The sequence below is a fragment of the Pseudomonas sp. PAMC25584 genome (genome assembly GCF_058135675.1).
Window position 1 is genome coordinate 4,813,985 of record NZ_CM176870.1, and the last position, 224,110, is coordinate 5,038,094.

General features: G+C 60.2%; 225 protein-coding genes, 4 tRNA genes and 2 pseudogenes (1 of these 231 only partly in view). 106 read left to right on the forward strand and 125 right to left on the reverse strand.

Annotated elements, in window-relative coordinates; genetic code table 11:
* Both ACS5Q8_RS22365 and ACS5Q8_RS22370 read left to right on the forward strand, forming a co-directional pair.
* Window positions 1–484, forward strand: partial view of a hypothetical protein gene (locus ACS5Q8_RS22365; RefSeq protein WP_443693916.1) — the 3' portion only. Its footprint begins 29 nt before the window's first position; 484 of the gene's 513 nt are visible here — the last part of the coding sequence; the start codon falls outside the window, past its left edge; its stop codon occupies window positions 482–484.
* 397 nt (window positions 485–881) lie between these two features.
* On the forward strand, window positions 882–1,298 hold the full coding sequence (locus tag ACS5Q8_RS22370; protein WP_426103080.1) for a GNAT family N-acetyltransferase: 417 nt from the start codon (window positions 882–884) through the stop codon (window positions 1,296–1,298).
* An 83-nt stretch (window positions 1,299–1,381) separates the two neighbouring features.
* On the opposite strand, the gene def is transcribed toward ACS5Q8_RS22370, so the two are convergent.
* The 3 genes from def to ACS5Q8_RS22385 all read right to left on the reverse strand — a co-directional run bounded on the left by def (window position 1,382) and on the right by ACS5Q8_RS22385 (window position 3,242).
* Window positions 1,382–1,921 carry a peptide deformylase gene (gene def, locus ACS5Q8_RS22375; RefSeq protein ID WP_276194551.1) on the reverse strand — a complete coding sequence of 180 codons (540 nt, stop codon included), beginning with the start codon at window positions 1,919–1,921 and terminating at the stop codon, window positions 1,382–1,384.
* Window positions 1,922–1,924: 3 nt separating this feature from the next.
* Window positions 1,925–2,875 (reverse strand): YihY/virulence factor BrkB family protein, encoded by a 951-nt coding sequence (locus tag ACS5Q8_RS22380; RefSeq protein ID WP_276194552.1) that lies wholly within the window; start codon window positions 2,873–2,875, stop codon window positions 1,925–1,927.
* Between the two features lie 181 nt (window positions 2,876–3,056).
* The gene (locus ACS5Q8_RS22385) at window positions 3,057–3,242 is read right to left on the reverse strand and encodes a CsbD family protein (protein ID WP_276194553.1); all 186 of its coding nucleotides are present in this window, start codon (window positions 3,240–3,242) and stop codon (window positions 3,057–3,059) included.
* A gap of 198 nt (window positions 3,243–3,440) precedes the next feature.
* On the opposite strand from ACS5Q8_RS22385, the gene ACS5Q8_RS22390 reads away from it, so the two are divergent.
* Window positions 3,441–3,818 (forward strand): hypothetical protein, encoded by a 378-nt coding sequence (locus tag ACS5Q8_RS22390; RefSeq protein WP_465159411.1) that lies wholly within the window; start codon window positions 3,441–3,443, stop codon window positions 3,816–3,818.
* A gap of 164 nt (window positions 3,819–3,982) precedes the next feature.
* Here the strand turns inward: ACS5Q8_RS22390 and fadD1 are convergent, their stop codons facing one another.
* Together fadD1 and fadD2 are read right to left on the reverse strand one after the other, a co-directional pair.
* The gene (gene fadD1, locus ACS5Q8_RS22395; RefSeq protein ID WP_443697794.1) at window positions 3,983–5,674 is read right to left on the reverse strand and encodes a long-chain-fatty-acid--CoA ligase FadD1; all 1,692 of its coding nucleotides are present in this window, start codon (window positions 5,672–5,674) and stop codon (window positions 3,983–3,985) included.
* A gap of 384 nt (window positions 5,675–6,058) precedes the next feature.
* Window positions 6,059–7,747 carry a long-chain-fatty-acid--CoA ligase FadD2 gene (fadD2, locus tag ACS5Q8_RS22400; protein ID WP_426103218.1) on the reverse strand — a complete coding sequence of 563 codons (1,689 nt, stop codon included), beginning with the start codon at window positions 7,745–7,747 and terminating at the stop codon, window positions 6,059–6,061.
* Window positions 7,748–7,957: 210 nt separating this feature from the next.
* Here fadD2 and ACS5Q8_RS22405 point away from each other — a divergent pair, with 210 nt between their 5' ends.
* Together ACS5Q8_RS22405 and ACS5Q8_RS22410 are read left to right on the forward strand one after the other, a co-directional pair.
* On the forward strand, window positions 7,958–8,902 hold the full coding sequence (locus ACS5Q8_RS22405) for an alpha/beta hydrolase (protein WP_276194557.1): 945 nt from the start codon (window positions 7,958–7,960) through the stop codon (window positions 8,900–8,902).
* 57 nt (window positions 8,903–8,959) lie between these two features.
* Window positions 8,960–9,430: a MaoC family dehydratase gene (locus ACS5Q8_RS22410; RefSeq protein ID WP_247407665.1), complete on the forward strand. Its 471-nt coding sequence runs from the start codon at window positions 8,960–8,962 to the stop codon at window positions 9,428–9,430.
* Window positions 9,431–9,484: 54 nt separating this feature from the next.
* Here the strand turns inward: ACS5Q8_RS22410 and ACS5Q8_RS22415 are convergent, their stop codons facing one another.
* Window positions 9,485–9,952 carry a ferritin-like domain-containing protein gene (locus ACS5Q8_RS22415; protein ID WP_247407664.1) on the reverse strand — a complete coding sequence of 156 codons (468 nt, stop codon included), beginning with the start codon at window positions 9,950–9,952 and terminating at the stop codon, window positions 9,485–9,487.
* Between the two features lie 207 nt (window positions 9,953–10,159).
* Between ACS5Q8_RS22415 and ACS5Q8_RS22420 the strand changes: the two genes are divergently transcribed.
* Window positions 10,160–10,396 carry a DUF3820 family protein gene (locus ACS5Q8_RS22420; protein WP_465159412.1) on the forward strand — a complete coding sequence of 79 codons (237 nt, stop codon included), beginning with the start codon at window positions 10,160–10,162 and terminating at the stop codon, window positions 10,394–10,396.
* 11 nt (window positions 10,397–10,407) lie between these two features.
* A complete protein-coding gene (locus ACS5Q8_RS22425) occupies window positions 10,408–11,583 on the forward strand; it encodes an aminotransferase class V-fold PLP-dependent enzyme (RefSeq protein ID WP_276194566.1) in 1,176 nt (391 codons plus the stop codon).
* A 457-nt stretch (window positions 11,584–12,040) separates the two neighbouring features.
* Here the strand turns inward: ACS5Q8_RS22425 and ACS5Q8_RS22430 are convergent, their stop codons facing one another.
* The 3 genes from ACS5Q8_RS22430 to zwf are packed head-to-tail and all read right to left on the reverse strand — an operon-like array spanning window position 12,041 to window position 14,890.
* Entirely contained in the window at window positions 12,041–12,706 is a 666-nt protein-coding gene (locus ACS5Q8_RS22430) for a bifunctional 4-hydroxy-2-oxoglutarate aldolase/2-dehydro-3-deoxy-phosphogluconate aldolase (RefSeq protein ID WP_253398378.1), read from the reverse strand.
* A gap of 17 nt (window positions 12,707–12,723) precedes the next feature.
* Window positions 12,724–13,437, reverse strand: a complete 714-nt coding sequence (gene pgl / locus ACS5Q8_RS22435; RefSeq protein WP_426102859.1) for a 6-phosphogluconolactonase — start codon at window positions 13,435–13,437, stop codon at window positions 12,724–12,726.
* Window positions 13,424–14,890: a glucose-6-phosphate dehydrogenase gene (gene zwf / locus ACS5Q8_RS22440; protein ID WP_247403276.1), complete on the reverse strand. Its 1,467-nt coding sequence runs from the start codon at window positions 14,888–14,890 to the stop codon at window positions 13,424–13,426. Before zwf ends, pgl begins: the two co-directional genes overlap by 14 nt.
* A gap of 219 nt (window positions 14,891–15,109) precedes the next feature.
* On the opposite strand from zwf, the gene ACS5Q8_RS22445 reads away from it, so the two are divergent.
* Complete coding sequence (locus ACS5Q8_RS22445; RefSeq protein WP_253400433.1) at window positions 15,110–15,970, forward strand: MurR/RpiR family transcriptional regulator; 861 nt, start codon at window positions 15,110–15,112, stop codon at window positions 15,968–15,970.
* Between the two features lie 131 nt (window positions 15,971–16,101).
* On the opposite strand, the gene ACS5Q8_RS22450 is transcribed toward ACS5Q8_RS22445, so the two are convergent.
* The 10 genes from ACS5Q8_RS22450 to ACS5Q8_RS22495 all read right to left on the reverse strand — a co-directional run bounded on the left by ACS5Q8_RS22450 (window position 16,102) and on the right by ACS5Q8_RS22495 (window position 27,149).
* A complete protein-coding gene (locus ACS5Q8_RS22450; RefSeq protein WP_247403274.1) occupies window positions 16,102–16,947 on the reverse strand; it encodes a D-hexose-6-phosphate mutarotase in 846 nt (281 codons plus the stop codon).
* A gap of 103 nt (window positions 16,948–17,050) precedes the next feature.
* Window positions 17,051–18,397 carry a carbohydrate porin gene (locus ACS5Q8_RS22455; RefSeq protein ID WP_465159413.1) on the reverse strand — a complete coding sequence of 449 codons (1,347 nt, stop codon included), beginning with the start codon at window positions 18,395–18,397 and terminating at the stop codon, window positions 17,051–17,053.
* 84 nt (window positions 18,398–18,481) lie between these two features.
* Window positions 18,482–19,642, reverse strand: coding sequence for an ABC transporter ATP-binding protein (locus tag ACS5Q8_RS22460; protein ID WP_247403271.1), 1,161 nt, complete (start codon window positions 19,640–19,642; stop codon window positions 18,482–18,484).
* A 2-nt stretch (window positions 19,643–19,644) separates the two neighbouring features.
* Entirely contained in the window at window positions 19,645–20,490 is an 846-nt protein-coding gene (locus tag ACS5Q8_RS22465; RefSeq protein WP_046382285.1) for a carbohydrate ABC transporter permease, read from the reverse strand.
* The gene (locus tag ACS5Q8_RS22470; RefSeq protein ID WP_003175732.1) at window positions 20,483–21,391 is read right to left on the reverse strand and encodes a carbohydrate ABC transporter permease; all 909 of its coding nucleotides are present in this window, start codon (window positions 21,389–21,391) and stop codon (window positions 20,483–20,485) included. Before ACS5Q8_RS22470 ends, ACS5Q8_RS22465 begins: the two co-directional genes overlap by 8 nt.
* A gap of 77 nt (window positions 21,392–21,468) precedes the next feature.
* Window positions 21,469–22,755, reverse strand: a complete 1,287-nt coding sequence (locus tag ACS5Q8_RS22475; protein WP_276194573.1) for an ABC transporter substrate-binding protein — start codon at window positions 22,753–22,755, stop codon at window positions 21,469–21,471.
* Window positions 22,756–22,859: 104 nt separating this feature from the next.
* Entirely contained in the window at window positions 22,860–24,119 is a 1,260-nt protein-coding gene (locus ACS5Q8_RS22480; protein ID WP_465159414.1) for a D-mannose isomerase, read from the reverse strand.
* Window positions 24,120–24,232: 113 nt separating this feature from the next.
* Complete coding sequence (locus tag ACS5Q8_RS22485) at window positions 24,233–25,078, reverse strand: ATPase (protein ID WP_276194575.1); 846 nt, start codon at window positions 25,076–25,078, stop codon at window positions 24,233–24,235.
* 126 nt (window positions 25,079–25,204) lie between these two features.
* Window positions 25,205–26,203: an NAD-dependent epimerase/dehydratase family protein gene (locus ACS5Q8_RS22490; protein ID WP_276194577.1), complete on the reverse strand. Its 999-nt coding sequence runs from the start codon at window positions 26,201–26,203 to the stop codon at window positions 25,205–25,207.
* A gap of 52 nt (window positions 26,204–26,255) precedes the next feature.
* Window positions 26,256–27,149: a LysR family transcriptional regulator ArgP gene (locus tag ACS5Q8_RS22495; protein WP_276194578.1), complete on the reverse strand. Its 894-nt coding sequence runs from the start codon at window positions 27,147–27,149 to the stop codon at window positions 26,256–26,258.
* A gap of 100 nt (window positions 27,150–27,249) precedes the next feature.
* Between ACS5Q8_RS22495 and ACS5Q8_RS22500 the strand changes: the two genes are divergently transcribed.
* The 4 genes from ACS5Q8_RS22500 to ACS5Q8_RS22515 all read left to right on the forward strand — a co-directional run bounded on the left by ACS5Q8_RS22500 (window position 27,250) and on the right by ACS5Q8_RS22515 (window position 32,704).
* The gene (locus ACS5Q8_RS22500) at window positions 27,250–27,849 is read left to right on the forward strand and encodes a LysE/ArgO family amino acid transporter (RefSeq protein ID WP_276194579.1); all 600 of its coding nucleotides are present in this window, start codon (window positions 27,250–27,252) and stop codon (window positions 27,847–27,849) included.
* Window positions 27,850–28,027: 178 nt separating this feature from the next.
* Window positions 28,028–28,624 carry a superoxide dismutase gene (locus ACS5Q8_RS22505; RefSeq protein ID WP_322147070.1) on the forward strand — a complete coding sequence of 199 codons (597 nt, stop codon included), beginning with the start codon at window positions 28,028–28,030 and terminating at the stop codon, window positions 28,622–28,624.
* A gap of 557 nt (window positions 28,625–29,181) precedes the next feature.
* Window positions 29,182–31,233, forward strand: a complete 2,052-nt coding sequence (locus tag ACS5Q8_RS22510) for a putative bifunctional diguanylate cyclase/phosphodiesterase (RefSeq protein WP_276194582.1) — start codon at window positions 29,182–29,184, stop codon at window positions 31,231–31,233.
* A gap of 127 nt (window positions 31,234–31,360) precedes the next feature.
* A complete protein-coding gene (locus ACS5Q8_RS22515) occupies window positions 31,361–32,704 on the forward strand; it encodes an imelysin family protein (RefSeq protein ID WP_276194583.1) in 1,344 nt (447 codons plus the stop codon).
* A gap of 78 nt (window positions 32,705–32,782) precedes the next feature.
* Here ACS5Q8_RS22515 and ACS5Q8_RS22520 read toward each other — a convergent pair whose 3' ends face one another.
* On the reverse strand, window positions 32,783–37,003 hold the full coding sequence (locus tag ACS5Q8_RS22520; protein ID WP_465159416.1) for a dermonecrotic toxin domain-containing protein: 4,221 nt from the start codon (window positions 37,001–37,003) through the stop codon (window positions 32,783–32,785).
* 169 nt (window positions 37,004–37,172) lie between these two features.
* On the opposite strand from ACS5Q8_RS22520, the gene ACS5Q8_RS22525 reads away from it, so the two are divergent.
* On the forward strand, window positions 37,173–38,627 hold the full coding sequence (locus ACS5Q8_RS22525; RefSeq protein WP_276194586.1) for a TrkH family potassium uptake protein: 1,455 nt from the start codon (window positions 37,173–37,175) through the stop codon (window positions 38,625–38,627).
* Here ACS5Q8_RS22525 and ACS5Q8_RS22530 read toward each other — a convergent pair.
* The 12 genes from ACS5Q8_RS22530 to ACS5Q8_RS22585 form a co-directional block, all read right to left on the reverse strand.
* On the reverse strand, window positions 38,584–39,642 hold the full coding sequence (locus ACS5Q8_RS22530) for an AraC family transcriptional regulator (RefSeq protein ID WP_253398413.1): 1,059 nt from the start codon (window positions 39,640–39,642) through the stop codon (window positions 38,584–38,586). The two genes, ACS5Q8_RS22525 and ACS5Q8_RS22530, sit on opposite strands and share 44 nt — an antisense overlap.
* Before the next feature lie 208 nt (window positions 39,643–39,850).
* Complete coding sequence (locus tag ACS5Q8_RS22535) at window positions 39,851–40,366, reverse strand: DUF2514 family protein (protein ID WP_465159417.1); 516 nt, start codon at window positions 40,364–40,366, stop codon at window positions 39,851–39,853.
* Window positions 40,363–40,896, reverse strand: a complete 534-nt coding sequence (locus ACS5Q8_RS22540; protein WP_465159418.1) for a glycoside hydrolase family 19 protein — start codon at window positions 40,894–40,896, stop codon at window positions 40,363–40,365. Before ACS5Q8_RS22540 ends, ACS5Q8_RS22535 begins: the two co-directional genes overlap by 4 nt.
* A 57-nt stretch (window positions 40,897–40,953) precedes the next feature.
* On the reverse strand, window positions 40,954–41,727 hold the full coding sequence (locus tag ACS5Q8_RS22545) for a hypothetical protein (protein WP_465159419.1): 774 nt from the start codon (window positions 41,725–41,727) through the stop codon (window positions 40,954–40,956).
* Between the two features lie 384 nt (window positions 41,728–42,111).
* On the reverse strand, window positions 42,112–44,151 hold the full coding sequence (locus ACS5Q8_RS22550) for a hypothetical protein (protein ID WP_465159420.1): 2,040 nt from the start codon (window positions 44,149–44,151) through the stop codon (window positions 42,112–42,114).
* Between the two features lie 55 nt (window positions 44,152–44,206).
* Entirely contained in the window at window positions 44,207–44,863 is a 657-nt protein-coding gene (locus ACS5Q8_RS22555; protein WP_465159421.1) for a hypothetical protein, read from the reverse strand.
* Window positions 44,864–45,991, reverse strand: a complete 1,128-nt coding sequence (locus ACS5Q8_RS22560) for a baseplate J/gp47 family protein (RefSeq protein ID WP_465159422.1) — start codon at window positions 45,989–45,991, stop codon at window positions 44,864–44,866. It abuts the gene before it with no gap.
* Window position 45,992: 1 nt separating this feature from the next.
* Window positions 45,993–46,358 carry a phage tail protein gene (locus tag ACS5Q8_RS22565; RefSeq protein WP_465159423.1) on the reverse strand — a complete coding sequence of 122 codons (366 nt, stop codon included), beginning with the start codon at window positions 46,356–46,358 and terminating at the stop codon, window positions 45,993–45,995.
* Window positions 46,355–46,933, reverse strand: coding sequence for a phage baseplate assembly protein V (locus ACS5Q8_RS22570; protein WP_465159424.1), 579 nt, complete (start codon window positions 46,931–46,933; stop codon window positions 46,355–46,357). The genes ACS5Q8_RS22565 and ACS5Q8_RS22570 overlap by 4 nt, the downstream gene beginning before the upstream one ends.
* Entirely contained in the window at window positions 46,930–47,961 is a 1,032-nt protein-coding gene (locus ACS5Q8_RS22575) for a rhs element Vgr protein (RefSeq protein ID WP_465159425.1), read from the reverse strand. The genes ACS5Q8_RS22570 and ACS5Q8_RS22575 overlap by 4 nt, the downstream gene beginning before the upstream one ends.
* A 75-nt stretch (window positions 47,962–48,036) precedes the next feature.
* Window positions 48,037–49,020, reverse strand: a complete 984-nt coding sequence (locus ACS5Q8_RS22580) for a LysM peptidoglycan-binding domain-containing protein (RefSeq protein ID WP_465159426.1) — start codon at window positions 49,018–49,020, stop codon at window positions 48,037–48,039.
* Window positions 49,021–49,023: 3 nt separating this feature from the next.
* Window positions 49,024–51,129 carry a phage tail tape measure protein gene (locus tag ACS5Q8_RS22585; protein WP_465159427.1) on the reverse strand — a complete coding sequence of 702 codons (2,106 nt, stop codon included), beginning with the start codon at window positions 51,127–51,129 and terminating at the stop codon, window positions 49,024–49,026.
* Window position 51,130: 1 nt separating this feature from the next.
* Here ACS5Q8_RS22585 and ACS5Q8_RS22590 point away from each other — a divergent pair, with 1 nt between their 5' ends.
* Entirely contained in the window at window positions 51,131–51,358 is a 228-nt protein-coding gene (locus ACS5Q8_RS22590) for a hypothetical protein (protein WP_465159428.1), read from the forward strand.
* Between the two features lie 3 nt (window positions 51,359–51,361).
* A complete protein-coding gene (locus ACS5Q8_RS22595) occupies window positions 51,362–51,829 on the forward strand; it encodes a hypothetical protein (RefSeq protein WP_465159429.1) in 468 nt (155 codons plus the stop codon).
* Here ACS5Q8_RS22595 and ACS5Q8_RS22600 read toward each other — a convergent pair.
* The 31 genes from ACS5Q8_RS22600 to ACS5Q8_RS22750 all read right to left on the reverse strand — a co-directional run bounded on the left by ACS5Q8_RS22600 (window position 51,819) and on the right by ACS5Q8_RS22750 (window position 70,919).
* The gene (locus tag ACS5Q8_RS22600; protein ID WP_465159430.1) at window positions 51,819–52,310 is read right to left on the reverse strand and encodes an HK97-gp10 family putative phage morphogenesis protein; all 492 of its coding nucleotides are present in this window, start codon (window positions 52,308–52,310) and stop codon (window positions 51,819–51,821) included. The two genes, ACS5Q8_RS22595 and ACS5Q8_RS22600, sit on opposite strands and share 11 nt — an antisense overlap.
* 181 nt (window positions 52,311–52,491) lie before the next feature.
* Window positions 52,492–52,899 (reverse strand): hypothetical protein, encoded by a 408-nt coding sequence (locus ACS5Q8_RS22605; protein WP_465159431.1) that lies wholly within the window; start codon window positions 52,897–52,899, stop codon window positions 52,492–52,494.
* Between the two features lie 93 nt (window positions 52,900–52,992).
* Entirely contained in the window at window positions 52,993–53,424 is a 432-nt protein-coding gene (locus ACS5Q8_RS22610; RefSeq protein ID WP_465159432.1) for a hypothetical protein, read from the reverse strand.
* A 53-nt stretch (window positions 53,425–53,477) separates the two neighbouring features.
* Window positions 53,478–55,031: a phage tail protein gene (locus tag ACS5Q8_RS22615; protein ID WP_465159433.1), complete on the reverse strand. Its 1,554-nt coding sequence runs from the start codon at window positions 55,029–55,031 to the stop codon at window positions 53,478–53,480.
* 60 nt (window positions 55,032–55,091) lie between these two features.
* Window positions 55,092–55,298, reverse strand: a complete 207-nt coding sequence (locus ACS5Q8_RS22620) for a hypothetical protein (protein WP_465159434.1) — start codon at window positions 55,296–55,298, stop codon at window positions 55,092–55,094.
* 9 nt (window positions 55,299–55,307) lie between these two features.
* Entirely contained in the window at window positions 55,308–56,129 is an 822-nt protein-coding gene (locus ACS5Q8_RS22625; protein WP_465159435.1) for a hypothetical protein, read from the reverse strand.
* Entirely contained in the window at window positions 56,129–56,326 is a 198-nt protein-coding gene (locus ACS5Q8_RS22630) for a hypothetical protein (RefSeq protein WP_465159436.1), read from the reverse strand. Before ACS5Q8_RS22630 ends, ACS5Q8_RS22625 begins: the two co-directional genes overlap by 1 nt.
* Window positions 56,327–56,328: 2 nt before the next feature.
* Window positions 56,329–56,967 (reverse strand): hypothetical protein, encoded by a 639-nt coding sequence (locus tag ACS5Q8_RS22635; protein WP_465159437.1) that lies wholly within the window; start codon window positions 56,965–56,967, stop codon window positions 56,329–56,331.
* A 1-nt stretch (window position 56,968) separates the two neighbouring features.
* A complete protein-coding gene (locus tag ACS5Q8_RS22640; protein ID WP_108524314.1) occupies window positions 56,969–57,349 on the reverse strand; it encodes a hypothetical protein in 381 nt (126 codons plus the stop codon).
* Window positions 57,350–57,352: 3 nt separating this feature from the next.
* Window positions 57,353–57,535 (reverse strand): hypothetical protein, encoded by a 183-nt coding sequence (locus ACS5Q8_RS22645; protein WP_465159438.1) that lies wholly within the window; start codon window positions 57,533–57,535, stop codon window positions 57,353–57,355.
* A 40-nt stretch (window positions 57,536–57,575) separates the two neighbouring features.
* Window positions 57,576–58,883, reverse strand: a complete 1,308-nt coding sequence (locus ACS5Q8_RS22650; protein WP_449102527.1) for a major capsid protein — start codon at window positions 58,881–58,883, stop codon at window positions 57,576–57,578.
* A gap of 72 nt (window positions 58,884–58,955) precedes the next feature.
* Window positions 58,956–59,531 (reverse strand): phage scaffolding protein, encoded by a 576-nt coding sequence (locus tag ACS5Q8_RS22655; protein ID WP_465159439.1) that lies wholly within the window; start codon window positions 59,529–59,531, stop codon window positions 58,956–58,958.
* A complete protein-coding gene (locus ACS5Q8_RS22660; RefSeq protein ID WP_465159440.1) occupies window positions 59,518–59,811 on the reverse strand; it encodes a hypothetical protein in 294 nt (97 codons plus the stop codon). The genes ACS5Q8_RS22655 and ACS5Q8_RS22660 overlap by 14 nt, the downstream gene beginning before the upstream one ends.
* Before the next feature lie 48 nt (window positions 59,812–59,859).
* Window positions 59,860–61,323, reverse strand: coding sequence for a phage portal protein (locus ACS5Q8_RS22665; protein WP_465159441.1), 1,464 nt, complete (start codon window positions 61,321–61,323; stop codon window positions 59,860–59,862).
* Between the two features lies 1 nt (window position 61,324).
* Entirely contained in the window at window positions 61,325–62,608 is a 1,284-nt protein-coding gene (locus ACS5Q8_RS22670) for a terminase large subunit domain-containing protein (protein ID WP_465159442.1), read from the reverse strand.
* Complete coding sequence (locus ACS5Q8_RS22675; protein ID WP_465159443.1) at window positions 62,598–63,158, reverse strand: HGGxSTG domain-containing protein; 561 nt, start codon at window positions 63,156–63,158, stop codon at window positions 62,598–62,600. Before ACS5Q8_RS22675 ends, ACS5Q8_RS22670 begins: the two co-directional genes overlap by 11 nt.
* 77 nt (window positions 63,159–63,235) lie before the next feature.
* Complete coding sequence (locus ACS5Q8_RS22680; protein WP_465159444.1) at window positions 63,236–63,538, reverse strand: hypothetical protein; 303 nt, start codon at window positions 63,536–63,538, stop codon at window positions 63,236–63,238.
* A complete protein-coding gene (locus ACS5Q8_RS22685; protein WP_465159445.1) occupies window positions 63,535–63,876 on the reverse strand; it encodes a hypothetical protein in 342 nt (113 codons plus the stop codon). Before ACS5Q8_RS22685 ends, ACS5Q8_RS22680 begins: the two co-directional genes overlap by 4 nt.
* A 3-nt stretch (window positions 63,877–63,879) precedes the next feature.
* Window positions 63,880–64,200, reverse strand: a complete 321-nt coding sequence (locus ACS5Q8_RS22690) for an MFS transporter (RefSeq protein ID WP_108524306.1) — start codon at window positions 64,198–64,200, stop codon at window positions 63,880–63,882.
* Window positions 64,201–64,399: 199 nt separating this feature from the next.
* Window positions 64,400–64,469 (reverse strand) — tRNA-OTHER (locus ACS5Q8_RS22695).
* 323 nt (window positions 64,470–64,792) lie between these two features.
* Window positions 64,793–65,374, reverse strand: a complete 582-nt coding sequence (locus ACS5Q8_RS22700) for a hypothetical protein (protein WP_465159446.1) — start codon at window positions 65,372–65,374, stop codon at window positions 64,793–64,795.
* Window positions 65,371–65,949, reverse strand: a complete 579-nt coding sequence (locus ACS5Q8_RS22705) for a recombination protein NinG (protein ID WP_465159447.1) — start codon at window positions 65,947–65,949, stop codon at window positions 65,371–65,373. The genes ACS5Q8_RS22700 and ACS5Q8_RS22705 overlap by 4 nt, the downstream gene beginning before the upstream one ends.
* Before the next feature lie 91 nt (window positions 65,950–66,040).
* Entirely contained in the window at window positions 66,041–66,481 is a 441-nt protein-coding gene (locus ACS5Q8_RS22710) for a recombination protein NinB (protein ID WP_465159448.1), read from the reverse strand.
* Window positions 66,478–67,404, reverse strand: a complete 927-nt coding sequence (locus ACS5Q8_RS22715; protein WP_465159449.1) for a hypothetical protein — start codon at window positions 67,402–67,404, stop codon at window positions 66,478–66,480. Before ACS5Q8_RS22715 ends, ACS5Q8_RS22710 begins: the two co-directional genes overlap by 4 nt.
* A complete protein-coding gene (locus tag ACS5Q8_RS22720) occupies window positions 67,397–67,615 on the reverse strand; it encodes a TraR/DksA C4-type zinc finger protein (RefSeq protein WP_465159450.1) in 219 nt (72 codons plus the stop codon). Before ACS5Q8_RS22720 ends, ACS5Q8_RS22715 begins: the two co-directional genes overlap by 8 nt.
* Complete coding sequence (locus ACS5Q8_RS22725; protein ID WP_465159451.1) at window positions 67,612–68,388, reverse strand: hypothetical protein; 777 nt, start codon at window positions 68,386–68,388, stop codon at window positions 67,612–67,614. Before ACS5Q8_RS22725 ends, ACS5Q8_RS22720 begins: the two co-directional genes overlap by 4 nt.
* A complete protein-coding gene (locus tag ACS5Q8_RS22730; RefSeq protein WP_465159452.1) occupies window positions 68,363–69,310 on the reverse strand; it encodes a hypothetical protein in 948 nt (315 codons plus the stop codon). The genes ACS5Q8_RS22725 and ACS5Q8_RS22730 overlap by 26 nt, the downstream gene beginning before the upstream one ends.
* On the reverse strand, window positions 69,310–70,116 hold the full coding sequence (locus ACS5Q8_RS22735) for a Rha family transcriptional regulator (RefSeq protein WP_465159453.1): 807 nt from the start codon (window positions 70,114–70,116) through the stop codon (window positions 69,310–69,312). The genes ACS5Q8_RS22730 and ACS5Q8_RS22735 overlap by 1 nt, the downstream gene beginning before the upstream one ends.
* Before the next feature lie 81 nt (window positions 70,117–70,197).
* The gene (locus tag ACS5Q8_RS22740) at window positions 70,198–70,443 is read right to left on the reverse strand and encodes a hypothetical protein (RefSeq protein ID WP_465159454.1); all 246 of its coding nucleotides are present in this window, start codon (window positions 70,441–70,443) and stop codon (window positions 70,198–70,200) included.
* Between the two features lie 18 nt (window positions 70,444–70,461).
* The gene (locus ACS5Q8_RS22745) at window positions 70,462–70,671 is read right to left on the reverse strand and encodes a hypothetical protein (protein ID WP_465159455.1); all 210 of its coding nucleotides are present in this window, start codon (window positions 70,669–70,671) and stop codon (window positions 70,462–70,464) included.
* 35 nt (window positions 70,672–70,706) lie between these two features.
* Entirely contained in the window at window positions 70,707–70,919 is a 213-nt protein-coding gene (locus ACS5Q8_RS22750; RefSeq protein WP_010568092.1) for a transcriptional regulator, read from the reverse strand.
* 84 nt (window positions 70,920–71,003) lie between these two features.
* Between ACS5Q8_RS22750 and ACS5Q8_RS22755 the strand changes: the two genes are divergently transcribed.
* The 27 genes from ACS5Q8_RS22755 (at window position 71,004) to ACS5Q8_RS22885 (ending at window position 87,755) form a co-directional block, all read left to right on the forward strand.
* On the forward strand, window positions 71,004–71,735 hold the full coding sequence (locus ACS5Q8_RS22755; protein WP_465159456.1) for a LexA family transcriptional regulator: 732 nt from the start codon (window positions 71,004–71,006) through the stop codon (window positions 71,733–71,735).
* A 636-nt stretch (window positions 71,736–72,371) separates the two neighbouring features.
* A complete protein-coding gene (locus ACS5Q8_RS22760) occupies window positions 72,372–72,632 on the forward strand; it encodes a hypothetical protein (protein WP_465159457.1) in 261 nt (86 codons plus the stop codon).
* A gap of 168 nt (window positions 72,633–72,800) precedes the next feature.
* Complete coding sequence (locus tag ACS5Q8_RS22765; RefSeq protein ID WP_465159458.1) at window positions 72,801–73,283, forward strand: Lcl C-terminal domain-containing protein; 483 nt, start codon at window positions 72,801–72,803, stop codon at window positions 73,281–73,283.
* Window positions 73,284–73,474: 191 nt separating this feature from the next.
* Entirely contained in the window at window positions 73,475–73,933 is a 459-nt protein-coding gene (locus ACS5Q8_RS22770; RefSeq protein ID WP_443693960.1) for a hypothetical protein, read from the forward strand.
* A 28-nt stretch (window positions 73,934–73,961) separates the two neighbouring features.
* Complete coding sequence (locus ACS5Q8_RS22775; protein ID WP_443693959.1) at window positions 73,962–74,234, forward strand: XkdD/Y8K6 family phage-associated protein; 273 nt, start codon at window positions 73,962–73,964, stop codon at window positions 74,232–74,234.
* 21 nt (window positions 74,235–74,255) lie between these two features.
* Complete coding sequence (locus ACS5Q8_RS22780; RefSeq protein ID WP_465159459.1) at window positions 74,256–74,492, forward strand: DUF551 domain-containing protein; 237 nt, start codon at window positions 74,256–74,258, stop codon at window positions 74,490–74,492.
* 19 nt (window positions 74,493–74,511) lie between these two features.
* On the forward strand, window positions 74,512–74,949 hold the full coding sequence (locus ACS5Q8_RS22785) for a hypothetical protein (protein WP_465159460.1): 438 nt from the start codon (window positions 74,512–74,514) through the stop codon (window positions 74,947–74,949).
* Window positions 74,946–75,161: a hypothetical protein gene (locus ACS5Q8_RS22790; RefSeq protein WP_443700880.1), complete on the forward strand. Its 216-nt coding sequence runs from the start codon at window positions 74,946–74,948 to the stop codon at window positions 75,159–75,161. The genes ACS5Q8_RS22785 and ACS5Q8_RS22790 overlap by 4 nt, the downstream gene beginning before the upstream one ends.
* On the forward strand, window positions 75,158–75,295 hold the full coding sequence (locus ACS5Q8_RS22795; protein WP_443700879.1) for a hypothetical protein: 138 nt from the start codon (window positions 75,158–75,160) through the stop codon (window positions 75,293–75,295). The genes ACS5Q8_RS22790 and ACS5Q8_RS22795 overlap by 4 nt, the downstream gene beginning before the upstream one ends.
* A complete protein-coding gene (locus tag ACS5Q8_RS22800; protein ID WP_443700878.1) occupies window positions 75,292–75,534 on the forward strand; it encodes a hypothetical protein in 243 nt (80 codons plus the stop codon). Before ACS5Q8_RS22795 ends, ACS5Q8_RS22800 begins: the two co-directional genes overlap by 4 nt.
* Window positions 75,535–75,901: 367 nt before the next feature.
* Window positions 75,902–76,684, forward strand: coding sequence for an ERF family protein (locus ACS5Q8_RS22805; RefSeq protein WP_310170895.1), 783 nt, complete (start codon window positions 75,902–75,904; stop codon window positions 76,682–76,684).
* Window positions 76,685–76,687: 3 nt separating this feature from the next.
* Complete coding sequence (locus ACS5Q8_RS22810; RefSeq protein ID WP_443700877.1) at window positions 76,688–77,305, forward strand: lambda exonuclease family protein; 618 nt, start codon at window positions 76,688–76,690, stop codon at window positions 77,303–77,305.
* Window positions 77,302–77,823, forward strand: a complete 522-nt coding sequence (locus tag ACS5Q8_RS22815) for a hypothetical protein (protein ID WP_443700876.1) — start codon at window positions 77,302–77,304, stop codon at window positions 77,821–77,823. The genes ACS5Q8_RS22810 and ACS5Q8_RS22815 overlap by 4 nt, the downstream gene beginning before the upstream one ends.
* 72 nt (window positions 77,824–77,895) lie before the next feature.
* Window positions 77,896–78,219, forward strand: coding sequence for a hypothetical protein (locus ACS5Q8_RS22820; RefSeq protein WP_443700875.1), 324 nt, complete (start codon window positions 77,896–77,898; stop codon window positions 78,217–78,219).
* A gap of 57 nt (window positions 78,220–78,276) precedes the next feature.
* Window positions 78,277–78,879, forward strand: a complete 603-nt coding sequence (locus ACS5Q8_RS22825) for a hypothetical protein (protein ID WP_465159461.1) — start codon at window positions 78,277–78,279, stop codon at window positions 78,877–78,879.
* Window positions 78,880–78,972: 93 nt separating this feature from the next.
* The gene (locus tag ACS5Q8_RS22830) at window positions 78,973–79,449 is read left to right on the forward strand and encodes a hypothetical protein (protein WP_465159462.1); all 477 of its coding nucleotides are present in this window, start codon (window positions 78,973–78,975) and stop codon (window positions 79,447–79,449) included.
* 120 nt (window positions 79,450–79,569) lie between these two features.
* A complete protein-coding gene (locus ACS5Q8_RS22835; protein WP_465159463.1) occupies window positions 79,570–80,163 on the forward strand; it encodes a DUF1566 domain-containing protein in 594 nt (197 codons plus the stop codon).
* Window positions 80,164–80,220: 57 nt separating this feature from the next.
* The gene (locus ACS5Q8_RS22840) at window positions 80,221–80,574 is read left to right on the forward strand and encodes a four helix bundle protein (protein WP_014717870.1); all 354 of its coding nucleotides are present in this window, start codon (window positions 80,221–80,223) and stop codon (window positions 80,572–80,574) included.
* Window positions 80,575–80,786: 212 nt separating this feature from the next.
* On the forward strand, window positions 80,787–81,944 hold the full coding sequence (locus tag ACS5Q8_RS22845; protein WP_465159464.1) for an RNA-directed DNA polymerase: 1,158 nt from the start codon (window positions 80,787–80,789) through the stop codon (window positions 81,942–81,944).
* Between the two features lie 44 nt (window positions 81,945–81,988).
* On the forward strand, window positions 81,989–83,014 hold the full coding sequence (locus ACS5Q8_RS22850) for a hypothetical protein (protein WP_465159465.1): 1,026 nt from the start codon (window positions 81,989–81,991) through the stop codon (window positions 83,012–83,014).
* Window positions 83,015–83,097: 83 nt separating this feature from the next.
* Window positions 83,098–83,286: a hypothetical protein gene (locus tag ACS5Q8_RS22855; protein ID WP_126589383.1), complete on the forward strand. Its 189-nt coding sequence runs from the start codon at window positions 83,098–83,100 to the stop codon at window positions 83,284–83,286.
* A 49-nt stretch (window positions 83,287–83,335) separates the two neighbouring features.
* Entirely contained in the window at window positions 83,336–83,602 is a 267-nt protein-coding gene (locus ACS5Q8_RS22860; RefSeq protein ID WP_465159466.1) for a hypothetical protein, read from the forward strand.
* 50 nt (window positions 83,603–83,652) lie between these two features.
* Window positions 83,653–84,033, forward strand: a complete 381-nt coding sequence (locus tag ACS5Q8_RS22865) for a hypothetical protein (protein ID WP_465159467.1) — start codon at window positions 83,653–83,655, stop codon at window positions 84,031–84,033.
* Window positions 84,034–84,283: 250 nt separating this feature from the next.
* A complete protein-coding gene (locus ACS5Q8_RS22870; RefSeq protein ID WP_465159468.1) occupies window positions 84,284–85,525 on the forward strand; it encodes an Arm DNA-binding domain-containing protein in 1,242 nt (413 codons plus the stop codon).
* Window positions 85,526–85,596: 71 nt separating this feature from the next.
* Entirely contained in the window at window positions 85,597–85,908 is a 312-nt protein-coding gene (locus ACS5Q8_RS22875; protein ID WP_276194587.1) for an Mpo1-like protein, read from the forward strand.
* 364 nt (window positions 85,909–86,272) lie between these two features.
* Window positions 86,273–86,455, forward strand: coding sequence for a hypothetical protein (locus ACS5Q8_RS22880; RefSeq protein WP_276194589.1), 183 nt, complete (start codon window positions 86,273–86,275; stop codon window positions 86,453–86,455).
* Window positions 86,456–86,558: 103 nt separating this feature from the next.
* A complete protein-coding gene (locus ACS5Q8_RS22885) occupies window positions 86,559–87,755 on the forward strand; it encodes an MFS transporter (protein ID WP_276194590.1) in 1,197 nt (398 codons plus the stop codon).
* Here ACS5Q8_RS22885 and arfB read toward each other — a convergent pair.
* Complete coding sequence (arfB, locus tag ACS5Q8_RS22890) at window positions 87,752–88,165, reverse strand: alternative ribosome rescue aminoacyl-tRNA hydrolase ArfB (protein ID WP_017847165.1); 414 nt, start codon at window positions 88,163–88,165, stop codon at window positions 87,752–87,754. The genes ACS5Q8_RS22885 and arfB overlap by 4 nt on opposite strands.
* A gap of 110 nt (window positions 88,166–88,275) precedes the next feature.
* Window positions 88,276–89,697, reverse strand: coding sequence for an amino acid permease (locus ACS5Q8_RS22895; RefSeq protein WP_276194594.1), 1,422 nt, complete (start codon window positions 89,695–89,697; stop codon window positions 88,276–88,278).
* Window positions 89,698–90,345: 648 nt separating this feature from the next.
* On the opposite strand from ACS5Q8_RS22895, the gene ACS5Q8_RS22900 reads away from it, so the two are divergent.
* Together ACS5Q8_RS22900 and ACS5Q8_RS22905 are read left to right on the forward strand one after the other, a co-directional pair.
* Complete coding sequence (locus tag ACS5Q8_RS22900; RefSeq protein ID WP_003175756.1) at window positions 90,346–90,483, forward strand: hypothetical protein; 138 nt, start codon at window positions 90,346–90,348, stop codon at window positions 90,481–90,483.
* A 73-nt stretch (window positions 90,484–90,556) separates the two neighbouring features.
* On the forward strand, window positions 90,557–91,516 hold the full coding sequence (locus ACS5Q8_RS22905) for a CgnE/CgnB domain-containing protein (RefSeq protein ID WP_465159469.1): 960 nt from the start codon (window positions 90,557–90,559) through the stop codon (window positions 91,514–91,516).
* Between the two features lie 96 nt (window positions 91,517–91,612).
* On the opposite strand, the gene rluB is transcribed toward ACS5Q8_RS22905, so the two are convergent.
* From rluB to ACS5Q8_RS22935, 6 genes are all read right to left on the reverse strand, one after another.
* Window positions 91,613–92,857, reverse strand: coding sequence for a 23S rRNA pseudouridine(2605) synthase RluB (gene rluB / locus ACS5Q8_RS22910; RefSeq protein WP_465159470.1), 1,245 nt, complete (start codon window positions 92,855–92,857; stop codon window positions 91,613–91,615).
* Window positions 92,858–93,001: 144 nt separating this feature from the next.
* Complete coding sequence (locus ACS5Q8_RS22915) at window positions 93,002–93,193, reverse strand: DUF1289 domain-containing protein (RefSeq protein WP_247406128.1); 192 nt, start codon at window positions 93,191–93,193, stop codon at window positions 93,002–93,004.
* A gap of 29 nt (window positions 93,194–93,222) precedes the next feature.
* Window positions 93,223–94,176, reverse strand: a complete 954-nt coding sequence (gene scpB, locus ACS5Q8_RS22920; RefSeq protein WP_426100132.1) for an SMC-Scp complex subunit ScpB — start codon at window positions 94,174–94,176, stop codon at window positions 93,223–93,225.
* Window positions 94,177–94,188: 12 nt separating this feature from the next.
* Window positions 94,189–95,007, reverse strand: a complete 819-nt coding sequence (locus tag ACS5Q8_RS22925) for a segregation and condensation protein A (protein WP_010566183.1) — start codon at window positions 95,005–95,007, stop codon at window positions 94,189–94,191.
* Window positions 95,008–95,637, reverse strand: a complete 630-nt coding sequence (locus ACS5Q8_RS22930) for an L-threonylcarbamoyladenylate synthase (RefSeq protein WP_276194601.1) — start codon at window positions 95,635–95,637, stop codon at window positions 95,008–95,010.
* 13 nt (window positions 95,638–95,650) lie between these two features.
* Complete coding sequence (locus ACS5Q8_RS22935; RefSeq protein ID WP_276194602.1) at window positions 95,651–96,514, reverse strand: PHP domain-containing protein; 864 nt, start codon at window positions 96,512–96,514, stop codon at window positions 95,651–95,653.
* An 87-nt stretch (window positions 96,515–96,601) separates the two neighbouring features.
* Between ACS5Q8_RS22935 and ACS5Q8_RS22940 the strand changes: the two genes are divergently transcribed.
* The 7 genes from ACS5Q8_RS22940 (at window position 96,602) to ACS5Q8_RS22970 (ending at window position 102,133) form a co-directional block, all read left to right on the forward strand.
* Window positions 96,602–97,198, forward strand: coding sequence for a septation protein A (locus ACS5Q8_RS22940; protein WP_276194603.1), 597 nt, complete (start codon window positions 96,602–96,604; stop codon window positions 97,196–97,198).
* 1 nt (window position 97,199) lies between these two features.
* The gene (locus tag ACS5Q8_RS22945) at window positions 97,200–97,499 is read left to right on the forward strand and encodes a YciI family protein (RefSeq protein WP_276194604.1); all 300 of its coding nucleotides are present in this window, start codon (window positions 97,200–97,202) and stop codon (window positions 97,497–97,499) included.
* A 106-nt stretch (window positions 97,500–97,605) separates the two neighbouring features.
* Window positions 97,606–98,013, forward strand: a complete 408-nt coding sequence (locus tag ACS5Q8_RS22950) for an SH3 domain-containing protein (RefSeq protein ID WP_426100133.1) — start codon at window positions 97,606–97,608, stop codon at window positions 98,011–98,013.
* Between the two features lie 7 nt (window positions 98,014–98,020).
* Entirely contained in the window at window positions 98,021–98,698 is a 678-nt protein-coding gene (locus tag ACS5Q8_RS22955; RefSeq protein WP_169883602.1) for a response regulator transcription factor, read from the forward strand.
* 169 nt (window positions 98,699–98,867) lie between these two features.
* Window positions 98,868–99,332 carry a Spy/CpxP family protein refolding chaperone gene (locus ACS5Q8_RS22960; RefSeq protein WP_276194606.1) on the forward strand — a complete coding sequence of 155 codons (465 nt, stop codon included), beginning with the start codon at window positions 98,868–98,870 and terminating at the stop codon, window positions 99,330–99,332.
* 67 nt (window positions 99,333–99,399) lie between these two features.
* The gene (locus ACS5Q8_RS22965) at window positions 99,400–100,743 is read left to right on the forward strand and encodes a sensor histidine kinase (protein ID WP_276194607.1); all 1,344 of its coding nucleotides are present in this window, start codon (window positions 99,400–99,402) and stop codon (window positions 100,741–100,743) included.
* Between the two features lie 40 nt (window positions 100,744–100,783).
* On the forward strand, window positions 100,784–102,133 hold the full coding sequence (locus ACS5Q8_RS22970) for a CoA transferase (protein ID WP_465159471.1): 1,350 nt from the start codon (window positions 100,784–100,786) through the stop codon (window positions 102,131–102,133).
* A 107-nt stretch (window positions 102,134–102,240) separates the two neighbouring features.
* Here ACS5Q8_RS22970 and arcD (ACS5Q8_RS22975) read toward each other — a convergent pair whose 3' ends face one another.
* The gene (gene arcD / locus ACS5Q8_RS22975) at window positions 102,241–103,668 is read right to left on the reverse strand and encodes an arginine-ornithine antiporter (protein ID WP_276194609.1); all 1,428 of its coding nucleotides are present in this window, start codon (window positions 103,666–103,668) and stop codon (window positions 102,241–102,243) included.
* Between the two features lie 449 nt (window positions 103,669–104,117).
* Here arcD (ACS5Q8_RS22975) and arcD (ACS5Q8_RS22980) point away from each other — a divergent pair, with 449 nt between their 5' ends.
* From arcD (ACS5Q8_RS22980) to ACS5Q8_RS23040, 13 genes and pseudogenes are all read left to right on the forward strand, one after another.
* Window positions 104,118–105,545 carry an arginine-ornithine antiporter gene (gene arcD, locus ACS5Q8_RS22980; RefSeq protein WP_247404746.1) on the forward strand — a complete coding sequence of 476 codons (1,428 nt, stop codon included), beginning with the start codon at window positions 104,118–104,120 and terminating at the stop codon, window positions 105,543–105,545.
* A 24-nt stretch (window positions 105,546–105,569) separates the two neighbouring features.
* Window positions 105,570–106,826 (forward strand): arginine deiminase, encoded by a 1,257-nt coding sequence (gene arcA, locus ACS5Q8_RS22985; protein WP_247404748.1) that lies wholly within the window; start codon window positions 105,570–105,572, stop codon window positions 106,824–106,826.
* Window positions 106,827–106,895: 69 nt separating this feature from the next.
* Window positions 106,896–107,906: an ornithine carbamoyltransferase gene (locus tag ACS5Q8_RS22990; protein WP_247404751.1), complete on the forward strand. Its 1,011-nt coding sequence runs from the start codon at window positions 106,896–106,898 to the stop codon at window positions 107,904–107,906.
* Window positions 107,907–108,063: 157 nt separating this feature from the next.
* Entirely contained in the window at window positions 108,064–108,993 is a 930-nt protein-coding gene (gene arcC / locus ACS5Q8_RS22995) for a carbamate kinase (protein ID WP_426100135.1), read from the forward strand.
* Window positions 108,994–109,011: 18 nt separating this feature from the next.
* Window positions 109,012–109,374 carry a DUF5064 family protein gene (locus ACS5Q8_RS23000; protein WP_247404757.1) on the forward strand — a complete coding sequence of 121 codons (363 nt, stop codon included), beginning with the start codon at window positions 109,012–109,014 and terminating at the stop codon, window positions 109,372–109,374.
* Between the two features lie 105 nt (window positions 109,375–109,479).
* Window positions 109,480–110,988, forward strand: coding sequence for a sigma-54-dependent transcriptional regulator (locus ACS5Q8_RS23005; RefSeq protein WP_276194610.1), 1,509 nt, complete (start codon window positions 109,480–109,482; stop codon window positions 110,986–110,988).
* Between the two features lie 313 nt (window positions 110,989–111,301).
* Complete coding sequence (gcvH, locus tag ACS5Q8_RS23010) at window positions 111,302–111,685, forward strand: glycine cleavage system protein GcvH (protein ID WP_247408160.1); 384 nt, start codon at window positions 111,302–111,304, stop codon at window positions 111,683–111,685.
* Window positions 111,686–111,695: 10 nt separating this feature from the next.
* Window positions 111,696–114,536, forward strand: coding sequence for an aminomethyl-transferring glycine dehydrogenase (gene gcvP, locus ACS5Q8_RS23015; RefSeq protein ID WP_443693928.1), 2,841 nt, complete (start codon window positions 111,696–111,698; stop codon window positions 114,534–114,536).
* 150 nt (window positions 114,537–114,686) lie between these two features.
* Window positions 114,687–116,063 (forward strand): L-serine ammonia-lyase, encoded by a 1,377-nt coding sequence (locus tag ACS5Q8_RS23020; protein ID WP_253398452.1) that lies wholly within the window; start codon window positions 114,687–114,689, stop codon window positions 116,061–116,063.
* A gap of 39 nt (window positions 116,064–116,102) precedes the next feature.
* Window positions 116,103–117,227 carry a glycine cleavage system aminomethyltransferase GcvT gene (gene gcvT / locus ACS5Q8_RS23025; RefSeq protein ID WP_465159472.1) on the forward strand — a complete coding sequence of 375 codons (1,125 nt, stop codon included), beginning with the start codon at window positions 116,103–116,105 and terminating at the stop codon, window positions 117,225–117,227.
* A gap of 388 nt (window positions 117,228–117,615) precedes the next feature.
* On the forward strand, window positions 117,616–117,831 hold the full coding sequence (locus tag ACS5Q8_RS23030; RefSeq protein ID WP_247400485.1) for a cold-shock protein: 216 nt from the start codon (window positions 117,616–117,618) through the stop codon (window positions 117,829–117,831).
* Window positions 117,832–117,976: 145 nt separating this feature from the next.
* Window positions 117,977–119,189: pseudogene (locus tag ACS5Q8_RS23035) on the forward strand (ISL3 family transposase).
* Window positions 119,190–119,259: 70 nt separating this feature from the next.
* The gene (locus ACS5Q8_RS23040; RefSeq protein WP_276194613.1) at window positions 119,260–119,748 is read left to right on the forward strand and encodes an RDD family protein; all 489 of its coding nucleotides are present in this window, start codon (window positions 119,260–119,262) and stop codon (window positions 119,746–119,748) included.
* A gap of 62 nt (window positions 119,749–119,810) precedes the next feature.
* On the opposite strand, the gene nadA is transcribed toward ACS5Q8_RS23040, so the two are convergent.
* Window positions 119,811–120,869, reverse strand: a complete 1,059-nt coding sequence (gene nadA, locus ACS5Q8_RS23045) for a quinolinate synthase NadA (RefSeq protein WP_276194614.1) — start codon at window positions 120,867–120,869, stop codon at window positions 119,811–119,813.
* Between the two features lie 240 nt (window positions 120,870–121,109).
* Complete coding sequence (locus tag ACS5Q8_RS23050) at window positions 121,110–122,510, reverse strand: lactate dehydrogenase (protein ID WP_443693932.1); 1,401 nt, start codon at window positions 122,508–122,510, stop codon at window positions 121,110–121,112.
* A 488-nt stretch (window positions 122,511–122,998) separates the two neighbouring features.
* Here ACS5Q8_RS23050 and ACS5Q8_RS23055 point away from each other — a divergent pair, with 488 nt between their 5' ends.
* Window positions 122,999–124,999: a hybrid sensor histidine kinase/response regulator gene (locus tag ACS5Q8_RS23055; RefSeq protein ID WP_247400493.1), complete on the forward strand. Its 2,001-nt coding sequence runs from the start codon at window positions 122,999–123,001 to the stop codon at window positions 124,997–124,999.
* 169 nt (window positions 125,000–125,168) lie between these two features.
* Here the strand turns inward: ACS5Q8_RS23055 and ACS5Q8_RS23060 are convergent.
* The 18 genes from ACS5Q8_RS23060 to ACS5Q8_RS23145 form a co-directional block, all read right to left on the reverse strand.
* Window positions 125,169–125,244, reverse strand: a tRNA-Lys gene (locus tag ACS5Q8_RS23060).
* A 63-nt stretch (window positions 125,245–125,307) separates the two neighbouring features.
* Complete coding sequence (gene queC, locus ACS5Q8_RS23065) at window positions 125,308–125,982, reverse strand: 7-cyano-7-deazaguanine synthase QueC (RefSeq protein WP_276197989.1); 675 nt, start codon at window positions 125,980–125,982, stop codon at window positions 125,308–125,310.
* A gap of 16 nt (window positions 125,983–125,998) precedes the next feature.
* Complete coding sequence (gene queE / locus ACS5Q8_RS23070) at window positions 125,999–126,646, reverse strand: 7-carboxy-7-deazaguanine synthase QueE (protein WP_426100138.1); 648 nt, start codon at window positions 126,644–126,646, stop codon at window positions 125,999–126,001.
* A gap of 164 nt (window positions 126,647–126,810) precedes the next feature.
* Complete coding sequence (ybgF, locus tag ACS5Q8_RS23075; RefSeq protein ID WP_276194617.1) at window positions 126,811–127,641, reverse strand: tol-pal system protein YbgF; 831 nt, start codon at window positions 127,639–127,641, stop codon at window positions 126,811–126,813.
* Between the two features lie 6 nt (window positions 127,642–127,647).
* Window positions 127,648–128,148: a peptidoglycan-associated lipoprotein Pal gene (gene pal, locus ACS5Q8_RS23080; RefSeq protein ID WP_003209827.1), complete on the reverse strand. Its 501-nt coding sequence runs from the start codon at window positions 128,146–128,148 to the stop codon at window positions 127,648–127,650.
* 52 nt (window positions 128,149–128,200) lie between these two features.
* Entirely contained in the window at window positions 128,201–129,481 is a 1,281-nt protein-coding gene (tolB, locus tag ACS5Q8_RS23085) for a Tol-Pal system beta propeller repeat protein TolB (RefSeq protein ID WP_174555573.1), read from the reverse strand.
* 17 nt (window positions 129,482–129,498) lie between these two features.
* A complete protein-coding gene (tolA, locus tag ACS5Q8_RS23090; protein WP_276194618.1) occupies window positions 129,499–130,572 on the reverse strand; it encodes a cell envelope integrity protein TolA in 1,074 nt (357 codons plus the stop codon).
* A complete protein-coding gene (tolR, locus tag ACS5Q8_RS23095; RefSeq protein ID WP_161630238.1) occupies window positions 130,572–131,024 on the reverse strand; it encodes a protein TolR in 453 nt (150 codons plus the stop codon). The genes tolA and tolR overlap by 1 nt, the downstream gene beginning before the upstream one ends.
* Before the next feature lie 23 nt (window positions 131,025–131,047).
* Window positions 131,048–131,743: a protein TolQ gene (gene tolQ / locus ACS5Q8_RS23100; RefSeq protein ID WP_017847129.1), complete on the reverse strand. Its 696-nt coding sequence runs from the start codon at window positions 131,741–131,743 to the stop codon at window positions 131,048–131,050.
* Between the two features lies 1 nt (window position 131,744).
* Window positions 131,745–132,200: a tol-pal system-associated acyl-CoA thioesterase gene (ybgC, locus tag ACS5Q8_RS23105; protein ID WP_276194619.1), complete on the reverse strand. Its 456-nt coding sequence runs from the start codon at window positions 132,198–132,200 to the stop codon at window positions 131,745–131,747.
* 139 nt (window positions 132,201–132,339) lie between these two features.
* Window positions 132,340–133,398, reverse strand: a complete 1,059-nt coding sequence (gene ruvB / locus ACS5Q8_RS23110; RefSeq protein ID WP_443695619.1) for a Holliday junction branch migration DNA helicase RuvB — start codon at window positions 133,396–133,398, stop codon at window positions 132,340–132,342.
* Window positions 133,399–134,010 (reverse strand): Holliday junction branch migration protein RuvA, encoded by a 612-nt coding sequence (gene ruvA / locus ACS5Q8_RS23115; protein ID WP_247400514.1) that lies wholly within the window; start codon window positions 134,008–134,010, stop codon window positions 133,399–133,401.
* A gap of 67 nt (window positions 134,011–134,077) precedes the next feature.
* The gene (ruvC, locus tag ACS5Q8_RS23120; RefSeq protein WP_017847125.1) at window positions 134,078–134,602 is read right to left on the reverse strand and encodes a crossover junction endodeoxyribonuclease RuvC; all 525 of its coding nucleotides are present in this window, start codon (window positions 134,600–134,602) and stop codon (window positions 134,078–134,080) included.
* A gap of 157 nt (window positions 134,603–134,759) precedes the next feature.
* Entirely contained in the window at window positions 134,760–135,506 is a 747-nt protein-coding gene (locus ACS5Q8_RS23125) for a YebC/PmpR family DNA-binding transcriptional regulator (RefSeq protein WP_276194621.1), read from the reverse strand.
* 135 nt (window positions 135,507–135,641) lie between these two features.
* Window positions 135,642–137,417 (reverse strand): aspartate--tRNA ligase, encoded by a 1,776-nt coding sequence (gene aspS, locus ACS5Q8_RS23130; RefSeq protein ID WP_276194622.1) that lies wholly within the window; start codon window positions 137,415–137,417, stop codon window positions 135,642–135,644.
* Between the two features lie 109 nt (window positions 137,418–137,526).
* Window positions 137,527–137,748, reverse strand: coding sequence for an FmdB family zinc ribbon protein (locus ACS5Q8_RS23135; protein WP_100938824.1), 222 nt, complete (start codon window positions 137,746–137,748; stop codon window positions 137,527–137,529).
* Window positions 137,749–137,930: 182 nt separating this feature from the next.
* Window positions 137,931–138,272: a ribbon-helix-helix domain-containing protein gene (locus tag ACS5Q8_RS23140; protein ID WP_443695620.1), complete on the reverse strand. Its 342-nt coding sequence runs from the start codon at window positions 138,270–138,272 to the stop codon at window positions 137,931–137,933.
* Window positions 138,273–138,453: 181 nt separating this feature from the next.
* Window positions 138,454–138,927: a Dps family protein gene (locus ACS5Q8_RS23145; protein ID WP_104902566.1), complete on the reverse strand. Its 474-nt coding sequence runs from the start codon at window positions 138,925–138,927 to the stop codon at window positions 138,454–138,456.
* A 427-nt stretch (window positions 138,928–139,354) separates the two neighbouring features.
* On the opposite strand from ACS5Q8_RS23145, the gene ACS5Q8_RS23150 reads away from it, so the two are divergent.
* Window positions 139,355–139,957 (forward strand): cold-shock protein, encoded by a 603-nt coding sequence (locus tag ACS5Q8_RS23150; RefSeq protein ID WP_276194623.1) that lies wholly within the window; start codon window positions 139,355–139,357, stop codon window positions 139,955–139,957.
* 71 nt (window positions 139,958–140,028) lie between these two features.
* On the opposite strand, the gene ACS5Q8_RS23155 is transcribed toward ACS5Q8_RS23150, so the two are convergent.
* Both ACS5Q8_RS23155 and ACS5Q8_RS23160 read right to left on the reverse strand, forming a co-directional pair.
* Complete coding sequence (locus ACS5Q8_RS23155; protein WP_247401620.1) at window positions 140,029–140,235, reverse strand: SlyX family protein; 207 nt, start codon at window positions 140,233–140,235, stop codon at window positions 140,029–140,031.
* 3 nt (window positions 140,236–140,238) lie between these two features.
* Window positions 140,239–140,664: an HIT domain-containing protein gene (locus ACS5Q8_RS23160; RefSeq protein ID WP_276194624.1), complete on the reverse strand. Its 426-nt coding sequence runs from the start codon at window positions 140,662–140,664 to the stop codon at window positions 140,239–140,241.
* Between the two features lie 742 nt (window positions 140,665–141,406).
* Between ACS5Q8_RS23160 and ACS5Q8_RS23165 the strand changes: the two genes are divergently transcribed.
* The gene (locus ACS5Q8_RS23165) at window positions 141,407–142,705 is read left to right on the forward strand and encodes an OprD family porin (protein ID WP_465159473.1); all 1,299 of its coding nucleotides are present in this window, start codon (window positions 141,407–141,409) and stop codon (window positions 142,703–142,705) included.
* Window positions 142,706–142,896: 191 nt separating this feature from the next.
* Here the strand turns inward: ACS5Q8_RS23165 and ACS5Q8_RS23170 are convergent, their stop codons facing one another.
* Both ACS5Q8_RS23170 and ACS5Q8_RS23175 read right to left on the reverse strand, forming a co-directional pair.
* Window positions 142,897–143,739 (reverse strand): mechanosensitive ion channel family protein, encoded by an 843-nt coding sequence (locus ACS5Q8_RS23170; protein ID WP_276194626.1) that lies wholly within the window; start codon window positions 143,737–143,739, stop codon window positions 142,897–142,899.
* A gap of 135 nt (window positions 143,740–143,874) precedes the next feature.
* Window positions 143,875–144,360, reverse strand: coding sequence for a YajQ family cyclic di-GMP-binding protein (locus ACS5Q8_RS23175; protein WP_247401629.1), 486 nt, complete (start codon window positions 144,358–144,360; stop codon window positions 143,875–143,877).
* Between the two features lie 123 nt (window positions 144,361–144,483).
* Here ACS5Q8_RS23175 and ACS5Q8_RS23180 point away from each other — a divergent pair, with 123 nt between their 5' ends.
* From ACS5Q8_RS23180 to ACS5Q8_RS23190, 3 genes are read left to right on the forward strand one after another with little or no spacing between them, the layout of a single operon-like run.
* The gene (locus ACS5Q8_RS23180; protein ID WP_443695621.1) at window positions 144,484–145,401 is read left to right on the forward strand and encodes a putative 2-dehydropantoate 2-reductase; all 918 of its coding nucleotides are present in this window, start codon (window positions 144,484–144,486) and stop codon (window positions 145,399–145,401) included.
* A 46-nt stretch (window positions 145,402–145,447) separates the two neighbouring features.
* A complete protein-coding gene (locus ACS5Q8_RS23185; RefSeq protein ID WP_276194628.1) occupies window positions 145,448–147,484 on the forward strand; it encodes a sensor histidine kinase in 2,037 nt (678 codons plus the stop codon).
* 2 nt (window positions 147,485–147,486) lie between these two features.
* Window positions 147,487–148,065: a cob(I)yrinic acid a,c-diamide adenosyltransferase gene (locus tag ACS5Q8_RS23190; RefSeq protein ID WP_247401633.1), complete on the forward strand. Its 579-nt coding sequence runs from the start codon at window positions 147,487–147,489 to the stop codon at window positions 148,063–148,065.
* 120 nt (window positions 148,066–148,185) lie between these two features.
* On the opposite strand, the gene ACS5Q8_RS23195 is transcribed toward ACS5Q8_RS23190, so the two are convergent.
* The 3 genes from ACS5Q8_RS23195 to secA form a co-directional block, all read right to left on the reverse strand.
* Window positions 148,186–149,130: a Nudix family hydrolase gene (locus tag ACS5Q8_RS23195; RefSeq protein ID WP_443695622.1), complete on the reverse strand. Its 945-nt coding sequence runs from the start codon at window positions 149,128–149,130 to the stop codon at window positions 148,186–148,188.
* Window positions 149,131–149,149: 19 nt separating this feature from the next.
* A complete protein-coding gene (argJ, locus tag ACS5Q8_RS23200) occupies window positions 149,150–150,367 on the reverse strand; it encodes a bifunctional glutamate N-acetyltransferase/amino-acid acetyltransferase ArgJ (protein ID WP_276194630.1) in 1,218 nt (405 codons plus the stop codon).
* Between the two features lie 124 nt (window positions 150,368–150,491).
* On the reverse strand, window positions 150,492–153,227 hold the full coding sequence (gene secA, locus ACS5Q8_RS23205) for a preprotein translocase subunit SecA (protein WP_276194631.1): 2,736 nt from the start codon (window positions 153,225–153,227) through the stop codon (window positions 150,492–150,494).
* Between the two features lie 295 nt (window positions 153,228–153,522).
* On the opposite strand from secA, the gene ACS5Q8_RS23210 reads away from it, so the two are divergent.
* Entirely contained in the window at window positions 153,523–153,978 is a 456-nt protein-coding gene (locus tag ACS5Q8_RS23210; protein ID WP_276194632.1) for a DUF721 domain-containing protein, read from the forward strand.
* Window positions 153,979–153,982: 4 nt separating this feature from the next.
* Here the strand turns inward: ACS5Q8_RS23210 and ACS5Q8_RS23215 are convergent, their stop codons facing one another.
* Complete coding sequence (locus tag ACS5Q8_RS23215) at window positions 153,983–155,461, reverse strand: helicase HerA-like domain-containing protein (protein ID WP_465160372.1); 1,479 nt, start codon at window positions 155,459–155,461, stop codon at window positions 153,983–153,985.
* A 204-nt stretch (window positions 155,462–155,665) separates the two neighbouring features.
* Between ACS5Q8_RS23215 and ACS5Q8_RS23220 the strand changes: the two are divergent.
* Window positions 155,666–156,697, forward strand: a pseudogene (locus ACS5Q8_RS23220) (HAMP domain-containing protein); the annotation flags it as partial.
* Window positions 156,698–156,790: 93 nt separating this feature from the next.
* The gene (locus ACS5Q8_RS23225; RefSeq protein WP_426100280.1) at window positions 156,791–157,555 is read left to right on the forward strand and encodes a methyl-accepting chemotaxis protein; all 765 of its coding nucleotides are present in this window, start codon (window positions 156,791–156,793) and stop codon (window positions 157,553–157,555) included.
* A gap of 479 nt (window positions 157,556–158,034) precedes the next feature.
* Here the strand turns inward: ACS5Q8_RS23225 and purU are convergent, their stop codons facing one another.
* A complete protein-coding gene (gene purU / locus ACS5Q8_RS23230) occupies window positions 158,035–158,883 on the reverse strand; it encodes a formyltetrahydrofolate deformylase (protein WP_247399654.1) in 849 nt (282 codons plus the stop codon).
* Between the two features lie 347 nt (window positions 158,884–159,230).
* Here purU and mvaT point away from each other — a divergent pair, with 347 nt between their 5' ends.
* Window positions 159,231–159,605: a histone-like nucleoid-structuring protein MvaT gene (mvaT, locus tag ACS5Q8_RS23235; protein WP_005790963.1), complete on the forward strand. Its 375-nt coding sequence runs from the start codon at window positions 159,231–159,233 to the stop codon at window positions 159,603–159,605.
* Window positions 159,606–159,695: 90 nt separating this feature from the next.
* Here the strand turns inward: mvaT and sbcB are convergent, their stop codons facing one another.
* The gene (gene sbcB, locus ACS5Q8_RS23240) at window positions 159,696–161,123 is read right to left on the reverse strand and encodes an exodeoxyribonuclease I (protein ID WP_426100141.1); all 1,428 of its coding nucleotides are present in this window, start codon (window positions 161,121–161,123) and stop codon (window positions 159,696–159,698) included.
* Window positions 161,124–161,290: 167 nt separating this feature from the next.
* Here sbcB and ACS5Q8_RS23245 point away from each other — a divergent pair, with 167 nt between their 5' ends.
* Genes ACS5Q8_RS23245 through ACS5Q8_RS23270 form a run of 6 tightly spaced genes read left to right on the forward strand, consistent with a single transcriptional unit; the run spans window position 161,291 to window position 167,961 of the window.
* Window positions 161,291–161,983 (forward strand): RDD family protein, encoded by a 693-nt coding sequence (locus tag ACS5Q8_RS23245; RefSeq protein ID WP_276194636.1) that lies wholly within the window; start codon window positions 161,291–161,293, stop codon window positions 161,981–161,983.
* A complete protein-coding gene (locus ACS5Q8_RS23250; protein WP_276194638.1) occupies window positions 161,980–162,960 on the forward strand; it encodes a stage II sporulation protein M in 981 nt (326 codons plus the stop codon). Before ACS5Q8_RS23245 ends, ACS5Q8_RS23250 begins: the two co-directional genes overlap by 4 nt.
* Window positions 162,947–164,476 (forward strand): DUF4129 domain-containing protein, encoded by a 1,530-nt coding sequence (locus tag ACS5Q8_RS23255; RefSeq protein WP_465159474.1) that lies wholly within the window; start codon window positions 162,947–162,949, stop codon window positions 164,474–164,476. Before ACS5Q8_RS23250 ends, ACS5Q8_RS23255 begins: the two co-directional genes overlap by 14 nt.
* The gene (locus tag ACS5Q8_RS23260; protein ID WP_465159475.1) at window positions 164,473–165,630 is read left to right on the forward strand and encodes a DUF4350 domain-containing protein; all 1,158 of its coding nucleotides are present in this window, start codon (window positions 164,473–164,475) and stop codon (window positions 165,628–165,630) included. Before ACS5Q8_RS23255 ends, ACS5Q8_RS23260 begins: the two co-directional genes overlap by 4 nt.
* Window positions 165,627–166,622 carry an AAA family ATPase gene (locus ACS5Q8_RS23265; protein WP_276194642.1) on the forward strand — a complete coding sequence of 332 codons (996 nt, stop codon included), beginning with the start codon at window positions 165,627–165,629 and terminating at the stop codon, window positions 166,620–166,622. Before ACS5Q8_RS23260 ends, ACS5Q8_RS23265 begins: the two co-directional genes overlap by 4 nt.
* A 7-nt stretch (window positions 166,623–166,629) precedes the next feature.
* The gene (locus ACS5Q8_RS23270; protein ID WP_426100144.1) at window positions 166,630–167,961 is read left to right on the forward strand and encodes a DUF58 domain-containing protein; all 1,332 of its coding nucleotides are present in this window, start codon (window positions 166,630–166,632) and stop codon (window positions 167,959–167,961) included.
* A gap of 60 nt (window positions 167,962–168,021) precedes the next feature.
* Here the strand turns inward: ACS5Q8_RS23270 and ACS5Q8_RS23275 are convergent, their stop codons facing one another.
* Both ACS5Q8_RS23275 and ACS5Q8_RS23280 read right to left on the reverse strand, forming a co-directional pair.
* On the reverse strand, window positions 168,022–168,381 hold the full coding sequence (locus tag ACS5Q8_RS23275) for a PilZ domain-containing protein (protein WP_247399677.1): 360 nt from the start codon (window positions 168,379–168,381) through the stop codon (window positions 168,022–168,024).
* Between the two features lie 228 nt (window positions 168,382–168,609).
* On the reverse strand, window positions 168,610–168,984 hold the full coding sequence (locus ACS5Q8_RS23280; RefSeq protein ID WP_276194644.1) for a tol-pal system YbgF family protein: 375 nt from the start codon (window positions 168,982–168,984) through the stop codon (window positions 168,610–168,612).
* 172 nt (window positions 168,985–169,156) lie between these two features.
* Between ACS5Q8_RS23280 and pyk the strand changes: the two genes are divergently transcribed.
* Window positions 169,157–170,608 carry a pyruvate kinase gene (gene pyk / locus ACS5Q8_RS23285; RefSeq protein ID WP_253398501.1) on the forward strand — a complete coding sequence of 484 codons (1,452 nt, stop codon included), beginning with the start codon at window positions 169,157–169,159 and terminating at the stop codon, window positions 170,606–170,608.
* A gap of 92 nt (window positions 170,609–170,700) precedes the next feature.
* Here pyk and ACS5Q8_RS23290 read toward each other — a convergent pair whose 3' ends face one another.
* Window positions 170,701–171,645, reverse strand: coding sequence for an iron-sulfur-binding ferredoxin reductase (locus tag ACS5Q8_RS23290; RefSeq protein ID WP_443697532.1), 945 nt, complete (start codon window positions 171,643–171,645; stop codon window positions 170,701–170,703).
* A gap of 217 nt (window positions 171,646–171,862) precedes the next feature.
* Between ACS5Q8_RS23290 and ACS5Q8_RS23295 the strand changes: the two genes are divergently transcribed.
* The 4 genes from ACS5Q8_RS23295 to ACS5Q8_RS23310 all read left to right on the forward strand — a co-directional run bounded on the left by ACS5Q8_RS23295 (window position 171,863) and on the right by ACS5Q8_RS23310 (window position 178,112).
* On the forward strand, window positions 171,863–173,386 hold the full coding sequence (locus tag ACS5Q8_RS23295) for a fumarate hydratase (protein ID WP_276194647.1): 1,524 nt from the start codon (window positions 171,863–171,865) through the stop codon (window positions 173,384–173,386).
* 104 nt (window positions 173,387–173,490) lie between these two features.
* Entirely contained in the window at window positions 173,491–175,257 is a 1,767-nt protein-coding gene (locus ACS5Q8_RS23300) for an ATP-binding protein (protein ID WP_276194648.1), read from the forward strand.
* A complete protein-coding gene (locus tag ACS5Q8_RS23305) occupies window positions 175,251–176,576 on the forward strand; it encodes a sigma-54-dependent transcriptional regulator (RefSeq protein WP_465159476.1) in 1,326 nt (441 codons plus the stop codon). Before ACS5Q8_RS23300 ends, ACS5Q8_RS23305 begins: the two co-directional genes overlap by 7 nt.
* 216 nt (window positions 176,577–176,792) lie before the next feature.
* The gene (locus ACS5Q8_RS23310) at window positions 176,793–178,112 is read left to right on the forward strand and encodes an MFS transporter (RefSeq protein WP_276194650.1); all 1,320 of its coding nucleotides are present in this window, start codon (window positions 176,793–176,795) and stop codon (window positions 178,110–178,112) included.
* Window positions 178,113–178,228: 116 nt separating this feature from the next.
* On the opposite strand, the gene ACS5Q8_RS23315 is transcribed toward ACS5Q8_RS23310, so the two are convergent.
* Window positions 178,229–178,984 carry a COG4705 family protein gene (locus tag ACS5Q8_RS23315; RefSeq protein WP_276194651.1) on the reverse strand — a complete coding sequence of 252 codons (756 nt, stop codon included), beginning with the start codon at window positions 178,982–178,984 and terminating at the stop codon, window positions 178,229–178,231.
* Between the two features lie 193 nt (window positions 178,985–179,177).
* On the opposite strand from ACS5Q8_RS23315, the gene ACS5Q8_RS23320 reads away from it, so the two are divergent.
* On the forward strand, window positions 179,178–179,810 hold the full coding sequence (locus ACS5Q8_RS23320) for a flavin reductase family protein (protein ID WP_426100148.1): 633 nt from the start codon (window positions 179,178–179,180) through the stop codon (window positions 179,808–179,810).
* A 124-nt stretch (window positions 179,811–179,934) separates the two neighbouring features.
* On the opposite strand, the gene ACS5Q8_RS23325 is transcribed toward ACS5Q8_RS23320, so the two are convergent.
* The gene (locus tag ACS5Q8_RS23325; protein ID WP_426100149.1) at window positions 179,935–180,180 is read right to left on the reverse strand and encodes a hypothetical protein; all 246 of its coding nucleotides are present in this window, start codon (window positions 180,178–180,180) and stop codon (window positions 179,935–179,937) included.
* A gap of 41 nt (window positions 180,181–180,221) precedes the next feature.
* Window positions 180,222–180,563: an antibiotic biosynthesis monooxygenase family protein gene (locus tag ACS5Q8_RS23330; RefSeq protein WP_253398525.1), complete on the reverse strand. Its 342-nt coding sequence runs from the start codon at window positions 180,561–180,563 to the stop codon at window positions 180,222–180,224.
* Window positions 180,564–180,890: 327 nt separating this feature from the next.
* Here ACS5Q8_RS23330 and ACS5Q8_RS23335 point away from each other — a divergent pair, with 327 nt between their 5' ends.
* Complete coding sequence (locus tag ACS5Q8_RS23335) at window positions 180,891–181,820, forward strand: AraC family transcriptional regulator (protein WP_443700961.1); 930 nt, start codon at window positions 180,891–180,893, stop codon at window positions 181,818–181,820.
* A gap of 138 nt (window positions 181,821–181,958) precedes the next feature.
* Here ACS5Q8_RS23335 and ACS5Q8_RS23340 read toward each other — a convergent pair whose 3' ends face one another.
* The 4 genes from ACS5Q8_RS23340 to edd form a co-directional block, all read right to left on the reverse strand.
* The gene (locus ACS5Q8_RS23340) at window positions 181,959–183,386 is read right to left on the reverse strand and encodes an ATP-binding protein (protein ID WP_276197992.1); all 1,428 of its coding nucleotides are present in this window, start codon (window positions 183,384–183,386) and stop codon (window positions 181,959–181,961) included.
* A 31-nt stretch (window positions 183,387–183,417) separates the two neighbouring features.
* Window positions 183,418–184,152 carry a response regulator gene (locus ACS5Q8_RS23345; protein ID WP_253398529.1) on the reverse strand — a complete coding sequence of 245 codons (735 nt, stop codon included), beginning with the start codon at window positions 184,150–184,152 and terminating at the stop codon, window positions 183,418–183,420.
* 123 nt (window positions 184,153–184,275) lie between these two features.
* On the reverse strand, window positions 184,276–185,235 hold the full coding sequence (locus ACS5Q8_RS23350; protein ID WP_465159477.1) for a glucokinase: 960 nt from the start codon (window positions 185,233–185,235) through the stop codon (window positions 184,276–184,278).
* Entirely contained in the window at window positions 185,232–187,058 is a 1,827-nt protein-coding gene (gene edd / locus ACS5Q8_RS23355) for a phosphogluconate dehydratase (protein WP_426100152.1), read from the reverse strand. The genes ACS5Q8_RS23350 and edd overlap by 4 nt, the downstream gene beginning before the upstream one ends.
* Before the next feature lie 221 nt (window positions 187,059–187,279).
* Between edd and gap the strand changes: the two genes are divergently transcribed.
* From gap to ACS5Q8_RS23390, 7 genes are all read left to right on the forward strand, one after another.
* Window positions 187,280–188,281: a type I glyceraldehyde-3-phosphate dehydrogenase gene (gap, locus tag ACS5Q8_RS23360; protein WP_046490029.1), complete on the forward strand. Its 1,002-nt coding sequence runs from the start codon at window positions 187,280–187,282 to the stop codon at window positions 188,279–188,281.
* 144 nt (window positions 188,282–188,425) lie between these two features.
* Entirely contained in the window at window positions 188,426–188,944 is a 519-nt protein-coding gene (locus tag ACS5Q8_RS23365) for an RNA polymerase sigma factor (protein ID WP_247406377.1), read from the forward strand.
* A 74-nt stretch (window positions 188,945–189,018) separates the two neighbouring features.
* The gene (locus ACS5Q8_RS23370) at window positions 189,019–189,987 is read left to right on the forward strand and encodes a FecR family protein (protein ID WP_465159478.1); all 969 of its coding nucleotides are present in this window, start codon (window positions 189,019–189,021) and stop codon (window positions 189,985–189,987) included.
* Window positions 189,988–190,103: 116 nt separating this feature from the next.
* Entirely contained in the window at window positions 190,104–192,671 is a 2,568-nt protein-coding gene (locus tag ACS5Q8_RS23375; RefSeq protein ID WP_465159479.1) for a TonB-dependent receptor, read from the forward strand.
* Window positions 192,672–192,812: 141 nt separating this feature from the next.
* Window positions 192,813–193,421, forward strand: coding sequence for a biliverdin-producing heme oxygenase (locus ACS5Q8_RS23380; protein ID WP_276194660.1), 609 nt, complete (start codon window positions 192,813–192,815; stop codon window positions 193,419–193,421).
* Between the two features lie 99 nt (window positions 193,422–193,520).
* Complete coding sequence (locus tag ACS5Q8_RS23385) at window positions 193,521–193,922, forward strand: YbaN family protein (protein WP_426100154.1); 402 nt, start codon at window positions 193,521–193,523, stop codon at window positions 193,920–193,922.
* Between the two features lie 135 nt (window positions 193,923–194,057).
* Window positions 194,058–196,196 carry a methyl-accepting chemotaxis protein gene (locus ACS5Q8_RS23390; RefSeq protein WP_465159480.1) on the forward strand — a complete coding sequence of 713 codons (2,139 nt, stop codon included), beginning with the start codon at window positions 194,058–194,060 and terminating at the stop codon, window positions 196,194–196,196.
* 45 nt (window positions 196,197–196,241) lie between these two features.
* On the opposite strand, the gene ACS5Q8_RS23395 is transcribed toward ACS5Q8_RS23390, so the two are convergent.
* Complete coding sequence (locus ACS5Q8_RS23395; RefSeq protein WP_276194662.1) at window positions 196,242–196,805, reverse strand: nitroreductase family protein; 564 nt, start codon at window positions 196,803–196,805, stop codon at window positions 196,242–196,244.
* A gap of 140 nt (window positions 196,806–196,945) precedes the next feature.
* Here ACS5Q8_RS23395 and ACS5Q8_RS23400 point away from each other — a divergent pair, with 140 nt between their 5' ends.
* From ACS5Q8_RS23400 to ACS5Q8_RS23410, 3 genes are read left to right on the forward strand one after another with little or no spacing between them, the layout of a single operon-like run.
* Window positions 196,946–198,373 carry a di-heme oxidoreductase family protein gene (locus tag ACS5Q8_RS23400; RefSeq protein WP_426100155.1) on the forward strand — a complete coding sequence of 476 codons (1,428 nt, stop codon included), beginning with the start codon at window positions 196,946–196,948 and terminating at the stop codon, window positions 198,371–198,373.
* A 31-nt stretch (window positions 198,374–198,404) separates the two neighbouring features.
* Window positions 198,405–199,469, forward strand: coding sequence for an imelysin family protein (locus ACS5Q8_RS23405; protein WP_247399748.1), 1,065 nt, complete (start codon window positions 198,405–198,407; stop codon window positions 199,467–199,469).
* Window positions 199,470–199,471: 2 nt separating this feature from the next.
* The gene (locus ACS5Q8_RS23410) at window positions 199,472–200,569 is read left to right on the forward strand and encodes a DUF1513 domain-containing protein (protein WP_465160373.1); all 1,098 of its coding nucleotides are present in this window, start codon (window positions 199,472–199,474) and stop codon (window positions 200,567–200,569) included.
* Between the two features lie 104 nt (window positions 200,570–200,673).
* On the opposite strand, the gene ACS5Q8_RS23415 is transcribed toward ACS5Q8_RS23410, so the two are convergent.
* The 5 genes from ACS5Q8_RS23415 to colR all read right to left on the reverse strand — a co-directional run bounded on the left by ACS5Q8_RS23415 (window position 200,674) and on the right by colR (window position 204,443).
* Window positions 200,674–200,901 (reverse strand): hypothetical protein, encoded by a 228-nt coding sequence (locus ACS5Q8_RS23415; RefSeq protein WP_276194664.1) that lies wholly within the window; start codon window positions 200,899–200,901, stop codon window positions 200,674–200,676.
* The gene (locus ACS5Q8_RS23420) at window positions 200,898–201,617 is read right to left on the reverse strand and encodes a lipopolysaccharide kinase InaA family protein (protein WP_276194665.1); all 720 of its coding nucleotides are present in this window, start codon (window positions 201,615–201,617) and stop codon (window positions 200,898–200,900) included. The genes ACS5Q8_RS23415 and ACS5Q8_RS23420 overlap by 4 nt, the downstream gene beginning before the upstream one ends.
* Window positions 201,618–201,621: 4 nt before the next feature.
* Window positions 201,622–202,302 carry a class I SAM-dependent methyltransferase gene (locus ACS5Q8_RS23425; RefSeq protein WP_276194666.1) on the reverse strand — a complete coding sequence of 227 codons (681 nt, stop codon included), beginning with the start codon at window positions 202,300–202,302 and terminating at the stop codon, window positions 201,622–201,624.
* A gap of 187 nt (window positions 202,303–202,489) precedes the next feature.
* Entirely contained in the window at window positions 202,490–203,770 is a 1,281-nt protein-coding gene (locus ACS5Q8_RS23430) for a sensor histidine kinase (RefSeq protein ID WP_276194667.1), read from the reverse strand.
* Window positions 203,760–204,443: a two-component system response regulator ColR gene (gene colR / locus ACS5Q8_RS23435; protein ID WP_046382217.1), complete on the reverse strand. Its 684-nt coding sequence runs from the start codon at window positions 204,441–204,443 to the stop codon at window positions 203,760–203,762. The genes ACS5Q8_RS23430 and colR overlap by 11 nt, the downstream gene beginning before the upstream one ends.
* A 203-nt stretch (window positions 204,444–204,646) precedes the next feature.
* On the opposite strand from colR, the gene ACS5Q8_RS23440 reads away from it, so the two are divergent.
* Entirely contained in the window at window positions 204,647–206,596 is a 1,950-nt protein-coding gene (locus tag ACS5Q8_RS23440) for an LTA synthase family protein (protein ID WP_443694789.1), read from the forward strand.
* 115 nt (window positions 206,597–206,711) lie between these two features.
* On the opposite strand, the gene groL is transcribed toward ACS5Q8_RS23440, so the two are convergent.
* From groL to ACS5Q8_RS23465, 5 genes are all read right to left on the reverse strand, one after another.
* Window positions 206,712–208,358 carry a chaperonin GroEL gene (gene groL / locus ACS5Q8_RS23445; protein WP_247399719.1) on the reverse strand — a complete coding sequence of 549 codons (1,647 nt, stop codon included), beginning with the start codon at window positions 208,356–208,358 and terminating at the stop codon, window positions 206,712–206,714.
* 49 nt (window positions 208,359–208,407) lie between these two features.
* Window positions 208,408–208,704: a co-chaperone GroES gene (locus ACS5Q8_RS23450; protein WP_094953007.1), complete on the reverse strand. Its 297-nt coding sequence runs from the start codon at window positions 208,702–208,704 to the stop codon at window positions 208,408–208,410.
* A gap of 247 nt (window positions 208,705–208,951) precedes the next feature.
* Window positions 208,952–209,428: an FxsA family protein gene (locus ACS5Q8_RS23455; RefSeq protein WP_426100157.1), complete on the reverse strand. Its 477-nt coding sequence runs from the start codon at window positions 209,426–209,428 to the stop codon at window positions 208,952–208,954.
* Window positions 209,429–209,495: 67 nt separating this feature from the next.
* Window positions 209,496–210,227, reverse strand: coding sequence for a HugZ family pyridoxamine 5'-phosphate oxidase (locus ACS5Q8_RS23460; protein WP_465159481.1), 732 nt, complete (start codon window positions 210,225–210,227; stop codon window positions 209,496–209,498).
* A gap of 101 nt (window positions 210,228–210,328) precedes the next feature.
* Window positions 210,329–211,336: a DUF481 domain-containing protein gene (locus ACS5Q8_RS23465; RefSeq protein WP_276194670.1), complete on the reverse strand. Its 1,008-nt coding sequence runs from the start codon at window positions 211,334–211,336 to the stop codon at window positions 210,329–210,331.
* Window positions 211,337–211,527: 191 nt separating this feature from the next.
* Between ACS5Q8_RS23465 and ACS5Q8_RS23470 the strand changes: the two genes are divergently transcribed.
* The 4 genes from ACS5Q8_RS23470 to ACS5Q8_RS23485 all read left to right on the forward strand — a co-directional run bounded on the left by ACS5Q8_RS23470 (window position 211,528) and on the right by ACS5Q8_RS23485 (window position 216,315).
* Window positions 211,528–211,842: an MGMT family protein gene (locus ACS5Q8_RS23470; RefSeq protein ID WP_276197994.1), complete on the forward strand. Its 315-nt coding sequence runs from the start codon at window positions 211,528–211,530 to the stop codon at window positions 211,840–211,842.
* Between the two features lie 43 nt (window positions 211,843–211,885).
* Complete coding sequence (locus ACS5Q8_RS23475) at window positions 211,886–213,418, forward strand: AmpG family muropeptide MFS transporter (protein ID WP_276194671.1); 1,533 nt, start codon at window positions 211,886–211,888, stop codon at window positions 213,416–213,418.
* Window positions 213,419–213,625: 207 nt separating this feature from the next.
* The gene (locus ACS5Q8_RS23480; protein WP_276194672.1) at window positions 213,626–215,341 is read left to right on the forward strand and encodes a proline--tRNA ligase; all 1,716 of its coding nucleotides are present in this window, start codon (window positions 213,626–213,628) and stop codon (window positions 215,339–215,341) included.
* A 20-nt stretch (window positions 215,342–215,361) separates the two neighbouring features.
* Window positions 215,362–216,315, forward strand: coding sequence for a hypothetical protein (locus ACS5Q8_RS23485; protein WP_276194673.1), 954 nt, complete (start codon window positions 215,362–215,364; stop codon window positions 216,313–216,315).
* Window positions 216,316–216,383: 68 nt separating this feature from the next.
* Here the strand turns inward: ACS5Q8_RS23485 and dinB are convergent, their stop codons facing one another.
* A complete protein-coding gene (gene dinB, locus ACS5Q8_RS23490) occupies window positions 216,384–217,442 on the reverse strand; it encodes a DNA polymerase IV (protein WP_276194674.1) in 1,059 nt (352 codons plus the stop codon).
* A 281-nt stretch (window positions 217,443–217,723) separates the two neighbouring features.
* On the opposite strand from dinB, the gene ACS5Q8_RS23495 reads away from it, so the two are divergent.
* The 4 genes from ACS5Q8_RS23495 to ACS5Q8_RS23510 all read left to right on the forward strand — a co-directional run bounded on the left by ACS5Q8_RS23495 (window position 217,724) and on the right by ACS5Q8_RS23510 (window position 222,261).
* Window positions 217,724–217,800, forward strand: a tRNA-Met gene (locus ACS5Q8_RS23495).
* A gap of 194 nt (window positions 217,801–217,994) precedes the next feature.
* Window positions 217,995–218,071, forward strand: a tRNA-Met gene (locus tag ACS5Q8_RS23500).
* 267 nt (window positions 218,072–218,338) lie between these two features.
* Window positions 218,339–220,981 carry a bifunctional lysylphosphatidylglycerol flippase/synthetase MprF gene (gene mprF, locus ACS5Q8_RS23505; protein WP_276194675.1) on the forward strand — a complete coding sequence of 881 codons (2,643 nt, stop codon included), beginning with the start codon at window positions 218,339–218,341 and terminating at the stop codon, window positions 220,979–220,981.
* Window positions 220,981–222,261: a virulence factor family protein gene (locus ACS5Q8_RS23510; protein WP_276194676.1), complete on the forward strand. Its 1,281-nt coding sequence runs from the start codon at window positions 220,981–220,983 to the stop codon at window positions 222,259–222,261. Before mprF ends, ACS5Q8_RS23510 begins: the two co-directional genes overlap by 1 nt.
* A gap of 137 nt (window positions 222,262–222,398) precedes the next feature.
* Here ACS5Q8_RS23510 and recJ read toward each other — a convergent pair whose 3' ends face one another.
* Window positions 222,399–224,108 carry a single-stranded-DNA-specific exonuclease RecJ gene (gene recJ / locus ACS5Q8_RS23515; protein WP_443697769.1) on the reverse strand — a complete coding sequence of 570 codons (1,710 nt, stop codon included), beginning with the start codon at window positions 224,106–224,108 and terminating at the stop codon, window positions 222,399–222,401.
* Window positions 224,109–224,110 lie beyond the last annotated feature (2 nt).

A 224,110-nucleotide genomic window follows, 5' to 3' on the forward strand; every position in this document is an offset into this window, starting at 1 on the left:
GTCGACCGTCGAAAAGCTCAAGCGCCCCGACATGGACCCCGCCAACGCTGCCGCCAGCACGCTGTACAGCGGTGCCCTGCAAACGGCGCAGCAAAGTGTGAGCGTACCCGCCGCGCAGACCCAACTGGACAAGGCCGCCGACCGCATCGACGAAGCCTTCGCCAAGACCCGCGTACAGTTGCAGGCCTCAACGGCCGCCACCCCGGCGACCACGGATGTGCCCGCAGCCGGTTCTACCACGAGCGCCGCGCGCGCAGACTTCACCGATTACATGAGCAAAACCCCGGCCGAACGCATTCGCGAACAACTGCTCAAGGAGCAGGGTTTGACCGAAGCAGAAGTGCAGACAATGCCGCAGGAAAAACAGGATGCGATCACCAAGCAAGTGGCCGATCGTCTGAAACAACAGCAAGAACAGCAAGTAGCCGCGAAGACGGCAGAGCCGCAGGTGCAGGCGGTGAAAGAAACCCTGGCCGCGATCTAAGCGATACGGCCAATCGGGCTATTCGGTCGCGCAGTAAAACCGTGCGCCAGGACGTTGATTTCCCGGCATGGGGTGCCATCACGGTAGTTGGGCGTCGGCAGCATAGAGCAGGTGTGTCCTGCTCTGTGCGGTGAGGCGGGAACAGCTTGCAGATCGTAGGCTTCTACACGTTTAACTCAGTGACCGAACAGCCCTGTCTCGGATTTCTTGGTTTTCTTGTCCGCGCGTTTTTCATCGGCGGTCTTTGCCGGTTTCTTCTTCGCGGCTTTCTTTGAATCCATACCTTTGGCCATGATGCATGCTCCACTTACAGGGGATGTAACATTGGGTATACCACCTATTGCCGCGCAGAAGGCGCTTATAATCCCCGACCCTTGATAACGCCTGCCTGAATACCATGCCCGACTTGCACCTCGAACCGCTGGCAGAGCCCCTGTGGCCGCTGCTGAACAAGTTTTACCGCCAGCACAATTCGCCAATGAAGGCACTCAAGGGCGGACGTCTGTGGGTGGCGCGGGACCGCGAGATTGTTGCCGGCTTGTGCCTGACGCCCGTGGTGGGCGGGCAATGGCTGACCGGGGTGTTTGTCGACCCGGCCTATCGCGGCCAGGGGCTGGCGGCGCGCTTGATTCTTCAGGCGGCGGCCGATCGGGAGGGTTCAGTCTGGCTGCTGTGCCATCCCGACCTGGAAGGTGTGTATGGGCGCATGGGGTTTACTCAGGACACGGTGCTGCCCCAATCCCTCAGCGAACGGCTGGTGCGCTACAAGCGCAACAAGCCGATGATCGCGATGGGGTTGGCACGAGGCGTGTAACCGCCCAGGAGAGTGGGTGACAGCCCCGTCGCAATCGTGCTGGCTGACCAACCCCACCATTGGGCTTGTATCGTGCCAGGAAGCTAGTCGTCGGCATTCGGGTCCATGTCGGGGAACATCACCTCGATAAACCCGAACTTGCTGAAGTCGCTAATCCGCGACGGGTACAAGCGGCCGATCAGGTGATCGCACTCGTGCTGCACCACCCGCGCATGGAAACCATCGGCAATACGTATGATCGGCTCGCCCTTGGGGTCGAAGCCTTCGTAGCGGATCTGCTGGTAACGGTCCACCGCGCCGCGCAGGCCGGGCACGGACAGACAGCCTTCGAAGCCCTCTTCCATGATCGGACTGAGCGGTGTGATCAGCGGGTTGATCAGGATTGTCTGTGCCACAGCCGGGGCATCCGGGTAGCGTTCGCTGCTCTCGAAACCAAAGATCACCAGTTGCAGGTCAACGCCGATCTGCGGTGCGGCCAGGCCGACACCGCCGACGTGTTCCATGGTCTGGAACATGTCATCGATCAATTGCCACAGCTCGGGGCTGTCGAACATTTCCGGCGGGACCGGCGGGGCGATACGCAGTAGGCGCTCGTCGCCCATTTTCAGGATTTCATGGATCATCGATCAGACTTCGTCGGGAGTGGGCTTGGAATGGTCCCGGCCAAGGCCGGAGACGTGCTTTTTTTCACCTGAGCGGGTGTTTTCATCAAATGTCTTTTCCCCTGGCTCCTTGCCTTCGGCCGACATGTGCTCAATCACGGCATTCATCTCCGCCCCCAGCAACAGCACGGCGGCGGAAATATAGAAGTACAGGAGCAAAACAATGATCGCACCGATGCTGCCATACATGGCGTTGTAGTCGGCGAAGGTTTTGACGTAGTAGCCAAAGCCCAGGGACGCGACGATCCACACCACCACCGCCAGCACCGAGCCTGGGGTGATGAAGCGGAATTTCTGCTGCACGTCAGGCATCACGTAGTACATGAGGGCCACAGCGAACATCAGCAGGATCACAATCAGCGGCCAACGCAGGATGGTCCACAGTGTGACCACGAACTCCTGCATGCCGATCTGCCCTGCCAGCCATTCCATGACCTGCGGGCCGAGCACCATCAGCGCGGCGGCGGCGAGCAACATGCCGGCGATGCCGACGGTGTAGAAAACCGACAGCGGGAAACGCTTCCAGATCGGCCGCCCTTCGACCACGTCGTAGGCGGCGTTCATCGCGCTCATCATCAGGCGCACACCGGCCGACGCGGTCCACAGGGCAATCACGATACCCACCGAGAGCAGGCCGCCCTTGGACTGCTGCAACTGGTCGATCACCGGGTTGACCTGCTCCAGGGCCTGGGGCGGCAACACCAATTCCGACTGCAGGCGCAGCCAGGTGAAGAAGTCCGGCAAATGCAGGAAACCGATCAACGCAATGAGGAACAGCAGGAACGGAAACAAGGAAAACAGCATCTGGTAGGCCAGCGCCGAGGCGTAGGTGGACATCTCGTCGTTGACGAACTCCGTCACCGTGCGCGCCAGCACTTTGTGCAGCTTGAGACCATCGAGTACCGGAAAAATCATAGCGTCTCCTTTCGCCGCAAAAAGATCAGGTTCATGGGCGACTCAGGGGCCGTTTTCTACATCAAGGTAGCCTATTTGGCGACCTTGAAACAATTTCGAAAGATTAACCGCTTCAGGTGACACAAAAACGGCCATCCGTGGATGGCCGTCGGGCGGGATGAACCCAGCCAGCGATCGAGGATCACTTGATCGCTTTCTTCACCGCATCCTTGGTATCGCCTACGGCTTTCTGCACTTCACCTTTTTTTTCCTGGACCACACCTTCAGCGCGCAGCTTGTCGTTGCCGGTCACTTTGCCAACACCTTGCTTGATGTTGCCGACAGCTTCGTTCGCGACGCCTTTTACCTTATCCGATGTGCTGCTCATGGTATTTCTCCTGGAACAATCGAGGGGTTTTGGTCATTACGTAGAGATTGACCCGAGGCTGTTCGGCAGAGTTTCAATTATTTTGCGCACGCATTTCATCGCCGGCAGCAGGTTTGGCTTTATGTTTTGCGGCCAACCCACGAGAATGCGCGGCACATTCAGGCTACGACGCTGAATAACAGATCCCGTAGGAAGGTTATGAAACTCAATAAAGCACAGGCCATCGCCCGCAGAAACCAGGAACTGGGCGGTGCCGTACTCGGCGTCAACAACTGCCACTTCACCGACCTGGACCGCAAACGCAACATCTGGTGGTTCGACCTGCCGGTGGCGCGGATCGCAGTGGGCCAGTACGAGTGGATTCACTTGTTGCTGCACAACGCCGAGACTGACCAGTTGCTGCACTTGAAGGTGCCGACGGTGTTCCTGCGTGAAAAGCTCGAAGGCCTGGTGGTGCGCAATGCCGGCAAGCGCAAGCCGGAAATCACGCTGGAACTGAGCGCAGACAAGGACTCGTTCCTCAAGGATGTGCGCCCAGCCGGTGCGGGCGTCAGCTTCGTGCAGCTTGTCCTCTAAGCACTGTATTTCAAATGTGGGAGGGGGCTTGCTCCCGATTGCAGAGTGAACAGCCACTACATCTGGTGACTGATCCACCGCTATCGGGGGCAAGCCCCCTCCCATACTGGATTGCATTCCAATCCAGGCATTAAAAAACCCCGCATTGGCGGGGTTTTTTTGGGTTACTTTTTCAGGCCCAGCTTCTTCAGCTCTTCATCGCGCAACTCTCGACGCAGGATCTTACCCACGTTGGTGATCGGCAAGAGATCACGGAATTCAACGGCCTTGGGCACTTTATAGCCGGTGACGTTAGCGCGCATATGCTCCATCACCTGGTCCTTGGTCAGGGTGGCACCTGGCTTGACCACGATGAAGATCTTGATGTGCTCCCCGGACTTCTCGTCCGGCACGCCGATGGCAGCGCATTGCAGCACGCCCGGCAGGGTCGCCAGCACGTCTTCCAGTTCGTTGGGGTAAACGTTGAAACCGGAGACCAGAATCATGTCTTTCTTGCGGTCGACAATGCGCATGTAGCCGTCCGGCTGGATGATCGCAATGTCACCGGTCTTCAACCAACCTTCGCTGTCGAGGATCTCGGCGGTGGCATCTTCGCGCTGCCAGTAGCCCTTCATCACCTGCGGGCCTTTGACGCACAGCTCGCCGACCTCACCCAGGGCCAGCTCGACGCCGTCATCGGTGATGATTTTGCACAGGGTCGACGGCACCGGGATGCCGATGGTGCCGATCTGGATCTTCTGGATCGGGTTGACCGTCGCCACCGGGCTGGTCTCGGTCATGCCGTAGCCTTCGCAGATGTCGCAGCCGGTCACGGCTTTCCAACGCTCGGCCGCCGCCAGTTGCAGGGCCATACCGCCTGACAGGGTGACTTTCAGCCCAGAGAAGTCCAGCTTGCGAAAACCTTCGTTATTGCACAGCGCCACGAACAGCGTGTTCAGGCCGACAAAGCCGCTGAACTTCCACTTCGACAGTTCCTTGACCATCGCCGGCAGGTCACGCGGGTTGCTGATCAGGATGTTGTGGTTGCCGATCAGCATCATCGCCATGCAATGAAAGGTGAACGCATAGATGTGGTACAGCGGCAGCGGGGTGATCAGTATCTCGCAGCCTTCGTTGAGGTTGGAGCCCATCAGCGCCTTGCACTGCAGCATGTTGGCCACCAGGTTACGGTGGGTCAGCATCGCCCCCTTGGCCACGCCGGTGGTGCCGCCGGTGTATTGCAGCACCGCCACGTCGCTGCTGGCCGGGCTGACGTCATTGACCGGTTGGCCGTGCCCCTTGGCCAGCACGGCGTTGAACTTGATCGACTTGGGCAAGTGATAGGCCGGGACCATTTTCTTCACGTACTTGATGACGCTGTTGATCAGCAAGCGCTTGAGCGGCGGCAGCAGGTCGGCGACTTCGGTGACGATCACGTGTTTGACGGCGGTCTTGGGCACGACTTTTTCAGCCAGATGCGCCATGTTGGCCAGGCAGACTAGGGCCTTCGCCCCGGAGTCATTGAATTGGTGTTCCATTTCCCGCGCGGTGTACAGCGGGTTGGTGTTGACCACGATCAGGCCGGCACGGATGGCACCGAACACAGCGACCGGGTATTGCAGGACGTTGGGCAGTTGCACGGCGATTCGATCGCCAGGCTTCAAATCGGTATGCTGTTGCAGGTACGCAGCGAAAGCGCCGGACAATTCATACAACTCACCGTAGGTGATTGTCTTGCCCAGGTTGCTGAAAGCCGGTTTGTTGGCGAAGCGCTGGCAGGACTGTTTCAGTACCGCCTGAATATTTGGATACTCGTCTGGATTGATGTCTGCAGCAATCCCGGCGGGGTACTTATCCTTCCAAAAGTCTACGTTCATGGAAGCCCACTCCTCAGCGACGCGAATTCATCATCGCATTTGATGCGATTATTATTGGTGTGTGTTTTTTAGGTGAGTCTGGCGCGTTTAAGCAGGCCGAGAGGTCACGAAGCGCGCCGAGAGTAGCAGCTTTGCCAAGGGCCGACTAGAGCCAAAAGAGGCCCCTACAGTCATAAACATGACTCATGAATAACCAATAGTCATTTTTAGAGCAAAAATTCTATAAGCAAAGAAATGGCTCTAGAACAAGGCTTAACGGGATAAACGCAGACAAATGTGGGAGGGGACTTGCTCCCGATGGCAGTGAATCAGCCAACACATTTGGTGACTGATCTCCTGCCATCGGGAGCAAGCCCCCTCCCACATTATTGACTGCCTTTCAAATCAGGCGATGTCGCGCAGCTCGCGCCGCAGGATCTTGCCCACCGGCGTCATCGGCAACGACTCACGCAACACGATGTGCTTGGGCACTTTGTACCCCGTGAAGTTGGTCTTGCAGTAGCTCTTCAACTCCTCAAGGCTCACGCCTTCGGCGCGCGCCACCACAAACAGCTTCACCGCCTCCCCCGTGCGTTCATCCGGTACGCCGATCACCGCGCAATTAGCCACCGCAGGGTGAGCCATCACCACGTCTTCAATCTCGTTGGGGTACACGTTGAAACCCGAGACGATGATCAGGTCCTTCTTGCGATCCACGATGCGTATAAATCCATCCTCGTCTATCACGGCAATATCACCGGTCTTGAGCCACCCCTCGGCGTCCAGTGCCTCGGCGGTGGCGGCCGGTTGCTGCCAGTAGCCCTTCATCACCTGCGGGCCCTTGATGCACAACTCGCCGCGCTCGCCCAGGGGCAACTCGACGCCGTCGTCATCGATCACCTTCATCGCCGTACCCGGCACAGGGATGCCCACGGTGCCCAGGCGTGACTTGTTGCCATACGGGTTGGTGCTGGCCACCGGCGACGTTTCCGTCAGGCCATACCCTTCGCCAATCGCGCAGCCGGTGAGCTGCTCCCAACGTTCGGCGGTGGCCTTGATCAGCGCCGTACCACCGGAGTTGGTGAGTTTGAGATGGGAGAAGTCCAGGCTCTTGAAGTCGGGGTGGTCCATCAACGCCACAAACAACGTGTTGAGCCCGAGCAAGCCGGTGAAGCGCCAGTTTTTCAGTTCCTTGATAAAACCCGCGATGTCCCGCGGGTTGGTGATCAACACGTTGTGGTTGCCGGAGACCATCATGCACATGCAATTCGCGGTGAATGCATAGATGTGGTAAAGCGGCAGCGGCGCGATCATCACTTCCTGGCCTTCCTTGATCAGCGGGTGGCCATCCTCGCCGGTCTGCGACATGCAGGCACGCACCTGCTGCATGTTCGCCACCAGGTTGCCGTGGGTGAGCATCGCGCCCTTGGCCAAGCCGGTGGTGCCGCCGGTGTATTGCAGCACGGCGATGTCATCGAGGGTCACCGGGTGGCGCGTCACGCCCTGCCCTGCGCCCATGCGCAAGGCGCGCTTGAACGACACCGCACGCGGCAAGTGATAGGCCGGGACCATCTTCTTCACTTTGTCGACAAGGGTGTTGACCAGCCAGCCTTTGGCTGCCGGCATGAAGTCGCCCATCTTCGCTTCGATCAGGTAGTCGATCTCGGTGTCGGTGCAGACTTCCTGCACCCGTGAACCGAACAGGTTGAGGTAGACCAGGGCACGAATGCCGGCGTCCTTGAACTGGTGTCGCATCTCACGCGGGGTGTACAGCGGGTTGGTGTTGACCACGATCAGCCCCGCACGCAGCGCACCAAACACGGCAATCGGGTAATGCAGCACGTTGGGCATCTGCACCGCAATGCGATCGCCCGGCTTGAGGTCGGTGTGCTGCTGCAGGTAACCGGCGAACGCCGCACTCTGGCGCTCAAGCTCGGCGTAGGTCAGGGTGACGCCCATGCTGCTGAACGCCGGACGGTCGGCAAAGGCCTTGCAGGAACGCTCGAAGACTTCGATCACCGACTTGTAGGCGCTCAGATCGATCTCGTTGGGAACGCCCGCCGCGCGTTTGTCATTCCAGAAATCAGGTTGCATTATTCTTGTCCTCTTACCTGAATGTGCCCAGCCGCTTTTCTGCTGCTATAAAAAGCGGAGCTTCGGGGACGTTAGCAGCTATGGCCAAACAGGCAAATACAGGAAAGAGCGTCATTAATTGCGTGAATCTTCCTACAAGGGTCTGTACTGATCAGACGGCTGTCCGAGGATGAGCTATACACTGCAACGACCCTGAGCAAAGGAAGCGCCATGAACCACACCACTTTCTGGCTGACCGCGAACGACCACAGCCGCCTGTACGTCAATCAATGGCTGCCGGAAGCGCCGCCGAAGGCGTTGATCATGGTGTCCCATGGCATGGCCGAGCACGGCGGGCGCTATGTGCGCCTGGCCGAAGCGTTGTGCGGGGCGGGCTACGGTGTGTTTGCCCTGGACCAGCGTGGCCATGGCCGCACCGCCGACGAGGGCACCCTGGGCCTGTTCGCCGAGCAGGACGGTTGGAACAAGGTGGTGGGCGACCTGGCCAGCCTCAACCAGCACATCGGCCAGCAACTGCCGGGAGTGCCGATCATTTTGCTGGGCCACAGCATGGGCAGCTATATCGCCCAGGCCTACCTGCTGCACCACAGCGCCAGCCTGCATGGGGCGGTTCTCAGCGGTTCGAATTTCCAGCCGGTGGCGCTGTACCGCGCCGCGCGGCTGATCACCCGTGCCGAACGCCTGCGCCAGGGCTTACGCGGCCGCAGTGCGCTGATTGAGTGCCTGTCGTTCGGCTCGTTCAACCAAGCGTTCAAGCCCAACCGCACGGCTTTCGACTGGCTCAGCCGTGACCCGGATGAAGTCGACCGCTACCTCCACGACCCGCTCTGCGGGTTCCGCTGCACCAACCAACTGTGGTTCGACCTGCTGGGTGGCTTGCAGCAAATCAGCAAAGCGTCCAATCTCGCGCAGATCGATCCGGGCTTGCCGATCCTGGTGATCGGCGGCGAATGTGATCCGGTGAGTGAAGGCAAGCGTCTTAAAAGCCTGGCCCATGCCCTGCGTGAGGCCGGCTGCCAGAACCTGCAACTGAATATCTACCCGCAGGCGCGTCACGAAGTGTTCAACGAAACCAACCGCGACGAAGTCACCGCGGATGTGCTGACGTGGCTCGACCAAGCCCTGACCTTACGCAGGCCGGCTCGCTGCGAATAATTTTTCGTTTAAAATCAGCCAATTAAATTATCGATTAGCCACAGGATGCACGTTTAGATGACCCAGGTAACCAACACCCCTTACGAAGCCCTCGAAGTCGGCCAGACCGCCAGCTACAGCAAGACCGTCGAAGAGCGCGATATTCAGTTGTTCGCCGCCATGTCCGGCGACCACAACCCCCTGCACCTGGATGCCGAATTTGCCAAGGCGACCATGTTCAAGGAGCGAATTGCCCACGGCATGTTCAGCGGCGCCCTGATCAGTGCGGCTGTTGCCTGTGAGCTGCCTGGGCCGGGCACGATCTATATCGGCCAGCAGATGAGCTTCCAGAAGCCGGTGAAAATCGGCGACACCCTGACCGTGCGTCTGGAAATCCTCGAGAAGCTGCCGAAGTTCCGCGTGCGTATCGCCACCCGCGTGTTCAACCAGCGCGATGAACTGGTGGTGGATGGCGAGGCGGAGATCCTCGCGCCACGCAAGCAACTGGTCGTGACGTTGACCGAGCTGCCGGCCATCACCATCGGCTGATCAGCTCCCATAAAAAATCCCCGCATCGGCGGGGATTTTTTATTCAGCGACGACTCACGACTGAGCGCGAGCCTGGTTACGCAGGGCTTTGACCTGATCGTGATTGCGTTGCACGCCGTGGTACTGACGCTCAACCAGGTCACGGATACCCAGCAGGTTGTGCTTGTTGATCTTCTCGATCGCTTCTTTGTAAGCCTTGAGTGCGTGATCTTCACCGCGCTCGGCTTCGTTCAATACAGCCTCTTCGTCTTTACCGGTCACCATCGACTTCACATCGACCCAGCCACGGTGCAGGGCGCCGGCAACGCTGCCGGAATTTTCCGGATCGCCACCCAGGGCACGCACGGCGGTTTTCAGCTCGGCCACAGCGGTTGTGCAGTCTGCGGAGCGCTTGGCAAACAGCGCTTTGAGTTCTGGATGTTTGATGTCGTCAGCGCACTCTTTAAAACCTTTTTGACCGTCAATGCTGGTTTCGATCAGGTCGTTCAGTACCGAGATGGACTCTTTATTGATATCAGTCATTTTTCAATTCCTTATGCCGGTTGAGAAAGGTTGTCTGAATGATTGCAGCGGCCGTGCCAGGTTTTAAAAAACGACTTTCTCTTTTAATTTCAATATCTTAAAAATATTTGAACGTTCTGTATGTGCGTTATTTGCATGATCTGTCATTTGGCCTTCATGCAGAATGCCTGTATTTTCCAAGACCTCGATGCCAACGCCTGAGCCGTCATGAATCCCGAAAAACTCGAACTGCTGATCACCCGCGAAATGCCCTTCGGCAAATACAAGGGACGGATCATCGCCGACCTGCCTGGCCCCTACCTGAACTGGTTCGCCCGTGAAGGTTTCCCCCACGGCGAGCTGGGCGGGTTGCTGGCATTGATGCAGGAAATCGACCACAACGGCCTGTCCGAACTGCTGGAACCGCTGCGCGCCAAGCACGGCAAACCCGCGCCTAGCCATTAGGAACCCACGCCATGCCATGGAATGCAGCCAACGAACCCCACTGGCAGGCCATCGCCGACCACTACGAACTGGAGCCGGGCCCGATCAACCTGGAAAATGGCTACTTCGGGCGCATGAGCCGCGCGGTGCAAGCGCAGTACCTTGAGCACGTCGCGTTTATCAACCGCAGTAACGCGGTGCATGTGCGTCAGCGTTTCGAGCAAGGCGAAAACGTCGAGATCCGCCGCCAACTGGCCGAGCTGATCGACGCCGACCCCGAGTCGGTCGCCTTCACCCGCAACGCCACCGAAGCCTTGCAGTCGCTGATCCGCAACTACAACTGCCTGCAGCCGGGCGACCAAGTGCTGATCAGCGACTTGGAGTACGACACGGTCAAGGGCGCCATGCGCTGGTTGGCCAGCTACAGAGGGGTGGAAGTGATCGAAATTTCCCATACCCACCCGGCCAGTTTCGACAGCTTGCTGCAAAGCTATCGCGATGCTTTCACCCAATATCCCCGCCTGAAACTGATGGCGTTGACCTACGTGACCCACCGCACCGGCCTGGTCATGCCGGTCGCGGCCATTGCCAAAGCGGCGCGCGAACACGCTGTCGATGTGATCCTCGACGGCGCCCACGCCCTCGGCCAGATCGAGTTCAACCTCGCCGAGCTGGGTATCGCATTCGCCGGCTTCAACCTGCACAAATGGATCGGCGCGCCGCTGACTCTGGGCTTTCTTTACATAGCCACCGAACGCCTGGCTGACATCGACCCGGACATGGGTGAGTTCCACTACCCTGCCACCGACGTGCGCGCCCGCACGCCGTACAGCACGCCGAACTTCCCGGCGCTGATGACCTTGCCACTGGTATTTGAAGAACACCGCGCATTGGGCGGAGCGGCGGCCAAAGGCGCACGGATGAATTACCTGCGGGATCTGTGGGTGCGCCAGGTGCGGCCATTACCGGGAATTGAAGTGCTGACCTCGGATGACCCGCGATTGTATTGCGGGATCACGGCGTTCACGTTCATCGGGCGCGATCAGCAAGTGATGGCAGACCGACTGCTCAGGGACTACAACCTGTTCACCACCACTCGAGTGGGCGCGTCGTTTGGCACCTGTATCCGGGTGACGCCGGGCTTGGTGACGTCCGCGGCGGACATCGATGTACTGGCCAGCGCCATCACCGCACTGAGCACGGACTAAAAATGTGGGAGGGGGCTTGCCGCCGATAGCAGAGTGACAGTCAGCGAAAATATTGGCTGATAGACCGCTATCGGGGGCAAGCCCCCTCCCACACTTGGATGTGTGTTGGGTTCAAGGTTTTGCGCAGGCAAAAAAAACGCCACGCCGGCCAAGCGCACCGTAAAGCATCCGGGTGACGCTGGGGCGGGGACATCAACCGCAGACATCCATGTACTGATCAACGCCATCACCGCACTCAACACGGACTAAAAAATGTGGGAGGGGGCTTGCCCCCGATAGCAGAGTGACAGTCAGCGAAAATATTGGCTGATAGACCGCTATCGGGGGCAAGCCCCCTCCCACATTTGGACGTGTGTGTTGGGTTCAGCTTTCCTGCAGGCAAAAAAAAGCGGCACACCGACCAAGTGCACCGCAAAAAATGCCGTTAAGCACAGCAACAACGATTCGATAAATCAGTTCAGTCCAGCAGTGCCAGCGCCTCAGCGGTGACTTCCTGGATACGCGCCCAGTCGCCGTTCTTGACCCACTCGGGGTCGAGCATCCAGCTACCGCCCACGCACATCACGTTTTTCAACGCCATGTAGCTCTTGATATTGGCCGGGCTAACGCCGCCGGTCGGGCAGAATTTCACTTCGCCAAACGGGCCGCCCAGGGCTTTGATGGCTGCGACGCCACCGCTGACTTCCGCCGGGAACAGCTTGAAGCGGCGATAACCCAGGCCATAGCCTTCCATGATCCCGGAGGCGTTGCTGATACCCGGCAGCAGCGGGATCGGGCTGTGTACCGAGGCTTCAAGCAGGTCGCGGGTAATGCCGGGGGTGACAATAAATTGCGAGCCGGCAACGGTGGCCGCTTCGAGCATATGGCGATCGAGCACGGTGCCAGCGCCGGTACACAACTCCGGACGCTGCTCGCGCAGGACCTGAATGGCCTTGAGGCCGAACTCGGAACGCAGGGTCACTTCCAACGCGGTCAAACCACCGGCTGCCAGGGCGTCGGCCAGCGGCAAGATGTCCTGTTCGCGGGCGATGGTGATCACTGGCAGTATCCGCGCCTTGGCGCAGAGACTGTCGATCAGGGCAACTTTATCCGCCATGGACACGGTCGATTGAGGGCTTTTCATCGCGGCTGATCCTTGGCTCATGGGCACCAGTAAATCTCTAATGTAGGTTGCAAAAACGCGCGAATCGGCATGGCAGCAACGTCGTCACTGGCCAGCGCGGCGCTCAAGGTGGTCAATTTCGAACTGCCGGAGATCGACAGTACGGTGTAATTCGCCGTGGCCAGCAGCGCGCGACTCATGGTCAGGCGCTGGCGCGGCACGGTCGGCGCCAGCATCGGCCAGCAACGGCGGGTACCGTCGGCCTGCAGGGCCTCGCTCAGGTTCGGGCTGTTGGGAAACAGCGACGCGGTGTGGCCGTCGTCGCCCATCCCCAGTACCAGCACATCAATAGCCGGCAGTTCGGCCAGCAGGCGATCGGCCTGCTCGGCGGCGTCTTCAAGATTGGCAGCGGCGCTGTACAGGCTGAGGAATTTGGCCTTGGCTGCCGGACCTTGCAACAGGTATTTCTTCAACAGGCCGGCATTGCTGTCGGCGTGTTCCACCGGCACCCAGCGCTCGTCGGCCAGGCTGATGGTGACCTTGGACCAGTCCAGGCCCTGCTTGGCCAGGTTCTGGAAAAACGCCACGGGGCTGCGGCCACCGGACACCACCAGGGTCGCTTCGCCACGAGCACTGATGGCCGCGCGCAGTTGCTCGGCCACGTCATTGGCCAGGCCATCCGCCAGCAACGCAGGCGAACGGTACTCATGGGCAGTGACGCCCTGAGGCAGTTTCAATTCAGATATCGCCATACCACGACCTCCCATCCCGCGTGATCAGTGCAATGGAGCTCATCGGCCCCCAGGAACCCGCCGCATACGGCTTGGGCGCATCACCGGATTTTTTCCACCCGGCGATCAACTGGTCACACCACTTCCACGCGGCTTCGATTTCATCTTTGCGAACAAACAGGTTCTGATTGCCGCGCATCACTTCCAGCAACAACCGCTCGTAGGCATCGGGAATCCGTGCGCTGCGATAGGTGTCGGAAAAATTCAGTTGCAGTGGCCCGCTGCGCAGTTGCATGCCCTTGTCCAGGCCCTGCTCCTTGGTCATCACGCGCAAGGAAATACCTTCGTCCGGTTGCAGGCGGATGATCAGTTTGTTGCTGATCTGCAGGCGCTGCTCGGGGGCGAAGATGTAGTGGGACGGTTCCTTGAAGTGGATGACGATCTGCGACAATTTTTGCGGCATGCGCTTGCCGGTGCGCAGGTAGAACGGCACGCCGGCCCAGCGCCAGTTGCGGATATCGGCACGCAGGGCGACGAAGGTTTCGGTATCGCTCTGAGTGTTGGAATTCTCTTCTTCCAGGTAACCCGGCACCGGCTTGCCGGCGCTGTAGCCGGCGATGTACTGGCCGCGTACCACTTGGGTGGTCAGGCCATCCGGGCTGATCGGCGCCAGGGCCTTGAGCACCTTGACCTTCTCGTCACGGATGCTGTCGGCGGACAGGTCGGCCGGCGGGTCCATGGCGATCAGGCAAAGCAGTTGCAGCAGGTGATTCTGGATCATGTCCCGCAGTTGCCCGGCCTTGTCGAAGTAACCCCAGCGGCCTTCGATGCCGACCTGCTCGGCCACGGTGATTTCCACGTGGGAAATGTAGTTCTGGTTCCACTGGGTCTCGAACAGGCTGTTGGCGAAACGCAGGGCGATCAGGTTCTGGACGGTTTCTTTGCCCAGGTAATGGTCGATGCGGTACGTGCGGTTTTCCGGAAAAAACTGCGCGACGGCGTCGTTGACCTTGCGCGAAGATTCCAGGTCCGAGCCGATGGGTTTTTCCAGCACCACGCGGGTATTGTCCGCCAGGCCGACCTTGGACAGGTTTTCGCAGATCGCCCCGTACACCGCCGCAGGCGTGGCGAAGTAGGCGATCAGGCGTTGCGCGGTGCCGGCTTTTTCAGCCAGGACCACGTAGTCATCCGCATTCATGAAATCGACGTGAACATACGTCAGGCGCGCCAGGAAACGCTGGGCGATAGCCTCGTCCAGTTCCTTGCCGACGTAGTTGCGCAGTTCTGTTTCAATATGCGCCAGGTGCTGTTGCTCGGAACCGGCTTCACGGGCCAGGGCCAGGATGCGCGTGTCGTCGTGCAAGAGCCCGGCGCCATCGAGTTGATAGAGGGCAGGAAATAACTTGCGCAGCGCCAGATCACCCAACGCGCCAAACAGGGCAAAGGTGCAGGGTTCTACGGTTATCGAAGGCATGATGTTTGTTCTTTTATCAAGTTAAGCTACAAATACCTTTTTTCAAGGCATCACTCAAGGAAAAATGTAGTAATAACCACAACATTTTCCCGAAATACGCATTCCGAGTGGTGGTGTTCAGCTACCCTCAGTAGGATAGGCCACCGCAAAGAGCCACTCGTCGATTGATGACCGCCCTTTATTTGCATCGTCGCCCCAAGGAAAGACTGTATGGACCGCGTGCGAAATCTTCTGGAACAGATCCGGAACCGCCTCGAAGAATTGAACAAGGCTGAGAAAAAAGTCGCCGAGGTCATCCTGCTCAACCCACAGCAGGCGACCCGCTTCTCGATCGCAGCCCTCGCCCAAGCCGCCTCGGTCAGTGAACCGACGGTCAACCGTTTCTGCCGCTCGTTTGGTGTCAGCGGTTACCCTGAACTTAAATTGCAGCTGGCGCAAAGCCTGGCCAGCGGTGCGGCGTATGTCAGTCGCGCAGTGGAGGCCGATGATAACCCCGAGGCCTACACCCAGAAGATCTTCGGCAGCGCCATTGCCTCTTTGGACAGCGCCTGCCAGGCCCTCGACCCGAACCTGATCAGCAAGGCCGTGGACCTGTTGATCCAGGCGCGCCAGATCCACTTCTTCGGCCTCGGCGCGTCGGCACCGGTGGCCATGGATGCGTTGCACAAGTTTTTCCGCTTCAACCTGTCGGTGACTGCCCATGCCGACGTGCTGATGCAACGCATGATTGCCTCGGTGGCCCACACCGGCGAGCTGTTCGTGATCATCTCCTACACCGGGCGTACCCGCGAACTGGTGGAAGTGGCGCGTATCGCCCGGGAAAACGGCGCATCGGTGCTGGGCGTGACCGCCGAGAACTCACCGCTGGCCAAGGTCAGCACCGTGAGCCTGAACATTCCGCTGCCGGAAGACACCGACATCTATATGCCGATGACCTCGCGGATCATCCAGCTGACGGTGCTGGATGTACTGGCAACCGGCATGACGTTGCGCCGTGGCGTGGATTTCCAGCCGCATCTGCGCAAGATCAAAGAGAGCTTGAATGACAGCCGGTATCCGGTTGGAGATGAGTTCAACTGAGGCAGACAATGCCTCCAGCAGTCCCGGCCTCTACGCGAGCAAGCCCACTCCCACATTTTGACGAGTCCTACCTTGGAATGCGGTTCAAATGTGGGAGCGGGCTTGCTCGCGAAGACGGTATAGCAACAGCGCTAAACCCCAGCCCGGGCCTGCAAACTCAAATGCGCCCTCTCCCCCGGCGCCAGGCTGGCCCCGGCCATTGCCGACTCCACGCACACAAACCCCGACGCCTCATTAAAACTGACGCCCAACAGCGGCCGACTGCCCGGGTGCCACACCACGGTGTCGGCGCTGTCGCCGGTGTCGATGCACAATTCGCGCTGCCAGGCGTGGTCCTTGAGCTGTAACTCGCCCTCATGCTGGAACACCCGCTGGCACCCGCCCTCCACGCGCAGTTCGCCTTCCTGCTGGCAAGCCTGGCGATTGAGCTGGTCATACCCTTGCGCCCCGTCGAGCCCAGACAGCGCTATCTCACCGACATTGCCAATACGCCAGTAAGCGTGCAAAGCATGGCTCAGTTGGCACGGCAGTTCATCCTGATGCTCGGTACTCAAGCGCAGTTCCAGGGTTTCGCCCAGGTGCGCGTGCAAGTCCACCTGCCAGTCGCACAACTGCAACTGCCAGTGCAGGCGCACGCCGTCATCGTCGGTGCTGCTGTCGAGCAGTTTCCAGTCGATCAGCCGCGCCCAACCATGGGACGGCCACGCATTTTCGCTGGGATGCCGGCCATACCACGGCCAGCACACCGGCACGCCGCCACGAATAGCGCCGACTTGCGGCCACTTGGCCGCGCACCACAACCAGGGTTTCTGCCCTCGAGGCTGAAAATGCAGCAATTGCGCGCCCTGGCGGCTGAATACCGCCTGGCACAGCGGATGGTCGATCACCAACACGTCACGCACCTGGAAGCGCTCCCAGGCGAATACCGGACGCTCGCGCAGGGACTTGAAAAAGCGTTGCAGTGGATGCTCATGCATGTGCCACGGTCCTGAATATCTTCACAGTGCAACCCAAAAAAAAGCGGATAGCCATGGCTATCCGCAAAATGCGCACAGAGAGGAAGAGCTTATCGCAACCGCGTTAGAACACCGACTGAATTTTCAGACCGGCGACCAAGGCGTTGTCGACTTTATCCACGCCGCCCGGATGAGTGACGTATTGCAGGTTGGGACGCACGGTCAGCCAGTTGGTGACGTGGAAGCCGTAGTTGATTTCGTAGTTGTATTCGGTGCTGCGCAGTGGCGCGTAACCGGCTTGGCTGTAATCGGTGAAACCGCCAGCCTCGTTCGCCAACTCAGCGTTTTTGCGCACGTCATCGTTGACGTGCAGACGAGCGGCACCAATCCCCACATCATCTTTTGGACGCGCATCGAAAGGCCCTTTGTACACCAACATAATCGACTGGTAGTTATCGACGGTGTTGGTTTCCTTGTCGTGGAACGTGGCGTTGGCCGCGATATTCAGGCCGCGGGAAGCGTCGCCGTTATGGGTAGTGAGTTGCTGCTGCGCAACGAACCAGTAGCCTTTTTTGCTGCTGTGGGTGCGGTAAGCTGCGCCAGTGGTGGCCGCATCGTTACCGTTGACGTCTTCACGTACATCGGCAGCATCGGCGGCGCTTTTGTAGTAACCCACACGGTATTCGCCCGGCAGGTTATTGACCTTCGGCGACCAGACCAATTCCACCGGAATCACGGTGCCCTTGGTGCCACTGCCGCTGAGTTTGAAGCCGTTGCCGTGCTCCAACTGCGACGGGTTCTGATTGTATGCACCGATCTGCGCATACAGCTCAGGCGTGATGTTGTACTTCACGCGGATAGCGGCCTGGGCGACCGGCCAGTTGTACCAGGTGTTCACATAGTTACCGACCTGGGAGCCGCAGAACGACAGGTTCTGGAAGTCGCACGGGAAGGTGTTGAAGTCTTCGCCTTCACCGAAGTAACCGAGCTTCACGTCCAGCTTGTTGTCGAACATCTGGTGCTGAATCCAGAACTGGGTCAGACGCACCATGTGGCCACGACCGTACACTTCTTGAGATGAGCTCAAGGTGCCGGCACGAGGATCACCGATACGGTCGTTGGAGATGTTCTGGCCATTACGGTTGGTCAACTGGATCTTCGCCTGGGTGTTATCCCAGCCCCACAGTTTTTGCAGGTCCAGTGCCACGCCCAGACCGAACTGGTCAGCGTAACGCGCCGTTTTGTCGTTGTTGTAGCCGCCGTGCAGGTTGCCACCGACTTCCCCAACGTAGTCAGCCTTGATGTCGATACCTTGCTCGATCAGCTTGGTTCGCTCGCCGCCCCAATCGCCGGTCATCCACTTGGAATCGGCGCTGAACGCATCGGCCGCCATCGCATTGGCGGACAAGACCAGGGCTGCCGCTGCTGACAGTTGGCAGATCAGCCGAGTGTTGTTGTGTTGCTTTTTCATCCCTACATCCTCGTCTTTATTGTTATTAAACTGTTTTTATCTAACGCGGTTCACTTTTTCTTTCAAAAACAACAGCTTATATTTTCATCGACCCTTGAACTGAGCCACGTTGTCGGCACGGTCCTGGGTGGGCAAAGACGCGGCAGTGCCCAGGCGCTCGCCGGTGTTGGCGTCGAACAGCAGCACCTTGGCCGGATCGAATTGCAGGGTCAGGGTCTCGCCCACCTGCGGTGCCAGATCGGGCGCCAGGCGGCAGCAGACCTTGGTGTCATTGAGCTGCACGAACACCAGGGTGTCCGGGCCGGTCGGCTCGGTGACCTGGACTTCGGCACGAATGCTCGACGAACCGTTGCCCTCACCCGTCGCCAGCACGATTTGCTCCGGGCGCAGGCCGAGGATCACGTCACGGTCTTCAAGGCCGGCATTGCTCATGCTCAGCGGCAGCTCGCAACGGGCCTGGCCGCTGTCGAGCAGGGCCACCAGGCGACCATCCTTGCGTTGCAGGCGCAGGGGGATGAAGTTCATCGGCGGCGAACCGATAAAACTCGCCACAAACAGGTTGGCCGGGTCGTTGTAGATCTCTTTCGGCGTGCCGAACTGCTGGATGATGCCGTCCTTCATCACCGCCACTTTGTCACCCAGGGTCATCGCTTCGATCTGGTCGTGGGTGACGTAGACGGTGGTGGTTTTCAGACGCTGGTGCATCAGTTTCATTTCGGTACGCATCTCGACGCGCAGCTTGGCATCGAGGTTGGACAGCGGTTCGTCGAACAGGTAGATCTTCGGCCGACGCGCCAGGGCGCGGCCCATGGCCACCCGTTGTTGCTGACCGCCGGAGAGTTGGCCCGGTTTGCGGTTGAGCAAGTGTTCGATCTGCAACAGCTTGGCCACCCGCGCCACTTCGGCGTCGATATCGGCTTGAGGCATCTTGCGAATCTTCAGGCCGAACTCGATGTTTTCACGCACGCTCATGGTCGGGTACAGCGCGTAGGACTGGAACACCATGGCGATGTCGCGATCCTTAGGGCTCATGCCGCTGACGTCCTGGTCGCCGATCATGATCGCGCCACCGGTGATGGTCTCAAGGCCCGCGATGCAGTTCATCAGCGTGGACTTGCCGCACCCCGACGGGCCGACCAGGATCAGGAACTCGCCTTCCTTGATCGACAGCTCGATGTTCTTCAAGGTGTCGGGCAGGCCGGCGCCATAGGTCTTGTTTACATTGCGAAGTTCAAGCGTAGCCATGATTACCCCTTGACCGCGCCGGCCGTGAGGCCGCGCACGAAATACTTGCCTGCGATCACATAGACCAGCAGGGTCGGCAGCCCGGCGATCATCGCCGCCGCCATATCCACGTTATATTCCTTGGCCCCGGTGCTGGTGTTGACCAGGTTGTTCAGCGCCACCGTGATGGGCTGCGAGTCGCCGCTGGAGAACACCACGCCGAACAGGAAGTCGTTCCAGATCTGGGTGAACTGCCAGATCAGGCAGACCATGATGATCGGCGTCGACATCGGCAGGATGATCAGGCGGAAGATGGTGAAGAAACCTGCACCGTCCAGGCGCGCCGCCTTGATCAGCGCATCCGGAATGCTCACGTAGTAGTTACGGAAAAACAGCGTAGTGAACGCCAGGCCGTAGACCACATGGATAAACACCAGGCCGGTGGTGGTGCTCGCCAGGCCCATTTTGCCCAGCGTGAACGAGGCCGGCAGCAACACGGTCTGGAACGGCAGGAAGCAGCCGAACAACAGCAAACCGAAGAACAGTTGCGAACCACGGAAGCGCCAGAACGACAGCACATAGCCGTTCAACGCACCGATGGCGGTGGAAATCAGCACGGCCGGCACGGTGATCTTGATCGAGTTCCAGAAGTAGCCATCCACCGTGGCCCAGGCCTTGACCCAGCCGATGCCGGTGACCACGGTCGGCCAGCTCAACAGGTTGCCGGTGCTGATGTCTTCCGGGGTCTTGAAGCTGGTGAGCAACATCACCACCAGCGGCACCAGGTACAGCAGCACCGCGAGGATCAGCACCGCGTAGATTGCGATGCGGCTCAGGCTGATGGCAGGTTTTGCGGCAAGACTAGTCATTACGCTTGGTCCTCAGCTCGGAGTACAGGTACGGCACGATGATCGCGAGGATCGCACCGAGCATCAGGATTGCACTGGCCGAGCCCATGCCCATCTGGCCACGGCTGAAAGTGAACGAGTACATGAACATCGCCGGCAGGTCGGACGAGTAGCCAGGACCGCCAGCGGTCATCGCCGCCACCAAGTCGAAGCTCTTGATCGCGATGTGCGCCAGGATCATCACCGCACTGAAGAACACCGGACGCAGGCTTGGCAGCACCACGCTCCAGTAGATGCGCGGCAGGCTCGCGCCGTCGATCTGCGCGGCACGAATGATCGATTGATCCACACCCCGCAGGCCGGCCAGGAACATCGCCATGATGAAGCCGGAGGCTTGCCACACGGCAGCAATCACCAAGCAATAGACCACGCGATCCGGGTCGATCAGCCAGTCGAGACGGAAGCCTTCCCAGCCCCAGTCCCGCAGAAGTTTGTCCAGGCCCATGCCTGGGTTTAGCAGCCATTTCCAGGCCGTACCGGTGACGATCATCGAGAGCGCCATCGGGTACAGGTAAATGGTGCGGATAAAGCCTTCGCGGCGGATTTTCTGGTCGAGGAAAATCGCCAGCGTCACGCCGATCACCAAGGTGATACCGATGAACATCCCGCCGAACAGCGCCAGGTTCTTGCTCGCCACCCACCAGCGGTCGTTGTCGAACAACCGCTCGTACTGCGCAAGGCCCGCCCATTTGTAGCTGGGCAGGAACGTCGACGTGGTGAACGACAGCACGAACGTCCACAGGATGTAGCCGTAGAAGCCCACCAACACGATGAACATGCTCGGCGCCAGCACCAGTTTGGGTAGCCAGCGCTGCAGTGCATCGAACGGCGAGGCTTTGCTGAACACAGCAACAGAACTCATGGGGAAATCCAATACAAGGGAAAAGGACTACAGGAACATGCCGGGCGGGGGCCAGGGCTCCCCCACCCGGTCAACCGTTACTTGGCAGACTTGATCGCAGCGCCAAGTTTCTTGGCGGTATCGGCCGGGTCGGCTTTCGGGTCGTTGATGTAGTTGGTCACGACATCAAAGAACGCGCCTTGCACGGCCAGAGTGGTGGCCATGTTGTGCGCCATGCTTGGCTGCAGGCCGCCGGTCTTGGCGTCGGCCAGGAAGTCTTTGGCCGCAGTCTGGGCGCAGGAGTCGAAACCGTAGGATTCCATTTTGTTCAGCATGTCGTTACGCACAGGGATCGAACCCTTGTTGATGCTGAACACCTTCTGGAAGTTCTCACCCAGCACGACTTTGGCGATGTCCTGCTGACCGGCCGCAGTGCCTTTGTCTTTCTGCTTGAACACCGCCAGGGAGTCGATGTTGTAGGTGAAGGCTTTTTCAGTGCCCGGGAAGGCTACGCACTCGTAGTCTTTGCCGGCGACTTTCTTCGCGGCGGTCCACTCGGACTTGGCCCAGTCACCCATGATCTGCATGCCAGCCTTGCCGTTGATGACTTTGCCGGCTTCGAGGTTCCAGTCCTGGCCTTTGCCATCGACGTCCATGTAGGTCGCGACTTTCTTCAGCTCGGTCAGCGCCTTGACCATTTGCGGACCGGTCAACGCGCCGTTGTCCAGGTCAACCATGGCTTTCTTGTAGCCATCGGCACCCATCACCGAGAGAACGACCGCTTCGAACACCGTGCTGTCCTGCCACGGCTGGCCACCGTGGGCGAGCGCAATGAAGCCGGCGGCCTTCAGTTTGTCTCCGGCGGCGTAGAATTCTTCGAGGGTGGTTGGGTTCTTGGTGATACCGGCTTTCTTGAAGACTTGCGGGTTGATCCACAGCCAGTTCACGCGGTGGATATTGACCGGTACGGCGACGTAGTCACCTTCGTACTTCACGGTGTCGGAGACTTTCTTATCGAGCAGGGAGTCCCATTTTTCTTCTTTGGCGACGTCTTTGAGGACGTCGGTGTCGAGCAGGCCGGTTGACGCCCATTCCTGGATGTCCGGGCCTTTGATCTGGGCTACGCCGGGTGGGTTGCCGGCAACCGCGCGGCTTTTCAGCACGGTCATGGCCGTGGCGCCACCGCCACCTGCGACAGCACCGTCTTTCCAGGTGAAGCCGTCTTTTTCAACTTGGGCCTTCAGGACATCTACAGCCGCTTTTTCACCGCCCGAGGTCCACCAATGCACAACTTCAACCGTGCCTTTCGAGTCGGCGGCAAATGCACTGAGGGGAAACAACGAGGCAATGGAAATAGCGACGGCGAGGCGATTAATCGCGTTCATCTGAGTACCTTTTCTTGTTGTTATGCATGCAAGTCTAGAGCTTGCGCTGCACGGAGTTTAAACAGGGATTTTTCAAGCGCAGGTAACAAAGGGACGCACAAATGTCACAACTCGGTGACATAGCACCCGCGACCCAATGCACTGGCCATGCTGGGCGCCAAGGGTAGCGTCGGCAGCAAGACCGCTTGCCAGGCGTGGTACAGGTCCGGTTTGCCGCCCCAGATCTTGCTGCTGGGTTGGTTCTGTGGGCTGAGTTCGTGATGCCAACTGCCGTGGATACGGTCGATGAAATGGGCGTCGCAAAACTCCCAGAAACGCCGATACCAGGTTTCGTAATGTGGATCGAAGGTGCGTTTTAACAGGGCCTGCGCGGCGGCGCTGGCTTCGGCATGGGTCCAGTGCAGGCGTTCACGCACCACTGGGCGCTGGTTCCAGTCCAGGGTGTAAACGATGCCGGGGGCGCCATCCACGGCCCAGGCGTAGTCGCAAGCGCTGGCGAACAGGCCCTTGGCGTCGGTCACCAGCCAGTCCGGCGTGGCCAGCCCGGCTTGCAGGCGTGCAGCCTCCAGGTGCAACACCAACCGCGCCCACTCGAAACCGTGGCCTGGGGTGATGCCATAGGGGCGGAAGCCGTCGGCGGGGTTGTCTTCGTTGTAACCGAACAAGGGTGTCCACTGGGTGTCGAAATGCTCGATCACCATGAACCGGTTGCTGGCAGCGTGGGTGTGGATCACGCGCTCGACAATGCGCAGCGCGCGGTCCAGCCAGCGTGTGTCAGCGGTGACATCGGCCAGAGCCAGGAACGCTTCCGTCGCGTGCATGTTGCTGTTGGCGCCGCGATAGGCTTCGAGACCGCTCCAGTCTTGGACAAAGGATTCGAGCATGACGCCCTCCTCCTCGCTCCAGAAAAACTGCTCGATCATCTGGATGGCCTGGTTCAACAGGGCTTGTGCGCCGGGTGCGCCAGCAACCACTGCAGAGCTGGCGGCCAGGGCGACAAAGGCGTGCAGGTAGGCAGCCTTGCCGGTATTGCCATCCACGGCGTGGGGCGCGGCGAACCAGCCACCGTGCGTGTTATCGCGTAGCGGGCCGCTGAGGGCGGCAACCCCGTGCTCGACCAGCTCGGCATACCCCGGCAGCCCCATCGCGTGGGCCATGGCGAAGCTATGGGTCATGCGCGCGGTGTTCATGGTTTCGGCAACCGCATTAGCCGGCAACTGGCCTTTATCGTCGAGGTTGCCGAAACCGTCGGCCAGGCGCGAGGCCTTGGCGAATGACAGCAGGCGCTGGCCTTCGTTGGCGAGCCAGGCATGATGGGCGGGTGCGTTCAGCCAACTGCCGGCAGGCTGTGGTTGGGTAGTCATGGCAGGCCCTTATTATTTTTGGCGGGATGACCGGAGTCTAAACAAGGGCGGCATGAGGGCATGTAACGAAGGACAAGGAAAATGTCACCAGATGGTGACATTCCCCAAGACCTTTACTGGCCGATGGGCGAGGCTGCGGCCGGCGAATTGAGGCGCTGGTTCAGGTTCTGCACCTGACTCTGCAAGGTGGTGATATTGCGGGTGGTCTGAATGCGGAACACGTCGAACTCTTTATTGGTCGGCGCGTCGCTATTGGCCGGCTGGTTGTCCTGCGCGCTCTTTAGCACCACCATGTCTTGTTCAAGACGGGCGATGGCGGCGCTCGGGCTGCCCTGTTTCTTCAAGGCAGCCACGTCAGCGACCAGATCCCTGATCTCGCTATCGCGCTTGGCGGCCTCCCCTTGCGCCGCCTTGAGGCCGGCCACAGCGTCGGTCAACGCTTGCACCTGGCCTTGCAACTTGGCGTTGGCGTTGGACAGGTCGGTGGTGCCGGCGGTCATTTGGGCCAGGCGCTTGTCCAGCTCGGTGGCCTGGCCGGCCACGCCGACTTGCTGCTTGCCCTGCTCCAGCAACTGGGTTTCCAGCTGCCTGATCTGCAGTTTCAGCGCTTCGCTGCCGTTGTTCACACTGGCTTCACTGGCGACGAACTTGCCGGAAATATCCTGCAGGCGCCCTGCCGCTTCTTCGCTGATGCGTGCAAAACTTTCCTGGGTGGCAACCAGTTGCTGGCCCATCAGGGAAATCTGCTGGAAGCTCCACCAGGCCAGGCCGGCAAAGGCGATCAGCAGCGCGCCGACCAAGGCCCACAGCGGGCCGGTACTGGCGCTTTTGACCTTGACCACGGGGGTGTTGCGCGAGCGCACGGAGGTGGCGGCGGTCGGCACGAAATCATCATCGTCCAAGGTGTCGGCCCGCAGGCTGGGAACATTGTCGAAATCGTCGTTGGCATCGTTGCGCATGAATCAACCCTGAATCGTGAAATGGCTACCTGGAAAGCCGGGCGACGGGAGTATAAACCGCTGTCGCGCCGCACTGATCGACCCGGAACGCTGAATTCGGTTCCCGATGTGTTGCCGCTTGTGAGCTTACTTCAGCCCCGGTTCCTGAGCCTTCCACCAGTGGCAGAACTCGTCGAGCGCCGTCCACAGGCTGACCTTGGGCTCATAGTCGAGATAATGCCTCGCGCGACTGATGTCGAGGGTGAAATCTTTGTTCATCACCTGCATGCCCAGACGCGATAACGCCGGTTCCGGGCGCCCGGGCCACATCGCGCAGAATGCTTCGTTCAACGCCGCGACGCTGTAGGACAAACCGTAGGACCGATACCGCGTGACCTGAGGCAAATCCATCTGGCGCATCACGTAGTTCACCACATCCCACACCGGCACCGGGGTGCCGTTACTGATGTTGTAGGCTTTGCCCAACGCCGAACCGGTGGCGAGCAAACTGCTGAGCAGCGCTTCATTAAGGTTGTGTACGCTGGTGAAATCGACCTTGTTCAGGCCGTCGCCGACGATGGCCAGGCGGTTCTTGCGCTGCATTTTCAGCAGGCGTGGGAAGATGCCCATGTCACCAGCGCCCGTGACAAAACGCGGACGCAGGGCCAGGACTTCGAGACCGAATTCCTGGGCACCGAAGACCTTTTGCTCGGCCAGGTACTTGGTGGCGGCATAGGGATGCTTGAAGCGCTTGGGCACTTGGTCCTCGGTCAGCCCCAGGTGGTCGCGCCCATCGAAGTAGATCGACGGCGACGACAAGTGAACCAGGCGCCCAACCCGTTGTTTGAGGCAGGCTTCGACGACGTTTTCGGTCACCAGCACATTGCCCTGATGGAAGTCCTGAGCGCGCGCCCACAGCCCGACGGCGCCGGCGCAATGCACCACGGCTTCGACGTCGCGGCACAGCTCGCGCACCAGGTCGGCATCATTCAAATCACCCTGGATAAACTCGGCACCGCGCCGTACCAGGTGTTCCACACCTTCGGCGCGTCGCCCGTTAACCCGCACGTCCAGGCCCTGCTCCAGGGCGAAACGCGCAAAGCGCCCGCCGATGAAGCCGCTTGCGCCGGTGACCAGAATCTTCATGTGTTACTCCGTGTTCTTTCGTTTTTCATCGCTGTTGCCTTGACGCCCGCCATCAGTCCAACGGCACCAACCATTGACCACAGGCCTGAGCCAGATGGTCAGTCAACAAACCCAACAGTTGCCCGCCACTGCGCCAATGATGCCAGTACAGCGGCACATCGATGGGCTTATCTGGCAATAACTCGACCAATATGCCCCTTTGCAATTGGTCGCTGACCTGCAGTTCAGGCACCAGGCCCCAACCGAGCCCGGCTTCCGCCAAGCGGATAAACCCTTCGGACGAGGGGCACAAATGGTGCTCGAAACCGCCGTCCACCCCGAGCGCGGCCAGGTAGCGGTGTTGCAGGAAATCGTCCGGGCCAAATACCAAGGCCGGCGTGCGCGCCAGTTGATCGGCGCGCACACCGCTGGGGAAGTGCCGCGCGATAAACGCCGGGCTCGCCAGCGCCCGATAGCGCATCGCGCCCAGCAACAGGCTGCGCGCACCGGCCACCGGGCGTTCACTGGCGCAGATACAGGCCGCCACTTCACCGGCACGCATGCGCTTGAGGCCGACGGTCTGGTCTTCTACCACCAGGTCCAGCAGCAAATGCTGCTCGGCGCAAAAGTCGCTGACGGCCTCGGCCCACCACGTGGCGAGGCTGTCGGCATTCAATGCGATACGCAGGCGTTCGGGCATGCCTTCTTCATCCAGCGCCGGCACCTGGCTTTGCAAGTCGCGCTCCAGCAGCCGTACCTGTTGCACATGGTTGAGCAGACGCCGGCCGATATCGGTGGGCGTCGGCGGTGTGGCCCGCACCAGCACCGGCTGGCCGATCCGAGCCTCCAGCAGCTTGATACGCTGGGAGATCGCCGATTGCGACACCCCCAGCACCTGGGCGCCGCGCTCGAAGCCGGCTTGTTCCACCACCGCCGCCAGGGCGGAGAGCAATTTATAGTCGAACATCAGTTTCTCTAATGGGCGATCAGCAATATTTGTTTTTCTTATACAGCCATGCCTGGGAAGATAGCCAGCATCGTTTCGGCCTGAGCAAGGATCTTCAACTATGTGGCAAAGCTATATGAACGGCCTGCTGGTCGCCTTGGGGCTGATCATGGCCATCGGCACGCAGAATGCCTTTGTGCTGGCGCAAAGCCTGCGTCGTGAACACCACCTGCCGGTGGCGGCCCTGTGTGTCGTCTGCGACGCGCTGCTGGTGGCCGCCGGGGTATTCGGACTGGCGACGGTACTGGCGCAAAGCCCGATTCTGCTGGGGATTGCCCGCTGGGGCGGCGCCGCGTTCCTGCTGTGGTACGGCGCCTGCGCGCTGCGGCGGGCCTGTTCGAAACAGAGCCTGGACCAGGGCGACACCCACAAGGTGCGCTCATTGCGCGCCGTGTTGCTCAGCGCGTTGGCGGTCACGCTGCTCAACCCCCACGTTTACTTGGATACGGTGCTGCTGATTGGCTCGCTGGGCGCCCAACAGACCGAACCCGGCGCCTACGTAGCCGGCGCGGCCAGCGCTTCGTTCCTGTGGTTCGCCACGCTGGCGCTGGGCGCCGCCTGGCTGGCCCCGTGGCTCGCACGTCCGACGACATGGCGTCTACTCGACCTTTTGGTGGCGGCGATGATGTTCAGCGTGGCCTATCAATTGATCAGCGCGTAATGAATATTCCAAAACGCTCTGGAACCTCTATCCCACACAGTTGTTGCGTGGTTTTGCCACACCCCCGGTGCTATGATCCTGACCCTGCGCCGCAAAGAGTACAAACTCCCCGGCGCTTGTTTGGCCGCCCGTGATCGGCCTTGCGCTCACCGCAACTGACCTGATTAGGAGAATCATCATGGCTTTCGAATTGCCGCCGCTGCCCTACGCACACGATGCCCTGCAGCCGCACATTTCCAAGGAAACCTTGGAATACCACCACGACAAGCATCACAACACCTATGTCGTGAACCTGAACAACCTGGTGCCTGGCACCGAGTTCGAAGGCAAGACCCTGGAAGAAATCGTCAAATCTTCTTCGGGCGGTATCTTCAACAACGCCGCTCAGGTCTGGAACCACACCTTCTACTGGAACTGCCTGGCGCCAAACGCCGGCGGTCAACCGACCGGCGCGCTGGCTGAAGCCATCAACGCTGCGTTCGGTTCTTTCGACAAGTTCAAGGAAGAATTCACCAAGACGTCCGTCGGCACCTTCGGTTCCGGTTGGGGCTGGCTGGTGAAAAAGGCTGACGGTTCCCTGGCCCTGGCCAGCACCATCGGCGCCGGCAACCCGCTGACCAGCGGCGACACCCCGCTGCTGACCTGCGACGTCTGGGAACACGCTTACTACATCGACTACCGCAACGTGCGTCCAAAGTATGTGGAAGCGTTCTGGAACCTGGTCAACTGGAAGTTCGTGACTGAGCAGTTCGAAGGCAAGACCTTCACTGCCTAAGCAACGCTTGCAGTAAAAAGAGCCCGGCGATTGCCGGGCTTTTTTGTGTGCGTTCGACGGCGGCGCCAGCCGGGCATGACGGAACCAACTACTCGGAAATTGCCACCCAGGCAGTGAGAGGAATGTCCCTTTCATTCAATGTCGGAGAATTAACTTATGATCGCAGGCGCAGCAGGATTAGGAGCAGCAGCCTCAGCACTCGCCCCGGTGTTACTGCCGTTGGCAGAGCAAGCCGCCAGTATGGCCATGGGTGTCGCAAAAGACCTTCTAAGTAACGCAACGAGTGCTGGCGCAAACGCAACGAATCAACAGCAGCAAATCAAATTCTGATTGAGAAGACATACCCCCCTCCCTGACGGGTGCGCGTAAAAGGTGGCGGAACAAAACCGGTCCGCCATCACCTGAATTCCTCCCCGCCTGACAGCCCCACCTGCAACAGACTGGCCAACCATGACGTCATAGAGCATGGCCGCGCAATGTTCCTTTGACTGCCATCACCAGATTGCCAATACTCATGGCATATTGAAGGCCACCCGCATGAGACAAGGAATGCCCCTTTGAAGCTGGAACTCAAAAACAGCTTGTCGGTGAAGTTGCTACGGGTTGTGCTGCTCTCGGCATTGATCGTGGGCGTGGCGCTGAGCGTGGCGCAGATCGTTTTCGATGCCTACAAGACGCGCCAGGCCGTGGCCGATGATGCCCAGCGCATCCTCGACATGTTCCGCGACCCCTCGACCCAGGCCGTCTACAGCCTGGACCGCGAGATGGGCATGCAGGTGATCGAAGGCCTGTTTCAGGACGGCGCGGTGCGCATGGCCTCCATCGGCCATCCCAACGAAACCATGCTCGCGCAAAGAAGCCGCGCCTTGCAGCAATCCTCCAGCCGCTGGTTGACCGACCTGATTCTCGGCCAGGAACGCACGTTCACCACCGCCCTGGTCGGCAAAGGCCCCTATAGCGAGTATTACGGCGACCTGAGCATCACCCTCGACACGGCCACCTACGGCAAGAGTTTTATTGTCAGCTCGGTGATCATCTTTATTTCCGGCGTGCTGCGCGCATTGGCCATGGGCCTGGTGCTGTACCTGGTGTATCACTGGCTGCTGACCAAGCCGCTGTCGCGGATTATCGAGCACCTGACGTCGATCAACCCCGACCGCCCCAGCGAGCACAAGATCCCCCAGATCAAGGGCCACGAGCGCAATGAGCTGGGGCTGTGGATCAACACGGCCAACCAGTTGCTCGAATCCATCGAACGCAACACCCATCTGCGCCACAAAGCTGAATCCAGCCTGCTGCGCATGGCCCAGTACGATTTTCTCACCGGCCTGCCGAACCGCCAGAAACTGCAGGAGCAACTGGACAAGATCCTGATCGACGCCGGCCGCCGGCAACGTCGCGTGGCAGTGTTGTGCGTGGGCCTGGATGACTTCAAAAGCGTCAACGAGCAGTTCACCTACCAGGCCGGTGACAAACTGCTGCTGGCCCTGGCTGATCGCCTGCGCGCCCACAGTGGCCGCCTCGGCGCCCTCGCCCGCCTCGGCGGCGACCAGTTCGCCCTGGTGCAGGCCGATATCGACCAGCCCTACGAAGCCGCCGAGCTGGCGCAAAGCATCCTCGATGACCTGGAAGCGGAGTTTGCCCTCGACAGTGAGCAGATTCGCCTGCGCGCCACCATCGGCATTACCTTGTTCCCGGAAGACGGCGACAGCACCGAAAAACTGCTGCAAAAAGCCGAACAGACCATGACGCTGGCCAAGAGCCGCTCGCGCAACCGTTACCAGTTCTATATCGCCAGCGTCGACAGCGAAATGCGCCGACGCCGCGAACTGGAAAAAGACCTACGCGACGCCTTGAGCCGCAACCAGTTTTACCTGGTGTACCAGCCGCAGATCAGCTACCGCGACCACCGCGTGGTCGGCGTCGAGGCGCTGATTCGTTGGCAGCACCCGGAACACGGCCTGGTACCGCCGGACTTGTTTATCCCCCTGGCGGAGCAGAACGGCACCATCATTGCGATTGGTGAATGGGTGCTCGACCAGGCCTGCCGCCAATTGCGCGAATGGCATGACCAGGGCTTCACCGACTTGCGCATGGCCGTCAACCTGTCCACCGTGCAACTGCACCACACCGAATTGCCGCGGGTGGTGAATAACCTGATGCAGATCTATCGCTTGCCGCCGCGCAGCCTGGAACTGGAAGTGACCGAGACCGGCCTGATGGAAGACATCAGCACCGCCGCGCAACACCTGCTGAGCCTGCGCCGCTCCGGGGCGCTGATCGCCATCGATGACTTCGGCACCGGTTATTCATCGCTGAGCTATCTGAAAAGCCTGCCGCTGGACAAGATCAAGATCGACAAGAGCTTCGTGCAGGACCTACTCGATGATGACGACGACGCCACCATCGTGCGGGCGATTATCCAATTGGGTAAAAGCCTGGGCATGCAGGTGATCGCCGAAGGTGTGGAAACCGCAGAACAGGAGGCTTACATCATCTCCGAGGGATGCCACGAGGGTCAGGGCTACCACTACAGCAAACCGTTGCAGGCTCGGGAATTGGCGGCGTATTTGAAGCAGGCCGAGCGCAATAACGCGGCGATTCTCTGAAACGATAAAACGAGACTTCATATTTACCGCGCACTACCCCTTTACACAGAATGCAAATCCTTCGCATTATGTTGCAGTTTTGCGCGCGCCCACGCGCCCCATCAACAACCGAAGCAGGATGTTCACCATGATTCGTATGCCCCTGGCCACCGCCAGTCTGTTGGCCATTGCCATTTCTCTCGCCGGTTGCGGCGAAGGTAAAGACAAGGCCGCCGCGCCCCAGGCGCCGACCCCGGCCACCAGCACTGCCGCGCCAGCGGCTGCCACTTCCGCCGGTCAGGTCGACGAAGCCGCCGCGAAGGCCGTGGTCGCGCATTACGCTGACATGGTGTTTGCGGTGTACAGCGATGCCGAATCCACGGCGAAAACCCTGCAAACTGCGGTCGACACCTTCCTCGCCAATCCGAACGACGAGACCCTCAAAGCCGCCCGCACCGCCTGGGTCGCCGCCCGCGTGCCGTACCTGCAGAGCGAAGTGTTCCGCTTCGGCAACACCATCATCGACGACTGGGAAGGCCAAGTGAACGCCTGGCCCCTGGACGAAGGCCTGATCGACTACACCGACAAATCCTACGAGCACGCCTTGGGTAACCCAGGCGCCACGGCCAACATCATCGCCAACACCGAGATCCAGGTCGGCGAAGACAAGGTCGACGTCAAGGACATCACACCGGAAAAACTCGCCAGCCTCAATGAGCTGGGCGGTTCCGAAGCCAACGTCGCCACCGGCTACCACGCCATCGAGTTCCTGCTGTGGGGCCAGGACCTGAACGGCACCGGCCCGGGCGCCGGCAACCGTCCTGCGTCGGACTACCTGACCGGTGACGGTGCAACCGGCGGCCACAACGAGCGCCGCCGCACGTATCTGCGCGCCGTGACCCAATTGCTGGTCAGCGACCTGGAAGAAATGGTCGGCAACTGGAAGCCCAACGTCGAAGACAACTACCGCGCCACCCTGGAGGCCGAACCGGCCACCGATGGCCTGCGCAAAATGCTGTTCGGCATGGGCAGCCTGTCCCTCGGCGAATTGGCCGGTGAGCGCATGAAGGTTTCCCTGGAAGCCAACTCGCCGGAAGACGAGCAGGATTGCTTCAGCGACAACACCCATAACTCGCACTTCTACGACGCCAAGGGCATCCGCAACGTCTACCTGGGCGAATACACCCGCGCTGACGGCAGCAAAATGACCGGCGCCAGCCTGTCGTCCCTGGTGGCCAAGGCCGACCCGGCTGCCGACGCCGCGTTGAAAGCGGACCTGGCGGCGACCGAAGCGAAGCTCCAGGTCATGGTTGACCACGCCAACAAGGGTGAGCACTACGACCAGTTGATCGCCGCGGGTAACGACGCGGGCAACCAGATCGTGCGCGATGCCATCGCCGCACTGGTCAAGCAGACCGGCTCGATCGAAGCGGCTGCGGGCAAGCTGGGGATCAGCGACCTGAACCCGGATAACGCTGATCACGAGTTCTGATCACGGCTGACACCTAAGCGCCATTAAGAATGCCCCGACCTGCTCGGGGCATTTTTTTTACATCGGCAGTCGAAGGCATCACACCCGAATGATAAAAATCTGCGGTGACGCGGCGGGCGTCGTCAATTGAATGCCGCCCATCAGCGGCACCAGGTTATGACTGACCTCAGCCTGCGTGACCAGTCTGCGCGTCGGCTCATCCATCAAGCTCTTGTAGGGCGCAACCTGGACATCTGTGGCGATTCGATCCCCGACCACGCGGCGCAGTCTCAGCCAGTACAGCCTGACATCGCCAGGGCGCCTGAACAGCAACTCTCCGGGAAAGTCATAACCGCCCAGGACGCCGTAGCGACAGCGGGTTACCACCTCACTCATCAAGGTTCTCAAGCGGCCGTCGGCGCCAGGCGGGAGCGCGTTGAACAGCGGCACTGCAACGGGCTCCGGACGAAAGTCCAGACGGCGATAATGCCCCGGCGCGTTCGGTAGCTGCCAACTGCCGTCGCTGAGTGTGCGGGCGGGTGGAAGTAACGAAAACGGATCGGCCAGTCGCGCTTGCGCCGTGGGCAGCCATAACTGCCAGTCCCGCAAGGTACGTATCAGCGAACGCTGGCCCAATTGGGTCAGCCCCCCCGGGTTGGCCCGATTGAACAGGATCTGGGCAAGCTCCACCTGGCAGCGGGTGGTCAACAGCGCAAACGCCTCGCGGACATAGGCCGTGATCGGCTTTTTCAAGGCCACGCCACTGGCAATGACCCACAGCCCGTCACCGCTGGCAAACCTCGCCTGCCGGGGCTGATTGTAGATGCCGGAGCGCACCAGGTTTTCCAAGTCCATGAAGTACCTGGCCGGTTGCGCAGGATCACGAATGAAGACTTTATTGGGCATCGCGGCGTCCCTGGGCAAAATTGCGAAATAGCGCCGATCCATCTCGATGTACTCCTGGCCCAGCCACTGCGGATCGCCTGCAACCCGCCGATAGATGCCCCGTGTCGCATCCACCACCTCAAGCTCGGCCGGGTCGAGGGTTCTGCCCCATTCGATGAATTGTTCGTTTGGGGCACGCACGGTCGTCACCTCTGGAGCCGGGGCAAGGGCGCGTGACGGCGGCGGTGGTGGTTCGACAGGCGACGGCCGCCGTGTAATCACAGCAGGCACGTCCGGTAGATCGATGCCGTCCAGACGCCACTGAAAACGCAGGACCGGCACGTTCAGATAAGGCTCAAAGGCCGCCGTGGAGAGCCTCAGTCGCAGGTTTTCGACCAGGGCCAGTCGATATTCGATTTCACGCCCCGCCGGGAAGTTGAACGACTCAAACACTCGCCTGGCCTGGACGTCATCCAGGCGCGGGTAGAGATCCCTGAGGGCGCGCTCCGGCGCGTTGCCGCCCTTGAGTCCGCCTAACGGATGGGAACCGATTTCCCACTGCCCCGACGCATTTTGCCGAAGCGGCGAGTAGTGATATTGCGTCAGCTTGCGCGCATCCCTGAGGCGCCAGGCGGCTTTGTCGCCGTCGTCGATGATCGAATACCAATGCCCGCCGTCATTGAGGAAGTAGCGCTGGGCACCTGCGGCGTTCGAGGCGGTGTGATGCACGCCCTTACCTTCCCATCCGGCCAACGGCACCACGCCCTCGGGCTTTTTCCCCAGCGCCAGCTCCGCCGGCAACACGCGGGGCCTGGCGCTCACCGCCGGGGCGCGGGCCCCGACCGCGCCGTCCACCAGCGCACCGACCAACTCACCCATCGACCGCACGAAATACTGCGCGGCACCGGCGCGGTCGCCAAGATCCAGCGCCTCGACGGCGTTGAACACCGAGAACAGGCTGCGCGCCAAGCCGATCGGTAACATGATCTTGACCGGCAGCACCATGGACAGGACGTCGAAGGCCACCGTGGCCACGTTCAGGCCGGTTTCGACATTGACTTGCTGGGTGCTCTTCGATTGCGCCCCGGCGTCGTTGATCGCGAAGTTCGCTTCGACCTCATAAGCATCCTCGAAGATATTGTTGGCAATCCGGCTCATGCTCACCATCGACACGTCGCCGCGCCCCCGGAGCACCGCCCGGACCTGAGGCTCAAACACCCGCTCCACGCGCGCCAGCAAGTAGTCGCGCCAACTGCTGTTCATGATGAAGTCACTGATCAAACGGTCTTTGGCGTACTCATGGAAAACGCGACCGTCCGGCGCCTGAGGGGTGTACACCACGATCGAGCCGACCCCGACCGCAGCCGTGCCGAACAGCAATACCCCGCGCACGCGCTGACCGCGCAGTTTCAAGTGCTGCACAAGAATCCGGTGCCCTTCGACGTACTCGCGCCGATCACTGTCGACGGGAGCGTCGAGCGCCGCCCGCACCCAATTGAACCCTCGGGCCAGGCGGTCCGGCAGAAAATCGCCGTTGATCTTGGCCTCGATGGCGTCGAGTCGCAGTTGCCGCAGCATGACCTGGCCATAGGTGTGTTTCAGCGCCAGAGCACTCGGCGATGTGATGAGACGGTCCTTCAGAAAGCTCTCATAACCTTGTCCGACGTTGACCGTGCGCACCAGATCCTTGACCTGTTGCAGGGTCAGCCCGTCGTAGACTGGGGCAGGCTCTAGATCTTCAGGGAGCAAGGCCTCGTCAGGCTTTTTGCGGGTGTTTTCACTGAGCCTGGAAAAGTGCGTGAAGTTAAAGTCCAGCCCGCCGACATTCTCCAGAGACAGCGCGGTCAGCGTGCGGCTTCGAGGCTGAAACAACGGCGTACCGGGCTCGCGGGGCGCGGGAGCAGGCGCGCCCGGGACGACAATCGTCGCAGGAATGTAGGGCTCTTTGGTATGGACGAGGACATCGTCTGGGTCAATGTCCAGCGCATAGTCCGCTTTGAGGCGGATGCGCAACTGTGCATTGGCGTAGGCCAGCAAGGCTGATTTATCGCCGAATTGCGCCAGCGACGGTAATCCCTCGGCATCCGGCAGGCTCGACAACAGGTCCCAGTAGTCCGCTATCGCGACCCGCCATGCGTCTTTATCGTCGGGGGACGCATCATGGAGAAACGTCCTGATGTGCGCCTGCCCGCGCTTGATTTCACGGCCCAACAACACCCCGCGCGCACTGAAGAAACGGCCAGGGTCTGTCACCCGGTCCAACACCTGCGGTAACTCAGTCATCTCGGCGTGTTCACCCAGCGACTGGTAGCGGGTAAGGGTTGAAGTGAAGTTATCCAACAGCAACCTGCATTGCGACTCGACACTCTCGTCGAACGGCGAATCGAGCTGTTCGTGGTAGACCACCTGCCCCGCGTTCTTCATCTGCCGATGCCGCGCCAAGCCTTGCGCCTGGTCCGCCGCAGCCAGTCCATCGAGCACGGCGGCAAATTCGACGGGGTGGTTCAAGCGCCGGTGCAGCTCCCGATCCAGGCTGGCCAGGGAATCAAATGCCTCAAGGCCGTAGTCCGGTAGAAACAGCAACACCGTGCCGACGTTCATGCTCGGCTCGACAGGCCGCACCCGGACCGGTTTGACCGCCCCCTGCGCCCTCACCACGGCGTGTTCCGGGTCCCGGGACGTCAGCATAAAAGCCCCGCGCAAGGTCAGATCCGCAGCGCCGATTGCCCCCTTGAGGGCAACCCCATAGACACACGGCCGGTCAGTGCGCAGTGCCTGTCGTGCCTGGGCGTCCGGGTGACGCAGCACCAGGTCGAACAGGTCCTGGTCGGCGGGGCTGAGCAAGCGGTCAGACGCGAGCAGCGCCACTTCGGTTTTCAACAGTTCGATACGGGTTTGCACCCACCATTGTTTCTGCGTGCGCGCATCGGTCAGGCTGCGCGCGCGCGTCCAGTAGGCTTGCACAAAGGCGCTGTAATCAGTGCCCAGCCCACCGGCCAGGCGGTCGAGGAACTTATCCAGCCCGGCCGGGGTGATGCCGCTCAAGGGCAACAGGGCTTCGCCAGTCGCCGGTAGCCGGAACAGGGTCGCCATGCGACTCGCATATGTCGATGGCTGGTTAGCCACGATACGTTGCACCACCGCATCGAACAGCGTGGGCAGCAACTCGGCATCGGTGGAAGGCTGCGCCTCTGACGTCGTGGGAGGGATGGTTGCCTCGGGCAGTCGGATGAAGCCGTGACGCACATCGAGGCTGGGCGTCAAGGTCGGGAACGCTTGCTCGAACGCATGCTGCACACATGAATGGAACGTCGGTGGCGACTGAAACTGCTCAGCGAGCTGGCGATTGAGCGCCATTAACTGTTCGCGCAACGCGACCTGTAGCGGTGTGTCTTTGACAGTCAGCGGTGCAGGTAAGAATGAATCAGACGGCATGGTGGCCTCTCGAATAGGAAACGTAGCGGCCCATCGTGCCTGCGCCCCCCTTCAGCCATGCGCTACATAGCTACGCGCCGACGCACACGCCGTCGATCGGCGGCCACGGTTTACATGCCCTGCACCCCAGGTAGAATGGCGCCTTTCCCCTGTCACCCGAGCAGACTTCATGGCGTTGCCGACCCTTCGCATCATTGGTTTCATCATCGGCATCTTCCTGATCACCCTCGCGATCGCCATGGTCGTGCCGATGGCCATCCTGGTGCTCTTCGAACGCACCAGCGACCTGCCGTCGTTCCTGTGGGCCAGCCTGATTACCTTTATCGCCGGCCTGGCCCTGGTGATTCCGGGTCGCCCGGAACATATCCACCTGCGCCCCCGGGACATGTACCTGCTGACGGTGAGCAGTTGGGTGGTGGTGTGCATCTTCGCCGCGCTGCCGTTTTTCCTGACCCAGAACATCAGCTACACCGACTCGTTTTTTGAAAGCATGTCTGGCATCACCGCCACCGGTTCCACGGTGTTGAGCGGGCTGGACAGCATGTCGCCGGGTATTCTGATATGGCGTTCGCTGCTGCACTGGCTCGGCGGTATCGGCTTTATCGGCATGGCGGTGGCGATCCTGCCCCTGCTGCGTATTGGTGGCATGCGCCTGTTCCAGACCGAGTCCTCGGATCGTTCGGAAAAGGTCATGCCGCGCTCGCACATGGTGGCGCGGCTGATCGTGGCGGCGTATGTGGGCATCACCATCCTCGGCAGCCTGGCGTTCTGGTGGGCCGGGATGGGCTTGTTCGATGCGATCAACCATGCGATGTCGGCGATTTCCACCGGTGGGTTTTCCACGTCCGATGAGTCCCTGGCGCACTGGAAACAACCGGCGGTGCATTGGGTGGCGGTGGTGGTGATGATCCTCGGCAGCCTGCCGTTCACCCTGTATGTCGCCACCTTGCGTGGCAACCGTCGGGCGTTGATCAAGGATCAGCAGGTGCAGGGTTTGCTCGCGTTGCTGGTGGTGACCTGGCTGGTACTCGGCACCTGGTATTGGTGGACCACCAACCTGCATTGGCTGGATGCGCTGCGCCATGTGGCGCTGAACGTGACGTCGGTGGTGACGACGACCGGTTTTGCACTTGGGGACTACAGCCTGTGGGGCAACTTCTCACTGATGCTGTTTTTCTACCTGGGCTTTATCGGCGGTTGCTCGGGTTCAACGGCCGGCGGGATCAAGATCTTCCGCTTCCAGGTCGCCTATATCCTGCTCAAGGCCAACTTGAACCAACTGATTCACCCGCGCGCGGTGATCAAGCAGAAGTACAACGGCCACCGCCTCGACGAAGAGATCGTGCGCTCGATCCTGACGTTCTCGTTTTTCTTCGCCATCACCATCAGCATGATCGCCCTGGCCTTGTCGCTGCTCGGCCTGGACTGGATGACCGCGCTGACCGGCGCCGCCAGCACGGTCTCCGGTGTCGGCCCGGGCCTGGGCGAAACCATCGGCCCGGCCGGCAACTTCGCCAGCCTGCCGGATGCGGCCAAGTGGATTCTGTCGCTGGGCATGCTGCTGGGCCGGCTGGAAATCATTACAGTCTTTGTTCTGTGCATCCCGGCGTTCTGGCGTCACTGACCGTCGACACCTCCAGCAACCGCGCGCGGTACTCGCCGGGCGTGGCATCGAACCAGCGGCGGAAGGCGCGGAAGAAGTTGCTCGGGTCGGCAAAGCCCAACAGGTAGGCGATCTCCAGCAGGCTCATGCCCGGCTGCGCCAGGTATTGCTCGGCCAGTTCGCGACGGGTGTCGTCCAGCAGCGTCTGGAAACTGGTGCCCTCTTCCTGCAGACGCCGCTGCAAGGTGCGCTGAGACAGGTGCAGGGTCTGGGCCACCACTTCACGCTTGGGTTCGCCTTGGGGCAACAGGCGGCACAGCACCTGCCGCGCCTTGTGCGTCACACGGTTTTCGGAGAAGCGCGCCAGGTATTCACCGGCAAACCGATCGTGCAGCAGCGCCATCGCCTCGTTGGCCGTGGGCAGCGGCGCATCCATATCGGCGCGCTCGAAAATCAGTGCGTCATACACCGCATTGAATTCCAACGGCGCATGAAACGCATGTTTGTAGGGCGCGAGGTCGACGGGTTGCTCACCTTGCAGCAGCACCTTACGCGGATGCAGGGTACGCCCGGTCAACCAACCACACAGCGCCAGCGCACAGGCCAGCGAGGCTTCGGCGCTCTGTCGGGTGGGCGGCAGGTGATCGCCATGCACCGTCAGAATCAGCGCATAGCCTTCGGGTAATAGTCGGAAACTCAGGTCAGCGCTTTCGGCGATGATCCGCTGGTAGCGCACCAGCCGCATAAAACCTTCCGCCAATGTGTTGCTGGACATCAGCGCATAACCGGCCACATGAAACGATGCCGGGCGCACAACTTTGCCCATGTTCAGGCCAATCGCGGGGTTGCCCGACAGTTCCACGGCGCGCTGCCAGAGCCGAGTCATGGAGTCTTGCGGAAAACGGGCATCGGGGTCGTCGAGGGCGGCATAGTCCAGGCCCAGTTGTTTGAACAACACCTGGCAATCCAGACCGTCCATTTCCAGTGACTTGACTATCCCCATCACCCAGCTTGCAGAAGTTGTTCGTTCGCTCATGGCGTCTTCTTAATAAAGCAGGCTGAAACAGCAGCCAGAAAGCCAAGGATACTAACCTGTAGAGGTTAATTCAGAGCCCGCTAATAGCAAGCCCTCCAGCCAGATCATTTTGGCTGGATGGGGTCTCATAGGGCCTGTTGGGGCCCGCAATGCCAACATTATGACAGCCTGTCATTTCTCACGGCGTCCTGCCGAATGAACACAATCCCTATTCCATAAGACCATCATAAGCCCTTTCGCACGTCAATCCCCGGCTGTGGCTTTGGTCAGCAAATCCTGCCAGATCGCCCGATCTCTCATCAGCGCGCTTGAGCACGTCGGCAAGCACCATGACGGCGCGGGTAGCTGCCGCACTTGCGGCGGCAGTGCAGGAATTGCCGCCGGCTTGACTGGCTGCGATGCGACTGGCAAGGCCGTCGGCTGCGCTGCGCAACCTGTCAGACTCACGGTTAGCAGCAGTGACAGCAGCAGTGGCGGTATCGATAAGAGCTTGGCCATTCTGGACTACCTTGTTGATCGCCTGTTGGCGGGATTGTTCTTTGGTGCGCTCGGCGGCCTCGTTGGTGGCTTGTGCGGCTTCATCGCGCGCATCCCGCTCAGCCCACTTGGCCTGCCACTCATCATTGGTGACCGTCTCACCGTGGTGATAGGCGCCGAACAGCGCGCCGGCCACCAGCAGCAGCGCGGCTATATAAGGAAGGATCTTCAACCAGATCGCGTTCATGCCAGCACCTTCAATGCCTTGTCGTACAGCGCCTGCCGATCGGCCAGGCCGTTCAGCCCCCCATTGATGCGTCGGGTGATCTTTGTCAGGTCGCCAGCATCGGCCAGGGTATTCAGCCCATTGGCCGACCAGAACCAAGCCGCCGACATTGCTGCGTACTGAGGTTGCTCAAGCAATTCAGGCTGATTGATCAGGTCCAGGCCCAGGGCTTCCCCGCACGCGGCGTAGTTGGCCCGGCCGGTGATCTGGATCAGGCCCCTGCCACGGTACTTGGAGCCGTCGCCCGCGACGGTATTGCCAAGGTCTGCGCGCCCTTCATAGCCGGCCTGCTGCGCCGTCGGCCCCCACAACTCTTTCAGCCAGCGGAACTGGCCCGACTCGTGCCCGACCTGAGCGATGAATGCGGCGGCGCGCAGCTTGCCGAGAATGCCGTAACGGTTCATGGCCGTGTTCAGGACAGGAACAAAAACGCCGGCTTGGCGGCCGGCGTTCGGGAGGATCTGCAGCAACTGCTGCGCGGTGATCGGCATGGCTTTCTCCAGGCACAAAAAAAGCCGCACATGGCGGGCTTCGTTTGTTGATAAGTCCTAGTTCACGATAAAGAAGTCGACCGCGACTTCCTGATCGGTAGGCGCATTGATAGTGACTTCGAAAGACCCATCGGCAGGCGTGACTTGCGCGCTCTTGGCTGACGCATCTTTTGTGGCAACGTTAGCAAAAACATGAGAAGCGGTCTTTGCTAGGTCGTTTGTTACAATGACAGAAGTTTGCCCGGCAGCGATCTTTATGCGACCCGCTGACTTGTTGATAGTGATAGCCCCCGCTGTTGATGCGGATGTGCTGTCAATGTAAATTCCTTTGAACGCCATACCTGGCCGTCCAAGATAGGTCTTGCCGTTATCCAACGGCTTTACGTCGCCACGGAATGACGCCTCGGTCATAGTTAGAACGAAAGCATATTTTTGGCCGCTCTCATCCCAGACGTCTCCAGTAGATTGCGATGGTGGAGAAAATTGCATGAAAAGGCCTTGCGTATTTAATGCAAGCCAGTATGCGCTCTGGGTCTTGTCATAAAGACGATGAGTGCCGTCGGAGTAGTTCATGTTGACCGACATATTCATCTCAAACGAACCAAGCGCCCCAACTGAACCCTTAACCTGCTGCCCAGATCTTTGAAACTCAATGTAATTTGGGTATGTGGACAGGCTAGTGATTACCGGCCCTGGTTGAGCTCTTAGTATGGAAACAGGAACATTCTCAAACGCAACAACATTGACAGAGGATGCCGATATATCAGCAGCTAGTGCGCACCCAGAAAGCAAGTAAGCTATTAAAAATATTGATGTGATAATATTTTTCATTCGGCACCATAAGTGATTTTTTGCGCTGCTGATCGGCGTCACAACTTGCCGCGCATAGTAACATGCACGGCGCAAAGCCATGAGAATTTAGCTACTTCGGCCAGGGATTCGCGTCCTGGATTTCCTGGTGCCTTGCATTCCCCTTGCCGCGAGCATCATCAGCACCGGAAGCGCCTAATGCCTCCAGCCTCATAGCCTCTGAAAAATACCGGTCGCTGCCAGTTATTGGATCTGCATAGGCTTTAAGCCTTGCAGCCTCTACATCCTCTCGCCTGACTGGGGGGACAAGGTCGGCAATCGATTCGCGGTAATGTTCGCCAGGGCCAATCTCGGACTTGTCCGATATAGCACGACAGCCCATTAGATCATCACGAACTGCAAAGCTCATAAATTATCCTCCCAACCATAAAGGCTAGCCGTACAATTCACCGAGGAGGCATTACCAGCATAGTAAATGCCACTCGACTCAAGGGTAAGCTCTGCCATCAAGCTCAGCGTTGTGGTTGACGTAGAAACTGTAATTGCTGGAGAGCTAGCAGCTAGGCTCATATTACTGTTTGGCGATACCTGTATCGTAGAGTTACCAGATACAAATAACGACAATTTAACTTTTGCCGCCGTGGCAGGAATACTGATTGCAGAAGACAGCACAAGTACGCCTACCGAGCCTACTGTTCCCTGATATCCGTTAGCCACAATTGGAAGCGATGTGACATTGCTGCCACCTGCGACTTTATACTGACAACTTCTTCCTTGCTGGGTAAATGACAGTGGGTATTTATTACCGGTAGCATCTGTTCTAACCCACCCAGTTCTGGCCTTGTGCGTGTAGCCGCTAGGCATAGTAGGGGATGTTGCCGACTGCGATAACAACCCTGCCGTAGTTGTACCGTTCCAAATAACCCATACAGAATAGAAGGTTGATGCTGCCTGCGAGTTAGCAGCTCCGATATCAAGCCCGTTTGCGCCGGAATTGGCAAAACTTGGCGAAACGCTGACGCCTCGTAATGTTTGGTAGGTATTCAGGTTGCTTTCAAGAACAAGCTCGTCGGCAGAAACTGAAACTACAGAACTCAAGCCAGTTGCTGAAGAAACGAGGTTCTTAAATGCTCCCTGTATATTAATAGGGATAGCTGGAAGCTGGTCGATTACGACAAAGTCAGTACCGTCATATTCGATGTCTGCTAGCTGGTTTGCAGAAAAAACAGCAGGGATCTTGGCGCCAGTGTAATCATATTGCTTCAAATTTTTGGTAGCTAGGCCCGAAACACTAAGCGTATCAGAGCCAGTACTAGAGGCGGAAAACTTAATTCTGAATCTGTGCCCGGCGACATAGCCTGTAATGGCTGGAGCGGGGGTTAGCGTCTGAGCACCCGAAGTCCCGCCGGCAGTAAACGCCGTAACGCTCTGCAGCTGAATCTGCCCAGCGTTTACAGCCTGAAGAGATTTTCCCGCCGGGGCGACTTGCAAGCTACCGCCGGTGCTATCCAGAAGAATCCACGATCCGCCCCCAACAGAGCTGTTCCATTGAACCCATACCGACCCACCAGCGGAAATCTCGCCGCCCTGCAGAGCCAGGTGCAGCGCGCCGACAATGGGCGCAGGAGAAATGCCATTTGGACTGAATGTAGTCGGCCCGGTATTGGTGCTTGCCGACTTGAAGCGAAGAACAAGGCCGTCCTGCACGGACAAAATAGCTGGGAGAAATGCAGCCGCGCAGGCGTTCGTGGTCCCCGTGTCCAGTGCGTAAGTGGTGTTTCCGCCCTGAATAGACTGAAGCACGCCAGAAGGAAGCAGCGGAGCGCTCGGATATTGGGCGATGTTCCCGGACGTGATCGCGGCTTGCCCATAGGCAACCGTGGCCACATAAAGGCCAATGTAGCCGCTGTCGGGGGCAGGCGTTGCCTGGCTGCCGGTGGCGGCCGAGGCGCCGGCCTTGACCTGCACGATCGCCACACCCTTTCGCGATGTGTTTTGAGTCAGGCCGTTGTTGCCAATCCCACTATATGGAAGTGCTGGGTTGGCGCTGTTGTAGTACGGCAGCAGAACAGGAGTAGAATCCTGATCTTGGTACGTGACCTGCACCAGATAGTTGATCGACTGCCCGGTTGTGGTCGGGGCTGGGCAGCTAAGCGTCACGCCATCGAGCAAGATGCCCTGCTTCATGATCGAATGCGTGGTATCCGCTGGCAGTGTCGAGAAAGCCAGCGAGTCGATATTGGCCAGGCTGTAGATCTCGCCAGGCGCCACAACGATCTGCAGCGAGGCCGGACCCGTCGGCGTCACGGCAAAACCGTTCGCGATAGTGCTGGTTCCCAACATTGCGGCAGCCAGCTTCGCGCTGCCGATCATCGCGTCCTTTGCCATCTGCAAAAGCGTGGTTTCAGGCAGGATCTGGCCTGTATATACGATCTGTCTGTCCATGTGTGCCCCAATAAAAAGGCCCGCACATGGCGGGCCTAGATTCGAATGAAGGGTTTCAGTTGGTGATGCGATACCAAACTGTCGTGCCGTATGGCTTTGTCGCCTCAATTGCGGCGACGATGTCTGCGTCAGAGACTTCTGGGAATAGCTGGGCGGCTGGCAAAAGCCCGCTTGTCATGGACAGACCAAACCAGTTGGTTGCTATCCCTGGCCAGTTCGCGGCGCCGTTGCCTGTTGGCCGGTATGCGGTCACGAAGGCCTGATAGGGGCAACTGGTGGAACCGAGCGGTCCGGCAACACCAAGGCCAAGCGTCAGCCCGAGGCATCCGCAGTCGTCAGGTTTTGCGGGCTCGATAATCAGCGGTCGGCGACCGGTGAGATCAAACAAGACCTGATCCATGCCGTGCCGTGTTGCTCGCTCCCTGAAAATGTTGATCAGGATGCGGTTTCGGTAACTGGTGTCAGACTGCCTGGACAGCCTGATCAGGCCGTTTCCAAAGAAGTCCAAGCCTATGATGTCAAGCCACCCATCTGTAGCTGTCTTGATGCGCGTCTGCGCCTTCGCGTACAGGTACAGGGTGAATCCCCACGAAAGCGCCTCTGCATAACCCCACAGCAGCGCGTCGCGGATCGGGTTATTGTCTCCAAACCATCCAAAAGGCAGCAGGCTTTTCAGCCTTGAAAGCATGTCGCTTTGGTCGCCAACACTCATTTAAGCCACCGTCACTGTGCCCGGTCGAATGACCTGCTTATTGGTTGCGGACAGGTCGGCGGTGCTGCCATTTAGAAGTACGGCCGACACGTTGGTGATTGCCGGGGTGACGCCGTATGCCACGGCGGCGAGCTGTGTATAGGGGAGAATCTGGCCTAGCGTAAGGCCGGAGATGTACGCCTGAATCGCAGCAACGACCTGCGCCACCACCACGCTATGGACGACCGTGGAGTCGGTGGTGATGGTCATGCCTACGTTTGCAGTCACCAGCACCGGGCCGAACACGCCGTAGCGCGTGGTAAAGGCTCGGGCTGACTCAATGGCGGCGCCGGCGGTGACCAGAAACGAGCCAGACGGCGCTCCGCTACCGTCGTCCACGACTGCGTAGAAATAGCCGTAAAGAAGGTTGCCGCTGTAGTCCTGGTTCTCGGTCAGGGTGTAGCTGACGCCTTGCTGCATGGACGACAGGGCGTATTCGATTGCGGCCTTGGTGCCCTTCGACAGCGACTGCACCCAAAGGACAAAGCGCGCGCGGAACGGCGTGTCCTCTTCTTGGTTGACGCCGCCAGCAAAGACGGCCAAGTTGGTGACGGTATCAATGCCGCTGATACTGCCAACGATCACCGTGACCGTTCCGATCAGTGCGTTACCAGCGGCGCCGGCAGTGCTGGCGACTACTGGCACGGTAGCCGACGCAGTGCCGGCCCGGATGAGGTAGCCAGCCAACCCTGCATTATACAGTGGGTTGGTTGTATCGATCGTGACAGTGTACTGCTGCGAGCCGTCAGTCGATCCGACGATGGAGCCTATTGGGATAAGCGCCGATACGGTAGGCGTGAACCTTGAATAGGTAACACTGCCGGAGGCGAAGCTCGCAGACAGGCGAAAGAAGCCGAAGTCTGCCATCCAGCTGTCGAGGTCGGCGCCAGAAGACGTGGATGCGCGGGTGGTGGCCAGCAGCGTGACGATCAACTGTTGGAGCCACTGCAAGATACTGGCGTTACTTTCGGCGATGGCGCGGAGCAGAGAGCCAATCGTGAAGTCCACAAGGCCAGCGGCGCGACCCTGAATTGCTGTCACCTGGTCCCGTACCAGCGTGGTGAAGTCCTTGATATTGAGCGATGCCATATCAGCGATTTACCTCAAACGAGAGCGTCACCGGCTCGCCAAGCGGCGCGTCGGTGTAGCTGATATTTACGGATAGGGTCTCGTTGTCAGTCGAGACCGAAATAACAGGGGCTGGCTTTTTGGCAACGCAGTCCTCGAGCAGGATCTGTCCGCGAATCAGGGCGATGATCTCGGGAATGTTGGTAAGCGCTCCCACATAGCGGCCCAGGCCGGCGCCGTATTCCGTATGGAACAGGTAGTCGCCTGGGTTGGTGATCAATCGCCGCAGGATTCGCTGCTTTCCACGCTCGATGCCCTCTACAGTCGAAAGGCTGCCCGTCGGCGACAACGAAAGGTCGTCCCCGGCGTAGTGGTTCAGGTCTTTCATGGTGTAGGCGCCCCTGTTTTGCCGCTGATGGTGCCGCCTGTGTGGATGTGGGCTTTCAGGCTGATCGTGTCGGCCGTGACATCGCCACCGGTTACGACAATCCCGGTCGAGTCGGTGACGGTCAGGGTGTGATCCATCGTGACTGGGCCGCCCGTGAAGTGGTGGGCCGGCGCGTCATAGCTGATTGCAACGGCGGAATGCAGCGTGACAGTGCCGTCGGTGTTGAACTTGAGATACGAGCCATTCTCATGTACCAGCCAGATTTCCCCGGACGGCACCGGCATCGGTAGGTTCAGCGAGTTGGTGTGGCGCGCAGTGACCTTGCCGAGGTTCGGGTCGGACGAATCGAACGAAACCGTCACCTCGTCGCCTATCTGCGGGCCGATCTGCACGCCCCAGCCGTTGCCGACACCTGGACAGTCCAGCTTGATCCAGTTTGTCTCTCGGCCTTCGGGCTGGATGGCGACCTTCACCACACCATTTGCCGGGTCATAGCTGGTGATGGTCCCGGTGCGCGAGCCGGTTCCGTCATCGCCGAGGCGCTGCCTGGCCGCATTCATGAGGCTGTCGATCATGGCTGCACCAGTGAGTTGGGGTTATGGTTCTTGGCTGTCAGGCTCATCGTGTAGCCGGCGTCAAAGCTCATCGATCGGCGGACCGCGTCTACGTAATAGAGCTGGTCAAACCCGGAGCCCGTGCCTTCCTGGCGCACGATGGTGTTCGGCATGAGCAGGTTGTCGCCCGGCATCGAGCAGGACATGCGCATTTCGTGGTCGGTGATTTGCTTGTGGATCTTCTGGGCCAACTGCACCGCCTGGGCCTTATCCAGGCCGTTGCGCTTGATCTCGTAGACCTGGCGCTTCGACGTGGATTGACCTGGCGCAATACCCTTGGCTGAGTTGTTCGGGTATGTCGCGGTGACCGTCTTCCCATCCTTGTAGGAGATGACCTGAACCGTAACGCCCAGGGCTAGCGTCAGGTCGCGCTCGAAGGTGATGTCGTCGGCCGTGTTCGACTGCGGGTAGTGGTAGGCATTCGGCTCGAACCAGCGGATCACGTACTGCTCGGTGGTCTGCGGATCGATCGATGGCTCGTAGTGCAGTTCATTGCCGGAAACATAGACTTGGAACCCGTCAAGCCCGGCGAAATAGGCCAGCGCATCCCACTCGGTGCGCTCATCAGTGACGTGCGCGTGGTCCCACTTGGTGATGCCGCCAACCTGCGTGGTCGTGGCCGTAACGACCGGCGTGAGGCCGCGCCGGGTAGCCAGCAGCGTGGCCACCTGGCTGGTGGTCATGTTGGCGAATTTCTCGTTGGTCTTGTGATCGATGAAGCGGCTGGTGTAGTCCCGGCCGCTGATCGATACCTCAAACTTTGCTGGGTGGATGGACAAGTGATCCACGGCGCCGACGATCAGCTCCTTCCAGTCCTGCGCCCCCTGATTGATCAGTCCGGCCCAGATCGAGACGTCAATCGAGGTCTGCGAGCCCCACCAATTCATGGTGCTGTAGGGCGCCGGAAGGTCACTCATCACCAGCACGGCCGAGAAGGTATCGGCCGAGTAGAAGGCGTTGCTGTCGACATCGAACGAGTAGAAAGGCACATGAACGCCGTTCAGTAGCAGGCGGCCGACCACCTGCCGGACAAGTTGCTCCGTCTCCTTGGTATTCAGGTCCACTTATTCACCTACTGGGATTTTGATGGTCTGGATGCCGTCGAGGCGCGGGTCGGTGATGCTGTTCGCCGCTGCGATCTCGGTCCATCTGGACTGGTCGCCATAGGCGTCGGCTGCGACTTTCTGCAAGCTGCTGTTGCTGGTGGTGACGCTCGACGTGCCGTTGGCCAGCGGCCCGGACAGGACGTTCTTCTGCATCCGATCCAGCACGCTCTGCATTTGATACAGTGGCGCGAGCTGGGTCAGCGCGGCGCCCTGGCGCAGCACGTTGTTGGCTGCTTGCGCGACCGGGTTCCCGGGAATCAGGCCGCCGAGGGTTGTGATGTCGTTCACCGACGCCCCAACCTGCGCAATAACAGACTGGACAACCGCCTGAGCGGCTACCAGCGGCCGGATGACCGTTTGCACGGTATCGATTGTCGCGTTGGCGAACCCCTGGACCTGCGAAACCGCGCTCTTCACTGTATCGATGGCGCTTGAGATCGAGCTTGAGTTGATGATGCTGGCCAGGCCGAGCGATTCGCCGACGTCGCTGTTGATCAGGTTGTCGAGCGTGCCGGCCAGGGCGTTCTCGGTGACTGGCGTGTCGAGGCTCGACACAATGAGCAGGTCGATGCTGTAGAAGCGGCGGTAGACGTGCTCAAACCGCTGATTGAACGACTGGATCAGCACGCTGAAGTAGTAGCCGTCGATGCTGAAGGCCAGCGGGGCGCCGACGTCGCGCAGGGTTTCGAGTGCGGTCACCCTCTCCCCCGCCGTCGCGCCGGTCATCCAGCCCGACCACGACAGGTTGTCGTAGTCGACACCCAGCACGTCGACGATGCGCTTACCGCCCACCAGCTTGTGAACAACCATCTGCTGCTTGGCGCCAATCGTGACCGACTCTGGAACCTCAAGCCCGGTGAACTCCACGTCGCCCACAATCAGGCGCGTGGCGAACGGGTCCCCACCTGGGGCGAAGTTGTCCAGGAAGGAAGTGAAGCTCATCGGTTATCCCCTTGGTAGTGCTGTGCTTGGGGTTCCAGGCATCAACATGCTGCGAGTTGGGTCGAAGCCCTGGGTGCCGGTGCGCGGGCGCATGGCCTCCTTGGCCGTCCGCTGGATGACGACATCGGTCAGCTTCTTGCCGTCCAAGTACAGATTGATGTTTTGCTCGCCGCCGCCGGACTGCTTGCCGGGGACCGGGGCAACCATCGGAGACCACGGCTCTTTCGGCTTGCCGCTGTTTCGGTAGTCGTCGGCGAAGGTGGTCTTCGAGATCTGCATCGACGCCGGCAGGATCGTGTTGGCACCGGCGATCAGCGTGTTGAAGATCGTCTGCCAGCCGGTCAGAAACACCAGCGCGAAGGACTTGAAAGCCCCGCCGATGTCGCCATGGAATAGCTGGATAAAACCGGTCTTCATGTCGCTCCACATCAGCTTCAGCGACCCGCTGATCTCCGACCAGTTGTTCCAGAGCAGGAATGCGGCGGCGGCGATTGCTGTGACGACCAGGCCGATAGGAGTCATGAGCAGCGCGCGCCCCAGAAACAGCAGTCCCTGGCCGAGCAGCTTCAGTGGCGACAGAAACGCCATGACGATGCCGCGCAGGAAGCCGGACGTCAGGAACATGGCGACCGCCTTGAAGGCATCAACCACAAACATGACGAAGTAGGTTCCGAATCGAGCAAGCACTGGAAGCATCGGAGCGAGCGCCGTGCTCGTCAGGAAGATCATGGCCTGCCCAAGCAACACGAACCCGCGACCAGCGGCGATGATCATGTTTATCAGGCCGCCGGTGATCAGGAATGCCGACAACCCCATGAAAGCATATGTCAGCGCCCTGACCTTGCCAGGGTTGGCGTCGATCCAGACAGTCAGGTTCTTGATGGCGCCGTTCAGGCCATCCACTGCCTTGATGGCCAGCGGGAGGATCACTTCGCCGAGCTTGAGCTGCAGGTCGAGCCACTTCTTGTCCAGCTCAATCAACTTGCCGGTAAGTGTCTTTTTAGCGTTCGCATCAAGTTCATCAATGCCCGCGGCGCCGCTGTTCAGCTTGAAGTTCTTCGCGATATTTGCCTGTTGCAGGTACATCGTCGAATAGAGCTGCGAGGCTGTGCGGTTGGTGAAGATTGCGCCGATTTCGTTGAGGATCGCCTGCTTATCAGTGATCCCCTTGCTGGCAAATGCGGGCAGCATGACCGTCTGCATCCACTTCATGGGGTCAGAGATCATGATGTCGCTGCCAGACACGGCGCCTGGTTTGATCTGCTTGATGTTGCCGACCTTGTCATAGTCGACCATCTTCGGATTCAGCATCCCGATGCGCATCAACTCGTTGGCTGCGCGCTGGGTGGTGCGGCCCTGCACCAAGTTCTGATAGGCCGACATCAGGCCTGTACCGACACGGTTACCGCCCATCTCCTGGATCAGCGGCTCCATGGCGTAGTAGAAGTTTTCGTCCTTCATCCCTTTGGCAGCCACACCACCGGTTTTGATGAAGTTCAGGTACTCGTTGGCCCCTACCCTGCCGCCGGTTGCGGTCTGTACGCGCTGGACCATGTTGGCTTGGTTGGTGAATGCTTCCTGGCTGGACAGGCCGCCGCGCATCTCGATGACCTTCAGCATGTCCATGAAGGCTCGGTCTTTCATGGCGCCGCCCTCATCGCCATACAGCGCGGCGTTGGCGAATTTCATCTTTGCCAGGAGCGGGGTCACCATCTGCGCTTCGTGGAAGTCGCCGAATACTGTCTGTGCGTCACGCAGCAGCCCCAGGTTTTCCCGGATGCTGGTGCCGTAGGTGTTCATGCCGCTGGCGAACTTCACCGCGTCGGCGGTGACCTTGTCGCCAAGGCCGAGCGAGCGGAAGCGCTCCGTCTCGTTTTGGAACTTCTTCGCCTCCTCGAGCGGCCCCTTGAGCATCGAGGCCAGGCCCAGGCCGCCGGCGAACATCGCGGCGCCAATCGCGCCCTGCTTACCGATCGAGGCCAGCTTTGCATTCAGCTTGTCGACGTCACCACCAGTGGAGGCCAGGCTCTTACTGATCATGGCCATGCCAGCACTGACATGGTTGATCAGCGACAGCTTGACAGCGACGGAATACGCCTCAAATGCCATAATGAGCTTTCCTTTTGTGGTGTTGGATCACATGGCAAATAATCAGCGCACGTATCAGTGGGTGAATGGCCGGATTCAGGATGTGGATGCGGTGGATGCGCCGAGGCGTCAGGGAATGGGCATCCAGACGGGCCTACTCGTGTTCACGCTCAGCAGCTTGGTGATGATCTTTGCTGGCGGCGCGCTGGCAGTCGTCGCCGTCGTCCTCTACTCAGTCCTTTTCGGGTGACCTATGAATAAATGGATTTTTCTTTTTTCCATTGCGATAGCACCTGCGGCCAATGCCGTAGATATGAGCAAGTCATGCACTGCCGTCGATTGTTCGGCCGGCACCAAAGCCGTCACCTATGCGCAAAAGGACGATTCCTATTACGCATGCCCAACATTTGAGCTATCCGACTACGTGAACGGCGTCATGGGCTTTGTTTCCATGACTTACGACATGACCAGCAAGCTGCCAAACGTATCTCCGAAGACCGGCGAGCCCGAGTACACCGGACAAACAAAGGATATGATCGAAAAATGGCGATCTGCGGCGAAGGTTTCATCGTTTGATGAGGCAACAGCCAAGTGCAGTGATGGCAAGAACAAGATGCAGGTGATCGTAATTAATTCACCTGAAACCGGCTTGTCTGTGTGGGTCGCCGACCAGAAACAGAACGCTTTCTGGCTTCCGCGAGGACACCTGTTCAAGCGATAGAGTTATACCCAAGCGATGCATGGATAGCCTGACCGCCGATCAACCCGGCCACCGTCGCGGCGCCCAGCGTGCGGCGGATGAACTCTTTGTTTGTCAGCAGTGCCGGCCCCATCACTGGGCGCGCCGGCATTTTTGGCGTGCCGAATTCGTGGTAGACCATCTTCGGGTCGGTTGAGCCGATCACGGCCTCCAAGATGCCTGTGGTGTGCGTAATGCTGGCCTGCATGGCGCCGCTGGCCAGGAGCGGCGAGTCGGCCGGGTAGCCCATCTTCGCCTTGTGCTCTTCGGTAGACTCGGCCAGCTCAGCCCAGGCCGGAAAAGGACCAATACCTGCCTGATAGTGGCCGATCTCGGCTTTTGCGGTCTTTTCAACGCGCACCGCGCACTTCTCAAGCCCGGCGTGCAGGCTGGCAAGCAATGCCACCTCTTGCCCGGCCATATGCAGCGCCAGGCTGCCCAGGTCTTTGAACTCCATCATCATTTGTTCTCAACGAATTCGTGCGTGAACCAGTTGAATGTCGAATTCCCCTCAATCTCAGAAAAGACGACTGAAAACGCCATGAGTTCGTAGGGGGATAGGCTTTCGCACCCATCAAAAACAACGCTGAAAGGAACCCCGTTTTTCACCGCCCAGCACTGCTGCCGAAAAACGGGGTCCTTCGTCAGTTTTTTGCGGCGGCCTGCTCTGCGCTAAGCGCCTCGGCTGCTGCTTCTTCCTTGGCCTTCTCTTCGGCGGCCTTGTACTCGGCCATGAGATGATTCTCGATAGCTTCCATGCCCTCTTGACCAAGCTCGGCAAGCATTGAATCAATCTGCTTGATCGTTTGTGGAAGGCCAAACCCTACGTCATCAATGAAAACTACTGATGCGGCGAGTAACGCAAAGCCGCCCATATACACCTGGTTTGCGGCGAGCTCGCCACCTACAGCCATGACGATGCGGGATTTTTGCAATGGGTCCAGCTTGCGCAACTGGATAGTGCGTCCGCGACTGTCATGAACAGAAGTGAACTTGGGTTTCTGGTCAACGTGGACCGGTGCAGCGGATTCGGTAACTTTTACGGTAGCCATGGGTAAAACCTCTGGTCAGTGAGTCGTCAAGGAGCATGGCGTGCGGGGTGACGAGTCCCGCGCCCTGCGAGCCGGGCTGCCATGCAAACAGGGTTAAGAAACCTTCAGGCGGCGCTGGGCGGTCCAGTTGAAATCCTGCTCAACGGTCTTGTCGCCAGCCTTATCGCCAGCCTTTGAAAGCTGAAGCTGGGCAGAGGTGTACCGGTAAGTGGAAAAGCTGCCGTTGGATTCCTGAATGGTCTCCGTGATAGTCGATGCGGCGCGCGTTACTCCACCGAAGTAATCCGCCTCCCACTGGGCCTGGTAGTCATCAGCCGTCGAATCTCGACGCTCAATGCTGACTGTGCCCTTCCAGTTCTTGGGGAAGGGGGCCTCTTCAGTGACGCCATTCAGCATGGTGACGCTGATGTTGCCGAGGACTGGCTCAGAGGTGAACTTTGTGACGGCGGGAAGGCGAAGCGGGCCATTGGACGTGTTGATGTCAATCGACACGTCCTTGCCCATCGTAAAGCCGTTAATTGGCATAACCGATGCTCCAAAAAATGCCCGCAATGGCGGGCAGGTGGCTTATTGGGCGCTTAAGCGCGCGGGGTGTTGGAAACAGTGACCGACACGGACTGCCCGCCTTCCAGGTTGACCAGGAAGAAGCGGATAACCGACAGGTACTTGACTTGAACGTCGGCCGTTTCGTAGCCGAGCGCTACCTGTGCATCCGAGTTGTTTCCGGAATCGAGCTGCACCGAAAATGCCGCGCCGCCGTTGACGTCGCCGATCATCCCGGCGTCTTTCAAACCCTGAAGCCAGGAAGACATGGTGTTCTTCGCTTCTCGGCGCTGATCAACTGTCTGCAACTTGCCGACTACGCTGCCGAAGTTGGCCGCGATGGTCAGGGCGAGGTAGTTGGTCATGCGGGTGTAGTTGTCACCGTTGGTGGCTGAGTTGCTGGAGGTGTTCAGCCCCGATCTGCCGCCGAAGTAGCTGCCGCCCGGGCATGGGTTGGTGATGACGTCCAGGCGAGCCGTGTTGATCGCGCCGATTTCCGCACCGCTGTAGGCCTGGTTTGTCAGGTTGCGCTGGGTAGACACGATATTGCCGATTTGCTTGTTCAGGATGCTTAGGCTTGGGTTCAAAGCTGCAAGCTTGGCGGCGGCAAATGTTGCAGGGGCAAGCATGCGGTTCTGAGCGTTGAGCTGGTCTGCCCAGTAATCCCAGTCCCCAACCATCACTTTCATGCAGTAGTTGTCGACGCCAGCGGTCGTCAGGCTGGCCGATACGGTCGAGTACGAGGCGCCGGCCGGCCCCTGGGTGACCATATAGCAGCCTTCCTGCAAGCCATAGGTCGCCATGGTTGGCCACTGGGTTGCGTCGGTCACGTCAACCAGGTTGGCAACCTGAGCATTGCTGCTACGCAATGCATACATGCCTTTGCGGCCAGTACCCACCACGCCGTCGACGCCAACGAGGACGGAGTCAGTGATAGTGGTGTTGCCAGATGTGCCAGTAGTGAAGGCGACGGTCTGGGTGGTAGCGGGAGCAACTACAGAGACGCCTACAGTGGCGATCACCAACTGGGATGGGCCGCGCATGCCGGACTGACCGTTATTCACGGCGTTGACGATGTTCTGCCACAGCGCCAGACCGGTGCCGGTGATGTTGTCGAACACTTCAGGCGTCAAGCCCGGCAGAGAAACGACGAGCTTCCAGCTTGAAGCGGCAGTGCCAGCAGAAAGGGTAGCGCTAAGCTGATTCCCAGTGATGCCGGTGTAATAAGCGGTCAGCGTCACGCCGGTGGCGACTGCAGTGTCCTTCAGGGTTGCTGTGGCGGCGGTGTCGGTACCGTCAGTGACGCGGACCGCACGAATGTTAGCGGCGCCCACCTGAATGGAGACCGAAATCGCAGTGCACAAGTCGTATTTGCGAACGCTTGGCGTGCCGAATTTCTGGGTCAGGTCGCTTGCCGATCCGATCAAGACTGCGCTGTTGACTGGGCCCCAGTCAGCAATCCCGACGATGCCGAGCACATCGGTTGCAATGCCGTTGATGTAGCGAGTCTTTGGCGGAACGATCCCGACGTACAAGTCTGGAGCCGTCAGCGCCGTTTGGTTCAAACTGCCTGCCTGGTAGATGGGCATGGCTCTCTCCTAATGAAAAAGCCGCCTCAGTGGGCGGCTTTTTGTGTATGGGTTTGCCTGTTAGGCGTTGGCGACTTTCAGGACGTTACCGACGCACTCGCCAGCCAGTACGGCAGCGACTTCATCAGGATCAGTCAGCACTTGGCCTACGTGATAGTCGGCAAAGGCAAACTTGACGGTGAGGCTGAACGGGGATGTCTTGGCCTTTGAGGCCGGTGCAGGTGCTGGAGTGGCAACCGCGGTGCTATCTGGAATATCGGAGTCCATTTTTGGGCCTCAAGGGTTTCGAGTGGTTGCGGGTGCTCCAGCGGGCGTTGTCGAGATATTGGCCCCTGGGGCAATGATCTCGGCAGCCTGCATGGTCTGCGTTGTTGCGTAATCGATCATGTAGAACAGGTCGACCCGGTACAGGTCGGCCTTCTGGAGCTGGTCGGTCATCAGCGAGCCGCTGGAGCGGATGACACCGAATGAGCCGTCAATGAACGAGATGTTGTTGCTGTCGGACAGGGCCGAGTCGAGCGGGCTCACTACCGCGTCACGCGCTGCCGGGCTGTTGGCCCAGACGATGACCTGCACCGACTGCTCCTGGCGCTTCGTTTCCTTGTAGGCCGTGCCGAAGCCTCCGACCCTCGCAAAGACGCTGGAGGCTCCCGTGAGCGTGATGACCGGTCCGGAGCTAGTCGCGCCCGGGATCAGATACGCAAGCGCTGTAGCTGCGCTCGTGAGCGTGTCCGACTGCTGCACGGCATAGACATAGCTGGTGCCGTTCAGGTTGATCATGATGTTCTGGGCGCTGATCGTGCCGGAGAGGGTCACAAGCGACCCTGCGACGGTCATGACCAGCGTGTGGACCGGTGCCGTCAGCGGAATCCACGAGCGACCCAGGTAACGGGTCGTGCTGCGGTCCTTGCCGTGCGAGTAAATGCTGATGTGCGCTTTCCCTGCCGCCAGGTCAGCCTCAAGCTGTTCGGGCACAGGCCAACCCGGGTAAACCCGAATCGGGAACCCGGCAATGCTTGGCTGCCCCGTTCCGTTCGGGTAGACGATGGCCGCAATCTGGGCCGCGACCTGCTTCAGTACGTCGGTAAGGCTCGCCATTACGCCAACTCCCAGTCTTCAGCGGTGAAATCTTCGAAGCTGAAGGCATAGGGATAGCTTTCAGGGTCATGCCGGCGGTGAATAGTCAGACCAAGGCCGCTGTAGCGAATGTAGGCCTCGCCATTCCACGACTTTCGGAATGCGCAGGCTGCCGGACTGGACTGAAGGTGATCGCGAAACGCGCCTCCTGTATCCATCGTCACACCTGCGCCTGCATTGCGGTGATGCGCCAGCCCATATCGGTCAGTTCAGCGCTCGAAATCACGTATTTCCGGCCAAGCTCGCACCGGATCACGTCGCTGGTGCGCAAAACGATGCCTGGATAGGCCGGCATGAGGATCAGCCACCACGGCGTTTTCACGTCCAGCGGCAGCTTGGCGTCGTTCGTTTCGCCCTTCGTGCCCTGCAGGATGCTGGCTGGCCAGCCCTGCATGAGCGACACCTCAGTCGCCCGAGTGCCGCCTGAGTAGGCGCCAAGACCAACGCTTTGATCCTGGTGATCGCGCAGCACGCTCACAACGCGATTCGCCTGAACGCAGTAGATCGGCAGCGTGTCCTGCATGGCGGCGACGAAGAACGTGCCCTGCCGGCCGACGAGAAAGTCGCCAACCTCAAACGGGCGTGCGTCGAACAGCCCAAGCCAAGTGGCCTGGCCGTACTTGTTCGGAGCGGAGTAGCTGAAATTCGTGGTGAACGACGCAGGCAGCGTCTGCAAAGCGGTTGACGACAGCGGGTTACTGGCGCTCGTGGCGCGAAATTGCTGGTAGTCGAAACCGATACGCTTGGCTGCCTGCCCGTACCCTTTGTAAATCTTGGCCTGAAGCTTTGTGCCGTCCATGTCACACCACCAGGGTCAGGCCGCCATCACCCAAGGCTGGGCCAGGGGGAATGCCGAGGAAGCCGCAAAGGCGGCGACTCCACGAGTCAAACAGGCGATCACGATCACGCTGCTCGTTCTTGTTGTGAACCCACACCGCCGCCTGATCTGTATCCAGGTTTTCCCGGGCGCTGATCACATCAGTCTCAAGAAGGTAGAGATTTGCCAGGTATGTAACCCGGATCACCGCCTCTTCCGAGGGCTGCATGTTGTTCAGGCGGAACTCAAGCGTGCCGTACTGCTGGTAGAACCGGTGACCGAATGCCTGTGTCGGCACTCCGCCAAACAGAGGGAACCCGCAGAATCGCCGAATATCTGTCTTTTCTGCGTCCGTGAAGGCCATGGTTCAGTCCTCGTATTCGATGCCATCCAGCGGGGCTTTGCGGCCGATCAGCAGTGCAATGTCTTCTGCATCGGTGACGGTTACGCCCGGGCTCCACGCACGGGTAGCGCCGGTGTCGTCAATGAACGCATACGGCGCAGAGAGCACAACCGACTCGGGCGGCGCGTCGTCTTTTTTTCGACCCATGATTCTCTCCAGTGGCCGGGGCTTTCACCCCGGCGCTTGATTAGGCGGACTCGATCACAACGGCGCGCTTGAAGTAGCTGTTGCTCGCGGTCGGGATGATGGTTGGGTTGGCGGTCGCATCGGTCGGCACTGCAAAGCCACCGATCCAGTACCAGGACTGGGCGATGATTTGTTGCAGGCGGTCGAGCGGCTCACGGGTCACCATGCAGATGTCGTCAACCATGACTTTCAGGCTGTCGCCATCGCCCACATCGCTGTAGCCGACGCTTGCGAAGTCACCTTCAACCAGAGCGCCCTGGCCGCACACAATGGCGCGACGAATAGGCACGCCGCCCAGCGTCTGCTGGTAAGCCTCGGTGGTGGTGATGAAGCGCACGCCGAGCAACTCGATGATCTGACCCTGCTTGTAGGTCTCGGAGCCGTAGGCGCCGCGATACAGCAGTTTGAAGTCACCGTCCTGGAACAGCTCCAGCAGGTGGTTGTCATCCAGGTAGGCGTTGTACAGACCGTTGATGGTCGGCACGTTGTTGGTGCGCAGGCGGGCCACGGCAGACAGCACGGTCTGCATGGTCAGCAGGTCGGTAGCGATCAGGCTGGAGGTGCTCGCGCGGTTGGAGGCGCGCAGCACGCTTGGGCCAACACTGGAAATTACGCCATTGCCCGCAGTGCCGTCGGACACGCTGACGTTTGCACTGAAGGTCAGAACGCCGGATACGCCGATTGGCGCGGTCGAAACGTTCGAACCATCAGCCACAACGCCGGTCAGGGTGTAAACGCCTGCGCCTACGGTGACAGTCATCGGGGTGCCGACGGATACAGGCACCATCACGCCGTTGGCCAGCACGTACTGGAAGCCACGGATGTCATCGACAGCCAGGGTCAGAGCCGGCGCGCCCAGAGTGGTACGAACGCGGGTGTTACCGCCAAGGTACGAACTGAACAGCGCGTTGCGCGCCAGGCGGTCCAGGGACTGAGCCGACTGCACTCCGTTGACGTTGGCGTTTTCCATGAACTGCTTCGCGATACCCACGCCCTGAGTAACCATGTTCAGGTCGATCGTGTCGCCGTACATGTTCATCGACAGGGTGTACTGCTCAACGGTCCAGCCGGACGGGGTCAGGCCGTTGTCCAGGTTGGTGTTGGTGGTAGGGTTCAGCGGGGTGGTGACCGGCGCTTTCAGGCCGCGACGGGTCTTGGTGACGGTCTCACCGACCTTGTTCGGGATTTCTTCGCGATCAGCGATGGCGCGGAAGCCGAGGCGGGAATGGATACCGGCCTGGAATTCGCGCTCCAAAAAGCCTTGCTGAATGATTGGCTGGAGAGCAGCCGGGAAATTATTAATTGCCATGGGGCAAAACTCCTAAGGGTTCGATAGTGTCTTACCCCTTGGGCGTCTGGCCCCGGTGGGTGAATCAAGCGGTTATGCCTTCAGTGCTGCGGCCTTGGCCACGGCATATTCCTTGTCGTCCATCTCTGCGACCTTCTTGGCCACAGGCGGAACAGGAGAAGGCGGTGTTTGCGGGTTGCTGCTGCTGGTCGGCGGCTTGCCGAACAGGTACGGCTTCGACTCTTTCAGGCCAGTGAAAAGCGCTTCAGCGCCTTCCAGCTTGCCGTCCTTGAGGGTTACAGAGGACAGATCGGCCAGCTTCAGGCCGTCGACGTCAACCATGCCCGCCTTGACCGCTTCGCTTTTCAGCTCGGCCAGCAAGACGCGCTTATCGGCTTCGGCCTGGACCTCAGTCGTGGCTTCGGCTTTGGCCGCCACTACGGCAGCCTCGACAGCCACCTTGATGGCGTCGGCTTTGGTGGCTTCGAACGAATCCACTTTGCCGGTCAGCTCCTGGTTTTTCAGGCGAAGACCTTTGTTTTCTGCGCGCAGCTCGCTGACGTATTCGCGCGAGAAAGTCTGCGGTTCAGACCTGATACTGCCCGGCTCACCACCGTCATCAGTGTCCTTTTGAAAACGCGCCCCGGAATAATATTTAAGCCACCACATTACGCACCCCATTCAGTTGTTTGATCTCTTCACCACGGCGCTTCGCTTCATCGCCAGCCAGGCCCGCCGCAATGTTGCGGTAGTGCTGGTCCAGGTTGATGAAGATGCCAATCGACAGCATGTCGTTGGCCTCCATGTTATTGACGCCATGCCCTGCGAAGCTGACGGTCCCGTCTGCCTCGCGGAAGAGACAGATCACACCGGGAAAGCCGCTCTCTTTGCTGAGCTGTTCCGGGTAATCCTGGAAATTTGGCGCGTGCGGCTTGTCGCGAGCTGACATCTGTCGTCTCCGGGTATAAAAAAGCCCCGATTCATCGAGGCTGTGGGGTTAATCGTTTGAATCAGGAGCTGGTGTCGGCTCTTTCGGCACAGGCTGGTTTGGCGGCGGCCCGCCGGCCTTAATGAGCCGGATTTCATCCGCCGGGTCTGCGATGTCGTAAGAGGGAGCCATCGACTTCACGGCTGTCTCTTGCGACAGCAGGCCTGCAAGCCTCAACACATCAAGTGTCGCGGCCTGGGTTTGCTTGTCTGCGTAGGTTGGGGCGTACCACTGTGGCCAGCGCAGCGAGATGTCCTCTTTTTCGGAGAGATTCCCAAGCGGCCTGCCCTTCTTGTCGACCAGAGTGAAGACCAGCGAGGCCTTGACGATCATGTTCAACAGTTCGAGCAGTGCGCCTTCGCCGTAGCTGATGCGCAGCTTGTCGGCCAGCCAGATCAGGGACTGATTCATCAGCTCCATGGCGCGACCGGATTGGGCGGCGCTCAGCTTGTCAGCGTTGGAGCGGTTACCACCCGCGCCTTCAAGCGCGATCTCTCGCAACCCTTTGACCCACTCCATCACCGCGCCCGCAGCGTCACCGCTGATCTCCAGCAGCTTTGCATCGCCATCCTTGTCGGTAACGATGGCGTTAGCGGCGCCTTTGATGACCGCGCCATTACCGCCGAGCGCAGGCTCTTTGATGTGCAGGGTCGGGTCAGACTGATACTTGAGCGCCCGGCCACCCTGGGAAAGCAGGTAATCGGACTCAATTTGTACGTCGATAGCCTCAACCGGAAAGGTAGGCTTGCCGTCGATATCATCACCGCCGGGCAGATTTCGCACCCAGACAAGCGGGACGAAGCCCAGCTTGTGACTGACGGTTTTGGTTTCATCCCTGGAGGGCTTATCGCCTTCCTTGGCCTTGCTGACGGCTAGCGGGGCGTACCAAACCTCTTCGGTCGAGGTCCAGTCGCGCTGGAACCAGTAAATTTCCTTCTCTTCGACGGGGTAGCCCATGCCTTTCAGCACGTCGCCTTTCACCTTGAAGCGCTCGGTTACCATTTCCAGCGTGTCTGGCGCGTCAGCCTTCCAGAACGGCGTCAGGTAGGCCGACGACATCACCGAAAAGAACACGCGATCACTGAGGACGCGCATCAGGACAGCCACCGACCCGACAGAGCCGCTCATCGCAGCCTCGATCATGACCTGGTTGAGCATCGACCCCTTGATGATCCGTGTCAGTGTATCGCGCGTTTGCTCGTCCGTGCAGTCGACAGCCGGGAAATGGCCCTCGGAGAACAGAAGCGACACCGAATCGCCAACTACGGTTGGGCAGAGCCTGGTGCGCGCCGAAGGACGCCGCTGAGACAGCGAGATGTATTCCCCGGCGTTGTTCTTCTCCATCGAGAACGCATATTCAAGCTCGTCATACATCGTGCCATCCATCACGCGGTTAAGCGCCAGGATGTCAGCGGTGCGCGCCGGATAGTCAGGGTCAGCCGGGTATGTGGCCTTGAGTGTCTTGAAGTCCATGCTATCGGCTCATGTGGGGCACGTGAGCGCCGTGGGTTGCGACTGGCTTGCAGACCGGGAACAGGAACGCAATCGGGTAGCCGGCTGCGTCACATGCGTGGTCGTGGCCGGTTGTCTTGTCTGGCTCGCCGTGATCGTTGTAGGGCTGCTGCTCCAGGCACTCAGTGAGCGCTGGGCACTTGCTGGTGTTGACCTTGAGGCGGCGAACGCCGGTCCCGCTGAGGATCTGGGCGTTGACGGCGTTCACCCGGTCCTTGACCCGTGGGTTGACGCTGTTTGCACGGATCGTGAAGCCGGCCTGCTGCAGGATGGATAGGTCAGAGACTGACGCGCCCTTGCTGCTGGTGTTCTGGCCGCTGGCGTCCGGGTAGACCGTGACGTGGTGGCCCTGGAGCAGGTAACGCTCGCGGATCATGCGGGCCAGCTCAGGAGTGTCGCGCACCTTGACCATCTCGTCAGCCGCGTGCAGCGCACCATCTCGCATGACGTAGATGATCCCGGCCATGTTGTTGACGTTGAAGTCGATGCCGACGTGGATCGGCTCGCCAGGCTGCACATTGGTGTCGACGTGGTTCAGCACCCGGGAGAACTCGGGGTACACAGCGCCAGATGTCAGGTTGACGAACTCGCCCTCGAGGTAAGCCTCGATCAACTGCGGCGGGTAACTGGCACGCAGGCTGTCGATATAGTCGGGCGGCAGGAACGGATTGGTGCGCGTCGGCGCCTGGACAATCTCGTACCCCGGCTTGGCGTCACGCTTCCATGTCTCGTAAACGAAACGAAAGCCTTCTGGTGTCGTGTATACGCTCACGCGGTTGAATGGGTTCTGGACGCCCTTGGGACGCTGCCTGTTACGCGCAATGATCTTGCGCCATGCGTCGGCAGCGTGATCGCGCTTTAGCGTGTCCAGTTCGTCCACATGAGCGCAGTACGACTCATAGCCAACGATCCGGGCCGGGTTGTCCAGTGTCCGCAGCACGAAGTCGGCACAACCGCCCGAGCTGCAGTAAATGATGTTCTCTTGCTTGTTGTACTTGTACCGGATGCCGTAGTCGGTGAGCTTCTCTTCGATCCGGGGCGCCAGGATCAGGCGCACCAGGTCGTAGGTCGGCTCATAGAGGGCAATCATGCCGGTCGATGCTTCGAAGCCGTCACGAATAGCGCAGTTGGCCAGGGTCTCAGTCTTCCCCGTGCCGAAGCCGCCGACGAACGCCGGATACTTGCAGGTTTTCAGGAAGAACTCAGACTGCGGCGCGGTCATCACCATCTCGATTTCACGCGCCATTGGTGACCACCCTTACCGCGATTCCAGTGACAGGACCGCCACCCGACTTGCCGTGCTCACGCTCCTTGTCAGCCAGTTCAAGGCCGCGCAATGCGCGCTCTTGGTTCTGGGTCATCAAGTACGAACGACGAGTCTCCAGCGATTCAATGCGAGCTGTCAGGCGATCAATCAGCCCGGCGTAGTCGCGCACCTTGAACTTCTCTCCGGTCTTGGCTTGGTACTCGCCGGCGCCTTCACGCTCAACGCGAGCCTCAAGCTCTGCCGTATCACCACGCTCAGCCTCTTGAGCCAGCGTGCGCATCAGCCTGATCCGAGTCAGGCGCAATTCATCGTCGACCGAACCAAGCTCAATGCTTGGCAGAAGTTCGGCTTCCTCATCAGTCAAGAACTTGCTGTAGATGGAGCCAGGATGAGCGGCGTTCTTGTTGCCCCGCTGTTCTTTGGGGCCCGAACTCTTGCCGCCGTGTAGCTTGCAGCGAGAGGAACCCGGTATTGCGTGACGCTTGCATGGTTCCCCGTTGCCGCGCTTGGATGCGCCGCATAGGGCCATAGTCAGCCTCATTCATGGGGTTGGTTTTCACAACGACTCATTCAACGTCGTTCGAACGTCATTCAATGATCATTCGATTACAGAGCCTTCTTCGCCAACGCTACAGCCTCATCCCAGAACACTGGGAGCTCATGGCCGAGGGCGGACAGGATGGTTTCGAGCTTGGCGATCAGGTCGGGCGCTGGGGCGGCGACGGGTGCAGGCTCGCTTACCTGGGCAACAGGTGCTGCAGCCTCAGGAACCACAACGACCGGAGCCGACGACGCAATGGCGGCCTGTACTTCAACTGGCAATTCGGACATGACTGGAGCCTCTACGAAGAGTTTCGCAATCCATGCGGGGAGAATGGTGTGGATGATGCTGGCGAGGACGGCTTTCACCTCTCACCTGCCTGGCGCTCTGACTGCTCAAGGTTGTTCAGGCATTGCTCACAGTGCAGATACCGGCACAGCCAGCCCTTGACGCGCGGCCAGTGGTTGGCGACGAACCAGTGTCTTAGGCCAGCCAATGCGAGCGCTCCGTGGAAGGTGACGCCGGCAGCGCTTGGGCTGAGGAATACAGTCTCGCCCCGGGTAGCAATCGCAAACCCGGACACGGCGATCGCCGCGTAAATGATCTTGCCGACAATACCGTCTCTCACCTTGTGGCTCAGTACGCACCAGGTCGCCCATATGGCGATGATGGAGACGAAAGCCGTGCTCAATGTTTGAAGGCTCATGGATTAACCCCCTCCGAGCTTCGAGCGGATAAGCGCCCAGATGTCGGCGGCTTTGATGGCCCGGTTGATGGCGGTCAGGAGTGACCCACCGAACGCCCCAAGAAGGAACCCAACACCGGCAACATTGCTGGGATCAGTCACAGCCAGGCGGTCGCAAACAATGCCCGTCAAGTACAGGGCGCAGGCAATACCCGTCAGCAGGAAGATGACCCAGGACCAGAGATCCTTGAGGTCGTCCTTGCTCCACCAGCTCGCGATGATGGCGCCGACTACCCCGGCAAGGATCAGGTCGGCCTTGTCGAGCAAGCGATGCAGGAATTCCATGCGCTCGACCTCTCAGTTGCATGATTGAATAAAAGGGCCGTCAGGTGGCGACCAAACGCTGGGGAGCAGCGGCGAATAGATCAGCCCCGGCGGCACTCCCAGATCAGAGCGAAGGGTTTGGCGGGGCCGAAAACGACAAATCCCCGCACAGTGGCGAGGCCTCGAAATGAACTATGGCAGTTTTTGCCATAGTTGGAATTGGAGCGGATACAGGGAATCGAACCCTGATCGAAAGCTTGGAAGGCTGTCTAGCGACCTGCGCTACCCGCAATTGCGTGTCTTCCCACGCTGCCAGCCAAAGACCATCACGGCGTCGACACCCAAGTGCATCGATCTCGCCGCGCCTGTCTCGCGCCACCCTGAAAGCGTGTTAGGTCAGGGCGCACGGGCTGCCGGTGTTTTTCCGTAGCGCTGCACTACCGGCTTATCAGCGTCCAGGCCTCCCGAGGGCTGCCCTGGCCGCAGTGAATTTTGAGCAATAAAAAACCCGACGCGATGGCCGGGTTTATTGGTTCAGCGAGTAAGTTGCCGAAGGCAAAACTCTAACAGTGGCGAAATCATGCCATGAGCCGCACGGGAACGCAATAGGCCCTCATGCGGCCTCGCGCATTTCGTAAATTACCGCCGCCACCGGGCTGAGTGCTCGACGGTCTAGATCCTCGCAGCAATCGAAGATCAGTTGTAGCACTCCACCCCAATCCCGCTCCCAGTTGCATGACTCCAGGCGCACACCGTAGAACTGCCACATCCACTCCCTGAACTTCTCGGGATTGGCGAACGGATCTTCGTTGGCCGACTGGCCGCCCTGGTGCATGTACTGGTACCGGCGCATGACGCCCTTCACCACATACTCCAGCTTCTCCCGCTTGGCCGCCGTCATGCGTGGTGACTTGCTCTGCACCAACAGGAATACCACCTCCTCCGCTGCCTCGCGGATGTCGTCGCTCTGCTCGGCGGCGTACATGAAGTCGCCGAAGACTCGGATCTGCGGGTGTAGCCGAGCGATTGCCGACTGGATATGCCCTGCCAGGGCGCCGTGGACTGCTTGATTCGCCGTAGGGCCACGCTCGGTGTTCTGCACCACCACGCCCAATTGCACAACGTCAGAGGTCTGGCCGGGGGCCGGGTTGTATTTGCAGTCATGCCACGCCTGGCGCGCTGAGTTGATCTTCATGCTGCCGCCCTCTTCAGTTCTTTGGTTTTTGCCCGGTACTCGGCGGTGATCGCCTTCAGTTGCTCGACGGTGTACTTCTTGGGCTCATGCGGCCCCTCAAGCCATTCCACAGCCTCGATGCCGATCCGCCTAACCAGCTCAATGCGGTAGTTCACGATGTCGCCTGATTTGTGGTTGTTGCATGGGGCGCATTGTTTGTGGACATTCAGCGGTTCGAATCTGATGGCTGGGTTTGCCGCAACGGTCCGATAGTGCCCAGCGTGATATTGGCCGTCATGGTGGCGACCACAGCTCACGCAAGGCAGATCGGCGTCACGCAGGCGAACCCACTCGTTGAAAGCCTGCTGAGTATCCTTGGCATGATCCGCCCTGCTCTTCAGCTTCTCCTTGCGGACACGGATCTCGGCGCGCCCAACCTGATCCAGCGAATTGTGCGCCTTCTCCTGGTTCACTTCCTTGATGTCCAGGCCGCACTTCGGACTGCACACCGCCTGCCCGAGGCGCTGTGGGACGAATGAGGCCCTGCATGCTGGGTTCTTGCAGGTCTTGGGCTTGGGTTGCTTGGCGGCGAGCATCAGCGAACCTCCATTACGGCAGCGATCAAGCAGAGCATTACCGCGGCGAACGGCTGGCCACCCATGGCGAGGATCAGTGCGATAAGCCAGATCATGCGGCTCTCCTTTCGCCGTAGATGGCGTACATCAGGTCGTCGGGATGAGGGAGCAAGAGCTGCAGGTGTTCGGCGCAGTACGCGTCCAGGCGCTCCAGGTACTCGGTCATCTCGGCAATGGTGAACTTGCGAGTCTTGGCGCGGCCCACGCGGTACTGGGTGCCGTCCGGTAACTGAACCGGATGAACCTCGGCAGGCCACAGCTTCGATACCAGGATCTCGTGCCACTCTTCTGAGCTTGCGAGCTGGCCGAAGGAATCGCGCAGGTGCGACTGGATCAGTCCGTTCCACATCCACAGCATCTTGTTCTGTGCGTCACTGCGCTTACTGCGGATCTCGACGATGGTCAGCTTCTTTGGCTTGGCCAGGTCCAGGCCGGCGATGTAACCAATAGCCTTGTTGCGGTCTGATTCGTTGCGGATCTGGAGGCTGGTCATGACTGCTCTCCCTGGCCCAGGGCGGCGGCCTCTTCTTCCCACGGGAAAGGGCTGTACGACTCGAAGTCAGTCTCCCAGTGCGCCGGCTCAGTCATGCCCACGTTGTCGTAATGAGCCTGGCAGTGGCCACACCTGAAAACGTAAAGCCCCGAGCCCTTCTCGAAATAGTCATCCCGATATTCAAGGATCTCAGCCTGGATCAGGGCCAACTGCTCAACGGTAATCTGACCGCTGATAGCGCTTATGAACGGATCATCGCCTTCGCTGTGAAAGACCTCGATCCAGACCGACTCTTCGCCATTTCGCCAAGCGTTGGCGTCGTATTGGTTCTGCTCAAGATCGTCACGCAGCGTCCCGCACTCCGCTTCGATACCCTGAAGCCGATCAATCTCTGCAGAGGCTTCTTTGGCCCACTCAATACGAGAATCAGCATCCTTGCGCAGCGCCCCCACCTCAGCCTTCAGCTCAGCATTCACCCGCTCGTAGGCTTCGTAGCCGGTCTTGAGGCCGGCGATTTCGGCGCGGAGCTGGTTGGCGGAAACGTTGTTCTCTTCGGCTTGGTCGCGCCAAGATTTCAGCATGGACGTAAGCCGGTCGCTCTCGGCCTTGAGCTGGTCGCGCTCGGCAGCCAGCGCTTCGAAATCCTCCAGCGGCCCAAGAACGCCATCCCCGCCGCAGGTGCCGCACACGTCCATGTCAGGTTCTGGCGGCTGGTTGTGACCCTGGTAGGAACTGTGACCGGAATAGACTTCGCCCTGGCCACCGCAGTCTCGGCACACGCAAAGACGAGCTTTGACGCGCTCGTTCTCGGCGATCAGGGCCCGGACGCCATCAGCAAGAGCCTTGTGGTTTTCGTCGCCACAGAAACGGAGATCCGTCAGCACGCAGCCAGCCAGCCGCTTCAGCTCAGAATGATCACCCACGGCGCACCCCCTGCTTCCGCACGTCGGCCAGCGCCTTGCACGGAGCGCACAGCGTCACCCCCGGAATAGCCACCCGACGGCCTTCCGGAATCACATCACCGCACTCCACGCACTCTGTGGCGCTTATTCCGGTGTAGCGAGGGATCTGGGATAGGGACCGATTCAGGGCCTCTTCGATTACTACGTCGGCGTCATCGCAGATGTCGCTCATGTCCGTTGCTCCAATTCCTGGGCTTGCTTGATCAGTAGTGCGCGGCGATCCGCCAATTCGTTGGCTGCTTCAATCCGCATTTCGAGCTTCCGTTCTTCGCTGGCCCTGCGCATTTCCAGCATCGAGTTCTTCACGATCTCGAGCTTTGCGCGCAGCACCGGCTTTGGCTGGGTGACGGTGCCGGTGAGCAATCCAGCAATGGCGCGGCCGTCCTCGGTGACCGGGGCAACGCTCAGGTCAGCCAGGTACTTCTGGCCGTGCTCGCGGGGGATTCGCTTCAGCTCCATGGCCTTGGTTACGGCTTGAATGCGACGGCTTGCGTCAAAGCCCACCGAGACGTGCCAGTTCACAGGCTTGGCATCCTCTCGGGATTGGCAGACAAACCGCTCATACGCGCTGATGAAGGCCATCCTGGCGCCGATCTTGTCGCCGGCATCGAGCACGGGTTTCGCAGCGGCCAGGGCCAACTGAATTTCGTCGGTCAGCACCACGGTCTCGAACTCATCGTTCGTGGTCATGGCGATGGCCCAGGCTTCGTCCTTCCCGGGGCGGCCGTCGGCGGCCTGGACGCGCTGAAGGATTGAGGCCAGGGTCAGCTTTCCAGTCAGCTCGCGGCGGCAGGCCCAAAGGGCGTTGGCGATCACGTCCATTGGATGCTCTGCCAGGTCTTCAGCCATCAGCTTTGCGGCTGGAGCGCTCAGCGTTTGCCCAAGGGTTTCAGCAGTGGCGCAGATCGCCATGCTCAGCTCAGCGGTTTCGGCGTAGGAAAGCATTGCTATTCCCTCCTTCCAAAATGCTGCGACTGGCTTCCTGGGCGGCGCTGATGTTTGCCTGGGTGTTCTCCATCTGGCGGGCGGTCACGGCGTTGACCTGGCGCCCTGTGAGCCACTGCGTGCGGATGCCCTCGGCGCGCGAGACCAGCAGGCCCAGTTCGTGAGAGCTGCGGATGAAGAACGAGTCGTTGATGGTCACGTAGAACATCGCGACCTGCGGCGCCTCTTCAGCCCCAAGGCGTTGAACAAGCTGGGCAACCTGGGCATTCACTTTCGCGTTGCGTACCGGCTCGACGCCATAGCGCTCGAGATAGGCAATCGTGTAGGCATCCCAGGTGTTGGCGTTGGCGATCTGGGCGTCGGTCTTCTGCCGTGGAGCTTTGGGTTTCAAAACCTTCACGTTCGACGCCGCCTGAGCGGAAGCGACCGGCAAGAGATTTTGATCTTCGATCGGAAGATCGGGAATCTGGAATCCGGAATCAGAAGAGAGGGAATCAAGAGAGAGGGAATCAAGAGAGAGGGAATCAGCCGGGAAAGAACTGTGCTTGTCTGGTGCTTGCCCGGTGCTTTCCTCATACCAGTCCGGTGCAGGTTCGAAAACCTCAGCAGGAATGGTGCTTTGAGCCTCTTTGACGTGAGGGTTTTGGTGCTTTGCCCAGCTCACAATCTGGATTGCTCGGCAGCCATTGGCGACATAGCGGCGAATAAAGCCATACGACTCCAGGCCATTCAGCATGAACTCGATGTCTACGTTGTCAGCAGGGAATAGGGCCATTTTCAGGCGGCGCGGACGATCTTCCAGGCGCCCTTCCCGATCAGCCTCGGTCCACATGCCAATGAAGAGTAAACGAGTGGCAAAGTCGAGCTCGGCCAGGTGTTCGTTCGAGAAGAACCCCGGTTTGATGTTTCTGGATCGGGCCATCATGGACGTCCTTTGCCAATAAGCTTGGCAAGCTCAAGGAAGCGATCGACGTACCAATGCGGCGCGGTCTCGCGGGGGTTGTTGGGGCTGGTCAGGTTCTTGCCGTATCGAAGGCCCTTATCAGTCACCGACCAGAAGTCGACGACGCCGCGCTTGGTGCTGTTGCGCTGGCACTTTTTGATAAAGCCGTTGGCGGCCAACAAGCGGTTGAAGGCCGTGGCTGTGCTGGCTACCCCGTTTTCTTTGATGAGGTCGGTGATGGGCTTTGTTTCCATCGAAGATCCGCCGGTAGCGTCTGGAGCGGCGTCAATGGCATAGCCAGGGAGGAATTCAGGGTCGAGGCCGTTGTTTTGCGCGATCTTGGTCAGCATCATCATTTGGCTTGATGGCGCCGGCTTCAGAAGTCTGGTGAAGCACTCCATGATCGCCAGCTCCCCGACGACCTTCACGCTGGCGGGCAGCTCGGGCTTTTGAGCCTGTTTTTCAAGGTACTGCCAGCGATCAACCAACTTGCCGGTGAACTCTGGCGAGAGTTGGGCGACGATGACGTAGCTGTCACGCTCGCCAACGTTATAGATCCTGGTGGCGCGAGGACGGCCCAGTTTGTCCGTGGACCATTCATCCTCAGATTGAGGGCGGACCAATCCACCCTGGGCCAAGTCTTCAATGAGCCGCTTCACGTTGTCGTGACGCTTCTTGGTCAGCTTGGATATTTCTACGGATGACATTGTCCGCGCCACGTTTTGCGATTTCAGAAAACGTGGCGCGGATTCGTTGGTGTTGACGACTGATTGGGGAATAGGCATTATTCGCTCCAGACATTAGTTGTATGTGCTGCACAAGAAGCCAGGCCACGAACCTGGCTTTTTTGTGCCTCCGATTTGTGTTTAAGGATCAATTGATTCATCAGTCCCTCCTTTTTCGGCCCTTTCGAGGCCCTTTTTGTGTTCAACCAGTGAAAGCAGAGGCGCTTTGCGCTTCATCTGCTCCATCTGGGCCTGGATCGCGAGTGATCTACCTGCACGCAGGTATTCTTTCGTCGCGTGCTCAAGGCTCCATCCGAGCTCGACACTTAGCTGTCTAACCTCGGCCTGAGCCCCTTCTTCCAGTAAGTCGAAGGTTCTTTCAGGCATAGGCCCTCCATAGGGGTCTTAAGCTGATTTATCCTGTGCGCAGGCATTCATCTCTCGGATCAGTTGGGCGGCACCTAAACGGCGCGCGATCATTGAAAGCTCGTGGATATAAGTGGCGAGCTGCATGCCCGCCTGCTTTGCCTCCATGCGCAGGTAGCGCAAATCTTCCGGGGTGTAGCGCGCCTTGATCACAGCGCTGCGTTTGTGGGTTGGATCGTCATATGCCATTGGTGAGGCTCCGTTGTTGAATGCATGCAAGGTGGTTAAGCGGCAGAAAGGGATTCGACCGGATATAAATCAGGCCGAAGCTCATGGCGGGAGATGCCAGTAGCTTTTTCGATAGGAAGTGCCTGACGTGCGGGAACACCCCTGACCTTCCAGTAGGAGACCGCCATAGGGGTCACGCCAAGAAGCTCGGCAAGGGCTTTGCCCGATCCGGCCGCAAGGATTGCGCGCTCAAGAGGTGTGGGTTTCATAAACAATTCCGCCGTCGGCGAGTAAACACCAGTCAACGATACGTTTATTTAATAAACAACACAACCCCGGTAAACTCTGTGTTTATGACTAATGAACATTCTGGCGACCGGCTACGGCGGTTTATGGCCGAGCAAGGCATTACCGCAAAGCAGGTCGCTGAAACCCTTGAGGTTTCACCGCAGACTTTAAATAACTGGTTTAACCGGGGGCTTCCTGCGCGCGCTATTTATCAGGCCGCACTAAAGCTATTTGTGGATCAGCACTGGCTAACTCACGGGGAGCCTGACCCGTCTGGCCGATCTGACGCTCCAGTTCCTCCTGCCGCCGACTCGAACGCATCCCTGGACGGCCCTTTCGATGTTTGGGATGACGACACTCCACTTGAAAATGATGAGGTGTACGTGCCTTTTTTAAAGGAGGTGGAGTTATCAGCCGGTAGCGGCAGGACGGTCGTCGAGCAATCCCACAAGCAAAGACTTCGATTTGGGAAGATGACTATGCGGCGCCAGAATGTTCAGCCTAGCGAGGCGGTCTGCGTAACCGTCAGCGGGAACAGCATGGAGCCAGTTTTGCCGAACGGCAGCACGGTAGGAGTTGACCAGGGATCAACATCCGTCATTGATGGGAAAATGTACGCGCTGAACCATGGCGGCCAGCTTCGGGTGAAGATTCTTTATAGGATGCCGATGGGTGGCTTGCGCCTGCGCAGCTATAACCGTGACGAGCATCCCGACGAAGAGTACACAGCCCAGCAGATGATGGAGAACGAGCTGGTCGTTCTTGGAAGGGTTTTTTGGTATTCGGTCCTGGTGTAGCCGGAGCATCCGCGCATACAACCAAGCAAAATCAGTAGCCATACCACAACTAAGCCCGGCCCAGCGCCGGGCTTCTTGTATCCGCCATCCCTGCATCGCCCCCTCCCCCTCGCAGGCATCGACCTGCGCTGAATAGTACGACCTTCCGACTTGTGATCGACCTGCTGCCCGCCGTTGAGCGGGATTTTTTGTGCCTGCGATAAACACAAATAAACAAATAGTGTTGACGTGTTTATAAACGTGTTGTTTACTAGGCCCATCGAGTCACCCAACAGGGGCTCGCCAGGGCCTCACAGCCCGCCGCTCTTTGGTTACACCCCTTGCCGGATCACCACCGGCCCAGATTCAAAGGCAGCGATGAACCGGCCTAAACGGTTCAGAGGGTTGGCAACTGACCCGGGCGTGCAGCGTAAAGCGCCAAGAACAGTTATCCAGCGGGAGAACAAGCCGAAAGGCCCGCGGCTGGAGAGAAAGATTTCCAAGCCAGCTTGAGGAAAATAGCTGGGGGCGGGCCAGATGTATTGGCGGGAAATTCCCTACCAAATGGGAGATAGCGGTTACGCCGGACACCGCAGATTTCACTGGCAGGCCTTCGCAAGAGGGCCTGACGGGAAATCATGAGAAGAGTCATGCAGCATGAAAATAAGCATGAGGATGCCAAAGGAAGAGTCATGGACGCTTAGCGCATGGCAACTAAAGGCCCTAAAGCTGATCACCGCGGACGGCGGCGACCACGCATTACTTGAAGAGTTCTCGGGCCGGACAATAACCGGCCTAGTGAAGAGAATGCTTATTGTCGAGGATGAGGGAAATTATCGAATAACAGCGGCCGGTCAGAGAATTTTAACCCTGCGCAAAGAGGGGAATCGAATACTCCGCCCGGAAGAGAGCGTTTGAACGAACAACCAGCGCCACGACAGCCTGTCGTTAACTGCCCGGCCACCTGCGTGCCGAAGCGCAGGCTGTATCGGTCTGCGTCTTGAGTCCGGGTAGGGCTTGCCTCCGGCGCCACTAGATGGTGAAGACGCAGAGCCAATGCAGAAAACCGCCGACGAGGAATCAACCATGCAAGCAGCAGAGCAAGAACAAATCACCATCCCTGAAATCGGCGCTGTGTGGCCTGGTCAGGGCGGTATCTACGCCGGCTTCATGCCGGCTCGCAACGGCGCCGAGGGCTACCACCTGATCCTGGGTGAAGAGCTGGCCCGTGCCGAGTGGGGTCAGTATGGCGATGAGTCGCCGGCCACCAGCCTGATTGACGGCCAGGCCAACACCGAAGCACTGGTTAACGCTGACGGCGAATATCCAGCAGCAATTGCCGCATACGAACACATCGCCGAAGGGCATGGCGATTTCTACCTGCCGGCCGCCGCCGAACTGTACGAAATCTGGCTGAACCTGAATGGCAAGTTGAGCGGCTGGGTGTGGTCGAGTTCGCAGCGCTCAGCCTACTTCGCATTCAGCATGCACTTCGTTGATGGCAGTCAGTACGACTACTGCAAGAGCTACGAGCTCCGTGTCCGCCCCGTCCGCAGATTCATTCAGTAATTCGTTTATTGCTTTTCATGCAGGCGATTCCTGGGGCCACGGGTGTCCGTGGCCAGACCAGAAGCGCCCGAGGTAGCGCTCGGCGCCTGCACCCTCGCCTTTACCCGTCAGCACTCCCCCCGCGCCCATCGGCAACCAGCGGGAGTCGTGAGTGTTGACGAATGCAGGTGAACCAACAATTGGAGTTGACCATGAAACAGCAAACGAACCGTATCCGGATGGCAGATCAAATCTTCGACGCAAGCTTGCTCAGCGGCAACTTTCTCGGCGGCTTCAATTCCCGAGTGCACGGTGTTGAGCGCAACGCCACGGCTGATGGCCCGGCGAGCTTTGATCGTGGTCAGGGCTGGGACAAAGCCGACGACATGATCCGAGCGGGCCAGATCTACTTCATCCACCCATTCCCGCACGGCCAGTGCAAGCAGACCGGCTTTGTCTACGGCGGCACCTGGGCGTGCAACACCTGCCGCACTGACGGATTCCAGAAGCCTTGGTGGGCCATCCGCATGATGAAGGATGGAAGCGCGTGGTGCGTAGTTGGCGAAGGGTTTGAAGACCTGCAATCGTCATCCAACTACGCATTCGGTGATACCCGCGAAGAAGCACTCAGCGCTTACGCCGAACTGATGAATCAGATGTTAGCCGCCTAAACGGGCGAATCAACGAATGGAGAGAGTCATGGAAACCAAACACACGCCTGGGCCGTGGAACTACGGCGTCCGTAAAGATGGCTCTATTTGGCTTTCGCTGGGCGCCCCAGGCGTCGGTCCGCACTACCAAGGCGACCTTGTAGCGACCGAGTCAGATGCCAAACTGATCGTCGCCGCGCCGCAGTTGCTGGAAAGCCTGAGCAACCTGGTGGGCTTGGCAAAGCTCGGCGCTGCTCGCCTCGACAAGTACCACGCCGCCCTCGCTGATGCAGAAGCTGTAATCGCCAAGGCTACCGCCTAACCCCAAACACTGGAGGTCGCCATGAGCGATTGGATCAAGGTTGAAGACAGGCTGCCGGAAGAGGGCCAGCAAGTCATCTGCACCGGCTTTCAATATGCGAACACATTCGGACGCCGCTACGTCGCCCCGTCGACTTATCACGATGCCGTTTTCTACGGATACGTCGACGAGGAAGACGATGAGCGCACGCCGCCGGATGCTGGGGAAATGCATAGCCCCACCCATTGGCAGCCACTCCCTGCCCCGCCCACCGAATAACGCCACCTTGGAGGCGACCATGAACGCAGCATTGAATATTTGCCAAGAGCGTTTCGACGCTCAGTTGCCTCCAGAGATCAGCGAGGCGAATCCGAAACAGGAGTGGCTGGAACACTCGGCGGAACAGTTGGTGTGCGGCGTCGACATCAAGTGGAAGCGGCGCTTCGGTCGTCCGCAGGTGGTGACCTTTGACCGGTACTGCACCTACCTGCAAGGCATCCTGAATCAGCGCCAGGTAGACGGCCTAGACGAGCGCGATTCGTTAGCGCGCCTGTTCCTTTCATCGATCCTTGGCAGCCAGGCGGATTCGCGCGGACACGCTGCTGACTTGATCGGCCAGCCACGGCCCATCGAAGCCGCCGAGCGGATCGCCATGGACCTGCTCAGGCCATACGCCGCCGACGCGGTGGTAGCAGAGCGGGAAGCGGCCGAGGACGACGTGGATGGTGATCTATGAATAACCCGACCACCCTCGCCCGCCTGGGCCTGGAAATCACCAAGATGAAGAAGTCCTGCACCCCGGTGCCAGACCGAACCTTCGTCATGGGCATGATCGAAATGGCGGAGCTCGCTGGACTGATCGATGCCCGCACCGCCAACCGTTACCGCGATGCGCTGGACGCAAAGTTCGTCGAGCGCAACCAGCAGCTCAAGAGGGCCGCCGCATGACCATCATCGCCGGATCATTTACAGGAATCGTGGAAGCCTTGAGAAATCGAGGCTTCTTGCTTTTAGCCGAAGTGAAATGGATCGAGCAGCCTTGCAAATGTGCGGGCCGCTGGACTTGCAAGGTGGCTAAATGAGCCTCGACGTATTCCGCAGGTTTGTTGATGGTGAATGGCCAGAAGAGATCGTGCATCTCAAAGGGAAAACGCTGATCCGCAAAAAGGACGGCACTCAATATCGCATAGCCCGCCACTCCGGCGAGTCGTTCGGCGGCAAGCCATGCGCATACCTTGTGCCCGCTGGCTGTTCATGGGGACCGCGCAGTCACTGGAAGACCTACGTCAAAATCCTCTCAGAAATGAGAGTCGCGCCATGACCTCCTACCAAAGAGCCAAGCGCTACTGCTTCTGGCGCGGGTCTGCCATAGCACTCGCATTCTTCACCTTCCTGATGTTGCTCGGCGCCCTCGCTGATCGAATCACTCAATAACCAACACCTTCAATAGCTGCGAGCATCGCGGCAAGGGAGTCATCGTGTCCGCACAACAGCAAGTAATCACCATTGACCACATCAGCGAAGAGACGGCTCCAGCCGTGTATGTTCAAAACGGCCTGGCGCGATCTACAAAGCCGCCAAGGAAGCATTCATCCAGCACGGCATGACGGAAGAATGCGCGCGACTCGCTGTGAAGCTGGTTGCGAGCGGCCTCATCCCTTCCATGTCCATCCAATACTGAGGTCACCATGAGCAATTTAGCGTTGGCCGAACAGGCCGAAACCCAGCAGGTAGCCAACCCCGTGGCCACTAATGAATCTACTGCGATGCTGACAATGATTCAGCGCGCGGCGACTGACCCAGCATTTGATGCCGACAAGATGCAGAAGATGATGGAGATGTACGAGCGCCATACGGATCGCACAGCAGCAGCAGCTTTCAATGCCGCAATGGTCCGCGCCCAGGCTCAGATTGGTCCGGTATTCCGCGACAAAATCAATACGCAAACCAGCAGTTCCTACGCGGCACTTGAATCGATCGATAAGAAGATATCCCCGGTTTACACCGCCTACGGCTTTTCCTTGTCGTTCGGCACCGCCGATAGCTCGTTGGTCGGCCACATCCGCACCGTTTGCGACTGCATGCACGAAGGCGGCCACACCAAGCAGTATCACATCGACCTTCCCATTGACTCCGTCGGCATCAAGGGCAGCGTGAATAAAACAGGTGTCCACGCAAGCGGATCGACCTTCAGCTACGCCCGCCGCTACCTGACGATGATGATCTTCAACGTGGTAATGACCAATGAAGACGACGACGGACAAGGTGCGAACAGCCCTCAAGATCCTCCGCCAGAGCCAGTCATAACCGCAGGCCAGGCAGCCCAACTCGACGCACTTCTGAAAAAATGTACTCCGGTGCTACAAGAGAACTTCACCGCCAAATACGGCTGCGCAGCCAACGTTTACAAGTCTGAGTTTGACGCGGTGTCGGCCCGCATCACCAAGTCTGCCAATCGCCCTCAGGAGTAAGTTATGCAAATCATCACTGAAGTTGAGCAGGGTTCGCCAGAGTGGCTAGCCCTGCGCCTGGGTATCGTCACTTGCTCCGAGTTGGAGTGCCTGCTTACCAACGGCAAGGGCGAGGCTGGTTTCGGCGTGGGCGCATTCACCTACATGAACACGCTGATCGGCGAGCGCATCACTGGCGAGGCTGCCGACCCTTTCCAGGGCAACCGCCACACCGAGCGCGGCCATGAGCTGGAAGGTGTTGCCCGCAAGCTGTACGAGCAGCGCGAAGAGGTCGAGACCAAGCAGGTTGCGATCATCCTCAACCACGGCGCCGGTTACTCGCCTGACTCGCTGGTGGGGGCCAATGGCCTGACGGAAATCAAAACCAAGCTCCCGAAATTCCAGGTCGAGGTGATTCTGTCCGGAGAAATTCCAAAGGAGCATATCGCCCAGTGCCAGGGTGGCTTGTGGATCTCGGAGCGTGAGTGGATTGACTTTGTTTGCTACTGGCCCGGCATGCCCCTGTTCATCAAGCGCGCTTACCGCGACGAAACGATGATCCGCAAGCTGTCCGAGCGGGTTAAGACCTTCTATGAAATCCTCGACGACCGCATGAACCAAGTATTGGGGATCGCAGCATGATCAGCATCCTACAGAACGAAGTAGAGCGCCTTCGGCCGGCGTCGAATGAACTGGCAGCCCAGGTTGAGCAGTTCCTGGCGGCCGGCGGAAAGATCGACACCTCAGGTCAGTCGAAGCCAAAGCCGGAAGTACTCGCCGGCCTCAAACAGCCGCCAACCTTCCATCGCCCCTCGGTCAAGACCGAGACCGAGCTGCAGGTGGCGAGAATCCGCGAAATGGCCCCGACCATGAGTCGCCGCGACATCTGCGAGAAGGAAGGGATCACACTTGGTGTTCTTAAGGGTATCGCTGGCCGATACGGGATCACGTTTCCTATCCGGCCGCAAATGCCAAGCCCGCCTAACAAGGTTGATTCAATCAGGGATGCTTTCCTGGTGGTGCGTATCAAGGAGTGCATCGACTCCGGCATCAGCCGGCAGCAGTGCTGCGTTACGTTGAAGATCAGCTCCACCCTGCTCTATCGGCTTATCAAGGACTACGGCATCGACTACCCAAAGCTGAAGCCTGCATTCAGATGAAGAAGCGCCCCCAGCAACGCAAACGTCAAACCTGGCTCGCACTGCCTGCCAGCGGAATAGAAGAGGTAGGCCATGGCGAAATCACCGCAGGAGCGCTCGGCCAAAACTGCCAGGAAGCGCGTGGCGAATGCCGAAGAGGAATTGAGGCTCAGGGTTCGCCCCGGCACCCGTCAGGCCCTGGCCGACCTGATGGAGTGGTCAGGCATTACTGAGCAGGGCGAGGCGATGACGCTGATGATTTATCACCTACATGCGCTTGGCTCTAAAGCCACATTCCTGCTTGATCCGCCGCGCCACGAAATCCAGATATCCGAAAACGTGGCGCGGGAATTCAGAAACAAAAGCCTGCTCGCCATCCAGAAAGACCCGGGCGACGAGATCATCGAACCCGCATAACCCACCCTACTCGCTGCATCCGGTAACCGGAGGGCGGCGCCTGACTGGAGACAATCCATGGACAAGAACACAAAGATCCTGATCACGGAGATCCCGGGTGAGTGGACCCAGCGCCAACGTAACGGCAGCCTCAACGTGTGGAACGGGGCGGATCATCACAGATTTCACCGTACCACTACTGACCTGCCTGAAGTCAGCCTGCGGCCCCCGGAAAACGGACTGTACGCCGAGCGAATCGATGGCGCCTGGTACTGGGTTTCTGGTTGTGCTAAGTGCAATGGAACCGGTGAGAAGTACAGCTACGTGGTGTGCGATAAGCACAACGTTTGCCGCCTGTGCAGCACTCACCGCTCGAAGCTCACGGAAACACCGTGGGGCCATCCTGACGGCTTCACCTGCAAACCTTGCCAGGACGCAGAAGACGCCGCTGCGAAAGCCGCCGCGCTGGCCAAGGTCGCCGAGACCGACTATGACGAGTGGGATTATCGCAGCCAAGACGAATGCAAATGCCCGCATTGCGCCACGGTCATCCACATCGAGGCTGAAGATTACGGCGACAAGAACATGACCTGCGACACCTGCGGCGGCGAGTTCGAACTTGTCACCGAGTACACAATTCAGTTCACCACCACGGTGATTGGCGAACGCCTCACCGCTTGATCCGGCTCCATGCCGGTCACCCGTAATACCCCAACCCAAACCAAATTGCCACCACCGGACACCGGAGGGCGGCGCTTACCCAGGAGTAAACCCATGACCAAGCAAGCACAGCAAACAATCGCCGCTTCCGAACTCCCTGAGCGCGGCCAACCTCTGGCCGGCGGTGTGTTCGTAACCCGCTACTGGCTCGGCGGCGTGGAGCGCGCCCTGATCCTTCTGCCTGACGAGCTCAACGGTGTCTGGGGCGAGTATGGCGTCGAGATCAAAGGTGCCGGCAGCTACAGCGACGGCGAAGCGAACACCCGCGCCATGGCCGAGGCCGGCAGCGAGATCGCCGTAAAAGCGCTGGAACTGGGCGGCTTTATTCCGTCCTGCCTCGAGGGCCAGCTGCTGATGGCTGCCAAGGCAGATGGCCTGGTAGAGCTTCGCGATGACCGCTACCACCACCTGAGCACGCAGCGCTCCGCCAACTACGCCTACAGCTTGGACTTTGAAGATGGCTGGCTCAACGGCCTCGACAAGGGCTTCGAGCGGCTCGCGCGCCCTGTCCGCAGCATCCCTATTCAGTAATTCATTCCTTCATTGATTTTTCGCAGGTGATTCCCGGGAGCGCCAGGACGGCGCTCAGACCAGAAGCATGTCGGGAAGCGCCGACGGCCTGCACCCCTATCTCGCTCACAGGAGCATCCCATGCAAGAAAATGAACTGACCACCTACACCCGAAAAGACTTGATCATCAGTAGCCCAGATCCGGCGGTGGTGCTGAAGCTGGCAACTCTGGCCATCGCCGCCGCGCCGGCCATTTCGGCAAGCGGCATCCCCGCCATCGGCGAATACTGGCCCGGTGAGGGCGGCGTGAACGGCGGTTTGTTCCCTGGCGGAGGAAAGCCCTACTACCTGATTGTGCCGATCGGCAGCGATGCAGAGGCGAGCCATGAGTGGGGTGGCTACGGCGATGAACTTGATGGCGCCAAATCCCCATGGGACGGCCAGGCGAACACCGCTTACCTCGCCAGCAGCAACCGGGAGCACGACCACCCCGCGGCCCAATTCTGTGCAGCCTTCGAGCGTGACGGGCACAAGGACTTCTACCTGATGGCTCGCCGTGAGGCTTCCTTCCTCGAAATCACCGTGCCGGACGTGTTCACCCAGGCGCACCACTGGACCAGCACGCAGCGCTCCGCCAACAACGCCTACCTCATGGTCTTTGTAGATGGCTGGCTCTTCTACGACGACAAGCTCGACGAGCGGCTCGCGCGCCCTGTCCGCAGAAAGTTTATTTAATCATTCAATTCTTCATTCATGGGCGCGGCAGCGCCCTCGCTTTTCAGGAGTCCAGGGATGGCGCTGCATACGGATTTGGAAATCCACAAGGTGGCCGAGGAGTTGCTCGGGCTTTCGCTTGACCTGGTGCGCAATATCCCGCGCGACCTGAAACAGGTTGTCGGGGCAAAAATCCGGGACGAGTGCCTGCAGGTGTTGGTGCTGATCGGCCGGGCCAACATGACCCGGGACAAACTGCCCCAGATCAACCTCCTGCTCGAAAGCATCTGGATGCTCAACTACCTGCTGCGCGCCCTCACCAATCGAGGGTTGATCAGCAAAGGGCAGCATGCCAAGGCAATGATGATGACGGCCTCAGTTGGCCGCCAGGCAAACGCCTGGAAGAAGTCCGCAACCGCGCCCGCTGCTTGAGGGTCAAGGCCCTCTTGCCTGTGCGCCAAATCTGGTCGAGCCGCTGACCTCCGGGTCACCGCCATGCGCACAACAGATACCGCCGGTCTAAAGCGTCCGCGTAGGTCTCGCGCAGTTTCCAAACTGATCGGCACTGCCTTCGGTTTGGCGATGTAGATAGCTCGACAGGTCGCAGCGCTCCGCCAACAACGCCTACAACATGGACTTTGAAGATGGCTGGCTCAACAACAACGACAAGAACAACGAGCGGCTCGCGCGCCCTGTCCGCAGATTTAAGTGTTGCTCCCTTCCAGTTCGAGGATCTCGTCCAGGCTTACTACGACTGCCGACGCAACAAGCGGAATTCCGCGAGCGCCCGGCTGTTCGAGAAGGACATGGAGATCAACTTGCTGGAGTTACACGACGACCTGATTGCCGGAACTTACCGGCCAGGCCGATCCATCTGTTTCGTGGTCACCCGACCGAAAGCCCGCGAGGTATGGGCAGCGGCCTTTCGGGACCGCGTCGTCCACCACCTGCTGTACAACCATGTGGCACCGCGCTTCTACGCCAGCTTCATAGTGGACAGTTGCGCATGCATTCCAGGGCGCGGCACGCTGTACGCGGCCAAGCGCCTTGAGTCGAAGATCCGCAGCGCCTCGCAGAACTGGTCAAAGCCGATCTTCTACCTCAAGTGCGACCTGGCCAACTTCTTCGTCGCCATCGACAAGGCGGTGCTGCGCAAGCAACTGGCTGCCAGGATCACCGAACCCTGGTGGCTGGCCCTGGCCACGCAGATCCTCATGCACGACCCGCGCGAGGATTACGAGACCCGCAGCCCCGCGCACCTGTTCAACCGGGTGCCACAGCACAAGCGCCTGGTGGCACAGCCTGCCCACCTCGGTCTGCCGATCGGCAACCTGTCGTCGCAGTTCTTCGCCAACGTCTACCTCGACAGCCTGGACCAGTTCGCCAAGCACACGCTGCGCGCCAGGCACTACATCCGCTACGTGGATGACTTCGTATTCCTGCACGAGTCGCCACAGCAGCTCAATCAGTGGTTGGCCGAGGTCGAAGAGTTCCTGCCCAGGCTCGGCGCCAGGCTGAATCCCACCAAGACAATCCTGCAGCCCGTGGACCGCGGCGTCGACTTCGTTGGGCATGTGATCAAACCTTGGCGGCGCTCGACTCGTAAGCGGTCGCTTGCCCAGGCGCTGAAGCGTACCGCCGCGGTGCCGGCCGAGGATCTGCGCGAGACGGCCAACAGCTACTTCGGCCTGCTCAGCCAGGCAAGCCATAGCCACAAAGACCGGGCCGCACTCGCCCGAGTCGTGCTGAAGCGCGGCAACAGCGTCAACGCGGCGCTGACCCAGACCTACCAGAAGAAGTAACTCCACCACTCCACCGCCCGGGCATGGCCCGGCAAGGACTCCCCATGCCTACAGAAAACAAACTGCTGAGCCTGGCCACCGGTCACGATCTCAATCAATGGAGGCTTGTGCCGGTTGAACCGACCGAAACCATGGTGATAAACGGCTTTGAATCGGAGCCGGACGAGTGCTTTTCCGATGAAGACGTCTGGGAGCAGTACCAAGGGATGAGCGGCTGCCAGCAAGCGGCGTTCCGTGCGAAGCTGTGCTGGGCCGCCATGCTTGCCGCCGCCCCGGTGCCGCCACAAGCTGAACTCGACCGCGCTGTCGCCGAGCGCGGCGCCAACCCAGAGCCCGACCCAGCGCTCTGCAAGTTCTACGACGTGGAGGACTGGGCCGGACTTGTCCGCGAACTGGTCGGTCATGTTGCTCAACTCCAGGACTCGGCCAAACGCAACGTAAAGCCATGGGAAGATACGTTCCCGCCGACACTGCTGCCCGCCTACATCGAGCGCGTGAAAGGTGAGAATGCAGCCGCACAGCCCCAGGGCGATGGCGTCAACTGGAAGGGTGTGGCAAACGAACAGAAAGGGATCATTGAGCAGCAGCAGAACCTTATCGTCAGCTTGCGCGGGGAACTGGTTGAGTCTTACAGCGTAGACGGTAAACCCCAGCGCGAGCCGGTGGAGCGCCAACCGGACGCAATCATTGAAGGCGTGATGACTTCGGTTGGCATAACCCATGCGATCTACGCCAGCACTGTCACGCTCAAGCATGGTGAGCAGGTGAAGCTCTACGCAGAGCAGCCCGCGCCGGTAGCGGTGGTGCCCGATGGCTACTGCATCATGCCCCGCCAACTTACCGCTGAGAATGGCGCCAAAGCCTTGCTGCTCGGCGAGTTCAAGCTGCTGGTCACCAAAGAATGCCATGAATGCTGCGAGCTTGAAGAGCCAACCGAAGGCTGCTCAATCTGCGACGGCGAAGGCGAGTACGGGCAGAAACACACCATCCCGTGGGATCAGATCAAGTTCATCTACAGCAAGGCCGTATCGGGCCTGGCCGTGAAGGCTGAGTCTGCCAATTCCCGATAGGAGCACATCCGTACTCCAGCGCAAAACCTGTAACCCCTCCCCCTTCAAAGTCAGCCGCTATAGCGGCAAGGACGAACTCGCCCATGAAAAGAACAGTCGTGCTCACCGGCAAAGCAGTCGTGAACTTCCGAAAGGTCATTGAGAACGTCGATGAAGATGAAGTGCAGGAGCTGCTGACAAGCAATGACCATCGGGAATCGCAGATTGACGACGATGACCTGCTCGATATCGAGTGGATTCACGATGACGTCGATATCAAGGTGACGCAATGATCGCCACCCTCTGGTTCGCCTACGTGTTCATCTACAAGGGGCCGAGGCCATGAGCGATGCACCGAAGAGCATGGGCTTCATGGACCATGGCAAGACGAATTGCGGCCTCCTAGTGATGAGTCGGTGGGATGAACCTGACCGCGATGGAAACGCGAAAGACCTGCAGCGCTTTGTAAAAGACGTGAAGCGCAGCGGGCTCAACCACTCTCGCGCTGAGCGTTTCGAGGGCGATAAATTCCCTGATTGGGTTGGTGAGCTCCATTGCGACGATATGCAATGCCAGTGCCGACGCTTCCTTCGTACCAAACAAGCCTAACCCCAATCCTCCTACATGTCTGCCGGTGAGCGGCGGGCGAGGTACTTCCTATGTCTGAAATTAAGTGTCACCAGGGCCACATCCAGAGAATCAGCACGGATGATTGGGTCGCCACGCTGACCCTTGACCAGATGCGCTATGCCCGTACCGCAATGGACGAAAAGATCAAGGCGGCTGAGGCACAGCCAAAGCGCACGATCTGGCGGGTTTGCTGCAGAAGCACGTGCATTGCCAACTATCGCGAGGACCAGTACGAGAAAGCAGCCGATCACCTTCTGCGCATCTTCAAGGAAACATTCATGGAAGAGGCCGCCGACTACGTGAAGAAGCCGTTCGGCACTGAGACCTTCCGCCGGCAACTGCCGAGCATCGAGATAGAACGCGTTACCCAGCACGAATACGACACAGAGTGGTTCCCCGCCAAACCCTAACCCACCTTCTGCCGCCCAGCGCGGCAAGGACACTAAATGACCATCAATTCAGCACGGCCCGGAATGGGCTGTGGGAGCGAGCTATGAGCGGGCCAGTCAGATACAAGACCGTCGAGCAGTTCTCGCGAGAGTCTGGCTATACACCAGATGCCATCCGAACCAAAATCCGCGACGGCATTTGGCCGAAGCACGCCGTCTGGAAGAAAGCGCCGGACGGTCGGGTACTTATAGATGTTGAGGGGTATTACTCATGGGTAGAGATGGGGGAGGCGTCCGCGCCGCGTCTGCAAGTAGTATCGAGATCACATTCCAATACCAGGGCGTCCGGTGCCGCGAGAGGGTCCAACTCAAGCCCACCACCGCTAACCTGAAAAAGGCCGAGCTGCATAAGGCCGCAATTGAACACGCCATCCTCGGCGGCACATTTGATTACGCCAAGACATTCCCAAACTCAAAGAAGGCCATGGCTTTCAAAACGCCGGAGGATCGGCAGAATCTGGGGGTTTACTTGCTTGAGTGGCTGGATAAGAAGAAGGCTCAGCTCAAATCCAGCACAGCCGAGCACTACCGGGAGATGATCGCCGGTCGGCTGATCCCGATGTTCGGCCACCTTTCATTGGGAGAGCTTTCCCGAAAGCACGTCAGGGACCGGCTCTCGCAGTACAAGGTTGGCAACAAGACGATGACCAACCTGCAGAGCTGCTTGCGGTCGTCTCTTGATGATGCGGTAGAAGACGAGATCTTGGAGATCAACCCGATGGTCGGGTGGAACTACAAAAACCGGGAAGAGCTCAAGGAGGACGATGATGTCGATCCGTTCACCGTCGAAGAACAGGAAGCTCTTCTGGCTGCGACACCACGTGATCAGCGCGCGCAGATGATCTTCTCGTTCTGGACAGGCCTTCGCCCGAGCGAGCTTATTGCTTTGGAGTGGGGGGATGTCGATTGGATTGGCGGATCGGTTCGCATTGTTCGCGCCAAAACGCGAGCGGCGAATTCGCCGGAGACACCGAAAACCGCGAGCGGCCGTCGGACGGTAAAATTGCTGAAGCCTGCCCTGGATGCTCTGACCCAGCAGAAGGCTCTGACATTTTTGGCGGGGGGAAGGATATTTTTGAACCCGCATAGTGGCGAGCCATGGGAAGAGTCTGGACGCATTAGAAAGCTGCTCTGGCTTCCAGCGATGAAGAAGTCAGGAGTCCGCTACCGCAGGCCGTACCAAACTCGCCATACCTACGCGTCAATGATGCTTTCTGCCGGAGAGCATCCGATGTGGGTGGCGAGTCAGATGGGGCACAAAGATTGGACCATGATCGCAAGGATTTATGGTCGCTGGATGCCTTCGGCGGACACCGGGGCAGGCAGCAAGGCAGAGGCTCTTTTCGGAGCTAATGCCAAGGTTATGACAACATCACCTCTACAGGCCGCAATTTACGCGACTGCGACCAAGGATACTAAAGTGGCATCTAATGTCACTGGCTGTTACCACTGATCACTCTAGACTCAAATAAGCTCCCCGCCGAACAAGTGTTCGACGGCATAACAATCAAAGGGCCCGCCACCGTGGAAAACATCAAGCGATTCAACAGCTTCGCCGAGTTTTACCCGTACTACCTGAAGGAACATGGCAACAGCACCTGCCGACGCCTGCACTTTATCGGCACCACGCTGGTGATTGGGCTTTTGGCGTATGCCCTGGGCAAAGGCGCCGTCGGCCTGCTGCTCGCGGTGCCCATCGCCGGCTACGGCTTCGCCTGGGTGGGTCACTTCTTCTTCGAAAAGAACCGCCCGGCAACCTTCCAACATCCGTTCTACAGCCTGCTGGGGGATTTCGTGATGTACCGCGACATGATCCTGGGGAAGGTGCCGTTCTAGCGGTGTGACGTCTTGTCACTTGCGCTTGAACGCTGAAGGTTTGTCCATTCGTCGATATAAAAGTCTTTTTGTCATTTACAGTGCTGTACCCTGCCAAGGCTTTTTGAGAGCGCGGAATCACCTGCGATTGAAAAAAACAGACTTTGCGAGGAGCGACGACGATGCACGAGATACCTAATCTCCCCTTCCCAAGCCTGCACCCAACTGAGCAGCCAACACCGCAGCAGGCCAGCGCCAAGCAGCCTGAGGCCAAAGAAGCAAAACCAGTCGACCGCAAAAGCCAGGACTGACGCTGTACCAGACCGTGTGGAAAGCGCAGCTTTGAGCGCTTTCCACACTGCCTGAATTTCCCGAGATACCCGCCATGACCGATAAGCACCCCGATCGCCCCGACACCGCCGTACTCGACACTGCCCTGCAGATGGTCGACGTTTGGAACCGTCTCAGCGCGGACAAACAAGCCCTCCTGCTCAAGCGCTTCGGCACCCAGGAAAACGCCTTGGCCGCCCTGGTCACCACGCAAATGCTCGCGCCCGCCCGGTCCTGACGCCGTTTAGAGTGGCGCTTTGACTTTTTACTGCCCTGCGCGGGCCAAAGCATCGGTATCATTAGCAGCCTATCTTTACCTGCTGCGACAATGGACCCTTCCCATGCCAGATACCCAGCGCCCCATGGCGGTCACGCTGCAAGTTGTTTCCATCGTGCTGTTCACCTTTATCGGCTACCTGAATATCGGCATTCCCCTGGCCGTGTTGCCGGGCTATGTCCACAGTGAACTGGGCTTTGGCGCGGTGATCGCCGGGCTGGTGATCAGTGTGCAATACCTGGCCACCCTGCTGAGCCGCCCGTATGCCGGGCGCATCATCGATAATCTGGGTAGCAAGCGCGCTGTGCTGATCGGCCTGGCGGGCTGCGGCCTGAGTGGGGTGTTCATGTTGCTCGCGGCGTGGTTTTCCAGCCTGCCGGCGCTGAGCCTGGGCAGCCTGCTCATCGGTCGCCTGGTGCTGGGCAGTGCTGAAAGCCTGGTGGGTTCGGGCGCCATCGGCTGGGGCATTGGCCGGGTGGGTGCGGCGAATACGGCGAAGGTCATTTCGTGGAACGGCATCGCCAGCTACGGCGCCCTGGCAGTCGGCGCGCCGTTGGGGGTGCTGCTGGTCAGTCACCTCGGTTTGTGGAGCATGGGCGTGAGTATCCTGCTGCTGTCGGCGGTGGGCCTGCTGCTGGCTTGGCGTAAAGAGCCGGCACCGATTGTTGCAGGGGTGCGCCTGCCCTTCATGAACGTGCTGGGCCGGGTATTGCCCCATGGTTGCGCACTGGCGCTGGGCTCCATCGGTTTTGGCACCATCGCCACCTTCATCACTCTGTACTACACCACCCAGCATTGGGATAACGCGGTGTGGGCACTGAGCCTGTTCGGCGCCAGTTTTATCGGCGCGCGCCTGTTGTTTGGCAATTTGATCAACCGCATCGGCGGCTTTCGCGTGGCCATTGCCTGCCTGTCGGTGGAGGTGCTTGGCCTGCTGCTGCTGTGGCTGGCGCCGGATGCCCAGTTGGCACTGGCGGGCGCGGCGCTGAGCGGCTTTGGCTTTTCCCTGGTGTTTCCGGCGCTGGGGGTTGAGGCGGTCAATCTGGTGCCTGCATCCAGCCGGGGTTCAGCGGTGGGTGCGTACTCGCTGTTTATCGACTTGTCGCTGGGGATCACCGGCCCGCTGGCCGGGGCCGTGGCGGCCGGCTTTGGCTTTGCGTCGATTTTCCTGTTCGCCGCCCTCGCCGCCTTGGGCGGGTTGCTGCTGAGTGTCTACCTGTACCGGCAAGCGCCCATGGCCCGCAAGGCGCGCGACGCCTAGAAGTCGACTTTGCCGCGCCCGGCCTTGATGCTGCCGCGCTTGGTCTTGGACTCCAGGCGGCGTTTCTTCGAACCCAGGGTCGGTTTGGTCGGGCGGCGTTTCTTCTCCACCTTGGTGGCGCTGAGGATCAACTCCACCAAGCGTTCCAGCGCATCGGCGCGGTTCTGTTCCTGGGTGCGGTATTGCTGGGCCTTGAGCACCAGCACACCGTCGCTGGTAATCCGACTGTCGCGCAGCGCCAGCAAACGTTCCTTGTAGAATTCCGGCAACGACGAGGCCGGAATATCAAAGCGCAGATGCACCGCGCTCGACACCTTGTTGACGTTCTGCCCGCCGGCGCCCTGGGCGCGAATGGCGGTCAGCTCGATCTCGGCGTCGGGCAGGTGCACGTTGTTGGAAATCACCAGCATGAGCAACGGGTTCCTCTAAGGGGAGCCCAAGGATACGCGAATGCGCCCCGCCCATCCCTTCAAACAACAAACCCGGCACAGGGCCGGGTTTGCTCGACAGCATCGAACGGTCATTCCACCGCCGGCATTACCGTCGCCGGGCGCTGATCCGCACTGCGCTTGTTCTTGATCCAGTAACACAGCCCCATGAACGCCACCCACACCGGGATCGCATACACCGAGACCTGAATCCCCGGAATCATCAACATGATCACCAGGATAAACGCCACGAACGCCAGACAGACGTAGTTGCCATACGGATACCACAGCGCCTTGAACAACGGCACCTGGCCGGTGCGGTTCATGTGCTGGCGGAACTTGAAGTGGGAGAAGCTGATCATCGCCCAGTTGATCACCAGCGTGGCCACCACCAGCGACATCAACAGCTCCAGCGCATGTTGCGGGATCAGGTAATTCATCAGCACCGCCACCAGGGTGATCGCCGCCGAGGCGAGGATCGAACGCACCGGCACGCCGCGCTTGTCGATCTTCGCCAACGCCCGCGGCGCGTCGCCCTGCTCGGCCATGCCCAGCAGCATGCGGCTGTTGCAGTAGGTGCCGCTGTTGTACACCGACAGCGCGGCGGTCAGTACCACAAAGTTGAGGATATGCGCGGCGGTGTTGCTGCCGAGCATCGAGAACACCTGCACGAACGGGCTACCGCTGTAGGCATCTCCGGATGCGTTGAGGGAGACCAACAGGCTGTCCCACGGTGTCAGCGACAACAGCACTACCAGGGCGCCGATGTAGAAAATCAGGATGCGGTAGATCACCTGGTTGATCGCCTTGGGGATCACGGTGCGTGGCTGGTCGGCTTCGGCCGCCGTAAAGCCAAGCATTTCCAGGCCGCCGAAGGAGAACATGATGAGCGCCATGGCCATCACCAACCCGCCCACGCCGTGGGGGAAGAAGCCGCCGTGTGCCCACAGGTTGCTCACCGAGGCTTGCGGGCCGCCGCTGCCGCTGACCAGCAGGTAGCTGCCCAGGGCGATCATGCCGACGATGGCCACCACCTTGATGATGGCAAACCAGAACTCAGCCTCGCCGAAGACTTTGACGTTGGCCAGGTTGATCAGGTTGATCAACACGAAAAACGCCGCTGCCGACACCCAGGTCGGGATCTCCGGCCACCAGTAATGCACGTATTTACCGACAGCCGTCAGCTCCGACATGCCCACCAGGATGTACAGAATCCAGCAGTTCCAGCCCGACAAGAAGCCAGCGAAACCGCCCCAGTATTTGTGGGCAAAGTGACTGAAGGAACCGGCCACCGGCTCTTCGACGATCATTTCGCCAAGCTGGCGCATGATCATGAAGGCAATGAAGCCGCAGAGGGCATAGCCCAGGATCATCGACGGGCCGGCAGACTTGAGCACCCCGGCCGAGCCCAGGAACAGGCCGGTGCCGATGGCACCACCGAGGGCGATCAACTGGATATGACGGTTTTTCAGGCCACGTTTCAGTTCGCCTGAAGAGGAATCGGGTCCACTCATGAAAAGGCTCTCACGCAAGGTTTGATAATGTTGAATGCAGGTTGCTGCCTTGATGTGCGACTCAAGCAGCGCCGCTCAAACCCCAGCGCAGGCACCAGGAATACAGCGTCGTTCTAACGGTCATGCGTCACCTGTTTGTTTTTATCTGTGACGAAATCGAACCCGTCTGGCTCGTGGCCAGGCGGAGTGATCAGGGTGGATAAACCCTGAGGTCTTGGCCTTTTGCGTGGTTACGCAAGGGGGTCACAGTAAAACGCGGCGCATTGTACACCGCTCGACCGCTTGCGGACGGCCCTGGCGAGCAACCGCGACAATCTGTCAGCTATTCCTTACAGCGCTGCGCCGGCCCGATACCGTGCGCCTTTCACGTAAATTAATCGTTACATCGTGGAAAACTTGCGTTACACCCAGCCTGTATCTGTCAGTTCACAAATAATTGGCGGTAGGAAATATCCGAGCAGTCGCCAGCCGCAGTGCGCTGTTTTGCATGGGGAAAAAATCGCGCACTAAAAACAGAACAAAAAATCCAAATGAGACCGTGTCAATAAATTTTTTGCATTCCGAAACACTCTCACCTAGGTTCTTTCACTTGCCCAGCGAAGCCCGCGGGCAAGCCGTTCTCAAACAACGTCCTCTAGGAGATACACCATGCAAGCACTGGAAAACGACCTGGAAACCGAACTGCAACTCGACGATTGGTTTGAAGCGCCGACCCATGAGGCCGCCGTTGAAATGATGCAAGCCGATGCCGTCGTGCCCTTTGGCACGGCGATGTGGCCTTTCTAACCCCCGGCAGGCATCCGGCAGGTGCAGTGCGCTGCACCTGCCCCCTTACCCAAGGCACAGAAGGACACTCGTCATGGACAAGGCCCGCGCCGTCGAACACTTTCTCTACTACCTCGCCCACCGCCCGGCCCTCAGCGGCTTGAGCTGTCCGACCGTGCTGTTGGGCCATACCGAACGCTACGAGGCCATTGCCCAGGCGATCACCCACAGCAGTGCCGCGCGCTTCAACCTCCAGGTGCAGCGCCTGGACCTGGCCCCCAGCGCCACCCTGGCCGAGGCCATCGACACCTGCGACCTGTACCTGTTTTTCTACGACGCCTCGACCCTGCCCAACCCCCGCGCCGAAGGCCCGGACTTTATCCACGCCTTGCACGGCGTAATGGCCGAGCACTGGAAGAAATCCCTGCTGTTCAAGGACTACGGCGACTATTTCTACGACACCTTCAGCGTCGAGCCACAACGCATCGCCGACCTCAACGCCACGCTGATCCGGCGCATGTCCCAGGCCACGCTGCTGAGCTTCACCGACCGGCACGGCTCACGCCTGCAAGCGCCGCTGAACAGCATCAAGAAGTGGACCAATATCAACGGCATCGGCAACCATGACCTGGCCCCCGGCGAGATCGCCACCCACAGCGAGGCCATCAATGGTCAGGTACGGTTTGTCGGCACCTTCCTCAGCACCATCCCCTTCGCGCGCAAATATGGCGTGCTGCAATCACCGCTGGAGCTGTGGATCGAAAACTCGACCATCTGCAGCGTCGCCAGTGACATCCCCGGGCTGGCGGACGACTTCAACAAGTACCTGAACGCCAACCCATCGAACCGCCGCGTGGAGGAACTGGGGATCGGTACCAATGAAGGGGTCAAGGATCTGTATGCGCGCAACGCCGGGTTCGAAGAACGCCACTGCGGCTTGCACCTTGGGTTGGGTGGCGGGCAGAAAGGCAGCCATCACCTGGATTTGATCTTCGCCAGTGGGGTGTTGGCGCTGGATGACAAGCCGGTGTTCGATGGCACCTTTGCGTTCTGATCAAATCCACCGCCCCTCCCACCGTTGATTGCATTGCAAATGCAGATCCAAAAAAAACGCCAACCCGAGGGTTGGCGTTTTTATGCAGCGCTTACATCACTGCGGCTTCTTGCGACCAAAACCCGGACGCTGGCCAGAACCGGCCGGTGCGCCACGGCGCTTGCCCGACGGCTCGTCCGCCACCAGTTTCAAGCCTGGGCGCTTTTTCGGCGCGGGCTTGGCTGGGCGCTTGGTGCTAGCGTTGTCTGCCGGACGACCTGCGGGCTCACCGCGACCGGCTTCACCGCGATTACCGCGACCGCCGCTTGGCGCTTCACCACGGCCGGCAGGACGCGGAGTGCGTGGCGCACGTTCGCCTTCCTGACGCGATGGCGCCGTTGGACGACGCTCACCTTCAATGTGCGGCTCACGGGAAATACGCCCGCCGGTAGCCGGTGCATTCAGCGCCGGGCGCAGGGTGCGAGCGACGCGCTCGGTACGCGCAACCGGACGCGACGATTTACGCTGCATACGGTCGAGCTTGTCTTTGCTCTTGGCGTTCATCTGTGGCATCGCGACTGGCGTCAGGCCCACTTCGGCACTGAGGATGTCGACTTCGTACTGGCTCATTTCGCGCCAGCGGCCCATCGGCAGGTCGGAGTTCAAGAACACCGGGCCGAAACGCACGCGTTTCAGGCGGCTGACCACCAGGCCCTGGGATTCCCACAGGCGACGTACTTCGCGGTTACGGCCTTCCATCACCACGCAGTGATACCAGTGGTTGAACCCTTCGCCGCCTGGAGCCTGCTTGATGTCGGTGAACTTCGCCGGGCCATCTTCCAGCACGACGCCGGCCTTGAGGCGCGCAATCATCTCGTCATCGACTTCGCCACGCACACGCACGGCGTATTCGCGGTCCATCTCGTAGGATGGGTGCATCAGGCGGTTGGCCAGCTCACCGTCGGTGGTGAACATCAGCAAGCCGGTGGTGTTGATGTCGAGACGACCGATGTTGATCCAGCGGCCTTCTTTTGGCTTAGGCATCTTGTCGAACACGGTCGGACGGCCTTCCGGGTCGTCACGGGTGCAAATCTCGCCATCGGGCTTGTTGTACATGATCACGCGGCGCACCGATTCGGAGGCCTCTTCACGCTTGATGACCTTGCCATCAATAGTGATTGCATCGTGCAGGTCGACGCGCTGGCCGAGGGTGGCCTCGACGCCGTTGACCTTGATGCGCTTCTGGGTGATCCAGGCTTCGACGTCGCGGCGCGAGCCCACGCCGATACGCGCCAGCACCTTTTGCAGTTTTTCGCCTGCAGGGCCGATTTCCTGGCTGTCGTTCTGGTCTTTGTCGTTCATCTTAAGCACCTCCCGGTGGGTCGATTCAGGCGTGGCCTGAAGAGTGTTGAAAGCGGGGCTTTGGGCGAATACATCGCCAAAGGGTCGCGAATCATACGCGCATGGCGCGCGTTGCGCATCAGAGACTAGTCGATAAGTGCCGAGTCAGCGGCTTTTCCGCCGACCGGTGGCACCCAACGCCAACAGGCGCAGCTCGGCTTCGGCGAGCACCGTGCGCTTGTCGACTTTGTCGAGCTTCTTCCAGGCGCGGATCTCACGCTTGCTGCGGCCGCAGCCGACGCAGATGTCGGCGTTGAACTTGCACAGGCTGATGCAGGGGTCTTTGGTTGAAGTCATGCTTTGCTCCCCTCCCACATTGGACCGCGTCAGTCTTCGAATTGGCGGCGCTCGGCCTCGATGGCTTCGGCCAGGGCGCGGGCTTCGTCTTCTTCGTCGCTCAGCGGCGGCTGTTCGAGGGCGGCGACGGCCGCCAGGAGTTTTTCGCGGGCTTGGGCGACGCCGAGGATGTCTTCCTCGGGCTCAGGCTCGGACTCGGACTCGATTTCAATTTCAACTTCAGCCGCCCCCTCAACATGCAGCTCCTGGGCGTCCGGCGCTGCCGCACCATCACGCAGCAAATCATCGAAGTCGGTCTTGATGCCCTGCTCCATGTCGTCCAATTCCAGCAGCAAGGTGTGGAAACTGGTTTCGTCCTTCGGCTCTTCCGGTTCGGCGGAGGCGTCGGCCAGTTCCTGCAGGCTCGCCGGGACCGGGGCGTCGTCGAAGTCGAGTACCGGCTCGGTTTCCATCTCGCGCAATTCGGCCAGCGGTGGCAGGTCGTCGAGGTTTTTCAGGTTGAAGTGGTCGAGGAACACCTTGGTGGTAGCGAACATCGCCGGTTTGCCGGGCACGTCGCGGTAACCGACGATACGAATCCACTCGCGTTCCAGCAACGTCTTGACGATATGGCTGTTGACGGCCACGCCGCGCACGTCCTCGATTTCGCCACGGGTGATCGGCTGGCGATAGGCGATCAGCGCCATGGTTTCCAGCATCGCCCGGGAATAACGCTGCGGGCGCTCTTCCCACAAGCGGCCGACCCACGGGGAAAATTTCTCACGGATCTGCAGGCGATAACCCGACGCCACTTCGCGCAGCTCAAAGGCACGGCCGTCGCAGGACTTGCGCAGAATCTCCAGGGCTTTCTTGAAAACCGGCGGTTCAGGGCGTTCGGCCTCTTCAAAGAGTTCGAACAGGCGCTCCAGGGATTGCGGCTTACCCGAAGCCAGAAGAAAGGCCTCCAGCAGCGGGGCCAGTTCGCGGGGTTCAGTCAGATTCATCGATTCAGCTCTTTATTCGGCTCGCGCCCGCACGTGGATAGCCGCAAAAGGCTCATTCTGGACCAGCTCGACCAAGGACTCCTTGACCAGCTCGAGGATCGCCATAAAGGTCACCACCACCCCCAGGCGCCCTTCTTCGGCGGTGAACAGCTCGACAAACGGCACAAAACCGCCGCCCTTGAGGCGTTCGAGCACATCGCTCATGCGCTCGCGGGTGGACAATGCCTCGCGGCTGACCTGGTGGTGTTCAAACATATCGCCACGGCGCAGCACCTCGGCCATGGACATCAGCAACTCTTCCAGGCTCACGTCCGGCAACAGCTTGCGCGCCCGGGCTTCCGGCGCATCGAGCTTGGGCACCACCACATCGCGGCCCACGCGGCTGAGGCCGTCGATGCCTTCGGCGGCGGCCTTGAAGCGTTCGTACTCCTGCAGGCGGCGGATCAGCTCGGCGCGCGGGTCGTCTTCTTCGGCCTCGACCGTCTCCGAGCGCGGCAACAGCATGCGCGACTTGATCTCGGCGAGCATGGCGGCCATCACCAGGTACTCAGCGGCCAGTTCCAGGCGCACCGACTGCATCAGCTCGACATAGCCCATGTACTGACGGGTGATCTCCGCCACCGGGATGTCGAGGATGTTGATGTTCTGCTTGCGGATCAAATACAGCAGCAAATCCAGCGGACCTTCGAAGGCTTCAAGGAACACTTCCAGGGCATCCGGCGGGATGTACAGGTCCAGCGGCATTTCCATGACCGCCTGGCCATACACCATGGCAAACGGCAGTTCCTGCTGGGCGCCGGCCTGGCTGTCGACGGTTTCCACGGCCGACATTCAGGCCTCGACCATAAACGGCGCGGGGTCGCCGCAGCCGACACGGATCACTTCGGGGTCGCCGTCGGCCAGGTTGATCACGGTTGACGCCTTGCCGCCGCCGAAACCGCCGTCGATGATCAGGTCGACGTGTTTTTCCAGGAGTTGGCGCATCTCGTAGGGGTCTTCTAGCGGTTCGGTGGCGCCGGGCATGATCAACGACACGCTCATCAGCGGCTCGCCCAACTCGGCCAGCAGCGCCAGGGCGATCGGGTGTTCCGGCACACGCAGGCCGATGGTGCGCTTCTTCGGATGCAGCAACAGGCGCGGCACTTCGCGGGTGGCGTTGAGAATAAAGGTGTACGGCCCCGGCGTATGGGCCTTGAGCAGGCGGAAGGTGCCCGTGTCGACCTTGGCGAACAGGCCCAATTGGGACAGGTCGCTGCAGATCAGCGCAAAGTTGTGCTTGTCGTCCAGCTGACGCAGGCGTCTGACACGCTCAACCGCGTTTTTGTCGCCGATCTGACAACCGATGGCGTAGGACGAATCAGTTGGATAGATCACCACGCCACCGGCGCGAATGATCTCCACGGCCTGTTTGATCAGGCGTGGCTGAGGGTTTTCCGGATGAATCTGGAAGAATTGACTCACGTGCTCTACCTGTTCAGACGGTGGCAATAATGGGGTCATGCTTGAATCGCCCCCACAAGAGCGGCAAGTCTTCCGGGACCGGGCGATATTCGCCGATCTCGGACCAGCCGCCTGGGCCATGAAAGTCACTGCCGGCGCTGACCAGCAGACCAAATTCGCGGGCAAGAATCGCCAGGCTGCCAACCTGTTCGGCGGGTTGATGCCCGTTGACCACTTCAATTGCGTGGCCGCCCGCACCAATATAGTCGCCAATCAGCTTGCGACGCTTGCTGCGGGTGAAATCGTAATGCCAGGGATGTGCCAGGCTGACCCAGGCCCCGGAGGCCCGCAGGGTCTCGACGGTGGCGTCCAAGGTCGGCCAATGCTGCTTGACGTCGCCCAGTTTGCCGGCGCCCAGCCATTTGCGAAAGGCTTCGGCGCGGTCCCGGACAAACCCTTCGCGCACCATCCAATCGGCGAAATGCGGCCGGGCCGGTGCGTTGCCGCTGTCGCCCAGTTCCTGCTGGATAGCCCGGGCGCCGTCGAGGGCGTTGGGCATGCCTTTGAGGCCGAGCTTGCGGCTTATTTCTTCGGAGCGCAGCCAGCGGCCATCGTGCAATTGGGCGATGGCCTCCACCAGCGCGGGGGCTTTTTGGTCAAAACCGTAGCCGAGCACATGAATGGTGGCGCCGCCCCAGGTGCAGGACAATTCCACGCCGTTGACCAGTTGCATGCCCAGCGCCTGGGCGGCTTCGCGGGCCTCGTCGAGGCCTTCGAGGGTATCGTGGTCAGTCAACGACAGGACTCGCACGCCTTTTTCAAACGCACGCGCAACCAATACCGCAGGCGCCAGGGCGCCATCGGAGGCCGTACTGTGGCAGTGCAAATCAACATTCACGGAAGTGTGTAACCTCAAGTCAGGTGGCGCTTTCGCTACCAAGGATGTTTGTTATTATGCCGCCACATCCAGCTTCTGGCTCTTACTGTGAAACAATTCATCGACTTCATCCCGCTGTTGCTGTTTTTCATCGTTTACAAACTCGACCCCAGGGTCATCGATCTCGCCGGCCATGAACTGACCTTCGGGGGCATCTACAGCGCCACCGCCGTGCTGATCATCAGCTCCATCGTGGTCTACGGCGCCATCTTCATCTCCCAGCGCAAACTCGAAAAAAGCCAATGGCTGACCCTGGTCGCCTGCCTGGTCTTCGGCAGCCTGACCCTGGCCTTCCACAGCGAAACCTTCCTTAAATGGAAAGCCCCGGTGGTGAACTGGCTGTTCGCCCTGGCGTTCATCGGTAGCCACTTCGTTGGCGATCGCCTGTTGATCAAGCGGATCATGGGCCATGCCCTGACCCTGCCGGAGCCGGTGTGGACACGCCTGAACGTGGCCTGGATCGTGTTTTTCCTGTTCTGCGGCGGCGCCAATCTATTTGTGGCCTTCACCTTCCAGAACTACTGGGTCGACTTCAAGGTGTTCGGCAGCCTGGGCATGACCGTATTGTTCCTGGTGGGCCAGGGCATCTACCTGTCGCGCCACCTGCATGAAACCGACCCCACTACGCCGAAAACCGAGGACTGACATGCTCTACGCCATCATTGCCACCGACGTTGCCAACTCGCTGGAAAAACGCCTGTCCGTGCGCCCGGCTCACGTCGAGCGCCTGAAAGTGCTGCAGGCCGAAGGCCGCATCGTGTTGGCCGGCCCGCACCCGGCGATCGACAGCAACGACCCGGGCGCTGCCGGTTTCACCGGTAGCCTGATCGTTGCCGAGTTCGCGTCCCTGGCCGATGCCCAAGCCTGGGCCAAGGCTGACCCGTATATGGCGGCCGGCGTCTACGCGGATGTAGTGATCAAACCGTTCAAGCAAGTCCTGCCTTGACCCCGGTCGCGCCGAACCAATTCGGTTCGGCGCACTCCTAATTGCTCATTATTCTGGGTAACCTGCCGACAACCTTCTGAATATTCGTGTGGAATCAGGAGTTCCGATGCGCTTACGTCAGTTGTGTCTGTTGGCAGTGTTAATGATCGGGGCTACGGCCCACGCTGAAGAAACCTCAAACACCGGCAGTTCTACGCCCCTGTCCTTGAGTGCCGGCAGCCAGATCACCGAATTGCAGCAACGCTTGAAAGAAAGCGAGCGGCTGCGTGAAGAACTGAGCAAGCAACTGCAAACCACGGATGCTGCCCGTGAAAGCGCCCAGCTGAGTCGCTTGCGCCAAGAGAACCAACGCCTGGCCCAGCAACTCAAAGAGACACAGGGCGGCGGCTTGACCCGATGGCTGACCGAGCAACAGCAGTGGTTTGTCACCGGCGGGGCCGTCGCACTGATCGCCCTGCTGTGCGGGATCTTCGCCAGCGGTGGGCACCGTCGCCGTCGACAATGGCTAAATTGAGTGAGTCATGAGCGAGCTGTTACTGATAGATGATGACCAGGAGCTCTGCGAGCTGCTGACCAGTTGGTTGAGCCAGGAAGGCTTCCAGGTGCGCGCCTGCCACGACGGTTTGAGCGCCCGCAAAGCCTTGGCCGACAGCGCCCCGGCGGCCGTGGTGCTCGACGTGATGCTGCCCGATGGCAGTGGTCTGGAGTTGCTCAAGCAATTGCGCAACGACCATCCGGAGCTGCCGGTGCTGATGCTGTCGGCCCGGGGCGAGCCGCTGGACCGTATCCTCGGCCTGGAACTGGGCGCCGACGACTACCTGGCCAAGCCGTGTGACCCACGGGAGCTGACTGCCCGCCTGCGCGCCGTGTTGCGCCGCAGCCACCCGGCCGCCGTGTCAACGCAACTGGAACTGGGCGACCTGTGCTTCAGCCCGGTGCGCGGCGTGGTCAGCATCGACAATCAGGAATTCACCCTCACCGTTTCCGAAAGCCGCCTGCTCGAAGCCTTGCTGCGCCAGCCCGGCGAACCGCTGGATAAACAGGAACTGGCGCAGATCGCCCTCGGCCGCAAGCTGACCCTCTATGATCGCAGCCTCGACATGCACGTCAGCAACCTGCGCAAAAAGATCGGCCCGCACCCGGATGGCCGGCCACGGATCGTGGCGTTGCGCAGCCGCGGCTACTACTACAGCCTATGAGCCCAGCAACACGCTGATCCCACATTTGATCTGCTCGGCCCCCAGGGTTTTGTCAGCTTCCACCAAAACCCTCTTTACCCAAGCTTTACCCACACCTGACCGCCGCTGACCTTGATCTCCGTAATCTACTCACATCCGGACTCACCGGAATAGAGACAGGAGAATCACCATGCGCAAGACCCTAATCGCCCTGATGTTCGCCGCAGCCCTGCCCACCGTTGCCATGGCAGCAATGCCTGAAGGCCCAGGCCCGATGGGCGGCCCTGAAGGCCACATGATGGGGGGTCCAGGCTTTGACGGTGAACACGGTCCGCGTGGCAAAGGTGGCCCGTTCAGCCAGCTGGATTTGAGCAAGGAACAACGCCAGCAGATCGGCAAGCTGATGGGCGACCAATGGCACGCTCGCAAAGACCTGGTCAAAAAGTACCTGGACAAACTCCCGGCCGCTGACCAGAAAGCCATGCAGGATGAAATCGCCGCCGGCAGGCAGAAAACCCAGGCCGACGTCCGTGCCGTGCTCAAGCCTGACCAGCAGAAGAAATTCGACGAGATCGTCAAGAAGGAAGAACAACGCCGCGCCGAGTGGAAGGAATTCCAGGCCTGGAAAGCGCAGCAGCCGCAAAAAGCGCAATAATGTTCTAGCTTCACTGCCCCAGCCCAGCGGTTCGCGCCGCTGGGCTTTTCCTGTTTGAGGGTTTCCTGTGCGTTCATTGTTCTGGCGTATCCTGGCCAGTTTCTGGCTGGCCATCGCCTTGGTTGCCGGGCTGTCGATCCTACTGGGGCATATGCTCAACCAGGACGCCTGGATTCTCAGCCGCCATCCCGGTCTCAATAACCTGGCCCAAGAGTGGACCCAGCTCTACGAAGCCCAGGGCGAGGACGCCGCGCAAGACTTGCTGCAACAGCGCAAGCGCCAGTACCACATTGACGTGCAAGTACTCAACGAAAGCGGCGAGCCCGTGGTACGCGGCACCTTTCCGCGCCGCGCCGCCGCCTTCGAAGCCCGGCAGAACGACAGCAAGGATGGCCACCTGCCCTGGCGGCGCCTGACCGCCGAGTACACCAGCGAGAAAACCGGCGACACCTACCTGCTGATCTACCGCATCCCCCATCCGGAGTTGGACGCCTGGCACCGCAACAGCCTGATGTGGCCGTTGAGCGCATTGGCGATTGCCTTGGTGGTGCTGACCCTGTTCAGCCTGCTGGTGACGCTGTCCATCACCCGCCCCTTGAGCCGTCTGCGCGGCGCGGTGCATGACCTCGGCCAGGCCACCTACCAGCAGAACAGCCTGGCGCAACTGGCCAACCGCCGCGATGAATTCGGCGTCCTCGCCAACGACTTCAACCGCATGGGCGCGCGCCTGCAGAGCCTGATCGGCAGCCAGCGCCAGTTGCTGCGGGACGTGTCCCACGAACTGCGCTCGCCCCTGGCCCGCCTGCGTATCGCCCTGGCCCTGGCCGAACGTGCCGGGCCCGAGGAGCGCGAAAAACTCTGGCCACGCCTGACCCGCGAGTGCGACCGCCTGGAAGCGCTGATCAGCGAAATCCTGGTACTGGCCCGGGTCGACGCCGACAACGCCAGCGCCGAAGAGGTGGACCTCATCCCGCTGCTCAAGACCCTGCAAAAGGACGCCCAACTCAGCGCGCCGGACCAGGTGGTGCAACTGAACGCCGATCCCGACCTGCGCCTCAAAGGCTGGCCGACCATGATCGAACGCGCCGTGGATAACCTGCTGCGCAATGCCCAGCGCTTCAATCCGCCAGGCCAACCGATCGAATTGCAGGCTCGCCGCCTGGGCGAACGCATCCTGATCAGCGTGCGCGATCACGGCCCCGGCGTCGAGGCCGAGCACCTGAGCCAGTTGGGCGAGCCGTTCTACCGCGCGCCCGGCCAAACGGCGCAGGGCCACGGCCTGGGCCTGGCGATTGCACGGCGGGCGGCGGAACGCCATGGCGGTAACCTGATCCTGGCCAATCATCCCGACGGCGGTTTTAGCGCCAGTATCGACCTGCCATTGACGCCGGGGGTTGTCACACCGGCGTGATGATCTTCTATAGTGGCCCTTCTCTTATGGAGGGCCTTCGATGACTGACCTGCTGACTCCCATCCAAGCCGCACTCGATCTACCGCTCACCCCACTGACCTTGACCGAGACCGGCGCCCTGCCTTCGATCTTCGCCGTGACCGACCTGGCCGGCGCCAGTATCGGCGCCGCCGGTCAGGCCGTTGCCCACCTCATCCTGCAACAGACCGGGCGATTGCCCAGCGTGAGCGTGGACCGACGCCTCGCCTCGTTCTGGTGCTCTTCCTCGATCCGCCCCGTCGGTTGGCAAGTGCCACCACTGTGGGACCCGGTGGCCGGCGACTACGCCAGCGCCGACGGCTGGATTCGCTTGCACACCAACGCGCCCCATCACCGTGCCGCTGCCGAGCAGGTGCTCGGTAGGGTCGCCGAGCGTGCGCAGATGGCAAGCAAGGTCGCGGCCTGGAATGCCGCTGAACTGGAGCAGGCGATTGTCGAGGCCGGCGGGTGCGCCGCGCAGATGCGCACGTGGCAGGCCTGGCAAACCCATCCGCAGGGCCTGGCGGTGAATGCAGAGGCCTTGGTTCAGCGCCAGAGTTTCGACACCACCACCGCTAAACCCTGGCGCGGCTCAGCGGCCCGACCACTGGCCGGTATCAAGGTGCTGGACCTGACGCGCGTATTGGCCGGCCCCGTCGCCAGCCGTTTTCTCGCCGGGCTGGGTGCGGACGTGCTGCGCATCGACTCACCGACCTGGAACGAGCCAGGCGTAGTGCCGGAAATGACCCTGGGCAAACGCTGCGCGCGCCTGGACCTGAAAACCGCCGCAGACCGCCAGGTTTTCGAAAGTCTGCTCAAAGAGGCCGACATCCTGTTCCACGGCTACCGCGCCGACGCCCTGGAGCAGCTGGGCTACACCGCCAGCACACTGCAACAACTCGCCCCCGGCCTGATCGACGTGAGCCTCAATGCCTACGGTTGGAGCGGGCCGTGGCGCAACCGCCGGGGCTTCGACAGCCTGGTGCAGATGAGCAGCGGCATCGCCGACGCGGGCATGGCCTGGAAACACGCGGATAAACCTGTGCCGCTGCCGTTGCAGGCGTTGGATCACGCCACCGGCTACTTGATGGCAGCCAGCGCCATCCAGGCACTGCGCGAGCGCTTGGCCTCCGGCCGTGGCGGTTCGGCGCGGTTGTCGTTGGCGCGCACGGCAAAATTGTTGCTGGACGCCGGACCGGTTCCGGAGCAACCGCCATTGCGGGCCGAGACACCTGAAGATCAGGGATTGGTGGAGGAACAAACGGCCTGGGGACCGGCGCACCGATTGCTCGCGCCGCTGGCCATCAGCGGCACACCGTCGCAGTGGGATTTGCCGGCGGGAGAGTTGGGGTCGCACCGGCCTCAGTGGTGAATTGAAGGTCGCCATCGCAGGCCAGCCCGCGATGCGGCCCTCACCAGCACGACTCATGCACCCTGCTCACCACATCACATAGCTGCGCTGATCAAAACGCCAAAGTCTCATAACCGCAACACCCCGCTATACAGCCCATATGCCGCCAACCCCGCGCCCGCCATCACACAGGCAAAAATGCCTTTTTCCACATGGGTAAACAACGGCTGGCCCTGCTCGCGCTTGGCCAGGGCAAACAACACCACGCCCGGCGCATACAGCAACGCCGACAGCAACAAGTACTTCAGCCCCCCGGCGTAGAGCAGCCACACCGCGTAGCCCAGTGCAATCAGGCCCACCAGCAGATCTTTCAGGCGCTGGCGCTGGGCGCCTTCGTAGGTTTCCCCGCGCCCGCTCAACAACACCGCGTAAGCCGCCGACCACAGGTAAGGCACCAGGATCATGGACGAGGCCAGGTAAATCAGGGTGGTGTAGGTGCTTTCGGAAAACAACGTGATGACCAGGAATATCTGGATCATCACATTCGTCAGCCACAGGGCGTTGACCGGCACCTGGTTGGCGTTTTCCTTTTTCAGGAAGGCCGGCATGGTCTTGTCATGGGCCGTGGCGTAGAGAATTTCCGCGCAGAGCAGCGCCCATGACAGCAACGCGCCCAGCAGCGATACCGCCAAACCGATGCTGATCAGCAGCGCGCCCCAGGGCCCGACGATGTGCTCCAGCACGCCGGCCAGGGACGGGTTCTGCAATTTCGCCAGTTCCGGCTGGCTCATGATGCCCAAGGAGAGCAGGTTCACCAGCACCAGCAGCGCCAGCACGCCGAGAAACCCGATCACCGTGGCCCGGCCCACGTCGGAGCGTTTCTGCGCCCGCGCCGAATACACGCTGGCGCCCTCGATGCCGATAAACACGAACACCGTGACCAGCATCATATTGCGCACCTGGTCCGCCACGCTGCCGAATTGCGGCTTGCCCAAGCCCCATATGTCAGCCGTGAAGATATCCGCCTTGAATGCCACGCCGGCGATGACCACGAACATCAGCAACGGTACGAGCTTGGCCACCGTGGTGATCTGGTTGATGAATGCCGCCTCCTTGATCCCGCGCATCACGAGGAAATGCACGGCCCACAGCAACAGCGAGGCGCAGCCGATGGCCACCGGCGTATTGCCCTCGCCGAACACCGGAAAAAAGTAGCCGAGGGTGCTGAACAAGAGTACGAAGTAGCCGACATTGCCCATCCACGCGCTGATCCAGTAACCCCAGGCAGACGAGAAGCCCATGTAGTCGCCGAAACCGGCCTTGGCGTAGGCATACACCCCGGAATCCAGCTCGGGTTTGCGGTTGGCCAGGGTCTGGAACACAAACGCCAGGGTCAGCATGCCCACGGCGGTGATCGCCCAGCCGATCAATACCGCGCCGACTTCGGCGCGCGCGGCCATATTTTGTGGCAGGGAAAAAATCCCCCCGCCGATCATGGAGCCCACCACCAGGGCGATCAAGGCGCTGAGTCGAAGCTTTTCAGACGATTGCGACATGAACTCTCCAGAGTCAAAAACAAATGAGCGAACGATTGTGTACTCAACTAATTTGCACGAGAGCTCCCGCGTTTATCAGGTATTGCGAACAAAACGCGGGTTCTAATAACCCAAAGGCATGTCAATAACTAGAGTTTAGGGAAATTTATAAATTAAATATGTATTGAACTTTATGAACATCAATGGTTTGCCGAATCGCCCTGGAAAAAGTTTGCACATTCACAAAAAGGGGCTAGCTTGAAATGTCTCTGCAATTAGCAAACCTTAACAATAAACAGCGCATAAAGGCTCTACAACAAGGTGCTGCGCCAAGCCCTTGCGCCCGCAGCATTTTCGGCCTAAGTCATTAATTCACAATGGAATGTGCCAATGATGTGATCTAAGTCAGTTGTTTGAATAGCACACAGAATTATTCTGTGCTCTCTCTTCTCCTGCATTGGAGTTATGCAATGTCTGAATCTCCCGGAAAACTTCGACTTGGTGCACTGGTTGCACTTGTCGTGGGCTCAATGATTGGCGGCGGGATCTTCTCCCTGCCGCAAAACATGGCAGCCAGCGCCGATGTCGGTGCCGTTCTGATCGGTTGGGTGATTACTGCTGTAGGCATGTTGACCCTCGCCTTTGTATTCCAAACCCTGGCCAACCGCAAACCCGACCTCGACGGCGGCGTATACGCCTATGCCAAGGCCGGTTTCGGCGACTACATGGGCTTCTCGTCTGCCTGGGGTTACTGGATCAGCGCGTGGCTGGGCAACGTCGGCTACTTCGTACTCTTGTTCAGCACCCTCGGCTACTTCTTCCCGATCTTTGGCGAGGGCAACACCCCGGCCGCAGTGATTGGCGCCTCGGTGCTGCTGTGGGCCGTGCATTTCCTGGTACTGCGCGGGATCAAGGAAGCGGCGTTCATCAACCTCGTGACCACCGTCGCCAAGATAGTGCCGCTGGTGCTGTTCGTGCTGATTGCGGTGTTTGCATTCAAGCTGGACATCTTCACCGCTGACATCTGGGGCCTGAAAAACCCCGACCTGGGCAGCGTGATGAACCAGGTGCGCAACATGATGCTGGTCACCGTATGGGTGTTCATCGGCATCGAAGGCGCGAGCATCTTCTCGGCGCGGGCCGAAAAACGCTCCGACGTGGGCAAGGCCACCGTGATCGGTTTTATCACCGTGCTGCTGTTCCTGATGCTGGTGAACGTACTTTCGCTGGGCATCATGACCCAACCGGAACTGGCCAAGTTGCAGAACCCGTCGATGGCTGCCGTGCTGGAGCACGTCGTGGGCCACTGGGGCGCGGTGCTGATCAGCGTCGGCTTGATCATCTCGCTGCTCGGCGCACTGCTGTCGTGGGTGCTGCTGTGTGCGGAGATCATGTTCGCCGCCGCCAAAGACCACACCATGCCGGAGTTCCTGCGTAAGGAAAACGCCAACCATGTACCGGCCAACGCGTTGTGGCTGACCAACGCGATGGTCCAGGTGTTCCTGGTTATCACCTTGTTTTCCGCCAGCACGTACCTGTCGCTGATCTACCTCGCCACCTCGATGATCCTGGTGCCTTACCTGTGGTCGGCAGCCTATGCGCTGTTGCTGGCGGTACGTGGCGAAACCTACGAAAACGCCTCGGCCGACCGCAGGAAGGACCTGATCATCGGCGCGATCGCACTGATCTACGCGGTCTGGCTGCTCTACGCCGGCGGCACCAAATACCTGCTGCTCTCCGCCCTGCTCTATGCCCCTGGCGCGATCCTGTTCGCCAAGGCCAAGCATGAACTGGGCAAACCGATTTTCACCAACGTCGAGAAGCTGATTTTCGCCGCAGTGGTTGTTGGCGCCCTGGTGGCTGCCTACGGCCTCTACGCCGGCTTCCTGACTATGTAATTGTTGTTCACTGGAGGATCTGTAATGACCACGGAAAAAGTGAAGTACGGCGTACATTCCGAAGCCGGCAAACTGCGCAAAGTCATGGTGTGCTCCCCAGGTTTGGCCCACCAGCGGCTGACCCCCAACAACTGCGATGAATTGCTGTTCGATGACGTGCTGTGGGTGGCCCAGGCCAAGCGCGACCATTTCGACTTTGTCACCAAGATGCGCGAGCGGGACATTGATGTGCTGGAAATGCACAACCTGCTGACCGATATCGTCGCCATCCCCGAAGCCCTGGACTGGATTCTGGAACGCAAGATCACCGCCAATACAGTGGGTCTGGGCCTGGTCGATGAAGTCAGCTCCTGGCTGCGCAGCCTGGAGCCACGCAAGACCGCCGAGTTCCTGATTGGTGGCGTGTCGGCCGATGACCTGCCGAGCAGCTTCGGTGGCAAGACCATCGAGATGTTCCGCGATTTCCTCGGCCACTCCAGCTTCATTCTGCCGCCGCTGCCCAACACCCAGTTCACCCGCGACACCACTTGCTGGATCTACGGTGGCGTGACGCTGAACCCGATGTACTGGCCGGCGCGACGTCAGGAAACCCTGCTGGCCAGCGCCATCTACAAATTCCACCCCGAGTTTACCAACGCGGACTTCCAGATCTGGTACGGCGACCCTGACCTGGAACACGGTGCTGCCACCCTGGAAGGCGGTGACGTCATGCCGATTGGCAATGGCGTCGTGTTGATCGGCATGGGGGAGCGCTCGTCCCACCAGGCCATCGGCCAGTTGGCGCGCAACCTGTTCAAAAACAAAGCCGTGGAACGAGTGATCGTTGCCGGCCTGCCAAAATCCCGCGCGGCGATGCACTTGGACACCGTGTTCAGCTTCTGTGACCGCGATCTGGTCACCATCTTCCCTGAAGTGGTCAACCAGATCGTCGCCTTCACCCTGCGCCCTGACGAAAGCAAGCCGCACGGCATCGATATCCAACGGGAGAAAACCAACTTCCTCGACACCGTAGCCGCAGCGCTCAACCTCAAGGCCTTGCGCGTCGTCGAAACCGGCGGCAACAGCTTCGCCGCCGAGCGCGAGCAGTGGGACGACGGCAACAACGTGGTAGCCCTGGAGCCTGGCGTGGTGATCGGCTACGACCGCAACACCTCCACCAACACCCTGCTGCGCAAGGCCGGCGTGGAAGTCATCACCATCAGCGCCGGTGAACTCGGCCGTGGCCGTGGCGGTGGACACTGCATGACTTGCCCTATCATCCGCGACCCAATCGATTATTAATTTTCACGCCTTGGCCGCCGCTCACGAGGCGTCGGCCAAGGGGATAACCTAAACAGAAGGAGATCCACCATGGCTTTCAACATGCGCAACCGCAGCCTGCTCTCGCTGATGCACCACACCACTCGCGAGCTCAACTACCTGCTGGACCTGTCCCGCGACCTCAAACGCGCCAAATACACCGGCACCGAGCGTCCGCACTTGCTGGGCAAGAACATCGCACTGATCTTCGAAAAAACCTCGACCCGCACTCGCTGCGCCTTCGAAGTAGCGGCCCACGACCAGGGCGCCCACGTCACCTATATCGACCCGATGTCGTCGCAGATCGGCCACAAAGAAAGCATGAAAGACACCGCCCGCGTCCTCGGCCGGATGTTCGATGCCATTGAATACCGTGGCTTCGCGCAGGAAATCGTCGAAGAGCTGGCCAAGTTCGCCGGTGTGCCGGTATTCAACGGCCTGACCGCCGAATTCCACCCGACCCAAATGATCGCCGACACCCTGACCATGCGCGAACACAGCGACAAGCCGCTGCATGACATCAGCTACGCCTACCTGGGCGACGCCCGCTACAACATGGGCAACTCGCTGCTGATGATCGGCGCCAAGCTGGGCATGGACGTGCGCATCGGCGCGCCGAAAGCCCTGTGGCCACACGAAGATTTCATCAAGCAGTGCCAGGCCTTTGCCGAGGAAAGCGGCGCGCGCATCACCATCACCGAAGACCCTGTCGCGGCGGTGAAGGGCGTGGACTTCATCCACACCGATATCTGGGTGTCCATGGGCGAGCCGGTTGAAGCGTGGGACGAGCGTATCGAGCAACTGCTGCCGTACCAGGTCAACGCCAAGATGATGAAAGCCTCGGGCAACCCTCGGGTGAAGTTCATGCACTGCCTGCCGGCCTTCCATAACAGCGAAACCAAGGTTGGCAAGGACATCGCCGCACGTTATCCGAACCTGGCCAATGGCGTGGAAGTGACCGAAGAGGTGTTTGAATCCCCGGCCAACATCGCCTTTGAGCAAGCGGAAAACCGCATGCACACCATCAAGGCGATCCTGGTGTCGACGTTGGCGGATATCTAACTTTTACTGCTGGAACACAGTCAATGTGGGAGGGGGCTTGCCCCCGATAGCGGCGTATCAGTCGATACAAGTATTGAATGTTAGCCCGCCATCGGGAGCAAGCCCCCTCCCACACTTAGTCCTGTGTTCACACGCTGAACTCTAGAAGGATTGCATTATGCGTATCGTCGTTGCACTGGGCGGTAACGCCCTCCTCCGCCGTGGTGAACCCATGACAGCGGACAACCAACGCGCCAATATCCGAATCGCCACCGAACAGATTGCCAAGATCCATTGCGGCAACGAGCTGGTGATCGCCCACGGTAACGGCCCGCAAGTCGGCCTGCTGTCGTTGCAGGCGGCGGCCTACACCAGCGTCTCGCCGTACCCGCTGGACGTGCTCGGCGCGGAAACCGAAGGCATGATCGGCTACATCATCGAACAGGAACTGGGCAACCTGCTGGACTTCGAAGTCCCGTTTGCCACCCTGCTCACCCAGGTTGAAGTGGACGCCAACGACCCGGCCTTCAAGAAACCCAGCAAACCGATCGGCCCCGTGTACTCCCAGGCCGAAGCCGAGAAACTCGCCGCTGAAAAAGGCTGGACCATCGCCCCGGATGGCGATAAATACCGCCGCGTCGTCGCCAGCCCGCGGCCGAAACGCATCTTCGAAATTCGCCCGATCCAATGGCTGTTGGAAAAAGGCAGCATCGTGATCTGCGCCGGCGGTGGCGGTATCCCGACGATGTACGGCGAAGACGGCAAGCTCAAGGGCATCGAGGCCGTGATCGACAAGGACCTGTGCTCATCGCTGCTGGCTTCGCAACTGGAAGCCGATTTGCTGGTGATTGCCACCGACGTCAATGCCGCCTTTATCGACTTCGGCAAGCCGACCCAGAAGGCCATCGGCCAGGCCCACCCGGATGAAATGGAAAGGCTTGGTTTCGCCGCCGGTTCCATGGGGCCGAAAGTGCAAGCGGCCTGCGAGTTCGCGCGCCAGACTGGCAAAACCGCTGTGATCGGTTCACTCTCGGACATCGAAGCCATCGTCCAGGGCCACGCCGGCACCCGTATCAGCACGGCAACCCCAGGCATCCGTTATCTGTGAAGTTGAGGAAAAACGCCTATGGCTACCTTTGAACCCGGGCATTTGCACATCGAACGACACGCGCTGAACAACGCCGACTACAGCTACAACCTGCACATCGACTATGAAGTCAGCCAGCACCCCAAGGAAGGCCAGGGGATGCTGTTCAAGCTGCATGGCTCGGTGCAGGGCAACGACCTCAAGGAAGAGTTTTTCCTGCCCAAGGACCAGGCGTTCGACTTTGCCCGGCATGCGATGAATATCGCGCAGAAGTACGGGATGCCGAAGATCGCGACGCTCAACGGCGATATGCACAAGCAGTACGACTTGATGTTCGAGGACGTTCGGCATCAGTTGAATGTAAAACCGGGTGATCCGGTCAAACCCGAACACCTCGCATAACTCGGTCAAAATGAGGGAGGGGCTTGCTCCCCTCCCACATTTTTGATCTCCCCCCCTGTCTGGCATACTTGCCGCCTCTCGCTCCCCAGAATTGTCAGCCGCCCCATGCGTATCCACGTCAGCTTCATCGACCGCGTCGGCATTACCCAGGAAGTCCTGGCCTTGCTCGGTGGGCGCAATCTCAACCTGGACGCGGTAGAAATGATCCCGCCCAATGTCTACATCGACGCGCCGACCCTGAGCGCCGGAGTCCTCGAAGAGCTGCGGGACGCGCTGTTCAGCGTCAACGGCGTGCAGGCGGTGACGGTGGTGGACATCCTCCCCGGCCAACGCCGCCACCTGCAACTCGACGCACTGCTCGCGGCCATGACCGACCCGGTGCTGGCCCTGGATAGTGCGGGCAAGATCCTGCTGGCCAACCCGGCGTTGATCGCCCTGTACGGTCGCGAACCGGCCGGCGAAAGCATCAGCGAGCTGTTCAACGACCCGGCATTGCTCGACACCTTGCTGGAGCAAGGCTTTCGCTTGCCTCTGCGCGAGATCAGCGTCAATGGCCAGACCCTGCTGCTGGAGGCCACGCCGATCACCGATGCCGGTGCCCTGCTCAGCCTCTACCAGCCCAACCGCATCGGCGAACAGTTGTCGGCCCTGCACCACGACCATGCGGAAGGCTTCGATGCGCTGCTCGGCGAGTCGCCGGCGATTCGCACCCTCAAGGCGCGTGCGCAGCGCGTCGCGGTGCTCGATGCACCGCTGTTGATCCAGGGCGAGACCGGCACCGGCAAAGAACTGGTGGCGCGGGCCTGCCACGCTATCAGCGCGCGCTGCAGTGCGCCGTTCCTGGCGTTGAACTGTGCGGCGCTACCGGAAAACCTCGCCGAAAGCGAACTGTTCGGCTACGCCCCCGGCGCCTTCACCGGGGCCCAGCGCGGCGGCAAGCCGGGGCTGATGGAACTGGCCAACCAGGGCACGGTGTTCCTCGATGAGATCGGCGAAATGTCGCCGTACCTGCAGGCCAAGCTGCTGCGCTTTCTCAATGACGGTAGTTTTCGCCGAGTAGGCGGCGACCGTGAAGTGAAGGTGAACGTGCGCATCCTCAGCGCCACCCACCGCGACCTGGAAAAGATGGTCGCCGAGGGCACCTTTCGCGAAGACCTGTTCTATCGCCTCAACGTCCTCAATGTCGAAGTGCCGCCCCTGCGCGAGCGAGGCCAGGACATCCTGCTGCTGGCACGCTACTTCATGCAGCAGGCCTGTGCGCAGATCCAGCGCCCGGTCTGCCGCCTGGCGCCCGGTACTTACCCGGCATTGCTGGGCAACCGCTGGCCGGGCAATGTGCGGCAGTTGCAGAACGTGATCTTCCGCGCCGCCGCCATCTGCGAAAGCAGCCTGGTGGACATCGGCGACCTGGACATCGCCGGCACCTCGGTCGCACGCCAGAGCGACAGCGAAATCGACAGCCTGGAACAGGCCGTGGAAGACTTCGAACGCAGCCTCCTGGAAAAGCTCTACACCAGCTACCCGTCGACCCGCCAGTTGGCGAGCCGCCTGCACACCTCCCACACCGCTATCGCCCATCGCCTGCGCAAATACGGCATCCCCAACAAGCCCTGACTGAACACGGATCAAATGGGGGAGGGGCAGCGTGTCATCAAATACGACCTTGATCTGTACTGAAAGCGCTACAGCGTAACGATATCGCTACAACCCTGCTTTTTGCGCGCCATGCAAGGCTTTGATCCACATAGGCTTTTTTTCTTGCGGCGAAGTGTAGCGAAATCGCTACAGCCTCAGGCGCGATCGCGCAGGCCACTTTTATCAAGTTATTGATTTATAAGTGATTAATGACATTGGCCGCGATATTGCTAAGTAACTCCCCATTATTCCAATCCCGTCCACCAGACGAATCTGGCCCCGAGGAGTTTCCATGAGCGAGTTGCGTTTCACTGAAGATCACGAATGGCTGCGCGCCGAAGCTGACGGCAGCGTCACCGTAGGTATCACCGCGTTCGCGCAAAACGCGCTGGGTGATGTGGTTTTCGTGCAACTGCCGGAGTTGCAGGCCTACGACAAGGGCGCCGAAGCGTCCACCGTGGAATCAGTCAAAGCCGCCAGTGGCGTGTACATGCCGTTGGACGGTGACGTCCTCGAAGTGAACGCCGAGCTGGAGGGCCGCCCGGAACTGGTCAACGAAGACCCGATGGGCGAAGGCTGGTTCTTCCGCTTTAAACCCGCCGATGCCGATGCAGTGGCTACGCTGTTGGATCAGGATGCGTATGACCGCCTGATCAAAGCCAACGCACAAGCCTGAGGAGCGCGCCATGACGATCAACTTGAGCACCGCCAACGAATTCATCGCCCGCCACATCGGCCCGCGCCAGGAAGATGAGCTGCAGATGCTCGCCAGCCTGGGCTTTGATTCCCTGGAAGCCCTGAGCGCCAGTGTGATCCCGGAAAGCATCAAGGGCACCAGCGTGCTCGGCCTGGAAGATGGCTTGAGCGAAGCCGAGGCCCTGGCCAAGATCAAGGCCATCGCCAGTCAGAATCAACTGTTCAAGACCTACATCGGCCAGGGCTACTACAACTGCCATACGCCGTCGCCGATCCTGCGCAACCTCTTGGAAAACCCGGCCTGGTACACCGCCTACACGCCCTACCAACCGGAGATTTCCCAGGGCCGCCTGGAAGCGCTGTTGAACTTCCAGACCCTGATCAGCGACCTCACCGGCCTGCCGATTGCCAACGCGTCGCTGCTTGACGAAGCCACCGCCGCCGCCGAAGCCATGACCTTCTGCAAACGCCTGAGCAAGAACAAGGGCAGCAATGCCTTCTTCGCCTCGATCCACAGCCACCCGCAAACCCTCGACGTGCTGCGCACCCGTGCCGAGCCCTTGGGCATCGACGTGGTGGTGGGCGATGAGCGCGAACTGAGCGATGTCAGCCCATTCTTCGGCGCCCTGCTGCAATACCCGGCCAGCAACGGCGACGTGTTTGATTATCGCGAGCTGACCGAACGCTTCCACGCCGCCAATGCCCTGGTGGCCGTGGCCGCCGACCTGCTGGCCCTGACCCTGCTGACCCCACCGGGTGAGTTCGGCGCCGACGTGGCCATCGGCAGCGCCCAACGCTTCGGCGTCCCGCTGGGCTTTGGCGGCCCGCACGCGGCGTACTTCTCTACCAAGGATGCGTTCAAGCGCGACATGCCGGGCCGCCTGGTCGGGGTTTCGGTCGACCGCTTCGGCAAGCCGGCCCTGCGCCTGGCCATGCAGACCCGCGAGCAACATATCCGCCGCGAGAAAGCCACCAGCAACATCTGCACCGCCCAGGTCCTGCTCGCCAACATTGCCAGCATGTACGCCGTGTACCACGGCCCGAAAGGCCTGACCCAGATCGCCCAGCGCATTCACCAGTTGACCGCGATCCTGGCCAACGGTTTGAGCGCCCTGGGCCTGAAGGTCGAGCAAGAACACTTCTTCGACACCCTGACCCTCAACACCGGCGCGCGCACCGCCGCCCTGCACGATCAAGCACGCGCCCAGCGCATCAACCTGCGTGTGGTGGACGGTGAGCGTCTCGGCCTGTCGGTCGACGAAACCACCACCCAGGCCGATATCGAAACCTTGTGGGCACTCTTCGCCGACGGTAAAGCCCTGCCGGACTTCGCCGCCAAGGTCGAAGGCAGCCTGCCGGCCGCGCTGCTGCGTCAGTCGCCGATCCTCAGCCACCCGGTGTTCAACCGTTATCACTCCGAAACCGAACTGATGCGCTACCTGCGCAAGCTGGCCGACAAGGACCTGGCGCTGGACCGCACCATGATCCCGCTGGGCTCCTGCACCATGAAGCTCAACGCCGCCAGCGAAATGATCCCGGTGACCTGGGCCGAGTTCGGTGCCCTGCACCCGTTCGCCCCAGCCGAACAAAGCGCCGGCTACCTGCAACTGACCACCGAGCTGGAAGCCATGCTCTGTGCGGCCACCGGGTATGACGCGATCTCGCTGCAACCGAACGCCGGTTCCCAGGGTGAATACGCAGGCATGCTGGCGATTCGTGCCTATCACCAGAGCCGTGGCGATGAGCGCCGCGACATCTGCCTGATCCCGTCATCGGCCCACGGCACCAACCCGGCCACCGCCCACATGGCCGGCATGCGTGTGGTGGTGACCGCCTGCGACACCCGAGGCAACGTCGACATCGAAGACCTGCGCGCCAAAGCCATCGAGCACCGCGACCACCTCGCTGCGCTGATGATCACCTACCCGTCGACCCACGGCGTGTTCGAAGAAGGTATCCGCGAGATCTGCGGGATCATTCACGACAACGGCGGCCAGGTGTACATCGACGGCGCCAACATGAACGCCATGGTTGGCCTGTGCGCGCCGGGCAAGTTCGGCGGCGACGTGTCCCACCTGAACCTGCACAAGACCTTCTGCATCCCGCACGGCGGTGGCGGCCCGGGCGTTGGCCCGATCGGCGTCAAATCGCACCTGAGCCCATTCCTGCCCGGCCACGCGACCATGGCACACAAGGAAGGCGCGGTGTGCGCCGCGCCGTTCGGCAGCGCAAGCATCCTGCCGATCACCTGGATGTACATCAGCATGATGGGCGGCGCGGGCCTCAAGCGCGCTTCGCAGTTGGCGATCCTGAATGCCAACTACATTTCCCGTCGCCTGGAAGAGCACTACCCGGTGCTCTACACCGGCAGCAACGGCTTGGTGGCGCATGAATGCATCCTCGACCTGCGCCCGTTGAAAGACAGCAGCGGCATCAGCGTAGATGACGTGGCCAAGCGCCTGATCGACTTCGGGTTCCACGCGCCGACCATGTCGTTCCCGGTGGCCGGCACCTTGATGATCGAGCCGACCGAAAGCGAATCCAAGGAAGAACTGGACCGCTTCTGCGACGCGATGATCGCCATCCGCGAAGAAATCCGCGCAGTCGAAAACGGCACCTTGGACAAGGACGACAACCCCCTGAAAAACGCCCCGCACACAGCCGCAGAACTGGTGGGCGAATGGAGCCACCCTTACAGCCGTGAACAAGCGGTGTACCCGGTGGCGTCATTGATCGACGGCAAGTACTGGCCGCCGGTTGGCCGGGTCGACAACGTGTTCGGCGATCGCAACCTGGTGTGTGCGTGCCCTTCAATCGAGAGCTACGCATAACCGGATCAAAAATGTGGGAGGGGGCTTGCCCCCGATAGCGGTGGATCAGTTATCTATTGATCGACTGACACACCGCCATCGGGGGCAAGCCCCCCTCCCACACTTTGATCGGGTACACCCGACACCTAATAAGAAACCGGAGAACAACCCATGTCGTTAAGCGTGTTCGACCTGTTCAAGATTGGCATCGGCCCCTCCAGCTCCCACACCGTCGGCCCAATGCGCGCCGCCGCGCGCTTTGTCGAGGGGTTGCGCCGTGACGACCTGCTGAGCGCCACCACCTGCGTCAAGGTGGAACTCTATGGCTCACTCGGCGCTACCGGCAAAGGCCACGGCAGCGACAAGGCCGTGCTGCTAGGCCTGGAAGGCGAACACCCGGACACCGTGAACACAGAAACCATCGCCGCCCGCCTGGCACAGATGCGCAGCGACGGCCGCTTGAACCTGCTCGGCGAACACAGCATTGCGTTCAACGAGAAAGAACACCTGGCGATGATTCGCAAACCCCTCGCCTATCACCCCAACGGCATGATCTTTCGCGCCTTTGACGCCGCCGGTATCCAGATCCGCAGCCGCGAGTACTACTCGGTGGGCGGCGGTTTTGTGGTGGATGAAGACGCCGCCGGCGCCGACCGGATCGTCGAAGACGCCACCCCCCTGACCTTCCCGTTCAAGAGCGCCAAGGACTTGCTCGGTCATTGCGCCACCTACGGGCTGTCCATCAGCCAAGTGATGCTGACCAATGAAAGTGCCTGGCGCCCCGAAGCCGAAACCCGCAACGGTCTGCTGAAGATCTGGCAGGTGATGCAGGACTGTGTGGACGCAGGCTGTCGCAACGAAGGGATCTTGCCGGGAGGCTTGAAGGTCAAGCGTCGTGCCGCTGCCCTGCATCGCCAGCTATGCAAGAACCCTGAGTCAGCCCTGCGCGACCCGTTGTCGGTACTCGATTGGGTCAACCTGTACGCGCTGGCGGTCAACGAAGAAAACGCCAATGGCGGGCGCGTGGTTACGGCGCCCACCAACGGTGCCGCCGGGATTGTGCCGGCAGTGCTGCATTACTACATGCGCTTTATCCCCGGCGCGAATGAAGACGGCGTGGTGCGCTTTCTGCTCACCGCCGCCGCCATCGGAATTCTGTACAAGGAAAACGCATCAATCTCCGGCGCCGAAGTTGGCTGCCAGGGTGAAGTCGGCGTGGCCTGCTCGATGGCCGCCGGTGCGCTGTGCGAAGTATTGGGCGGCAGCGTGTCCCAGGTGGAAAACGCCGCCGAGATCGGCATGGAACACAACCTCGGCCTGACGTGCGACCCGATTGGCGGCCTGGTGCAAGTGCCGTGCATCGAGCGCAATGCCATGGGCTCGGTCAAAGCCATCAATGCCGTGCGCATGGCCTTGCGCGGTGATGGGCAGCATTTTGTGTCCCTCGACAAGGTTATCCGCACCATGCGCCAGACCGGCGCCGATATGAAAAGCAAATACAAAGAAACCGCCCGTGGCGGTTTGGCGGTCAACATTATCGAGTGCTGACGCTTAGACGCGCGTCCGCACGTTTTTCAGGAGCTGAATATGTCCACCGAAACCCTGTTGAAAACCCCATTGCACGCGCTGCACATCGAACTCGGCGCGCGCATGGTGCCCTTCGCCGGCTACGACATGCCGGTGCAATACCCGCTGGGCGTGATGAAAGAACACCTGCACACCCGTGATCAGGCCGGGTTGTTCGACGTGTCCCACATGGGCCAGATCCGCCTGACCGGCGCCAATGCCGCCAAGGCCCTGGAAACCCTGGTGCCGGTGGATATCATCGACCTGCCGGTAGGCATGCAGCGCTACGCCATGTTCACCAATGACCAGGGCGGCATTCTCGACGACCTGATGGTGGCCAACCTGGGTAATGACGAGCTGTTCCTGGTGGTCAACGCGGCCTGCAAGGACCAGGACCTGGCGCACCTGCGCGCCAAGATTGGCGACCAGTGCACCATCGAGCCGTTGTTCGAAGAACGCGCCCTGCTCGCCCTGCAAGGCCCGGCAGCCGTGAAAGTACTGGCGCGCCTGGCCCCTGAAGTGGCCAAGATGACCTTCATGCAGTTCGCATCCCTGCGCCTGCTGGGGGTGGACTGCTACGTCAGCCGTTCCGGCTACACCGGTGAAGACGGCTTTGAAATCTCGGTGCCCGCCGCCGCCGCCGAAAGCCTGGCCCGCAGCCTGCTGGCCGAGACGGAAGTACAGGCCATCGGCCTGGGCGCCCGCGACTCCCTGCGCCTGGAAGCCGGCCTGTGCCTGTATGGCCACGACATGAACACCGACACCACCCCGATCGAAGCCAGCCTGCTGTGGGCGATCTCCAAGGACCGTCGCGCTGACGGCGCACGTGCCGGTGGCTTTCCCGGCGCCGACCGGATCTTTACCCAGCAGCAAGCCGGTGTAAGCCGCAAACGTGTCGGCCTGCTGCCTCAAGAGCGCACGCCCGTGCGTGAAGGTGCGGAAATCGTCGACGAACACGGCACCGTGATCGGCAGCGTCTGCAGCGGCGGCTTTGGCCCAAGCCTCGGTGGCCCGTTGGCGATGGCCTACCTGGACAGCGCGTTCATTGCGCTGGATACCGAAGTGTCTGCACTGGTGCGTGGGAAAAAGGTGCCACTACGTGTAAGTAAAATGCCATTTGTGCCGCAACGTTACTACCGCGGCTGATTGACTGCTTCTATAAGTAACGCGGTCGCAATAACGCGCACTAAACTGTAACGCGACCGCCATAAAACAGTGCATTTTCGATAGTCATTGTTATAGGGGTTAACCTATAACAAGTGACCAATTCTATCGAATAAGTCGGTGCACGAGTATTCAACGAAATGTCACTAGGCCTAGCAAAACCTGGGCTTTTTGCAGGGCTTGTTTTTTCTGCATTAGTTGTCGTAGAGTTTGTCCACTGTGTTTGCATGGGTCGCTTGAAACCTGACCTGGGCAGTAGCCAAAGTTTGCTACAACCCGTTCGACGTCTCTTACTTTCCTGCAACCCAGCCCAGTACTCTTTCATGCGAAAGGGGCTGTCATTCATTTTTAGCGTCAAGGAAATAAGAAAATGTCGGATAAACGTCAGAGCGGTACCGTCAAGTGGTTCAACGACGAAAAAGGGTTTGGTTTTATCACTCCAGAAAGCGGTCCGGATCTGTTCGTACATTTCCGCGCTATTCAGGGCAACGGCTTCAAGAGCCTGAAAGAAGGCCAGAAAGTGTCTTTCGTCGCCGTGCAAGGCCAGAAAGGTATGCAGGCTGATGAAGTGATCCCCGAAGCCTGATCCTTCCTGCGACAAAAAGCCCCTGATGGTGACATCAGGGGTTTTTTTAGGTTCTTCACGGAATCTCGGGAAACACAGAAACAAGAACGCCGATTTGGTTGATGATGTTCGTGCGAGCAAACACATCTAACAAACCGGCGTTCTTATGCGAGATATTAATACTTTCCTTCCCTTTTGGGAGGGCTTTTCTGTCGTCAACATCAAGCCTGACGGCGATGCCCTTCAGATCGACCTGATCCCCCATGCCACCCGGTTCCCATGTTGTGGCGGCTGTCAAAAGCTCTGCTCAACCACTCATGAGTATTGCGAGCGCATCATTCGTGACTTGCCTATTCTCGGCCATGCGGTGCGCTTGAGCGTTTTGCTCCGGCGCGTTGGTTGCCGCGATTGTGGCAAGCGCATGGAGGCGGTTAGTTGGCTGGATCGCTATGCCCGCATGACCCGGCGCCTGGCAGATGCCGTCATTCAAGCGTGCGAGCGCCTTCCAACGCTGCACGTGGCGCAGATGTTTGGCCTGCATTGGGAGACCGTTCGTTTACTGGAGCGTCGAGCCCTGCAAGCAGCATTAAGCGTTTTGCCAAAGGCGAAACCGCGACGCTTGGTCATGGACGAGTTCGCACTCTTCAAAGGTCATCGTTATGCCACCGTTGTCCTGGATGCGGATACGCGACGGGTGCTGTGGATCGGCGAAGGCCGTAGTCGGGCGGCGGTTAGACCCTTTTTTGAAGAGCTGGGGCCCGAGGGCTGCGCGCTAATCGAAGCGGTGGCGATGGACATGAACACCGCTTTTGATCTGGAGGTTCGTCACCACTGCCCCAAAGCGCGAGTGGTCTACGACCTCTTTCATGTGGTGGCCAAATATGGTCGAGAGGTAATTGACCGGGTTCGTGTCGACGAAGCCAATCGACTGCGCCATGACAGGCCTGCACGCAAAGTCATCAAGCAGGCGCGATGGTTACTGCTGCGCAATCCTGAGAACCTGAAAAACCCAGAGCAACAGGTTCATTTGCAGGATCTGCTGGCGGCCAACCAGTCGCTGATGACGGTCTATTTAATGAAGGCTGAACTCAAAACGCTCTGGACGCCGAGCACCGCCTGGGACTGGAGATCAGCTTGGAACCAATGGCTGCGTCACGCCCATGAAAGCGAGATACCTGCCCTGATGCAGTTTGCCAAAAGACTAAAGGGTTACTGGCGAGGCATCGTCAGTCGGGTTCGCTGGCCAATGCACACCGGTCAGTTGGAAGGAATAAACAATCGAATAAAGGTGATCAAGCGTATGGCGTATGGCGTATGGTTACCGGGATAGCGAATTCTTTTTCATGAAGATCAAGAGCGTCTTTCCCGGTAATCCGTGAAGAACCTTTTTTTATGGGCGCGTGAAGGGTGTTGCGCCGTAAAATGCTTTTTTCTTCAGAGAGCCCTGCCATGTCCAAACCCCTGCTGAGCCCCCAAGGCGAATTTCCCGCCGTTGGCCTGGGCCGTCGTCTGGCAGCGATGTTCTATGACTTCCTCCTCTGCACTGCGCTGCTGATTGTCACGGCCTTTATCTACAAGCTGGTGTGGATCGCGTTCGTGGGCGAAGCCAAAATGCGCACCCTCACCGAATCCGGCACGCTGGACGGCGACCCGTTGCTGTCGACGATTCTATTCTTCGTGCTGTTTGGTTTCTTCGCCAAGTTCTGGACCCATTCCGGGCAGACCCTGGGCATGCAGGTGTGGGGCGTGCGCGTACAGAACGCCGACGGCTCGCGGATCAGCCTGTGGCAGGCGCTGTTGCGCTTTGTGGTGTCGATCGCATCGTGGTTATGCGTGGGGCTGGGTTTTATCTGGTCGCTGTTCGACAAGCAGAAACGCAGCTGGCATGACATCTACTCTGACACGCGGTTGGTGCAGGTTCCGAAGCGGAAAAAATAACGCCCTGCTGGTGCGGATCAAAATGTGGGAGGGGGCAAGCCCCTCCCACATGTTCGACCGGGTCAGGCGTTGCCGGCCTGCTTCAGGCGCGCAGCTTGGGTGAAATCAAGCATGCGCTTGAGCGGGCGTACAGCCTGCGGGATCACCGAAGGCTCGACGAAGATCTCGTTACTGCCCTCACGCAGGCACTGCAGCGTGCGCTCCAGCGTATTCATCGCCATCCACGGGCAGTGCGCGCAACTGCGGCACGCCGCGCCATTGCCGGCGGTAGGCGCTTCGATAAAGACCTTGTCCGGGCACAGCTGCTGCATCTTGTAGAAAATGCCGCGATCGGTGGCGACGATGAACGTTTTGTTCGGTAAACGCTGAGCGGCAGCAATCAGTTGGCTGGTGGAACCCACCGCATCCGCCAGTTCGATCACCGAGGTCGGGGATTCCGGGTGGACCAGGATCGCCGCGTCCGGGTACAGCGCCTTCATGTCTTCCAGTTGCTTGGACTTGAACTCTTCGTGGACGATGCAGGCACCGTCCCACAGCAGCATGTCGGCACCGGTCTGGCGCTGAATGTAAGTGCCCAGGTGTTTGTCCGGCCCCCAGATAATGGTCTCGCCGTTGTCCATCAGGCTTTCGACGATTTCCAGTGCACAACTGGAGGTCACCACCCAATCCGCCCGCGCCTTGACCGCCGCCGAGGTGTTGGCATACACCACCACGGTGCGCTCAGGGTGCTGATCGCAGAACGCCGAAAACTCATCCACCGGGCAGCCCAGGTCGAGGGAGCATGTGGCTTCCAGGGTCGGCATCAGGATGCGTTTTTCAGGGGTGAGAATTTTGGCAGTCTCGCCCATGAAACGCACGCCGGCGACCAGTACGGTCTTGGCCGGGTGGGCGGCGCCGAAGCGCGCCATTTCGAGGGAATCGGAGACACAGCCGCCGGTTTCTTCGGCCAGGGCCTGAATCACCGGGTCGCAATAGAAGTGGGCGACCAGCACCGCGTCCTGAGCTTTGAGCTCGGCGGCGATGGCGGTACGCAGGCTGGCCTCTTCCTCGGCGCTGAGGGCCTTGGGCTGCTTGGCATCGAGGTGGGCTTGAACCAGAAGGCGTTCGGAAATTTGCGTCATGTTCGCAAGACCTGCAGGCGCCGTTGCGCGAAAGTCGAGTGTACCACCGGCTCTGGAGCCCTTCGGGCGCCGCCGGACGAAGTGATGTGTCATCAAGCACGGGTTAAGGTGAAGCTGCGCAAGGCTACAGAATATCGAATGGATTCAAAAGCCTAATCTGGCATGGCGCGACGCATCTGTCGGACAAAAAAAAGCGGGAAGGCGCATCACTGGGCCTTCCCGCGTTGACCACGATTAACCTCAGCGCATCAGCACATCCGGATCATCCTGCAACAGGACTGAGTCATGCATCGTCGCCAATGCATCCTTCAACGTCGACTGCTCCAGCGCATCCTTGGATTTTTTGCTTTCCCTGCCCGCGTGTTCGAGCAGTGCCAGGTAGTCACGCTTGGATGAGCCTTCCTTCGGCACCACGGTGTCTTCTACCAGGTTGGCCATCACATACTTCTGCGTGTGGGTATTCTGGGAAGCCGACTGTGTGACGGAAGCACGGGTCAATTGGCCGTCTTTGTAGGCAAAGCTCGCGGTGCTGCTGGCCCTGTCCTGCAATTGCACATACAGGTAATTCTGCGATTCGCGACTGCCATCAAACACCGGCGGTTTCCCACCATCAAGGCCTTTGTGGAAGCTCGCCGAAAGCACCGATTGCTGGTTCTGGGTGACGCTGCGATCCGCGCTGCTGCGACCATTGACCTGGGTTTTCTGCGACACATTGTAGGAAAAGCTGTCGACCTCTGAAGCGCGCATCGGGTTGGAGCTGTCTACGGCCTGCTTGATGGAAGCCTTGAAGTCAGCCAGACCGGTCAGCAAGCCTTTGTCGCTCGGATTGTTGCTCAAGGCTTCCACGGCGCCAGCGCCTTGTGGATAGTTACTGTTCATGGCGCTGAACGCGTCTTTGAACATCGCCATCAAGTCAGTGTTGGCACTCCCTCGCTTTTCCACCCGGTCGAACTGGGCGAGGTAGGTTTTCAGCGCGTTGGCCTGCTGTTTGGCATCGCCGAGGATCGCCGCGTTTTTCAGGTCCACCGCCAGGTCAATGCTACCCGCCGGGCCACTCATGCGTGTGGTGCGGCTCTGGCTGTCGGCGTGAAAAGCCAGAGTCAGGTCATCGCCGCCCTGGGACTTCACCTTGGCATTAAGGTCTACGGACGCCAGCACCTTTGAATCAAACTGAGTCAATTGGCTTAGGTCGAGTTTTGGCGGCACAGCGGTCAGCCCATCAACCGAGGCTTGGAAGGCACTGCCCAGTTGACCGACGGCCTTGAGCTCGTCAGCACTTAAATCGCCCCCCTCCACCGTGGCCTGCACGCCCAGCCCATCTTTCTGGCTCGACAAGCTGAAGGTGACGGTCTTGCCGCTGGCGGTCTTGATGCTGAGGCTGACCTGATTCTCGGCCTTACTGTGCAGCACGGTCTGGTCGGCCTTGATCGCACCGGCGTCCCCGGCCCGGTCGGCCGTGGTGTTGAGCACCGACTGTGAAATGCCCGCGCCGCCGCCTTTGGCGAACTGCGCCACCAATGCTGCCCCCAAGCCGCTGTAGCGACTGGCCGTGGAGGCCGAGTTAAAGCTGGTATTGATGATCTTGCTGACTGCGTCCTGGCTGCTATTTTCCCAGGCCCGCACACTTTCCCGACCCGGCATCTGCCCGTCTCGGGAGTAGATATCAACGACATCGGCAGCCGGATTACCGAGGCTGACCACCGAGGCAGGTCGCACCGGCGAGACATCGACAGTGTTCGCCGAAATGGCGAGCGGTGTGGCTGCAGCGCGAACAATGAGGGGATTGCTAGCGATGATCGGAGTTAGCGTAGTCATGACAGTCCGTGTCTTAAAAGCTTAGTAGCCTCCAATCTAGTCAAGATAAGCCGCGATTGACAGCATTAAAGCCGAAATAAGTGGCAAAGAGCCACGTCAAAAAACTGCCTTTTTGCCGCATCGCGCAGACTCAGGAGCTGTAAGTCAACGCAACACATGCCGCGCGATCGCTCGTAGGAATATGTACAGAACGTGCCGGCATTATCGAATGCCCTACCACAGCAAAAGCAGTGCAGTGCGTAAGGAAGTCGCTGGTGGGGGGAGGTATCTTAATGACATGATGAAGGCCATTTAACCCGCTCGGCCAAACTCAAATGAATAGCACCGTCGGGATGGGCTCTGAGGCCAGCGAACTGGCCACCTCCGGCCTGGGCCAAAACGAAGCGTTCACCGAGCGCGTACTGGCCAGCATCAACGATTGCATTAAAGTACTCGATCTCGATGCCCGCCTCACGTTCATGAGCGAAGGCGGCCAAAAAATCATGGAGGTCAGTGACTTCAACACTATCCGTGGCTGCTCCTGGCCCGATTTCTGGCAGGATCAAGGCAACCTAGACGCCAAGGCCGCCGTACAGGCCGCCAAAAACGGCGAGAGTGCCAGCTTTATCGGCCCGGCCCAGACCCTGGCCGGTAACCTGAAGTGGTGGCATGTACAGGTCAGCCCGATCTTGGGCAGTAACGGCCGACCGGAACAGATCCTCTGCGTATCCCGCGACATCACGGCCCTACGTGAAGCCGAAGAGGCGTTGCGCAAGCTCAACGAATCCCTGGAACAACGGGTGATAGAACGCACCCGCGACCGTGACCGCATCTGGCGGCTGTCTCCGGACTTGATGCTGGTGGCCCAACTCGACGGCGTGATTTCCGCCGTCAACCCAGCCTGGACTCGCATGCTCGGTCACACCGAACACGACTTGGTGGGCAGCCAGTTGCTGGCCCTGGTACACCCGGACGACCTGGCCGACTCCTCATCGGCAGTCAGCCGCCTGGGAGACGGCAAGAACTTCCCGAACTTCAAGAACCGTTACCGCCACCAGGATGGCAGCTACCGCATGATCGCCTGGACCGCCGTGCCCGATAGCGACTACATCCATGCGGTGGGCCGTGATATCCAGGCTGAAGAAGAAGCCAAGGACGCCCTACGCCTGTCGGAAGACGCCCTGCGTCAGTCCCAGAAACTGGAAACCATTGGCCAACTCACTGGCGGTGTCGCACACGATTTCAATAACCTGCTGACGGTGATCAAATCCTGCGCCGACTTGCTCAAGACCCCGTCGCTGAGCGAAGTGCGGCGCATCAAATACGTGGAAGCCATCGCCAACACGGTCGACCGCGCCGCCCGCCTGACCGCGCAACTGCTGACCTTCGCCCGCCGCCAGGCCCTGCGCCCGGAAGTGTTCAACGTCGGAGACAGCGTGTTGCGGGTGGGCGAGATGATGGACAGCCTGACCGGCTCGCGGATCAAGGTCACCATCGAGGTGCCGGATGAACCCTGCTTTATCAACGCCGATGAAAGCCAGTTCGATACCGCGTTGGTGAACATGGTGGTCAATGCGCGGGATGCCATGTCCGGCAATGGCCACTTGACCATCCAGGTCGCGACAGCCGCCTGGCTACCGTCGGTACGTGCCCACCCGGGGCTGGTCGCCGACTACGTGACCATCACGCTGAGCGACACCGGCACAGGTATTGCGCCGGAAAAACTCGATGCCATCTTCGAGCCCTTCTACACCACCAAAGGCATCGGCCAAGGCACCGGGTTGGGCTTGTCGCAAGTGTTTGGCTTTGCCAAACAGTCGGGCGGGGAAATTCTGGTGCAGAGCGAATGCGGCAAGGGCAGCCAGTTTATGTTGTACCTGCCCAAGGTCGAGGCTAGCACGATGCCGACCTCCCAGGACAACCCTAGCGCACCGATTGTCTCGAACTTGTGCGTGCTGATGGTCGAGGACAACGCCGACGTTGGCCTCTACACCTCGCAAACACTGGAGCAGATGGGCTTTCACGTGTTGTGGGTGCCGAACGCCAAGAGCGCGCTGGAAGCCCTGGCCCCTAACCCGGAAAGTTTCCAGGTGGTGTTCTCCGACATCTCCATGCCGGGTATGAGCGGCCTGGAACTGCTCGACGCAATCGAAGCACTCTACCCGTGGCTGCCCGTGGTGCTCACTACAGGCTACAACGACGAATACGCGCGCATCGCCCAGGAAGAAACCAAGCGCTTTGTGCTGCTGCAAAAGCCCTACGCCACTGAGACGTTGGCCTTACTCCTGCAAAAGGTCATCAAGGGCCGGCTGGGCGGCTCGCTGGGCGGGGAATAGGTCGAAGCGACCTCCGCGTCAGCACGCACGCATAAGCGGAGCCGCGTTTCAGCATCGGAAGGCGGATTGCGTGCGGTGAGACATGGCACGTCAACTTTTTCACAAGGCAAAAAAAAACCCGGAAATCCTCACTTGCGTGGGCCTTCCGGATTTTCTAAACCGCCAAAAATGGTGGGTCGTGTGGGATTCGAACCTACGACCAATTGGTTAAAAGCCAACTGCTCTACCAACTGAGCTAACGACCCGCTGTGTTGTGGCGCGTATAATACTGATTTCTAAGGATTATTCAACACCTTATTTGAAATAAATCAGAAATAACGCGTCGGGTCCGTAATTCCGGCCGTTTGGAAGCCTTCTGCGCGCAGTCGGCAGCTGTCGCATTTCCCACAAGCGCGGCCGTCAGCGTCTGCTTGATAGCAGGAAACAGTCAGCGAGTAATCGACGCCAAGTCCTACGCCAGCCTTCACGATATCGGCTTTGCTGAGGTTCTGCAGCGGCGCCAGGATACGGAAGCCCTGCCCCTCTACGCCGGCCTTCGTCGCCAGGTTGGCCATGCGCTCGAACGACTCGACGAACTCTGGGCGGCAGTCCGGGTAACCGGAATAATCCACTGCGTTAACGCCGATAAAGATATCGCGGGCATTCAGCACTTCTGCCCAGCCGAGGGCCAGGGACAGGAATACGGTGTTGCGCGCCGGTACATAGGTGATCGGGATGCCTTCGCTGGGCGCTTCCGGCACGTCGATGCTGCTGTCGGTGAGGGCCGAGCCGCCGATGCCGTTTAGGTTCAGACCAATGACCTTGTGCTCGGCAACCCCCATTTCGCGGGCGATGCGGGCAGCGGCGTTCAGCTCGGCGCGATGGCGCTGGCCGTAGTCAAAACTCATGGTGTAGCAGGTGTAGCCTTCAGCCTGCGCCATGGCCACCACCGTGGCGGAGTCGAGGCCACCGGACAGCAGGATCACTGCGCGTTTTTGATCAATCGGTTGTTCGGTCATTTCAGCGTCCCGGCTCGTCGTTCCAAAGGTATTTATGCAGCTGCAGTTGCAGACGGACCGGCAGGTTATCAGCCACCACCCAGTCGGCCAGGTCGCGTGCGTTGAGGTCGTGATGGCTTGGCGAGAACAGCACCTCGCCCGCGCGGCGGTCCAAACCATACTGGATCAGCTTGGTGCTCGCCCAGTCGTAATCGTCGCGCGAACAGATCACGAACTTGACCTGATCGTTGGCTGTCAGCAGGTTCAGGTTCTCGTAGAGGTTGCGATGCGCCTCTTTGGAGCCCGGGGTCTTGAGGTCGACCACCCGGCTTACACGCGGGTCCACAGCGGAAATATCCAGAGCGCCGCTGGTTTCCAGGGACACCTCGTAACCGGCGTCACATAGCTGCTTGAGCAAGGGGATGGCGTTGGGTTGCGCCAACGGCTCGCCGCCTGTCACGCAGACGTAGCGTGGCCGGTAACCGGCAACCTGCTCCAGGATGTCTTCAAGGGTGCGCACCGTGCCGCCACTGAAGGCGTAGGCGCTGTCACAGTACTGGCAACGCAGGGGGCAACCAGTCAGGCGCACAAATACTGTGGGCAGGCCGGCCGTTCGCGTTTCACCCTGTAACGAGTAAAAAACTTCGGTGATGCGTAATGTGTCTTGCATAGTCGCCACGGGCGTAACAGCTAAACAGGCTGTCCGCCTCCGTCAGGCACTTCAAGGAATTACGCCAACGCGTCAACCCCAGGAAGCGTGTTTCATAAAAGGGAGCGGATTCTAACGAAAAAACCCGCGCCAGGCGCGGGTTTCTTCTAAACGGACTGCATCGCTTATAGGCGCTGCAGGTCGCGTTGAGCCAACTGTGCAGCGGAAGTCCCCGGATACTGGGCAACGACCTGCTGCAGAATGCCTTTGACCTTGTCGGTGTGACCCAGGCGGCGTTCTACGTCAGCAAGTTTGTACAGCGAATCCGGCACCTTGGCGTGCTTGGGGTAAAGCTGGCTGACCTTGGCAAATGCCTGGCCCGCCCCCTGCAGATCACCCTTTGCCAGGTTTACCTCACCCAGCCAGTACTGGGCGTTGCCCGCGTACTGACTGTTTGGGTAGCGACCAAGGAATGCGGTAAAGGCTTTGCTGGCCTTGTCGAAATCCTTGGCTTTGATCAGGTCGAAGGCTGCGTCGTAGTACAGTTTTTCCTTCGCCGGATCACCCGGTTCACTGCTGGCAGCAGGGGCCGCGGCGGCGCCCCCTGCTGCTGCTCCACCGGTGGCGGCACTTGGCGCGCCACCGGCAGAAGAATTATCAGGAGTAGCGGCAGGTGTAACGCCGGCTCCTATACGTCGATCAAGATCCTGGTATCGCTCCAGGCCTTCTTGCTTCAGCTGGTTCACTTGATTCTGCAGAACTTCAATGGTGCCTTGTTGCTGCGACAATTGATCCTGCATGCGTTGCAGCTGGTTGAACAGTTCGCCCTGTGCCGAGGGAGCGGACGTAGCCGCCCCCCCAGCATAGGCGCCGTTCGTGCCATAACCCGCTGGCGGATAACTGCTCCCGCTATTGTTATAGCCTGAGTTGCTATCTTCCACAGGAACCGCAGCCCACACCGCAAGCGGTGCGAGGCTGAGAGCCAATACAGTTAGAGCACGACGGCACGTTCGCATGACGAATTACTTACGCAGTTCGACGCGACGGTTTTGAGCCCAGGACTGCTCGTCGTGGCCAGTAGCAACTGGACGCTCTTTACCGTAGGAAACCAGTTCCAGTTGGCCTGGAGCAACACCTTGCAGTACCAGGTAGCGCTGAACGGCTTTCGCACGACGCTCGCCCAGTGCCATGTTGTACTCGCGAGTACCACGTTCGTCGGTGTTACCTTCCAGAACAACGCGAGCGCCGTTAGCTTTCAGGTCCTTCGCGTGAACGTCCAGAGCGCGCATGGCTTCTGGTTTCAGGTCCGAACTGTCGTATTCGAAGTAGAAAGTGGTGATTGCGCGCAGAGCAGCTTCTTCGCTCAGGGAGCCGTCAACTGCACCAGTGTTAGCGCCGTAACCAGCGTTTGGATCAACAGCTGCGCCTTCACCGGCATTGTCGCCGCCTTTAGACGAGCAACCAACGGCTACGGACAGAGCCAGAGCCAGAGCAGCAAACTTACCAAACTTCAGCATTTCCATCGTGAAACTCCTAATGAACCCCAGTGTGTTAAGCAAATCATGTAGCGCCGCGTCAGTTCAGGTAAGGGGACCAGGATGGTTCTCTGACTTCGCCTTGTGCGGTAGGAAGCGGGAGCCTTACGCGTCCATTAATGGACACGAGCATCAAGACTCCCCGGCCCTGCTGGCGGGTGGCGTAGATTACCATGGTGCCGTTGGGCGCAACAGTGGCTGACTCATCAAGGTTGGTATCTGTAAGGATTTTTACGGTTCCGCGCTGCAAATCCTGGGCCGCAACCCGGAAATTAGTGAAACCATCCTGACGGTGAATCATCACCAACGTCTTTTCATCAGCCGAAAGCTTAGGGTTGGCGTTGTAGTTACCAATAAAGGTCACGCGTTCCGCGCCACCGCCACCCACGCTCGTTTTATAAATTTGAGGCTTGCCGCCACGGTCGGAGGTGAAATAGATGGTCGAACCATCTTTACCCCAGAACGGTTCGGTGTTGATACCAGGACCGCTGGTTACGCGGCTGATCTGGCGCGAAGCCATGTTCATCACGTAGATATCCGGGTTGCCGTCTTTGGACAGCACGAATGCCAGGCGAGAACCATCCGGTGACCAGGCTGGCGCACCGTTGAGGCCTTCGAAGTTGGTGATCTGCTCACGACGGCCAGTATCGATGTGCTGGACGAAGATGCGCGGACGCCTCTGTTCAAAGGACACGTAGGCAATGCGCTTGCCGTCCGGCGCGAAGCGCGGCGACAGGATTGGCTCACGCGATTGCAGCAAGGTCACGGCCCGCGCGCCATCATAGTCGGAACGCTGCAGCGTGTAGCGCGTGTTATCTACGGAGAAACGCTCAGCCGTTACATAGAGCAGACGCGTCGAGAAAGCACCCTTGATACCGGTGAGTTTTTCAAACGACTGATCCGAGATGTAGTGGGCCATGTCCCGCAATTGCTCGGCGGTGCCCGATACACTGCCGGTCAAGACCTGCTGCTCGGTCGCCACGTTGAACAAGGTGTACTGGATCTGCAGGCGACCGCCGGCGGGCACGATGCTGCCGACCATCAGGTACTGGGCGCCTACGGCTTTCCAGTCACGGAAGATGACTTCGCTGGCCTGGGTCGGCTGGCTGATCATGTTGCCTTTCGGAATCGGCGCGTAATAACCGGAGTTGCGCAGGTCGTCGCTGACGATCTGGGCCATGTCGTCCGGCAGCACGCTGCCGCCCTGCCAACCGAACGGCACAACGGCGATCGGGGTGGCCCGATCGCTACCGCTAGTGACCAGGATGTTCTTTTCATCCGCCGCCGCTATCCCTGCCATGCAGCAAATAACGACAAGCATTCCTCGAAGAAGGTTTCTCACAAGGCTAAATCCTCAGGTGTGAATGTCATCTTGAATGAACGATAGGGAGCGAAGTCGCTTGGTTTCATTCCCTGCATCTCGGTCAACCGGCCAATATTCTTGACGGCCGCGACCGCCGAACTGTCGAACGAACCGTCACCACTGGACTTGGCCACGCTGACCGAAGTCACCGTACCGTCCGGCAACATGCCGATCTGCAGCACTACTGTCATGCCTTTGCGTGCCGAAGGTGGACGTGTCCAACCTTCTGCTGCCCGTGCCCGAATCAGGTCATCGAAACTGCCCGCGACTTCATCGCCACGCTCATCGGCCAAGGCTTGCTGACGCTGCGGCGTGTCGGAGAGCAAATCTGCCAAGGCCTGGGCCTTTTTCTCTTCGGCGGATTTACGCGCTGCTTCCTGGGCCTTTTTCTTGCTGGCGTCGGCGGCAGCTTTCTTCTTCGCGTCGTCGGCGACTTTCTTCTTCGCCTCGTCTGCTTCAGTTTTTTTCTTGGCGTCTTCGGCGGCTTTCTTCTTCGCGTCTTCGACTATCTTTTTCTTGGCTTCTTCAGCGGCCTTTTTCTTGGCCTCTTCTTCGGCAGCTTTTTTGGCTTCTTCTTCAGATTTCTTCTTGGCTATATCAGCCAATTGTTTCTCTTCAGCTTTTTTAGCTTCGGCAGCCTTCTCGGACTTTTTGGCTTCATCAGCCTTTTTCGCCTCGTCAGCCTTCTTCGCTTCGTCAGCCTTTTTCGATTCCTCGGTCTTTTGAGCCGCCTCTTCTTTCTTTTGTTCCGCAGCAGCCTTCACCGCTTCCTGCTCGACCTTCTTCTGTTCCATCTGCTCGACTTCAGTCTGGCGCGCAGCCGACTTCTGGGCCTCACCCGCAATCTTCTGATTGGTCTGGGTGGTGGCCTGACTTTTCGATTTCAGCTGATACAGGGTCGCCTGCACGATCGGCTTGGCTGGCGGCAGGTCCGGGGTCATGGCAAAGCTGACGAACAGCATGCCAAACACCAGGACGTGCAGGGCAATTGCCCAGACGCTAGGCCAGAAGAAGCTTTCCGAGGCGGACGGCTCTCGCTGTTGGTGCATCAGGGCGCCTCGGTAATCAAGCCAACGTTACCGACGCCGGCCTTCTGCAGCCCGCCCATGGCGCCCATGACGGAGCCATAGTCGACGACTTTATCGCCGCGAATGAACACCTGGGTGTGCTTGCCGCCCTCGTTGCCGGACCGGATGATCTTGGTCACGGCATCGGTCATCTGCGGCAAGGTCATGGCCTTGTCCTGCTGTTTCTGGGTGTCGACTTCGCTGCCAAGGTTCCAGTAATAGGTCTTGTCAGCCTTGATCGAAATGGTCAGGACCTGAGTGTTGTTGTCCTGCGGCAAGGCTTCGCTGGAAACCTTGGGCAGATCAACCTTCACGCCCTGATTGAGCATCGGCGCGGTCACCATGAAGATCACCAGCAGCACCAGCATCACGTCGATGTAAGGCACTACGTTCATCTCGGCGACCGGCTTGCGCTTTTTGCGAGCTCGAGCGATTAAAGCCATTGGGAATTACCTGCTTATTCTTCGCTGGTGTGCACTTTACGGTGCAGGATCGCCTGGAATTCGTCGGCGAAGGTGTAGTAACGGCTGATCAAGGTTTCACCGCGCGCGGCGAAGCGGTTGTAGGCGATTACCGCCGGGATCGCAGCGAACAGGCCGATCGCGGTGGCGACCAGGGCTTCGGCGATACCCGGAGCCACGGTGGCCAGGGTCGCTTGCTGGGCCTGGGCCAGGCCGCGGAAGGAGTTCATGATCCCCCACACGGTACCGAACAGGCCGATGTACGGGCTGACGGAACCCACGGTGGCGAGGAACGGCAGGCTCTGCTCCAGCTTCTCTTCTTCGCGGGAGATGGCCACACGCATGGCACGGGCCACGCCTTCCATGACCGCTTCCGGGTCGACGCCCGGCTGCTGGCGCAGGCGCGAGAATTCCTTGAAGCCGGCACGGAAGATCTGCTCGACGCCCGAATCCGGGTCAGGGTTGCTGCCCGCCTGGCGATACAGTTTGGACAGGTCGATACCCGACCAGAAGCGCTCTTCGAAGCTCTCCAGGGCTCGTCGACCGGCACGCAGCAGGTTGCTGCGCTGAAAAATCATGACCCAGGATGTAACCGATGCGGCTAACAGGATCAGCATCACCAGTTGAACCACGACACTGGCATTACTGACCAGGCTCCACATGGAGGAATGGTCGACGACGGTAGGTTCCACGCTAAATCTCCTGCTTTGATTGTTTACCCGCGCCGCTCACGGCAGCAAAGGCCGCACGTAGAGTTTCGGGAATGGCCCGAGGTTTCAAACTATTGGTGCGCACACACGCCACCAGAAACTGCCCCTCACAGAGCAGCGTTGCATCCGTAGCCCGCCTGACCTGCTGTTTAAAGCGCAGGCTGGCCCGGTTCAATTCGATTACTTCAGCGCTGACCAGCAGCTCATCGTCCAATCGCGCGGGTGCGAAATAACGCGCCTCGCTGGAATGCACGACAAACAACAGGTCCTCTCCTGCCAGCTGGGATTGGGCAAAGCCCAGCTCCCGTAGCCGCTCGGTTCGAGCCCGCTCCATGAACTTGAGGTAATTGACGTAATACACGATGCCGCCCGCATCGGTGTCCTCGTAATAAACGCGACAGCGATGTGCGAACGACTGATCCCCGTTTTGCGCGCGCATACTCTAGTGCTTACTCCTCAGGTTGCCAATCCGCTCAGGCAACTGTTTTTTCATTCGCTGAAACATTTTCACTGACTGAATGACGACGCCAGCCACTAGGACAGCACAAACCTCGAATAAATCGACGAACAAAGCCTTTTTAATCGTCCACCGCATCGAGGAATTCGTCTACCACGGGCATCTCGCCCAATCGTGACGGAATGTTTAGCCCAAAGTGCAAATAGGCATGCCGGGTAACCACCCTGCCCCGCGGCGTGCGCATGATGTAGCCCTGCTGGATCAGGTACGGCTCCAGCACGTCCTCAATGGTATGGCGCTCTTCACTGATGGCGGCCGCCAGGCTGTCCACGCCCACCGGTCCACCGTCGAACTTCTCGATCATGGTCAAGAGTAGCCGTCGATCCTGGTGATCGAAGCCGCGCTCATCCACGTCCAGCAAGTTCAACGCCAGGTCGGCCACAGGTTTGGTGATATGCCCCTTGGCCCGCACTTCGGCAAAATCACGCACGCGCCGCAGCAAGCGGTTGGCGATCCGTGGCGTGCCCCGCGCCCGACGGGCGATTTCAAACGCGCCTTCGGGGTCCAGGGGCAGGCCGAGAATGCCGGCCGAACGGCTGACGATGGTCGCCAGGTCTGCGGTGCTATAGAACTCTAGACGCTGAACAATACCGAAACGGTCTCGCAACGGGTTGGTCAGCATGCCCGCACGTGTGGTTGCGCCCACCAGGGTGAACGGCGGCAGGTCGAGCTTGATCGAGCGGGCCGCTGGGCCTTCACCGATCATGATGTCGAGCTGGAAGTCCTCCATCGCCGGGTACAACACTTCCTCGACGATGGGCGACAGCCGGTGGATTTCGTCGATAAACAGCACGTCGTGCGGTTCGAGGTTGGTCAACAACGCCGCCAGATCGCCCGGGCGCTCCAGCACCGGGCCGGAGGTGGACTTGATCGACACCCCCATTTCCTGGGCGATGATGTTGGCCAGGGTGGTTTTACCCAACCCCGGCGGGCCGAAGATCAAGGTGTGATCCAGGGATTCACTGCGCCCACGCGCGGCCTGGATGAACAACTCCATTTGCTCGCGCACGGTGGGCTGGCCGATGTAGTCGGCCAGGCTCAGGGGGCGGATGGCGCGATCCTGGATTTCTTCACGGTCACGGGCGCCCGTGGCCGCGATCAGACGATCAGCTTCAATCACTTAAATCATTCCCTTCAGGGCTCGGCGGATCATGTCTTCGCTGCTCAGGTTCTTGTCCTTGATGGCCGACACCGCTTTGCTGGCTTCCTGCGGCTTGTAGCCCAGGGAGATCAGCGCGCTGACCGCATCGCTTTCGGCACTCGCCACCTGGCCCGCCGGCAGATCCGGCTGGTTCGGCACCAGCGCGAACATGCTCGGGGCGACTTCCCAGGCCTTGAAGCGGTCCTTGAGCTCCACCAGCAGGCGTTCGGCGGTTTTCTTGCCGACCCCCGGCACCTTGGTCAGCGCCGAGGTGTCCTGGGCCGAAACGGCACGCACCAGTTCATCCACTTCCAGACTCGACATCAGCGCCAGGGCCAGTTTAGGCCCTACGCCATTAAGGCGAATCAGTTCGCGGAAGAAGTCACGGTCACGCTTGCCAATGAAACCATAGAGCAGTTGCGCATCTTCTCTCACCACAAGGTGAGTATGCAGGGTCAGTGGCTCGCCAACCGACGGAAGGCGGTACAGGGTGGTCATGGGCACTTCCAGCTCATACCCCAGCCCGTTGACATCCAGAATCAGGTGCGGCGGCTGTTTCTCAGCCAGGGTGCCGCGCAAGCGTCCAATCACGGTTCAGATCCTTAAGGCTTGGGGTCAGATCGAGGCCTGACCGGAAATAACGATTGCGCCGATGCTATCAGAGACGCAGCCGCCCGCCACGACTGCGCGCCGCACCCAGGCCGTGAGGCAGCAGGCTGGAACGGGTGTGCGCGTGGCAAATGGCGATGGCCAGGGCGTCGGAGGCGTCGATCTGCGGCTTGGAGGTGAGCTTGAGCATGTGCATGACCATCATCTGCACCTGTTCTTTATTGGCTGCACCGGTGCCGACCACGGCCTGCTTGACCTGGGTGGCGGTGTACTCGGCGATTTCCATGGCCTCTTCGGCACCGGCTACGATCGCGGCGCCACGGGCCTGGCCAAGCTTGAGGGCCGAGTCGGCGTTTTTCGCCATGAACACCTTTTCGATCCCCATCGTCACCGGTTTGTAGGTCTGGATCACTTCACGCACACCGCGATAGACGATCTGCAGGCGCTCGGCCAACTCGCCCGCGCCAGTGCGGATGCAGCCCGAGGCGACATACACGCAGCCGCGCGGGGTGTGTTGCACCACGCCAAAGCCGGTGATGCGCGAACCGGGGTCGATACCTAGGATTAAAGTCATAACGCCTGCAGGTCGGGTAAACACAGTTTTTGATACAGGGAAGATCCAATGTGGGAGGGGGCTTGCTCCCGATGGCGGTGATTCAGTCGATTTATAAATGACTGACACACCGCCATCGGGAGCAAGCCCCCTCTCACATGTTGATCCACATCGCCCTTCAGCCTAGCTGCTCGGCTACCGATTCTGGAATGTCAGCGTTCGAGTAGACGTTCTGCACGTCATCCAGGTCCTCAAGCATATCCAGCATCTTCAGCACTTTCTGCGCGCCGTCCAGGTCCAGTTCGGCGCTGGTGGTCGGCAGCATCACGATTTCCGCGTCGGTGCCTTTGAAACCGGCGGTTTCCAGCGCGTTACGCACCGCATAGAACCCGGCGAACGAGGTGAACACGTCGATGGAAGCGTCCTCGTTGGTCACCACGTCGTCGGCATCCGCCTCCATCGCGGCTTCCATCAACGCGTCTTCATCCACACCCGGCGCGAAGGAAATCTGGCCCTTGCGCTCGAACAGGTAGGCCACCGAGCCATCCGTGCCGAGATTGCCACCGCACTTGCTGAACGCATGGCGCACGGCCGCGGCGGTACGGTTGCGGTTATCGGTCATGCACTCGACCATCACCGCCACGCCGCCCGGGCCGTAGCCTTCGTAGGTCAGCTCGACCATGTCGTCGGTATCGGCCGCACCGGCACCACGGGCCACGGCGCGGTCGATGATGTCGCGACTCATGTTCGCGCCGAGGGCTTTGTCCAGCGCCAGGCGCAGACGCGGGTTGGAGCCCGGATCACCGCCGCCTTGGCGGGCGGCGACGGTCAGCTCGCGAATCCACTTGGTGAAAATCTTGCCTTTCTTGGCATCCTGACGCTCTTTGCGGTGCTTGATGTTCGCCCACTTGGAATGGCCAGCCATAACACAACTCCGAAATTCTCTAAAAACCTTATCAACCCCGCACCCGGCGGGATACAACCCTTGTAACGCAAAGGCGCATCCGAAGATGCGCCTTTTTGACTGCGTAAAACCCTATCGCGCTTTCACGCAGCGGCCTTACTCAGCCTTCGGCGCCTCGCGCAGGCGGATATGCAGCTCGCGCAGTGCCTTGGCATCCACGACACCCGGGGCCTGGGTCATGACGTCCGCAGCGCTCTGGGTTTTCGGGAAGGCAATCACTTCACGGATCGACTGGGCGCCGGTCATCAGCATCACCAGACGGTCCAGGCCGAAGGCCAGGCCGCCGTGGGGCGGTGCGCCGTATTTCAGGGCGTCGAGCAGGAAGCCGAATTTCTCTTCCTGTTCCGCTTCGTTGATGCCCAGCAGACGGAATACCGCTTGCTGCATTTCCTTGCGGTGGATACGGATCGAACCGCCACCCAGCTCGGTGCCGTTCAAGACCATGTCGTAGGCCCGGGACAGAGCGCCCGCAGGGTTGGCTTCGAGCTCTTCAGGCGAGCACTTCGGCGCGGTGAACGGGTGGTGCAAGGCGCTGAAGCTGCCGTCGTCGCTCTCTTCGAACATCGGGAAGTCGACGACCCACATCGGCGCCCACTTGCAGGTCAGCAGATCCAGGTCGTGGCCCAGCTTGATCCGCAGCGCGCCCAAGGCTTCGCTGACGATCTTGGCCTTGTCGGCGCCGAAGAACACGATGTCACCGTCGACCGCGCCCACGCGATCCAGGATCACATTGAGGTTGGCTTCCGGGATGTTTTTCACGATCGGCGACTGCAGGCCTTCAACGCCCTTGGCGCGCTCGTTGACCTTGATGTACGCCAGGCCCTTGGCACCGTAGATGCCGACGAACTTGGTGTAGTCGTCGATCTGCTTGCGCGGCATGCTCGCGCCGCCAGGCACGCGCAGGGCGGCGATGCGGCATTTCGGGTCGTTGGCCGGGCCGCTGAACACCTTGAAGTCGACATCCTTGAGCTGGTCGGCCACGTCCACCAGTTCCAGCGGGTTACGCAGGTCTGGCTTGTCGGAACCGTAACGGCGCATGGCTTCTTCGAAGGTCATGTGCGGGAATTCGCCGAACTCCAGGTCCAGCACTTCCTTGAACAGGTTGCGGATCATTTGTTCGGTGATGCCCATGATCTCTTTTTCATCGAGGAAGCTGGTCTCGATGTCGATCTGGGTGAATTCAGGCTGGCGATCAGCACGCAGGTCTTCGTCACGGAAGCACTTGGCGATCTGGTAGTAACGGTCGAAGCCGGCCACCATCAGCAGTTGCTTGAACAACTGCGGCGATTGCGGCAGGGCAAAGAAGCTGCCGGCGTGGGTACGGCTCGGCACCAGATAGTCACGCGCGCCTTCCGGAGTGGCACGGGTGAGGATCGGGGTTTCGACGTCGAGGAAGCCGTTTTCATCGAGGAAGCGGCGGATGCTGGTGGTCATGCGCGAACGCAGACGCAGCTTCTCGGCCATTTCCGGGCGGCGCAGGTCCAGGAAGCGATAGCGCAAGCGGGTTTCTTCGCCAACATCGGAGTATTCGTTCAGTGGGAACGGCGGAGTTTCCGACTCGTTCAGCACTTCCAGTTCGTAGCCCAGCACTTCGATCGCGCCAGAAGCCATGTTCGGGTTCACCGCACCGGCCGGACGCAGGCGTACCTTGCCGGTGATCTTCACCACGTATTCGCTGCGCACGCGGTCGGCCGCGGCGAAGCTCTCGGCGCGGTCCGGGTCGAACACCACCTGGGCCAGACCATCACGATCACGGATATCGAGGAAGATCACCCCGCCGTGGTCGCGGCGACGGTGAACCCATCCGCAAAGGGTGATTTCCTGACCTTCCAGGGTCTCGTTCAGTTGGCCGCAATAATGGCTGCGCATCATGGTAGTGGTTTCACTTCTCGTAATTCGAAATTCGGTGGCAGGCTTGGCCTCAGTCACCGCACATAAGTCAGGGGACGGATAATGCAGGAGCCTGCGCGTAGAGTTCAACTCAGTCTGCTTTGTCGCCGCCCGCCAGATTCTTCTTCGAGCCGGTCTTGAAGTCGGTCTCGTACCAGCCGCTGCCGCTCAGGCGGAAGCCCGGCATGGACAGCATCTTTTTAAGCTGCGGCGCCTGGCAGGCTGGGCAATCGACCAGCGGCGCGTCACTGATCTTCTGGATGGCTTCCAACTGATGACCACAGGAAGCACATTGATAGTCGTACATGGGCATGGAGATGTCTCGGCGATCAGATCGTTACTGTGCCGCGCCTGCCTCCGAACAGAGGGCACCGCGCAGAAAGCGCTGGCAGCAGCAAAGCGCGGGATTATATCTGGTAAATCGAGGCAGCGCAGCCGGCTTTCTGCCCGAGGCCCGGCCCGCCTGCACGTTGGGCCGGCCCCGGAACCACCGGACTACTCAGAGTTTGACAGGCAAGCACGGCCTTTCAATACGTGAACCACGCAAACTACCCGGACCAGCCCGCTGAAGTTCTTCACGCCGCCATAGCGCAAATGCACTTCCCGATCGACATAAGACAACAATGCACTGACTGAACAGGCATTGAGCCTGGCTATTTCCGTGAGGATATTCCAGTAGATCTGTTCCAGCCGCAAGCAAGTCGAAAACCCATTGAGCCTTACCGATCGGGACAGCGGCCGCGCCAGCCCCATATCGAACCCTTTGACAAAGGGATCGACGTTTATCTTTTGAAAACCACAGGTCTCCATCACTCTACTACCCACTCCACGTGACATACACCTGACACTCCATTGCCAAACAGCGGTCCATGGGTTTCTCCCATTGGACGGTGGGCCTATCAAACAGCAGGAAGACGGGGGCAGCCAGAAGACGGGGAGTTGATAGTCGTAGGACAACGCTAGGAAACACGGAGAAACAAGCGAGCGGCGCCAGGACGGCGCCACCCGGGGTCGACGTCTACTTGCTTTCGAGCAGGGAACGCAGCATCCACGCAGTTTTTTCGTGAACTTGCATACGCTGGGTCAGCAGGTCGGCCGTCGGTTCATCGCTGACCTTGTCGAGCAGTGGGAAAATGCCGCGCGCGGTGCGCGTAACCGCCTCCTGCCCCGCCACCAACTGCTTGATCATCTCTTCAGCGCTGGGCACGCCCTCTTCTTCCTTGATCGAAGACAGTCGCGCATAGATCGAATAGGCCCCCGGCGCCGGGAAGCCCAAGGCACGAATTCGCTCGGCAATCAGGTCAACCGCCAGCGCCAGCTCGTTGTACTGCTCTTCGAACATCAAGTGCAGCGTGCGAAACATGGGGCCCGTGACGTTCCAGTGGAAGTTGTGGGTCTTCAGGTACAGTACATAGGTATCGGAAAGCAGACGCGAAAGCCCATCGACGATGGATTTGCGATCTTCTTCACTGATACCGATATCGATTGCCATGTTTATCCCCTTCAATTGAACAGCATTCATTGACCAGGTGCCGGACCACTCTAGCAAGAGTAACCAGCGTGTGCAGCTCAACACGCCGAGGCACGCGCGGCAAATCGCCCTGCTAGGCCTCGCTGGCCCGCGACGGTGAGGGCTTTGGGCGCTGTAGGAAGTTTCCCGACAGCAGGCAAAACACCTGCAACTGTCTAGGACAAGCGTTTGACGCAGAAATGCCCCTCCCCTCGCACCCCCCCCGGAAATGCTTGATTTGAGTAGGCACAGCCTTTGCTGTTAAATAGGCAGCGTGTCGCTGTCGTTATTTTCTTCGTCCAGCGCATAGGCTGATACCCGCGCACGTGCTCAACGCCTCCCATTGTTCAGAAGCGAACCGTGCCAGTCAGCTCTTCCTTGTGATCCGTCTTAACGTGAGTTAATCAAAATGTTGAAAATCGTCCACCTGCTAACGGGCGTTGCAGCTTTGCTGCTGTCCTTTATCCCGAGCCTGCAGCCTGAAAGCCTGCCTTACCTGCAACAACATGACGCTCTGTACCTGGCCTTGTTCGGCCTTCTCAACCTGACGCTGGCGCCAGTGATTCCTTACTGGAACAAAGGCACGCGTCATCAACTGCAAAACCTGGTCAGCGCGCTGCTGGTGCTGACTGTTGTCGTACAAACCCTCACCCTCCTGGCACCCATGCCTGAAGTCGGTGGCCACCCGGCCATCCTGCTCAGCCTGGTGATTGCGCTGGTCGCCATCGTTCTTCACCTGGCCATCAGCTTCTACCGTTCGTCCCCTACGGCCGCGTCGCAAAACTACGACATGACCAATCGGGATACCGGGACCGTCAAGTGGTTCAACACGTCCAAAGGCTTCGGCTTTATTTCCCGCGATTCGGGCGACGATATCTTCGTCCACTTCCGGGCCATCCGTGGCGAAGGCCATCGCGTTCTGGTCGAAGGCCAGCGTGTGGAATTCTCCGTCATGAACCGCGACAAAGGCCTGCAAGCCGAAGACGTGATCGCCGCCTTGCCGCGTCGCTGATTCCAGGCTAAGCAGTAAAAAAAACCGCGATCCGGCGTAGGCTGGATCGCGGTTTTTTTATGGCGCGGCTATTAATAGTGAGGCGGCGGCGCTTCTTCTTCGGACGACTCGAACTGGCTGCCCATTTCTTCCTGGCGCTTGAGCAGCGCAGTCATCTGCAGTTGCAGGCGTTCGACCGCCCGCTGCTGGGTGACCAGAATATCGTTGAGGGTTTCGATGGTGTCGTCCTGAAAGGCCAGGCGGCTTTCCAGGTCGGTCACGCGGTCTTGCAGATCCATGGTTCAGTCCTGGGTAAAGATGAAGTCGGCAGGCAATAGCTCGCGCAACCGCGCACGAATGGCAGCCACTTGTTCTTCTGTATACGGCCGCGCCGGGTGCTTGCCCCAGACTGGCGCAGGCCAGGCAATGTCGTCGCGTTTGCGCACGATCACATGCACATGCAACTGACTGACAACATTCCCCAGCGCGCCGATGTTCATCTTATCGGCCACTAAGCCTTCGTTGAGCAATTGCGCCAGGGCCGTGGTTTCTTCCCACAGCTTCTGTTGATCTGCGACACCCAGTTGAAACACTTCGCTGATACCGTTGATACGCGGCACCAGAATGTACCAGGGGTAATTCGAGTCATTGGACAGCAGCAGGCGGCACAACGGGAAGTCCCCGATGGCCAGTGTGTCTTGTTGCAGGCGTTGATCTAAGGCGAACACCGCGGGCACTCCGTTCGGCAGGTCAGATTCTGGGGCCCAGCATACCTTCGAACGCTTGCGGCTTCACTTCGAATGCAGAAGCCAGCGCGCATCCCGATAAAAAACCTGCCCTTTTTCGAGGCAGGCGAATAATTGAGCTACGCTAACTCGGGCCTCACCGGGATGCACCAAAATGACCCACCCGTGCATCAAATAGATCCGCCAAGTACCCACTCATGAGGGTGAATCGGTAACGTTTCTCTCAGGTACAGGATTCATGCACCACAGGAGCAAGGGAATGCATGGCCGTCAAGAGCAAACCAAACGGCGTAAGAAGCCCGTGCTTATGCGCTTTTTACAGTGCAGCAAGGTTTTTCACGAAAAAATGACATTCAGTTACCGGTTTGGGCGCGCTTGTTGCATTCACACCCACATCGTCGGCAACGGCACCCTTCAGGAAGCGGGTGTTTCGCGATAAGAACAGCAGCGGGTCAATGCGGAACAAGGACGCATTCAAACTATGAAAGGGGTTTGAAAAGAGCATTGAAGTTGTCAGTCCGGTTGCATTCGGACTGTGAATTTGCGACACGGATCTAGCAATTTACGACAGCCTCGTAAAGAAGCTGAAAGGAAAGATGGGTAAGTATCGTCATTAGAGTCAGCGTGATATAACTTTGCGCTGACACAAAAAAGAAAGAGCCGCCCAGATAAAAATACAGGTGGGACGGCAGTACTCTTCCTAAAACCAAAGGAGCAAATCACGATGCGCGTGATGAAGTGGAGCATGATCGCCCTCGCTGTTTCAGCAGGCACCTCGCAGTTCGCAATGGCGTCTGCCCAAGACGATGCCAAGGGCTTTGTTGAAGACAGCACTTTCAGCATCAATACCCGTGCGCTGTATTTCAGCCGCGACAAACGCAACAATGACTCCGGCCAAAGCCGCAGCGAAGAAACCGGTCTTGGTTTCAACGGTCTCTACCAGTCGGGCTTCACCCAAGGCACCATCGGTGTCGGCGTCGACGCCATCGGCCTGCTGGGCCTCAAGCTCGACAGCGGCAAGGGCCGTGCTGGCACCGGTCTGTTCCCAACAGGTTCGGATGGTCGCTCGCAAGACGACTACTCCAAAGGCGGCGGCGCAGTTAAATTCCGCCTCTCCAATACCGTGCTGAAAGTCGGCGACCAATACACCACAGCGCCTGTATTCGCCTCCGATGACAGCCGCTTGCTGCCTGAGTTGCCGCAAGGTGTCTCGATCACCAGCAACGAGATCAAAGACCTGAAGCTCGAAGCCGGTCACTTCACATCGATCGTCGCCCAAGACCATACCTACAAGGACAGTATCTCCAGCTCCGAGCCGAATACCGGCCGTGGCCTGCGTGATGCCAACTTCCTGGGTGGTGTTTACGCCTGGACCCCAGAGTTCACTACCAGCCTCTACTACTCGAAAGTAGAAGACTACTGGAAGAAACTTTACGCCAACGTGAACTGGACCCATGCGCTCAGCGCCGATCAGTCCTTGGCTGTAGACTTCAACATCTACAGCACCAAAAGCGACGGCGCCGGTCTGCAACGCGCAGAAAAAGACGGCACCACCAAGCTGGATAACCGTGCCTACAGCTTGCAAGGCGCTTACACCTACCAAGCTCACACCTTTACCCTCGCCTACCAGAAAGTTAGCGGTGACGGCGACTACGGTTACGGCGTAGACGGCGGCGGCTCGATTTTCCTGGCCAACTCCATCGCCCGTTCCGACTTCAACGCTGAAGACGAGAAATCCTGGCAAGCTCGCTACGACCTGAACATGGCCACCTTCGGCGTGCCAGGCCTGAGCTTCATGACTCGTTACGTCAACGGTAGCGGCGCCAACACTGGCACCACGTCGAACGGTAAAGAGTGGGAACGCGACATCGAAGCCAAATACGTGATCCAGAGCGGCCCAGCGAAAGACCTGAGCCTGCGCGTCCGTCAAGCCACCTATCGTTCGTCTGACGGCGTGTACTACGGTTCGGCGTCTATCGACGAACTGCGTCTGATCGCGCAATACCCGCTGAACATCTTGTAATTGCCCGCTCGATTACAACGATGACTTAAGGCTTCGGCCTTAAATAAAAAGCCGCTCCCTTGCATGCAAGGGAGCGGCTTTTTTATTGCAGTATTATTTCAGCAGTAAAATAACTAGCAAGCTAACTAACGACAGTAACGCTCTCGCACTTAACCTGACCTATCAGCCAAGTTAAGTGCAAATGCCTTTCATTACTTCGCCGCTGTTTCCTGCATCACGCGAATAACCCGCTGCGGAAATGGAATATCGATCCCCGACGCTTTCAAGCGATCCCGCGCCAGTTCATTGAGCATGAACACGACATCCCAATAGTCCGCCGTCTTGGTCCAGCAGCGCAAAGACACTGTGATCGAACTGTCGCCCAGGGTCGAAACCACCGACACCGCAGCCGGGTCAGCCAACACCCGTGGGTCTTTCGCCAGTTCCAGCAGCACTTCGCGGGCTTTCTGCAGATCAGCCTCGTAGTCCACACCCACATCAAACACTACCTTGCGGGTCGGCTGACGGTTGGTGTTGGTAATGATGCCGTTGGACAAGATGCCGTTGGGCACAATCACTGTCTTGTTGTCACCGGTACGCAGCACGGTGTGGAAGATCTGGATGCTGTCGACCGTACCCGAGGTGCCCTGGGCTTCGATCCAGTCACCGATGCGGAACGGGCGGAACAAAAGAATCAGCACGCCGCCAGCGAAGTTGGCGAGGCTGCCTTGCAAGGCCAGGCCGATGGCCAGGGTTGCGGCACCGATAGCGGCGACGAACGAGGTGGTTTCCACGCCGATCATCGAGGCCACGCTGACGATCAGCATGACCTTCAGCACGATGTTCGCCAGGCTGGTGATGAAGTGCTGCAGCGCCAGGTCCGCATTACGGATGGCCAGCAAGCGCCCCACTCGGTGGGTCAGTCGGTTGATCAGCCACCAGCCGACAGCCAGTGTAATCATTGCCAGCAATACCCGGCTGCCATACTCCATGATCATCGGGATCCACGACTGGGAGGTCTTGATCAGGTGATCCACTTCAGCGTTCAAATCCATCTACAAGCTCCTGTTTACCGGGTGTGCGGCGTTATTGAGTGCCCATTACGCAATTGAGCCCGGAAGGGCTCAATGTGAGGCGCGGTTTCTGGGGCGTGGGACGTCAAAAACGTCCTCAGGTTCCCCAAAATGCCATCAGTCGCGGAAGTTATTGAACTGCAGCGGCATGTCGAAGGTCTTGGCGCGCAGGGACGCGATGGCCTCTTGCAGGTCATCACGCTTCTTGCCGGTGACGCGCACCTGTTCACCCTGGATGGCGGCCTGGACTTTCAGCTTGGCATCCTTGATATGCGCCACGATTTTCTTCGCCAGCTCCTTGTCGATGCCTTCCTTGAGGACGGCCTCCTGCTTCATCAACTTGCCGGAAGCGTAGGCGTCCTTGACTTCAAGGCACTGTGCGTCGATTTTGCGCTTGACCAGGGCCAGCTTGAGGATCTCGATCATCGCTTCCAGTTGGAAATCGGCTTCAGCGGTCAGGTTGACGGTCAGTTCCTTTTCCTTGAATTCGAAACTGCCCTTGCCTTTCAAGTCATAGCGACGGTCCAGCTCCTTGACGGCGTTTTCGACGGCGTTGGTGACTTCGTGTTTGTCCAGTTCGGATACCACGTCGAACGAAGGCATGTCATTTCTCCAATATAAGGGGCGGGCTCAGTAGAGATGGAGCGCGCCCAAGCTAAAATGCGGGAGCATTATAGCGGTTCTTTCGCCCTATTCGCTGTGAGCGACCCTACGGAGCACAAACTGATGTCGACCACCTGGCATATTCTCGGCGCCGGCAGCCTTGGCACGTTGTGGGCCACCCGCCTTGCGCGTGCCGGCGTGCCGGTGAAGCTGATCCTGCGTGATGCGGCACGCCTGGCCAGCTATCAGACGGCCAGCGGGCTGACCCTGGTGGAGCACGGCGTAGCGCACACTTACCCGGTACTCGGCGAAACGCCCGACAGCCCCGAGCCGATTCATCGCTTACTGGTAGCGTGCAAAGCCTACGACGCCCAAAACGCAGTCGCACAACTGCAACCGCGTCTCGCGCCGGACGCCGAATTGATCCTCCTGCAAAACGGCCTGGGCAGCCAGGACGCCGTCGCCGCGCAGCTACCCCAGGCCCGCTGCATTTTTGCCTCCAGCACCGAAGGCGCGTTTCGCGACGGCGATTGGCGCGTGGTGTTTGCCGGCCATGGCTACACCTGGCTGGGGGACGCCAGTCACCCCACTGCCCCGCTGTGGCTGGACGACTTGTGCGCCGCAGGTATTCCTCACGAATGGAGCAGCGACATTCTTACGCGCCTGTGGCGCAAGCTCGCACTCAATTGCGCCATCAACCCGCTGACCGTGCTGTACGAATGCCGCAATGGTGGCCTGCAAGCCCATCAGTGTGAAGTCGCGACCCTATGCGCCGAACTGGCCGAGTTGCTGGAATGCTGCGGCCAACCAGCAGCGGCGCAGGACCTGCACACGGAAGTGGAACGGGTGATCCAGGCCACGGCGGCCAATTACTCCTCGATGTACCAAGACGTGGCCAGTGCGCGGCGCACCGAAATCAGCTACCTGCTGGGCTATGCCTGCCAGGCCGCCGCTCGGCACCGGTTGACGCTGCCGCATCTGCAAGAGGTGCAGACGCGCCTCGTCGACCAACTGATTGCACGCGGATTGCCCAGCGACTGAGGCACGCGCTACCCTGCCCACTCGCCTATTACCTGTGAAACCCCTGATGCCACTGCGCCAGCGTCTTGAAAACCTACCGGTAGGGCAGAAACTGCTGGCCGCCCTGTTGGTGCTGCTAACCACCGTCTTGCTGGTGGCCAACCTGACTTTTATCAGTGCCGCCTACTGGATCTCCCAGGAGAGCATGGCGCCCCAGGCGCTGCAGGCGATTGGTCGACTGGTGTCCAACCCGGCGCTCGCCGCCGAAGCCCTTGAGTCGCCCGACAAGGCCGACGCCCTGCTCAATGAGCTGACCAGCTATTCACCGCTGCGCGCCGCCGCGCTGTACGACGCCGAGGGCAACCGCCTGGCGCAGATGCAACACGGCGACCGCCTGCATCTGCCGGACAACTACCGGCATATCGAGGCCTGGCGCGTCACCGAGTTTCGCAGCAACCAGGTCATCACCCTGCCCCGCCCCGGCCAGCCTTCCGGGCATTTATTGCTGGTCGCCAGCAGTGAGCTGCCGATGGCGTTCTATACCGGCACGCTGACGGCCAGCCTGGGCATCCTGATTTTCAGCGTGCTGCTGTGGCTGGTCATCGCCCGGCAGATCAAACGCCTGATCACCCGGCCGATCCATGAGCTGGAAGAGCTCTCGCGCCAGGTCACCCGCGAAGAGAACTACGCCCTGCGCGCCGGCCGTGGAAATCGTGACGAAATCGGCAGCCTGGCTGAGGCCTTCAACACCATGTTGTCGCGTATCGAGGCCCGCGAGCAGCAACTCAAGCGGGCGCGCGATGAGGCTCAGGCGGCTTACGACCAGGCACAGGGCCTGGCCGAAGAAACGCGCCATACCAACCGCAAGCTGGAGCTGGAAGTCCAGGTTCGCAGCAAGATCGAGAAGAAACTCACCGGTTTCCAGAACTATCTGAACAGCATTATCGACTCGATGCCCTCGGCGCTGATCGCCCTGGATGAACAACTCTACGTCACCCAGTGGAACCAGGAAGCCACTGCGCTTTCCGGCACGCGGCTGGATGAAGCGCTGAACCAGCCGATCTTCCTCGCCTTCCAACCGCTCAAGCCCTACCTGCCGCAGATCAAGGCCACGGTCGAGCAACACACGGTCGAGCGCATCGAGCGCGTCACCTGGGTCAAGGACGATGAGCCCAAGCATTACGCCCTGACGTTCTATCCACTGATGGGCGGCGCCGGGCGCGGTGTGGTGATCCGGATCGATGACATCACCCAGCGCCTGTCCCTGGAAGAAATGATGGTGCAGTCGGAGAAAATGCTCTCCGTCGGCGGCCTTGCCGCAGGCATGGCCCATGAAATCAATAACCCGTTGGGGGCGATCCTGCATAACGTGCAGAACATCCGCCGCCGCCTGTCCCCCGACCTGCCCAAGAACCAGGAACACGCCGAACAGGTGGGCATCGAACTGCAGACGGTCAACCGCTACCTGCAAAGCCGCGAAGTCCCGCAATTGCTTGACGGTATCCAGCAGGCCGGCGCGCGGGCGGCGAAAATCGTCACCCACATGCTCAGTTTCAGTCGCCTCAGCAATCGACAGATGGCCCCTTGTGATTTGCCGGCGCTGATCGACCAGGCGGTGGAAATCGCCGGCAACGACTTTGACCTGGCCATCGGTTTTGACTTCAGGGGCCAGGCGATCATCCGCCAGTTCGACCCGCAGCTCGGCCCGGTGCCGGGCACCGCCAACGAGTTGGAACAAGTACTGCTCAACCTGCTGAAAAATGCGGCGCAGGCCATTCATCAGCGCGAAGACGACCGCGAGCCGGGGCGCATCATCCTGCGCACCCGCCTCAACCCGCCCTGGGCGGAGATACAAGTCGAAGACAACGGCATCGGCATGAGCGAGAACGTGCGTAAACGTACCTTCGAGCCATTCTTCACCACCAAGGAAATCGGCCAGGGCACCGGGCTGGGGCTGTCGGTGTCGTACTTCATCATCACCAACAACCACAAAGGGCAGATGGAAGTGCATTCCACCCTGGGCCAAGGCACCTGCTTTACCTTGCGCCTGCCCCTGGCCGGCAGCCAATTGTCCCCCGCTGAACTTACCCAACTGGAGCACTGACCATGGGCTTTCGCCTGTCGAAGATTTACACCCGTACCGGCGACCAGGGTGAAACCGGCCTCGGCGACGGCCGCCGCGTGCCCAAGGACCACCCACGGGTGGAGGCCATCGGCGAAGTCGACACCCTGAACAGTCAGCTGGGTTTGCTGCTGGCCGGCCTTGAAGAGCAAAGCGGCAAGCATCCGCACCTGAAGGATGTGATCGAAGTGCTGACGCCTTGCCAGCATCGTCTGTTCGACCTGGGCGGGGAGCTGGCGATGCCGGTTTACAAGGCGCTGAATGCGGCGGAGGTGAATCGGCTGGAGGCGGCGATTGATCGCTGGAACGAAGAGGTCGGCCCCCTGGAGAATTTCATCTTGCCCGGTGGCTCAGCGCTGATCGCCCAGGCCCACGTATGCCGTAGCGCGGCGCGCAGTGCGGAGCGACGCTGCCAGCACCTGAATGCGGTTGAACCGTTGGAAGGGGTGGGTTTGGCGTATATCAACCGGCTATCGGATTTGCTGTTTGTGGCGGCGCGGGTGATTGCCAAGCGCCAGGGGGTGGCGGAGGTGTTGTGGCAGGCGGCGGCCAAACCCCACTGAACTGATTATCAGGTGTCTGGTCTGGCGCCATCGCGGGCAAGCCCACTCCCACATTTGGATTTGTGAACACCTTCCAATGTGGGAGGGGGCTTGCCCGCGATGAGGCCAGCAAACGCTACCTCAATCTTGCGGCCAAAACGCCCGAATCCCTGCCACGCCTTGAGCCCCAGCTTCCCACGCCTGCTCGCGCTCAGCCGGCCCAACCCCACCCAACAGATACACCGGCTTGCTGAACCCACGGATCAACGCCGCCGCCTGCTCCCAACCCAACGGCTGGGCATCGGGATGGGTCTGGGTCGGCTGCACCGGCGACAGCGTGACAAAATCCACGTCCATCATTTCCGCCAGCGCCAGTTCCTCCGCGTTATGGCAAGACGCCGCCAACCAGCGATCCTTCGGCAGCGGTCGGCCCTTGCTTGCGTATTTGCGCAGTTGCGCCGACGTCATGTGCCAACCGGCTGCAGGAAAATCCCCCAGCCATTCGAACGGGCCCTTGAGCATCAACTGCGCCTTGCCAGCACACAGGCCCACGGCGTCTACCGCCAGGTCACGGTACTTGGGGTCGTAACCGTTGGGCGCGCGCAGTTGAACCAGTTTGATACCGCCCGCGATGGCTTTCCGGATACCGCACAACAGCGGCGCGGTTTCCAGCTCACCCGGCGTGATCAGGTAGTCACCGGGCAACCGTGCGGCGGCAACGATCGGCGCATTGGCTGCTGGGAACTCATAGTTGAGCAAGTCCCGAGCGGCCACCCACTCCAGCGGCTGCCCTTCGGCACCATGGGGCTCGCCGGTAAAGGCCGATACTTCCCAGACATCCAGCAACACCTGCTTGTCCGGATAGTCATGCTGCACCTTGATCAGCGGCCGCGCCGTGGTGACCTGGATGCCCAGCTCTTCCTGCAACTCGCGGGACAGCGCCGTGGCGACCGACTCTCCGGCCTCCACCTTGCCGCCGGGAAATTCCCAGAGGCCGCCCTGATGCTGGGTATCGGCACGGCGCGCCAGCAGGATTCTGCCGTCGACGCCGCGGATCACCGCTGCTGCTACATGCACTCGTTTCACCGCGCTTATCCTCCGGGCTTCAGGTACGGTATTCCGCATTGATCTTCACGTACTCGTGGGACAGGTCCGTGGTCCAGATGGTTTCGCTGCACTCGCCACGACCCAACTCGATGCGGATGGTGATTTCTTCCTGCTGCATCACCGCCGAACCCTGGGCTTCGGTGTAGCTCTCGGCGCGGGCGCCACGGCTGGCGATGCACACGTCACCGAGGAACACGTCGATCTTGCTCACGTCCAGGTCCGGCACGCCGGCACGGCCGACGGCGGCGAGGATACGGCCCCAGTTCGGGTCGGAGGCGAACAGCGCGGTCTTGATCAGCGGCGAGTGAGCCACGGTGTAACCGACATCCAGGCATTCCTGGTGGTTGCCGCCGCCGTTGACTTCAACCGTGACGAACTTGGTGGCGCCCTCACCGTCACGCACGATGGCCTGGGCCACGTCCATGCACACTTCGAACACCGCTTGCTTCAACGCGGCGAACAGCGGGCCGCGGGCCTCAGTGATTTCGGGCAGGTTGGCCTGGCCGGTGGCGATCAGCATGCAGCAGTCGTTGGTCGAGGTGTCGCCATCGATGGTGATGCGGTTGAACGACTTGTTGGCGCCGTCCAGGATCAGGCTGTGCAGCACATCGCGGGAGACTTTGGCGTCGGTAGCGATATAGCCGAGCATGGTGGCCATGTTCGGACGGATCATGCCCGCTCCCTTGCTGATACCGGTCACGGTGACGGTGACGCCGTCGTGCACGAACTGGCGGCTCGCGCCTTTTGGCAGGGTGTCGGTGGTCATGATGCCAGTGGCGGCGGCCGCCCAGTTATCCACAGACAGGTCATCCAGCGCGGCTTGCAGGGCACCTTCGATTTTTTCCACAGGCAGCGGCTCACCGATCACACCGGTGGAGTACGGCAGCACCTGGTTGGCGTCCACGCCGGCCAGTTGCGCCAGTTTGGCGCAGGTACGCGCGGCGGCGACCAGGCCCGGCTCGCCGGTGCCAGCGTTGGCATTACCGGTGTTGGTCAGCAGGTAACGAATCGGGCCGGCCACGCGCTGTTTGGCCAGGATCACCGGCGCTGCGCAGAAGGCGTTGAGGGTGAACACACCGGCGACGGTCGAGCCTTCAGCACAGCGCATCACCACGACATCCTTGCGCCCCGGGCGTTTGATGCCGGCCGAAGCGATACCGAGTTCAAAACCGGCAACCGGGTGCAATGTGGGCAAAGGACCAAGACCAACAGCCATGAATGCGCTCCTTAAAAATAGATGATGTCTGTGCCGTCGCGTTCGACGGTGGGAATTAATGGCAAAACGCCGCGACGGCTGATGCCGGTCGCGGCGCGGGGTGTTGCAGCGTCAGGCGAAAATCTTAGTTGATTTCGCCGTGGCAGTGTTTGAACTTCTTGCCCGAGCCGCACCAGCACAGCTCGTTACGGCCCAACTTCTGTTCGTTGCGCACCGGAGTCTGAGCCAGGGCCACATCGACCTCTTCGCCCAATTCCTCAGGTGCCTCAAGACCTGGCGCTTCGTCATGCTGGAACTGCATGCGCGCCGCCAGTGCCTCGGCTTCCTCACGCAGGCGCGCTTCTTCCTCGACTGGGTCTTCGCGACGCACCTGAACATGGGACAGCACGCGAATCGAATCGCGCTTGATCGAATCCAGCAGTTCGGAGAACAGCGTGAACGACTCGCGCTTGTACTCCTGCTTCGGGTTTTTCTGGGCGTAGCCACGCAGGTGGATACCGTGACGCAGGTGGTCCATGGTCGACAGGTGGTCTTTCCACAGGTCGTCCAGCACGCGCAGCACGATTTGTTTCTCGAAGGTGCGCAGCGCTTCGGCACTCGCCTGCTCTTCTTTCTCGTTGTACGCGGCCAGCAATTCGGCCATCAACTTCTCACGCAGCGTCTCTTCGTAGAGGTGATCGTCTTCGTCCAGCCACTGCTGAACCGGCAAGTCGACACCGAAGTCGCTCTTCAACGCAGCTTCCAGGCCGGCAACATCCCACTGCTCTGGCAGGGACTGCGGCGGAATGTGCGCGCTGACTGTCGCGTTGAGCACGTCCTGACGGAAATCGGCGATGGTCTCGCCAATGTTGTCGGCGGCCAGCAACGTGTTACGCATGTGATAGATCACTTTACGCTGTTCGTTGTTGACGTCATCGAACTCGAGCAGTTGCTTACGAATGTCGAAGTTACGGCCTTCGACCTTGCGCTGGGCCTTCTCGATGGCGTTGGTCACCATGCGGTGCTCAATCGCTTCACCGGACTGCATGCCCAGCGCCTTCATGAAGTTCTTCACCCGATCCGAGGCGAAGATGCGCATCAGGCTGTCTTCCAGGGACAGGTAGAAACGGCTGGAACCGGCGTCACCCTGACGACCGGCACGACCACGCAGTTGGTTGTCGATACGGCGCGATTCGTGACGCTCGGACGCGATCACCTGCAAACCGCCGGATTCCAGCACGGCCTGGTGACGTTTCTGCCAGTCGGCCTTGATCTGGGCGATCTGCTCAGGTGTCGGATTGTCCAGAGACGCCACTTCCACTTCCCAGTTGCCGCCCAACAGGATGTCGGTACCACGACCGGCCATGTTGGTGGCGATGGTCAGCGCGCCTGGCCGACCGGCCTGGGCAATGATCTCGGCTTCTTTTTCGTGGAACTTGGCGTTGAGAACCTTGTGCTCGATGCCTTCCTTGTTCAGCAAGCTGGACATGTGCTCGGACGTTTCGATGGTGGCAGTACCCACCAACACCGGACGGCCCTGGGTCATGCACTCCTTGATGTCGGCGACGATGGCCGCGTATTTCTCGTCGGCGGTCAGGAACACCAGGTCGTTGAAGTCTTTTCGCGCCAGCGGCTTGTTCGGCGGGATAACCATCACCGACAGACCGTAGATCTGGTGGAATTCGAACGCTTCGGTGTCGGCCGTACCGGTCATGCCGGACAGCTTGTTATACAGACGGAAGTAGTTCTGGAAGGTGGTGGACGCCAACGTCTGGCTTTCGGCCTGGATGTTGAGCACTTCCTTGGCTTCGATGGCCTGGTGAAGGCCTTCGGACAGACGACGACCCGGCATGGTACGACCGGTGTGTTCGTCAACCAGGACAACCTGGCCGTCCTGGACGATGTATTCGACGTTGCGATGGAACAGCTTGTGCGCGCGCAAGCCGGCATACACGTGGGTCAGCAGGCCCAGGTTGTGTGCCGAGTACAGGCTTTCGCCCTCGGCCAGCAGGCCGATCTGGGCCAGCATGTCTTCGACGAACTGGTGACCGGCTTCGTTGAGTTCGACCTGACGGGTCTTCTCGTCGATGGTGAAGTGACCTTCTTTGGTCACCACGCCTTCCACTTCCTCGATGTGCTGCTCAAGGCGCGGGATCAACTTGTTGATCTCGGTGTACAGGCGCGAGCTGTCTTCGGCCTGGCCGGAGATGATCAGCGGGGTACGGGCTTCGTCGATGAGGATGGAGTCGACTTCGTCGATCACGGCAAAGTTGAGTTCGCGCTGGAATTTTTCTTCCATGCTGAACGCCATGTTGTCGCGCAGGTAGTCGAAACCGAATTCGTTGTTGGTGCCGTAGGTGATGTCGGCAGCGTAGGCTGCGCGCTTCTCTTCCGGCGGCTGGAACGGCGTCACGACGCCGACGGTCAGGCCGAGGAATTCATACAGCGGGCGCATCCAGTTGGCGTCCCGGCGGGCCAGGTAGTCGTTCACCGTCACCACATGCACGCCCTTGCCGGACAGTGCATTGAGGTAAACACCCAGGGTTGCGACCAAAGTCTTGCCTTCGCCGGTGCGCATTTCGGCGATCATGCCTTCATGCAAGGTCATGCCGCCGATCAACTGCACGTCGAAGTGGCGCATGCCCATTACGCGCTTACCGGCCTCACGGGCGACCGCAAAGGCTTCGGGAAGCAGCTGGTCGAGGGTTTCACCTTTGGCTATGCGGGCCTTGAACTCTTGGGTCTTGGCGCGCAATTGCTCGTCCGAAAGGGCAACCATCTGCTCTTCGAAGGCATTGACCAGCTGCACCGTCTTGAGCATGCGTTTAACTTCGCGCTCATTCTTGCTTCCAAAAAGTTTCTTTAACAAAGGCGCAAACATATCGGCAGGTTCTTCCACACATAGGGATGGAGGGCGCACCGTGAGTGGCCCGAGCAGCCCTCACGGGCGCATGCGAACGCGCATTCTACCCGGAATCGTGGGTGAGGAAAGTGGCGTTGTTCCCCAATGCAGGCATGAGCCCGTGAGAGGGCTTGTTTAAAATATGGGCTTTTACCGGAACTTCAACCCATGGAGGGACATTGATTTCGTAGGCAAAGCCCCGCAAATGCATTGCCTGGGGGTCCACAGGTGGTTTCTGCTAAGATGGCGGCTCTGTTACTTAAGGTGTCTGACCATGGCGTTTCGCCCTCTTACAGCCCGCGCGCCCAGCGTGTTGCTTCGCGAAGCCAAGCCGTTGAAAGCCATCTTCAGCCATGCGCAACGCTTGGGCCATCTGCAACGCCTGGTAGAAAGCCAATTGCAACCGGCGGCACGGGAACACTGCCATGTCGCTTCGTGGCGCGAGGGCAACCTGCTGCTTATTGTCACAGACGGCCATTGGGCAACACGCTTGCGCTATCAGCAAAAACGCTTGCAGCGGCAGTTGATGGCATTTGACGAGTTCGCCAGCCTAACGCGCATCCAGTTCAAGGTACAACCGCCGACCGTTCCGCAAGGCGCAGCGGGGCACACCATGGACTTATCGGCGAACGCGGCCGAAACCATCCAGGCAACGGCCGACGGTATCAGCGATCCGGGTTTGCGCGCGGCGCTGGAGCGGCTGGCCGCCCATGCCAAGCCCAAAACCTAACCCACTATTTGCGCTTACTGCCGCCCAGCAACGACCCCAGCAAGCCCCGCACCAATTGGCGCCCCATCTGATTGGCGGCTTGTTGCATGGCTGACTTGAGTGCCTTGCCGGCCGCAGTCCCGAGAAACGCCCCGGCCCTGTCGGTAATACTCGGCTCTTCGCTCACAGGCCTGGTTTCTTCGGTCGGGCCCAACGCCTTGCGCGCCATCAGCACCTCATAGGCCGACTCGCGGTCAATCGGCTTGTCATAGCGGCCCTGCAACGGCGAACTGGCAATCAGGGCGGCGCGTTCGGCGTCGCTGAGCGGGCCAATCCGCGATTGCGGTGGTGCGACCAGCACGCGCTGGACGACTTCCGGTGTGCCCTTTTCCTGCAAAGTGCCCACCAGTGCTTCACCGGTGCCCAGTTCTGTCAGGACCGACAACGCATCAAATGTCGGATTGGGCCGGAAACCGTCTGCCACCGCGCGCAGTGATTTCTGTTCTTTGGTGGTGAATGCGCGCAGGCCATGCTGGATACGCAGGCCAAGTTGCGCCAGTACGCTGTCAGGTAAGTCCCCGGGAGATTGCGTGACGAAATACACGCCCACGCCTTTCGAGCGAATCAACCGCACCACCTGTTCCAGGCGGTCCTGCAAGGCCTTGGGCGTATCGGCAAACAACAAATGCGCTTCGTCGAAAAACAGCGCCAGCAGCGGTTTGTCGGCATCGCCGCGCTCGGGCAACTGCTCGAACAGTTCAGCCAGCAGCCATAAAAGGAAGGTTGCGTATACCTTGGGCGCTTCGTGTACCAGGCGACTGGCGTCAAGCAAGTGGATACGCCCACGACCATCACTGGCAGGTTGCAAAATATCCTCAAGCTGCAGCGCCGGCTCGCCGAACAACGCTTCGGCGCCCTGCTGTTCCAGCACCGCAAGGCGCCGCAACAGCGCCTGGCTGGAGCCGGTGGTCATCAGCGCCGCATCTTCACCCAGCAGCTCCGGGTTATAGCGCAAGTGGTTGAGCACCGCCTTGAGATCCTTGAGATCCAGCAGCAACAGGCCTTCACGGTCCGCAACCTTAAACGTGGCATAGAGCGCTGACTGCTGGCTGTCGGTGAGTTCCAACAGGCTACCGAGCAACAACGGGCCCATTTCACTGATCGTGGTGCGCAATGGATGACCGGACTGACCGTGGATATCCCACAGCGTGACCGGATACGCCTTGGCTGCGTAATTCAGGAAGGGCATGCCGGCGAGGCGCTCGGCCACCTTGCCCTGAGGGTTGGCGGCAGCGCCGAGGCCACAAAGGTCGCCCTTGATATCTGCGGCGAATACCGCCACGCCCGCATCGCTGAAGGCTTCCGCCAGGCGTTGCAAGGTGACGGTCTTGCCGGTGCCCGTGGCACCGGCAATCAACCCGTGACGATTGGCCAGGCGCATGGCCTGGGCGATGGGCTGGCCGTCGAGGCCGGCGCCGATAAGGAGTTGCGTGGAGTCAGGCATTTCGTCACCCATGGTTAATCTTTCATGCCGCCAGGTCGATATAGATAAATGTAAGACCGACAAAGTCTAAAAATAGGTCAGATAGTTCTTACAGGGACCCATAGAGCTATCGCCAGAAGTAGCACACCTTTTTTGGCGCTACCATTTTGCGCATCCCATAAGGACGCGCTTTGGATATTAAGACCTTAGCGGACCCATAAAACCATGAATAAAAATCTGCGATTCAGCCACAAAATCCTGCTTGCGGCCTCCCTGATCGTCATCGCCGCATTCGCATTGTTCACCCTTTATAATGACTACCTGCAACGCAACGCAATTCGCGAAGATCTCAACAACTACCTGCATGAAATGGGTGATGTCACTGCAAGTAATATTCAAACCTGGCTCACCGGGCGCATTGCACTGGTTGAAAACGCTGCACAAAATATCGCGATCAACCCCGAACCGAAGGTGGTTGCCAGCCTGCTGGAACAGAAAACCCTGACCTCCTCGTTCATGGCAACCTACGTGGGCGACAGCCAGGGCGCGTTCACTATTCGCCCCGACACCAAGATGCCGGACGGTTTCGATCCACGCGTTCGCCCTTGGTACAAAGGCGCCCAGAGCAACAATGGTTCAACCCTGACCGAACCCTATATCGATGCCGCGACGGGGCAATTGATCATTTCCATCGCCACACCCAGCGCCAAGGGCAGCCAGAGCATCGGCGTGGTCGGCGGCGACCTGAGCCTGCAAACCCTGGTCGACAACATCGGCGCGCTGAACTTCGGCGGCATGGGCTATGCGTTCCTGGTCAGCGCCGACGGCAAGGTGCTGGTACACCCGGACAAAAACCTGGTGATGAAGACCCTGGCTGACGTTTACCCGAAACACACGCCGAAGATCAGCAGCGACTTCAGCGAAGTCGAGGCCAACGGCAAAGACAACATCGTGACCTTTACACCAATCAAGGGCCTGCCGTCGGTGAACTGGTACCTCGGTATTTCCGTGGATAAAGCCACATCCTTTGCCATGCTCAGCGAATTCCGTACCTCAGCGATCATTGCCACGATCATCGCCGTGGTGATCATCATCGCGCTCCTGGGCATGCTGATCCGAGTGCTGATGCAACCGCTGCACGTGATGACCCGCGCCATGCAGGACATCGCCGATGGCGAGGGTGACCTGACTCGCCGCCTGACCATCCAGAATCACGACGAATTCGGCATCCTGGGTAATGCGTTCAACCGCTTCGTAGAGCGGATTCATACGTCGATCCGCGAAGTGTCCTCGGCCACCGGGCAAGTCAATGAAGTAGCCCTGCGGGTGGTCAGCGCTTCCAACTCGTCGATGATCAACTCCGACGAGCAGGCCAACCGCACCAACAGTGTCGCCGCCGCCATCAACCAATTGGGGGCAGCCGCCCAGGAAATCGCGCGTAACGCCGCACAAGCCTCCAACCAGGCCAGCGATGCGCGGCACTTGGCCGAAGAAGGTCAGCAGGTGGTTGAACGCAATATCAAGGCGATGACCCAGTTGTCCGCGATGATCAGCGCGTCCAGCAGCAATATCGAAGCACTTAACAGCAAAACGGTGAATATCGGTCAGATCCTTGAGGTGATTACCAGTATTTCCCAGCAAACCAACCTGCTCGCGCTCAACGCCGCCATCGAGGCCGCACGGGCCGGGGAAGCCGGACGCGGGTTTGCGGTGGTGGCCGATGAAGTGCGCAACCTGGCGCATCGCACCCAGGAGTCGGCACAACAGGTGCAAAAGATGATCGAGGAACTGCAAGTCGGCGCCAGGGATTCGGTCAGCACCATGAGCGAAAGCCAGCGCCACAGCCTCGACAGCGTGGAAATCGCCAACCTGGCCGGCGAACGTTTGAGCAGCGTGACCCAACGCATCGGCGAGATCGATGGCATGAACCAGTCGGTCGCCACCGCCACCGAGGAGCAAACCTCGGTGGTGGAGTCGATCAACATGGACATTACCGAGATCAACACGCTCAATCAGGAAGGCGTGGAAAACCTGCAGTCGACCCTGCGCGCCTGCGCCGACCTGGAACAGCAGGCGGCACGACTGAAGCATCTGGTGGGCAGTTTCCGCATCTGACAACCCTTGCAGGAGCGCGCTCACCGTGACGAGGGAGCTTGCTCCCGTTCGACTACCCGGCAGTCGCCCACTTTGCGGGGACGCTTCGCCCCCAAGCCTTTTCCAGCCGTCGCTGATGTCCGGCATGGTTCTCCTGTGCTGGAAATCCAACGCAGCGGCAGCGATTTTGATCTGGCGGGCGGTGACGCTTCTATCTACTGGCCGGCAAGCCGCAGCTCAAGCGTCTGTTTCAGGGGAAGCAGGCCGTTTCTGCAACTCATCCCACAATTGGGCCGCCCCAGGAAAGTCAGTACCGTCCTCAGCCTCCAGCGCATCCGGATCATAGCGACTCAGACACCCCTCGCCCAACGTAGCCGGCGCCCTGGATGTAGCTTTATCGAGTGGGTCGGTCATGGGCTTGTCCTGATGGCAGATCAATGAAAAAAGGCCTGGAACGATTTAACGCCCAGGCCCTTCATTCTTCAATCAAAACGCGTTGATCAGAACACCACAGTCTTATTGCCGTGTACCAGCACGCGGTCTTCCAAGTGATAGCGCAGACCACGGGCCAGAACCATCTTCTCGACATCACGGCCGAAACGCACCATGTCTTCAATGCTGTCGCTGTGGCTCACACGCACCACGTCCTGCTCGATGATCGGGCCGGCGTCCAGCTCTTCAGTGACGTAATGGCACGTTGCGCCAATCAACTTCACACCACGCAGGGAAGCCTGGTGGTACGGTTTGGCACCGACAAACGACGGCAGGAAGCTGTGGTGAATATTGATCACCTTGCCGGCGTATTCGCGACACAATTCCGGCGGCAGGATTTGCATGTAGCGAGCCAGCACCACGACGTCGGTTTCGTGCTGTTTGACCAGGCGGGACACCTCGGCGAACGCCGGTTCCTTGTCCTGCGGGTTGACCGGCACATGGTAGTACGGGATGCCATGCCACTCGACCATACTGCGCAGGTCGTCGTGGTTGGAAATCACGCAGGCGATCTCACAGTCCAGCTCATCGCTGTGCCAACGGTGCAGCAAGTCGGCCAGGCAGTGGGATTCACGGCTGGCCATCAATACCACACGTTTTTTCTGCTCGGTATCGCTGATGTGCCAGATCATCGAAAACTCTTCGGCGATCGGCGCAAACGCCTCGCGAAAGGCCTCAAGACCAAAGGGCAGCGTATCGGCACGGATTTCGTGGCGCATGAAGAACCAACCACTGAGATTGTCCGAGTGATGGCTCGCCTCGGTGATCCAGCCGTTGTGGGAGGCCAGAAAGTTACTGACTTTGGCAACGATGCCAACCCGGTCCGGGCAAGCAATCACCAGCCGAAAAGTGCGCATTAGGGGAAAACTCCAGAACTTCGCAAAGGTTGCCATTCTAGCGATTACGCAGAAAAACTGCAGTATCCGTTGACGCTTATTCTGCCCTTGCCTTGGCCACCCCCCCTTAATGGCGTAAGGTTTTACCACCGCTATATGCATGCGCATCGGCAAGCTCAAGCAATTACCGAAAATTAAGCAGGTTATCTTTAGCCATCCCCCCACCAATTAACTCGTTTGCATAGATTTGCCACAAACATTCAAAGTAATTCACATAAATATCCCCTTAAATGTTTACTTGGGGAAATAGCCTGACTATTATTGGGCCACTATCCCTGCCAATCTGCGCTCTACATAAGGTAGTCCACATGTCCCTGATCAACGAATACCGTGCCACCGAAGAAGCTATCAAAGAGCTGCAAGCCCGTTTGAAGAATCTGTCCCAAGACGACAAACTGCAAACCGAGCTGGAATTCGAAGGCAAACTGCGCACCCTGATGGGCGAATACTCCAAATCCCTGCGTGACATCATCGCGCTGCTGGACCCAGAGTCGAAAGTTAAAGCACCGCGCGGCGCCGTAAAAACTACCGGCACCAAGCGTGCGCGCAAGGTCAAGCAATACAAAAACCCGCACAACGGCGAAGTGATTGAAACCAAAGGCGGCAACCACAAGACTCTGAAAGAGTGGAAAGCCAAGTGGGGCGGTGACGTGGTTGAAGGCTGGGCTACCCTGCTGGGCTAAGCCTCGCCAGGCTCTCGCCTGATACGCGATATACAAAAAACGCCAGCTTGCTGGCGTTTTTTATTGTCTGAATAGTCTGAAATTATCCGGTTACAGATTCAGCCGAGCGGCTAAAGAGTCGGCATACTCCTGCCATTGATCCAGCACCTGAGACTGAAACGGTGTGGCACTAACAGCCAACTCATTACGCGCCCGTTTAAATGCTTCCAAGGTATTGGGGGCGCCCCAGTCGCCATCTGACAAGCGTTGTTGACAGAACAGTTTCCAGCGTTGTTGCTCCTCGCTATTCAAGGTTTCAGGAAAGTTGCGCGCCCGGTAGCGAAATAACAATTCGGGCAAACGCTGATCATCAAAGGGCCACTGCTGCAGCGCCAATTGCGTCGGCTCTGCCGCGCGGACTTGTTCGCATAAACGACGGTCGCGATCACCGATAAAACCATCATAGAGCTGCTGCTCCGGGTCCGAACTCGGCGCAAAATCTTCCTCGGCATAAATCGCGGCCAACTTGTCGCGCCAAACTTCCTGTGCGTCAGTTAGCCGCAGCGCCCGTGCCTGATAAGCGTCCATATCCAATTGCAGCCGTTCACGGTCTTGCGCCCGCAGCACATTCAATGGGGCCACCACCGGGCAGCGGTTGATATGCAACAATTTGAGCGGTACCGGCAACTCGCCTTCGGCCAGATCATCACGACGGGTGTAGAGGCGCTGACGCAAGGTATCGGCATCGAGATCCAGCAGCCCCTGCGGATCAAGGCCCAGATCACAGACGATCAATGCGTTGCGATTGCGCGGGTGCCAGGCCAGGGGCAGTACGACACCCAGGTAATGGCGCTCTGCAGAAAAACGCCCGGAGATATGCACCATCGGTTGCAACAGCCGCACCTGATCCATCACCCGTTGCTTGCTGCGCAACTGGAATAGCCAGTCGTAAAGCTTGGGCTGTTTTTCACGGACCAATCTGGCCAAGGCAATGGTCGCGCGCACGTCGGACAACGCATCGTGGGCCTGGCCATGGGCGATACCGTTGGCGTCGGTCAAACGCTCCAGCTTGAGCGTCACACGCCCATCCTGCTCGGGCCAGACGATCCCCTCCGGACGCAGCGCGTAGGCGGTACGCACCACATCGATCAAGTCCCAGCGGCTGTTACCGCCCTGCCATTCACGCGCATAAGGGTCGAAGAAATTTCGATAAAGACTGTAACGGGTCATTTCATCGTCAAACCGCAGGGTGTTGTAACCCACCCCACAGGTACCGGGAACCGCCAGTTCGGCATGTACCCGCGTCATGAAATCGGCTTCGGCCAAGCCCTTTTCCGCCAGTATGCGCGGGGTGATGCCGGTGATCGCACAGGCTGCCGGATGGGGCAGGATATCGTCGCTGGGATGGCAATACAGGTTGACCGGCGGGCCAACCTCGTTGAGGTCGACGTCGGTGCGAATACCGGCGACCTGGAGGGGGCGATCGCTGCGCGGGTTGATGCCGGTGGTTTCATAGTCGTACCAAAAAAGAGTGGTCACGGTCTATTCCTGTGCTGAAGATCGACGAAGTCTAGGCGCTGGAAGGTGCCCGAGGCCAGAGCCATATTAACTGTATAAATATCCAGCAAAACCTTGAATGGTTGCTTCCATCGCCGACACTGCTAGCATCCGTGTCTTCCAACCGCCCTGCGCTGCCAAGGATCGCGATGCCATCAGCTCCATTGGATACCCGTTACCAGATCGAGACCCCGGAGGGCATCGACCTACCCTTGCGCCCGGCCGGCCTGCTACCACGCGCGCTGGCCTTCGCCTTCGATCTGGGCGTGCGCGGGCTGCTCATGGGCATCCTGCTGGTTCCGTTGGCCCTGCTCGGTAATATCGGCATAGGGCTGGGCTCATTACTGCTGTTCCTGGTCAGTTGGTGGTACATGGTGCTGTTTGAAGTACTCAATCAGGGCTGCTCGCCGGGCAAGCAAGTCATGGGCTTGCGCGTGGTACAGGATGACGGCACACCCATCGGCTGGTCAGCCTCACTCATCCGCAACCTGCTGCGCTTTGTCGACATGCTGCCTTTCGGCTACTTTCTCGGCGCCATCAGTTGCCTGCAGCATCCTAACTTCAAACGGCTCGGCGATCTGGCGGCCGGCACGCTGGTGGTCTACCGCGAACTACCATTGGCACGCCCCAAGGTGCCGCAGACCCCTGCCCTGCGCCTGCCATTTGCCCTGGACCTGAGCGAACAGCGCGCCATTCTCAATTTCGCCGAGCGCCAGGGCGAACTGTCCGCCGAGCGAGTGCAGGAACTGGCCTCGATCCTCGCCACGCCACTGCAGGTGTCCCCGGCTCGCGCCGTCGAGCAGCTCAACGGCGTGGCCCGTGGTTTGCTGGGGCCTACATGAAACAGAGCCTGTTCGAAAGCCGTCATCAGCCCCAATGGCAAGCATTCGCCGAACAACTGACACAGTTGGAACAGGGCAAGACCAAGGCCGGTGAGCTAGCTGATTTCCCTCATCACTATCGGCGCCTGTGCCAGCACCTAGCCCTGGCTCAGGAGCGCGGCTATAGCAGTTACCTGGTCGACCCGCTGCAACAACTGGCCCTGCGCGGCCACCAACAGCTGTATCGCCACCGTAGCCAATTGGCGGCGAACGTATTGAGTTTCCTGCTGGCCGATTTCCCCCGGCTGGTACGTGAACAGTGGCGCTTCGTGTTGATCGCCAGCCTGCTGTTCTTCGGCAGCCTGGTGGGTATTGCGCTGTTGGTGTACCTGTTTCCCGAACTGATCTACAGCATCGTCAGCCCCCAGCAGGTGGCCGAGATGCAGAGCATGTATGACCCCGACGCCAGTCGCCTGGGCCGCGTCGCCGAACGTGCATCCAGTGAAGACTGGATGATGTTCGGCTACTACGTGATGCACAACATTGGCATCGCCTTCCAGACCTTTGCCGCCGGCTTGCTGTTTGGCCTGGGCAGCGCGTTCTTTCTGATTTTCAACGGTCTGATCATCGGCGCGATTTCCGGGCATCTCACTGAAATCGGCTACGGCCAGACCTTCTGGTCGTTTGTCATCGGCCATGGCGCCTTCGAACTCAGCGCGATTGCGCTGGCTGGCGCGGCAGGCTTGCAGTTGGGCTGGGCGTTGATCGCTCCGGGGCACCTGACACGAGGGGAGTCGCTACGGCTGGCGGCACGTAAAAGCGTACAGATGCTCTGCGGTGTCATGCTGTTCCTGCTGATCGCCGCTTTTATCGAAGCCTATTGGTCCTCCACCACCGCGATCGCGCCTTGGGTCAAATACCTGGTGGGCGCCGGACTCTGGCTACTGGTGGCCACCTACCTGACCTTTGCCGGACGGACTCGCCATGCGCCTGAGTGATTCCAGCGTGGTGATTCGCCCTCGAACGTCATGGGAAGCCATGGACTTGGGCGTGTTAATGGCCCAGGAACATCGACTGCTGCTGATGGCCAGTTGGGCGTTGGTGAGCCTGCCGATATTCATCGTGCTTAGTGTTCTGTTATGGCAATACCCGTCCACCGCCATGTTCGTATTCTGGTGGTTGAAGCCGGCCTTCGACCGTTTGCCCCTGTATATCCTATCCAAGGCCCTGTTTGGCGAGACGCCTAGCCTCAAGCAGGCCGTGCGTCACTGGCCGCGCCTGCTCAAAGGCCAACTCCTGGCCAGCCTGACCTGGCGGCGACTGAGCCTGAGCCGCAGTTTTTTGATGCCGGTCAGCCAACTCGAAGGCCTGGATGGCAAGGCGCGCCAAAAACGCCTGGGCGTGCTGCAGCAACACAACGCCGGCGCGGCGCGCTGGTTGACCACCCTCGGTGTACACCTGGAGATCGGCCTGTGGTTCGGCTGCATGGCACTGTTCTATCTATTCATCCCCCAGCAGGTTGAACTGGCTTGGGACTGGCAGCGGCTGGCGCTGGCGACAGGCCCGGAGGGGCTGTGGCTGGAACACCTGAGCAACGCCTTCTACGCGCTGGTCCTGGTGTTTTGGGAACCGATCTACGTCGCCTGCGGTTTCAGCCTGTACCTCAACCGCCGCACCGTGCTGGAAGCGTGGGACCTGGAGCTGGCATTTCGCCGCCTGCGTCAGCGATTGAGCAGCGTGACCCCACTGGTACTGTTGGTGATCGGGCTGATACTGCTGCCGCTGGGCCGGCCCGCTATGGCCGATGACTCGCCCCCCATCCGGCAAGTCACCCCCCAATCCGCCAGCCAATCGATCAAGGCGCTGTTGGACAAGCCGCCATTCAAAAATCCGGAAACCGTGACCCGCTATCGCTTCGGTGACGAAAAAACCAACATTAAGCCCAAGGCACACGGTGATGGCAAGCTACCGGCCTGGCTGCAAACACTCCTGGACAACTTCAACAGCAACACCTTCAAGCACCTCGCCCAAGGCCTGGAGTTGCTGTTGTGGAGTTTGCTGGCGGGCGGCGTGGCCCTGTTGATCTGGCGTTATCGCGAGTGGCTGCACACCTTTGTCAGCCGGCGCGGGCCACGCAAACCCAAGCTCGCCAAACCGGTACCCACGCAATTGTTCGGCCTGGAACTGGGCGCCGAAACCCTGCCCGCTGACATTGCCAGCACCGCCGAGCAACTATGGCACACGCACCCCAGGGAAGCCTTGGGCCTGTTGTATCGCGGGCTGCTCAGCCGGTTGCTGCACGACTTCAACCTGCCACTGAAAAACGCCGACACCGAAGGCCAGGTACTGGAACGCGTTCAGCGCTTGCAACAACCGCAACTGCAGGCATTCAGCGATGAACTGACCCGGCACTGGCAAAACCTCGCCTACGGGCACCGCCTTCCTCCCGCAGTGGTGCAGCAGCAACTGTGCAGCGATTGGCGCGCCCTGTTCAACCCGGGAGCAGCCCGATGAACCGGCCATTGTTGTGGGTGGGGTTGTTGCTCGCATGCCTGCTGGGTGCGGGTGGCCTGTACGTGTGGCACAAGGCAATTCCTTATGACGAAGTAGTGGATCGCGGCCCTTCACCGGAGGCGTTGGGCAATCCCTACCTGGCGGCCGAACACTTTCTGCGCGAGCAAGGCCTGGTGGTGGACCACGCCAACGGCCTTGAACGACTGTCCGATCTGCCCCCGAAAGATCGCAGCCTATTGCTGCTGGGCGAACGCGGCAACATGACCCCGCGCCAGGTGGATCAACTGCTGGACTGGGCAAAGTCCGGTGGCCACCTGTTGGTGGTGGCCGAAGCACTGTGGGATGAAGCAACAGATAAAAGCGGCGACCTGCTGCTCGATCGCCTGTACATCCACCAAACCTTGAGCGACGAACCCGACCAACTCGCCCCAGCACGCAAAAAGAAAGGGCCAGACCTGACCAAACTCTATGTCGACAATGAAACGGCCCCGGCGTACTTCAGCTTCGATACCGACTTCAACCTCACCGATCCCAAGCATCTGGCCCAGTTTTCGGCCAACAGCGCCAAGTCCAGCCACCTGATGCAACTCAATCTCGGGCAAGGCAGTGTGACAGTAGTCACCGACAGCGACTTGTGGAAAACCCCAGGCATCGGCAAACACGATAACGCCTGGCTGCTGTGGTACCTGAACCAAGGCACGCACGTGACCCTGTTGTTCAACAGCGACGTGGACGATCTGTTCACCTTGTTGATGCGCTATTTCCCCCAGGCGCTGGCGGCACTCGCCGCGCTGATCGCCCTGGCGCTCTGGCAGGCCGGCATGCGCCAAGGCCCGCTCCAGGCGCCAGCGCCCAGAGCACGCCGGCAACTGCAGGAACACTTGGAGGCCAGCGCCGACTTCCTGCTGCGCCGCAGCGGCCAGGCCCCCCTGTTACACGCCTTGCAGCGCGATATCCTGCGCGCTGCCCGGCGGCGCCACCCAGGCTTTGAACACCTCGACACCGCAGAACAGTGGCAGGTGCTTGAACACCTGACGCGCCAACCCTCTCACGTGATCAGCCAGGCCCTCGGCCCACTTGCGGCAAAACAGCTTTCCAGCGCCGATTTCAGCCGCCAGGTGGCGTGCCTGCAAACTCTCAGGAATGCCCTATGAGCGAACTTCCAACGGCCACTGCCCTGACCACCGAAACCCTGCAACACGCCAGCCGCCAAGCCCAGGCCTTGCGCGTTGAACTGCGCAAGGCAGTGATTGGCCAGGACCAGGTGATCGATGACGTACTCACCGCCTTGATCGCCGGCGGCCACGTGCTGCTCGAAGGCGTACCCGGCCTGGGCAAGACCTTGCTGGTACGGGCCCTGGCCCGTTGCTTTGGCGGCGACTTTGCGCGCATCCAGTTCACCCCGGACCTAATGCCCAGCGATGTCACCGGCCACGCGGTGTACGACCTGCACACCGAACAGTTCAAGCTGCGCAAGGGGCCGTTGTTTACCCACCTGTTGCTGGCGGACGAGATCAATCGAGCGCCGGCCAAGACCCAGGCCGCCTTGCTCGAAGCCATGCAGGAGCGCCAAGTCACCCTTGAGGGTGAAGCGCTGCCCATCGGCCAACCGTTCATGGTGCTGGCCACCCAGAACCCTATTGAGCAGGAAGGCACCTACCCGCTACCCGAGGCAGAGCTGGACCGTTTCATGCTCAAGGTGCGCATGGACTACCCTGATTCCCAGCAAGAGCTGGAGATGGTGCGCGAAGTCACGCGCTCATCCCGGGCCGACATGCTCGACGTACAGCCGCTGCGCACCGTGCTGCAAGCCGAGGACGTGCTGCAACTGCAACAGATCGCCAGCGAACTGGCGCTGGATGAGCAAGTGCTCGATTACGCCGTGCGCCTGGCACGAGCCACCCGCAGTTGGCCGGGGCTGACCATCGGTGCCGGCCCACGTGCCTCCATCGCCTTGGTGCGCGGCGCCCGAGCCCGAGCCTTGCTGCGCGGGGGCGAATTCGTCACCCCGGACGACATCAAGGGCTGCGCCCTTGCGGTGCTGCGTCATCGGGTTCGCATCGCCCCCGAACTGGATATCGACGGACTGGAAGTGGATCAGGTACTCCAACAACTGCTGGACCAGATTCCGGCACCTCGGCAATGAACCCTCCATGAAGCCGACCCGTCTGCTGTTGACCTGGCTCGGCGTGCTGCTGGGCCTGAATATCCTCCTGGGCACTGCACAGGCGTTGCAGCTAGGGGTGCCCGAAAGCCTGCATTCGGTAGCCTGGGGCCTGCTGCTGGCCCTGTTCCTGCTGGCGCTATTGGACGCCATGCGTCTTCGCCGCCGTCCGTCCCCACGGGTACAACGGCAGATGCCCGGCAGCCTGGCACTGGCTCGCTGGGGCGAAGTACGCCTGACGCTTGAACACGATTACCCACAGCCAATGACTGTACAGGTGTTCGATCACGTCCCCGACGGCCTGAGCATGGAAAACATGCCGCAGTCCATCGAACTGCGCCCCGGTGAGCGCAGCGAACTTGGCTATCGGCTGCGCCCCTTGCGGCGTGGCCACTTCTGCTTCAGTCGTTGCGAGCTTCACCTGCCCAGCCCCTTGGGGTTGTGGTCCGCGCGGCGCGTTGTTGAGGTCAGCGATGCAACCCGGGTCTATCCGGATTTCGCCCGTCTGTATGGCGCACAGCTATTGGGTGTGGATAACTGGTTGAGCCAGTTGGGCGTGCGTCAGCGCCAACGACGGGGGTTGGGACTGGAGTTTCATCAACTGCGCGAGTTTCGGGAGGGCGACAGCCTGCGGCAGATCGACTGGAAAGCCACCGCGCGCCAACGCACGCCGATCGCCCGGGAATACCAGGACGAACGCGACCAGCAGATCGTGTTCATGCTCGATTGTGGTCGGCGCATGCGCAGCCAGGATGCCGAACTTTCCCACTTCGATCACGCCCTCAACGCCTGCCTGCTGCTCAGTTACGTCGCGTTGCGCCAGGGCGATGCGGTCGGGCTATGCACCTTCGCCTGTGACCAGCCGCGCTACCTGGCGCCCGTCAAGGGCACCGGGCAGTTGAACCTGTTGCTCAACACCGTCTACGACCTGGACACCACCCGACGCGCGGCCGACTACGAGGCCGCAGCCAGCCAACTGCTGGCTCGGCAGAAACGCCGGGCGCTGGTGATCGTGGTGAGCAACCTGCGGGATGAGGACGATGAGGCGTTACTGACGGCGGTCAAACGCATCAGCCGGCAACACCGGGTACTGGTCGCCAGCTTGCGTGAAGAAGTACTCGACCAACTGCGCCTGTCGCCCGTGCAAACCCTGCCCGAAGCGCTGGCCTATAGCGGCGCCGTCGACTACCTCAATCAACGCGACGAACTGCATGACCGCCTGAGCGCTCACGGGTTGTCGGTACTGGATACGCCGCCCTCGGAATTGGGCGCCGCTCTGGTGACACGCTACCTGGGCTGGAAAAAAGCCGGCGTACTGTGAAAGCAGCACACACCCCGGCGAGGGTCGCCACACCCAAGTCGGGGCGACTGCGCGCAATGTCTAAGCGGACGCCTGTAAGGGGTCAAAACTGAAGTATCGCAGCAAGGCATTGATCAGTTGGCCGTATTCGGCAGGCGCCTCAACCACACTGAAGCCTGAGTCGTAATGCTGGGGATTGATGTCCTCGTGGCTCCATAAACAGGTCGCCGTGAAATCAACTGCCTGGAAATCGCCGCCAGCCGTGGGAATCTTCAAGCGCAGCTCGAACTCCGCGTCGACCATCATCGGCAATTGACTGATCAACATCAGCCCTTCTGCAGAGACGTTACCCAAGTATCCAATAGGCTTGTCCGTAAGCCTGTTGAACACTTGCAGGAAACAAGACAATTGATGCCGCTCAATTCGTCGGTTGGTAAACATGCTGATATCGCCATCCATTGGCCATAACTCTGGCCGCGCCAGTGATTCGGAACGGGCCTAACACCCCCCGCTCTCCCTGGAGATCGGTGCGACAACAGCTATCGCTTTGCCACTCTACCGCTTGCCAACCCCAAGTATTCCATCCGCTCGAACACAAACTTGTACAAACGAACGCTCAAAGAATAGCCCAAGACTGGTGACGAGCCAGCTATAGCATGACAAATATCATCACAACGACGCAGGACGTGGCTGCGCAACGCTCGCACCGGGGTAATGCCCCAGTTGCTGCAGGGTGTCGAGGCGCGCGCGGGCTCGGTAGGCGTACTCGCTGGACGGATACTGGTTGATGATGAACTGATAGGTTTGCACCGCGTCGACGAACAGCTTCTGCCGCTCCAGGCACTGCCCGCGCAACATCGAGACCTCCGGCTGCACATAGCGCCGAGTGCGACTTTCACGGTCGACCTGGGACAATTCCAGGGTAACGCGCTCGCAGTCACCGGCCCCATACGCACGGTAGGCGTCGTTCAAATGGTGGTCCATCGACCAACGGGTACAGCCGACAACACTGACGGCCAGGGCAGCAATGAGCAAAATTCGCATGAGGGTTCTCCTGTCTCGTGCAGTGTATCGACCCCTCGTCAAAAATCTTCAAGGATGTTCATCTAATCAATCATAGCGAAAAGCGAATCGCCGATAAGTAGTGCAAACGAACAATGACTACAACCAAAGAGCATAGTAGCCTTCCTCAGCGCTTGAACTCAGGAGTCTGTGCATGTCCGTCCGTCGCACCAAAATCGTCGCCACCCTTGGCCCGGCCAGTAACTCGCCGGAAGTCCTCGAACAGCTGATTCTGGCTGGTTTGGACGTTGCCCGTCTGAACTTCTCCCACGGCACCCCGGACGAGCACAAGGCTCGCGCCAAGCTGGTGCGTGACCTGGCCGCCAAGCACGGTCGCTTCGTCGCACTGCTGGGTGACCTGCAAGGCCCGAAAATCCGTATCGCCAAATTCACCGACAAGCGGATCGAGCTGAAGATCGGTGACACGTTCACCTTCTCCACCAGCCACCCGCTGACCGAAGGCAACCAGCAAATCGTGGGTATCGACTACCCGGACTTGGTCAAGGATTGCGGCGTCGGCGACGAACTGCTGCTGGACGACGGCCGCGTGGTCATGCGAGTCGACACCGCCAGCGTCACCGAACTGAACTGCACCGTGATCATCGGCGGCCCGCTGTCGGATCACAAAGGCATCAACCGTCGCGGTGGTGGCCTGACGGCGCCGGCCCTGACTGAAAAAGACAAGGCCGACATCAAGCTCGCCGCCGAAATGGAAGTGGATTACCTCGCGGTGTCCTTCCCTCGCGACGCCGCCGACATGGAATACGCCCGCAAGCTACGCGACGAAGCTGGCGGCACTGCCTGGCTGGTGGCGAAGATCGAACGCGCCGAAGCCGTGGCCGATGACGAAACCCTCGACGGCCTGATCATGGCGTCCGACGCCGTGATGGTTGCCCGTGGCGACCTGGGCGTGGAAATCGGTGATGCCGAACTGATCGGTATCCAGAAAAAAATCATCTTGCACGCACGCCGCCACAATAAAGCAGTGATCGTGGCGACCCAGATGATGGAGTCGATGATCCAGAACCCGATGCCGACCCGCGCCGAAGTGTCCGACGTGGCCAACGCCGTGCTCGACTACACCGACGCCGTGATGCTCTCGGCTGAAAGTGCCGCTGGCCCGTACCCGCTGGAAGCTGTTCAGGCCATGGCGCGTATCTGCATCGGTGCCGAAAAGCACCCGACCAGCAAGACCTCCAGCCACCGCATCGGCAAAGTGTTCGAAAGCTGTGACCAGAGCATCGCCCTGGCCGCCATGTACACCGCCAACCACTTCCCTGGCGTCAAAGCGATCATCGCCCTGACCGAAAGTGGCTACACGCCGTTGATCATGTCCCGTATCCGTTCCTCGGTGCCGATCTACGCGTTCTCCCCGCACCGCGAAACCCAGGCCCGCGCGGCTTTGTTCCGTGGTGTCTACACCGTACCGTTCGACCCTGCGTCGTTGCCGCCTGAGCAAGTCAGCCAGGCTGCCATCGACGAACTGCTCAAGCGTGGCGTAGTGGAGAAAGGCGACTGGGTCATCCTGACCAAGGGCGACAGCTACCACACCATCGGCGGCACCAACGGCATGAAGATCCTGCACGTTGGCGACCCAATGGTCTGAGTGATCCGCTGAAAAACGAAAGCCCCGCCCTGTGAATGGCGGGGCTTTTTGCTTTGCAGCTCACGGTGATGGGCTTGCCTGCGATGGCGTCATCAGCGCCCGGCAGTCGACCGGGACAGGAACACATCGGCCAGCAGTTGATTGCGCGGCAGCCCCGCCAGGAACAGGCGCTTGGAAAACGCCTCGACGCTGGCCGGATGCCCGCAGAGCAAGGCCAGCGTTTGCCGGGAAACCAGCCGCAGTTGCGCCAATGCCGGGGTCAACTCCGCCGCCGTCCACAGCTCCACCGTCAGGTTCGGATGGCGGGCGGCCAGCGCTGCCAGGGGCTCGGCCAAGTAGTGACCGCTGGCATCGTGGGCCAGGTGAATCACGCGGATCGCGCCTTGATGATCCTGACGCAATGCCTCGCGCAACACCCCCCACAACGGGCCCAGGCCGGTGCCGGACGCCAACAGCCACAGCGGCCGGGATTGCCAGTCGGGGTCGTATTGCAGCGCGCCGCCGCGCAGTTCGCCCAGGCGCAGGCGGTCACCGACGCGCAACTGTCGAGCGGCATCGCTGAATGCGCCGGGCTGACGGCAATCGAGATGAAACTCCAGGAACGGATCTTCCTGGGGCAGGCTGGCCAGGGAGTACGGGCGCGCCACCGGCCCCGCCCACAACACCAGATGCTGCCCGGCCCGATAGCGCAGGCCGCGCTCCGGTTGCAGGCGCAGGCGCAACACCTGCGCGCTCAACCAATCCACGCCCACCACCTCGGCCGACACGCCGTCGCGGCTCGGGTCAAACGCTTCGACCTGCAGGTCCGCCGTCACCCGGCACTGGCAGGCCAGGCGCCAGCCGTCCTCGCGTTGCGCCGGGCTGAGGGCGTCGGGCTGCTGGTCCTCGACCTCGCCCCGGCAACGTACCAGGCACGCATGGCAACTGCCGGCGCGGCAACTGTAGGGCACAGCGACGCCGGCCTGGTTCAGGGCATCCAACAGGTTGCTGCCGGTGGAGACCGACCAGTGGCGTTCGCCGACGTGCAGTTCAGGCATACAAGGTCTCGGATCAAAAAAGCGTACACAGGGAATCACGCCCGGCAGAGTTTGACCATAGTCGGGTGTATCGGCCACCGTGCCGGGTTATACTGCCGCGCCTTTTTAGCGTCGCGCCAGCATCACTCGGCGTGCCTTGGAAAGGTGGTTTCAGCCGACCGATACACCCCTCTGAAGCCGCCTTTATTGAATGTTCCCTTATAGAGGAGCGCGACTCATGACCGTGATCAAGCAAGACGACCTGATTCAGAGCGTTGCCGACGCCCTGCAATTCATTTCCTACTACCATCCCGTTGACTTCATCCAGGCAATGCACGAAGCCTACCTGCGCGAAGAATCGCCAGCAGCCCGTGACTCCATCGCCCAGATCCTGATCAACTCGCGCATGTGCGCCACCGGCCACCGCCCGATTTGCCAGGACACCGGTATCGTCACCGTGTTCGTGCGCGTAGGCATGGACGTGCGTTGGGACGGCGCCACCATGGGCCTGGACGACATGATCAACGAAGGCGTGCGTCGCGCCTACAACCTGCCGGAAAACGTCCTGCGTGCTTCGATCCTCGCCGATCCGGCGGGCGCGCGCAAAAACACCAAGGACAACACCCCGGCGGTGATCCACTACTCCATCGTCCCGGGTAACACCGTGGAAGTGGATGTGGCCGCCAAGGGCGGTGGTTCCGAGAACAAGTCGAAAATGGCCATGCTCAACCCGTCCGACTCGATCGTCGACTGGGTGCTCAAGACCGTTCCGACCATGGGCGCCGGCTGGTGCCCACCGGGCATGCTCGGCATCGGCATCGGCGGCACCGCCGAGAAAGCTGCCGTGATGGCCAAGCAAGTGTTGATGGAATCCATCGACATCCACGAGCTGAAAAAGCGCGGCCCCTCCAACCGTATCGAAGAGATGCGCCTGGAGCTGTTCGAGAAGGTCAACCAACTGGGTATCGGCGCCCAGGGCCTGGGTGGCCTGACCACCGTGCTCGACGTGAAGATCATGGACTATCCGACCCACGCCGCCTCGCTGCCGGTATGCATGATCCCCAACTGCGCCGCCACCCGTCATGCGCACTTCGTGCTCGACGGTTCGGGCCCGGCATCGCTGGAAGCACCATCGCTGGACGCCTACCCGGAAATCGTCTGGGAAGCCGGCCCGTCGGCCCGTCGCGTCAACCTCGACACCCTGACCCCGGAAGACGTGCAGAGCTGGAAGCCGGGCGAAACCGTGTTGCTCAACGGCAAGATGCTCACCGGTCGCGACGCCGCGCACAAGCGCATGGTCGAGATGCTGAACAGGGGCGAAACCCTGCCGGTGGACCTCAAGGGGCGCTTCATCTACTACGTCGGCCCGGTTGATCCGGTGCGCGATGAAGTGGTTGGCCCGGCTGGCCCGACCACCGCGACGCGGATGGACAAGTTCACCCGCCAGATCCTCGAGCAAACCGGCCTTTTGGGCATGATCGGCAAATCCGAGCGTGGCCCGACCGCCATCGAAGCGATCAAGGACTACAAGGCCGTGTACCTGATGGCCGTGGGCGGCGCTGCTTACCTGGTGGCGCAAGCCATCAAGAAGTCGCGCGTTGTCGCTTTCGCCGAGCTGGGCATGGAAGCGATCTACGAGTTCGAGGTCAAAGACATGCCAGTCACCGTTGCGGTGGACAGCAAGGGCGAATCCGTCCACATCACCGGTCCTGCCATCTGGCAGAAAAAGATCAGTGAAAGCCTGGCGATAGAAGTGCAGTAAACACTTCTTCGTACCGATAAAGGCGACTGCGGCTACACGGCCCAGTCGCCTTTTTTATGGCGCATGCTATGGTGCCCCCCCTAATTGCAACTGTTCATCTTCGTATGATCGCGATCACCCGTCCCCTGCGCCTGACCGTCTACTCCCTATTGATCATCGCCGGTGCGGTGCTGGCCGCCGCCTTGGCCACACGCCACGCTGAACGCCAGGCCCTGGTAGACGATGCCGCCCGCGCCAATCAGCAGCTCACGCTATATGGCAACTCGTTGCACACCCTGATCGAACGCTACCGTGCGCTGCCCGCTGTGCTGGCGCTGGATTCGGAAATGATCAGCGCGCTGAAAGGCCCGCTGGATGCCGCGACCCAGGGCGTGCTCAACCGTAAACTGGAACGTATCAACGGCGCCGCGCAGTCCTCCACATTGGAACTGATGGACCGCACCGGCCTGGCCGTGGCCGCCAGCAACTGGAACCTGCCGAGCAGTTACGTCGGGCATAACTACGCGTTCCGGCCGTATTTCAGGCAGACGTTGAGCCAGGGCACCGGGCGCTTTTTTGCGGTCGGGGTGACCACCGGCGTGCCGGGGTATTTCCTTTCCAGCGCGGTGCTCGATGAACACGAGCAGTTCCTCGGCGCCATGGTGGTCAAGCTGGAATTCCCCGAGCTCGAGCGTGAGTGGGCCCAAGGCAATGACCTGCTGCTGGTCAGCGACGCGCGCGGTATCGTGTTTATCGCCAACCAGCCGGGCTGGCGTTATCGCAACCTGCGCCCGCTGTCGGCTAGCGATCTGGCCGAACTACAGGCCACCCGCCAATACGACAAGAAACAATTGCAGCCGCTGGAGACCCAGGCCCTGCAACGTTTCGACGAAAACAGCCACCTGATGCGCGTCAACGGCCCCGATGGCAACGCCAATTACATCTGGGAATCCCTGCCGCTGAAGGCCGAAGGCTGGACCTTGCACTTGCTGCGCAAACCTCAGTTCCCCTTCGAAGACCAACGCAACGCCGGCCTCGCTGCCGCCGGTTCGTGGCTGGCGTTGGTGTTCCTGGTGCTGTTTCTGACCCAACGCTGGCGTCTGGCCCGCATGCGCCAGCGCAGCCGCGAAGAGCTCGAACAGCTTGTCGAGGAGCGCACCCAGGCGCTGCGCACGGCCCAGGATGGTTTGGTGCAATCGGCCAAGCTGGCGGCGCTGGGGCAGATGTCCGCCGCCCTCGCCCATGAAATCAACCAACCACTCACCGCGCAGCGCATGCAATTGGCGACCCTACGTCTGCTGCTGGACCATGGCCGCGTGGGCGATGCCTACAAGGCGCTCACACCACTGGACGACATGCTCACGCGCATGGCCGCGCTAACCGGCCATCTCAAGACCTTCGCCCGCAAGAGCCCCAGCGGCCTGCGCGAACGCCTGGACCTGGCCACGGTGGTCGACCAATCCCTGGAGTTGCTCGACGCACGCCTGCGCGATGAAGGCATCGGCACCGTGCTGGACCTGACCCGCCCCGCCTGGGTCCGTGGCGACGCGATCCGCCTGGAACAGGTACTGATCAACCTGCTGCGCAATGCCCTCGACGCCATGGCCAACAAACCGCGCAAACGCCTGGAAATCCGCCTGCACGCCGATGAGCAACTGTGGCAGTTGACCGTCAGCGACAGCGGTGGCGGCATCGCCGAGGAACATTTGAACAACGTGTTCGACCCCTTCTTCACCACCAAGCCCGTGGGCGATGGGCTCGGCTTGGGGCTGGCGGTGTCCTACGCTATCGTGCACGAACTGGGTGGGCGCCTGAGCGCCGGTAACCGTGGCGACGGCGCGGTGTTTACCCTGACGCTGCCTATCGCGCTGGAGACGCCGGAGCTATGTTGAACGCGGTGATTGTGATCGATGACGAAGCCAGCATTCGCACGGCCGTCGAGCAATGGTTGAGCCTGTCGGGATTTGAAGTGCAGTTGTTCAGTCGCGCTGAGGCCTGTCTCGCGCAACTGCCCAAGGACTTTCCCGGGGTGATTTTGAGCGACGTGCGCATGCCCGGCCTCAGCGGCCTGGAGCTGCTGGCCGAAGTGCGGCGGCGCGATGCCGACTTGCCGGTGATCCTGCTGACCGGCCATGGCGATGTGCCGATGGCCGTCGAAGCCATGCGCGACGGGGCCTACGACTTCCTGGAAAAACCCTTCAGCCCCGAAGCCCTGCTCAACAGCCTGCGCCGCGCCCTCGATAAACGTGGGCTGATCCTGGAAAACCGCCGCCTGCATCAACAGGCCGATCATCGGACACAATTGGAAAACAGCCTGCTGGGCGTGTCCCGCAGTTTGCAGAACCTGCGCCGCCAGGTGCTGGACCTGGCGACGCTCCCAGTCAACGTGCTGATCCGCGGCGAGACCGGCAGCGGCAAGGAACTGGTCGCCCGCTGCCTGCACGACTTCGGCCCGCGGGCGAAAAAAGCCTTTGTCGCGCTCAATTGCGCGGCGATCCCCGAGCAACTGTTTGAAGCCGAGCTGTTCGGCCACGAGAGCGGCGCGTTTACGGGGGCCCAGGGCAGGCGTATAGGCAAGCTGGAATACGCCCACGGTGGCACGCTGTTTCTGGATGAAATCGAAAGCATGCCCCTGGCCCAGCAAGTCAAATTGCTGCGCGTGTTGCAGGAGCAAAAGTTGGAGCGACTGGGCTCCAACCAAAGTATCCACGTCGACCTGCGCATCATTGCCGCGACCAAGCCGGACCTGTTGGACGAGGCCCGCGCCGGGCGTTTTCGCGAAGACCTGGCCTATCGGCTGAACGTCGCCCAACTGCGCCTGCCGCCCCTGCGCGAGCGTCGTGAAGATATACCGCTGCTGTTCGATCACTTTGCGCAAAGCGCCGCCGAACGCCTGGGCCGCCACGTTGAACCGCTGAGTGGCGCGCAATTGGGGCGCCTGCTCAGCCATGACTGGCCGGGCAACGTGCGCGAACTCGCCAACGTCGCCGAACGCCAGGTGTTGGGGCTTGGCGAGCCAGAGCCCGAAGGCATCGAGGCCGGGCAATCATTGGCGGCACAACAGGAAGCCTTCGAGGCCCACTGCCTGAAAGCCGCACTGACCCGACACAAAGGCGATATCAAGGCGGTGCTGGCCGAACTGCAACTGCCCCGGCGCACCTTCAATGAGAAAATGCAGCGGCATGGGTTGGTGCGGGAGATGTTTCTCTAGGCCATGCCCTGGGTTACTTCCAAAGACGCCAGCGCAGGCAAGCCATAAGCGGATTTCCGCTCACCCAGCCCAAAACCATCAGCGACTTTCCGCTCAAAAAAACCTGCAAACCCTTCTAGACCGCGCCTTCCCCCGCCTGGCACAGCTCCTGCTATAGCCCCAATCAGGCTGTGCCCAGGCACGCTCCATAAAAACAACTATCTGAAGGATCCTTCAATGGATAACTCCAATACCCTGCCTCTGGGGTCGGCGGCTGCGCCGGCGAAAGAACGCACCACCTCCAGCCGCATCAAATCGATCTTCAGCGGATCGGTCGGCAACATGGTCGAGTGGTACGACTGGTACGTCTACGCGGCGTTCTCGCTGTACTTCGCCAAAGCCTTCTTCCCCAAAGGCGACACCACCGCCCAACTGCTCAACACCGCTGCGATCTTCGCCGTGGGCTTCCTGATGCGCCCAATCGGCGGCTGGCTGATGGGCCTGTACGCCGACCGCGCCGGTCGTAAAGCCGCCTTGATGGCCTCGGTACTGTTGATGTGCTTCGGCTCGCTGATCATCGCCCTGAGCCCGGGCTATGAAACCATCGGCGTCGGTGCGCCGATCCTGCTGGTGTTCGCCCGCCTGCTGCAAGGCTTGTCGGTGGGTGGCGAATACGGCACCTCGGCCACTTACCTGAGTGAAATGGCGACCAAGGAACGTCGCGGTTTCTTCTCCAGCTTCCAGTACGTGACCCTGATCTCCGGCCAGCTCATTGCCCTGGCGGTGCTGATCGTGCTGCAACAGACCCTCACCACCGAGCAACTGTACGATTGGGGCTGGCGTATCCCGTTCGCCATCGGCGCCCTGTGTGCAGTGGTCGCGTTGTACCTGCGTCGCGGCATGGAAGAAACCGAGTCGTTCACCAAGAAGGAAAAAGCCAAGGAAAGCGCGATGCGCACCTTGATGCGCCACCCCAAGGAACTGATGACCGTGGTCGGCCTGACCATGGGCGGCACCCTGGCCTTCTACACCTACACCACCTACATGCAGAAGTACCTGGTGAACACCGTCGGCATGAGCATTTCCGACTCCACCACCATCTCGGCAGCGACGCTGTTTCTGTTCATGTGCCTGCAACCCCTGGTCGGCGCGCTGTCGGACAAGGTCGGCCGGCGGCCGATCCTGATCGCCTTCGGCATCCTCGGCACGCTGTTCACCGTGCCGATCCTCACCACCCTGCACACCATCCAGAGCTGGTGGGGCGCGTTCTTCCTGATCATGGCGGCGCTGATCATTGTCAGCGGCTACACCTCGATCAACGCGGTGGTGAAGGCTGAGCTGTTCCCCACCGAAATCCGTGCGCTGGGCGTGGGCCTGCCGTATGCGCTGACCGTATCGATCTTCGGCGGCACCGCTGAATACATCGCACTGTGGTTCAAGAGCATCGGCATGGAAACCGGCTACTACTGGTACGTGACCGCGTGTATCGCGGTGTCGTTGGTGGTCTACGTGACCATGAAGGACACCCGCAAGCATTCGCGGATCACCACGAACTAACCGCTGAACGCAGTAACCAATGTGGGAGGGGGCTTGCTCCCGATCGCGGTGTATCAGTCAACTTATCTCAAGCTGACCCACTGCCATCGGGAGCAAGCCCCCTCCCACATGTGCAATCAGGACAACTCTGCCACTTCGCGCCGCACATAGCGCCGCTGAACATACAAAGCCCCGACAATCATCACCAACAACACCGCCGCCAACACCGCCGACGAGCCGATGGTGCCGAAGTCCAGCCCGCCCTTTTCATGGGGTTTGGTCAGGAAGTCGCCCAGGGTCGCGCCAAATGGGCGGGTCAATACGAACGCCACCCAGAACAGCAACACCGACGAAATCCGCGTGAAGTACTTGAGCGCCACCACCGCCGCGATAGTCGAGCCGATCAACAAGGCGCCACCGGCGAAGCCGAGCCCCGAATCGTCGGCAAGGAAGTCGCCCAGAGCAGTGCCCAAGGTGTTGGAGAACAGGATCGCCATCCAGTAGAACAACTCGCCGCGAAAGGTTTGCACCTTGTTCACGTTCAGCGAATCACCGCTGAGGTGCCACAACGCGAAGATGATCATCAGGATCACGATCAGGATCATCGACCCCGTGGCGTAGCCCAGGCCGAGGCTGCGGTCCATGAAGTCGGACATGGTGGTGCCGGCGGTGCTGGTGGACAGGATCACGATCCAGTACAGCACCGGGTTGTAGGCTTTCGACCAGAGTTGCGTCACCAGGGTGACCAGGAACACGCTGATCAGGATCATCGAGCTGATGGCATAACCGACGTTCAGGGTCATCGACAGCAAGTCCCCGGCGGTTTCGCCCAGGGTCGTCGCGCAGATTTTCATGACCCAGAACGCCAGGGTGATCTGAGGAAGTTTGTTCATGCAGTGCAAGGCTCCGAAGCTCAATCTATCAATGGGCCGACTTATAGGGGGGTGTCGACCTGGCGCGCAGACTGAACGGGGCGCTGTGAAAAATAGGTGGGCGCTGAATGAAAATTCCATAGGGCCGATGGAAATTCGCCGCCATGGCTTGCACTATGACGGCCCCCAGAAAAGCACAGCAGGAACCCCGGCCATGTCTGACGACAGCTATTACTATGAACCCGCCAAGGGCCACGGCCTGCCCCATGACCCGTTCAATGCCATCGTCGGCCCACGGCCGATCGGTTGGATTTCGTCTCACGACCGCGAAGGTCGCCTGAACCTGGCGCCCTACAGTTTCTTCAATGCGTTCAACTACATTCCGCCGATCATTGGGTTTTCCAGTGTCGGGCGCAAAGACAGCCTGAACAATATCGAACAGACCGGCGAGTTTGTGTGGAACCTGGCCACTCGCCCGTTGGCCGAGCAGATGAACCAGAGCTGTGCCGCCGTACCACCAGAGGTGAATGAGTTCGAGTTGTCCGGCCTGACGCCAGTGGCCTCGAAGATCGTCGGCGTGCCGCGGGTGGGCGAGAGCCCGGTGTCGTTCGAGTGCAAGGTCACGCAGATCATCCAACTGCAGCGTGCCGACCAGGTACTGGTACCCAGTTGGCTGGTGCTGGGCGAGGTGGTCGCGGTGCATATTGCCAAGTGGCTGCTCAAGGATGGGATCTACGACACCGCCGCCGCCGAACCGATCCTGCGTGGCGGTGGCCCGGGGGATTACTTCCAAGTGGGCCCTGAGGCGCTGTTCAAAATGTATCGCCCAGGCGCCACCAAACCCTGACTGCAATGCAGAAAAAATGTGGGAGGGGGCTTGCCCCCGATGGCGGTGTGTCAGTCAGCCTATCTGTAGCTAAAACACCGCTATCGGGGGCAAGCCCCCTCCCACACTGGATCGACGGCGTGCGTCAATTTGTGGCAGTTGCCCAGGTCAACTGACCTTCTGCATCGACGTCAGTCAACAACTCAAGTTGCAGCGTTGCCGCATCGTCGGCATCGGACGCCGTCTTGAACGTCTGTCCATCCAGGATCTTGTGAAACTGCGGTGCGCCCATGCCATCCAGCGCCTTGACGGCGACGGCGGCGCTGTAGCCCTCTTCGCCCGGTACTACGGCGGAAACGGCTTCGTGGTGAGCAAATTGTTTACGTGCCATGTTGCAGGTCCTGGCCAATGGAAAGTCGGCCATTCTAAACCCTAACCGGCGAGTTGCAGGTACTCGCCGTAGGCATTGGCGGCGGATGCATCGGTGAAGGTCTGGAAGTCCATGCTGCGCACGACCATGTCGTTCAACAGCTCGGAGAAGATCATCAGGGCCGGCGAGTTGAAGTAGGCACTCATCGCCTGTTCGCTGCTCCAGAAGCCCGAGACCAGCCAGACATCAGGATCGACCTGGGAATGCTGCAACGAAAATTGCAGGCAACCCTGAGCCTGACGGCCCGGTTCGATCAAACTGCTCAAGCGAGCACCGAGTTCGGTGCTGCAACCGCTGCGGGCGCGGATAAAGGCCATATGGCTCGCGGGAATGGGGGTGGACATGTTCGACTCTCCCGTTGAGAAGTGATGCTCGGCAAGCACGGTGAGGGCGTGTTGCCACAGGATCAAAGATAACGGCGCAGGTCGAGGCGCGGTTAGTCGATTCCTGCCGGCTTATTGCACAATCCTGCGAAAAGCGTAGACAGGACGCTTGCCCGCCGGTTTTATTCCACAGGCAGACGCCATGTTTCAGGGCGATGACAGCTCTCCTGCTTGCCTGATTCATGATGTTCCGCAGGATCAGGCAAGGATTGTGCAGAATCGACATACCACGGTTTGAACAGCCGCCGCTAAGCTGAGCCCATCAAAAAAGCCTGCAGAGGACGTCCCATGTCGTCGCCCGAACCTAAGTCCGAGCCCCTCGATGCCGAGATGGAAAAACAGCGCGCCGAACTGGCCAGCATCGTGCATCGGCATACCTGGGAAGACGGCTCCTACGGTACGGCGATCACGTCACTGTTCCTGAACCGCCACAACACGCCGCGCGACTTCAGCCCGGTGCTGGTGGAACCCGCCCTATGCATCCTGGCCAACGGCCGCAAGGAAGTGCGCCTGGCCGACGAAATCTTTGCCTATGACCCGCTCAATTACCTGGTGTTTTCGGTGTCGATGCCGGTGGCCGGACGGATCATCGATGCCACCCCGCAAGACCCTAACCTGTCGATCCGCATCAACATCGACCCGGCGCAGCTCACGGCCCTGATCGCAGAAGCCGGGCCGATGGGCGTGCCGTCGCGCCCGACCCCGCGTGGGATGTACGTCGACCGCATCGACAACCAACTGCTCGACGCCGTACTGCGCTTGACGCGCCTGCTCGATTCGCCCAAAGACATCGCCATGCTGGCGCCGTTAATCAGCCGCGAAATTCTCTACCGCTTGTTGCGTGGGCCACAGGGTTACCGGCTGTATGAAATCGCCGTGACCAACAGTCAGAGTCATCGGGTCAGCCAGGCGATCAAATGGCTCAATGGCAACTACGAACAGCCGCTGCGCATCGATGACCTGGCCAAGGAAGTGAACCTGAGCGTCTCGACCTTGCACCACCGTTTCAAGGCCATCACCGCCATGAGCCCGCTGCAATACCAGAAGCAGTTGCGCTTGCAGGAGGCGCGTCGGCTGATGATCGCCGAAGGGCTGGAAGCCTCGGCGGCCGGGTATCGGGTGGGGTATGAAAGCCCGTCGCAGTTCAGCCGCGAGTACAGCCGGTTGTTTGGTGCGCCGCCGCTGAGGGATTTGGCCAGGTTGCGTCAGAGCGTGTGATTCACTGCCGATCAGATGTGGGAGGGGTGGTGCGACGGTTCGACTTGCTCCCGATTGCGGCGTGTCAGTCACAGCTGTTTTATCTGAACCACCGCAATCGGGAGCAAGCCCCCTCCCACATTTGCCCAATGGTGTTCTTCAGTCGAGGGTTCGGGGGAGCTGCAAGGTGACCCGCAAGCCACCCTCGCGCAAATTCTGCAAACTCACTTCGCCGCCATGGCTGTGCGCAATGTTACGTGCGATGCCCAGGCCCAGGCCGTAGCCCTGCTGCTGGCCGGCGAGGCGGAAATGCGGTTCGAAGACCTGCTCCAGGCGCTGTTCCGGTACCCCCGGGCCTTCGTCGTCGACGTGCAGGATGAACTCCGCGCCATCGTCCTCAATATGCAAATGGGCGTTCTGCCCGTACTTCAATGCGTTGTCGATCAGGTTGCCGATGCAGCGCTTGAGCGCCAGCGGCTTGCCCGGATACGGCGCCAAGGCCCGCCCATGCTGGGTCACGCGGCCGTTGCCGTTGGGCGCCAGGTACGGCTCCACCAGGCAGTCGAGCACATGGTTGAGGTCGACCGGTTCGATATTTTCGTGGATGTCGGTGTCTTTCACGCACTGCAGCGCGCCTTTGACCAGCAACTCCAACTCGTCCAGGTCGCGGCCGAATTTGCTTTGCAGGTTTTCATCTTCGAGCAATTCAACCCGCAGGCGCAGGCGCGTGATCGGTGTGCGCAAGTCGTGGGAGATCGCGCTGAACAACTGGCTGCGCTCAATGAGGTAACGGCTGATGCGTTCGCGCATGGCATTGAATGCGCGCCCCACTTCGACCACTTCACTGCCGCCGCCTTCGGCCACCGGTTCCACGTCGGCGCCCAGCGACATGTCCCGCGCTGCCCGCGCCAGGCGCTTGAGCGGCCGGCTCTGCCAGTGGACCAACAGACCGATGAACAGCAGCAAAAAGCCGCTGGTCAGCACGATAAACCACACTTGCTGCGAGGGCAGGCCTTGTTCCTCGAGACTGGTGTACGGCTCGGGCAACAGCGAGGCGATGTACAGCCATTCGCCGGGAGCGAGTTGGATCTGGGTGACCAGCACTGGCGGGTTCACCGGTTCCAGGGTCAGCGCGTAATGCGCCCAGGAACGTGGCAGTTCATCGAGCTTCAACCCGGCATTGAAGATGCGCAGGTCTTCGGCGCTGACAAATTCCACCGAGATATGCACATCGGCGCCCAAGGTCTGGCGCAGCACTTCATCGACCGCTTTGAGCACCGCTTGCTTGCGCGGGGTCTGCGGCAAGATCGCCATGTCCAGCGGGCGGTCATTGAGCGTCACCACAAAACGTGTGCCGCCCATGCTGCGCAATTGGTCGAGAACCAACGGGCGATAAGCCACCGGCAACGAGCGGAAATAGCTCACGCTGGCCGTCATCGAATGCGCCAGGCTACGGGCGCTGGTGACCAGCCCTTCGAGCTGGGTGGCGCGCAATTGCGAAACCCAGATCACGCTGGACAGCGCCTGGGCGAACAGCACCGCGAGCAGCGTCAGCAGCAGCATGCGCCCGAGCAGCGAGCGCGGCACCGGCAAGCGGCGGCGCCGTTCGCTCAGGTGTTCAGTGGGCATTGCCGGCAACCACGCTGGCTGCCAGTTGATAGCCGCTGCCGCGCACGGTGCGGATCAACCTCGGCGGTTTTTCCGTGTCGCGCAGGCGTTGGCGCAGGCGGCTGACGGCCATGTCGACAATCCGGTCGAGCGGCATCAGGTCGCGGCCACGGGTGGCGTTGCCGATGGTGTCGCGGTCGAGGATTTGTTGCGGGTGGTCGAGAAACAGCTTGAGCAGGGCAAAGTCGGCACCGGAGAGGATCACCTCTTCGCCGTCGACGTGAAACAGTCGGTGGCTGATCGTGTCCAGGCGCCATTCATCGAACGCCAACACGTCGCCATTGCCGCTGCGCTCCTGGCCGAACTGGCAGCGGCGCAACAGGGCCTTGATCCGCGCCTGCAACTCGCGGGGGCTGAAAGGCTTGCCGATATAGTCATCGGCGCCCAGTTCCAGGCCGATCACGCGGTCGGCTTCGTCGGAACTGGCGGTGAGCATGATGATCGGCACCTGCGCCTGGCGCGGGTGCTGGCGAATCCAGCGACACAGGCTGAAGCCGTCTTCGTCCGGCAACATCACATCGAGGATGACCAGGTCGCACGGAGCCTCGTCCATCGCCTGACGGAACCCCGCACCGTCCGGCACGCCACGTACCTGGAAACCGGCGCGACTGAGGTAGGTTTGCAGCAATTCGCGGATTTCCTGGTCGTCGTCGACGAGGAGAATCGATTTACTGAATACGCTCACGGGGTCCTCCTTGTTGTTATGGCCATGCTGTAGGAGCGAGCTTGCTCGCGAAAATCCTGAGGCTGCCGCGTATCACCTGATGCGCTTCGTTATCGTCAACATTCTTCGCGAGCAAGCTCGCTCCTACAGGGCGAATGCCTGTTCGAGCGCCGCCCCAGCCCCGGTCAACCCGGAATACGGCGCGGTTACCAGCCATACCGGAATGCCCTTGAAGTAGTCGCTCATGCAGCCTTTGTCACTGAAGCTCTTGGCAAAATCGCTGTGGATAAAGAAGTCGGCAAACCGCGGGATCACCCCGCCGACGATATACACACCGCCCCGTGCGCCGGTGGTCAGCACGTTGTTACCGGCTACGCGGCCCAGCCAGATACTGAACTGGTTCAACACTTCCATCGCGACAGGGTCGCCGGCCAAGCCTGCCGCCGTGATCGCTTCCGGCGTATCCAGCACCGGCGTGTGACCATCCACCGCACAGATCGCCCGATACACCCGTGGCAAACCTGCACCACTCAAGGCGCTTTCAGCGCTGACATGGCCGATCTCAGTGTAAATGTGCTGCCACAGCTGGGCTTCCCGTGGGCTGCTCAGGGGCAGGTCGACATGCCCGCCCTCCCCCGGCAACGCGGCCCAACGGCCGCCGCCCAGGTCGAGCAAGGTGCCGACGCCCAGGCCGGTGCCCGGACCGATCACCACCGCCGGGCGCAACGGTTCCGGCGTGCCAGGGCAGACCACGCGGAATTCGTCGGGCTTCAAGCGGGTCATGCCCAGGGCCATGGCCGAGAAGTCATTCACCAGTAGCAGTTCATCCACTTGCAAGGTGTTGCAAAACGCAGTCTTGCTCAGGCGCCAGTGGTTGTTGGTGAATTTAAATTCATCACCGCTCACCGGCCCGGCCACCGACAGGCACACCGCGCCGATGTCGCCGATCGCCAGGCCTTCTTCCTTGAGGTAGACCTTGATCGCGTCCTCAGGGCATTTATGATCCGCGGTGGCATGCACCCGGATCGAATGCAGTGCCTGATCCCGCCACAACGCAAAACGGGCGTTGGTACCGCCGATGTCACCGACCAGCGCAAGTTTCACTTAAGCGTCTCCAAGGCACAGGTAAAGGCGCTGGCGCCCTGCTCTGCGGAGCTTGCGGCCAAGCGCATAAATGCAAACAGCTCGCGACCGGCCCCCACGTTATTGCCCAACAGGCCCGTGGCAGGTGTGCGCGCTGCAAATTCTTCGGCGTCCACCTTAAGCTCCAAGGTGCCTTTGACGCCATCCACGCGAATGATATCGCCATCGCGCACGCGAGCCAGCGGACCGCCGCTGTGGGCTTCGGGGTTGACATGGATCGCGGCGGGGATCTTACCCGAGGCGCCGGACATCCGCCCGTCTGTCACCAGCGCCACGTTGAAACCACGGTCCTGCAACACGCCAAGGAACGGGGTCATCTTGTGCAATTCGGGCATGCCGTTGGAGCGCGGCCCCTGGAAGCGCATCACCGCGACAAAGTCTTTTTCCAACTGGCCGGCCTTGAACGCATCGGCCAGATCTTGCTGGTCCTGGAACACCACCGCCGGGGCTTCGACGATCTGGTGCTCGGGGGCCACGGCGGAGACCTTCATCACGCCACGGCCGAGGTTGCCTTCCATCACGCGCAAGCCGCCTTCCGGCGAGAACGCACGGGCCACGGGGCGCAGGATGGTTTCGTCGAGGCTTTCGATCGGGCCCTCGCGCCAGATCAGCTCGCCGTCGACCAGGAACGGTTCCTGCGTGTAGCGGCTCAGGCCCTTGCCGGCCACAGTGTTGACGTCTTCGTGCAGCAGGCCGGCTTCGAGCATTTCGCGGATCAGGAACGACATGCCGCCCGCCGCCTGGAAGTGGTTGATGTCGGCCTTGCCGTTTGGATACACGTGCGACAGGGTCGGCACCACTGCAGAGAGGTCGGCCATGTCCTGCCAGGTCAGGATGATACCCGCCGACATGGCGATAGCCGGCATGTGCAGGGTGTGGTTGGTGGACCCGCCGGTGGCGTTGAGCGCGACGATGGCGTTGACAATGGATTTTTCGTCGACGATCTCGCCGATCGGCGTGAAGTTGCCGTTGGCCTTGGTCAGACGCGTGACCTGATGCGCGGCTTCGCGGGTCAGCGCGTCACGCAGCGGCGTGTATGGGTTGACGAACGAGGCACCGGGCAAATGCAGGCCCATCACTTCCATCAGCAACTGGTTGGTATTTGCGGTGCCATAGAAGGTGCAGGTGCCGGGGCTGTGGTAGGACTTCATCTCCGATTCCAACAGCTCTTCGCGGCTGGCCTTGCCTTCGGCGTAGCGCTGGCGCACGTCGGCCTTCTGCTTGTTGGAGATGCCCGAGGGCATTGGCCCGCCGGGGACAAAGATCATCGGCAGATGGCCGTAGCGCAGGGCGCCCATCATCAGGCCGGGGACGATCTTGTCGCAGATGCCCAGCATCAGCGCCGCATCGAACATGTTGTGGGACAGCGCTACCGCCGTGGACATGGCAATGACTTCACGGCTGAGCAGGCTCAGCTCCATGCCCGGTTCGCCCTGGGTCACGCCGTCGCACATGGCAGGTGTGCCGCCGGCGAACTGGCCGACCGAACCGACTTCGCGCAGGGCCTTTTTGATCTGTTCAGGGAAATGTTCATACGGCTGGTGCGCCGAGAGCATGTCGTTATATGACGAAACAATTGCCACGTTGGCGGCGTTCATCATGCGCAGGCTATTTTTATCTTCGGTGCCGCAACCGGCCACGCCGTGGGCAAAGTTGGCGCATTGCAGCTTGCCGCGCATCGGGCCGTCGCTGGCTGCGCCGCGAATGAGCGCAAGGTAAGCCTCGCGGGTAGCACGACTGCGGGCGATAAGCCGTTCGGTGACCTCAAGAACGCGGGGATGCATGTGTAGAACTCCAGGCTAGCGGATGTGGCGACCTGAGCGTCTATGCTGATCAAACGCCCGCAGCACATGGGATGGCAGGGAGTCGTTTGGATCATCGGACCAGTTGATTCAGGTCACTCGTTGTAGATTGAACAAAATATTGCCATTAAAAAGGCTTGTTTTCTATTTTTATGCGAATAATCTTGTAATTCTTACAACAAATCGACGACAGGCAGCTTCCAATGACTCTTCGAATCGCAATCAATGGTTTTGGCCGTATCGGCCGCAATGTCTTGCGCGCACTGTATACCCAAGGCTATCGCCAGGATTTGCAGATCGTCGCCATCAATGACTTGGGCGACAGCTCGATCAATGCCCACCTGCTCAAATATGACACCGTCCACGGTACTTTCGATGCAGAGGTCGCCCACGATCAGGAAAGCCTGACCGTCAATGGTGACCGGATCGCCGTCAGTGCCATTCGCAACCCGGCCGACCTGCCCTGGGCTGCGCACAATATCGACGTGGTGTTCGAATGCACCGGCCTGTTCACCGACCGTGCCAAGGCTGCCGCCCATATTAGCGCCGGCGCGCGCAAGGTGATCATCTCCGCCCCGGCCAAAGGCGCGGATGCCACCGTGGTCTACGGGGTAAACCATGACATTTTGCGTCAATCCCACCAGATCATCTCCAACGCCTCCTGCACCACCAACTGCCTGGCGCCGGTGGCCCAGGTGCTGCACCGCGAGCTGGGCATCGAAAGCGGCCTGATGACCACCATCCATGCCTACACCAACGACCAGAACCTGACCGACGTCTACCACACCGACCCCTACCGCGCGCGCTCGGCCACCCAGAACATGATCCCGAGCAAGACCGGCGCCGCCGAAGCGGTCGGCCTGGTGCTGCCGGAACTGGCGGGCAAGCTGACCGGCATGGCCGTGCGGGTGCCGGTGATCAACGTATCGCTGGTGGACCTCACCGTACAGTTGAAAAAAGACGCCACGGCCGAGGAAGTCAACGCGCTGCTCAAGGAAGCCAGCCAGCACTCGAAAATCCTCGGCTACAACACCCTGCCGCTGGTTTCCAGTGACTTCAACCACAACCCGCTGTCGTCGATCTTCGACGCCAACCACACCAAGTCCAGCGGCAAACTGCTGAAAGTACTGGCCTGGTACGACAACGAGTGGGGCTTCTCCAACCGCATGCTGGATAACTGCCTGGCACTCTGCAACGCCGAATAAGCCCTTGCGGGAGGGCTTTTGTGGGAGGAGCGGTTCGACTTGCTCCCTCCCACATTTGATCTGTATAGGCCCAGAGAAATAGCGGCTTGCCATTTGCGCTGATGATACGCATTATCATTAACTGCAAATCGGTCCGGTATCACTGTGAGCCAATCTCGCTTCAACCAAGTCTTTCTCACCCAACGGGTGATTCTGCTACGCACCTTGCAGCGGATGGTGAACAACCACAGCACCGCCGAAGACCTGTTGCAGGAAACCTACCTGCGCGTTACCCGGGCCCTGAGCGAGCGGCCGATCGATCACCTCGAACCCTTCGTCTACCAGACCGCGCGCAACCTCGCGCTGGATCACTTGCGTTCGCGCAGGATACAGGCCCGCACACTGCAGGAAGATGTCCCGCTGGACGTCCTGCAAAGTGTCGCCGCCCCCATCAGCACGCCCGAAGACGCGACCCAGGCCGAGCAACTGCTTGAGCACCTGAGCATCAGCCTCGGCCAGTTGAGCGCGCGCCAGCAGCAGATATTCATCCTCAGCCGCCTGCACGGTTGCAGCTACCAGGAGATTGCCGATCAGTTGGAAGTGTCCTTGAGTACGGTGCAAAAGGAACTGAAATTGATCATGGCCATCTGTGTAGGTGTGGCCGAACGGCTGGATCAGCCTTAAGCTTCATCCGACAGAAATGTCGATCCAGGCTGTAGGAAAGATAAATAGAACGCCGCGAAGACCCGAGGCACACCGTGACGGACCCGAATAAACTGCGCCCCCATGCGCTGGCTCATGAGGTGCTGCAAGACCCGGCGATGGACCAGGCCCTCGACTGGCTGATCGCCTTGCAGTGCCCGCAACCGGGGCAGCAGGCCGCGTTCGAAGCCTGGCTGGCCGGCGATCCGGCGCGCGCCCAGGCCTTCGGCAAAGCCCAGGCGGCCTGGGGTGGTGCGCCCGTCCACAGCGCCGCCGTCGCCCTGGCGGCACCGCGCAAGCCCAGCGCCTGGCGCCGCATCAAGCCACATTGGAAACCACTGGCCACCGCCGCCGTATTGATGCTCGGGCTGTTCAGCTTCAGCAACCTGCCGGTACGCCTGCAAGCCGACCACCTCACCGTGGTGGGTGAACGCCAGCGCCTGCAATTGGACGAGGGCTCGAACGTCTTGCTGAACACCGATTCGGCGTTCTCCAGCAGCATCAAAGACCACCAGCGCATCGCCCGCCTCTACCAGGGCGAAGCGTTTTTCGAGGTCATGCCCAACCGCGGCCTGCCGCTGGAAGTCGACGCCGGCCCCGTGCGCGCCAGCGTGCGCGACACCGCGTTCGCCGTGCGTTACCTCAATGGCGAAGCCCAGGTGCAGGTGCAGCGCGGCGATGTCGACCTGAGCAACACCTTCGACGATGCCCGCGTGCGCCTGAGCGCCGGGCAAAGCATCCGCATCGGCCCCAACGGCTTCGGCCAGCCCGCCAGACTCGACGCCAACAAAGACCTGGCCTGGGTCCAGGGCCGGCTGATCTTCGAAAACTGCCCGATGAGCGAAGTGCTCGCCGAACTACGCCGCTATTACCCCGGCTGGATCCTCAACACCAACGAGCAACTCGCCAGCGTCGCCGTCACCGGCAACTACCGCCTCGACCAGCCGTTGGACGTGGTGCGCTCCCTGGCCCACATCACCTCGGCCAAGCTCTCTGAATACCCGGCACTGGTGATCTTGAACTAAATGAGAATTATTTTTACTCGATAGTGATCGGCGGTACGTCTCGTCTTAGCCAATGCAACTGATTCCCATTTGAATCGGTTCGCAACTATAAGATTCGTATCTCCGGAGCGCTTTCGATGTCTTCTCGTTTCAATCGCCGGTCTTCTTCACCCGTGCTGTCCTTGCTGACCGCCGCCATCCTGCTGGCCGGTACGCCGGTGATGGTCGCCGCCGCCGAACCCACCGCCCGCAGCCACGGCAACTACAGCTTCAGCTTCAGCATCGAACAGCAGCCGCTGGTTGCGGCACTCAATGCCTTCACCGCCGTGACCGGCTGGCAAGTCGGCCTGCCGGCCGAGCTGGGCCAGGGTGTGTCGTCGCCTGGCGTGCGCGGTGCGCTGTCGCCGGAAAAAGCCCTGGAGCGCTTGTTGGTGGGGACCAACCTGAGCTACCGCAAACTCGGCAACAACAGCATTGCCCTGGAAAAGCGCGCTGCTGGCAGCGTCCTCAACCTGCAACAGCTGACCATCAGCGCCACTCGTAACGAGCAGGACGTCAACAGCGTACCGAACACCGTCAGCGTGCATGAGCGTGCAACGCTGGACCGCCAGAACGTCAACAACATCCGTGAGTTGGTGCGCTACGAACCCGGCGTCTCGGTCGGTGGCGCCGGCACTCGCGCCGGCAACGCGGGCTACAACATTCGCGGTATCGACGGCGACCGCATCCTTACCCAGGTCGATGGCGTGGAAGTGCCGGACAACTTCTTCAACGGCCCCTACGCCAAGACCCGTCGCAACTACGTCGACCCGGAAATCGTCAAGCGCGTAGAAATCCTGCGCGGCCCGGCGTCGGCCCTGTACGGCAGCAGCGCCATCGGCGGGGCGGTGAGCTATTTCACCCTCGATCCGGACGACATCATCAAACCCGGCCAGGACATCGGCGCCCGCCTCAAGACCGGCTACAGCTCCGCCGATGAAAGCTGGCTGACCTCCGCCACCGTCGCCGGCCGCGTGCAGGACGTCGACGGTTTGCTGCACCTGAGCCAACGCAATGGCCATGAAACCGAAGCCTACGACGGCAACAACGCCACCGGCCTGGCCCGCACCGGCGCCAACCCCGAGGAGGCGCGCACCACCAACGTGCTGGCCAAGCTGGGCTGGAATTATGGCGATGACAACCGTCTGGGCCTGACTTACGAGAAGTACAAGGACGATCGCGACGTCAACCTGAAGAATGCGGTGGGAGGCCCGTTCGTCGGCGGCCAAGGCTTCAATCTCTACCGTGACCGACGGGGCAACGACACCATCACCCGCGAACGTTTCGGCCTGGAAAACACCTTCGCCCTCGACTCGCCCATGGCTGATCGCATCAAGACCAGCCTCAATTACCAGATCGCCAAGACCGACCAGACCACCGCAGAAATCTACCAGGCGGGCCGTCGGGTATTGCGCACCCGCGACACGCTTTACGAAGAAAAGCAGTGGATATTCGATGCCCAGTTGGACAAGGCTTTCAGCCTCGGCGAGACCGATCACCAAGTGACCTACGGCACCACGCTCAAGCAGCAGAAAGTCACTGGCTCCCGCGAGGGCGCGGCCACTTGCCTCGCCGTCGGCGCCGGTTGCACAGCCATTGGCGCGCCCAGCCCAACGGCCAGCGACAGCGTGACGAAGACCAGCGACTTCCCGGACCCAACCATCAACACCTATTCGCTGTTTGCCCAGGATCAGATCGCTTGGGACAAATGGACCTTCCTGCCCGGCGTGCGTTATGACTACACCCGGCTCAAACCCAAGCTGACCCAGGAATTCCTCAGCAGCGTCAACCCGACCGGCCAATACCCGGTGAGCGACAAGGAAAAAACCTGGCACCGTGTCACCCCCAAGTTCGGCCTGACTTACGCCCTGACCGATCACTACACCGTGTTTGGCCAATACGCCGAAGGCTTCCGCACGCCCTCGGCCAAAGCGCTGTACGGACGCTTTGAAAACCTGAACCTGGGCTACACCGTCGAGCCCAACCCCGACCTCAAGCCGGAAACCAGCAAAGGCATTGAAACCGGGATTCGCGGCAAGTTCGACGCGGGCTCCTTCGACATCGCGGTGTTTTACACCAAGTACCGCGACTTTATCGACGAAGACAACGCGGTCGTCGGCGGCACCGTCGAACAGTTCCAGGCGGTCAATATCAAGCGCGCAACCATCAAGGGCGCGGAAGCCAAGGGCCGCTTGAACCTCGATGCCTTCGGCGCGCCCCAGGGCCTGTATACCCAGGGGTCGATTGCCTACGCCTATGGGCGCAACGACGATAGCGGCGAGCCGCTGAACAGCGTCAACCCACTCAAAGGCGTATTCGGCCTGGGTTACGAACAGGACAACTACGGTGGCCTGCTGAGCTGGACGCTGGTGAAAAAGCAGGATCGCGTCGACAGCAGCAGCTTCCACGCTCCCGACGGCAGCACCGACGGCCCGTTCAAGACCCCTGGCTTCGGTGTGGTCGACCTGACCGCCTTCTACAAAGTCACCCAAGACGTGACGCTCAACGGCGGCCTCTACAACCTCACCGACAAGAAGTACTGGAACTGGGATGACGTGCGCAGCTACGACAGCGTCGGCGAAGCCAGTGTCACCGGCCCGGCCAACCTTGACCGCCTGACCCAGCCCGGTCGCAACTTCGCGATCAATGTGGTCTGGGACATCTGATCAACCCGCCTCGCCTCGTCGGAATTAATCAGCGATGAGGTGAGGATTTTTTACTGTGCCGCGTCTTCTTGTTCGTCTAGTTACTAACCGCCCAGCCACGCCCCAGGGCATCACGGCGCTCCCCTTCTCAAGGACTTTTTCATGACCGTTTCTCCTTCCGCAGAACGCCCAAGCCTGCGCTCCCAGCGCCTGAACCAGATCACCACCGCGCCGCACACCCGGCTCGACGCGCTGGTCAAGGCGCACGCGCCGTTTGAAACCCAGCCCAACTTCGCGCGTTTCGTGGTGGCGCAGTACCTGTTCCAGTCGGAACTAGTGGCGCTGTACAACGATGCCGACCTGATCAAGATCGTTCCCGACCTGGCCGAACGCTGCCGCGCCGACGCCGCCAGGCTGGACCTGGCCGACCTGGGCACCGACGTCCCGGCCCCCGTCCCCGGCGCCGTGCAGAACCCGAGCAAAGCCGAAGCCCTGGGCTGGCTGTTCGTCTCCGAAGGCTCCAAGCTGGGCGCCGCGTTCCTGATCAAGCGTGCCGTGGGCCTGGGCCTGAGCGAAACCTTCGGCGCCCGCCACCTCGGCGAGCCGGCCGGCGGTCGCGCCGAAGGCTGGAAGCGCTTCACCCGCACCCTCGACAGCCTGGAATTCAGCGCCGAAGAAGAAGCCGCTGTGGAAAAAGGCGCGATCAATGCGTTTATGCGCTTCACGGTGTTGCTCGAACAGGCTTACGCTACAGCCCCTGAACTGGCCTGATACTCGATTGAAATGCGATCGGTGGGAGGGGCTTTCTCCCTCCCACAATTAGATCTCATCCCAAGCCGATTTTTTGTTCTCCCTACGTTGCACACATCCATGACCGGCAAACCCCAATCCACCTCGAAAATCGCCCAGCTCCTCTTCGGCCTGCTGGCCTATGTCAGCCTGGGCATCGGGTTGGTGGCGATTGTCGTGCCGGGCTTGCCCACCACCGAATTCATCCTGCTGGCCGCCTGGGCCGCCACCAAAAGCTCGCCGCGCCTCAGCGCCTGGCTGGAAAACCACCGCCTGTTCGGGCCGATCCTGTTCAACTGGCGCAACGGCAAGATCATCACGCGCCGCGCCAAAATCAGCGCCACCGCCAGCATGCTGCTCTGCGCCGGCCTGATGCTGGTGATGCTCGATCACGGCTGGCCGATCTACCTGGCCATCGCCGGAATGAGCCTGGGCAACCTGTGGATCTGGTCCCGTCCGGAACGGCTCGCACGCCCTATATAACGCTGGATGTAGGCACTCTCCGACCGCTCATCGCCTACCGCTCATGAAAGCTCAGGTTGCGCCGATGTTCCGGATAATGCGCCGAATGGACTTGGCCCAGCTCGCATACCAACAAGTCCATTCGTGAGTGAACCTATGTTCGATACCCTCTCCATCCGCTTGAAAATCGTCCTGCTGTCCGGCCTCTGCCTGCTGGGAGTGATTGCGCTGGTGGTCGGTATCAACATTTACAACACCGCGCAGAACGACGCGCTGGTCAGCGACTCAAGCTCACGAATGCTCACCGCCAGCGTGGAACAACTGCTGCAAGCCAAGGCCGCCGAACAAGCGGTGCAATTACAGAGAACCTTCGGCGACAGCCTGGTGGCAGTGACCGCCCTCGCCGACCAGGTCAAAGACCTGCGCAACCTGGCCGCCAAGCGCTCCCTCGAACCCGGCGCGTTGCGTGAAGAACTCAACCAGAGCCTGAAAACCGCGTTCGAACGCAACAGCAAGGTGCTGGGGATCTGGCTGGCGTTCGAACCCAACGGGCTGGAGGGCAAGGACAGCGAGTTTGTCGACGACAAGGCGCGTGCCTCCAACGGAAAAGGCCGTTTCTCCAGCTACTGGAGCCGCGCCGGTGGCGAAGGCTTGAACACGATCCTGATCGAAGACGACCTGAACAAGACCACCCCCAACCTCAACGGCACGCCCTACAACATCTGGTACACCTGCCCACGCGACACCCGCCGCACTTGCCTGCTGGACCCGTATGAAGACACGGTGGCCGGCAAGTCTGTGTTGATGACTACCATCGCCCTGCCGCTACTGGTGGACGGCAAAGTCATCGGCGTCATCGGCGTCGACATTGCCCTCGACTCCTTACAAGCCAGCACCGATGCCACGCAGAAAGACCTGTTCAACGGTATGGCGCAACTGCGAATTATCTCCAGCACCGGTTTGATCGCCGCCTACAGTGGCGAACCGGCTAAAGTCGGCAAGAACCTGATCGACACTCTGGGCGCCGAAGGCAAAGGCATCGTGCAACTGCTGGCCAGTGACAACCGCACGATTAGCGAACAGGACGACACCATTCGCGCGGTGTACCCGGTCAAGCCGATTGCCGACGCCAAGTCCTGGGGCGTGGTGATCAAGTTGTCCAAGGCCGTGCTGCTGGCCGACAACGTCAAGCTGCAAGCCGTACTCGACAAGGCCCAGGCCAGCGGCATGCTCAAGACTTTGCTGGTGGCGGCCGTCGCCGCATTGCTCGGGCTGTTGCTGGTCTGGCTGACCGCCACCGGCGTGACCCGGCCGATCAACAGCGTGGCCGCCATGCTCAAGGATATCGCCAGCGGCGACGGCGACCTCACCCAGCGCCTGGCCTACGCCAAGAAAGACGAGCTGGGCGAGCTGGTGAACTGGTTCAACCGCTTCCTCGACAAGCTGCAACCGACCATCGCGCAGATCAAGCAAAGTATCACCGAAGCCCGTGGCACGGCCGACCAGTCTTCAGCCATTGCGCGCCAGACCAGCGAAGGCATGCAGGTGCAGTTCCGCGAGATCGACCAGGTGGCCACTGCGTCCAACGAAATGAGCGCCACCGCCCATGAGGTGGCCAACAGCGCCTCCAACGCCGCCAACGCGGCGCGCGGGGCCGATCAGTCGGCACGCGAAGGCATGTCGATCATCGAGCAGAGCACCCGCGATATCACCACCCTCGCCGACGAAGTCAGCAAGGCCGTGAGCGAAGTCGAAGCACTGGCCGTCAACAGCGAGCAGATCGGTTCAGTGCTGGAAGTGATTCGCAGCATTGCCGAGCAGACCAACCTGCTCGCGCTCAACGCCGCCATCGAAGCGGCACGCGCCGGGGAAAGCGGCCGCGGGTTCGCGGTGGTGGCCGACGAAGTGCGCAACCTGGCCAAACGCACCCAGGATTCGGTGGAGGAAATTCGTCAGGTGATCGAACGCATCCAGAACGGCACCCGTGGCGTGGTGGCGACCATGCACTCCAGCCAGCAGCAGGCCCAGAGCAACGCAGGGCAGATCCATCAGGCCGTTCAGGCGCTGGGCAAGATCAGCGACGCGGTGACGGTGATCAGCGACATGAACCTGCAGATCGCCAGCGCCGCCGAACAACAGAGCGCCGTGGCCGAAGAGGTCAACCGCAACGTGTCGGCGATCCGCAGCGTGACCGAGACCCTCACCGGCCAGGCCACGGAGTCGGCGGCCATCAGCAGCCAACTCAATGCCTTGGCCACTCAGCAGATGAAGTTGATGGATCAGTTCAAGGTGTAAAAACACCACAGGACCAATGTGGGAGGGAGCTTGCTCCCTACACATTTAGAGACCAGGCCAAGCCTGCACAAACGCCGCCAAGTCTTCCTTCGGCGCGGTACGCGGTGGGTTCTGCGGCGTGCCCAGATACAAGAAGCCGATCACCTCCTCTCCCGCCGTCAGCCCCAGGCCCTTGGCCACATGGGCCGAGTAGGACAAATCCCCGGTGCGCCACACCGCACCAATCCCCTGGGCGTAGGCCGCCAGCAGGATGCCATGGGCCGCACACGCCGCCGCCAGCAACTGCTCGGATTTCGGCACCTTGAAATGCTCCTGCAGGCGAGCAATCACCACCACCACCAGCGGCGCGCGCATCGGGCCGTTCTGGGCCTTGTCGAGGGCGGCCTGCGGGGCGTCGGGGTCTTGCAGGCGGGCGGCTTCGACCAGCAACGTGCCCATCTGCTCACGGGCCGCGCCTTCCACGGTGAGGAACCGCCAAGGACGCAACTGGCCGTGGTCCGGCGCACGCATGGCCGCGGCGAACAGCACATCACGCTGCTCCTGGGTCGGTGCCGGTTCCAGCAGGCGCGGCACGGAAACACGGTTGAGCAAAGCGTCGAGAGCCTGCATTGGCCACCTCCAGAGAAAAATGTGCGGTCATTCTAGCGGGAATGAATCGGCATGCCATCAAACGATAATTGCTATTATTCAAACCGCCCCGCCCTGTTAGACTTTGCGACCTTGTTTTTCGCCTTTTTTCAGGAAACTCGATGTTCCGTTCGCTTCTTTGCCTGTCTGCAGGACTAATGGCCATGAGCCTGGCTGCCTGCGATGACGCCCCCCGGTTTACCCAGGCTGAGCCGGGAGAAGCGCGGGCCGGCGGTACAACGACGGTGAACAAGCGCGACCAGAATGCCTTTTCCCTACCCTCGGCCAACCTGTCGCCGACCCGCCGCCTGGATTTCAGCGTCGGTAATAGTTTCTTCCGCAGCCCCTGGGTGATCGCGCCGTCCACCACCACCGCACGCGATGGGCTGGGGCCGCTGTTCAACACCAATGCCTGCCAGAACTGCCATATCAAGGACGGCCGTGGCCACCCGCCGCTGGCCGACGCGCAGAACGCGGTGTCGATGCTGGTGCGCCTGTCGATCCCGGATGCGCCGCCGTATGCCAAGCTCATCGAGCACCTCGGCGTAGTGCCCGAGCCGGTCTACGGCGGGCAATTGCAGGACATGGCCATACCCGGCGTGACGCCAGAGGGCAAGGTGCGGGTCGACTACACGCCGGTCAACGTCACGTTCAAGGACGGCAGCGTCGTCGAACTGCGCAAGCCCAACCTGCAAATCACCCAACTCGGCTACGGCCCGATGCATCCGGACACACGTTTCTCCGCACGCATCGCCCCGCCGATGATCGGCCTGGGCCTGCTCGAAGCGATTGCCGACGCGGACATCCTGCGCAACACCGACCCGAAGACCGCCGACAAGGAAGCCATCGTCGGCCGCGCGAATTGGGTCTGGGATGACGCCCGGCAGAAAACCGTGCTCGGACGTTTCGGCTGGAAAGCCGGGCAACCCAACCTCAATCAACAAAACGTTCACGCCTTTTCCGGTGATATGGGCCTCACCACGTCGCTGAAGCCCGTCGATGACTGCACTGACGCCCAGGTCGCCTGCAAGCAGGCGCCCAACGGCAACGGTCCCGATGGCGAACCGGAAGTCAGCGATAACATCCTGCGATTGGTGCTGTTCTACACCCGCAACCTGGCGGTGCCCGTGCGTCGCGACGTCAACGCGCCCCAGGTGCTGGCCGGGAAAAACCTGTTCTACCAAGCCGGTTGCCAGGGCTGTCACACGCCGTCGTTCACCACGCCAGCCAATGCCGCCGAACCTGAACTGGCCAACCAGGTGATCCGCCCCTACAGCGATCTGCTGCTGCATGACATGGGCGACGGCCTGGCCGATCACCGCAGCGAATTCAAGGCCAGTGGCCGCGACTGGCGCACGCCGCCGTTGTGGGGCATCGGCCTGACGCAAACCGTCAGTGGCCACACCCAGTTCTTGCATGACGGCCGCGCCCGCAACCTGCTGGAAGCCGTGCTATGGCACGGCGGTGAAGCACACGCGGCGCAGCAGCATGTGTTGTCTTTTAATGCCGAACAGCGCGCTGCGCTGCTGACGTTCCTGAATTCTCTATAAGCCTCGACCCACTTACCGAAGGGAGCTCGACATGTTCCGTCCCAAGTTGTTGTTCACCAGCCTGGCCGCCCTCGCCCTCGGCGCCTGCTCACCGCAAGACCCACAAGCGGTGACCTCGGCAGCCATCGCCAAGCAAGTGATCTTGCCGACCTACAGCCGCTGGGTGGAAGCCGACCGCCAATTGGCCGTCAGTGCCCTGGCGTACTGCCAAGGCAAGGAAAGCCTGGACACCGCACGCGCCGACTTCCTTCACGCCCAAAAAGCCTGGGCCGAGCTGCAACCGCTGCTGATCGGCCCGTTGGCCGAGGGCAACCGTTCGTGGCAGGTGCAGTTCTGGCCCGACAAGAAAAACCTGGTCGGTCGCCAGGTCGAGCAACTGGTCACCGCCCAGCCGCAGATCGATGCCGCTGCCCTGGCCAAGTCCAGCGTGGTGGTGCAGGGCCTGTCGGCCTATGAATACATCCTCTACGACGCCAAGACCGACATCGCCGACGCCGCGCAGAAAGCCCGGTACTGCCCGTTACTGATGGCCATCGGCGAGCGCCAGAAAGCCCTGGCCGAAGAGATCCTCGCCAGTTGGAACAGCACCGACGGCATGCTCGCGCAGATGAGCAAGTTTCCCAATCAGCGTTACGCTGATTCCCACGAAGCCATCGCCGACCTGCTGCGCGTGCAAGTGACCGCACTGGACACCCTGAAGAAAAAGCTCGGCACGCCGATGGGTCGCCAGACCAAGGGCATCCCGCAGCCGTTCCAGGCCGATGCGTGGCGCAGCCAGTCGTCCCTGCAAAGTCTGGAAGCCAGCCTCGCTGCGGCCCAGACGGTATGGGTCGGCGTCGACAACAAAGGCCTGCGGGGCTTGTTGCCGTCCGATCAAAAGGCGCTGGCCGAGAAGATCGACGCCGCCTACGCCGCGTCCCTGAAACTGTTCGCCAGCAACCAGCGCACCCTCAACGAACTGTTGGGTGACGACGCCGGGCGCCAGCAGCTCAACGATCTCTACGACAGCCTCAATGTCGTCCACCGCCTGCACGAAGGCGAGTTGGCCAAGGCGCTGGGCATCCAACTGGGCTTTAACGCCAACGACGGTGACTGATGATGCTCAGGCGACAGGCTTTAGCCATTGGCAGCGCGCTGCTCGGCGCACTCACGTTGGGCGGCTGGACGTTGTTCAAGCACAAAGACAAGGGCACGCTGCTGCTGTCGGCGCGCGATGATGCAGACGGCAAACACTATGCCGTTGGCTATCGCCTGGACGGCCAGCGGGTGTTCGCCACGCAGGTCGGTCAGCGCTGCCACGACATCATCAACCACCCGACGCTGCCGATCGCGCTGTTTGTCGCCCGTCGCCCGGGCACCGAGAGTTACCTGATCGACCTGCGTGATGGCGCGCTGCTGCAAACCATCAGCTCGAACGCTGGCCGGCACTTCTATGGCCACGCGGTGATTCACAACAGTGGCGACTGGCTGTACGCCACCGAAAACGACACCTCCGACCCGGGCCGTGGCCTGCTCGGTGTGTACCGGTTCGAAGGCGAGCGGCTAGTGCACAGCGGCGAGATTTCCACCCATGGCATCGGCCCGCATCAGGTGTCGTGGATGCCCGACGGCGAAACCCTGGTGGTGGCCAACGGCGGCATCCGCACCGAGGCCGAAAGCCGGGTGGACATGAACCTCAACGCCATGGAGCCGAGCCTGGTGCTGATGCAACGCGACGGCAGCCTGATCAGCAAGGAAACCCTCGGCCAGCCGATGAATAGCGTGCGCCATATGGGCATCGCAAGCGATGGCACCATCCTCACCGGGCAGCAGTTCATGGGGCCGTCTCAGGAGCGTTCCGAGTTGCTCGCGATCAAGCGGCCGGGGCAGCCATTCGTGGCATTTCCGGTGGCCGATGAGCAACTGCAGGCAATGGGGCATTACACCGCCAGCGTCGCGGTACACAGCGAATTGCGCCTGGTGGCATTGACCGCGCCGCGCGGTAACCGCTTCTTTATCTGGGACATGGACAGCGGCAAATTGCGCCTGGACGGACCTTTGCCGGACTGCGCGGGTGTGGGTGCGGTAGCGGACGGGTTTGTCGTGACATCCGGCCAGGGGCGCTGTCGATTCTATGACTGTCGCCAGGAACAACTGATCGCAAAACCGTTGGAATTGCCGGCAGGGCTTTGGGATAACCATCTGCATCTGATCTGACGGTCAGCCGCTCAGGCTAATCCCGCACTGCGCCTGACAGCCAGATCGCAGGCGAAAAAAAGGGCCTCGTTTCACAAGGCCCTTTTCGGGTGGTTTCGATCGTTTCAACTTTGTGGCCCCACCCCTCGTGACATCCCGAACATGAACAACAGTAGGTCATGATCGGGCTTGACCGTCACCGTCGCCTTCGCGATGCGCGGCAGCAGGCATTGCCCGCCGCTTTGCACCGCACTGAGGACCTGTGTCCGAGGTTGTTCCCATGCAACCAGGGCCAGGGCAGCAACGCCCAACGCCCCGACCAGAAACAGACCTCGAGCTATTTCTAGCTTCATTTGGTTAAACCCTTGATAGCGCTGCCAAACGCCGTCTCGTAAAAGTAGCTGAGTTTTGCCCAGTCGCCATCGCTCCACGACGAATGGCGGCGCAGTTGCAGCATGTCATGGGAGGCCGCCCGATAAGCGGTCAGGCGCTGGCGGCACTTCTCAAAGTCCAGCAGCGCGACTTCCACGGTGGCCGAGTCGGGCTCACCCGTGACTCGCACAAAGATATGCTTGATGTACAGGCAACCATGTTGCCAGCGCCCCTTGTGCATGCGCGCCAACGTCGCTGCGAGTTCCTTGAGCAGGCGCTCATGGACCGCCTCACCGTACTGTTCACGGCCACCGGCGGCGTACCATTTTTCGATTTCGTCGAAACCGTCCAGCGAAGCCGTCACCAACAATGCCTTCCATTGGTGTTGCGGATCACGACGCGCCTCGCAGAACACCATCTCCGGCACCCGCACATTCAACGAGCGCAGGCCCTTGATGGCATCCCGTTCGCGCAACACAGTCGGGCGTCCAAACGGATGGAGCCAACTGCGGTAGATATGCCCGGTCTGACGCTTGCTGTAGAGCAGGCGCCCGGTGGGGCCCGCCACACGCTGCACACCACTTTCACCACCGCGCCGACGATTGGGCTCTTCGACCCACTCGCCCTGCAGGCGCCAGAAATAATCAAATCGCTCTTCGGGAGCTACGTGACTGCCTGCTACGCACTCAACTGCCATCCTGTTACCTCTTGCGCAATACATACACCCGCCACATGGCGTAGAGCGGGATGAAGTCCAGGGATTCCTGAACACGGAAACCGGCTTGCTCAAACTCTGCCTCTACAGTAGCCGCCGGCAATACAAACCGGTTTTGGTAACTTCCCTGCTCACCGTTGTTACGACGTTTTACTTCGACACGCTTGCGTTTCCAGGCCTTGAAGTTGCCATCCACCCACAACGAGATGATCACGCTGTCGCGGGTAACGCGATGAAATTCCCGCAGTATCGCCAGCCGGTGCTCAGGATCACCAATATGGTGCATCAGGCGCATGCAGAAGATGCTGTCGACCGAGTTATCTGGCAAATCGATATCAAAGGCCGATGTCTGCAAGGGTCGTACCCGTTTCACCACATCCGCCGGCTGGGAGAACGTCGCGACCTTCAACATCGACTCCGAATTGTCGGCGCCGATAATCACCCGGTTAGGTTTTTCAGCCAGCAGCGGCCAGAAACGCCCAGCACCACAAGGTAGGTCCAAGACTAGGCCGGGCTCACCGGCCATGGCCAATGCGCCGCGTGCCAATTGCTCGTCACGTTTGTGGGACAGCCGGCGAGCCAAATTGTCCTGATGCTTGAGCAAATAATTCTGCGCATGCTCATCGTCGTACTTATCGGAAAATTCGAGCTTGATCGGGGTAGGCATCTTACGTCTCCGTTTACTGATGCCTACGACCTTAGGTTGCGAAGTGTGACCAACAGGTCAACTCGTTGTGAAAAACTTGTCCTGTCCACGCTCATACATTTCAAGACTTTACAGACATAAATAATGTTAACGGGCCATCTTCGTCGAATTACACCGATCGTTGCCAGCACAGCGGTAGCACGGAAGATCAGGGTTTGACCTGACTCAACTGGACGTGAAAGCGGCAACCATTGGGCTCCATGGTGCTCAAACTGACGCTCCAGCCCTGGTTCTCGCAGATACGCTGCACCAGCGACAACCCCAGGCCAAGGCCTTCACCGCGCTTTTCGCTGCCGCGCACGAAGGGCTCGAACATGGCTTCGCGCTTGTCTTCGGGGATGCCGACGCCAGAGTCTTCCACGACAAAACCACTCGGTTCCAAGGTGAGTCGGATAAAGCCCTGCTCGGTGTAATGCAGTGCATTACGCAGCAAGTTGCCCATCACCGCATGCAGGAAGGTGGTGTTGTAGCGTGTGTCCAGGGGGTTGCCCGGCTGATAGATCAGTTGCAGGCCTTTATGCTCGATCGGCTCGCGCCAGAGGCCAAGCAAATCATCCGCCACCTGTGTGAGGGTTACTCGGGGCGACATGGTGGCGTCGTTGTGCTGGGCGCGCGCCAGCATCAGGAAGGTCTGCACCAGTTCGCGCATTTCTTCGCAGGCCCTGGCGATGCGCAGCACCTGGTTGCGCCCGCGCTCGTCGATGGCCGGGTTTTCCAGCAGCAACTCGCAGGAACTGGCCAGGACCATCAACGGCGTGCGCAATTCGTGGCTCACGTCACTGGTAAACAACTGCTCGCGGGACAGTGCCTGGCGTAAACGGCCCAACGTGGCGTCGAAGGCCACGGCCAGTTCGCCCACTTCATCAGCAGCGTAATCCGGCGCCAGGGGCGGCGCCAGGCCGAGCAACTGGTCACGATGACGCACCTGGCGCGCCAGGCGCACCACCGGTGCCATCACCTTGCGGGCCAGCACCCAGCCAAGGAAGACCGCCAACGCCAGGCTGAGCACGAAGCCCACCAGCACCACCGCGAACAGCACGCGCTCGCGTTCTTCGAAATCACTCTGGTCCTGCAGCAGCACATAGCGCCGCCCGTCAACCACTTCGACCATGGCGTGGTACGACAACGCCTCGCGGAACACTTCATGGAAACCGGGTTCCAGGTGCCGCAGGTCCTTGGGCAGCTCAAAATCCCCGCGCCCGCCGCTGAAATAGAACAACTGATCCGGCTCGGGTCGGTGGCTCCAGTCTTCGACGCTGTCCATCAGCAGCAGGCGCTGCAAGTCGCCGCCCAAACCGGCCGAAATCAGCTTCTCTTCCACCAGATGCACCGTCGCGATGATACCTATGGCGAAGGCGCCTGCCACCAACGCGCTCATCAAGGCAAAGGCGATGATGATCCGCTGGGCAAGACTTTGCTTAAACTCCATCACGACCCTCGGCCAGGCGGTAACCCACACCGTGTACCGTTTGCAGCAATGGTTTGGCGAAAGGTTTATCGATCACTTGGCGCAACTGATGGACGTGACTGCGCAGGCTGTCACTGTCGGGACAATCATCCCCCCATAGCGCTTCTTCGAGAATTTCCCGACGCAGTACGTGGGGACTTTTCTGCATCAACACCGCCAACAGCTTCAGGCCCACCGGGTTGAGTTTGAGCAGGCGCCCTTCTCGGGTGACTTCCAGGGTATCGAGGTCGTAATGCAGGTCGGCCACCTGCAGGGCACGGCGTCCGCCGCCGTGGGCGCGGCGCAGCACGGCTTCGATGCGCGCGGCCAGTTCCGACAGGGCAAACGGCTTGAGCAAGTAGTCATCGGCGCCGGACTTGAAGCCCTGCAGCCGGTCATCCAACTGATCGCGGGCGGTGAGCATGATCACCGGCGTGTCGCGGCGCGCGTCTTCACGCAGGCGTTTGCACAAGGTGTAGCCATCGATGCCAGGCAGCATGATGTCGAGCACGATCAAGTCGTAGTGCTCGGTGGCGGCCAGGTGCAGGCCCGACAAACCGTCCTGCGCGCAGTCCACGGTGTAGCCTTTGAGCCCCAGGTAATCCGCCAGGTTGGCCAGAATATCGCGGTTGTCTTCAACCAATAAAATTCGCATGGGCAGTGTCTCCGTACTTTCGTGCCAGCCGTGTGTTGGCTCGCGCAGCTTAAGGCCAAGTGATGCTCAGGGATAGAGCCTAACCGTTGGTCAATAAAGGTTTTCAACCGATTGGGGCGCCGAATGAGTTTTTCACTATAGCTTCACAAACTGATTACAGTGTCAGGGCGAAGATCGCACCCATTGATATAAGGAAGCGGGACATGGGGTTTCTCAAAACAGCGCCGATGCGCTATTTGCTGTTGGTAACGGGTGCCTGGCTGGCTATTTTCCTGCTTACCCGCAGCGTATTGCTGGTTACGCACCTCGATGAAGTCGGCGGCAATCTGCTGCCGGTATTTGGCGTGGGTCTGCTGTATGACCTCGGTTTTCTCGCCTATGCCGCCCTGCCTCTGGGGCTGTACCTGTTGCTGTGTCCGCCCGCGCTGTGGCGCCGCCGTGGCCATCGCTGGTTCCTGCAGGCGGTGCTCACCGTCAGCCTGTTCGCAATGCTGTTCACCTCGGTGGCCGAATGGCTGTTCTGGGACGAATTCGGCGTGCGCTTCAACTTTATCGCCGTCGACTACCTGGTGTACTCCGATGAAGTCCTGAACAACCTGCTGGAATCCTACCCCATCGGCAAGTTGCTCAGTTTGCTGGCGATGCTGGCCATCGTGTTGAGCCTGGCTTTGCGCAAGCCGTTCAATGCCGCAATGAATGCTCCGCTGCCGCCCATGCGCGGCCGCCTGTTGAATGCCTTGGCACTGTTGGTCGTCGGGGGTCTGAGCCTGCAGTTGATCAGCCAGGACAGCCCGCGCGCGCAAGGCGGCAACGCCTACAAGAACGAACTGGCGAGCAATGGCCCGTATCAGTTTTTCGCCGCCTTCCGTAACAACGAACTGGACTACTCACAGTTCTACAAGAGCCTGCCGACCGACGTCGTGGCCAAGCAGTTGCGCGCCGAACTCAGCGAGCCCAATGCGCGCTTTATCGGCCAGGACCCGCTGGATATCCGCCGCGCCATTACCCACCCGGGCCCCCTGCGCAAACCCAATATCGTGCTGGTGACCATCGAAAGTTTCAGCGCCAAATACATGGGCAGCAATGGCGACGGGCGCAACCTCACGCCGAATCTCGACGTCTTGCGTCAACAAAGCCTGTACTTCAATAACTTCTACGCCACCGGTACCCGCACCGACCGTGGCCTGGAGGCGATCACCCTGGCAATCCCACCGACGCCGGGACGCTCTATCGTCAAACGTATTGGCCGGGAAAGCGGCTTCGCGAGCCTGGGGCAACAACTCACGGCCATCGGTTACGACAGCGTGTTTGTGTATGGCGGGCGTGGTTATTTCGACAACATGAATGCGTTCTTCAGCGGCAACGGTTATCGCGTCGTGGACCAGAGCAGCGTGCCCGAGGCAGAAATCTCGTTCAAGAACGCCTGGGGTATGGCTGACGAGGATCTGTACAAACAGACCCTGAAGCTGGCCGACGAGGACTACGCCAAACAGCAGCCGTTTTTGCTGCAACTGATGACCACGTCCAACCATCGCCCTTACACCTACCCGGACGGGCGCATCGATATCAAATCCGGCAATGGCCGCGACGGTGCGGTGAAGTACACCGATCATGCCATCGGCCAATTCCTGGAAGCGGCGCGGCAGAAACCCTGGTTCGATAACACCATCTTCGTCTTCGTCGCCGACCACACTGCCGGCAGTGCGGGCAAGGAAGACCTGCCCATTGCCAACTATCAGATTCCACTGTTCATCTATGCGCCCAAGCTGATCGACGCACGGGAATCGGCACAACTGGCCAGCCAGATCGACCTGGCGCCGACCCTGCTGGGCCTGATCAACCTGAACTATGAATCGACCTTCTTTGGCCGCGACCTGTTGCAGGACAACCCATTGCCCCCTCGGGTCGTAGTCGGCAACTACCAGCACCTGGGGTTATTCGACGGCAAAGACCTGGCGATTCTCAGCCCACGCCAGGGCCTGCGCCGCCACGACGAGGCGCTGGGTGAGAGCCAGGAATTGCGGGTCGGCAGCGATGACCCGCTGATCCTGCGGGCGATCACCTACTACCAGGCCGCCAGTTATGGTTTCAAACAACAACTGCTGAGCTGGAGGGTCCCCAAGGAAGAGGCCCCGGCAGTGAGCACGCGCTAAGCAAAACGTCCCTTACTGCCAAGTACGGGACTTCTTTATAGGTTTACACACCCGCATAAAAAACCCCGCCTGCATCGCTGCAGGCGGGGTTTTTCAGTCGCCGGGTAAGGCTGGCTTACATCATGCCGCCCATGCCACCCATGCCGCCCATGTCTGGCATACCGCCGCCAGCCGAGCCGTCTTTCTTCGGTGCATCAGCGATCGCCGCTTCGGTGGTCAGGATCAGACCGCCGATGGAGGAAGCTGCTTGCAGCGCGGAACGAGTCACCTTGGTAGGGTCCAGGATGCCCATTTCGATCATGTCGCCGTACTCGCCAGTCGCAGCGTTGTAACCGTAGTTACCTTTGCCGTTCTTGACTTCGTTGACCACAACGCTTGGCTCGTCGCCGGAGTTGGCAGCGATCTGACGCAGCGGTGCTTCAACAGCACGACGCAGTACAGCGATACCGACGTTCTGGTCAGCATTGTCGCCGGTCAGGTTGGTCAGGGCTTCCAGAGCACGGATCAGCGCAACGCCACCGCCAGGTACCACGCCTTCTTCAACGGCCGCACGGGTTGCATGCAGGGCGTCTTCAACGCGGGCTTTCTTCTCTTTCATTTCAACTTCGGAACCAGCGCCAACCTTGATCACTGCAACGCCGCCGGACAGCTTGGCCAGACGCTCTTGCAGTTTTTCACGGTCGTAGTCCGAGGAAGTTTCGGCAACCTGGGCACGGATCTGAGTGATGCGCGCCTGAATGTCGGCCTCTACGCCAGCACCGTCGACGACGATGGTGTTTTCCTTGGAGATGGTCACACGCTTGGCGCTACCCAGGTTTTCCAGGGTGGCGCTTTCCAGGCTCAGGCCGATCTCTTCGGAGATAACGGTACCGCCGGTCAGAACGGCGATGTCCTGCAGCATGGCCTTGCGACGGTCGCCGAAGCCTGGAGCCTTGACGGCTGCAACTTTGACGATGCCACGCATGTTGTTCACAACCAGAGTCGCCAGGGCTTCGCCTTCAACGTCTTCGGAAACGATCAGCAGTGGGCGACCGGCTTTGGCAACAGCTTCCAGCACCGGCAGCATTTCGCGGATGTTGGAGATCTTTTTGTCGACCAGCAGGATCAGCGGGTTTTCCAGCTCGGCAACCATGGTTTCCGGCTTGTTGACGAAGTACGGGGACAGGTAGCCACGGTCGAACTGCATGCCTTCTACAACCGACAGTTCGTTTTCCAGGCCTGTGCCTTCTTCAACAGTGATCACGCCTTCTTTACCGACTTTTTCCATGGCTTCGGCAATGATGTCGCCGATGGAGTTGTCGGAGTTGGCGGAGATGGTGCCTACCTGAGCGATAGCCTTGGTGTCAGCGCATGGCTTGGACAGGTTTTTCAGCTCAGCGACGATGGCGATGGTCGCCTTGTCGATGCCGCGCTTGAGGTCCATCGGGTTCATGCCGGCAGCGACGGCTTTGTAGCCTTCGTTGACGATTGCCTGAGCCAGAACGGTGGCGGTGGTGGTGCCGTCGCCTGCGTCATCGTTGGCACGGGAGGCAACGTCTTTGACCAGCTGCGCGCCCATGTTTTCGAAACGGTCTTCCAGTTCGATTTCTTTGGCTACGGAAACGCCGTCCTTGGTGATGGTCGGAGCGCCGAAGCTCTTCTCGATGATCACGTTACGGCCTTTCGGGCCCAGGGTCGCTTTTACTGCGTCAGCCAGGATGTTGACACCTGTGAGCATTTTCTTGCGGGCGGAATCGCCGAATTTAACTTCTTTAGCAGCCATGATCGATATTCCTTAAATACTTTGTAGTAACGGGAAAATGAGCGGGGAATCAGTCTTCCAGAACGGCGAGAATTTCGTTCTCGCTCATTACCAGCAGGTCTTCGCCGTCGACTTTCACGGTGTTGCTGCCGGAGTAAGGGCCGAAAACAACCTTGTCACCCACTTTCACAGCCAGCGCACGTACTTCACCGTTTTCCAGAGCCTTGCCTGGGCCAGCAGCGATGATCACACCGTGGTTGGCCTTTTCAGCAGCCGAACCTGGCAGAACGATACCGCCAGCGGTTTTCTTTTCTTCTTCGCTGCGACGGATTACGACGCGGTCGTGCAGAGGACGAAGCTTGCTCATTGTCGATCTCTCCTAATTGTGTTTTTCATCGGCCGGTGTCAATACCGGCAAGTTGTATTCCGGCGGTGCCGGTCGCGCCTCGCCAAGCAAGACGCGGAAGTCTGTCTGGTGTCGCCACCAGAAACCTTGCGGTGACCGTTACATAAGGGCGCATAAGCATATTACAAGGGGCGGGGGATGAATTTTTTTGCGTCTGCCAGCCCATAAAAACAACGCGGCACCCGAAGGTGCCGTGCCAGTGACGCAGTTATTGACTGTCGCGATGCTCGAACTCACCTTCGATCACATCACCTTCGCGTCCCAACGGCTGGCGCGGAGCCGGGCCGCCACGGGGTTGCAGGTCGTCTGCGAACGCGCGCTGGCGAATCGCAGCCTCTTCGGCACGCTGGCGCATTTTGCCCGCCAACAGCTTGCGGGTGAAGGGCAGCAACATGACCAGGCCGAGCACATCGCTGATAAAGCCCGGCAGGATCAACAGGCCTCCGGCCAGGGCCATCATCAGGCCTTCGAGCATGGTTTGTGCCGGCAATTCACCACGATTCAGGCTTTCACGGGCACGCAACGCCGTGGCCAGACCGGCGACGCGCAGCACCAAAACGCCGAGCATCGAGCCGAGAATGATCAGCAGCAGCGCCGGGAAAAACCCGATCGCACCGCTGACTTTTACGAATACGAACAGCTCCAACACCGGGAACAGCAGAAAGAGCAATAAAAAAGGGCGCATCAAATGGTTTCCTCAACGCAAGAATGCCTTGCCAGTCCACCTTAGATGACGTCGCGATTTCGTGAATTCAAGCTTCAGCGGCACTTTTTTTCGGCCAGACCGCAGCATGAGCCAATGAAACCAGGGCCTCGCGCACTTGTGTCGGCGTGTTGCAGGACTCGGCGAACGGCAACCAGTGCAGCGCATGGCCTATGCGCAGGTGCATGCCTTCGCTGTCGATCCCGGCCAATTGCGCCGGTTCGTGGGTGGGCAAGCCGGCCAACTCGACGTAATGGGCGATGGCCTTGGCGTGGTCGGCGTTCATGTGCTCGACCATGCTGCGCTCGGTCGGGCCGGCGAACGGGTTGCCCAGGGTCAACCGGTCAAGCCAGTGAATCGCGCCAAAGCCGCCGATATAGCGGTGACGTACCGGCTTGAGCACCCAGAAGTCGAAATCGTGGGCCTTGTGATAGTTAGCCGATTCGGGGAAGTAGCGGTAATAGCGCTCGGCCGCCGCTTCAATCGCGGCGACGTCGTGCAATTGCTCGGCCTCGGCCAGGTAAGTCAGGCGCCCGACCGCCTGCACATCATCCGCTTCACGCTCGCCGACCAGCAACGAACACTTGGGGTCTTTCTGCAGGTTATGGGTGTGTTGGGCAATCCGGCTGATCAGGATCAGCGGCCGACCCTGCTCGTCCAGACAGTACGGCACGACCGAACCGAAGGGAAAGCCGGGCATGGCTTTGGACAATGTGGAGAGAGCCCCACGGTATTCCTTGAGCAACAGCTCTCGGGCGTTTTTGGCAACGTGCGCGCTCAACGTATGACTCCTCGGGAATTCAGTCGCCCATGGCGTATGGGAATGGATCTCAAGCCAAGGTAATCAATAACCGCGCAGGTTGCCAGCGAGCTTGAGGCCGATTACCAGGCCACGCCAAACCCTGCGGTGTAGCGGGTCTTGCTCAAGCTGCTTTCCGAGTCGCCACTGATCACGTCACGCTCGGCCTTGAGATTGAGCGACGCCCACTCGGTGACCTTGTAGCGCAGGCCCATTTGCGCTTCGAGGGCGTATTCGGCCGGCCCGCCGATAGGCTTGCCCAATTCGCCGGAGGTGAAAAACTCAACCTTCTTGCCGATCAGGTAGCGGTTGTAGTCCCACTTCATGGCCAAGGAATAGAAGTTGTCCTTGCCGCCGTCGGAATATTCGTAATCGGTGCGGTTAACCAGCGAACCCAGGGAGAATGCGCCGAGCTCATCGTCCCAGAACTGGTAGCCCGGGCCAGTGCCGACCGTGCGCTGGCGGGACAGGTCTTCCACCCTGTCGCGCTTGTAGGTCAGGCGACCCTGCCAGAACCAGTGCTCGGTGATGAACCGGTCGAGGTCATATTCCAGGGACCAGTTGTCGGTGGTGGTGACGTCGTCCTGGAATTCGCGGTTGTACTCGCCCTGCCCGGTGTGGCGCCATTGGCCATGGCGGGCGGAAGTCTTGAAGTCGATGTCGTAGTCGTTGGTGTCTTTCTCGGCGCGCTTGTAGTCCAGCGCCATGTCGACGTTGCCTTTCCACACCAGGTCTTCGATCACCGGCTTGGGCTTGATGATCTGCTGGATGCTGGCCAATTCCACCGTCTTGGGCGCCTCGCCATTGGCCAGCACCACTTTGCCATCGTCCGCCGCCTGCAAGGATTTGGCTTTCTCTCCGGTGTAGGCATCCTGCTTGACCAGCAATTCCTGATCGCTTTCCAGGGTTTTCACCTGTTTCCAGTCCACCGGGATAGCCCCAGCATAGTCGGTCTGGATCAGCAACTTGCCACCGTCGAAGACCTTGATCTTGCCGGTCAGACGGTCGCCGTTCTTTAACCAGACCGTATCGGCGAGCAAGGGGGTGGAGGCGCTGAAAACAGCAAGGCACAGCAAGGTTCTGGACAACATAAGCAGATAGGGGCTCAGGGTTGGCGAAAAAGGGGCGTTATCGTGTTAGATAGCAAGGACTGACTCAAGGAATTGTGTTGAGTTCAGTTCTCATCTGCATATTTACAGACGTTTCTTACAAAAAAACGACGCTCTGAACGGATATATCCACCGTGAAACCACCCGCCGAAGCCCCGCAAAGCCCTGCCGAGATGCGCCGCACCGCGCTGTACCTGACGCTGGCGCAAGTCCCCAAAGGCTGCGTGGTGAGTTATGGCGAACTGGCGCACCTCGCCGGGCTTGGGCGCGCGGCGCGCTGGGTCGGGCGCACGCTGAGCCAACTGCCCGAAGACACGCGCTTGCCCTGGCACCGCGTGCTGGGCGCCGGTGGTCGGATAAGCCTGCCGGTGGGCAGCGCCTCAGGCGACGAACAACGTGCGCGTTTACGCGACGAAGGTGTCGCTATCCTGAACAACCGCGTGGATATTCAGCGTCATGGCTGGCGCCCGGTAGAGCACAGCGGTTAGAGTGCGCGCTTTGTTTCCGTGAATCTGAGGCAGACTCCAGCCCATGCCCCGTAAAACCTGGCGCGCCGCGCTCGCCGCCTATGCCAGCCCCTCGACGTTAGTGCTGTTGTTGCTCGGCTTTGCCGCCGGCTTGCCTTACATGTTGGTGTTCTCGACGCTTTCGGTCTGGTTGCGTGAGGCCGGTGTGGCCCGCGAGACCATCGGCTATGCGAGCCTGATCGGTTTGGCGTATGCCTTCAAATGGGTGTGGTCGCCACTGCTCGATCAATGGCGCCTGCCGCTGCTCGGCAAACTCGGACGTCGTCGCTCCTGGCTGGTACTGGCCCAATCGCTGGTGATCCTCGGATTGATCGGCATGGGTTTCTGCGACCCGCAAAAACACTTGTCCTGGCTGATCGCTATCGCGGTGATCGTCGCCTTCGCTTCGGCTACCCAGGATATTGCGGTTGATGCCTATCGCCTGGAAATCGCCGATGACAGCCGCCAGGCTGCCCTGGCCGCGAGCTACATGTCCGGCTATCGCATCGCCGCCCTGCTGGCCACGGCTGGCGCGCTGTTTTTTGCCGAAGGTTTTGGCTCTACCGGTTTCAACTATAAACATTCGGCGTGGACCGGCACCTATGTGCTGTTCGGCGCACTGATGATTCCGGCGCTGCTGACCACCCTGTTTATGCGCGAGCCCAATGTGCCACTGCGGACTCAGTTGCAGGCGGGGCGCTACAGCTTCATGCACCAATTGGTGTCGGTGTTTGTACTGATTGTGCTGTTGGTGTCGGTGCCGGCGATGTTCACCCAGTTGTACAACACCGACTTCGCCAGCGTGCTGTTCCACGGCGTAAGCCTGTGGGAACTGTTGATGGAAGACCGCGCGTTCCTGCGCGCGATCCTCTATATCACCCTGACTGCGCTGTGCCTGTCGGCCATGGGCCGCCGAGGCCTGGCGCCGGTGCTGACGCCGGTCAACGACTTCATCCTGCGCTACCGCTGGCAGGCGTTGCTGCTACTTGGGCTGATCGCCACCTATCGCATGTCCGATACGGTGATGGGCGTGATGGCCAACGTGTTCTATATCGACCAGGGCTTTACCAAGGACCAGATCGCCGGGGTCAGCAAGATCTTCGGCCTGATCATGACCCTGGTCGGCGCCGGTATGGGCGGCCTGTTGATCGTGCGCTTCGGCATCCTGCCGATCCTGTTCATCGGCGGCATCGCCTCGGCCGCCACCAACCTGCTGTTCGTGATGCTCGCCGACATGGGCCCGGACCTGCAGATGCTGATCTTCACCATCTCCCTGGACAACTTCAGCTCAGGCCTCGCCACTTCGGCGTTTGTCGCCTACCTGTCGAGCCTGACCAACCTCAAGTTCTCCGCCACCCAATACGCGCTGCTCAGCTCGATCATGCTGTTGCTGCCGCGCCTGATCGGCGGGTATTCGGGGGTGATGGTGGAGAAGTTCGGCTATCACAACTTCTTCCTGATCACCTGCGTGCTGGGCGTGCCGACGTTGCTGCTGATTGCGCTGCATTGGTTCCAGGAAAACCGGCGGATTCGCTTGAACCCGCCGGCAGAAGACTGAAACAACTCGTTCAATGTGAGAGGGGCGGTGCGACGATTCTACTTGCTCCCGATAGGATCATCGCGGTGTGACTGAAGCACCGAGTTGCCTGCATCGGGGGCACGCCCCCTCCCAACCCCCCTCTGCATTCTGATGCCTGTACTCCAGCAGCCAGCGCCCGTACAATCCCAAGTCACTTCAAGTCCAAGCAACCGACAACGGCCTACCATGCGTACCAGTCAATATTTGCTCGCCACACTGAAAGAAACGCCTTCCGACGCGGTTGTGATCAGCCATCAGCTGATGCTGCGCGCCGGTATGATCCGCAAGCTGGCTTCCGGCCTGTACACCTGGTTGCCCATGGGCTTGAAGGTGATGCGCAAGGTTGAAGCAATCGTTCGCGAAGAAATGAACGCTGCCGGTTCTCTGGAAGTGTTGATGCCGAGCACCCAACCGGCTGAGCTGTGGCAGGAATCCGGGCGCTGGGAAGAGTACGGCCCGGAATTGCTGCGTTTCAAGGACCGTCATGGCCGCGACTTCTGCGCCGGCCCGACCCACGAAGAAGTCATCACCGACCTGATGCGCAATGAGTTGAGCAGCTACAAACAGCTGCCCCTCAACCTGTATCAGATCCAGACCAAGTTCCGTGATGAGATCCGTCCACGCTTCGGCTTGATGCGCGGCCGCGAGTTCATCATGAAGGATGCGTATTCGTTCCACCCCGACCAGGCGTCCTTGCAGATCACCTACGACCGCATGCATACCGCCTACTGCAACGTGTTCACGCGCCTGGGCCTGAAATTCCGCCCGGTTGAAGCGGACAACGGTTCCATCGGCGGCGCCGGCTCCCACGAATTCCACGTACTGGCCGAATCCGGCGAAGACGATATCGTGTTCAGCAACGGTTCCGACTACGCGGCGAACATCGAGAAAGCCGAAGCCGTGCCACGGGAAACCTCCCGCCCAGCGCCGGCTGAAGAGCTGCGCCTGGTGGACACCCCGGACACCAAGACCATCGCGGCCCTGGTGGAAAAATTCAATCTGCCGATTGAAAAGACCATCAAGACCCTGATCGTTCACGCCGAGGAAGCCGGCAAGCTGATCGCCCTGGTGATCCGTGGCGACCACGAACTCAACGAGATCAAGGCGGCCCAGCAACCTGGCGTGGCCAGCCCGCTGGTCATGGCCTCCGATGCCGAATTGCGCGACGCCATTGGCGCCGGTGCCGGCTCCCTGGGCCCGCTGAACCTGCCGCTGCCGATCATCATCGACCGTTCGGTCGAGCTGATGAGCGACTTCGGTATCGGCGCGAACATCGACGACAAGCACTACTTCGGCGTGAACTGGGAACGCGACTTGCCGGTGCCGACCGTGGCCGACCTGCGTAACGTGGTCGCCGGTGACCCAAGCCCGGATGGCAAGGGCACCCTGGAAATCAAGCGCGGCATTGAAGTCGGGCACATCTTCCAGTTGGGCAACAAGTACAGCAAGGCGATGAAGTGCGAAGTGCTGGGCGAAAACGGCAAGCCGATCACCCTGGAAATGGGTTGCTACGGCATTGGCGTATCGCGCGTGGTTGCCGCTGCCATCGAGCAGAACAACGACGAGAAAGGCATTATCTGGAGTGACGCCCTGGCGCCGTTCCAGGTCGCCCTGGTGCCGCTGCGCTATGAAACCGAGCAGGTCCGTGAAGCCACCGACAAACTGTATGCCGAACTGACGGCCGCCGGTTTTGAAGTGCTGCTGGATGACCGCGACAAGAAAACCAGCCCAGGCATCAAGTTCGCCGACATGGAACTGATTGGCATCCCGCACCGGATCGTGGTCAGCGACCGTGGCCTGGCCGATGGCAATCTGGAATACAAGAGCCGGACCGAAGCCGAAGCCCAACCGTTGCCGGTGGCTGACGTGCTGTCTTTCCTTCAGGCGCGTATTCGTCGCTGAAAACCAGATCAAGAGAAGTCATGTTCAAGCGAAACACCAGAGCCCTGGGGGGCGCCGCCTTGTGCGGTGCCCTGCTGGTCAGCGGCTGCGCCAACCAGATGTCGCAACGCAGTGAGCACGAGGAGCGGGTCGAGCGTAAATTGCTCGACCACAGCCTGCAGATCGATGTAGGCGAACCCAAAGTGCTGGAGCTGCCGCAACGCCGGGTTCGCATTCACGAGCAAAAGACCTTCGAGGTCACCGAATTCGAAGTCACCCGTCGTTATGACCGCTACACCCCCTACCAGCCCTGGCGCAAACTCTATGAGCTGCCGCTGGGCGCGGTCGCTTTGGTGGCAGGCGCGGGCGCCAACGTGGCGAATATCTTCGCCCTCGGCAACCTGCCGACCAGCATGACGCACGATTGGCTGAGCTACGGCATCGACGGCCTCAACCCGTTCATGAACGTGCAATCCCATGGGCGTGCGCAACAGAACCTGGCGGGTATCGATGAAGTCCAGCGCGACAAGCGTGTGGAGTATTCGAGCCTGCCCTGGAGCGAGCGCCCGGTACAGGTCACCGCCGGCAAGCAAGAGCATGAACTGACCACCGACCGCAACGGCGTACTGCGCCTGAACCTGTTGGACAGCCCGTTCGCCGAGCAGGATCTGAACCGCATCAGCACCTTGAAGATCAGCGTGGAAGATAGCCAGGACGACGTGCATTCGGACTCGACCCTGGCCGTGAGCAACACACTGCGCGGCAAGTTGCTGGAAGCCCACAGACTGATCTACGACGACTTGGAAGACGACGAAGTCAGCCAGTGGGTACACCGCGTCAAGCGTCTGTCGGAGCTGGGCCTGGAGGAAGAAGCCAGTGAACTGGAACAGAGCCTGATCGAACTGACCCGCAATGATCCAGAGTTACAGCAGGAGTTCCTGCAAGCGCTGACCAAGGATGCGGGGAGACTCGTCGCAGATCCTGGCGCGCGCTGAGCCCTCAGAAGCACTAAAGGGCTAATGTGGGAAGGGCTTGCCCCTCCCCACATTTTTGTTTCCGGGTTCTACCACGAGAGCTCGAGCTGTTCGTTACCGCTGCTCAAGTCGAGCAACCGCACGCCAATCCCCAGCAATCGCACCGGCTTGCCACCGCGATTGAACGCCTGGGTCATCAGTTGTTGATAACTCTCCAGGTCCCGCCCTGCCCCCGCCTGCTCCAGGGTGGTCTGGGTAAAGTCATGAAACTTCACTTTGACGAACGGCTTACCCGCGCGGTAGCTGCTGTCGATGCGCGCTATACGCCCAGCCAGGGTTTCCATCAGCTCGGGCAGTTTCGCCAGACAACTTGAGAGATCCGGTAGATCCTCATCGTAGGTGTTTTCCACACTGATCGATTGCCGGCGATTGTCGTTCTGCACCACGCGGTCATCTATCCCACGGGCCAGACTCCACAGCCGCTCGCCAAAACTGCCGAATTCGCGCACCAGCGCCAGCTTGTTCCATTCGCGCAATTGCAGGCAGTCTTCGATCCCCATGCGCCCCAGCTTGTCGGCGGTCACCTTGCCCACGCCGTGCAGTTTTTTTACCGGCAGTATCGACACAAAGTCTTCGACCTGGTCCGGCGTGATCACAAACAAGCCGTTGGGTTTCTTCCAGTCACTGGCGATCTTGGCCAAAAACTTGTTGGGCGCCACACCGGCGGACACGGTGATGTGCAATTGATTGGAGACCCGGCGCCGGATGTCCTGGGCGATACGCGTGGCGCTGCCGCCAAAATGCGGGCTGTCGGAAACATCCAGGTAGGCCTCATCCAGGGAGAGCGGCTCGATCAGGTCGGTGTAGTCGCGAAAGATGCTCTGGATTTCTTTCGACGCTTCTTTATAAGCATCCATGCGCGGCTTGACGATGGTCAGGTCCGGGCAGAGCTTCAAGGCATGACGCGACGACATGGCCGAACGAACCCCGTAGGCCCGCGCTTCGTAGTTACAGGTGGCAATCACGCCGCGCCGATCCGCCGAACCGCCCACCGCCAGGGGCTTTTGCGCCAGGCTCGGGTTATCGCGCATCTCGATGGCGGCGTAGAAGCAATCACAGTCGACATGGATGATTTTGCGCTGCGTCATATATAGAAGGGAGTGCAATCCAACGGGCGGCCAGTATCGCACTCACACCTGTATATAGCACCAGTAGTTTGAATCTTCCGCGCAAGCGGTAGGAAATAGCCCAGGTAGATTTATTTTCTCAATCGAAATCAGCCTACCAATAGAGCTGAAAGCCTCGGCCCGACTGGCCCGTAGCCATTTCAACAACCGTGATGGAGAGGTAAGCGATTGAACCACAAGCGCTTTTCTTCGATTCATAGGTTGACACCCCTGCGTTCCGCTGTAGAATGCCGACACACAGACGCGGGATGGAGCAGTCTGGTAGCTCGTCGGGCTCATAACCCGAAGGTCGTCGGTTCAAATCCGGCTCCCGCAACCAAACATCAAAAAAGGCTACTCGAAAGAGTGGCCTTTTTTGTGCGTGCTCGTTTTTGATTGTCGGACAAAAAATCTTTCCCCATCGCGCACTTACCGCTCGCAGCGGACAAATACGCGCTCATTCACACTTATTTGACCTATCGGCCCATTAACGGTTGACACCCCGCCACTTGGCTGTAGAATGCCGCCCACAGACGCGGGATGGAGCAGTCTGGTAGCTCGTCGGGCTCATAACCCGAAGGTCGTCGGTTCAAATCCGGCTCCCGCAACCAAACATCAAAAAAGGCTACTCGAAAGAGTGGCCTTTTTTGTATCTGATAAAAAAGCTCTTCTGAAACAATGGCATGGCATCTTTCATGAAACCGTAGACGGTTCGTGGAGTCCATTTCATCGCACGCCATGCTTAATCCTTCTACGACCAATGGCCGCAGTCGCCGCATCCGGCGATCCGCGTTAATATTTGTAATTATTTTGTCCATAGGGATTGGTAACTTGGCTGGATACCCCCATCCTGTCGCGCACAATCCACGAGGTGATTGATGCGCGCCAACTCGTCTGAACCACAAGACTCCGTCACAGCGACACAACCGATCACTCCCACCCGTTTGCGCTGGCTGGATCTGTTAAGCAAGTATCGGCAACCCATTGGGCTGGCCGTGACGCTGCTGCTGTTCGCAATCGCCCTGATCGCCTGCCGACACCTGCTGCTGGAACTGGATCTCTACGCCCTCCACGACTCGATCCTGGAAGTGCCCAAGCCGGCATTGCTGGGCGCGTTAGCTGCCGCCATCGGCGGTTTCATCATTCTATTGGGCTATGAGTTTTCCGGCGCGCGCTATGCCGGGGTGAAACTGCCCGCCAAGACCCTCGCCCTCGGCGGCTTTACCGCCTTTGCCATCGGCAACGCCATTGGCCTGTCGATGCTCTCGGGCGGTTCGGTGCGTTACCGTTTATATGCGCGTCATGGCATCGGGGCTTCGGAAGTCGCCCGCATGACCGTGTTCGCCAGCCTCGCCCTGGGCTGCGCCCTGCCACCGCTGGCTGCATTGGCCACCTTGAGCAACTTGCCCGCCGCGTCCGCCGCCTTGCATGTGTCGCAAGGCTTGCTCGGCGCTATCTCCGGTGCCGTGTTGCTGTTGTCGGCCGCGCTGTGCATCGGTATTTATCGCCGGCGCCTGCCAGAACAACCCTACCCGGACAACCTGCTGGTCAAGGTTGGCCGCCGCACACTGCGCCTGCCCGGTCGGCGCCTGACGTTCCTGCAACTGATCATCACAGCGCTGGACGTCGCCGCTGCCGCCACCGTCCTTTATTTGCTGCTACCGGAAGCGCCACCCTTCGGCCCGTTCCTGCTGGTGTACCTGTTGGCGCTGGCCGCCGGCGTACTCAGCCATGTGCCGGGTGGCGTCGGGGTGTTCGAGGCGATCCTGCTCGCAGCCTTTGCCGACAAACTCGGTGCCGCGCCATTGGCCGCTGCCCTGCTGCTGTATCGCATGATCTATGTGGTGCTGCCGCTGCTGATCGCCTGTGTGTTCCTGTTGGTCAATGAAGCCCAGCGGCTGTTCCAGACCCAGCAGAGTTTGCGCGTGGCTTCAGGCTTCGCAGCGCCGGTACTGGCCGTACTGGTTTTTTTGTCCGGCGTGGTCCTGCTGTTTTCCGGCGCTACGCCAGAGATCGACTCACGCCTGGAAAACATCGGCTTCCTGATTCCCCACCGCCTGATTGACGCCTCGCACTTTGGCGCGAGCCTGATCGGCGTGTTGTGCCTGTTGTTGGCCCAGGGTCTGCGTCGACGCTTATCGGCAGCCTGGATGTTGACCATGGTGCTGCTGTTGACCGGCGCCCTGCTCTCACTGCTCAAGGGCTTCGACTGGGAAGAAGCCAGCCTGATGACCATGACTGCGGTGTTGCTGGCGATCTTCCGCCGCTCCTTTTACCGCGCCAGCCGCTTGACCGAATTGCCGTTCTCGCCGCTGTACCTGGTGGCCAGTGTGTGCGTGCTGGGAGCGTCTATCTGGCTGCTGCTGTTTGCCTATCAAGACGTACCGTATAGCCACCAATTGTGGTGGCAGTTCACCCTCGACGCCAACGCCCCACGCGGCCTGCGCTCGCTGCTGGGGGCGGCGGTGCTGCTGGTGATCGTGTCGCTGACCTGGCTGCTGCGTACCGCGCGCCCGGTGATCCACCTGCCGACTCCGGAAGAAATGGAACGCGCCACCAAGATCCTGATGGCCTCATCGCAACCCGACGGCGGCCTGGCGCTGACCGGCGACAAGGCGCTGCTGTTCCACCCCAAAGATGAAGCCTTCCTGATGTACGCCCGTCGCGGGCGCAGCCTGGTGGCCTTGTACGACCCGATCGGCCCGACCCAACCCCGTGCCGAGATGATCTGGCAGTTCCGCGACCTGTGCGACATCCACCATGCGCGCCCGGTGTTCTACCAGGTACGCGCGGAAAACCTGCCGTACTACATGGACATCGGCCTGACCGCGATCAAGCTGGGCGAAGAAGCCCGCGTCGACCTGAAACGCTTTGACCTGGAAGCCAAGGGCAAAGAGATGAAGGATTTGCGCTACACCTGGAACCGTGGAACCCGGGACGGCTTGTCCCTGGAAATCCACGAACCGGGCACAGCGCCGATGGACGAACTCAAGGTCATTTCCGACGCCTGGCTGACCGGCAAGAACGTGCGGGAAAAGGGCTTTTCCCTGGGACGTTTCAGCGACGACTACCTCAAGCACTTTCGCATCGCGATCATTCGCTTCGAAGGACACCCGGTTGCCTTCGCCAACCTGCTCGAGACCTACAACCACGACCTGGCCAGCCTCGACCTGATGCGCGCCCACCCCGATGCGCCTAAGCTGACCATGGAATTCATGATGGTCGGCCTGATTCAACACTATAAGAATCATGGTTATGCTCGCTTCAGCCTCGGCATGGTGCCATTGTCTGGCCTGCAACCTCGCCGTGGCGCGCCGCTGACCCAACGCCTGGGCTCGATGGTGTTCCGTCGCGGCGAGCAACTCTATAACTTCCAAGGTTTGCGCCGTTTCAAAGACAAGTTCCAGCCTGACTGGGAACCCCGTTACATGGCCGTGCCCGCAGGACTTGATCCGCTGGTGGCACTGGCCGATACCGCCGCCCTGATCGCGGGCGGCTTGACTGGATTGGTGAAACGCTGATGATTCGACGCTCCTGGCGGTATGTATTGGCTTTTGTGGTGGTGCTCGCCGTGGCGCTGGGTGGAGGCTATTGGTACTGGAACCGCCCTGCCCCGCAGCCGACTCTGGAGCAGTTGCCCCAGGCAGATGGCTCGGTGATGACCCGCGTAACCCCCGCCGGCACCCCGAAAGCCCGCGTGGCCGTGGCGGTAATGGCCGACGAGACCCTGACTGACAGCCAACTGATTGCCCTGAGCCAGGGCGGCAAGGCGCAGATCGTCCAGGTGATCCTGCCCAAGGATGACTGCACGCTGCAGCAACAGGCACTGCAAGGCGCCCTGAGCCAGCTCAAGGGCCCCGCTACCCTGGTCAGCGGCATCGGCCCTGGCGCCGCCCTCGCCTGGCGCTGGCTGGCTACACAGAACGACGACAAGGCAAATGCGATCTCCGTCGGCTTCGCCCTGGTACAGGAAGGCTGTAAAGACCCTCTGCCAAAGACCGCCGCCCATGGCAACTGGCTGGTGGCATGGAACGACAACCCTGACGATGAAAGCGCCAGTTTCGTGCGCGACACCCCTCGCGCCACCACCAGCATCAGCGACTACGACATTCACTACCCGCAAGTGCTGAATAACGAACTGCGCAAGCAACTGGTGGGTTCGGACAACGGCGGCCTGGCGATTCCGGTCGTGGAAGTCCCCGCCGGCCAGGCCAAGGACACCGTGACCCTGTTCCTCTCCGGTGACGGCGGCTGGCGTGACCTCGACCGCGACGTAGCCGGTGAAATGGCCAAGATCGGCTACCCGGTCGTAGGCATCGACACCCTGCGCTACTACTGGCAGCACAAGACCCCGGAGCAAAGCGCCAAGGACCTCAGCGAGCTGATGCAGCACTATCGGCAGAAATGGGGCACCAAGCGCTTTGTGCTGACCGGTTATTCGTTCGGTGCCGACGTATTGCCGGCCATCTACAACCGTATGCCGGAAAACGAGCAGCAACGCGTCGACGCGATCATCCTGCTGGCGTTTGCGCGCACCGGCAGCTTTGAAATCGAAGTAGAAGGATGGCTGGGCAATGCCGGCAAAGAAGCCGCGACCGGCCCTGAAATGGCCAAGCTACCGGCGGACAAGGTGGTCTGCATCTACGGTGCCGAAGAGGTCGACGAGAGCGGCTGCACCGACAAGACCGCCGTGGGCGAAGCGATAAAACTGCCAGGCGGGCACCACTTCGACGAGAACTACCCGGCGCTGGCCAAGCGCCTGGTGGATATCATCGTCAAGCACCAGGCCAAGACCGAGTAATCCTACGCTGTACGCAAAACCCAATGTGGGAGGGGGCTTGCTCCAGATAGCGATGGGTCAGTCATAAGATCATTGACTGACACTCAGCTATCGGGAGCAAGCCCCCTCCCACATTGGTTTGCGGTGTTGGTTAGCGCCTAGCGCGGTTCGATATGCGCAATCATCAACTGCACGGTTTCCTGGCCACGGAACTCGTTCACGTCGAGCTTGTAGGCCAACTCCACCCAACGCACGGTCGGGTTCGGCCAGACCTCACGGTCCACCCCAAACGCAATACCGTCGAGTTTCACTGACCCGCATTCGCTCTTGAGCACCACTTTCAGGTGCCGCTCCCCCACCACACGCTGCTCTACCAGCTGAAACACCCCATGAAACAACGGCTCGGGGAAGTGCTGCCCCCATGGGCCGGCATGCCGCAGCGCGCGCGCCAACTCCAAGTGAAACTCTTCCACCGCCAGGGTGCCGTCCGACAACAGCCGCCCGGTCAAGTCTTCTTCGCGCAGTTGCCGACGCACTTCGGCATCAAAGGCTTCGGCAAACAGGGGGAAGTTCGCCTCGGGCAATGTCAGGCCGGCCGCCATGGCGTGGCCGCCGTATTTGCTGATCAGGTTGGGATGCTGGCTTGCCACCACCGCCAGCGCATCCCGGATGTGAAAGCCCTGCACAGAGCGGCCTGAACCCTTGAGCAGGCCATCACCGGCGTCGGCAAAGGCGATGGTCGGACGGAAATAGCGTTCTTTCATGCGCGACGCCAGAATCCCGATCACGCCTTGGTGCCACTCCGGGTCGAACAGGCACAAGCCATACGGCATCGACTCCAGCGGCAAGTCCTTGAGCTGGGCCAGGGCTTCGCGTTGCATGCCTTGTTCGATGGATTTGCGGTCCTGGTTCATGCCGTCCAGTTGCGCGGCCATTTCCCGTGCGGCGGCGAAATCCGTGGTGAGCAGGCATTCAATGCCCAGGCTCATATCGTCCAGGCGCCCGGCGGCATTGAGCCGTGGCCCGAGGATAAAACCGAGGTCGGTGGACGTGATGCGCGCATGGTCACGCTTGGCCACTTCGAGGATCGCCTTGATCCCCGGCCGCGCGCGACCGGCGCGGATGCGCTCCAGGCCCTGGTGGACCAGAATGCGGTTGTTGGCATCCAACGGCACCACATCGGCGACGCTGCCCAGGGCGACGAGGTCGAGCAACTCGCCGAGGTTCGGCTGCTGTTTGTTCGCGTACCAGCCCAAACTGCGCAAACGCGCACGCAGGGCCATCAAGACATAAAAAATCACCCCGACCCCAGCCAACGCCTTGCTGGGAAACTCACAGCCCGGCTGGTTGGGGTTGACGATAGCGTCCGCCGCCGGCAATTCATCCCCCGGCAAGTGGTGGTCGGTCACCAGCACTTTGAGCCCCGCCGCCTTCGCTGCCGCCACGCCTTCGACGCTGGAGATGCCGTTATCCACGGTGATCAGCAACTGCGGCTCGCGCTGCAGGGCCACGGCGACGATTTCCGGCGTCAGGCCGTAGCCGTACTCAAAGCGGTTGGGCACCAGGTAATCGACATGGGCCGCACCGAGCAAGCGCAGGCCCAGAGTGCCCACCGTACTGGCTGTGGCGCCATCGGCGTCGAAGTCGCCGACGATAAGGATGCGCTGGCGTTGCTCCAAGGCCGTCACCAGCAGGTCTACCGCCGCGTCGATGCCCTTGAGTTGTTGATAAGGGATCAACCGCGCCAGGCTCTTGTCCAGTTCGGCCTCCGTCTGTACCCCGCGCGCGGCGTAGAGGCGGGTCAACAGCGGTGGCAGTTCACCGAGAAACGGCAGGACAGCAGGTAACGGGCGGGGATCGATACGCATGG

Coding starts and splice junctions, on each gene's coding strand:
- ACS5Q8_RS22370 (WP_426103080.1), top strand. CDS start 882: ATGCCCGACTTGCACCTCGAACCGCTGGCAGAGCCCCTGTGGCCGCTG.
- def (WP_276194551.1), bottom strand. CDS start 1,921: ATGATCCATGAAATCCTGAAAATGGGCGACGAGCGCCTACTGCGTATC.
- ACS5Q8_RS22380 (WP_276194552.1), bottom strand. CDS start 2,875: ATGATTTTTCCGGTACTCGATGGTCTCAAGCTGCACAAAGTGCTGGCG.
- ACS5Q8_RS22385 (WP_276194553.1), bottom strand. CDS start 3,242: ATGAGCAGCACATCGGATAAGGTAAAAGGCGTCGCGAACGAAGCTGTC.
- ACS5Q8_RS22390 (WP_465159411.1), top strand. CDS start 3,441: ATGAAACTCAATAAAGCACAGGCCATCGCCCGCAGAAACCAGGAACTG.
- fadD1 (WP_443697794.1), bottom strand. CDS start 5,674: ATGAACGTAGACTTTTGGAAGGATAAGTACCCCGCCGGGATTGCTGCA.
- fadD2 (WP_426103218.1), bottom strand. CDS start 7,747: ATGCAACCTGATTTCTGGAATGACAAACGCGCGGCGGGCGTTCCCAAC.
- ACS5Q8_RS22405 (WP_276194557.1), top strand. CDS start 7,958: ATGAACCACACCACTTTCTGGCTGACCGCGAACGACCACAGCCGCCTG.
- ACS5Q8_RS22410 (WP_247407665.1), top strand. CDS start 8,960: ATGACCCAGGTAACCAACACCCCTTACGAAGCCCTCGAAGTCGGCCAG.
- ACS5Q8_RS22415 (WP_247407664.1), bottom strand. CDS start 9,952: ATGACTGATATCAATAAAGAGTCCATCTCGGTACTGAACGACCTGATC.
- ACS5Q8_RS22420 (WP_465159412.1), top strand. CDS start 10,160: ATGAATCCCGAAAAACTCGAACTGCTGATCACCCGCGAAATGCCCTTC.
- ACS5Q8_RS22425 (WP_276194566.1), top strand. CDS start 10,408: ATGCCATGGAATGCAGCCAACGAACCCCACTGGCAGGCCATCGCCGAC.
- ACS5Q8_RS22430 (WP_253398378.1), bottom strand. CDS start 12,706: ATGAAAAGCCCTCAATCGACCGTGTCCATGGCGGATAAAGTTGCCCTG.
- pgl (WP_426102859.1), bottom strand. CDS start 13,437: ATGGCGATATCTGAATTGAAACTGCCTCAGGGCGTCACTGCCCATGAG.
- zwf (WP_247403276.1), bottom strand. CDS start 14,890: ATGCCTTCGATAACCGTAGAACCCTGCACCTTTGCCCTGTTTGGCGCG.
- ACS5Q8_RS22450 (WP_247403274.1), bottom strand. CDS start 16,947: ATGCATGAGCATCCACTGCAACGCTTTTTCAAGTCCCTGCGCGAGCGT.
- ACS5Q8_RS22455 (WP_465159413.1), bottom strand. CDS start 18,397: ATGAAAAAGCAACACAACAACACTCGGCTGATCTGCCAACTGTCAGCA.
- ACS5Q8_RS22460 (WP_247403271.1), bottom strand. CDS start 19,642: ATGGCTACGCTTGAACTTCGCAATGTAAACAAGACCTATGGCGCCGGC.
- ACS5Q8_RS22465 (WP_046382285.1), bottom strand. CDS start 20,490: ATGACTAGTCTTGCCGCAAAACCTGCCATCAGCCTGAGCCGCATCGCA.
- ACS5Q8_RS22470 (WP_003175732.1), bottom strand. CDS start 21,391: ATGAGTTCTGTTGCTGTGTTCAGCAAAGCCTCGCCGTTCGATGCACTG.
- ACS5Q8_RS22475 (WP_276194573.1), bottom strand. CDS start 22,755: ATGAACGCGATTAATCGCCTCGCCGTCGCTATTTCCATTGCCTCGTTG.
- ACS5Q8_RS22480 (WP_465159414.1), bottom strand. CDS start 24,119: ATGACTACCCAACCACAGCCTGCCGGCAGTTGGCTGAACGCACCCGCC.
- ACS5Q8_RS22485 (WP_276194575.1), bottom strand. CDS start 25,078: ATGCGCAACGATGCCAACGACGATTTCGACAATGTTCCCAGCCTGCGG.
- ACS5Q8_RS22490 (WP_276194577.1), bottom strand. CDS start 26,203: ATGAAGATTCTGGTCACCGGCGCAAGCGGCTTCATCGGCGGGCGCTTT.
- ACS5Q8_RS22495 (WP_276194578.1), bottom strand. CDS start 27,149: ATGTTCGACTATAAATTGCTCTCCGCCCTGGCGGCGGTGGTGGAACAA.
- ACS5Q8_RS22500 (WP_276194579.1), top strand. CDS start 27,250: ATGTGGCAAAGCTATATGAACGGCCTGCTGGTCGCCTTGGGGCTGATC.
- ACS5Q8_RS22505 (WP_322147070.1), top strand. CDS start 28,028: ATGGCTTTCGAATTGCCGCCGCTGCCCTACGCACACGATGCCCTGCAG.
- ACS5Q8_RS22515 (WP_276194583.1), top strand. CDS start 31,361: ATGATTCGTATGCCCCTGGCCACCGCCAGTCTGTTGGCCATTGCCATT.
- ACS5Q8_RS22520 (WP_465159416.1), bottom strand. CDS start 37,003: ATGCCGTCTGATTCATTCTTACCTGCACCGCTGACTGTCAAAGACACA.
- ACS5Q8_RS22525 (WP_276194586.1), top strand. CDS start 37,173: ATGGCGTTGCCGACCCTTCGCATCATTGGTTTCATCATCGGCATCTTC.
- ACS5Q8_RS22530 (WP_253398413.1), bottom strand. CDS start 39,642: ATGAGCGAACGAACAACTTCTGCAAGCTGGGTGATGGGGATAGTCAAG.
- ACS5Q8_RS22535 (WP_465159417.1), bottom strand. CDS start 40,366: ATGAACGCGATCTGGTTGAAGATCCTTCCTTATATAGCCGCGCTGCTG.
- ACS5Q8_RS22540 (WP_465159418.1), bottom strand. CDS start 40,896: ATGCCGATCACCGCGCAGCAGTTGCTGCAGATCCTCCCGAACGCCGGC.
- ACS5Q8_RS22545 (WP_465159419.1), bottom strand. CDS start 41,727: ATGAAAAATATTATCACATCAATATTTTTAATAGCTTACTTGCTTTCT.
- ACS5Q8_RS22550 (WP_465159420.1), bottom strand. CDS start 44,151: ATGGACAGACAGATCGTATATACAGGCCAGATCCTGCCTGAAACCACG.
- ACS5Q8_RS22555 (WP_465159421.1), bottom strand. CDS start 44,863: ATGAGTGTTGGCGACCAAAGCGACATGCTTTCAAGGCTGAAAAGCCTG.
- ACS5Q8_RS22560 (WP_465159422.1), bottom strand. CDS start 45,991: ATGGCATCGCTCAATATCAAGGACTTCACCACGCTGGTACGGGACCAG.
- ACS5Q8_RS22565 (WP_465159423.1), bottom strand. CDS start 46,358: ATGAAAGACCTGAACCACTACGCCGGGGACGACCTTTCGTTGTCGCCG.
- ACS5Q8_RS22570 (WP_465159424.1), bottom strand. CDS start 46,933: ATGATCGACAGCCTCATGAATGCGGCCAGGCAGCGCCTCGGCGATGAC.
- ACS5Q8_RS22580 (WP_465159426.1), bottom strand. CDS start 49,020: ATGAGCTTCACTTCCTTCCTGGACAACTTCGCCCCAGGTGGGGACCCG.
- ACS5Q8_RS22585 (WP_465159427.1), bottom strand. CDS start 51,129: ATGGCATTTGAGGCGTATTCCGTCGCTGTCAAGCTGTCGCTGATCAAC.
- ACS5Q8_RS22590 (WP_465159428.1), top strand. CDS start 51,131: ATGAGCTTTCCTTTTGTGGTGTTGGATCACATGGCAAATAATCAGCGC.
- ACS5Q8_RS22595 (WP_465159429.1), top strand. CDS start 51,362: ATGAATAAATGGATTTTTCTTTTTTCCATTGCGATAGCACCTGCGGCC.
- ACS5Q8_RS22600 (WP_465159430.1), bottom strand. CDS start 52,310: ATGATGATGGAGTTCAAAGACCTGGGCAGCCTGGCGCTGCATATGGCC.
- ACS5Q8_RS22605 (WP_465159431.1), bottom strand. CDS start 52,899: ATGGCTACCGTAAAAGTTACCGAATCCGCTGCACCGGTCCACGTTGAC.
- ACS5Q8_RS22610 (WP_465159432.1), bottom strand. CDS start 53,424: ATGCCAATTAACGGCTTTACGATGGGCAAGGACGTGTCGATTGACATC.
- ACS5Q8_RS22615 (WP_465159433.1), bottom strand. CDS start 55,031: ATGCCCATCTACCAGGCAGGCAGTTTGAACCAAACGGCGCTGACGGCT.
- ACS5Q8_RS22620 (WP_465159434.1), bottom strand. CDS start 55,298: ATGGACTCCGATATTCCAGATAGCACCGCGGTTGCCACTCCAGCACCT.
- ACS5Q8_RS22625 (WP_465159435.1), bottom strand. CDS start 56,129: ATGGCGAGCCTTACCGACGTACTGAAGCAGGTCGCGGCCCAGATTGCG.
- ACS5Q8_RS22630 (WP_465159436.1), bottom strand. CDS start 56,326: ATGGATACAGGAGGCGCGTTTCGCGATCACCTTCAGTCCAGTCCGGCA.
- ACS5Q8_RS22635 (WP_465159437.1), bottom strand. CDS start 56,967: ATGGACGGCACAAAGCTTCAGGCCAAGATTTACAAAGGGTACGGGCAG.
- ACS5Q8_RS22640 (WP_108524314.1), bottom strand. CDS start 57,349: ATGGCCTTCACGGACGCAGAAAAGACAGATATTCGGCGATTCTGCGGG.
- ACS5Q8_RS22645 (WP_465159438.1), bottom strand. CDS start 57,535: ATGGGTCGAAAAAAAGACGACGCGCCGCCCGAGTCGGTTGTGCTCTCT.
- ACS5Q8_RS22650 (WP_449102527.1), bottom strand. CDS start 58,883: ATGGCAATTAATAATTTCCCGGCTGCTCTCCAGCCAATCATTCAGCAA.
- ACS5Q8_RS22655 (WP_465159439.1), bottom strand. CDS start 59,531: ATGTGGTGGCTTAAATATTATTCCGGGGCGCGTTTTCAAAAGGACACT.
- ACS5Q8_RS22660 (WP_465159440.1), bottom strand. CDS start 59,811: ATGTCAGCTCGCGACAAGCCGCACGCGCCAAATTTCCAGGATTACCCG.
- ACS5Q8_RS22665 (WP_465159441.1), bottom strand. CDS start 61,323: ATGGACTTCAAGACACTCAAGGCCACATACCCGGCTGACCCTGACTAT.
- ACS5Q8_RS22670 (WP_465159442.1), bottom strand. CDS start 62,608: ATGGCGCGTGAAATCGAGATGGTGATGACCGCGCCGCAGTCTGAGTTC.
- ACS5Q8_RS22675 (WP_465159443.1), bottom strand. CDS start 63,158: ATGGCCCTATGCGGCGCATCCAAGCGCGGCAACGGGGAACCATGCAAG.
- ACS5Q8_RS22685 (WP_465159445.1), bottom strand. CDS start 63,876: ATGAGCCTTCAAACATTGAGCACGGCTTTCGTCTCCATCATCGCCATA.
- ACS5Q8_RS22690 (WP_108524306.1), bottom strand. CDS start 64,200: ATGGAATTCCTGCATCGCTTGCTCGACAAGGCCGACCTGATCCTTGCC.
- ACS5Q8_RS22700 (WP_465159446.1), bottom strand. CDS start 65,374: ATGAAGATCAACTCAGCGCGCCAGGCGTGGCATGACTGCAAATACAAC.
- ACS5Q8_RS22705 (WP_465159447.1), bottom strand. CDS start 65,949: ATGCTCGCCGCCAAGCAACCCAAGCCCAAGACCTGCAAGAACCCAGCA.
- ACS5Q8_RS22710 (WP_465159448.1), bottom strand. CDS start 66,481: ATGACCAGCCTCCAGATCCGCAACGAATCAGACCGCAACAAGGCTATT.
- ACS5Q8_RS22720 (WP_465159450.1), bottom strand. CDS start 67,615: ATGAGCGACATCTGCGATGACGCCGACGTAGTAATCGAAGAGGCCCTG.
- ACS5Q8_RS22725 (WP_465159451.1), bottom strand. CDS start 68,388: ATGCTTTCCTACGCCGAAACCGCTGAGCTGAGCATGGCGATCTGCGCC.
- ACS5Q8_RS22730 (WP_465159452.1), bottom strand. CDS start 69,310: ATGGCCCGATCCAGAAACATCAAACCGGGGTTCTTCTCGAACGAACAC.
- ACS5Q8_RS22735 (WP_465159453.1), bottom strand. CDS start 70,116: ATGCCTATTCCCCAATCAGTCGTCAACACCAACGAATCCGCGCCACGT.
- ACS5Q8_RS22740 (WP_465159454.1), bottom strand. CDS start 70,443: ATGCCTGAAAGAACCTTCGACTTACTGGAAGAAGGGGCTCAGGCCGAG.
- ACS5Q8_RS22745 (WP_465159455.1), bottom strand. CDS start 70,671: ATGGCATATGACGATCCAACCCACAAACGCAGCGCTGTGATCAAGGCG.
- ACS5Q8_RS22750 (WP_010568092.1), bottom strand. CDS start 70,919: ATGAAACCCACACCTCTTGAGCGCGCAATCCTTGCGGCCGGATCGGGC.
- ACS5Q8_RS22755 (WP_465159456.1), top strand. CDS start 71,004: ATGACTAATGAACATTCTGGCGACCGGCTACGGCGGTTTATGGCCGAG.
- ACS5Q8_RS22760 (WP_465159457.1), top strand. CDS start 72,372: ATGAAAATAAGCATGAGGATGCCAAAGGAAGAGTCATGGACGCTTAGC.
- ACS5Q8_RS22765 (WP_465159458.1), top strand. CDS start 72,801: ATGCAAGCAGCAGAGCAAGAACAAATCACCATCCCTGAAATCGGCGCT.
- ACS5Q8_RS22770 (WP_443693960.1), top strand. CDS start 73,475: ATGAAACAGCAAACGAACCGTATCCGGATGGCAGATCAAATCTTCGAC.
- ACS5Q8_RS22775 (WP_443693959.1), top strand. CDS start 73,962: ATGGAAACCAAACACACGCCTGGGCCGTGGAACTACGGCGTCCGTAAA.
- ACS5Q8_RS22780 (WP_465159459.1), top strand. CDS start 74,256: ATGAGCGATTGGATCAAGGTTGAAGACAGGCTGCCGGAAGAGGGCCAG.
- ACS5Q8_RS22785 (WP_465159460.1), top strand. CDS start 74,512: ATGAACGCAGCATTGAATATTTGCCAAGAGCGTTTCGACGCTCAGTTG.
- ACS5Q8_RS22790 (WP_443700880.1), top strand. CDS start 74,946: ATGAATAACCCGACCACCCTCGCCCGCCTGGGCCTGGAAATCACCAAG.
- ACS5Q8_RS22795 (WP_443700879.1), top strand. CDS start 75,158: ATGACCATCATCGCCGGATCATTTACAGGAATCGTGGAAGCCTTGAGA.
- ACS5Q8_RS22800 (WP_443700878.1), top strand. CDS start 75,292: ATGAGCCTCGACGTATTCCGCAGGTTTGTTGATGGTGAATGGCCAGAA.
- ACS5Q8_RS22805 (WP_310170895.1), top strand. CDS start 75,902: ATGAGCAATTTAGCGTTGGCCGAACAGGCCGAAACCCAGCAGGTAGCC.
- ACS5Q8_RS22810 (WP_443700877.1), top strand. CDS start 76,688: ATGCAAATCATCACTGAAGTTGAGCAGGGTTCGCCAGAGTGGCTAGCC.
- ACS5Q8_RS22815 (WP_443700876.1), top strand. CDS start 77,302: ATGATCAGCATCCTACAGAACGAAGTAGAGCGCCTTCGGCCGGCGTCG.
- ACS5Q8_RS22820 (WP_443700875.1), top strand. CDS start 77,896: ATGGCGAAATCACCGCAGGAGCGCTCGGCCAAAACTGCCAGGAAGCGC.
- ACS5Q8_RS22825 (WP_465159461.1), top strand. CDS start 78,277: ATGGACAAGAACACAAAGATCCTGATCACGGAGATCCCGGGTGAGTGG.
- ACS5Q8_RS22830 (WP_465159462.1), top strand. CDS start 78,973: ATGACCAAGCAAGCACAGCAAACAATCGCCGCTTCCGAACTCCCTGAG.
- ACS5Q8_RS22835 (WP_465159463.1), top strand. CDS start 79,570: ATGCAAGAAAATGAACTGACCACCTACACCCGAAAAGACTTGATCATC.
- ACS5Q8_RS22840 (WP_014717870.1), top strand. CDS start 80,221: ATGGCGCTGCATACGGATTTGGAAATCCACAAGGTGGCCGAGGAGTTG.
- ACS5Q8_RS22845 (WP_465159464.1), top strand. CDS start 80,787: ATGGCTGGCTCAACAACAACGACAAGAACAACGAGCGGCTCGCGCGCC.
- ACS5Q8_RS22850 (WP_465159465.1), top strand. CDS start 81,989: ATGCCTACAGAAAACAAACTGCTGAGCCTGGCCACCGGTCACGATCTC.
- ACS5Q8_RS22855 (WP_126589383.1), top strand. CDS start 83,098: ATGAAAAGAACAGTCGTGCTCACCGGCAAAGCAGTCGTGAACTTCCGA.
- ACS5Q8_RS22860 (WP_465159466.1), top strand. CDS start 83,336: ATGAGCGATGCACCGAAGAGCATGGGCTTCATGGACCATGGCAAGACG.
- ACS5Q8_RS22865 (WP_465159467.1), top strand. CDS start 83,653: ATGTCTGAAATTAAGTGTCACCAGGGCCACATCCAGAGAATCAGCACG.
- ACS5Q8_RS22870 (WP_465159468.1), top strand. CDS start 84,284: ATGGGTAGAGATGGGGGAGGCGTCCGCGCCGCGTCTGCAAGTAGTATC.
- ACS5Q8_RS22880 (WP_276194589.1), top strand. CDS start 86,273: ATGACCGATAAGCACCCCGATCGCCCCGACACCGCCGTACTCGACACT.
- ACS5Q8_RS22885 (WP_276194590.1), top strand. CDS start 86,559: ATGCCAGATACCCAGCGCCCCATGGCGGTCACGCTGCAAGTTGTTTCC.
- arfB (WP_017847165.1), bottom strand. CDS start 88,165: ATGCTGGTGATTTCCAACAACGTGCACCTGCCCGACGCCGAGATCGAG.
- ACS5Q8_RS22895 (WP_276194594.1), bottom strand. CDS start 89,697: ATGAGTGGACCCGATTCCTCTTCAGGCGAACTGAAACGTGGCCTGAAA.
- ACS5Q8_RS22900 (WP_003175756.1), top strand. CDS start 90,346: ATGCAAGCACTGGAAAACGACCTGGAAACCGAACTGCAACTCGACGAT.
- ACS5Q8_RS22905 (WP_465159469.1), top strand. CDS start 90,557: ATGGACAAGGCCCGCGCCGTCGAACACTTTCTCTACTACCTCGCCCAC.
- rluB (WP_465159470.1), bottom strand. CDS start 92,857: ATGAACGACAAAGACCAGAACGACAGCCAGGAAATCGGCCCTGCAGGC.
- ACS5Q8_RS22915 (WP_247406128.1), bottom strand. CDS start 93,193: ATGACTTCAACCAAAGACCCCTGCATCAGCCTGTGCAAGTTCAACGCC.
- scpB (WP_426100132.1), bottom strand. CDS start 94,176: ATGAATCTGACTGAACCCCGCGAACTGGCCCCGCTGCTGGAGGCCTTT.
- ACS5Q8_RS22925 (WP_010566183.1), bottom strand. CDS start 95,007: ATGTCGGCCGTGGAAACCGTCGACAGCCAGGCCGGCGCCCAGCAGGAA.
- ACS5Q8_RS22945 (WP_276194604.1), top strand. CDS start 97,200: ATGCTCTACGCCATCATTGCCACCGACGTTGCCAACTCGCTGGAAAAA.
- ACS5Q8_RS22950 (WP_426100133.1), top strand. CDS start 97,606: ATGCGCTTACGTCAGTTGTGTCTGTTGGCAGTGTTAATGATCGGGGCT.
- ACS5Q8_RS22955 (WP_169883602.1), top strand. CDS start 98,021: ATGAGCGAGCTGTTACTGATAGATGATGACCAGGAGCTCTGCGAGCTG.
- ACS5Q8_RS22960 (WP_276194606.1), top strand. CDS start 98,868: ATGCGCAAGACCCTAATCGCCCTGATGTTCGCCGCAGCCCTGCCCACC.
- ACS5Q8_RS22970 (WP_465159471.1), top strand. CDS start 100,784: ATGACTGACCTGCTGACTCCCATCCAAGCCGCACTCGATCTACCGCTC.
- arcD (WP_276194609.1), bottom strand. CDS start 103,668: ATGTCGCAATCGTCTGAAAAGCTTCGACTCAGCGCCTTGATCGCCCTG.
- arcD (WP_247404746.1), top strand. CDS start 104,118: ATGTCTGAATCTCCCGGAAAACTTCGACTTGGTGCACTGGTTGCACTT.
- arcA (WP_247404748.1), top strand. CDS start 105,570: ATGACCACGGAAAAAGTGAAGTACGGCGTACATTCCGAAGCCGGCAAA.
- ACS5Q8_RS22990 (WP_247404751.1), top strand. CDS start 106,896: ATGGCTTTCAACATGCGCAACCGCAGCCTGCTCTCGCTGATGCACCAC.
- arcC (WP_426100135.1), top strand. CDS start 108,064: ATGCGTATCGTCGTTGCACTGGGCGGTAACGCCCTCCTCCGCCGTGGT.
- ACS5Q8_RS23000 (WP_247404757.1), top strand. CDS start 109,012: ATGGCTACCTTTGAACCCGGGCATTTGCACATCGAACGACACGCGCTG.
- ACS5Q8_RS23005 (WP_276194610.1), top strand. CDS start 109,480: ATGCGTATCCACGTCAGCTTCATCGACCGCGTCGGCATTACCCAGGAA.
- gcvH (WP_247408160.1), top strand. CDS start 111,302: ATGAGCGAGTTGCGTTTCACTGAAGATCACGAATGGCTGCGCGCCGAA.
- gcvP (WP_443693928.1), top strand. CDS start 111,696: ATGACGATCAACTTGAGCACCGCCAACGAATTCATCGCCCGCCACATC.
- ACS5Q8_RS23020 (WP_253398452.1), top strand. CDS start 114,687: ATGTCGTTAAGCGTGTTCGACCTGTTCAAGATTGGCATCGGCCCCTCC.
- gcvT (WP_465159472.1), top strand. CDS start 116,103: ATGTCCACCGAAACCCTGTTGAAAACCCCATTGCACGCGCTGCACATC.
- ACS5Q8_RS23030 (WP_247400485.1), top strand. CDS start 117,616: ATGTCGGATAAACGTCAGAGCGGTACCGTCAAGTGGTTCAACGACGAA.
- ACS5Q8_RS23040 (WP_276194613.1), top strand. CDS start 119,260: ATGTCCAAACCCCTGCTGAGCCCCCAAGGCGAATTTCCCGCCGTTGGC.
- nadA (WP_276194614.1), bottom strand. CDS start 120,869: ATGACGCAAATTTCCGAACGCCTTCTGGTTCAAGCCCACCTCGATGCC.
- ACS5Q8_RS23050 (WP_443693932.1), bottom strand. CDS start 122,510: ATGCCGGGTCGGGAAAGTGTGCGGGCCTGGGAAAATAGCAGCCAGGAC.
- ACS5Q8_RS23055 (WP_247400493.1), top strand. CDS start 122,999: ATGAATAGCACCGTCGGGATGGGCTCTGAGGCCAGCGAACTGGCCACC.
- queE (WP_426100138.1), bottom strand. CDS start 126,646: ATGCAAGACACATTACGCATCACCGAAGTTTTTTACTCGTTACAGGGT.
- ybgF (WP_276194617.1), bottom strand. CDS start 127,641: ATGCGAACGTGCCGTCGTGCTCTAACTGTATTGGCTCTCAGCCTCGCA.
- pal (WP_003209827.1), bottom strand. CDS start 128,148: ATGGAAATGCTGAAGTTTGGTAAGTTTGCTGCTCTGGCTCTGGCTCTG.
- tolB (WP_174555573.1), bottom strand. CDS start 129,481: ATGCTTGTCGTTATTTGCTGCATGGCAGGGATAGCGGCGGCGGATGAA.
- tolA (WP_276194618.1), bottom strand. CDS start 130,572: ATGCACCAACAGCGAGAGCCGTCCGCCTCGGAAAGCTTCTTCTGGCCT.
- ybgC (WP_276194619.1), bottom strand. CDS start 132,200: ATGCGCGCGCAAAACGGGGATCAGTCGTTCGCACATCGCTGTCGCGTT.
- ruvC (WP_017847125.1), bottom strand. CDS start 134,602: ATGACTTTAATCCTAGGTATCGACCCCGGTTCGCGCATCACCGGCTTT.
- ACS5Q8_RS23125 (WP_276194621.1), bottom strand. CDS start 135,506: ATGGCTGGCCATTCCAAGTGGGCGAACATCAAGCACCGCAAAGAGCGT.
- aspS (WP_276194622.1), bottom strand. CDS start 137,417: ATGATGCGCAGCCATTATTGCGGCCAACTGAACGAGACCCTGGAAGGT.
- ACS5Q8_RS23135 (WP_100938824.1), bottom strand. CDS start 137,748: ATGCCCATGTACGACTATCAATGTGCTTCCTGTGGTCATCAGTTGGAA.
- ACS5Q8_RS23140 (WP_443695620.1), bottom strand. CDS start 138,272: ATGTCACGTGGAGTGGGTAGTAGAGTGATGGAGACCTGTGGTTTTCAA.
- ACS5Q8_RS23145 (WP_104902566.1), bottom strand. CDS start 138,927: ATGGCAATCGATATCGGTATCAGTGAAGAAGATCGCAAATCCATCGTC.
- ACS5Q8_RS23150 (WP_276194623.1), top strand. CDS start 139,355: ATGTTGAAAATCGTCCACCTGCTAACGGGCGTTGCAGCTTTGCTGCTG.
- ACS5Q8_RS23155 (WP_247401620.1), bottom strand. CDS start 140,235: ATGGATCTGCAAGACCGCGTGACCGACCTGGAAAGCCGCCTGGCCTTT.
- ACS5Q8_RS23165 (WP_465159473.1), top strand. CDS start 141,407: ATGCGCGTGATGAAGTGGAGCATGATCGCCCTCGCTGTTTCAGCAGGC.
- ACS5Q8_RS23170 (WP_276194626.1), bottom strand. CDS start 143,739: ATGGATTTGAACGCTGAAGTGGATCACCTGATCAAGACCTCCCAGTCG.
- ACS5Q8_RS23175 (WP_247401629.1), bottom strand. CDS start 144,360: ATGCCTTCGTTCGACGTGGTATCCGAACTGGACAAACACGAAGTCACC.
- ACS5Q8_RS23180 (WP_443695621.1), top strand. CDS start 144,484: ATGTCGACCACCTGGCATATTCTCGGCGCCGGCAGCCTTGGCACGTTG.
- ACS5Q8_RS23185 (WP_276194628.1), top strand. CDS start 145,448: ATGCCACTGCGCCAGCGTCTTGAAAACCTACCGGTAGGGCAGAAACTG.
- ACS5Q8_RS23190 (WP_247401633.1), top strand. CDS start 147,487: ATGGGCTTTCGCCTGTCGAAGATTTACACCCGTACCGGCGACCAGGGT.
- argJ (WP_276194630.1), bottom strand. CDS start 150,367: ATGGCTGTTGGTCTTGGTCCTTTGCCCACATTGCACCCGGTTGCCGGT.
- secA (WP_276194631.1), bottom strand. CDS start 153,227: ATGTTTGCGCCTTTGTTAAAGAAACTTTTTGGAAGCAAGAATGAGCGC.
- ACS5Q8_RS23210 (WP_276194632.1), top strand. CDS start 153,523: ATGGCGTTTCGCCCTCTTACAGCCCGCGCGCCCAGCGTGTTGCTTCGC.
- ACS5Q8_RS23215 (WP_465160372.1), bottom strand. CDS start 155,461: ATGCCTGACTCCACGCAACTCCTTATCGGCGCCGGCCTCGACGGCCAG.
- ACS5Q8_RS23225 (WP_426100280.1), top strand. CDS start 156,791: ATGATCAACTCCGACGAGCAGGCCAACCGCACCAACAGTGTCGCCGCC.
- purU (WP_247399654.1), bottom strand. CDS start 158,883: ATGCGCACTTTTCGGCTGGTGATTGCTTGCCCGGACCGGGTTGGCATC.
- mvaT (WP_005790963.1), top strand. CDS start 159,231: ATGTCCCTGATCAACGAATACCGTGCCACCGAAGAAGCTATCAAAGAG.
- ACS5Q8_RS23245 (WP_276194636.1), top strand. CDS start 161,291: ATGCCATCAGCTCCATTGGATACCCGTTACCAGATCGAGACCCCGGAG.
- ACS5Q8_RS23250 (WP_276194638.1), top strand. CDS start 161,980: ATGAAACAGAGCCTGTTCGAAAGCCGTCATCAGCCCCAATGGCAAGCA.
- ACS5Q8_RS23255 (WP_465159474.1), top strand. CDS start 162,947: ATGCGCCTGAGTGATTCCAGCGTGGTGATTCGCCCTCGAACGTCATGG.
- ACS5Q8_RS23260 (WP_465159475.1), top strand. CDS start 164,473: ATGAACCGGCCATTGTTGTGGGTGGGGTTGTTGCTCGCATGCCTGCTG.
- ACS5Q8_RS23265 (WP_276194642.1), top strand. CDS start 165,627: ATGAGCGAACTTCCAACGGCCACTGCCCTGACCACCGAAACCCTGCAA.
- ACS5Q8_RS23270 (WP_426100144.1), top strand. CDS start 166,630: ATGAAGCCGACCCGTCTGCTGTTGACCTGGCTCGGCGTGCTGCTGGGC.
- ACS5Q8_RS23275 (WP_247399677.1), bottom strand. CDS start 168,381: ATGTTTACCAACCGACGAATTGAGCGGCATCAATTGTCTTGTTTCCTG.
- ACS5Q8_RS23280 (WP_276194644.1), bottom strand. CDS start 168,984: ATGCGAATTTTGCTCATTGCTGCCCTGGCCGTCAGTGTTGTCGGCTGT.
- pyk (WP_253398501.1), top strand. CDS start 169,157: ATGTCCGTCCGTCGCACCAAAATCGTCGCCACCCTTGGCCCGGCCAGT.
- ACS5Q8_RS23290 (WP_443697532.1), bottom strand. CDS start 171,645: ATGCCTGAACTGCACGTCGGCGAACGCCACTGGTCGGTCTCCACCGGC.
- ACS5Q8_RS23295 (WP_276194647.1), top strand. CDS start 171,863: ATGACCGTGATCAAGCAAGACGACCTGATTCAGAGCGTTGCCGACGCC.
- ACS5Q8_RS23300 (WP_276194648.1), top strand. CDS start 173,491: ATGATCGCGATCACCCGTCCCCTGCGCCTGACCGTCTACTCCCTATTG.
- ACS5Q8_RS23305 (WP_465159476.1), top strand. CDS start 175,251: ATGTTGAACGCGGTGATTGTGATCGATGACGAAGCCAGCATTCGCACG.
- ACS5Q8_RS23310 (WP_276194650.1), top strand. CDS start 176,793: ATGGATAACTCCAATACCCTGCCTCTGGGGTCGGCGGCTGCGCCGGCG.
- ACS5Q8_RS23315 (WP_276194651.1), bottom strand. CDS start 178,984: ATGAACAAACTTCCTCAGATCACCCTGGCGTTCTGGGTCATGAAAATC.
- ACS5Q8_RS23320 (WP_426100148.1), top strand. CDS start 179,178: ATGTCTGACGACAGCTATTACTATGAACCCGCCAAGGGCCACGGCCTG.
- ACS5Q8_RS23325 (WP_426100149.1), bottom strand. CDS start 180,180: ATGGCACGTAAACAATTTGCTCACCACGAAGCCGTTTCCGCCGTAGTA.
- ACS5Q8_RS23330 (WP_253398525.1), bottom strand. CDS start 180,563: ATGTCCACCCCCATTCCCGCGAGCCATATGGCCTTTATCCGCGCCCGC.
- ACS5Q8_RS23335 (WP_443700961.1), top strand. CDS start 180,891: ATGTCGTCGCCCGAACCTAAGTCCGAGCCCCTCGATGCCGAGATGGAA.
- edd (WP_426100152.1), bottom strand. CDS start 187,058: ATGCATCCCCGCGTTCTTGAGGTCACCGAACGGCTTATCGCCCGCAGT.
- gap (WP_046490029.1), top strand. CDS start 187,280: ATGACTCTTCGAATCGCAATCAATGGTTTTGGCCGTATCGGCCGCAAT.
- ACS5Q8_RS23375 (WP_465159479.1), top strand. CDS start 190,104: ATGTCTTCTCGTTTCAATCGCCGGTCTTCTTCACCCGTGCTGTCCTTG.
- ACS5Q8_RS23380 (WP_276194660.1), top strand. CDS start 192,813: ATGACCGTTTCTCCTTCCGCAGAACGCCCAAGCCTGCGCTCCCAGCGC.
- ACS5Q8_RS23385 (WP_426100154.1), top strand. CDS start 193,521: ATGACCGGCAAACCCCAATCCACCTCGAAAATCGCCCAGCTCCTCTTC.
- ACS5Q8_RS23390 (WP_465159480.1), top strand. CDS start 194,058: ATGTTCGATACCCTCTCCATCCGCTTGAAAATCGTCCTGCTGTCCGGC.
- ACS5Q8_RS23395 (WP_276194662.1), bottom strand. CDS start 196,805: ATGCAGGCTCTCGACGCTTTGCTCAACCGTGTTTCCGTGCCGCGCCTG.
- ACS5Q8_RS23400 (WP_426100155.1), top strand. CDS start 196,946: ATGTTCCGTTCGCTTCTTTGCCTGTCTGCAGGACTAATGGCCATGAGC.
- ACS5Q8_RS23405 (WP_247399748.1), top strand. CDS start 198,405: ATGTTCCGTCCCAAGTTGTTGTTCACCAGCCTGGCCGCCCTCGCCCTC.
- ACS5Q8_RS23410 (WP_465160373.1), top strand. CDS start 199,472: ATGCTCAGGCGACAGGCTTTAGCCATTGGCAGCGCGCTGCTCGGCGCA.
- ACS5Q8_RS23415 (WP_276194664.1), bottom strand. CDS start 200,901: ATGAAGCTAGAAATAGCTCGAGGTCTGTTTCTGGTCGGGGCGTTGGGC.
- ACS5Q8_RS23420 (WP_276194665.1), bottom strand. CDS start 201,617: ATGGCAGTTGAGTGCGTAGCAGGCAGTCACGTAGCTCCCGAAGAGCGA.
- ACS5Q8_RS23425 (WP_276194666.1), bottom strand. CDS start 202,302: ATGCCTACCCCGATCAAGCTCGAATTTTCCGATAAGTACGACGATGAG.
- ACS5Q8_RS23430 (WP_276194667.1), bottom strand. CDS start 203,770: ATGGAGTTTAAGCAAAGTCTTGCCCAGCGGATCATCATCGCCTTTGCC.
- colR (WP_046382217.1), bottom strand. CDS start 204,443: ATGCGAATTTTATTGGTTGAAGACAACCGCGATATTCTGGCCAACCTG.
- ACS5Q8_RS23440 (WP_443694789.1), top strand. CDS start 204,647: ATGGGGTTTCTCAAAACAGCGCCGATGCGCTATTTGCTGTTGGTAACG.
- groL (WP_247399719.1), bottom strand. CDS start 208,358: ATGGCTGCTAAAGAAGTTAAATTCGGCGATTCCGCCCGCAAGAAAATG.
- ACS5Q8_RS23450 (WP_094953007.1), bottom strand. CDS start 208,704: ATGAGCAAGCTTCGTCCTCTGCACGACCGCGTCGTAATCCGTCGCAGC.
- ACS5Q8_RS23455 (WP_426100157.1), bottom strand. CDS start 209,428: ATGCGCCCTTTTTTATTGCTCTTTCTGCTGTTCCCGGTGTTGGAGCTG.
- ACS5Q8_RS23465 (WP_276194670.1), bottom strand. CDS start 211,336: ATGTTGTCCAGAACCTTGCTGTGCCTTGCTGTTTTCAGCGCCTCCACC.
- ACS5Q8_RS23470 (WP_276197994.1), top strand. CDS start 211,528: ATGCGCCGCACCGCGCTGTACCTGACGCTGGCGCAAGTCCCCAAAGGC.
- ACS5Q8_RS23475 (WP_276194671.1), top strand. CDS start 211,886: ATGCCCCGTAAAACCTGGCGCGCCGCGCTCGCCGCCTATGCCAGCCCC.
- ACS5Q8_RS23480 (WP_276194672.1), top strand. CDS start 213,626: ATGCGTACCAGTCAATATTTGCTCGCCACACTGAAAGAAACGCCTTCC.
- ACS5Q8_RS23485 (WP_276194673.1), top strand. CDS start 215,362: ATGTTCAAGCGAAACACCAGAGCCCTGGGGGGCGCCGCCTTGTGCGGT.
- dinB (WP_276194674.1), bottom strand. CDS start 217,442: ATGACGCAGCGCAAAATCATCCATGTCGACTGTGATTGCTTCTACGCC.
- mprF (WP_276194675.1), top strand. CDS start 218,339: ATGCGCGCCAACTCGTCTGAACCACAAGACTCCGTCACAGCGACACAA.
- ACS5Q8_RS23510 (WP_276194676.1), top strand. CDS start 220,981: ATGATTCGACGCTCCTGGCGGTATGTATTGGCTTTTGTGGTGGTGCTC.
- recJ (WP_443697769.1), bottom strand. CDS start 224,108: ATGCGTATCGATCCCCGCCCGTTACCTGCTGTCCTGCCGTTTCTCGGT.